198 protein-coding genes, 3 rRNA genes, 10 pseudogenes and 1 riboswitch (2 of these 212 cut by a window edge) are annotated in these 230,686 nt (G+C 70.4%); of the genes and pseudogenes, 86 read left to right on the top strand and 125 right to left on the bottom strand.

Translation table 11 applies throughout. The features are described 5' to 3' along the window. A protein-coding gene (locus QF035_RS40245) for a class I SAM-dependent methyltransferase (RefSeq protein ID WP_307526148.1) crosses the window boundary here: on the bottom strand, window positions 1-311 show its 5' portion. The gene continues 322 nt to the left of window position 1, outside the view; 311 of the gene's 633 nt are visible here — the first part of the coding sequence; the start codon lies at window positions 309-311; its stop codon lies off the left edge, out of view. A gap of 224 nt (window positions 312-535) precedes the next feature. Between QF035_RS40245 and QF035_RS40240 the strand changes: the two genes are divergently transcribed. Next, window positions 536-670, top strand: a complete 135-nt coding sequence (locus tag QF035_RS40240) for a hypothetical protein (protein WP_257678067.1) — start codon at window positions 536-538, stop codon at window positions 668-670. Between the two features lie 40 nt (window positions 671-710). On the opposite strand, the gene QF035_RS40235 is transcribed toward QF035_RS40240, so the two are convergent. After that, complete coding sequence (locus QF035_RS40235; protein ID WP_307526147.1) at window positions 711-1,199, bottom strand: GNAT family N-acetyltransferase; 489 nt, start codon at window positions 1,197-1,199, stop codon at window positions 711-713. Window positions 1,200-1,365: 166 nt separating this feature from the next. Here QF035_RS40235 and QF035_RS40230 point away from each other — a divergent pair, with 166 nt between their 5' ends. Next, entirely contained in the window at window positions 1,366-2,424 is a 1,059-nt protein-coding gene (locus tag QF035_RS40230; protein ID WP_307526146.1) for a lytic polysaccharide monooxygenase auxiliary activity family 9 protein, read from the top strand. A gap of 112 nt (window positions 2,425-2,536) precedes the next feature. On the opposite strand, the gene QF035_RS40225 is transcribed toward QF035_RS40230, so the two are convergent. Then, window positions 2,537-3,415, bottom strand: coding sequence for an esterase/lipase family protein (locus QF035_RS40225; RefSeq protein WP_307526145.1), 879 nt, complete (start codon window positions 3,413-3,415; stop codon window positions 2,537-2,539). A gap of 171 nt (window positions 3,416-3,586) precedes the next feature. Beyond that, entirely contained in the window at window positions 3,587-4,033 is a 447-nt protein-coding gene (locus QF035_RS40220) for a MarR family winged helix-turn-helix transcriptional regulator (protein ID WP_307526144.1), read from the bottom strand. Between the two features lie 120 nt (window positions 4,034-4,153). Between QF035_RS40220 and QF035_RS40215 the strand changes: the two genes are divergently transcribed. Then, entirely contained in the window at window positions 4,154-4,528 is a 375-nt protein-coding gene (locus QF035_RS40215; protein ID WP_307526143.1) for a cupin domain-containing protein, read from the top strand. 112 nt (window positions 4,529-4,640) lie between these two features. Here QF035_RS40215 and QF035_RS40210 read toward each other — a convergent pair whose 3' ends face one another. Together QF035_RS40210 and QF035_RS40205 are read right to left on the bottom strand one after the other, a co-directional pair. Then, window positions 4,641-5,627, bottom strand: coding sequence for a DNA polymerase Y family protein (locus tag QF035_RS40210; protein WP_307526142.1), 987 nt, complete (start codon window positions 5,625-5,627; stop codon window positions 4,641-4,643). After that, window positions 5,624-9,229 carry a DNA polymerase III subunit alpha gene (locus QF035_RS40205; RefSeq protein ID WP_307531787.1) on the bottom strand — a complete coding sequence of 1,202 codons (3,606 nt, stop codon included), beginning with the start codon at window positions 9,227-9,229 and terminating at the stop codon, window positions 5,624-5,626. Before QF035_RS40205 ends, QF035_RS40210 begins: the two co-directional genes overlap by 4 nt. A 158-nt stretch (window positions 9,230-9,387) precedes the next feature. Here QF035_RS40205 and QF035_RS40200 point away from each other — a divergent pair. Together QF035_RS40200 and QF035_RS40190 are read left to right on the top strand one after the other, a co-directional pair. After that, window positions 9,388-10,446: pseudogene (locus QF035_RS40200) on the top strand (DUF3533 domain-containing protein). 202 nt (window positions 10,447-10,648) lie between these two features. Next, window positions 10,649-11,629 carry a threonine ammonia-lyase gene (locus tag QF035_RS40190; protein ID WP_307526141.1) on the top strand — a complete coding sequence of 327 codons (981 nt, stop codon included), beginning with the start codon at window positions 10,649-10,651 and terminating at the stop codon, window positions 11,627-11,629. Between the two features lie 81 nt (window positions 11,630-11,710). On the opposite strand, the gene QF035_RS40185 is transcribed toward QF035_RS40190, so the two are convergent. Together QF035_RS40185 and QF035_RS40180 are read right to left on the bottom strand one after the other, a co-directional pair. After that, entirely contained in the window at window positions 11,711-12,793 is a 1,083-nt protein-coding gene (locus QF035_RS40185) for a S1 family peptidase (RefSeq protein ID WP_307526139.1), read from the bottom strand. A 286-nt stretch (window positions 12,794-13,079) separates the two neighbouring features. Further along, window positions 13,080-14,072 carry a slipin family protein gene (locus tag QF035_RS40180; RefSeq protein WP_307526138.1) on the bottom strand — a complete coding sequence of 331 codons (993 nt, stop codon included), beginning with the start codon at window positions 14,070-14,072 and terminating at the stop codon, window positions 13,080-13,082. Between the two features lie 89 nt (window positions 14,073-14,161). Between QF035_RS40180 and QF035_RS40175 the strand changes: the two genes are divergently transcribed. Then, window positions 14,162-15,043 (top strand): alpha/beta fold hydrolase, encoded by an 882-nt coding sequence (locus QF035_RS40175; RefSeq protein WP_307526137.1) that lies wholly within the window; start codon window positions 14,162-14,164, stop codon window positions 15,041-15,043. Window positions 15,044-15,109: 66 nt separating this feature from the next. Here the strand turns inward: QF035_RS40175 and QF035_RS40170 are convergent, their stop codons facing one another. The 8 genes from QF035_RS40170 to QF035_RS40135 form a co-directional block, all read right to left on the bottom strand. Continuing rightward, window positions 15,110-15,337, bottom strand: coding sequence for a hypothetical protein (locus QF035_RS40170; RefSeq protein WP_307526135.1), 228 nt, complete (start codon window positions 15,335-15,337; stop codon window positions 15,110-15,112). A 143-nt stretch (window positions 15,338-15,480) separates the two neighbouring features. Continuing rightward, window positions 15,481-16,386, bottom strand: a complete 906-nt coding sequence (locus QF035_RS40165; protein WP_307526133.1) for a S1 family peptidase — start codon at window positions 16,384-16,386, stop codon at window positions 15,481-15,483. A gap of 237 nt (window positions 16,387-16,623) precedes the next feature. Then, window positions 16,624-17,424, bottom strand: a complete 801-nt coding sequence (locus QF035_RS40160; RefSeq protein WP_307526131.1) for a DUF1684 domain-containing protein — start codon at window positions 17,422-17,424, stop codon at window positions 16,624-16,626. A gap of 141 nt (window positions 17,425-17,565) precedes the next feature. Continuing rightward, window positions 17,566-18,537 carry an ABC transporter substrate-binding protein gene (locus QF035_RS40155; RefSeq protein WP_307526129.1) on the bottom strand — a complete coding sequence of 324 codons (972 nt, stop codon included), beginning with the start codon at window positions 18,535-18,537 and terminating at the stop codon, window positions 17,566-17,568. Between the two features lie 53 nt (window positions 18,538-18,590). Next, window positions 18,591-19,397, bottom strand: coding sequence for an amino acid ABC transporter ATP-binding protein (locus QF035_RS40150; protein WP_307526127.1), 807 nt, complete (start codon window positions 19,395-19,397; stop codon window positions 18,591-18,593). Further along, window positions 19,394-20,275 (bottom strand): amino acid ABC transporter permease, encoded by an 882-nt coding sequence (locus tag QF035_RS40145; protein ID WP_307526125.1) that lies wholly within the window; start codon window positions 20,273-20,275, stop codon window positions 19,394-19,396. Before QF035_RS40145 ends, QF035_RS40150 begins: the two co-directional genes overlap by 4 nt. A 56-nt stretch (window positions 20,276-20,331) precedes the next feature. Further along, on the bottom strand, window positions 20,332-22,146 hold the full coding sequence (locus tag QF035_RS40140) for an FAD/NAD(P)-binding protein (protein ID WP_307526124.1): 1,815 nt from the start codon (window positions 22,144-22,146) through the stop codon (window positions 20,332-20,334). Continuing rightward, a complete protein-coding gene (locus QF035_RS40135; protein WP_307526122.1) occupies window positions 22,143-22,973 on the bottom strand; it encodes an ABC transporter permease subunit in 831 nt (276 codons plus the stop codon). Before QF035_RS40135 ends, QF035_RS40140 begins: the two co-directional genes overlap by 4 nt. A gap of 470 nt (window positions 22,974-23,443) precedes the next feature. Between QF035_RS40135 and QF035_RS40130 the strand changes: the two are divergent. Then, window positions 23,444-24,391, top strand: a pseudogene (locus tag QF035_RS40130) (ABC transporter substrate-binding protein). A gap of 95 nt (window positions 24,392-24,486) precedes the next feature. Here QF035_RS40130 and QF035_RS40125 read toward each other — a convergent pair. Beyond that, window positions 24,487-25,659 (bottom strand): DUF5685 family protein, encoded by a 1,173-nt coding sequence (locus tag QF035_RS40125; RefSeq protein WP_307526120.1) that lies wholly within the window; start codon window positions 25,657-25,659, stop codon window positions 24,487-24,489. Between the two features lie 291 nt (window positions 25,660-25,950). Here QF035_RS40125 and QF035_RS40120 point away from each other — a divergent pair, with 291 nt between their 5' ends. Then, complete coding sequence (locus tag QF035_RS40120; RefSeq protein ID WP_143635919.1) at window positions 25,951-26,394, top strand: cell division protein SepF; 444 nt, start codon at window positions 25,951-25,953, stop codon at window positions 26,392-26,394. A 49-nt stretch (window positions 26,395-26,443) separates the two neighbouring features. Here QF035_RS40120 and QF035_RS40115 read toward each other — a convergent pair whose 3' ends face one another. Beyond that, window positions 26,444-27,661: an acyl-CoA dehydrogenase family protein gene (locus QF035_RS40115; RefSeq protein WP_307526118.1), complete on the bottom strand. Its 1,218-nt coding sequence runs from the start codon at window positions 27,659-27,661 to the stop codon at window positions 26,444-26,446. A 330-nt stretch (window positions 27,662-27,991) separates the two neighbouring features. After that, entirely contained in the window at window positions 27,992-29,605 is a 1,614-nt protein-coding gene (locus tag QF035_RS40110; protein ID WP_307526116.1) for an MFS transporter, read from the bottom strand. 260 nt (window positions 29,606-29,865) lie between these two features. Between QF035_RS40110 and QF035_RS40105 the strand changes: the two genes are divergently transcribed. Beyond that, window positions 29,866-31,035, top strand: coding sequence for a glycosyltransferase family 39 protein (locus QF035_RS40105; RefSeq protein ID WP_307526114.1), 1,170 nt, complete (start codon window positions 29,866-29,868; stop codon window positions 31,033-31,035). Window positions 31,036-31,272: 237 nt separating this feature from the next. Further along, window positions 31,273-32,301, top strand: coding sequence for a phosphatase PAP2 family protein (locus tag QF035_RS40100; RefSeq protein ID WP_055618507.1), 1,029 nt, complete (start codon window positions 31,273-31,275; stop codon window positions 32,299-32,301). 152 nt (window positions 32,302-32,453) lie between these two features. On the opposite strand, the gene QF035_RS40095 is transcribed toward QF035_RS40100, so the two are convergent. Both QF035_RS40095 and QF035_RS40090 read right to left on the bottom strand, forming a co-directional pair. After that, window positions 32,454-32,669, bottom strand: a complete 216-nt coding sequence (locus QF035_RS40095) for an I78 family peptidase inhibitor (protein WP_055618508.1) — start codon at window positions 32,667-32,669, stop codon at window positions 32,454-32,456. A 351-nt stretch (window positions 32,670-33,020) separates the two neighbouring features. Next, window positions 33,021-34,013, bottom strand: a complete 993-nt coding sequence (locus QF035_RS40090; protein WP_190229463.1) for a helix-turn-helix transcriptional regulator — start codon at window positions 34,011-34,013, stop codon at window positions 33,021-33,023. 63 nt (window positions 34,014-34,076) lie between these two features. Here QF035_RS40090 and QF035_RS40085 point away from each other — a divergent pair, with 63 nt between their 5' ends. Next, window positions 34,077-35,252 carry an epoxide hydrolase family protein gene (locus QF035_RS40085; RefSeq protein WP_055618510.1) on the top strand — a complete coding sequence of 392 codons (1,176 nt, stop codon included), beginning with the start codon at window positions 34,077-34,079 and terminating at the stop codon, window positions 35,250-35,252. Here the strand turns inward: QF035_RS40085 and QF035_RS40080 are convergent. From QF035_RS40080 to QF035_RS40065, 4 genes are all read right to left on the bottom strand, one after another. Further along, window positions 35,241-36,089, bottom strand: coding sequence for a hypothetical protein (locus tag QF035_RS40080; RefSeq protein ID WP_373466806.1), 849 nt, complete (start codon window positions 36,087-36,089; stop codon window positions 35,241-35,243). The two genes, QF035_RS40085 and QF035_RS40080, sit on opposite strands and share 12 nt — an antisense overlap. After that, window positions 36,086-37,354, bottom strand: coding sequence for a glycosyltransferase family 4 protein (locus QF035_RS40075; protein ID WP_307526107.1), 1,269 nt, complete (start codon window positions 37,352-37,354; stop codon window positions 36,086-36,088). The genes QF035_RS40080 and QF035_RS40075 overlap by 4 nt, the downstream gene beginning before the upstream one ends. 143 nt (window positions 37,355-37,497) lie before the next feature. Continuing rightward, complete coding sequence (locus tag QF035_RS40070; protein ID WP_307526106.1) at window positions 37,498-38,802, bottom strand: ABC transporter substrate-binding protein; 1,305 nt, start codon at window positions 38,800-38,802, stop codon at window positions 37,498-37,500. Then, complete coding sequence (locus tag QF035_RS40065) at window positions 38,777-39,316, bottom strand: hypothetical protein (protein WP_307531784.1); 540 nt, start codon at window positions 39,314-39,316, stop codon at window positions 38,777-38,779. Before QF035_RS40065 ends, QF035_RS40070 begins: the two co-directional genes overlap by 26 nt. A 128-nt stretch (window positions 39,317-39,444) precedes the next feature. Between QF035_RS40065 and QF035_RS40060 the strand changes: the two genes are divergently transcribed. The 4 genes and pseudogenes from QF035_RS40060 to QF035_RS40045 form a co-directional block, all read left to right on the top strand. Further along, entirely contained in the window at window positions 39,445-39,942 is a 498-nt protein-coding gene (locus QF035_RS40060; protein ID WP_307526104.1) for a hypothetical protein, read from the top strand. Between the two features lie 34 nt (window positions 39,943-39,976). Beyond that, window positions 39,977-41,837 (top strand): annotated as a pseudogene (locus tag QF035_RS40055) (ABC transporter permease subunit); the annotation flags it as partial. Between the two features lie 576 nt (window positions 41,838-42,413). After that, window positions 42,414-43,337: pseudogene (locus QF035_RS40050) on the top strand (ABC transporter ATP-binding protein); the annotation flags it as partial. After that, window positions 43,334-43,975 (top strand): annotated as a pseudogene (locus QF035_RS40045) (ABC transporter ATP-binding protein); the annotation flags it as partial. The pseudogenes QF035_RS40050 and QF035_RS40045, both read left to right, overlap by 4 nt. On the opposite strand, the gene QF035_RS40040 reads toward QF035_RS40045, so the two are convergent. After that, window positions 43,956-44,708 (bottom strand): transglycosylase family protein, encoded by a 753-nt coding sequence (locus QF035_RS40040; RefSeq protein WP_373467015.1) that lies wholly within the window; start codon window positions 44,706-44,708, stop codon window positions 43,956-43,958. The pseudogene QF035_RS40045 and the gene QF035_RS40040 sit on opposite strands and share 20 nt — an antisense overlap. Window positions 44,709-44,820: 112 nt before the next feature. Continuing rightward, window positions 44,821-45,441, bottom strand: coding sequence for a LysM peptidoglycan-binding domain-containing protein (locus QF035_RS40035; RefSeq protein ID WP_269649362.1), 621 nt, complete (start codon window positions 45,439-45,441; stop codon window positions 44,821-44,823). 575 nt (window positions 45,442-46,016) lie between these two features. Here QF035_RS40035 and QF035_RS40030 point away from each other — a divergent pair. Together QF035_RS40030 and QF035_RS40025 are read left to right on the top strand one after the other, a co-directional pair. Then, window positions 46,017-46,808, top strand: coding sequence for a hypothetical protein (locus tag QF035_RS40030; RefSeq protein WP_055613800.1), 792 nt, complete (start codon window positions 46,017-46,019; stop codon window positions 46,806-46,808). Window positions 46,809-46,963: 155 nt separating this feature from the next. After that, entirely contained in the window at window positions 46,964-47,386 is a 423-nt protein-coding gene (locus QF035_RS40025; protein WP_307526101.1) for a hypothetical protein, read from the top strand. An 83-nt stretch (window positions 47,387-47,469) separates the two neighbouring features. On the opposite strand, the gene der is transcribed toward QF035_RS40025, so the two are convergent. The 6 genes from der to QF035_RS39995 all read right to left on the bottom strand — a co-directional run bounded on the left by der (window position 47,470) and on the right by QF035_RS39995 (window position 52,833). Further along, on the bottom strand, window positions 47,470-48,942 hold the full coding sequence (der, locus tag QF035_RS40020; RefSeq protein WP_307526099.1) for a ribosome biogenesis GTPase Der: 1,473 nt from the start codon (window positions 48,940-48,942) through the stop codon (window positions 47,470-47,472). A 75-nt stretch (window positions 48,943-49,017) separates the two neighbouring features. After that, a complete protein-coding gene (locus QF035_RS40015; RefSeq protein ID WP_307526097.1) occupies window positions 49,018-49,710 on the bottom strand; it encodes a lysophospholipid acyltransferase family protein in 693 nt (230 codons plus the stop codon). Then, the gene (cmk, locus tag QF035_RS40010; protein ID WP_189840178.1) at window positions 49,668-50,363 is read right to left on the bottom strand and encodes a (d)CMP kinase; all 696 of its coding nucleotides are present in this window, start codon (window positions 50,361-50,363) and stop codon (window positions 49,668-49,670) included. Before cmk ends, QF035_RS40015 begins: the two co-directional genes overlap by 43 nt. Before the next feature lie 199 nt (window positions 50,364-50,562). Next, window positions 50,563-51,648 (bottom strand): prephenate dehydrogenase, encoded by a 1,086-nt coding sequence (locus QF035_RS40005; protein WP_307526094.1) that lies wholly within the window; start codon window positions 51,646-51,648, stop codon window positions 50,563-50,565. Continuing rightward, window positions 51,645-52,007 carry a chorismate mutase gene (gene aroH, locus QF035_RS40000; RefSeq protein ID WP_055613795.1) on the bottom strand — a complete coding sequence of 121 codons (363 nt, stop codon included), beginning with the start codon at window positions 52,005-52,007 and terminating at the stop codon, window positions 51,645-51,647. The genes QF035_RS40005 and aroH overlap by 4 nt, the downstream gene beginning before the upstream one ends. Before the next feature lie 157 nt (window positions 52,008-52,164). Beyond that, on the bottom strand, window positions 52,165-52,833 hold the full coding sequence (locus QF035_RS39995; RefSeq protein ID WP_373466805.1) for a YidB family protein: 669 nt from the start codon (window positions 52,831-52,833) through the stop codon (window positions 52,165-52,167). 37 nt (window positions 52,834-52,870) lie between these two features. Here QF035_RS39995 and QF035_RS39990 point away from each other — a divergent pair, with 37 nt between their 5' ends. The 3 genes from QF035_RS39990 (at window position 52,871) to QF035_RS39980 (ending at window position 54,661) form a co-directional block, all read left to right on the top strand. Then, window positions 52,871-53,539: a hypothetical protein gene (locus QF035_RS39990; RefSeq protein ID WP_307526090.1), complete on the top strand. Its 669-nt coding sequence runs from the start codon at window positions 52,871-52,873 to the stop codon at window positions 53,537-53,539. A 94-nt stretch (window positions 53,540-53,633) separates the two neighbouring features. Continuing rightward, window positions 53,634-54,218, top strand: coding sequence for a DUF6529 family protein (locus QF035_RS39985; protein ID WP_307526088.1), 585 nt, complete (start codon window positions 53,634-53,636; stop codon window positions 54,216-54,218). Further along, window positions 54,215-54,661, top strand: coding sequence for a Rieske (2Fe-2S) protein (locus QF035_RS39980; protein WP_307526086.1), 447 nt, complete (start codon window positions 54,215-54,217; stop codon window positions 54,659-54,661). Before QF035_RS39985 ends, QF035_RS39980 begins: the two co-directional genes overlap by 4 nt. A 55-nt stretch (window positions 54,662-54,716) precedes the next feature. Here the strand turns inward: QF035_RS39980 and QF035_RS39975 are convergent, their stop codons facing one another. From QF035_RS39975 to QF035_RS39930, 10 genes are all read right to left on the bottom strand, one after another. After that, the gene (locus QF035_RS39975) at window positions 54,717-55,736 is read right to left on the bottom strand and encodes an ADP-ribosylglycohydrolase family protein (protein ID WP_307526084.1); all 1,020 of its coding nucleotides are present in this window, start codon (window positions 55,734-55,736) and stop codon (window positions 54,717-54,719) included. Continuing rightward, window positions 55,733-56,500, bottom strand: a complete 768-nt coding sequence (locus tag QF035_RS39970) for an NUDIX hydrolase (RefSeq protein ID WP_307526083.1) — start codon at window positions 56,498-56,500, stop codon at window positions 55,733-55,735. The genes QF035_RS39975 and QF035_RS39970 overlap by 4 nt, the downstream gene beginning before the upstream one ends. A gap of 282 nt (window positions 56,501-56,782) precedes the next feature. After that, window positions 56,783-58,009 carry a pseudouridine synthase gene (locus QF035_RS39965; protein WP_307526081.1) on the bottom strand — a complete coding sequence of 409 codons (1,227 nt, stop codon included), beginning with the start codon at window positions 58,007-58,009 and terminating at the stop codon, window positions 56,783-56,785. After that, window positions 58,009-58,665, bottom strand: coding sequence for an SMC-Scp complex subunit ScpB (gene scpB / locus QF035_RS39960; protein ID WP_055613787.1), 657 nt, complete (start codon window positions 58,663-58,665; stop codon window positions 58,009-58,011). Before scpB ends, QF035_RS39965 begins: the two co-directional genes overlap by 1 nt. Continuing rightward, the gene (locus tag QF035_RS39955; RefSeq protein WP_307526078.1) at window positions 58,662-59,804 is read right to left on the bottom strand and encodes a segregation and condensation protein A; all 1,143 of its coding nucleotides are present in this window, start codon (window positions 59,802-59,804) and stop codon (window positions 58,662-58,664) included. Before QF035_RS39955 ends, scpB begins: the two co-directional genes overlap by 4 nt. Before the next feature lie 18 nt (window positions 59,805-59,822). Further along, on the bottom strand, window positions 59,823-60,398 hold the full coding sequence (locus tag QF035_RS39950) for a hypothetical protein (RefSeq protein WP_307526077.1): 576 nt from the start codon (window positions 60,396-60,398) through the stop codon (window positions 59,823-59,825). Continuing rightward, entirely contained in the window at window positions 60,383-61,519 is a 1,137-nt protein-coding gene (locus QF035_RS39945; RefSeq protein WP_143635976.1) for a ParA family protein, read from the bottom strand. Before QF035_RS39945 ends, QF035_RS39950 begins: the two co-directional genes overlap by 16 nt. Before the next feature lie 422 nt (window positions 61,520-61,941). Next, entirely contained in the window at window positions 61,942-63,057 is a 1,116-nt protein-coding gene (gene ald, locus QF035_RS39940; RefSeq protein ID WP_307531783.1) for an alanine dehydrogenase, read from the bottom strand. A 159-nt stretch (window positions 63,058-63,216) separates the two neighbouring features. After that, complete coding sequence (locus tag QF035_RS39935; RefSeq protein ID WP_307526075.1) at window positions 63,217-65,307, bottom strand: tetratricopeptide repeat protein; 2,091 nt, start codon at window positions 65,305-65,307, stop codon at window positions 63,217-63,219. Between the two features lie 230 nt (window positions 65,308-65,537). Further along, window positions 65,538-66,164, bottom strand: coding sequence for an NUDIX domain-containing protein (locus QF035_RS39930; RefSeq protein ID WP_307526073.1), 627 nt, complete (start codon window positions 66,162-66,164; stop codon window positions 65,538-65,540). 299 nt (window positions 66,165-66,463) lie between these two features. On the opposite strand from QF035_RS39930, the gene QF035_RS39925 reads away from it, so the two are divergent. Beyond that, on the top strand, window positions 66,464-67,735 hold the full coding sequence (locus QF035_RS39925) for an IS110 family transposase (protein ID WP_307519984.1): 1,272 nt from the start codon (window positions 66,464-66,466) through the stop codon (window positions 67,733-67,735). 97 nt (window positions 67,736-67,832) lie between these two features. Here QF035_RS39925 and QF035_RS39920 read toward each other — a convergent pair whose 3' ends face one another. Further along, window positions 67,833-69,500, bottom strand: coding sequence for a CTP synthase (locus QF035_RS39920; RefSeq protein ID WP_307531781.1), 1,668 nt, complete (start codon window positions 69,498-69,500; stop codon window positions 67,833-67,835). 474 nt (window positions 69,501-69,974) lie between these two features. Between QF035_RS39920 and QF035_RS39915 the strand changes: the two genes are divergently transcribed. From QF035_RS39915 to QF035_RS39905, 3 genes and pseudogenes are all read left to right on the top strand, one after another. Beyond that, a complete protein-coding gene (locus QF035_RS39915; protein ID WP_307526071.1) occupies window positions 69,975-71,777 on the top strand; it encodes a glycoside hydrolase family 15 protein in 1,803 nt (600 codons plus the stop codon). A 141-nt stretch (window positions 71,778-71,918) separates the two neighbouring features. Beyond that, window positions 71,919-73,301, top strand: coding sequence for an FAD-binding oxidoreductase (locus QF035_RS39910; RefSeq protein ID WP_307526070.1), 1,383 nt, complete (start codon window positions 71,919-71,921; stop codon window positions 73,299-73,301). Window positions 73,302-73,404: 103 nt separating this feature from the next. Beyond that, window positions 73,405-75,052, top strand: a pseudogene (locus QF035_RS39905) (PucR family transcriptional regulator). Between the two features lie 51 nt (window positions 75,053-75,103). On the opposite strand, the gene QF035_RS39900 reads toward QF035_RS39905, so the two are convergent. The 5 genes from QF035_RS39900 to QF035_RS39880 all read right to left on the bottom strand — a co-directional run bounded on the left by QF035_RS39900 (window position 75,104) and on the right by QF035_RS39880 (window position 80,554). Then, complete coding sequence (locus QF035_RS39900; RefSeq protein WP_307526068.1) at window positions 75,104-76,243, bottom strand: glycosyltransferase family 4 protein; 1,140 nt, start codon at window positions 76,241-76,243, stop codon at window positions 75,104-75,106. 288 nt (window positions 76,244-76,531) lie between these two features. Beyond that, a complete protein-coding gene (gene recN / locus QF035_RS39895; RefSeq protein ID WP_307526065.1) occupies window positions 76,532-78,274 on the bottom strand; it encodes a DNA repair protein RecN in 1,743 nt (580 codons plus the stop codon). A gap of 243 nt (window positions 78,275-78,517) precedes the next feature. Then, window positions 78,518-79,423: an NAD kinase gene (locus QF035_RS39890; protein WP_055618637.1), complete on the bottom strand. Its 906-nt coding sequence runs from the start codon at window positions 79,421-79,423 to the stop codon at window positions 78,518-78,520. Continuing rightward, window positions 79,420-80,235 (bottom strand): TlyA family RNA methyltransferase, encoded by an 816-nt coding sequence (locus QF035_RS39885; RefSeq protein ID WP_307526063.1) that lies wholly within the window; start codon window positions 80,233-80,235, stop codon window positions 79,420-79,422. The genes QF035_RS39890 and QF035_RS39885 overlap by 4 nt, the downstream gene beginning before the upstream one ends. Window positions 80,236-80,242: 7 nt before the next feature. After that, the gene (locus QF035_RS39880; protein ID WP_307531779.1) at window positions 80,243-80,554 is read right to left on the bottom strand and encodes a hypothetical protein; all 312 of its coding nucleotides are present in this window, start codon (window positions 80,552-80,554) and stop codon (window positions 80,243-80,245) included. 192 nt (window positions 80,555-80,746) lie between these two features. Between QF035_RS39880 and QF035_RS39875 the strand changes: the two genes are divergently transcribed. Continuing rightward, window positions 80,747-81,094 (top strand): SCP2 sterol-binding domain-containing protein, encoded by a 348-nt coding sequence (locus QF035_RS39875; RefSeq protein ID WP_189840197.1) that lies wholly within the window; start codon window positions 80,747-80,749, stop codon window positions 81,092-81,094. 49 nt (window positions 81,095-81,143) lie between these two features. On the opposite strand, the gene QF035_RS39870 is transcribed toward QF035_RS39875, so the two are convergent. The 4 genes and pseudogenes from QF035_RS39870 to QF035_RS39855 form a co-directional block, all read right to left on the bottom strand. Beyond that, the gene (locus QF035_RS39870; protein ID WP_307526060.1) at window positions 81,144-82,079 is read right to left on the bottom strand and encodes an ABC transporter ATP-binding protein; all 936 of its coding nucleotides are present in this window, start codon (window positions 82,077-82,079) and stop codon (window positions 81,144-81,146) included. After that, window positions 82,076-83,141: pseudogene (locus QF035_RS39865) on the bottom strand (FecCD family ABC transporter permease). Before QF035_RS39865 ends, QF035_RS39870 begins: the two are co-directional and overlap by 4 nt. A gap of 95 nt (window positions 83,142-83,236) precedes the next feature. Further along, window positions 83,237-84,280, bottom strand: a complete 1,044-nt coding sequence (locus tag QF035_RS39860) for a FecCD family ABC transporter permease (protein ID WP_307526058.1) — start codon at window positions 84,278-84,280, stop codon at window positions 83,237-83,239. Between the two features lie 135 nt (window positions 84,281-84,415). Further along, on the bottom strand, window positions 84,416-85,444 hold the full coding sequence (locus QF035_RS39855) for an HAD hydrolase-like protein (RefSeq protein WP_307526057.1): 1,029 nt from the start codon (window positions 85,442-85,444) through the stop codon (window positions 84,416-84,418). A 72-nt stretch (window positions 85,445-85,516) separates the two neighbouring features. On the opposite strand from QF035_RS39855, the gene QF035_RS39850 reads away from it, so the two are divergent. Then, window positions 85,517-86,806 (top strand): DUF1015 domain-containing protein, encoded by a 1,290-nt coding sequence (locus tag QF035_RS39850; protein ID WP_307526055.1) that lies wholly within the window; start codon window positions 85,517-85,519, stop codon window positions 86,804-86,806. Between the two features lie 90 nt (window positions 86,807-86,896). Here QF035_RS39850 and QF035_RS39845 read toward each other — a convergent pair whose 3' ends face one another. The 6 genes and pseudogenes from QF035_RS39845 to QF035_RS39820 all read right to left on the bottom strand — a co-directional run bounded on the left by QF035_RS39845 (window position 86,897) and on the right by QF035_RS39820 (window position 95,688). Beyond that, on the bottom strand, window positions 86,897-87,736 hold the full coding sequence (locus QF035_RS39845; RefSeq protein WP_307531768.1) for a hypothetical protein: 840 nt from the start codon (window positions 87,734-87,736) through the stop codon (window positions 86,897-86,899). Between the two features lie 477 nt (window positions 87,737-88,213). Continuing rightward, window positions 88,214-88,954: pseudogene (locus tag QF035_RS39840) on the bottom strand (hypothetical protein); the annotation flags it as partial. A gap of 355 nt (window positions 88,955-89,309) precedes the next feature. Further along, window positions 89,310-89,426: ribosomal RNA gene (gene rrf / locus QF035_RS39835) — 5S ribosomal RNA — on the bottom strand. A gap of 106 nt (window positions 89,427-89,532) precedes the next feature. Further along, a 23S ribosomal RNA gene (locus QF035_RS39830) occupies window positions 89,533-92,656 on the bottom strand. Between the two features lie 317 nt (window positions 92,657-92,973). Beyond that, a 16S ribosomal RNA gene (locus tag QF035_RS39825) occupies window positions 92,974-94,503 on the bottom strand. Together the 16S, 23S and 5S rRNA genes form the textbook arrangement of a ribosomal RNA operon. A gap of 543 nt (window positions 94,504-95,046) precedes the next feature. Beyond that, window positions 95,047-95,688, bottom strand: coding sequence for a DNA-3-methyladenine glycosylase (locus QF035_RS39820; RefSeq protein ID WP_307526053.1), 642 nt, complete (start codon window positions 95,686-95,688; stop codon window positions 95,047-95,049). Window positions 95,689-95,855: 167 nt separating this feature from the next. Between QF035_RS39820 and QF035_RS39815 the strand changes: the two genes are divergently transcribed. From QF035_RS39815 to QF035_RS39805, 3 genes are all read left to right on the top strand, one after another. Then, entirely contained in the window at window positions 95,856-96,641 is a 786-nt protein-coding gene (locus QF035_RS39815; protein ID WP_307526051.1) for a sporulation protein, read from the top strand. 50 nt (window positions 96,642-96,691) lie between these two features. Beyond that, window positions 96,692-97,231, top strand: coding sequence for a YbhB/YbcL family Raf kinase inhibitor-like protein (locus tag QF035_RS39810; RefSeq protein WP_307526049.1), 540 nt, complete (start codon window positions 96,692-96,694; stop codon window positions 97,229-97,231). Between the two features lie 145 nt (window positions 97,232-97,376). Next, complete coding sequence (locus QF035_RS39805) at window positions 97,377-97,883, top strand: HNH endonuclease (RefSeq protein WP_200399165.1); 507 nt, start codon at window positions 97,377-97,379, stop codon at window positions 97,881-97,883. Window positions 97,884-98,071: 188 nt separating this feature from the next. Here QF035_RS39805 and QF035_RS39800 read toward each other — a convergent pair whose 3' ends face one another. From QF035_RS39800 to QF035_RS39790, 3 genes are all read right to left on the bottom strand, one after another. Beyond that, complete coding sequence (locus QF035_RS39800; RefSeq protein ID WP_307526046.1) at window positions 98,072-99,022, bottom strand: SPFH domain-containing protein; 951 nt, start codon at window positions 99,020-99,022, stop codon at window positions 98,072-98,074. Window positions 99,023-99,152: 130 nt separating this feature from the next. After that, a complete protein-coding gene (locus QF035_RS39795) occupies window positions 99,153-99,584 on the bottom strand; it encodes an NfeD family protein (protein ID WP_307526044.1) in 432 nt (143 codons plus the stop codon). A gap of 72 nt (window positions 99,585-99,656) precedes the next feature. After that, window positions 99,657-100,448, bottom strand: coding sequence for an ABC transporter ATP-binding protein (locus QF035_RS39790; protein ID WP_307526042.1), 792 nt, complete (start codon window positions 100,446-100,448; stop codon window positions 99,657-99,659). A 122-nt stretch (window positions 100,449-100,570) separates the two neighbouring features. On the opposite strand from QF035_RS39790, the gene QF035_RS39785 reads away from it, so the two are divergent. Then, a complete protein-coding gene (locus tag QF035_RS39785) occupies window positions 100,571-101,359 on the top strand; it encodes a hypothetical protein (protein WP_307526041.1) in 789 nt (262 codons plus the stop codon). A gap of 181 nt (window positions 101,360-101,540) precedes the next feature. On the opposite strand, the gene QF035_RS39780 is transcribed toward QF035_RS39785, so the two are convergent. From QF035_RS39780 to QF035_RS39770, 3 genes are all read right to left on the bottom strand, one after another. Continuing rightward, a complete protein-coding gene (locus QF035_RS39780; RefSeq protein ID WP_307526039.1) occupies window positions 101,541-101,786 on the bottom strand; it encodes a chaplin in 246 nt (81 codons plus the stop codon). Between the two features lie 195 nt (window positions 101,787-101,981). Next, complete coding sequence (locus QF035_RS39775) at window positions 101,982-102,623, bottom strand: response regulator (RefSeq protein WP_307526037.1); 642 nt, start codon at window positions 102,621-102,623, stop codon at window positions 101,982-101,984. Next, window positions 102,616-103,794 (bottom strand): GAF domain-containing sensor histidine kinase, encoded by a 1,179-nt coding sequence (locus QF035_RS39770; RefSeq protein WP_307526036.1) that lies wholly within the window; start codon window positions 103,792-103,794, stop codon window positions 102,616-102,618. Before QF035_RS39770 ends, QF035_RS39775 begins: the two co-directional genes overlap by 8 nt. A 187-nt stretch (window positions 103,795-103,981) precedes the next feature. Between QF035_RS39770 and QF035_RS39765 the strand changes: the two genes are divergently transcribed. The 3 genes from QF035_RS39765 to QF035_RS39755 all read left to right on the top strand — a co-directional run bounded on the left by QF035_RS39765 (window position 103,982) and on the right by QF035_RS39755 (window position 106,809). Further along, on the top strand, window positions 103,982-104,677 hold the full coding sequence (locus QF035_RS39765; protein WP_307526033.1) for an SDR family NAD(P)-dependent oxidoreductase: 696 nt from the start codon (window positions 103,982-103,984) through the stop codon (window positions 104,675-104,677). After that, complete coding sequence (locus QF035_RS39760; RefSeq protein ID WP_307526031.1) at window positions 104,674-105,801, top strand: S-adenosylmethionine:tRNA ribosyltransferase-isomerase; 1,128 nt, start codon at window positions 104,674-104,676, stop codon at window positions 105,799-105,801. Before QF035_RS39765 ends, QF035_RS39760 begins: the two co-directional genes overlap by 4 nt. Before the next feature lie 300 nt (window positions 105,802-106,101). Next, the gene (locus tag QF035_RS39755; RefSeq protein WP_307526029.1) at window positions 106,102-106,809 is read left to right on the top strand and encodes a transglycosylase SLT domain-containing protein; all 708 of its coding nucleotides are present in this window, start codon (window positions 106,102-106,104) and stop codon (window positions 106,807-106,809) included. Between the two features lie 102 nt (window positions 106,810-106,911). On the opposite strand, the gene QF035_RS39750 is transcribed toward QF035_RS39755, so the two are convergent. Continuing rightward, entirely contained in the window at window positions 106,912-109,422 is a 2,511-nt protein-coding gene (locus QF035_RS39750) for an ABC transporter ATP-binding protein/permease (protein WP_307531767.1), read from the bottom strand. 241 nt (window positions 109,423-109,663) lie between these two features. Between QF035_RS39750 and QF035_RS39745 the strand changes: the two genes are divergently transcribed. Together QF035_RS39745 and serB are read left to right on the top strand one after the other, a co-directional pair. Further along, window positions 109,664-111,571, top strand: a complete 1,908-nt coding sequence (locus QF035_RS39745) for a streptophobe family protein (RefSeq protein WP_307526027.1) — start codon at window positions 109,664-109,666, stop codon at window positions 111,569-111,571. A 152-nt stretch (window positions 111,572-111,723) separates the two neighbouring features. Then, a complete protein-coding gene (gene serB, locus QF035_RS39740; protein ID WP_055615412.1) occupies window positions 111,724-112,929 on the top strand; it encodes a phosphoserine phosphatase SerB in 1,206 nt (401 codons plus the stop codon). 83 nt (window positions 112,930-113,012) lie between these two features. Here serB and QF035_RS39735 read toward each other — a convergent pair whose 3' ends face one another. The 4 genes from QF035_RS39735 to QF035_RS39720 form a co-directional block, all read right to left on the bottom strand. Then, window positions 113,013-113,531 carry a SixA phosphatase family protein gene (locus QF035_RS39735; protein WP_055615411.1) on the bottom strand — a complete coding sequence of 173 codons (519 nt, stop codon included), beginning with the start codon at window positions 113,529-113,531 and terminating at the stop codon, window positions 113,013-113,015. Window positions 113,532-113,607: 76 nt separating this feature from the next. Then, on the bottom strand, window positions 113,608-113,823 hold the full coding sequence (locus QF035_RS39730) for a hypothetical protein (protein ID WP_055615410.1): 216 nt from the start codon (window positions 113,821-113,823) through the stop codon (window positions 113,608-113,610). Between the two features lie 209 nt (window positions 113,824-114,032). Further along, window positions 114,033-114,149: an SGM_5486 family transporter-associated protein gene (locus QF035_RS39725; RefSeq protein WP_107102519.1), complete on the bottom strand. Its 117-nt coding sequence runs from the start codon at window positions 114,147-114,149 to the stop codon at window positions 114,033-114,035. Window positions 114,150-114,296: 147 nt separating this feature from the next. Then, window positions 114,297-115,640 (bottom strand): CynX/NimT family MFS transporter, encoded by a 1,344-nt coding sequence (locus tag QF035_RS39720; RefSeq protein WP_307526024.1) that lies wholly within the window; start codon window positions 115,638-115,640, stop codon window positions 114,297-114,299. 112 nt (window positions 115,641-115,752) lie between these two features. Between QF035_RS39720 and QF035_RS39715 the strand changes: the two genes are divergently transcribed. Further along, window positions 115,753-116,445, top strand: a complete 693-nt coding sequence (locus QF035_RS39715; RefSeq protein ID WP_307526022.1) for a FadR/GntR family transcriptional regulator — start codon at window positions 115,753-115,755, stop codon at window positions 116,443-116,445. A gap of 12 nt (window positions 116,446-116,457) precedes the next feature. Here the strand turns inward: QF035_RS39715 and QF035_RS39710 are convergent, their stop codons facing one another. The 3 genes from QF035_RS39710 to fabG form a co-directional block, all read right to left on the bottom strand. Beyond that, window positions 116,458-116,811 (bottom strand): hypothetical protein, encoded by a 354-nt coding sequence (locus QF035_RS39710; RefSeq protein ID WP_307526020.1) that lies wholly within the window; start codon window positions 116,809-116,811, stop codon window positions 116,458-116,460. 202 nt (window positions 116,812-117,013) lie between these two features. After that, complete coding sequence (fabI, locus tag QF035_RS39705) at window positions 117,014-117,781, bottom strand: enoyl-ACP reductase FabI (RefSeq protein WP_143636993.1); 768 nt, start codon at window positions 117,779-117,781, stop codon at window positions 117,014-117,016. Between the two features lie 5 nt (window positions 117,782-117,786). Next, a complete protein-coding gene (gene fabG, locus QF035_RS39700; protein ID WP_143636996.1) occupies window positions 117,787-118,491 on the bottom strand; it encodes a 3-oxoacyl-[acyl-carrier-protein] reductase in 705 nt (234 codons plus the stop codon). A 185-nt stretch (window positions 118,492-118,676) separates the two neighbouring features. Between fabG and QF035_RS39695 the strand changes: the two genes are divergently transcribed. From QF035_RS39695 to tyrS, 3 genes are all read left to right on the top strand, one after another. Then, complete coding sequence (locus tag QF035_RS39695) at window positions 118,677-120,200, top strand: TldD/PmbA family protein (protein WP_307526018.1); 1,524 nt, start codon at window positions 118,677-118,679, stop codon at window positions 120,198-120,200. Then, window positions 120,197-121,591, top strand: a complete 1,395-nt coding sequence (locus tag QF035_RS39690; RefSeq protein ID WP_307526016.1) for a metallopeptidase TldD-related protein — start codon at window positions 120,197-120,199, stop codon at window positions 121,589-121,591. The genes QF035_RS39695 and QF035_RS39690 overlap by 4 nt, the downstream gene beginning before the upstream one ends. A 67-nt stretch (window positions 121,592-121,658) precedes the next feature. Then, complete coding sequence (tyrS, locus tag QF035_RS39685; RefSeq protein ID WP_307526014.1) at window positions 121,659-122,921, top strand: tyrosine--tRNA ligase; 1,263 nt, start codon at window positions 121,659-121,661, stop codon at window positions 122,919-122,921. A gap of 159 nt (window positions 122,922-123,080) precedes the next feature. On the opposite strand, the gene QF035_RS39680 is transcribed toward tyrS, so the two are convergent. Continuing rightward, window positions 123,081-123,356, bottom strand: a complete 276-nt coding sequence (locus QF035_RS39680; protein ID WP_307526012.1) for a GlsB/YeaQ/YmgE family stress response membrane protein — start codon at window positions 123,354-123,356, stop codon at window positions 123,081-123,083. A gap of 212 nt (window positions 123,357-123,568) precedes the next feature. Here QF035_RS39680 and QF035_RS39675 point away from each other — a divergent pair, with 212 nt between their 5' ends. Continuing rightward, complete coding sequence (locus tag QF035_RS39675) at window positions 123,569-123,955, top strand: DUF3099 domain-containing protein (RefSeq protein ID WP_307526010.1); 387 nt, start codon at window positions 123,569-123,571, stop codon at window positions 123,953-123,955. A gap of 262 nt (window positions 123,956-124,217) precedes the next feature. Beyond that, window positions 124,218-124,460: a hypothetical protein gene (locus QF035_RS39670; protein WP_200399142.1), complete on the top strand. Its 243-nt coding sequence runs from the start codon at window positions 124,218-124,220 to the stop codon at window positions 124,458-124,460. Window positions 124,461-124,564: 104 nt separating this feature from the next. Here QF035_RS39670 and moaA read toward each other — a convergent pair whose 3' ends face one another. From moaA to QF035_RS39655, 3 genes are all read right to left on the bottom strand, one after another. Beyond that, complete coding sequence (gene moaA, locus QF035_RS39665) at window positions 124,565-125,554, bottom strand: GTP 3',8-cyclase MoaA (protein ID WP_307526006.1); 990 nt, start codon at window positions 125,552-125,554, stop codon at window positions 124,565-124,567. Between the two features lie 178 nt (window positions 125,555-125,732). Then, on the bottom strand, window positions 125,733-127,376 hold the full coding sequence (locus QF035_RS39660; RefSeq protein WP_307526005.1) for a solute symporter family protein: 1,644 nt from the start codon (window positions 127,374-127,376) through the stop codon (window positions 125,733-125,735). Then, window positions 127,373-127,729 carry a DUF485 domain-containing protein gene (locus tag QF035_RS39655; RefSeq protein WP_307526003.1) on the bottom strand — a complete coding sequence of 119 codons (357 nt, stop codon included), beginning with the start codon at window positions 127,727-127,729 and terminating at the stop codon, window positions 127,373-127,375. The genes QF035_RS39660 and QF035_RS39655 overlap by 4 nt, the downstream gene beginning before the upstream one ends. Window positions 127,730-128,124: 395 nt before the next feature. Between QF035_RS39655 and QF035_RS39650 the strand changes: the two genes are divergently transcribed. The 4 genes from QF035_RS39650 to QF035_RS39635 all read left to right on the top strand — a co-directional run bounded on the left by QF035_RS39650 (window position 128,125) and on the right by QF035_RS39635 (window position 134,015). Continuing rightward, window positions 128,125-129,651 carry a S8 family peptidase gene (locus QF035_RS39650; protein ID WP_307526001.1) on the top strand — a complete coding sequence of 509 codons (1,527 nt, stop codon included), beginning with the start codon at window positions 128,125-128,127 and terminating at the stop codon, window positions 129,649-129,651. Between the two features lie 62 nt (window positions 129,652-129,713). Next, a complete protein-coding gene (locus tag QF035_RS39645; RefSeq protein ID WP_307525999.1) occupies window positions 129,714-131,258 on the top strand; it encodes a S8 family peptidase in 1,545 nt (514 codons plus the stop codon). A gap of 166 nt (window positions 131,259-131,424) precedes the next feature. Beyond that, on the top strand, window positions 131,425-132,873 hold the full coding sequence (locus QF035_RS39640) for a CoA transferase (RefSeq protein WP_307525997.1): 1,449 nt from the start codon (window positions 131,425-131,427) through the stop codon (window positions 132,871-132,873). 119 nt (window positions 132,874-132,992) lie between these two features. Further along, entirely contained in the window at window positions 132,993-134,015 is a 1,023-nt protein-coding gene (locus tag QF035_RS39635; protein ID WP_373466804.1) for a CopD family protein, read from the top strand. Between the two features lie 22 nt (window positions 134,016-134,037). On the opposite strand, the pseudogene QF035_RS39630 reads toward QF035_RS39635, so the two are convergent. The 8 genes and pseudogenes from QF035_RS39630 to QF035_RS39595 form a co-directional block, all read right to left on the bottom strand. Continuing rightward, window positions 134,038-135,119 (bottom strand): annotated as a pseudogene (locus QF035_RS39630) (alcohol dehydrogenase catalytic domain-containing protein). Between the two features lie 20 nt (window positions 135,120-135,139). Continuing rightward, window positions 135,140-135,838, bottom strand: coding sequence for a lysoplasmalogenase (locus QF035_RS39625; protein WP_307525995.1), 699 nt, complete (start codon window positions 135,836-135,838; stop codon window positions 135,140-135,142). Next, window positions 135,835-136,800 carry a sterol desaturase family protein gene (locus QF035_RS39620; RefSeq protein WP_307525993.1) on the bottom strand — a complete coding sequence of 322 codons (966 nt, stop codon included), beginning with the start codon at window positions 136,798-136,800 and terminating at the stop codon, window positions 135,835-135,837. The genes QF035_RS39625 and QF035_RS39620 overlap by 4 nt, the downstream gene beginning before the upstream one ends. A 150-nt stretch (window positions 136,801-136,950) precedes the next feature. Further along, window positions 136,951-137,661 (bottom strand): VIT1/CCC1 transporter family protein, encoded by a 711-nt coding sequence (locus QF035_RS39615; RefSeq protein WP_307525989.1) that lies wholly within the window; start codon window positions 137,659-137,661, stop codon window positions 136,951-136,953. Window positions 137,662-137,686: 25 nt separating this feature from the next. Further along, window positions 137,687-138,916 carry an amidohydrolase family protein gene (locus QF035_RS39610; protein ID WP_307531765.1) on the bottom strand — a complete coding sequence of 410 codons (1,230 nt, stop codon included), beginning with the start codon at window positions 138,914-138,916 and terminating at the stop codon, window positions 137,687-137,689. A gap of 56 nt (window positions 138,917-138,972) precedes the next feature. Beyond that, window positions 138,973-140,259, bottom strand: a complete 1,287-nt coding sequence (locus QF035_RS39605) for an amidohydrolase family protein (RefSeq protein ID WP_307525986.1) — start codon at window positions 140,257-140,259, stop codon at window positions 138,973-138,975. A gap of 28 nt (window positions 140,260-140,287) precedes the next feature. Continuing rightward, window positions 140,288-141,172: an SDR family oxidoreductase gene (locus QF035_RS39600; protein ID WP_307525984.1), complete on the bottom strand. Its 885-nt coding sequence runs from the start codon at window positions 141,170-141,172 to the stop codon at window positions 140,288-140,290. After that, window positions 141,173-141,970 carry an acetoacetate decarboxylase family protein gene (locus QF035_RS39595; protein ID WP_307525982.1) on the bottom strand — a complete coding sequence of 266 codons (798 nt, stop codon included), beginning with the start codon at window positions 141,968-141,970 and terminating at the stop codon, window positions 141,173-141,175. It abuts the gene before it with no gap. Between the two features lie 99 nt (window positions 141,971-142,069). Between QF035_RS39595 and QF035_RS39590 the strand changes: the two genes are divergently transcribed. From QF035_RS39590 to QF035_RS39565, 6 genes are all read left to right on the top strand, one after another. Continuing rightward, window positions 142,070-142,771, top strand: coding sequence for a TetR/AcrR family transcriptional regulator (locus QF035_RS39590; RefSeq protein ID WP_307525980.1), 702 nt, complete (start codon window positions 142,070-142,072; stop codon window positions 142,769-142,771). 2 nt (window positions 142,772-142,773) lie between these two features. Then, entirely contained in the window at window positions 142,774-143,784 is a 1,011-nt protein-coding gene (locus QF035_RS39585) for a DEDDh family exonuclease (RefSeq protein WP_307525979.1), read from the top strand. A 122-nt stretch (window positions 143,785-143,906) separates the two neighbouring features. Continuing rightward, window positions 143,907-144,140, top strand: a complete 234-nt coding sequence (locus QF035_RS39580; RefSeq protein WP_269652170.1) for a hypothetical protein — start codon at window positions 143,907-143,909, stop codon at window positions 144,138-144,140. Window positions 144,141-144,217: 77 nt separating this feature from the next. After that, window positions 144,218-145,009, top strand: a complete 792-nt coding sequence (locus tag QF035_RS39575; protein WP_307531763.1) for an SURF1 family cytochrome oxidase biogenesis protein — start codon at window positions 144,218-144,220, stop codon at window positions 145,007-145,009. 115 nt (window positions 145,010-145,124) lie between these two features. Further along, entirely contained in the window at window positions 145,125-146,954 is a 1,830-nt protein-coding gene (locus tag QF035_RS39570) for a glycoside hydrolase family 15 protein (RefSeq protein WP_307525976.1), read from the top strand. A gap of 4 nt (window positions 146,955-146,958) precedes the next feature. Then, window positions 146,959-147,714, top strand: coding sequence for an SDR family oxidoreductase (locus QF035_RS39565; protein ID WP_307525974.1), 756 nt, complete (start codon window positions 146,959-146,961; stop codon window positions 147,712-147,714). 105 nt (window positions 147,715-147,819) lie between these two features. Here the strand turns inward: QF035_RS39565 and amaP are convergent, their stop codons facing one another. The 5 genes from amaP to QF035_RS39540 all read right to left on the bottom strand — a co-directional run bounded on the left by amaP (window position 147,820) and on the right by QF035_RS39540 (window position 150,260). Further along, the gene (amaP, locus tag QF035_RS39560) at window positions 147,820-148,398 is read right to left on the bottom strand and encodes an alkaline shock response membrane anchor protein AmaP (RefSeq protein WP_307525972.1); all 579 of its coding nucleotides are present in this window, start codon (window positions 148,396-148,398) and stop codon (window positions 147,820-147,822) included. Between the two features lie 5 nt (window positions 148,399-148,403). After that, window positions 148,404-149,078, bottom strand: coding sequence for a DUF6286 domain-containing protein (locus QF035_RS39555; protein WP_307525970.1), 675 nt, complete (start codon window positions 149,076-149,078; stop codon window positions 148,404-148,406). After that, window positions 149,075-149,494 carry a hypothetical protein gene (locus QF035_RS39550; RefSeq protein WP_373466803.1) on the bottom strand — a complete coding sequence of 140 codons (420 nt, stop codon included), beginning with the start codon at window positions 149,492-149,494 and terminating at the stop codon, window positions 149,075-149,077. Before QF035_RS39550 ends, QF035_RS39555 begins: the two co-directional genes overlap by 4 nt. A 5-nt stretch (window positions 149,495-149,499) precedes the next feature. Next, window positions 149,500-149,694, bottom strand: a complete 195-nt coding sequence (locus QF035_RS39545) for a hypothetical protein (protein ID WP_055616254.1) — start codon at window positions 149,692-149,694, stop codon at window positions 149,500-149,502. A gap of 74 nt (window positions 149,695-149,768) precedes the next feature. Then, window positions 149,769-150,260, bottom strand: coding sequence for an Asp23/Gls24 family envelope stress response protein (locus tag QF035_RS39540; RefSeq protein ID WP_055616253.1), 492 nt, complete (start codon window positions 150,258-150,260; stop codon window positions 149,769-149,771). Window positions 150,261-150,346: 86 nt separating this feature from the next. Between QF035_RS39540 and QF035_RS39535 the strand changes: the two genes are divergently transcribed. Beyond that, window positions 150,347-151,057 (top strand): nucleopolyhedrovirus P10 family protein, encoded by a 711-nt coding sequence (locus QF035_RS39535; protein WP_307525967.1) that lies wholly within the window; start codon window positions 150,347-150,349, stop codon window positions 151,055-151,057. A gap of 78 nt (window positions 151,058-151,135) precedes the next feature. Here the strand turns inward: QF035_RS39535 and QF035_RS39530 are convergent, their stop codons facing one another. The 4 genes from QF035_RS39530 to QF035_RS39515 form a co-directional block, all read right to left on the bottom strand. Continuing rightward, window positions 151,136-151,927, bottom strand: a complete 792-nt coding sequence (locus QF035_RS39530) for an enoyl-CoA hydratase/isomerase family protein (RefSeq protein WP_307525966.1) — start codon at window positions 151,925-151,927, stop codon at window positions 151,136-151,138. A gap of 133 nt (window positions 151,928-152,060) precedes the next feature. After that, window positions 152,061-152,282: a helix-turn-helix domain-containing protein gene (locus QF035_RS39525; protein WP_006123601.1), complete on the bottom strand. Its 222-nt coding sequence runs from the start codon at window positions 152,280-152,282 to the stop codon at window positions 152,061-152,063. Window positions 152,283-152,655: 373 nt separating this feature from the next. Then, a complete protein-coding gene (locus tag QF035_RS39520; protein WP_307525964.1) occupies window positions 152,656-154,254 on the bottom strand; it encodes an ABC-F family ATP-binding cassette domain-containing protein in 1,599 nt (532 codons plus the stop codon). Between the two features lie 146 nt (window positions 154,255-154,400). Then, window positions 154,401-154,919 (bottom strand): hypothetical protein, encoded by a 519-nt coding sequence (locus tag QF035_RS39515; RefSeq protein ID WP_307525962.1) that lies wholly within the window; start codon window positions 154,917-154,919, stop codon window positions 154,401-154,403. A gap of 487 nt (window positions 154,920-155,406) precedes the next feature. On the opposite strand from QF035_RS39515, the gene ypfJ reads away from it, so the two are divergent. Both ypfJ and QF035_RS39505 read left to right on the top strand, forming a co-directional pair. Further along, on the top strand, window positions 155,407-156,297 hold the full coding sequence (gene ypfJ / locus QF035_RS39510) for a KPN_02809 family neutral zinc metallopeptidase (RefSeq protein ID WP_307525960.1): 891 nt from the start codon (window positions 155,407-155,409) through the stop codon (window positions 156,295-156,297). Window positions 156,298-156,424: 127 nt separating this feature from the next. Continuing rightward, window positions 156,425-156,838, top strand: a complete 414-nt coding sequence (locus tag QF035_RS39505; RefSeq protein WP_055616248.1) for a VOC family protein — start codon at window positions 156,425-156,427, stop codon at window positions 156,836-156,838. Between the two features lie 143 nt (window positions 156,839-156,981). Here QF035_RS39505 and QF035_RS39500 read toward each other — a convergent pair whose 3' ends face one another. The 3 genes from QF035_RS39500 to QF035_RS39490 form a co-directional block, all read right to left on the bottom strand. Next, window positions 156,982-158,397, bottom strand: coding sequence for a hypothetical protein (locus QF035_RS39500; protein ID WP_307525958.1), 1,416 nt, complete (start codon window positions 158,395-158,397; stop codon window positions 156,982-156,984). A gap of 258 nt (window positions 158,398-158,655) precedes the next feature. Further along, window positions 158,656-159,792, bottom strand: a complete 1,137-nt coding sequence (locus QF035_RS39495) for an alpha/beta hydrolase (protein ID WP_307525956.1) — start codon at window positions 159,790-159,792, stop codon at window positions 158,656-158,658. Window positions 159,793-160,188: 396 nt separating this feature from the next. Beyond that, window positions 160,189-160,899 (bottom strand): class II aldolase/adducin family protein, encoded by a 711-nt coding sequence (locus QF035_RS39490; RefSeq protein WP_307525954.1) that lies wholly within the window; start codon window positions 160,897-160,899, stop codon window positions 160,189-160,191. A gap of 196 nt (window positions 160,900-161,095) precedes the next feature. Here QF035_RS39490 and QF035_RS39485 point away from each other — a divergent pair, with 196 nt between their 5' ends. The 10 genes from QF035_RS39485 (at window position 161,096) to cobI (ending at window position 174,855) form a co-directional block, all read left to right on the top strand. After that, window positions 161,096-161,845 carry a lysozyme gene (locus QF035_RS39485; protein WP_307525952.1) on the top strand — a complete coding sequence of 250 codons (750 nt, stop codon included), beginning with the start codon at window positions 161,096-161,098 and terminating at the stop codon, window positions 161,843-161,845. A 168-nt stretch (window positions 161,846-162,013) separates the two neighbouring features. Beyond that, on the top strand, window positions 162,014-163,255 hold the full coding sequence (locus QF035_RS39480) for an inorganic phosphate transporter (protein ID WP_307525950.1): 1,242 nt from the start codon (window positions 162,014-162,016) through the stop codon (window positions 163,253-163,255). A 12-nt stretch (window positions 163,256-163,267) separates the two neighbouring features. Beyond that, the gene (locus QF035_RS39475) at window positions 163,268-163,489 is read left to right on the top strand and encodes a hypothetical protein (RefSeq protein ID WP_307525948.1); all 222 of its coding nucleotides are present in this window, start codon (window positions 163,268-163,270) and stop codon (window positions 163,487-163,489) included. A gap of 123 nt (window positions 163,490-163,612) precedes the next feature. Continuing rightward, a riboswitch (cobalamin riboswitch) is annotated at window positions 163,613-163,756 on the top strand. Window positions 163,757-163,854: 98 nt separating this feature from the next. Further along, complete coding sequence (locus QF035_RS39470) at window positions 163,855-164,811, top strand: cobalamin biosynthesis protein (protein WP_307525947.1); 957 nt, start codon at window positions 163,855-163,857, stop codon at window positions 164,809-164,811. Next, window positions 164,808-166,340, top strand: a complete 1,533-nt coding sequence (locus tag QF035_RS39465) for a cobyric acid synthase (protein WP_307525945.1) — start codon at window positions 164,808-164,810, stop codon at window positions 166,338-166,340. Before QF035_RS39470 ends, QF035_RS39465 begins: the two co-directional genes overlap by 4 nt. Continuing rightward, on the top strand, window positions 166,337-169,990 hold the full coding sequence (gene cobN, locus QF035_RS39460) for a cobaltochelatase subunit CobN (RefSeq protein WP_307525944.1): 3,654 nt from the start codon (window positions 166,337-166,339) through the stop codon (window positions 169,988-169,990). The genes QF035_RS39465 and cobN overlap by 4 nt, the downstream gene beginning before the upstream one ends. Then, complete coding sequence (locus QF035_RS39455; RefSeq protein WP_307525942.1) at window positions 169,987-172,056, top strand: putative cobaltochelatase; 2,070 nt, start codon at window positions 169,987-169,989, stop codon at window positions 172,054-172,056. The genes cobN and QF035_RS39455 overlap by 4 nt, the downstream gene beginning before the upstream one ends. After that, window positions 172,056-172,655, top strand: a complete 600-nt coding sequence (cobO, locus tag QF035_RS39450; protein ID WP_307525940.1) for a cob(I)yrinic acid a,c-diamide adenosyltransferase — start codon at window positions 172,056-172,058, stop codon at window positions 172,653-172,655. Before QF035_RS39455 ends, cobO begins: the two co-directional genes overlap by 1 nt. After that, window positions 172,652-174,139, top strand: coding sequence for a cobyrinate a,c-diamide synthase (locus QF035_RS39445; protein ID WP_307525938.1), 1,488 nt, complete (start codon window positions 172,652-172,654; stop codon window positions 174,137-174,139). The genes cobO and QF035_RS39445 overlap by 4 nt, the downstream gene beginning before the upstream one ends. Then, window positions 174,121-174,855 carry a precorrin-2 C(20)-methyltransferase gene (cobI, locus tag QF035_RS39440; RefSeq protein WP_373466802.1) on the top strand — a complete coding sequence of 245 codons (735 nt, stop codon included), beginning with the start codon at window positions 174,121-174,123 and terminating at the stop codon, window positions 174,853-174,855. The genes QF035_RS39445 and cobI overlap by 19 nt, the downstream gene beginning before the upstream one ends. A gap of 47 nt (window positions 174,856-174,902) precedes the next feature. Here cobI and QF035_RS39435 read toward each other — a convergent pair whose 3' ends face one another. Then, the gene (locus QF035_RS39435; protein WP_143637122.1) at window positions 174,903-175,667 is read right to left on the bottom strand and encodes a ZIP family metal transporter; all 765 of its coding nucleotides are present in this window, start codon (window positions 175,665-175,667) and stop codon (window positions 174,903-174,905) included. A 146-nt stretch (window positions 175,668-175,813) separates the two neighbouring features. Here QF035_RS39435 and cobM point away from each other — a divergent pair, with 146 nt between their 5' ends. The 6 genes from cobM to cobC all read left to right on the top strand — a co-directional run bounded on the left by cobM (window position 175,814) and on the right by cobC (window position 182,907). Next, window positions 175,814-176,668, top strand: a complete 855-nt coding sequence (cobM, locus tag QF035_RS39430; RefSeq protein WP_307525934.1) for a precorrin-4 C(11)-methyltransferase — start codon at window positions 175,814-175,816, stop codon at window positions 176,666-176,668. Continuing rightward, complete coding sequence (gene cbiE, locus QF035_RS39425; protein WP_307525932.1) at window positions 176,665-178,233, top strand: precorrin-6y C5,15-methyltransferase (decarboxylating) subunit CbiE; 1,569 nt, start codon at window positions 176,665-176,667, stop codon at window positions 178,231-178,233. The genes cobM and cbiE overlap by 4 nt, the downstream gene beginning before the upstream one ends. Before the next feature lie 196 nt (window positions 178,234-178,429). After that, entirely contained in the window at window positions 178,430-180,112 is a 1,683-nt protein-coding gene (cobJ, locus tag QF035_RS39420) for a precorrin-3B C(17)-methyltransferase (protein WP_307525931.1), read from the top strand. 5 nt (window positions 180,113-180,117) lie between these two features. Further along, window positions 180,118-180,813, top strand: coding sequence for a precorrin-8X methylmutase (locus QF035_RS39415; RefSeq protein ID WP_307531758.1), 696 nt, complete (start codon window positions 180,118-180,120; stop codon window positions 180,811-180,813). Continuing rightward, on the top strand, window positions 180,810-181,754 hold the full coding sequence (locus QF035_RS39410; protein WP_307525929.1) for a sirohydrochlorin chelatase: 945 nt from the start codon (window positions 180,810-180,812) through the stop codon (window positions 181,752-181,754). Before QF035_RS39415 ends, QF035_RS39410 begins: the two co-directional genes overlap by 4 nt. After that, window positions 181,744-182,907 (top strand): Rv2231c family pyridoxal phosphate-dependent protein CobC, encoded by a 1,164-nt coding sequence (gene cobC / locus QF035_RS39405; RefSeq protein WP_307525927.1) that lies wholly within the window; start codon window positions 181,744-181,746, stop codon window positions 182,905-182,907. Before QF035_RS39410 ends, cobC begins: the two co-directional genes overlap by 11 nt. A 230-nt stretch (window positions 182,908-183,137) precedes the next feature. Here cobC and QF035_RS39400 read toward each other — a convergent pair. The 5 genes and pseudogenes from QF035_RS39400 to QF035_RS39380 form a co-directional block, all read right to left on the bottom strand. Next, window positions 183,138-184,769, bottom strand: a pseudogene (locus tag QF035_RS39400) (IS200/IS605 family accessory protein TnpB-related protein). Between the two features lie 569 nt (window positions 184,770-185,338). After that, window positions 185,339-186,430 carry an amidohydrolase family protein gene (locus QF035_RS39395; protein ID WP_307525924.1) on the bottom strand — a complete coding sequence of 364 codons (1,092 nt, stop codon included), beginning with the start codon at window positions 186,428-186,430 and terminating at the stop codon, window positions 185,339-185,341. A 120-nt stretch (window positions 186,431-186,550) separates the two neighbouring features. After that, entirely contained in the window at window positions 186,551-187,381 is an 831-nt protein-coding gene (locus QF035_RS39390) for an amino acid ABC transporter ATP-binding protein (protein WP_307525922.1), read from the bottom strand. Beyond that, a complete protein-coding gene (locus tag QF035_RS39385; RefSeq protein WP_307525920.1) occupies window positions 187,378-188,211 on the bottom strand; it encodes an amino acid ABC transporter permease in 834 nt (277 codons plus the stop codon). The genes QF035_RS39390 and QF035_RS39385 overlap by 4 nt, the downstream gene beginning before the upstream one ends. After that, window positions 188,208-189,056 (bottom strand): ABC transporter substrate-binding protein, encoded by an 849-nt coding sequence (locus QF035_RS39380; protein ID WP_307525918.1) that lies wholly within the window; start codon window positions 189,054-189,056, stop codon window positions 188,208-188,210. Before QF035_RS39380 ends, QF035_RS39385 begins: the two co-directional genes overlap by 4 nt. A gap of 205 nt (window positions 189,057-189,261) precedes the next feature. Between QF035_RS39380 and QF035_RS39375 the strand changes: the two genes are divergently transcribed. The 6 genes from QF035_RS39375 (at window position 189,262) to QF035_RS39350 (ending at window position 194,904) form a co-directional block, all read left to right on the top strand. Further along, window positions 189,262-190,308 (top strand): pyridoxal-phosphate-dependent aminotransferase family protein, encoded by a 1,047-nt coding sequence (locus tag QF035_RS39375; protein ID WP_307525916.1) that lies wholly within the window; start codon window positions 189,262-189,264, stop codon window positions 190,306-190,308. Between the two features lie 292 nt (window positions 190,309-190,600). Beyond that, window positions 190,601-191,116 (top strand): GNAT family N-acetyltransferase, encoded by a 516-nt coding sequence (locus QF035_RS39370; protein ID WP_307525914.1) that lies wholly within the window; start codon window positions 190,601-190,603, stop codon window positions 191,114-191,116. A gap of 74 nt (window positions 191,117-191,190) precedes the next feature. After that, entirely contained in the window at window positions 191,191-191,904 is a 714-nt protein-coding gene (locus QF035_RS39365) for a DsbA family oxidoreductase (RefSeq protein WP_307525912.1), read from the top strand. A 107-nt stretch (window positions 191,905-192,011) separates the two neighbouring features. Continuing rightward, window positions 192,012-193,061, top strand: a complete 1,050-nt coding sequence (locus tag QF035_RS39360) for an aminotransferase class V-fold PLP-dependent enzyme (protein ID WP_307525909.1) — start codon at window positions 192,012-192,014, stop codon at window positions 193,059-193,061. Window positions 193,062-193,115: 54 nt separating this feature from the next. Further along, on the top strand, window positions 193,116-193,733 hold the full coding sequence (locus QF035_RS39355; RefSeq protein ID WP_307525908.1) for an RNA polymerase sigma factor: 618 nt from the start codon (window positions 193,116-193,118) through the stop codon (window positions 193,731-193,733). 25 nt (window positions 193,734-193,758) lie between these two features. Further along, the gene (locus QF035_RS39350; RefSeq protein ID WP_307525906.1) at window positions 193,759-194,904 is read left to right on the top strand and encodes a maleylpyruvate isomerase family mycothiol-dependent enzyme; all 1,146 of its coding nucleotides are present in this window, start codon (window positions 193,759-193,761) and stop codon (window positions 194,902-194,904) included. A gap of 45 nt (window positions 194,905-194,949) precedes the next feature. Here the strand turns inward: QF035_RS39350 and QF035_RS39345 are convergent, their stop codons facing one another. Beyond that, window positions 194,950-195,468, bottom strand: a complete 519-nt coding sequence (locus QF035_RS39345) for a MarR family winged helix-turn-helix transcriptional regulator (protein ID WP_307525904.1) — start codon at window positions 195,466-195,468, stop codon at window positions 194,950-194,952. Window positions 195,469-195,659: 191 nt separating this feature from the next. Between QF035_RS39345 and QF035_RS39340 the strand changes: the two genes are divergently transcribed. Then, a complete protein-coding gene (locus QF035_RS39340; RefSeq protein ID WP_307525902.1) occupies window positions 195,660-196,721 on the top strand; it encodes an alkene reductase in 1,062 nt (353 codons plus the stop codon). 245 nt (window positions 196,722-196,966) lie between these two features. Here the strand turns inward: QF035_RS39340 and thpD are convergent, their stop codons facing one another. From thpD to QF035_RS39305, 7 genes are all read right to left on the bottom strand, one after another. Further along, window positions 196,967-197,854, bottom strand: coding sequence for an ectoine hydroxylase (thpD, locus tag QF035_RS39335; RefSeq protein ID WP_307525900.1), 888 nt, complete (start codon window positions 197,852-197,854; stop codon window positions 196,967-196,969). 4 nt (window positions 197,855-197,858) lie between these two features. Continuing rightward, on the bottom strand, window positions 197,859-198,263 hold the full coding sequence (locus QF035_RS39330; protein ID WP_200399089.1) for an ectoine synthase: 405 nt from the start codon (window positions 198,261-198,263) through the stop codon (window positions 197,859-197,861). A gap of 73 nt (window positions 198,264-198,336) precedes the next feature. Further along, window positions 198,337-199,608, bottom strand: coding sequence for a diaminobutyrate--2-oxoglutarate transaminase (gene ectB, locus QF035_RS39325; protein ID WP_307525897.1), 1,272 nt, complete (start codon window positions 199,606-199,608; stop codon window positions 198,337-198,339). A gap of 30 nt (window positions 199,609-199,638) precedes the next feature. After that, on the bottom strand, window positions 199,639-200,178 hold the full coding sequence (ectA, locus tag QF035_RS39320; protein WP_190230211.1) for a diaminobutyrate acetyltransferase: 540 nt from the start codon (window positions 200,176-200,178) through the stop codon (window positions 199,639-199,641). A gap of 356 nt (window positions 200,179-200,534) precedes the next feature. Then, window positions 200,535-201,065 (bottom strand): DinB family protein, encoded by a 531-nt coding sequence (locus QF035_RS39315; protein ID WP_307525895.1) that lies wholly within the window; start codon window positions 201,063-201,065, stop codon window positions 200,535-200,537. Window positions 201,066-201,117: 52 nt separating this feature from the next. Continuing rightward, window positions 201,118-201,726 (bottom strand): DUF1349 domain-containing protein, encoded by a 609-nt coding sequence (locus QF035_RS39310; RefSeq protein ID WP_307525893.1) that lies wholly within the window; start codon window positions 201,724-201,726, stop codon window positions 201,118-201,120. A 173-nt stretch (window positions 201,727-201,899) separates the two neighbouring features. Then, window positions 201,900-203,429 (bottom strand): aldehyde dehydrogenase (NADP(+)), encoded by a 1,530-nt coding sequence (locus tag QF035_RS39305; RefSeq protein WP_307525891.1) that lies wholly within the window; start codon window positions 203,427-203,429, stop codon window positions 201,900-201,902. A gap of 130 nt (window positions 203,430-203,559) precedes the next feature. On the opposite strand from QF035_RS39305, the gene QF035_RS39300 reads away from it, so the two are divergent. From QF035_RS39300 to QF035_RS39280, 5 genes are all read left to right on the top strand, one after another. Further along, complete coding sequence (locus QF035_RS39300) at window positions 203,560-204,333, top strand: IclR family transcriptional regulator (protein ID WP_055616458.1); 774 nt, start codon at window positions 203,560-203,562, stop codon at window positions 204,331-204,333. A gap of 1 nt (window position 204,334) precedes the next feature. Then, a complete protein-coding gene (locus tag QF035_RS39295; RefSeq protein WP_307525888.1) occupies window positions 204,335-204,826 on the top strand; it encodes a GNAT family N-acetyltransferase in 492 nt (163 codons plus the stop codon). Window positions 204,827-205,070: 244 nt separating this feature from the next. Continuing rightward, complete coding sequence (locus QF035_RS39290; RefSeq protein ID WP_307525887.1) at window positions 205,071-206,348, top strand: sensor histidine kinase; 1,278 nt, start codon at window positions 205,071-205,073, stop codon at window positions 206,346-206,348. Beyond that, the gene (locus QF035_RS39285; RefSeq protein WP_307525885.1) at window positions 206,345-206,995 is read left to right on the top strand and encodes a response regulator transcription factor; all 651 of its coding nucleotides are present in this window, start codon (window positions 206,345-206,347) and stop codon (window positions 206,993-206,995) included. The genes QF035_RS39290 and QF035_RS39285 overlap by 4 nt, the downstream gene beginning before the upstream one ends. Window positions 206,996-207,049: 54 nt before the next feature. Then, on the top strand, window positions 207,050-208,501 hold the full coding sequence (locus tag QF035_RS39280; RefSeq protein ID WP_307525883.1) for a peptidoglycan D,D-transpeptidase FtsI family protein: 1,452 nt from the start codon (window positions 207,050-207,052) through the stop codon (window positions 208,499-208,501). A gap of 174 nt (window positions 208,502-208,675) precedes the next feature. On the opposite strand, the gene QF035_RS39275 is transcribed toward QF035_RS39280, so the two are convergent. After that, window positions 208,676-210,127: an NCS2 family permease gene (locus tag QF035_RS39275; RefSeq protein WP_307525881.1), complete on the bottom strand. Its 1,452-nt coding sequence runs from the start codon at window positions 210,125-210,127 to the stop codon at window positions 208,676-208,678. Window positions 210,128-210,398: 271 nt separating this feature from the next. Here QF035_RS39275 and QF035_RS39270 point away from each other — a divergent pair, with 271 nt between their 5' ends. Both QF035_RS39270 and QF035_RS39265 read left to right on the top strand, forming a co-directional pair. Continuing rightward, window positions 210,399-210,965 (top strand): SigE family RNA polymerase sigma factor, encoded by a 567-nt coding sequence (locus tag QF035_RS39270; RefSeq protein ID WP_307525880.1) that lies wholly within the window; start codon window positions 210,399-210,401, stop codon window positions 210,963-210,965. Further along, complete coding sequence (locus tag QF035_RS39265) at window positions 210,962-211,804, top strand: hypothetical protein (RefSeq protein WP_307525877.1); 843 nt, start codon at window positions 210,962-210,964, stop codon at window positions 211,802-211,804. The genes QF035_RS39270 and QF035_RS39265 overlap by 4 nt, the downstream gene beginning before the upstream one ends. 138 nt (window positions 211,805-211,942) lie before the next feature. Here QF035_RS39265 and QF035_RS39260 read toward each other — a convergent pair whose 3' ends face one another. Further along, window positions 211,943-213,163 carry an IS110 family transposase gene (locus QF035_RS39260; protein ID WP_307523192.1) on the bottom strand — a complete coding sequence of 407 codons (1,221 nt, stop codon included), beginning with the start codon at window positions 213,161-213,163 and terminating at the stop codon, window positions 211,943-211,945. A 210-nt stretch (window positions 213,164-213,373) separates the two neighbouring features. Between QF035_RS39260 and QF035_RS39255 the strand changes: the two genes are divergently transcribed. After that, window positions 213,374-214,210: a pectate lyase gene (locus QF035_RS39255; protein ID WP_307525875.1), complete on the top strand. Its 837-nt coding sequence runs from the start codon at window positions 213,374-213,376 to the stop codon at window positions 214,208-214,210. Here the strand turns inward: QF035_RS39255 and QF035_RS39250 are convergent. Next, window positions 214,197-215,084 (bottom strand): right-handed parallel beta-helix repeat-containing protein, encoded by an 888-nt coding sequence (locus QF035_RS39250; protein ID WP_307525874.1) that lies wholly within the window; start codon window positions 215,082-215,084, stop codon window positions 214,197-214,199. The two genes, QF035_RS39255 and QF035_RS39250, sit on opposite strands and share 14 nt — an antisense overlap. Before the next feature lie 244 nt (window positions 215,085-215,328). Here QF035_RS39250 and QF035_RS39245 point away from each other — a divergent pair, with 244 nt between their 5' ends. Further along, window positions 215,329-217,563 carry a family 43 glycosylhydrolase gene (locus tag QF035_RS39245; RefSeq protein ID WP_307525873.1) on the top strand — a complete coding sequence of 745 codons (2,235 nt, stop codon included), beginning with the start codon at window positions 215,329-215,331 and terminating at the stop codon, window positions 217,561-217,563. A gap of 28 nt (window positions 217,564-217,591) precedes the next feature. Here the strand turns inward: QF035_RS39245 and QF035_RS39240 are convergent, their stop codons facing one another. The 11 genes from QF035_RS39240 to QF035_RS39190 form a co-directional block, all read right to left on the bottom strand. Continuing rightward, a complete protein-coding gene (locus tag QF035_RS39240; RefSeq protein ID WP_307525872.1) occupies window positions 217,592-218,704 on the bottom strand; it encodes a right-handed parallel beta-helix repeat-containing protein in 1,113 nt (370 codons plus the stop codon). 98 nt (window positions 218,705-218,802) lie between these two features. Then, on the bottom strand, window positions 218,803-219,837 hold the full coding sequence (locus QF035_RS39235) for a pectinesterase family protein (protein WP_307525870.1): 1,035 nt from the start codon (window positions 219,835-219,837) through the stop codon (window positions 218,803-218,805). A gap of 1 nt (window position 219,838) precedes the next feature. Continuing rightward, entirely contained in the window at window positions 219,839-220,957 is a 1,119-nt protein-coding gene (locus QF035_RS39230) for a pectinesterase family protein (RefSeq protein WP_307525868.1), read from the bottom strand. Window positions 220,958-220,959: 2 nt separating this feature from the next. Beyond that, window positions 220,960-222,288: a pectate lyase family protein gene (locus tag QF035_RS39225; RefSeq protein ID WP_307525866.1), complete on the bottom strand. Its 1,329-nt coding sequence runs from the start codon at window positions 222,286-222,288 to the stop codon at window positions 220,960-220,962. A 111-nt stretch (window positions 222,289-222,399) separates the two neighbouring features. Further along, complete coding sequence (locus tag QF035_RS39220) at window positions 222,400-223,203, bottom strand: rhamnogalacturonan acetylesterase (RefSeq protein ID WP_307531756.1); 804 nt, start codon at window positions 223,201-223,203, stop codon at window positions 222,400-222,402. Between the two features lie 132 nt (window positions 223,204-223,335). Next, on the bottom strand, window positions 223,336-224,697 hold the full coding sequence (locus tag QF035_RS39215) for an ABC transporter substrate-binding protein (RefSeq protein ID WP_307525864.1): 1,362 nt from the start codon (window positions 224,695-224,697) through the stop codon (window positions 223,336-223,338). Window positions 224,698-224,762: 65 nt separating this feature from the next. Then, window positions 224,763-225,899: a pectate lyase family protein gene (locus tag QF035_RS39210; RefSeq protein WP_307525862.1), complete on the bottom strand. Its 1,137-nt coding sequence runs from the start codon at window positions 225,897-225,899 to the stop codon at window positions 224,763-224,765. A gap of 42 nt (window positions 225,900-225,941) precedes the next feature. Then, window positions 225,942-227,492 carry a glycoside hydrolase family 43 protein gene (locus QF035_RS39205; protein ID WP_307525860.1) on the bottom strand — a complete coding sequence of 517 codons (1,551 nt, stop codon included), beginning with the start codon at window positions 227,490-227,492 and terminating at the stop codon, window positions 225,942-225,944. Next, window positions 227,489-228,331 carry a DUF6807 domain-containing protein gene (locus QF035_RS39200; protein ID WP_373466800.1) on the bottom strand — a complete coding sequence of 281 codons (843 nt, stop codon included), beginning with the start codon at window positions 228,329-228,331 and terminating at the stop codon, window positions 227,489-227,491. The genes QF035_RS39205 and QF035_RS39200 overlap by 4 nt, the downstream gene beginning before the upstream one ends. Next, window positions 228,331-229,518, bottom strand: coding sequence for a Gfo/Idh/MocA family protein (locus QF035_RS39195; RefSeq protein ID WP_307525859.1), 1,188 nt, complete (start codon window positions 229,516-229,518; stop codon window positions 228,331-228,333). The genes QF035_RS39200 and QF035_RS39195 overlap by 1 nt, the downstream gene beginning before the upstream one ends. 38 nt (window positions 229,519-229,556) lie before the next feature. Further along, on the bottom strand, window positions 229,557-230,686 hold the 3' portion of the coding sequence (locus QF035_RS39190) for a pectate lyase family protein (protein ID WP_307525856.1). It continues 229 nt past the right edge of the window; 1,130 of the gene's 1,359 nt are visible here — the last part of the coding sequence; its start codon lies off the right edge, out of view; its stop codon occupies window positions 229,557-229,559.

Genomic DNA, 230,686 nt, shown 5'->3' with positions numbered 1-230,686 from the left:
GCCGCGTCACGTCCGGCCAGCTTGGCGCGGGCGAGGTCGACCATGCGCGGCGAGGAGTCGACCCCGGTGACCCGGTGCCGCTGCTCGGACGCGAGGAGCGACAGGCTGCCGGTGCCGCAGCCCAGATCGAGCACGTCGGCCGGCCCGCGCGGCAGCCAGCCGCGCAACCTCGCCGCCCAGGCCTCGCGCACGGCGGGATCCCGCAGTCCGTGGTCGGGCTCGTCGTCGAACGTCGCGGACTCGGCGTCCCAGTCGACAGCGGACTGCTCTTGACCGGTCTTCGCTTCTTCACGGGCGCTGTTACTCGTCATGTGCCCACAGTGACACCCGCCACTGACAACGGTCCGGCGCCGGGCCGCGACAGAACTTCACCGGACCCGCGTCGGAACTGCGCGGAACCTCCAGCTGTCCGGCATGTGGACTCACAGGTGAAACGTGACTACCGCCACTGACAAGCGGGCACCGATGAGTCACTCTCCCCGGAACGGTCTACCTCCGTACAAACGCGGAACCCGGTAGATGCAAGGAGGCAGCCATGCGCCGTGTAACCGTGCAGAAGCCCCTGAGGAAGTCGGACTCCCGTCGCGTGCGGGACGACGCAGACGAGCGCCCCGCCGAGCGCCCCGAGGTCCGAAAGGACATCGCACGCACGTGGTGGCCGGACGGCTGAGCCGTCACGGTGCCAGGAGTCGTCACGGCGCAAGGAACCGTCACGGCGCCAGCCGCTTGCGGTAGTGGAGGCGGTCGTACGGCCCGTCCACACGGCGCTCCACGAGTTCGTACCCGTACTTCGGGTAGATCTTCTGGTTCTCCCACATCAGCGCGTTCGTGTAGAGCCTGACCTCGGGCAGTCCGAGCGCACGCGCGTGTGCGTCCACGAAGGCCAGGAGCCGGCGCCCCACGCCCTGCCCATGGGCGTCCGGGTGGACGGCGATGCTGTCGAGGAACAGATGGTCCTCGTGCGCCTCGATCACCACGAGTCCGGTCACGGGCTCCCCCGTGACGAACACCCGCCCCGCCGCGACGTCGGCCGCGTGGTCCGCCTCCATGGGCTGCGGGACCACCCCGATGCGCTCGATGTAGGGGCGGTAGGCCGCGTCGGTCACGGCCTTCACGGCAGCCGTGTCGGAGGCGACGGCGGGGCGGATCCGGGCCTCGTACGGAGTGTCCGCCGGGGCTTCTTCCGGGGTTTTCGTCATGGCTGGAACGGTACCTACCTGATCGCAGTCTCAGCACCCCCTTAAGCGGACCATAAGGATCACCCTCACCCCCTCCCAGCAGGGGATTTCGCGGTTTCGAGGGGCTAGCTTGCTGATCGCCCCCAGGCATCACAAGCACCCCGGATCCGCTTCGAGGAGTTCCCCCATGTCCGCTCGCCGCATGGCCACCCGCACCCGCCTCGCCACGGTCGCCGCCGTGGGCGTCGCCCCGCTCGCCCTGACCGGTCTTGCCGCCGCCCCTGCGGTCGCGCACGGCTCGATGACCGACCCGGTGAGCAGGGTCGCGGGCTGCTTCGCGGAGGGTCCGGAGAACCCGAGGTCCGCCGCCTGCAGGGCGGCGGTCGCGGCCGGCGGCACACAGGCCCTCTACGACTGGAACGGCGTCAACATCGCGAACGCGGCCGGGAAGTCGAAGGAGATCATCCCCGACGGAAAGCTGTGCAGCGCGGGCAACGACAAGTTCAAGGGCCTCGACCTGGCCCGCGCCGACTGGCCGGCCACCCGGCTGACCTCGGGCAACCGCACCTTCCGCTACAAGGGAACCGCCCCGCACAAGGGCTCGTTCGAGCTGTACGTCACCAAGGACGGCTACGACCCGACGAAGCCCCTGAAGTGGTCGGACCTGGAGTCGAAGCCGTTCCTCAAGGTCACCGACCCGCGGTTGGAGAGCGGCGACTACGTCTTCGACGGCGTCGTCCCGGTCAAGTCGGGCCGCCACCTCATCTATTCGATCTGGCAGCGCTCGGACTCCCCGGAGGCGTTCTACACCTGCTCCGACGTCGTGTTCGGAGAGGGCGGGAGTGGAAGCGGGGGCGGCGCCGAGGCCTCCACGGCCCCGACCGCGTCGGCTCCGTCCGACCAGGAGATCGCGGACGGCACCGACGAGTCGTCCGTGGAGCACGGCGGCCACGGCGACGACGACCCGAAGACCCAGGCCACGGCCACGGCGGCCGCGGACACCGCCTCGGACTCCGACTCCGGCACCACAAAGGAGTCCGCCGGGTCGGCGGGCCCCTCCGAGGCGACGGACGACTCCGCGAGCGACGCCGAGCCCGCCGGCGGTTCGGAGAACCTCGCCGAGACCGGCGGTTCGAACACCACTCCGTACACGATCGGTGGGGCGGCCGCCCTGGCGATCGGCGCGGCGGCGCTGTTCGCGTCGGTCCGTCGGCGTGCGGTGGGTGGCGGCCGCCACAGCCGATAGATCCTGCGACCGGCGGACGGTACGGAATCTGCGGGCCGTCCGTGGCTGGTCGCGCCCGCGCGGCGGAGCCGCACATCGATACAGCCCCGCGCCCCTGAAGGGGCGCGGTCCGCTAGCCGATCACCGAAAGGCAGGTCGTCGGGGTGGCATGCGCCGGATCAAGGGCGTTCGCCACCTCATGGAAGGCGATCCGGTCGATGAGCCCGATCGCCGCGTGCTCGGAGAGGTCGACCGCGCACAGGTCCTGGATCAGCACATTGCGTACGTTCGGACCGTCGAGGTACTGGGAGCGGTACGGCGTGACGACCTCGTCGTACTTGGTGGCGATGACCGTGTAGCGGACACCGGGGACGGTGTCGCCGCCCGCGTTGAGTTTGGTCAGGAAGGCCGATCCGGCCACCTGGTCGGCGAGGGCGGGGGTGGCGGTGGAGAGCAGGTCGGCCGCGCCGGGGAAGTGGTCGAGCAGTTGGGCGAGTCCGTTCAGGGTGGTGCCGTGGTTGTCGGGGGCGATCCCGACGAGCGCGTTCACCTTGGCGGCTCCGCCGAGGAACTTCAGATAGTGGCGGGGCATCATGCCGCCCTGCGAGTGGCCCACGAGGTCGGCCTTGGCCGCACCGGTCGCGGCGAGCACTTTGTCGACGAAGGTCTTGAGCTGCTCCGCCGACTTGTCGATGGGACCGAGGCCGTTGAAGAACGGCACGCCGGGCAACTGCCCGTAGTCGAGGGCGAAGACGCAGTAGTCGCGGTTCACGAGGTAGGGCGCGAGGCCCAGCCAGTTGTCGACGGAGTTGGCGAAGGTGCCGTGGACGAGGACGACGGGGCGCGGGTGGGCGGCGGACGGTTTGCAGGAGTAGTCGTTCCAGCCACGGCTCGGCGCGGCCTCGGCCTGAGCGGTGGCGGCGGAAGCAGCGGTGGCGGCGGGGACGACGGTGACCGCGGCGGTCAGCAGCAGCACGGTTAGGGGTCTGAGCAGGCGTTTCCAGGGCAGCATCGAGTGATCTCCTTGCGGCTCAAGGGAGTTGCGATGGCGTACGCCCTGTGATCCGGATCACGAGGATGCTGTTCTTTTGCCAAGTTACGAGTGAGTAGTAGAAGTGTGAAGTTACGCGTCAGTAAAAACTTCCGGTGTCGGCCGGGAGCACTGACACGTGCCGTGGAACCGTCACCAGGCGGGCCTGATGGGACCGTAGGGCGCAATGCGCAGCAAACGGTCACGCAACGCCCGGACTTCACCCTCACCGAGCAGTTCGACCCAGGGGCCGACGGCTTCCGCGGCCGACTCCTCGGCGGCCCGAGTACAGGCCCAGCCCTGCTCGGTCAGTACGACCAGCCGGGCGCGCGCGTCGCCGGGGTGCGGGCGCCGCTCGGCGTACCCCTTGCGGACGATCTCATCGACAAGTTGACTCGCGGCCTGCTTGGTCACGCCCAGATGGGCGGCCAGTTCCGTGACCGTCGCCCCGCCGGGCGCGAGCCGCGCGAACGCGAACCCGTGCGCTGGCCGAATCCCCTCGAACCCACGGGCGACAACACCCTCGTGGATGCGCTGGGTGAGCTCGCCGGCGACGGCGAGCAGGGCGGCGGACAGGGCCATGGCCTCGGAGTTCTGCACGCACGCATTGAAACACCCTTGACGAATTGGTCAAGCAGCTTGACCATGGATGCATATAGTCAAGCAGCTTGACCATTCGCGACCACTTATTCGCCACCCCCTTCACCGCTGGAGGCAGCCGTGCCCGTAGTCCGCTCGTCCGAAGCCGTCGTCCACGAGATCCACGGCGCGCGCTTCGTCTCGTACGCCACTCCCCTCAGCGGGAGCAAGGAACTGTGCGCCTGGAGGGGCGAGATCCCCGCAGGCACGAAGGCGCCCGCGCACACGGTCAATCACGAGGAGATCTTCCATCTCCTGACCGGGGAGCTTCTGATGACCCTCGACGGCCGCACCGAGCGGATCGCCGCGGGCGACACGGTGATCATCAATCCCGGCGCGACGCTCGCCGTGGAGAACCCGACCGAGGAGACCGCGATCTCCTGGGTCACCACGTCGATCGGCCTCCAGGCGAAGCTGGCGGACGGCACGGTCATCACTCCGCCGTGGGCCAACTGACCTGGCGGGAATGCCGGGGGCGCCTCATCAGGGGCGCGGGAACCGCGCGACCAGCCACATCCGGCCCGCAGCTCCCGAACGACCCGCAACCCCACCCGCTCCCCGCGGAGCGTTACGCCACCAACGAACCCGGCATCACCGCCCGCGGCCCGAACTTCGCCCGGACCCGGTCCGCCACCTCCTCCACCCGCCGGACCTTCTCGTCCACCGGGTCGAAGGTGAGCTGGTAGGAGGCCTGTTGGGCAGGGTCGAGGCCCTCGGCGCGCAGGACGATGCCGCGGACCCGGGCCCGCTGCAGCCCGAGCGCCTCGTACATGCGGTACGCGGCGTCGGTGAGTGCCGAGGAGTGGGCGGTCGGCTCGGGGAGGGTGCGGCTGCGGGTCGTAGTAGAGCGGTCGGCGTAGCGGACGGTGAGGGTGAGCGTGCGGCACACCTTCTCCAGGGCGCGCAGCCGGGAGCCCAGTTCCTCGGCGGCGGAGAGCAGGGCGCGCCGGTGCTGGTCCGGGTCCAACTCATCGCGCGGGAAGGGTCGTTCGGCGGCGAGCGACCGGGAGACGGCGTTCGGTACGACCCGGCCGCGGTCGATGCCCTGTGCCATCTCGTGCAGTTCGCGGCCCATGCGCGCGCTGGTGAGCCGTTGCAGTGTGGACAGTGGCGCGGCGGCGACCTTGCCGACGCTGTCCAGGCCGTACTCGCACAGGGTGCGGGCGGTGGCGGTGCCGACTCCGGGCAGGGCACGCACGGGCTGTTCCTCCAGGAACTCCGCGAGGGCGCAGGGGTCTTCGGGCACCACACGGGTCGTTCCGGGGGCGGCTTCCCGCAGGGCCATCCGGGCGAACATCGGCCCGGGTCCGGCCCCGATCACACAGTCGACGCCGTGCCAGGCGAGCGCCCGTACCCGGATCAGCGAGGCCAGTTCCCCCACATCCCGCTCGAAGTACCGCTTGAAGTACCGCTCGGCGCCCCGCAGATCGGCGAGCGCTCCGTCGGGCGGCAGCGCCTCGATGACGGGGGTGAACTCCTCCAGCGTGCCGAGGAGCCCGGGCAGGGCGGCCTCGCTCGTCGGAGGCAGCTGGAAACGTACGCAGAGGATGGTCATCCCGCACTCCCCGGGCTCTGGTGCCACAACTTCTTTCCACCGGCGGGCCCTTCGCCCGCCGGGCGCAGATCGGCCCACGGATGCATTTCGTATCCCGTGGGCATCTGGATTCGACGGCCGCCCGTCGGATCTCCCGTGTCCCGTGAGCCGTCCTCGGCCTCGTCCTCCCCCTGCGGCTCGGCCAGTCGCAGGGCCACTCCGTCCAGGCCTTCCTCGCGCCGCAGTTCCACCAGGTCGGCGAGGTTCCAGGCGGCCGCGCCGACCACGCTGAGGCTGCGCGGGCCGCGCCGCTGCACCACTCCCCGTACGAGCAGGAGCCAGGAGTGGAAGACGGTGTGGGCGCACGCGTCGTGGGAGTCGTCGAAGAACGCGAGGTCGACCAGGCCCGTGCCGTCGTCCAGGGTGGTGAAGATGACCCGCTTGCCGGAGCGGATCGGCGGGGTCTGGGTGGCCGCCTTGGCGCCCGCGACCAGGACCGTCTCACCATGCCGGGCCGCCCGCAGCCGGCGCGCGGTGACCACTCCCAGCTCGTCCAGGAACGCCCGGTGGTCGTCCATCAGATTACGTGAGGCGTCCATGGAGAGCACACCCAGCTCGGCACTGAGCCGCTCCGCCGAGGAGAGGTCGGGCAGCCCGGCCGACGCTGTCTTCTGCCCACCGGCCAGGGGAAGTTGGTCCCCGCGACCGCCACGCGCGCCCCGGTGCAGCTCGGTCAAGTGCAGTTGCAGATCACGGCGATTGGCTCCGAAGGCGTCCAACGCGCCGACCTGCGCGAGCCGTTGGGCCAGCGGTCGGCTCGGCCGGGCCCGTTCCCAGAAGTCGAGCAGCGAGGCGTACGGCTGCCCGTCCGCGACCCGCACCGCCTCGGCCTCGCTGATGCCGTGCACGTCGGAGAGGGCGAGCCGCACCCCCCAGGCCTTGCCGACCCCTCTGGGAATCTTCCCGGCCGCCCCGCCGAACCCCTCGGATTCAGACACCAGTTCGATACGGTGTGCGACCGCCGACCGGTTCACGTCCAACGGCAGGATCGGCACCCCCCGCCGCCGCGCGTCCGCGAGCAGCAGCCGCTTCGGATACATCCCGGGATCGTGGGTGAGCAGCCCGGCGTAGAAGGCGGCGGGATGGTGTGCCTTCAGCCAGGCCGACTGGTACGTCGGCACGGCGAAGGCGACCGCGTGCGCCTTGCAGAAGCCGTACGACCCGAAGGCCTCGACGATCTCCCAGGTCCGGGCGATCGTCTCCGCGTCGTATCCCCGGGCGGCCGCGTGCTGCGCGAACCAGAAGCGGATCCGTCCCTGCGACTCGGGGTCGGACAGCCCGCGCCGCACCCGGTCCGCCTCGTCGCGCCCGCAGCCGGTCATGATGTCGACGATGTCGATGATCTGCTCGTGGAAGACCACGACCCCGTACGTGCTCCTCAGCGGCTCCTCCAGATCCGGGTGCGGGAAGCGGACCGGCGCCCGGCCGTGCCGCGCCTCGATGAACGGCCGCACCATGTCGGCCGCGACCGGTCCCGGCCGGAAGAGGGAGATGTCGACGACGAGATCGTGGAAGGTCGCGGGCTGCAGCCTGCCCACCAGGTCCCGCTGCCCCGGCGACTCGATCTGGAAGCAGCCCAACGTCTCGGCGGACCGGATGAGTTGGTACGTGGCGGGGTCGCCCTCCTCGACGGCGTCCAGGTCGACCCGGTCCCCCGTGGCTCGCTCCACCTCGGCCACCGCGTGCGCCATCGCGGACTGCATGCGTACGCCCAGCACGTCCAGTTTGAGCAGCCCGAGGTCCTCGACGTCCTCCTTGTCGAACTGCGACATGGGGAACCCCTCGCCACTGGTCGGCATGACGGGCGTACGGGCGAGGAGTGAGGCGTCGGAGAGGAGCACCCCGCACGGGTGCATGGCGACTCCGCGCGGCAGGGCGTCCAGCGCTTCCACCAGTTCCCACAGCCGCCCGTACCTGGCGCCTTCCTGCTGGACCTCCTTTGCCAGGGACCGCAGTTCGGGCAGTTCCTCCAGTGCCGCGCGCGCGTCGCGGGCGCGGATGTGCGGGAAGGACTTGGCGATGCGGTCGATGTCGGCCGGGTCCATGGAGAGGGCCGCACCGACGTCCCGTACCGCATGACGCACCCGGTACGTCTCCGGCATCGCCACGGTCGCGACCCGCTCGGTGCCGAACCGGCCGATGATCGCGCGGTAGACCTCCAGCCGGCGCGCCGACTCCACGTCGATGTCGATGTCGGGCAGGACCGGGCGGCGCTTGGACAGGAAGCGTTCCATCAGCAGCCCGTGCGCGACGGGGTCGGCGTGCGCGATGCCGAGGAGGTGGTTGACGAGCGAGCCCGCGCCGGAGCCGCGCGCGGCGACCCGGATGCCCATCTCCCTTACGTCGTCCACCACCTGAGCGACCGTCAGGAAGTAGGAGGCGAAGTTGTGGTGGGCGATGATGTCCAGTTCACGGTGCATCCGCTCCCAGTAACCGCGCGCTTCGGGAGAACGGTCGTAGCCGCGCCGCACCATCCCCGCCGCCGCCCGCGAGGCCAGCACCCGCTGCGCGGTACGGCGTCCGGCGCCGACGAGGTGCGGCTCGGGGAAGTGCACGGCACCGAGGCCGAGGTCGTCCTCCGGGTCGACGAGGCACTCGGCGGCGGTGGCCCGCGTCTGTTCGAGCAGGCGGTAGGCGGTGTCACGGCGAAAACCCGCGGCCTCGACGATCCGTTCGGCGGCGCCGAGCATGGCGTCCGCGTCCTTGAGCCAGGCCTCGCCGCTGTCCAGTTCCTTGCGGGGGTCGACCGGCACGAGCCGGCGGGCGGCGTCCAGGACGTCGGCGACCGGGCCCATGCCCTGGTCGGCGTACCGGACGGCGTTGCTGAGCACCGGCCGCACCCGCTGCTCGGCGGCGAAGCCGACGGTACGGGCGGCCAGCCGCAGCGAGCCGGGACCGGTTCCCTCGCGCCCGTGCCAGACCGCCTCGAGACGCAGGGCGTCGCCGTAGACCTCCCGCCAGGGCACGAGCAGTTTCGCGGCCCGGTCGGGGCGCCCGGCGACGAGCGCCCGGCCGACGTCGGAGGCGGGCCCGAGCAGGACGGTCAGGCCGTCGGCATGGTTGTCCGCCCAGGGCAGCAGCGGCCCGCCCGTGTCGCCCGCATGCGCCGCAGTAACGATTCTGCAGAGCTCGGCCCAGCCCTTCGCGCCGTCCCGGGCGAGGAAGGTCACCCGAGGTGTCGACTCATCGATGAAGGCACCGCCCCGCACGGGAGCCCGCCGCCGCTCCCCCGATACGGACCCACCGGCTCCTACGGACCCACCGGCCCGCACGGACTCCCCATCCCTTACGGTCCCCCGGGCTCGCGCGGACTCCTGGGCTCGCGCGGACTCCCGGACCCGTACGGGCTCCTCGACCGCGAGGTCGACCCCGAACAGTGGACGCACCCCCTGGGCGGCGCAGGCCTTGGCGAAGCGGACCGCGCCCGCGAGGGTGTCCCGGTCGGTGAGGGCCAGCGCGTCCATGCCCCGTTCGGAAGCGCGCTCGGCGAGGCGCTCCGGGTGCGAGGCCCCGTACCGCAGGGAGAACCCGGAAACGGTGTGCAGATGCGTGAAGCCCGGCACGCGCACCTCCACCACTCCCAGGGGCTCCCATGCCAGCCCTCGAACATTTGTTCCCTACTCCCTCACCCCCACCATAGACCAATTCCCGAACATGTGTGCGACATCCGTTCGGACCCGTCCCACCTGCGCAAACGCCGGGCGGCTCGGACCGTGGGGGCATGACACAGACAGCCGGGGCCCCTCGGTCCTTCCTCGAAGAGGTGAAGGACGGAGTCACTCCGCGGGCCACGCTGCTGGTCATCGGCGTGCTCGCCCTGCAGCTGCTCTTCATCGCCTCCTATGTGGGGGCGCTGCACAACCCGAAGCCGAAGGACGTGGCGTTCAGGGTGGTCGCCCCGGGAGCCGCCGCCGACCAGGCGGTGGCCCGTCTGAAGCAGCTCCCCGGCGAGCCGCTCGACCCTCGCGCGCTCCCCGACCGGGCGACGGCCCGCGAGCAGATCGTGAACCGCGACATCGACGGCGCCCTGGTGATCGACCCCGCCGGCACCACCGACACCCTGCTGGTCGCCTCCGGCGGCGGCCGGGTCCTGGCCAACGCGCTGACCGCGCTCACCACCGAGGTGGAGAAGGCCGAGGGGCGCACGCTGAGAACCGTCGACGTGGTCCCGGCCGACGCACAGGACGCCAACGGGCTCACCACCTTCTACCTGGTCGTCGGCTGATGCGTGGGCGGCTATCTGTGCGCGTCGGCGTTGGCGATCAGCGCGGGCGCACGGCCGGCCAACCCCCGGCGCGCGACGATCCGGCTCGCCGCCATGGCCGTGGTCGCGATCGTCGGCGGACTCGGCGGCGCGGTCATCGTCGGGCCGGTCCTGGGAGCCCTGCCCGGGAGCGTGGCGGCCCTCTGGGGGCTCGGCGCGCTGATCACCTTCGCGGTCGGAGCGGCCACGCTCGCGTTCCAGTGCCTCTTCGGGGTCGTCGGCATCGGAGTGGCCGTACTGCTCGTGGTGATCCTGGGCAACCCGAGCGCGGGCGGCGCCCTCCCGCCCCCGATGCTGCCCCCGTTCTGGAGGGCGATCGGCCCCGCCTTGCCCCCGGGCGCCGGCACCTGGACGGCCCGCTCGATCGCCTACTTCAAGGGCAACGACACCACGGCCTCGCTCCTGGTCCTCTCGGCCTGGGCGGCCGTCGGAAGCGCGGTCACGCTCCTGGCGGGCTCACTGCACAAACCCGAACAACCCGACTCCGCTCCACAAGGGCGCCCTGACAACGGCTGACGCAATGCGGGGATCGGTCCTGGCTGCCGTGTCCAGAGCGGTGGTCGAGTGCTCGGTCCGGTGTGGGGACGTCGCCGTGGATCATGTCGGACGGGCTGCGGAACCACTGGGAGCCGCTGCTGCCTGATCACTCGTCACCCGAGCCACGGCTCTCGACACATCACTCGGTGGAACAGAGCCTGCGGCGCTACGCTCCTGTGCCGTGCAGGAGACGCGTCTCGACACCGCTCGGATCCGGGCGGCCCGCCGGGTGATCGACCCGATTTTCCTCGACACCCCGCTGTATCGCTGCGAGGCGCTGGAGCCCCACCTCGGGTGCGCGGTGAGCGTCAAGCTCGAAACGGCGAACCCGGTCCGCAGCTTCAAGGCCCGCGGGACCGAGGTCATCGCGAGCCGGCTCGCCGACCATGGCCCGCGAGCCGTGGTGTGCGCCAGTGCGGGCAATCTCGGCCAGGCCCTCGCCTGGTCCGGTCGCGGCCGGGATCTCGACGTCACCGTCGTGGCATCCCGCTTCGCGACGGTGGCCAAGCTCGATCGCATCCGCGCACTGGGCGCCAGGCTGGAACTGGTGGACGGCGACCACGAGCCGGCTCGCGAGCGGGCGGCGGCCATCGCCCGGTACGACGGCATCCGGCTGGTCGAGGACAGCCTCGACATCGAGACCTGCGAGGGCGCGGCGACCATCGGCCTGGAACTGGTGGATCCCGTGCCGGAGTTCGACACCGTCCTGATCGCGCTCGGCGGCGGGGCACTGGCCACCGGTGTGGGTCATGTCGTGAAGGCCCTGGCGCCCGAGGTCGAGGTGATCTGCGTCCAGCCGCTGGGCGCACCGGCGCTGACGCTCTCGTGGCGCGGGCGGCGCGTCGTCACCACCGACTCGACCGACACCATCGCCGACGGCGTCGCCGGCCGGCGTCCCATCCCTGCCGTCCTGGACGATCTCCTCCTGGTCGCCGACGACGCCGTCCTGGTCCAGGAGGCGTCGATCACCGCCGGTATGCGGATGCTCCTCCACCACGCCGGCCTCGTCGTCGAACCGTCGGCCGCGCTCGGCATCGCGGCGATCCTCGAAGACCGTGACCGCTTCGCCGGCCGGCACGTGGTCACCATCGTGTGTGGCAGCAACGTCGATGTGGACGCCTATCACCGCTGGGTCGGTGCCGCTCCCGCCCACAGGCCCTGACAAGCAATGCAATGCAACGCAAGAGCCCCGCCCCCACCCGGAAGGTGGGAACGGGGCTCCAAGCCCAACGGAACCGAACCGTCAGCCGATCTGGGTCCCCGTGGCGGACAGCGCCTCGGTCACCGGCTGGAAGAACGTCTCCCCACCGGAGGTGCAGTCCCCGCTGCCACCGGACGTGAGTCCGATCGCGCTGCTGCCCGAGAACAGCGACCCACCACTGTCACCCGGCTCCGCGCAGACGTCGGTCTGGATGAGCCCGTTCACGATGTCGCCGTTGCCGTAGTTCACGGTGGCGTCCAGCCCGGTCACCGACCCGTCGTGCACCTGGGTGGTGGAGCCGCTGCGGGTGACCTTCATCCCGACGGTCGCCTCCGCCGCACCCGTGATCTCCTGCGCGGAACCGTTGTAGAGGTTCACCTCGCTCGGGTGGTCCACGTCCGCGGTGTACTTCACCAGGCCGTAGTCGTTGTCGGGGAAGCTGGAGTCGGCGTTCTCACCGATCTCGGTGCCGGACGAGTCGGACCAGTTGGTGATGCCCTCGGTGCAGTGCCCGGCGGTGAGGAAGAACGGCTCGCCGCCCTTGACCACGTTGAAGCCGAGCGAGCAGCGGCCGCTGCCACCGGTGATGGCGTCACCGCCTGCGACGAAGGTCTTGAACTCCCCCTTCGTGGTCTTGAGTTCGGCCTTGGCGCCGAGCCCGTCGACGACCTCGGTCAGCTGGGTCATCTTCGCGCCCTTGACCGTACGGTCCGCGGTGACGACGACCTTGTTCGTCGCCGGGTCGACCGCCCACGAGGTGCCGGGGATGGTCGCGTCCTGCTTCAGCGTCGTACGGGCGCCCTTCAGTTCGGCGAGGGAGTTCTCGACGATTCTGGCCTTGGCGCCGGCCGACTCGACGGTCTCGGCCGCGGCCTCGTCGAGGACGTTCACGACGAGGCTCTTCGCCTTCGCGTCGTAATACGTTCCCGCCGCGTCCGTGCCGAGGTCCTTGCCGAGCGTCGAGGCGAGCTTTCCGGCCGCCGTGACCGAGAGGATCTTGAGCTCGGGAGCAGGTGCGTTCTCACTCGCGTTCGCACTCTGCAAGGTGACTCCCGCGGCGACCAGTGCGGCGATGCCCGCACCTGCCACGGCCGCCCGCCGCTTGGGTATGCGTCGGTGCTTCAACTTGTGTCCTCCTGTGGGGGGTCGGAAACGGCGGCCGTGGGGGGCCACCGAGACCGAAAGGTGTACGGACATGGACCCGACTCGCAATAAAAGCCGCGTCCATGCCAACGGACGCCGACCACTATTCCGAGGCCGCACGGGAGCACACAAGGTCGACTTCAGGACGCGCGTGCCACAACGGACGCGCGCCCCCGCATGGTTGACGCGCGTTGACAAGTGGCCGTCTCACCACGTCGATTCCCATAGCAAACACTACGAGCGAGTAACTAACGCCAGTCTGTGAGGTCTAGTCCTGTCCGGATTTCGACCCTCCGAAGTCCGGATCCAACGGTGTCTCGACGGGCGGGAGTTGCTCCTGCATCGATTGCTGCCACTGCGCCAACAGCTGTTGCGCCTGCGCCGAGAGCTCCTGTGGCTGAATCGGACGCTGCTGCGCCTCGGGCAACGACTGCTGTGGCTGAGCCGTCCGGTCCGGCGGCTGCTGTGCCTGAGGCGCGGGAGGCGCCGCCTGTTGCGCCGGCTGCTGCGCCCGCTCCAGGAACCGCAGCAACTCGACGGGGAAGGGCAGCACGAGCGTGGAGTTCTTCTCGGCCGCGACCGCCACCACCGTCTGCAGCAGCCGCAGTTGCAGGGCGGCGGGCTGCTCGGACATCACTCCGGCGGCCTCCGCCAGTTTCTTGGATGCCTGCAGCTCGGCGTCGGCGTTGATGACCCGGGCCCGGCGCTCACGGTCGGCCTCCGCCTGCCGGGCCATGGACCGTTTCATCGTCTCCGGCAGCGACACGTCCTTGATCTCGACGCGGTCGATGGACACGCCCCACTCCACGGCCGGGCTGTCGATCATCAGCTCCAGCCCTTGGTTGAGCTTCTCGCGGTTGGAGAGCAGATCGTCCAGCTCGCTCTTGCCGATGATCGACCGCAGTGACGTCTGCGCCATCTGCGAGACCGCGAACCGGTAGTCCTCGACCTGGATGACCGCGTCGGCCGCGGACACCACCTTGAAGTAGATGACGGCGTCCACGCGCACCGTGACGTTGTCCCGCGTGATGCCGTCCTGCCCGGGTACCGGCATCGTCACGATCTGCATGTTGACCTTCTGGAGCCGGTCCACGAAGGGCACGATCATGGTGAACCCCGGACCACGCACCCCGGATCGCAGCCTGCCGAGGCGGAGCACCACGCCCCGTTCGTACTGTTTGACGACGCGGGCCGCCGCCATCGCGTACACCGTTCCGACGGACGCGAGAGCCACTCCCGCCGTCACCAGCTCCTCGATCATTACGACCCCCAGGGTCCGTATCGGGCGCAACAGGTGTGTACTTCGACGGTAACTCCGGCGCGGACGCGAAGGGGAGATGGAGGACCGAGGTGCCGAACGGGATACGGATGCGGGACGGACGACTGCTGGCGTTCGAGGAGTGGGGGGACCCGGACGGCAGCCCGGTGATACTGCTGCACGGCACACCGGGCGGCCGGCACGGGGCGGTGCCGCCGGAGCTGATGGCCGAGCGTCCCGGGGTGCGGTTCATCGCGTACGACCGGCCGGGGTACGGGGATTCGGACCGCGGTCCCGGACGCCGGGTGGCGCAGGCCGCGCGGGACGTGGCGGCGCTGGCCGACGGACTCGGGCTCGGGAGGTTCGCGGTGCTCGGCCGCTCGGGCGGTGCCCCGCACGCGCTGGCCTGCGCTGCGCTGCTGCCCTCGCGGGTGCGGCGGGTGGCGGCGATGGCGAGTCTCGCGCCGCCCGTCGCCGAGGGGCTGAACTGGTTCGACGGGATGGCGAGGTCCAACGTCGAGGAGTTCACACAGGCGCTCACCGACCCGCTGGAGTTCGCGGACCGGCTCGCCGCCCGGGCCGCCGCGATCCGCGCGGATCCGGCGCAGCTCCTCGCGTCGATCAAGGACGGCCTCACGGACGCCGACCGCCGGATCGTCTCCACCCCGGCCGTGAGCGAGATGCTGCTGCGCAACTACCGTGAGGCGCTGCGCGAGTCAGCCTACGGCTGGCTCGACGACACCCTCGCGCTGCTGAGCCACTGGGGCTTCGACCCTGCGCAGATCACCCGCCCCGTGCTGCTGTGGCACGGCGCCGAGGACACCTTCTCCCCGGTGGGCCACTTCGAGTGGCTGGCCGAGCGCATCCCCCGCGCCCGCCCGGTCCTGGACCCGAAGGGCAGCCACTTCTCAGCCCTGGAGGCCCTCCCGGACGTACTGGACTGGCTGTGCGCGACACCGCGGACCGACGCCTGACCCGGGCCACCGCCTCACGCCCGGGGCCCCCTCGCACCCCGAGGCCACCTCACGCCCGGGGCCGGCTCACACCCCTGGCCCCACTATGAGCCCGCCCCCCGCGGCCCCCGGCCGCTCCAGCCGCGCCCCGCGCATCAGCTGCAGCCGCCAGGGCCACTGACGGCTCAGCTCCCCCGTCACGTTGCCGCGCGTGATCTCCCACAGGAGCACCAGCGCCAGCACCACGAGCAGCACCAGCGGTGTCGTGAACAGCAGCGGACTGCGGCGTACATGGCGCTGCTGGTCGGAAGCCACTTCCCTGTTCCCCCGGTCTTTCCAGTGCACCCGGGTGAGCCCCCACGGCCAAGGACGAGCCCCCGCACCGCGAACGGCGTACGGGGGCTCGTCTGCTGCTGGCTGCAGTCAGGTCACGCGGGTGTCGATGTGGCGCGTACCGATCAGAATACGTTGACGCCGTAGGCGCCCAGCGCTTCGGTGACCGGCTGGAAGAACGTGGTGCCACCGGAGGTGCAGTTGCCGCTGCCGCCGGAGGTCAGACCGTAGGCGACACCGTTGCTGCCGTAGAGCGGACCGCCGGAGTCGCCGGGCTCGGCGCAGACCGTGGTCTGGATCATGCCGTAGACGATGTCGCCGCCGCCGTAGTTCACGGTCGCGTTCAGCGCGGTGACGCGTCCGGTGCGGGTGCCGGTGGTGGAACCGGTGCGGATGACGTTCGTGCCCACACTCGGGGTGGCGGCACTGGTGATGTCCACGCTGCCCGCGGTGCCCGACTTGGCGACCGAGGTATTGGTGTAGCGCACCAGCCCGTAGTCGTTGGTCGGGAAGCTGGAACCGGCCGTCGAGCCGAGCGTGGTGGTGTGCCCGGAGTTCGACCACCAGGTGCCGGCGCCGTCGGTGCAGTGACCGGCGGTCACGTAGTAGTCGGCGCCCGCGCTGTTCTTGACGTTGAAGCCGAGGGAGCAGCGCCAGCTACTCGCATAGATGGCGTCGCCACCCTTGATCAGCTTGTTGAACTTGCCCGGCGTGTACTTGATCTGCAGAGCGCCGGCGTTGCTGCCCGCGGCCCGCTTGATCTTCGCGATCTCGGCCTTGGAGACGGTGCTGTCGACCGTGACGACGACCTTGCCGGTCTTGGCGTCGGTCACCCAGGCGGTGCCCGGCACATCGGCCTTGAGCACGGAAGAGTTGGCGCTCTTCAGCTGGGAGGTGCTGAACGTCTGCGCGTCGCTCGCGTTCGCGGAAGGGATGGTGAATGCGGCCGCGGCCACGAGTCCGGAGGTGACGGCGATCAGCCGGGTCCGTCTCGCTATTCCGCTGCGGGGGGTGGTGCGCTTGGTCCTCACTGTTCGTTCCCTCCAAAGGGAAGTCGGGGGCCCGCGTGGGGTCGGGGCCCGTGAGGCGCACGCCAGAGGAAGAATGTCCGGATTCCGGACAAGCCGTGCCCCTGACAAGGCGCTGGGGGGAGTATTTGGCCGCACACCCGACGGGCGCAAGGGCGCCTTTCGGCCGTGCGGTGTTCAACTTACGTATGTCCCACGGGAGTTGATCTCATCGACGACAGTGTGTGGATTACGTGCGGATTATCGGAGCAGATTGCGTTCCCCGGCGGCAATCGCCGCGCTCAGGCTATTGCCCGGCGGCGGGAATGGGCAGATGAAGTGGTCCGCGAATGCGCAGGGCGGAAGCAGGGCACGGTTGAAGTCCACCGTCGTGCGCCCCTCTGTGTCAGGAGCCGCCGGGCGCAGGAACCGGAAGCGATAGCTGCCGTTCCCACTCGTCGCATCGCCGAAAACCGCCCACAGCGATCCGTCCCCCTGAACCGTCACCTGAAGCGTCAGGTCCTGCCCGCCGAGCGTGAAGGCGAGCTCACCGCCGAGCCCGAGCCCACGCTCCCGCCCGTCGGCGTTCGCCACGCGTACGGTCCGGTCCTCCCCGTACGGCGTGAAGCGGCCCGGCACCGACCAGCGCGGATCGTACGGCGTGGCCTCGATGCCCCGGAACGCCTGCCGGGCCGGGGAGGCGGGGTCGAAGTCGCGTACCCCCAGGGCCCCTTCGCGTACGAGGACGACGAACCTGCGCTCGCCGTGCGCGACCCGGGCCGTGACGGCCGGACCGGGGTCGGCCCCGAGCCGGACCTCACCGGCGAAGGGCGCACCGTCCACGAGCAGGCCGTCGGCCGCGTCGGCCGTCAGCACGACGGCGTCACCGTCCACGGACCACCGGCCGGGCATGTCCGGAAGTAGCCCCTCCGGATAGTCCTCGATCCAGTGGGTGCCGCTGAGCGCGAGCGGGCCGTAGGGCGCGGACACCGTCTCGGTGCGGTGCTCGTGCCAGTGCTTCCACTCCTCGGACGCGGCCGCCGCTCCGTGTTCCGTCGTCATGTGATCAACCCTTCCGCACGGGCTCAGCCGGCCCGAGGTGTGAGCGCGGCGTCGCGCCGGTGTATTCCGTCCGGCGCGACGCCGGTGGTCGTGACCTCCCCGGGGCCGCGGCGGTCGCGACCGCCGCGGCCCCGGGATCTCCTAGATCTTCGGCAGGCCGGGCGGGTTGATCTCCGACTTCGGCACGGCCTCGCTGGACAGGCCCCAGCGCTTGAGCACACGCCCGTAACTGCCGTCCTCGATCACGTGGTTGATGGCGGCCGCGTACGCGTCGACGAGCCCGCTCCCCTTCTTCGTGGTGGCGGCGATCTTGCCCTGGAGGTCGTCGCCCGCACCGGAGAGCGTGCCGATGACCTGCGACTGTCCGGCCGAGGCCACGTGGTACGCGGCGGACGGGCTGGGGCCCAGGTAGGCGTCGATACGACCCGACTGGAGGGCCAGGTAGTAGTCCGTGTCCTTCTGGAAGTACTTGATGGACACCGGCTTCCGGCCCGCCTTCTCGTTCTGCTTGCTCCAGTCGACGAGGATCTTCTCCTGGTTGGTGCCGGACGAGACGGCGATGGTCTTGCCCGCCACGTCCTCGGGACCCTCGATCTTCCAGTCGGTGCCCTTCTTCGCCTCGAACGAGATGTTGTCGAGGCGGTAGGTCGCGAAGTCGTACTTCTCCTTGCGCTCCTCGGTGACGGTGACGTTCGAGAAAACGGCGTCGAACTTGCCGCTGTCGAGACCGACGAAGAGGTTCTCCCAGGAGACCTCGTCGTTGTCGAGCTTCAGCCCGAGGGTGTCGGCGACGATGGTCGCGAGGTCGATCTCGGAGCCGATTCTGGTCTTGTCGTCGGTCGCGTAGAAGCCGAGTGGCGGCGAGGCGTCGGCGCTCTGGCCGAGCTTGAGCGTGCCGCGCTTGCGGATGGCCGCCGGGACGAGCGCGGCGATGTCGTCGACCTTCTTGCCGCGGATCCGGTTCTGGTCCGGGCCGATGTTGACGTCGCCGACCTTCTTGGTGCCGGAGCTGCCCGTCCCGGTCGCCGCGTCGCTGTCACCGCCGCAGGCGCTGAGCAGGGGGGCGACGACGAGGGCGGCGACGGAGGCGGCGAGGGTGCGTCGGGATATCACGGGTGAACTCCTGGTGTGGGAAGAGAGGTTGGAACGATCGGACAGCTGCCGGTTCAGAGAACCTTGGAGAGGAAGGCACGGGTGCGTTCGTGCCGCGGCCGGTCGAGTACGTCGCCGGGGGCGCCCTGTTCGACGATCCGGCCGTCGTCCATGAAGACGACCGTGTCGGCGACCTCGCGGGCGAAGCCGATCTCGTGCGTGACGACGATCATCGTGGTGCCCTGATGGGCCAGGTCCTTGATGACGTCGAGGACCTCACCGACCAGCTCGGGGTCGAGCGCGGACGTCGGCTCGTCGAAGAGCAGCAGTTTCGGCTCCAGAGCGAGCGCGCGGGCGATGGCCACGCGCTGCTGCTGTCCGCCGGAGAGCTGCTTCGGGTAGGCGTGGGCCTTGTCCGCGAGCCCGACCCGGTCGAGCAGCCCGCGCGCGCTCACGGTGACGTCCTTGCGGGGCCGCTTCAGCGCGGAGACCGGGGCCTCGACGATGTTCTCCAGCACCGTGAGATGCGGGAAGAGGTTGAAGTTCTGGAAGACGAACCCGATCCGGGTGCGCTGCCTGAGGATCTCCCGCTCGCGCAGCTCGTACAGCTTGTCGCCGGAGCGCCGGTAGCCGACCAGCGAGCCGTCCACGCTGATCCAGCCCTGGTCGACCTTCTCCAGGTGGTTGATGGTCCGCAGCAGCGTGGACTTGCCGGATCCTGACGGGCCGAGGACGACGGTGACCTCACCGGTCCGCACCTCCAGGTCGACGCCCTTGAGGACTTCGAGCGAACCGAAGCTCTTGTGCACGGACTTGATGTCGACCATGGGGGCGCCGGCCGCCCCGTCCTTGGCCGGATCCTTGGTCAGCGGCGCGCTCATCGGGTGCTTCCCTTCGCGAAGTGTCGTTCGACGTAGTGCTGGAGGATCGAGAGCGCGGTGGTCAGGAGGATGTACCAGGCCGTCGCGACCATGAGCAGCGGTACGACCCGGCCGTTGCGTCCGTAGATGACCTGGACCTGGTAGAAGAGTTCGCCGATCGCCATGACGGAGACGATCGAGGTGCCCTTGAAGAGGGAGATCACCTCGTTGGCGGCGTTCGGCAGGATGGAGCGCATCGCCTGCGGCAGCACGATCCGCCGGATCTGCCGCAGCCTGGGGATGCCGAGCGCGGCGGCGGCCTCCAACTGCCCGCTGTCGACGGACAGTACGCCGCCGCGCACGATCTCCGCGGCGTACGCGGCCTGGTGCAGGGCGAGCCCCAGCACGGCCGCGCTCATCGCGCCGACCAGGCCCATCGTGTCGAAGGAGAAGAAGCCGGGCCCGAAGGGGATGCCGAACTCCAACTCCTTGTAGAGGTAGGCCAGGTTGAACCAGAAGAGCAGCTGCACGATCAGCGGGATCGACCGGAACGCCCAGATGTACGCGAAGGAGACGGCCTTCAGGAACGGGCTGGCCGACAGCCGCATGAAGGCCAGGACGATGCCGAGCGCGAAGCCCAACGCCGTTCCGTAGAAGGTGAGTTGGAGCGTCACCCAGACCGCCTTGAGGATCACCTCCGCGGTGAAGAACTCGGCGAACACCTCCCACTCCCAGCCGGAGTTGGTGGCGAGCCCGTGGACGAACTGGGCGAGCAGCACGGCGGTCACGGTCACCGCGACCCAGCGCCAGGGATGGCGTACGGGCACGACCTTGAGCGCGCCGTAGTCCTCGGGCTCGGCGGATGTTCTGGTAAGGGGTGGATCACTGGTCAGCGACATGGGAGTCCTCTGGGTGAAGGAAGCGAGCGGGGCCGCCGGGGGTGCGGAGGGCGTGGTTACGCGGCGGCGCTACAGGACAGCGCGCGCAGAAAGGCCAGTGCGGCGCGCGCCGTTGCGTCGTTCTGCCGGAAGGCGGGCCCTCCGGTGCGCGGCCGGGTGAACGCGCCGGAGCCCCGGGCGTCGGTGTGCGGTCCGAGCGCGAAACGCCGTGGGTGCGGGGTGCCGGAGCGGTCGAGGACACGCCCGTCGGCGGGGTCCACGGCGAGCAGCCCCTCGGGCGTCGCCGCGGCGCCCTCGGCGTACAGCTCGCGCAGCAGCGAGTCGCGGGTGCGCTCGACCGTGGGATGCGGCAGCCGCGCCTCGACGAGCGCCCGTGCCTCGACGTACTCCCCCGGCACGCCTGCGCTCCCGGCCCGGAAGACGCCGTCCGAGGCCTCTACGGTCATGCCGGCGCCCAGGAACCTGAGCACTCCCGCCCGGGACAGGGCGAGCATCTGCCGCAGCCGCGGTCCGGGCGGCCCCGACGCCAGATAGCTGAAGAACCCGTGCCACCAGGACCCGATGTCACCGAGCCGCACCAACTGCCCGTAGACGGACAGGAGTCCGAGGAAGACCGCCATGTCCGCGCTGTGCGAGGAGTCGTGACGCCGGGTCAGATCCCCTTCGATGTAGGCCCGCAGCCCGTCCTGGAGTTCGTCGTACGAGGCATGGCGCACCCCGTCCAGCGGATGGTCGAGCGCGGCCGGGTCGAACCGGTCGGCGGTGTCGGGCACGGCCGAGGCGACCAGGGCCTGGATCTCGGCGCTGTCACCGGCCGCGTACTTCTCCTCGAAGTCCGTCCAGGCCATGTCCGTGCGCTCGGGGTGCGCCGTGAACAGCCGGTGGTAGTGCGCGAAGCCCAGTTCCTTCTTGACGAGCGGCCACACGTCCCGCCGGAAGTCGAGGCCGCCGGGGCGCGCGAGCAGTGCGTCCACCTCGCCCGGCCCGAAGAACCGTGGCAGCGGCGGCCGTTCACCGGTCCAGTCGTAGCCGATCTTCGAGTGGTACGGGACTCCGCGCCGCGACCCGACGTGCAGCACGGGCTCGCGCCCGGACGCCCGGTACGTCAACTCCCCGTCCGCGCCCGTCTCGTAGCGCCCGCCACGCCCTTCGGTGAGCAGCACCATCAGGTCGACGAAGGCGAGCCCGAAGCCCCGGACGAGCACCGGTTCGCCCGGCGCGAGGGCGGACAGGTCGCTGTCGGCGGTGTAGTCCGGCGGCAGATGGACAAGGTCGTGGGCGCGGGCGTACGCGGCCAACTCGCGCTGCTCCTGGTCGAGTTCCGCGTCGAGGTGGCCGAGCGTGAGGACGACCAGGTCGGCCTGCAGCGGGCGCGGCCGGCCCTCCAGCCACACCTGCTGGCGTCCCTCGCGCGGGCCGACGACCCGCAGGGCGCGGCGGGCGTGGTGGTGGACGCGGATGCCCGGCGGGAGCGCGGCGACGGTCTGCTCGTAGACCCAGCGCATGTACGTGCCCTGCCGTTGCCGGTCCGCGAAGACGCGTCCGTCGAGTGCGGCCCACTCGTGCAGCGTGGGACCCTCGCGCACCGGTCCGGCCATGTCGACCGTCTCGTCGGTGAACATCGTGACGTCCTGCGCCTCGGAGTTCATCCAGAGCAGCGGCGACTGAGCCTCGCGCCAGATGCGGCCGCCGCCCGGCGGATAGGGGTCGACGAGATGGATGTCGAGTCCCTCCGAACCGACGGAGCTGCCGACCGAACCGTCCAGACCGTCGCCCGAACTCGCGTACAGCTCGGGCGCGTTGGCGGCGATCCGCTCCAGGAGTCCGGTCCCCCGCGGCCCGGCTCCCACGATCACCAGTGACGATCTCAACGGACGCCCACCTCGAACGCACTGAGAAGCGGCCCCTGTGCGACTGGCAGCCATCGGGCCCGCGCCCGGGAACCACCAGCCGCGCAGCGGCCGCCCCATGCGATTCGCACCTTCTTGGTGACCTGGTAGGTGCGGTGTTGGCATCCCCTGGTCATGAGCGACCAGACTCCTCTGCCCAACGTTCCACCGAGCAGAGATGGTTGACGCTTCGCAGGCTGCCCAACGGCGAAGCCTCCACGTCCCGCAACCGCATACCCTGCGGCCGACCCGCCCAACCACTGCGGACTCACGGACAGTAGCACGATCACAACACTCCGTACATAATCACCCTGGGCGGTGACACTGCGCGCGGCCTCGTGCAGGGTGAGCCCGATGATCGCGACCGTGACCGGCCCGAGCAGGTCGACGGTCTTGACCCCGAGGATCGTCGGATGGAGCGCCCCGATGTTGAACCAGAACAGCAGCTGCACCAGGATCGGCATCGACCGGAAGAGCCAGACGTATCCCCAGCTCACCGCGCGCAGCACGGGGTTGGCGGAGAGCCGGAACGCGGCGAGCAGCGCACCGAGGGCGAAGCCGAGCGCCATGACGAGCGCGGTCAGCCAGAGCGTGAGGCCTCGGCCGCGCAGGACCGACGCGGACGTGAAGTAGTCACCGACGACGTCCCACTGGAAAGCCTCGTTGCGGGCGACGGAATTGACGACGAGCCCGAACAGGATCAGGACGGCACCGGCAGCGGTCCACTGCCCGAGGCGGCGGCGCGGGACGATGCGCGGAGGCACCGCGTCTTCGGGCGCGGCCACCTCGACAAGGGTGTGCGAGGACATGCGAAGGCTCCGTGATACGTCGGTCGAACACGGGTGGTGCCTTCACACAGGTCACGCGGAACACGCGGACGCCACGAGGGCGTCGTGCGACGTGTACGGCGTGCACGGCCGAGCCCCTCAGCAGGGCCGTCCACCGAGAGTACGGGTGCGTTTCCCCTCGCTGTCAAGGCCGTCCACACTGTGAGCCGTACGTCTCACGCCAGTTGACGCCAAACCGGATGCCTGTTCCACTTGCTCTCATGCATCCGCAGCAGTGGCTGGTCAAGCGCTCCCACATCGACTTCGGTCGAGTGTGGTCCTCTTCCTGTTGAGCTGACCCCCTGCGCGCCCGAGCCCTTCATGGGCGGGCGCCTTCTGCGTTTCCCACCTTTCTCCACCCTCTCCACGCCTTCACACGCGCACCCCTCCCCTCGCGCTTCCCAGCTCCCTTCCGCGTTTCCTGCCTCGTTCGTCCAGGAGATCCGCACGCCATGAGTACGTCCCCACGGCCCCGCCGTGCCCTTTTCATCCCCTTCGCCCTGATCACTTCCGCGGCGCTGCTGCTCACCGCATGCGGATCCGGCAGCGACGGCGGAGGCGACACCCAGGCCGCGGCCGCGTCCCGGAAGATCCCGACGACGGACGTCGTCTCATCGCTCAAGGCGGACGCCTCCGCCGTGAAGCTGCTCCCGGCCGGCACCGACTCGCTCACCCTCGCCGTCAGCGTCGGCGGCACACCGCCCGGCACCAGCTACCTGGAGGACGGCAAGACCCTGGCGGGCCAGGACGTCGACTTCGCGGCCGCCGTCGCGAAGGTCCTCGGCATCGAGCTCAAGCGCGAGGCCGCGAGCTTCGAGGCGATCCTCCCGCGCTCGACAGCGGCAAGTACGACGTCGGCGTCGGCAACTTCGGCGTCACCGACGAGCGCCGCAGGACCATCGACTTCGTGACCTACATCAAACGACGGCCAGGGCTTCGCCACCCGCAAGGACAGCAAGCTGGACAAGGTCACCGACCTCGCCCAGCTGTGCGGCCTGAACGTCGCGACCGGGGCCGGCACGACCTTCGAGGCCACGCTGGAGGAGAACAAGCACGTCTGCTCCGACGCCGGCAAGAAGGCGTACAAGGTGCAGACCTACAACGAGCAGGGCGCGATCTGGTCCTCGCTCCAGCAGGGTCGCAGCGACATCGTGATGAGCACCATCAACGGGCTGCGCTATGCCGTCACCCAGCAGGAAGGCCTGAAGTTCCTCAACGAGTTCCACCGTCTCGACGTCGGCTTCGCCTTCAAGAAGGGCACGAAGCTGGCCCCGGCGTTCCAGGCCGCGGTGAACAAGCTCATCGCGGACGGCACGTACGACCAGATCCTCAAGAAGTGGGGCACGACCGGCTCGGCGATCGAGAAGTCGGAGATCTCACCGCCGGAGCCGAAGAACTGACCGGCCGTCGGGCCTGCCCCCATCAAGCCCGAGACCATCAAGCCCGAGACCGTCGGGCCTGAGGCCGTCAGGCCCGACGGTGACGAACAGGCGGATCAGCAATTGCAGCCGCAATCGCATCCGCACCCGTCACAGCAGTTCCCGCAGCAGTCACAGCCGTCGCAGCAGTCGTCGCAGTTGTCGCACCGCCGGCAGATCCCCTCCTTGCGCTCCCCGCTCCACGGGTCGTCGTACTCGCAGCAGCACATCTGGCACGTACAGGCCAGGCCCATCCACACGGCGCAGCCCGCGAGGAGTCCGCGCCGGTCACGGCGTGGCGGCTCGGGAGGGGGCGGCGGGCCGCCGGGCCCGGAGGGCGCGTACGGGTTGCCCGGCGGCGGCCCGTACAGCTCGGCCCCCTGGTGCGAGCAGGAGGAGGTACCGAAGGCGCGGTCGACGGAGTTGCGCAGCTCGTGGGCGAGCAGCACGTGCGCCAGCTTCGCGTCGGTGAACTCCGCTTCCTTGAGTGCGAGCCGTATCCCGTGCAGCGCGTCGTCTGCGAGCCGCCGGGCTTCCTCCAGGGACGTACCGGTGGCGGTCAGCGGGTTCCAGGCGCCCGACGCGGCGTCAGTTTCCCTGTCCTCCACGGCGTCCAGGAGGTGCGCGAGCCGTCCGAAGAGCCGGCCGGCCTCGGCGAGCGGCTCCGCGTTGCCGGGCCGCCCGGCCAGGATCGCGGTGTGGGCGAACGCCGCGGCGGTCGCGGTCTCGGTCGGCTCCGTGACGGTCAGCAGCGGGGTGCCGGGCCCGGCGAGCGCCTCGATGCCCACCTGCCGGTCCACGGCGTCGACCAGCACGGCGGTGTCGAAGCCGACGTCGGAACCCGTACGGGCACCGGCCCGCCCCCAGTTCACGGCGACCCGTCGGGCCGCGAGCGCCACCGGCCGACGGGCCAACAGCCCGTCCCCGTCGGCCATGTGATCGCGCACCTTCGCGGAGGCGAGAACCAGCGAGACGGCGGCCGCGAGCCGGGCTCCCTCACCCTGGGCGACCGAAGCGCTCCGCATTCCGCGCAATGGACAGGGCCCCGCCGTGCGCCGCCATCCACTGGCGCGCTCGGCCTGAGCCTCCGTCAGAACCGATATCAGCAAGCCGTCGTAGTTCGTGACGACCCGTGCGAACTGTCCGTGATCCCCGCGAAGTGCGAGACACAGCCCGCACAAATGCGCCATCCATTGGGTTTTGAGGCTTTCCCCGAGCCGATGAGTGCAGGGCCTGACGATTCCGAACACGACGATCCCCCGTGGTGTATACGACGTTGAGCTGCGGCATCGTACCGACCACCCCGTTCACCCGTACGCCCCAGCCGTCACCCGTCCGCCGTGAAGAATCATATTTCACTCTCAGTCAGCAGCGGTGTACGGCACGACCCTTGGGGTACGCGGCCTCTCGACGAATTCGCTGTGCACCAGTACCGTCACGAAACCCCCGCGCGGCGTCTATCCCCTTGGCGCGACATCCGCATCATGCACGACCATGGGGATGCGGAGAAAAGAAAGACCGCTGTGAGAGGAGGCGTCCACATGGGATCGGTGCGCAAGGCGAGTGCCTGGCTTGGCCTCGTCGACGACAACGATGACGAGCGTTACTACGACGACGACTACGCCGAAGGGTCCGAGACCGGGGCCAGGGATGCCTGGGTGACGGACCCGCGTGTGAAGGTGGCGTCGGAAGCGGCCGAGGAGAAGGGCCGCCGGATCGGCACGGTCACCCCGGACAGTTTCCGGGACGCCCGTGGCATCGGCGAGCTCTTCCGCGACGGCGTTCCCGTCATCATGAACCTCACGGCCATGGAGGCGGCCGACGCCAAGCGCGTCGTCGACTTCGCGGCCGGCCTGATCTTCGGCCTGCGCGGCTCGATCGAGCGTGTGTCGAACCGGGTTTTCCTGCTGACCCCCGCCGACACCGAAATCGTCAGCGGGGAGCCCGCCGGCCGCCGCGCGGACGGCTTCTTCAACCAGAGCTGAGCAGGGCCGCTCACCGGGCCCGCCTCTCGGCGCCGCGGTAGGAACTCGCCTACCGGAACGCGTCGAGACCGGTGAGCGCCTTGCCCAGTACCAACTGGTGCATCTCGACGGTGCCTTCGTACGTCAGCACCGATTCGAGATTCGTGGCGTGCCGCATCACGGGGTATTCGAGCGAGATTCCGTTGGCGCCGAGAATCGTCCGCGCCGTACGGCAGATGTCGATCGCTTCTCGTACGTTGTTGAGCTTGCCGAAGCTGACCTGCTCGGGACGGAGCCGTCCCGCGTCCATGCGCCGCCCCAGATGGTGGGCGAGCAGAATCCCCTTGTGCAGTTCGACCGCCATGTCGGCGAGTTTGGCCTGGGTGAGCTGGAAACCGCCGATGGGCCGCCCGAACTGCTCACGCGTCTTCGCGTATTCGACCGCCGCCTCGAAACTCGACCGCGCGGCACCCATCGCGCCCCACACGATCCCGTACCGGGCGTGCGACAGACAGCTGAGCGGCCCCTTGAGCCCGGTGACCCCGGCCAGCACGGCGTCCTCGGGCAGCCGCACCTCGTCGAGCACCAACTCGCTGGTGACCGAGGCCCGCAGTGACCACTTGTGCTTGATCTCCGGCGCGGAGAACCCGGGACGGTCGGTGGGCACGACGAACCCACGGATCCCGTCATCGGTCTGGGCCCACACCACCGCAACGCCCGCCACGGACCCGTTGGTGATCCACATCTTCCGCCCGTTGAGAACCCAGTCCCCACCATCCCGCTTTGCGTAGGTACGCATGCCCCCGGGATCGGATCCATGATCGGGCTCGGTGAGCCCGAAGCACCCGATGACCTCACCGGCGGCCATCCTCGGCAGCCAAGCCTGCTTCTGCTCCTCGCTCCCGAAGCGGTGGATGGCGTACATCGCGAGCGATCCCTGCACGGAGACGAGCGAGCGGATCCCGGAGTCGGCGGCCTCCAGCTCCAGACAGGCGAGCCCGTACTGCACGGCGGAGGCCCCGGCACACCCGTACCCGTCGAGCGACATCCCCAGCGCGCCGATCTCCCCCAACTCCCGCGCCAACTCCCGGATCCCGGGCAATTCACCCTTCTCGTACCACTCGGCCACATACGGCAGCACCCGATCCGCCGCCCAAGCCCGCACGGTCCCCCGGACCGCCAGATCCTCCGCGCTCAACAGATCATCGACACCGAGCGGATCAGCGGGATCGAACGGCGGCGGCTTCGCTGAAGAGCTCGACGAAGAGGAAGAAGAGGAAGCAGACATGACAGAAGCCTCCGGCACGAAAAACTAGCACTGTTAACCACGGGCGAGGCCCGACGTTACGACGCAGTGTCGCGCACGTCCAGGCCAAGTTCACGGTGGCACGGGGCTGCGGCGGCCGGAGGCCTCACCGCGCACGGACCCGCGATCGCCCGGGGCGTCGCCTCGCACAGACCCGCGACCGGCCGGGGCTTCACCCCGTACGGACCCGCCGCCGCCAACGGCGAGATGCCCCACGAGAAACCCACACGGAACTGGCACCCTCAACGGGCGGTGCGGGCGGGAAAGGCATGAAAGCGCAACCACACCAAACAGCCAGCCGACACCAAACCGTCAGCCAACGGACTCCACCCGCAACGAAGACTCCGCCTCCCGAGGCCCAGGCACCTCAACCTCAGCCGCCGCCGCCCCACACTCCATGGCCCGAGGCAACCGCAGAGCCATCACCGCCCCCAGCAACAACAACCCCGCACTCACCAGCAACGTCACATGCAGCCCATGCACAAACGCATGCCGCGCAGCATGCCGCAACGCCTCCCCGGGCCCCCCACCCAGCCGCTCCGCGACTTCATACGCCTCCCCCAGGGAATGCCGAGCCGCATCCGACTCCCCGCCAGAGACCCCCGGAACGGACGCAAGTCCGGGCGAGTACGCCGCGTTCATCACGCTCCCGAGAAGCGCGATCCCGATCCCGGCCCCGAGCTGGTACGACGTCTCCCCGATCGCGGCGGCCCCACCGGCCTGCTCCTGCGGAGCCTCGCTCAGCATCGACTCGTACGCCCCGAAGAGCGTCACCTCCAGCCCGAACCCGAGCAGCACGAACCCGGTCAGCAGCAGCGGAGCGTTGTCGTGGCTCCCCATCCCCGTCAGCGTGATCACCGCCGCGGCGGTGAGACAGAACCCGGAACAGACCATGGTCCGCGGCCCGAACCGCTGCAGCAGCTTCGCCCCGACAAGCCCCGCGGCCATCGCGGCGACGGTGAGCGGCAGCAGCCGCAGCCCGGTCTCCAGCGGAGAGAGCTTCAGCACGAGCTGGAGATACTGCGCGGCGATCAGCTCAAGGCCGACGAGCGCGAGCATCGCGAGCACGATGCACCCCACGGACGTACTGAAGGCGGGCCGCGAGAACATCTTCAGGTCGACCAGCGGATGCCGACGCCGCCGCTGACGCCGTACGAAGGCGAAGAGCAGCCCGGCGCCGACGAGAAGCGGCACCGCCGTGAAAGCGCTCAGCGGGGCCTCTCCGCCGCCGAGCCGCTTCACGCCGAGAACGACGCCGAAGAGCCCGGCCGCGGCCATCAGCGCGCCGACGACGTCCCACGGCCCGTCGCCGTCACCGGTCGACTCGGGCAGCAGCAGCCGCCCGACGGGCAGGCTGACGAGCATCAGCGGGATGTTGATGAGGAAGACCGAGCCCCACCAGAAGTGTTCGAGCAGGAACCCGCCGAGCAGGGGTCCGACGGCCGCGCCGACCGCGGCGACGGCGCTCCACACACCGATCGCGAGCGCCCGCTCGCGCCGGTCGGGAAAGACCTGCCGCAGGATCGACAACGTCGCGGGCATGATCATCGCGCCGCCGACGCCGAGCAGGGCGCGCGCCGCGATCAGTACCTGCGCGCTGTCGGCGAGGGCCGCGATGGCGGATGCGACGCCGAAGAGCGCGTACCCGAGGAGAAGAACGCGTCTGCGGCCGACGCGGTCACCCAGCGTGCCGAAGAGAATCAGCAGCGAGGCGCAGACGAGCGGGTAGATGTCGACGATCCAGAGCAGCTCTATCGCGCCGGGTGTGAGGTCCTCGGTGACTGCGGGTACTGCGACGTGCAGCACGGTGGCGTCGACGGCGACCAGCAGCAGGCTGACGCAGAGGACGATGAGGACGACCCAGCGGTTTGCACCGGCCCCGGTCTCCCGACGGCAACGCGCAGCGGCCGTGGTCGTCCCGGACATGTACGTACCTCCCAGATGTTCCCTCGCGTTCGGCGGATCCGCTGGGTGGGGACTCCCTGCGGCTGCGGCCCAGGAGGAGCGGTGTCCCGGACCCACGCAACAAAGGCGAGTGATTGGTCAGGGTACGCGAGTTCCCACGGAGGACAGGTGGCGGACCTCTCACGTTCCTCGTCGACACGTGTGGCGTGCGCCACGCTCCCCCGTGGCCAAGCACGCCCCGCCGGGGTCCCCGGTTCCTGGCGGCATCGATAATCGAGCCCGTGACCGATCTTGAAACGCCCGTCGCGCCGCCCCGTGCGGGACCCGCCTGGCGCCGTGCCGCGCCCGCTCTCCTCGGATACGCGGCGGTGCGCGCGCTGGGCCTGGTGACGCTGGCCGTGTGGAGCGCCGCGCGGGACAAGAGCGCGCACCAGCTGCTCTCCGCCCGCTGGGACTCCCTCTGGTACACGCGGGTCGCCGAGCTCGGCTACGGCTATGAGGTGCGGCTGCCCAACGGGGACGTGCACTCGAACCTGGCGTTCTTCCCGCTGCTGCCCTGGCTGGAGCGTGCCTTCGCGGCGGTCACCCCTCTTTCCCACGCGGACGCGGGTCTGCTGGTCAGCGTGCTGGCCTCGCTCGCCGCGGCCTGGGGGATCTTCGCGGTCGCGGACCATGTGTACGGGTCCCGGGGCGGGATCTGCGCGGTGCTGCTGTGGGCGGTCCTGCCCGTCGGCATCGTGCAGTCGATGGCGTACAGCGAGTCGCTGTTCACGGCGCTCGCCGCCTGGTCGCTGTACGCGGTCCTGACCGGCCGCTGGCTGACCGCGGGCCTGCTCGCGTCGCTGGCCGGCCTGACCCGCCCGGTGGGCGCGGCGGTGGTCGCGGCCGTCTGGGTGGCGGCGATCGCCTCGTTCGTACGGGAGCGGAGTGTTCCGGCACGGACCGGCGCACCGAGATGGCGGCGCGCCCTGACCATGCTGATCGCGCCCCTCGGCGCCGCCGGCTACGTCCTGTGGGTCGGCCGTCACACGGGGAAGGGCCCGCTGGGCTATCTCGACGTCCAGGCGGGCTGGCGCAACGGCTTCGACGGCGGCTACGCCTTCGCCCGCTTCGTCGGCGACAAGTTCACGTCGTTCCCGTCGGCCCTCGCCGGACTCGCGCTGATCATCGGGGTCGGCCTGCTGGTCTGGCTGTACGTGATCTGCGTACGGCAGCGGCAGCCGCTGCCGCTTCTGGTGTACGCGGGGGTCGTCACCCTGCTCGCCCTGTGCGCGTCGAGCTACTTCGGCTCGAAACCACGCCTTCTGCTGCCCGCCTTCCCCCTGCTGCTGCCCCCCGCCCTGGCCCTCGCCCGACTGCGAACCTCCAGGTCGGCATGGGTGCTGGGCGGTGTGGCGGCGGCCTCGTCGGTGTACGGCGCCTTCTGGCTGAACGGCTCCGGCCCGCCGTGATCACCCAGGGTGGCGGGTGAGCGGCCGGAGAAGTGCGTGCGAGCATTCGGTGAACGAATTCAAAAGCGTCCCAAAACTTCACATTGGAATGATCAATCGAATGGAAGGGAGAGCGCACGAGGGATTCCATAATCCAAGGAAATAAACGCCCTCCTGAGAGCAATCCCACATCACATCGTCATCACAAAGAGGGTGCTTCGGCCTGGAACACAGCTCACTCGCTGTAACGTCGATTGAGTGCGTACCGAACGAAAGCTGACTCGTCTGGACCGGGTCTTCGCCCGGCTGGACCGTGAGCCGGAACGACCGGCCCACATCGACGTGCCCAGGATGAGCCGGCACCGAGTGGTCCTCTTCGCGTCCACGCTCGCCTTCTACGTCGCCATCGTGTGGGCCATCGTGATCACATCGTGGCTGGTCCGGTTCGACTGGCAGGTCATGTTCTTCCGGCCGTACCAGCAGTGGCCGGAGATCCACGCGTTCCTCGACTACTACGTGGTGCTGGGCCAGCGCGGCCCCACCGCCGTGATGATCGCGGCCTGGCTGGGCTGGCGTTCCTGGCGGCAGCACACCCTGCGCCCGCTGCTCGTCCTGGGCGCCTCGCTGCTCCTGCTGAACATCACGGTGGGCGCCGCGAAGCTGAGCATGGGCCGTCTCGGTCCGCACTACGCGACCAGCGTCGGCTCGAACGAGATGTGGCTGGGCGGCGACATATTCCCTTCGGGCCACACCGCCAACGCCGTCGTGACCTGGGGCATCCTCGCCTATCTGGCCTCGACGCCGCGCGCCCGCCGCTGGCTGTCGGCCGTCTCCGCCGTGGTCTCTCTCGGCGTCGGCCTGACCACCGTCTACCTCGGTACGCACTGGTTGAGCGACGTGGTGCTCGGCTGGGCCGCCGGCCTGCTGATCCTGCTCGCGCTGCCCTGGTGCGAGCCGCTGATCGCGCGCGCCGAGACCGGGATCTTCGACCTGCGCGACGCCTGGCGCAACCGCCGTCGCGGCACCGCGCCCGCTCCGGCCGCCCCGGTGGGCGCTCCCGTGGCGCTCTCCCCGCTCGACAGCCCGGCCGGCGACGAGGAGCCCGTGGTGCGCGAGCCGGTGGCCGCCTCCCGGCCGCCTCGGCCGCAGGGCGGCTACCTGGCCCCGGGCCCGCATCTGGCCCGCTCTGAGCGCACCCCTGTCACGCCCATCGGAAGCCGCAGACCTCCGCAGTCGGACCGAGTGACACGTGGCACCACCTCGGCCCGCCCCCTGACGGGCGGCTGAGCAAGGACTGCGGGGCCCGGTACGCACACACCACGCCCCGCGCACGGCGAAGGCCCCGGCTCCTTGAACCGGGGCCTTCGCCGTGCTTGCCATGCTTCACGAAGCGCGCTCTCACGACGTGCGCGTCTCACGATGTGCGGACAGGTGGCGGGTCAGCCCTTCCAGCAGCGCGTCACCCGGCCGTCGGCGACCTCGAAGTTCAGCCGCCCCGAGAGGTACTCCATCGTGATGATCGCGCCCGGTGGCAGCGACCGCACCGTGGACCAGCCGCGTTCACGGGCCAGCCGCTCGGCGCCGCCCGCCTCCAGTCCGACGTACGCGTCCGGAGTGTCCGAGGGTTCTGCGGGAGGAGTGGGAATCGGTGCCATGCCGCCACGTTAGGCGGCGGAATGCGGCGACGGAAGCCCGGACCCGCCACCATCAGTCACCGGTCCCTCTCCGGTCACGCTTCTGTCACAGGACAACGACACCCGTTTCGGCCGCCGCGACATGAACTGCTGCACATCGGGCCATCACACGTACGAGCGGTTCCGCACGTGTTCCGCCCGCCTTCGAACGTAATTCGGGAGTACCCGGGACCACCGCGACCGCAGGCCGAATAGCCGACCGGAAAACGCGTTGCCGACCCCGTGTCCGTGCCTTTCTTTTCCGATTCCGGGGTGTGTTCCAGAAGCTGACACACCATAGGAAATACATGGCTCAAGCACAGGACCCACGCCTCAGGAGGCCGTACGCCGTCCTTCCGGCGCAGCCCGCTCCAGCGTCCGGGTCAGCCGGTCCCGTGCCGTCCTGATCGCCTCGACGAGCTCGACGGGTTCCAGCACCTCGAACTCGACGCCCATCAGCATCACGTGGATCACCATCACGTCGAGGCTCGCGGCCCCGGTGCGCAGGATGCAGCTGCCGTCGCTCTCCGCCTCCAGCGTCCCGGCCGAGGGCGAGATCCGCTGGGCCGCCTCCTCCTTCGGCACGAGCAGCCGGACGACGGCGTGTGTGGCGTACGCGCGGACGGACACGCCCTTGGACACATAGGCGGCCAGGTCGTCGGCGGGCGGCTGCCGGGGCGTGAAGCGCGGTCCGTGGGGCGGTTTGGGCGTGACGCGGTCGGCCCGGAACGTACGCCAGTCGTCGCGGTCGACGTCCCAGGCGACCAGATACCAGCGGCGCTCGGTGCACACCAGTCGGTGCGGTTCGACCGTGCGGCGGGTCGAGGAACCGCCGTGGTCGCGGTACTCGAAGCGCAGCCGCTCCGAGTCGCGGCAGGCGGCGGCCAGGTCGGTCAGGACGGCCGGGTCGACGGCGGAGGGCTGGGGGCCGCGCAGCATCGGCACGGTGAAGGCGTTGAGGGCGCCGACCCGGCGGCGCAGCCGGTGCGGCAGCACCTGTTCGAGCTTGGTGAGGGCGCGTACGGAGGTCTCGCCGATGCCTTCGATGCCCTGTCCGGCGGCGGTGCGCAGGCCGACGGCCACGGCGACCGCCTCGTCGTCGTCGAGGAGCAGCGGTGGCAGTTCGGCGCCCACACCGAGCTGATAGCCGCCGCCCGTGCCGGGGCTGGCGTTCACCGGATAGCCGAGTTCGCGCAGCCGGTCCACGTCGCGGCGGACCGTGCGCGGGGTGACGCCGAGGCGGTCGGCCAGGGCCGCGCCCGACCATTCGCGGTGCGCCTGCAGCAGCGAGAGCAGACGCAGGAGTCGTGCCGAGGTCTCCAACATGAATCCGAGTCTGCCAGGCATTGCGGACAGTACCTGTCCGCAATGGTGCGTACCTTACGAGACATGGCAGACAACAGCGCAAGCGAAGAGATCCGCCCGTTCCGGATCGACATCCCTCAGGCGCAGCTCGACGACCTGCACACCCGCCTGGACCTGACCCGCTGGCCCGACGAGCTCCCGGGCGCGGGCTGGGAGTACGGAGCCTCGCTGCCGTATCTCCGTGAGCTGGCCGACCACTGGCGCGGCGCGTACGACTGGCGCAAGCACGAGGCGGCCCTGAACGAGATCCCGCAGTTCGTGACGGAGATCGACGGCGCGCAGGTGCACTTCCTGCACGTCCGCTCGCCCGAGCCGGACGCGGTGCCGCTGATCCTGACGCACGGCTGGCCCGGCTCGATCGTGGAGTTCCTCGGCCTGATCGGCCCGCTCAGCGACCCGCGCGCCCACGGCGGCGACCCGGCCGACGCCTTCCACCTGGTGATCCCGGCCATCCCCGGCTTCGGCTTCTCGGGGCCGACGAAGGACCGCGGCTGGAACGTCGGCCGTACGGCCCGGGCGTGGGCCGAGCTGATGCGCCGGCTCGGCTACGAGCGGTACGGCGCGCAGGGCGGCGACCTGGGCGCGCTGATCTCGCCCGCGCTCGGCCGGGTCGCGCCCGAGTCGGTGATCGGGGTCCACGTGAACGCGGCGTCCGTCGGCTTCATCCCACTCGGTCCCGTGGCCGAGGACGTCCAGGCCGAACTGACGGACCGGGAGCGGCAGAGCCTCGCGGCGATCGGCCGGTTCACCAGCGACGGCTTCGGCTACAACGTGCTCCAGTCGACCCGCCCGCAGACTCTCGCGTACGGCCTGACCGACTCACCCGTCGGCCAACTCGCCTGGATCATGGAGAAGTTCAAGGAGTGGACGCACTCCTCGGCTGAGCTGCCGGAGGACGCGGTCGACCGGGACACGCTGCTCACCAACGTGATGCTGTACTGGCTGACCGGGACGGCCGGTTCGGCGGCGCGGATGTACTACGAGAACGGGCACAGCGGTGACTGGTTCCCCGTCACGCGCTCCGAAGTGCCCACCGCCGTCGCGAACTTCGGCGAGGACGTGGCGATCCGGCGCTGGACCGAGGAGACCAACACCGTTGTCCGCTGGACGGAGTTCGACCGCGGCGGGCACTTCGCGGCCCTGGAGGTACCGGAGTTGCTGACCGGCGACATCAGGGAGTTCTTCGGCTCACTTCGGTGAGGTCACCGGGGTGACGGTCACCGACAGGTCGTTGTCGCTCGTGTAGTACGGCCCGGCCTCCGCCGGGCCGTACGCCGTCTCCAGCGTGACCTTCGGGTAGCTGAAGATGGGCTTCTTGTCGGCGATGTCGTCGAGCAGCCGGGCGATCCGTACCCGCGGCCCGGTCTCCCCCGCCGGGCGCAGCCACAGATCCCAGACGCCCTCCGTCAGCCCGGAGTAGGCCACCGTGAGGCCGAAGCGGGCCTGGTCCCGGGTGACTTCGGCCCGCACCACGGTCTCCGGCACCTCACGGACGCGCAGTTCGGCGTAGGCGTCGGGGGTGAGCTCGACGCCGTACACCTGACCCCGTACGCCCAACTCCGCCTTTCCGATGCGCAGTTCGCCCGCCTCCGCGTGCGGGGCGCGCAGCCAGCTGCGGACGGAGAGGTTGCCGTGCTTGGTGCCGTACGGGATACGGACGGCGACATGGCCGCGGGCACCGCTCGGCACCCGGTCGACGAGCGAGCGCAGATCGTTGAGGCCGGGTGCCAGGCGCTGCGGCTCGCCGCCGGCGACCTGGGCGTAGGCGTCCCAGCGGCCCTCGGGCAGTTCGACGCTGCTGGGCAGCGCGGCACGCAGCCGGCCGTCGGCGGCCGGGGTGAGCGGCAGCCGGACCTCCTGAACGCCGTCGCGGTGCCGGAGCACGAGATGCGTGTCGCCCGCCGCGGCGCCCGGACCGGGGTCGGTGATGTCGAAGGTGAGCCCGCCCGCGGAGTCGGCGATGCAGTCGGCGCCCGGAGGCATGGTCACGTCCTTCTCGGAGTGCCGGTGCGAGGCCTGCGGAGCCACCGTCATCATGCGGAGTTCTCCTTCCCGAGTACGGTCCGTCCGGCATCCCGAACGGCATACGCGCCGCCGACCAGGGCGCCGCGCGTGCGATGCAGTGAGCCGCGCATCCGGCCGATCTTCGAGTCGCCGCCGCGCGGGACGAGACCGGAGAAGATCGACTCGTAGCGTTCGGCGATCCGGGCGGGGTCGAAGCGTGCGGAGTCCTTGAGCGCGGCGTGCGCCATCTGCTGCCGCAGCTCGTCGTTGTTGATCAGTTCGAGCAGTCCGTCGGCGATGGCCCCGACGTTGCCGACGGGAACGAGACGTCCGTCCACGCCGTTGTCGATGATCTCCCCCGGGCCGTGCGGGCAGTCCGTGGAGACGACGGGCAGGCCGCAGCGCATGGCCTCGACGATCGTCATGCCGAAGGATTCCAGGCTGGAGGTGACGGCGGCGATGGATCCCTTGGCCCACTCCGGCTCGATGGGATGCGCCGGGCCCATCAGTAACACGTGGTTGTAGAGGCCGAGTTCGTCGATGAGCCTGCGCAGCTTGTCCTTCTGCTTGCCGCCGCCGTAGATCCGCAGCCGCCAGTCGGGCCGCTGCTGGCGCACCCGGTCGAAGGCCTTGATCAGCAGGTCGTACCGCTTGACCGGGGCGAGCCGCCCGGCCGCCACGACCCACTTGCCGGAACCGTCCGCAGGCTCGATGCCGGGGGCGGGCACCGGGTTGGGGACGGCCTCGACGTGTACGCCGGGCAGCCGCATCTTCTTGCGGTACGCCCCTGCGTCCGCCTCAGTCGTCGTGGTGAGCGCGTCGAGCCGCGGGTAGGCGCCACGCAGTTCCGTGCGCAGGGACTCCGAGTGGGTGTCGAGCGTGAGGTGCTCCTGGCCGACGCGGAGCGGGCCCCGTCTGGTCTCGCGGGCCAGATGCACGTTCAGTCCCGGCCGGGTCCCGATCACCACGTCGGAGTCGACCTTCGAGAGGTGGCCCGCGATACGGCGGTCGGTCAGAGCGCTGTACTGGTCGTAGCGGACCTCCCCTCGGGGGAAGACGCGGGCCGGAGTCCGGTAGGCGGGGTCGTCGCCCTCATATCCCGGGCTGTTCGTGCGGATGTCGACGAGGTGGCGCATGCGCACCCGTGGATCCAGTGCGAAGACCGGCTCGTCGCGGTGGCGCAGCACGGAGACGATCTCCACGTCGTGCTGCTCGGCGAGGGTGTTCGCAAGGTTGTACGTCGTCCGGATCGTCCCCCCGATTCCGTAGGCGTTGTGTATCAGGAAAGAGATCTGCATGCGTCCCCGTATCTCCGGCTCGTCCAGCTACCTGTGGGTTAGACCGGGGAGTTGGGGTGATGGTTGGGCTTGCTTACCATCCTGTTCCCGAACAGTTGCGCCATCGGTAACCGGATAGGGGAACCTTTTGGCGCCGGGACGCATCAGGGCTCATAGGGCAACTGCGGCACGTCGAAGCATTCGTCGTTCATGTCGCCCTGGCTCACCCATCCGCGGGCGTCCTCCCAGCGCGCCACCGAGAGACAGGTCCTGCGGGTCTTCGGGGGTCCGGGCAGGCGCTCGTACCGGACGGGCAGCAGCAGACCGTCGGCCGTGTACGGCTTCCCCGTGTCCATGAACCGGTCGACGCACGCGCGCGTGACGCCCGTTCTCGCGCAGGACCTGGCCGCGTCCGTGAACCACATCGCGGCGGCCCAGCCCTCCAGTTGCCACTGGGAGTGGCTCTTCAGGTTCTTCGTGCCGTCCCGGAACTCCCGTACGGCCTCGTGGTCCGTGGCCGAGTCGTCGTAGTTGCGGCTCGCGCCCGTCGCCCACAGGGCGTTGCGGCAGCGCGGCGCGTCCTTGTAGTCCTCGCGGACGGTGGACGTCCAGTTCTGCACGTTGGTGACCTTGGCGAGGACGTCGGCGCCGACGTCGTCCATCGCCTTGCACAGCTGCGCGTTGCCGTAGGTGTCGATGGCGTCGAAGACCACGTCGGCGCCCTGTTCCTTCAGATCGGCCGCCGCGGCACGGAAGTTGGGCAGTGCGAAGTCGACCTGCTCGGTGACCACCTTGTAGCCCTCGGCCTTCAGGCCCTGGGTGACGAGCCGGGCGTAGGCGGCGGACGCGGACTGGTTGTACGAGACGACGGCCGCCGTCCGGGCGCCCTGCTCGCGTTTGAAGTAACGGTAGATCTCGGTGCCGCCGTACAGCTTGCCGTCCCAGCCTGGCTTTCCGTTCCGGGGGGCGAGGCTGCCGTAGATCCCGTAGAGGTGCGGATAGGTGTCGTACGCCGCGCCGATGGGCTGTCCGCCGATGTCGGGCACGCGCGCGCGTGAGACGCGGGAGGCGCCCGCGTAGTCGAGCGCGCTGGTGGCGACGAGGGCGACCACCTTGTCCTCGTCGACGAGCTTGTGCACGCATTCGTTGTTGCCGACACCGCTGCCGCCGTCGTCGCACGTGCGGACGTCGACCCGGCGGCCGTCGATGCCGCCGCGCGCGTTCAGCCGGTCGAAGTAGGCCTTCGCGCCGTCGCGCGGCCCGGTGAAGGTGTTGCCGCCGACCGGGCTGGTGGCGCTCGTGATGATGCCCACGCGCAGGGGCTCCGCCGTGTTCTGCGTGGGTGTACGGCCCGGCCGGTCGGACCGGTCGGCGAAGGCGCTCTCCGGGAGACGGCTGCCGCAGGCCGTGCCCACCAGGAGCAGCAGGCCCGCGACAGCGCATTCAGCAACCCGGACCCGGCGACGCATTGCCGCTCAGCCCGACCAGACCGCACAGCGTCTTGACGGACACCTTCCACGTGTCGTCCTGCTCGACGGCGGTCCCCGCGGCGTTCGGCATGACCGTGGCGCCCTTCAGGGTGAGCGTGTACGTCACGTTCGCCGCGGTCGGCGCGGTGAACTCGACCTGGTCGACGGTCGCCTCCACCTGCCCGCCGCGCTCGTCGCCGCTGAAGCTCTCCAGGACCTGCGCCATGTTGTCGCCGTTCTCCAGGACGGCCTGTTTGTCCTTCAGGGGGACGTCGGGGTCGAAGAACTTCCTCCAGTTCTCCTTGATCTCCTTCTCGGCCGCCGCCGGATCGTCCGGAGCGCTCGCGCTCGGACTCGGCTCGGTCGCGCTGGGCAGCTTCACGGAGGGCGAGGGCGGAGTCGTGTCCTCGCCGCCGCTGTCGTCGCCGCAGGCCGTCAGAGCCGAGGCGAGGACGAGTACCGCCACCGCCAGCCCCCGGCCTGTCCCCCGCCTGAGGTCACTCCCGAGAACCATCTGGCTCACCACCGGGTGTCGGTCCGGGCCATGGGCGCCCGGTGCTTTCAGGGTCAGCTTCCACAGGGCATAGTGCAAGTCCATCGGCGGACTTGGAAGACTGTCAGACACATGACATGGGAGCCTCCATGCGGACAGCTCGACTGCGGACCGTGCACCCCGTCCTCTGGGCCGGGTGGGCCGCGCTCGCCGCGGGAGCGGTGCTGTGCGTCCTCGGCTGGTACGGGATCTCCGGTGAGCGGTTCGCCGAGCGCCAGCTGCCCTACCTCGCGTCCTGCACGGTGCCGGGAGCCGCGCTGATCATCGCGGGCGCGGTGCTCCTCACCCACGGCAGGAACGCCCTCGCGGCGGCCCGCGTCGAGGAGCTGTACGGGCTCCTGGTGGCCGCCGATCCCGCCGACGCCGACGAGTCCGGGCAGGCGGCCGCCGCGCCCGTGGCCGTCAGCGGAGACCTGCTGATGGTGCCCGGCGGCACGCTGTGGCACCGCGCGGACTGCCCGCTGGTCTCCGGGAAGGCGGAGGCCCTGCCGGTCGACTCGCGGGTCCTCGCGGGCGGGGAACTGGACCCCTGTCCGATCTGCGAGCCCGCCGCCTCGGACGCCAGGTCGTCCGGGGCGGACGGCTGATGACTGTGGTCGGTGTACTGGGGGCTGGGGACTGATGGCGTCTTTGACGTACGACCTCACGCTCGCCGGGCTCTCCGTCGGCAGCGCCGCCGCGCTCACCGGGATCGGGCTGGTCGTGACCCACCGGGCGACCGGCGTCCTCAACTTCGCGCACGGCGCCATCGCCATGGTGTGCGCCTATCTGCTGTGGCAGCTCACGGTCGAGTGGGACTGGCCGCTGCCGCTCGCCGCCGCGCTCACGCTGCTCGTGGTGGCCCCGGGCATCGGCATGGCGCTGGAACGGTTCGTCTTCCGGCCCCTGTCCGTCCTCGGCAGCGACCCGGCACAGACCCTCGTCGCGTCCATCGGCGTGTTCGTGCTGCTCGTCGGCGGCGCGGCCCTGATCTGGGGCCCCGGCGCGCGCTCGGACGCGCCGACGCTCGTCTCGGCGGACCCCTGGGGACAGCTGGCCGTGACCCTCGTACTGGCCGTCGGCGTCGGCGCGGTGATCCGCTGGACGCGCTTCGGCCGTGAGCTGCGGGCCGTCGTCGACGACCGTTCGCTGGCCGTCCTGGGAGGCATCGACGCGGACCGGGTGGCCGCGGCCGGCTGGGCCTTCGGCTCCTTCACGGCGGGCCTGACGGGCGTGCTGCTGGCCCCGTACGTACGGCTGGACCCGTACGGCATGCCGCTCCTTGTGATGGAGGTGGTGGCAGTCGCGGTGGCCGCCCGGATGCGGAGCCTGCCGGTGGCGGTGGTCGTGGCCCTCGGCATCGGGGTCGCCCAGAGCCAGCTGACACGGCTGCACCCGACGGGCTGGCGCGAGCCGCTGCTCCAGGCGGTGGGCGCGAACCTCTTCGTCGTCGCTCTGCTGATCGCCGCGCTGGTCCTGCCGGGCATCGGCACGCGCGACGCGCTTCCGCGCACGGCGAGCGCCCGGGTGGCGACCCCGCCCGGCGCGTGGATCGTGGCCGTGGTCCTGTTCCTGCTCCCCCTGGGCTTCGCGGGCTCGGACCTGCACACGTCCGTCCAGGTCCCGGCCCTGGGGGTCGTCCTCCTGTCCCTGGTCGTGGTGACGGGCCGCGGTGGCCAGATCTCCCTGGGCCAGGCGGCGTACGCGGGTCTGGGCGCCCTCTTCACCGCGCTGCTGGCGGCGGGCCGCTTCCCGGGCCTGCCGGAACTCCCCGAACTGGCCGCGCTCGCGGTCGCCGTCCTGCTGGTGGCGCCCCTGGGCCTGCTGACCGGCTGGCCCGCCATCGGCCGCCACGGCCTGGCCCTCGCCCTGGCCACCTTCGCGGTGGGCGTCGGCGTCAGCCGCTTCGTCTTCGCCCAGCCTTACGCGACCTCGGGCCTGACCCTGGGCCGCCCGGCGGGCTTCGACGGCGACCGCGCCTACTACGCACTCGAACTCGTCCTCCTCGCGGGCGCGTTGCTGGCCGCCCACGCGCTGCGCCGGGGCCGCACGGGCCGGGCCCTGGCAGCGATGCGCGACCACGAGGCGGGCGCCTCTGCGGCGGGCGTCCGCGTGCCGGCGCTCAAACTGACGGCCTTCGTCGCGGGCGCCGCGCTGGCCGCGCTCGGCGGCGGCATGCTGGGCATGGGCCTGCGCGCCTTCGACCCCGCCGCGTACGACCCGGTCCGCGGCCTGCTGTGGTTCGCCGCGATCGTCGTCCTCGGCGCCGACAGCGTCCTCGGCGCGCTGCTCGCGGCGGCCCTCCTGGTCGGCCTGGACGCGGGCACACGCGGCGGCGTCGCGGCGGCCCTGATCGGCCTCCTGGCCGTCCTCGTGGGCCGCTTCCCGGGCGGCCCGTACGAGGCCATGCGCCTGGCGGCCGAACGTCTGCGGCTGCGGCGTGAGGCAGCGCTGACTCCGCTGGGCGCCGGGGTGAGACGGAGACTGCGGGCGACACTTGCAGGGCCCGGCACACGCCCCCGCGTGGTGGCCGCGGCGGGCGCGACCGCGGTGACCGGCCCGTACACCGACACGGCCACCGGGACAAGGCCCACCGGCGGCCGCCCGCTGGTGCCACGCCCGGTCCCACGGCCGACTCCGACGGCCGGTGGGCCCGACCCTTCCTGGACCCCCGACACGACGGCTCATACCCTCGGCCCCGGAACCGAGACTTCCGGCACCCCTCCGACGCCCGGTGAGGACCGGGCCGACGACCCGACTCGAACCGCCCCCGTCCCCGAGACGACTGTTTCGGGTCCCGCCGAGACCCGAAACCGTCCGAGCACGCCGGAACCCGGCGCACCCTCCGGCCCGCGCACCAACGGTGACGAACCCGACGCCCCTCGGACGTCGGACCACGCCCAGCGACCCGACGCGGCACCGCAACCCGGCACGGGTCCAGCCGAGAACCCCGGCGAACCCACCTCACCCGGCCCCGGCGAACCAACCGGCCCTCGAACCAACCATGACGAACCCCAACACTCCTCGGACGCCGGACCACGCCCGGCAACCCAACTCGGCACCGCAACCCGGCACGGGTCCAGCCGAGAACCCCGGCGAACCCGCCTCACCCGGCCCCGGACCGGCGCCCGGTGCAACTCGCGCCGGTGGCGGACCCGGTGCGGCACAGCCAACGTCGTCCGCCGGACCCGGAGCCCGCGCCGCCGGGCGTGCCTCGCCCGCCCGCCCCCGCACGGCCCGCACCACGCCGGTCCACCCCGTGCTCCGGGCCCGTGCCCTTCGCGTCGCCTACGACGGGTTCACCGCTCTGGACGGCGTGGACCTCGATCTGGTCCCGGGCAGGATCACCGCCGTCGTCGGGCCCAACGGGGCAGGGAAAAGCACCCTGTTCCACTGTCTCGCCGGGACCGTGCGGCCGGATGCCGGGCGGATCGGGCTCGGGGAGCGGGACATCACCCGGCTGCCCGCCCACGCCCGGACCCGGCTCGGTATCGCCCGCACCTTTCAGCAACTCGCCGTCTTCCCGACCCTGACGGTCGCCGAGAACGTACGTGTGGGTGCCGAGCAGGGCCGAGTCGTGGACGCGGACGCCGTGGAACGGGTGCTGCGGCTGCTCGGGCTCGACGGAGCCGTACGGGCGCTCCCGGCGGCGGGCCTGCCGACCGGAACCCTGCGGCGGGTCGAACTCGCGCGGGCCCTGGCGGGAAGCCCCCGCGTCCTGCTCCTCGACGAGCCCGCGGCGGGACTGGACACGGGCGAGGTGGCGGCGCTCGCCCGCGTGCTGGGGGCGCTGGCCGCGGACGGTACGGCCCTGCTCGTCGTCGAGCACGACCTGGACCTCGTGGCCGACCTGGCCGACACCGTGCACGTCATGACGGCGGGCCGCGTCGTCGCCTCCGGTCCGGCCGACCACGTACTGGAAGGCCTCGACCGGCTCGAAGCACACCAGGGGCACCAAGGCGGCCAACGAAGCCAGGGGCTCGGAGGGGCGGTCGACGGATGAGCGCGCCCGGGATCTCCCTGCGCCACGCGCGCGTGCGGTACGGCCCGCTGGAGGCGCTGCACGGGGTGACACTCCACGCGCCCGCCCCCGGCGTCACCGTCCTGCTCGGCCGCAACGGCTCGGGCCGTACGACCGCGCTGCGCGCCCTCGCCGGAACCGTGCCCCTGTCCCGCGGGGCCGTGGTCTGGGACGGCACCGACGTCTCGGGGATGCCCGCGTACGAACGGGCCTGCCGCGGTCTGTGCCTCGTCCCGGACCGCCGGGCCGTCTTCGGCTCGCTCACCGTCCGCGAGAACCTCGGACTCGCCGCCCCCGGCCAGGACTTCGCGCCCGCCCTGGACGCGTATCCCCAACTGGGCCCGCTGCTCGCCAGAAGGGCGGGAACCCTCTCCGGCGGCGAGCAGCGCATGCTCGCCCTCTCCCGCGCCCTCCTGGCACGCGCGCGCGTGGTCCTCGTCGACGAACCCGCACAGGGCATGTCCCCGACGGTCGCCGCCCGCACCTACGAGCTGCTGAGCGGCCTCGGCGCCTGCGTGATCGTGGCCGAACAGCGCCTGCCCCCAGGCCTGCACGGCAGAACGGCGATCGTGTACGAACTCCGGCGCGGCGCGGTCGTGTTCAGCGGCGAGGCGACGGAGACGGCGGTCCCGGCAGCGGGGGGCCCATCAGGACCGGCGGAGGCGTCGAGGCGGCGCGGGCCCGCGAGTCCGCCGGGTCCGACACATCCGGGAGACTCGGGGAGCCGGTGGCCGCGTCCTCCGCAGGAACCGCCGGAGAAGTCGCCGGAGGAAGCACCGGAGTGACCAGCCGTCCCGGTCCCGCCCCCTTCGGCAGCTTCAGCATGGTGCCGACGTTCAGCCGCTCCGGATGCTCTCCGACCATCTTCCGGTTGAGCTTGTAGAGCGCCTTCCAGCCGCCCTTGACGCGGTACCGGCGGGCGATCGACACGAGCGACTCGCCGGACCTCACCACATGCGCCCGGCCCTTGAGCTTGTACCTCTTGGCACAGACGGGCCACGCCTCCCATCCCTGGACGCGCAGCACCTCCTCCGCGACCCGGATCTGCTCGTCACGCGTGGCGAGGTCGGCGCGCGGCGCGTAGGCCAGTCCGCCGAACGCCTTCCAGGTGGGCTGCCAGAACTGCAGTCCTCCGTAGAACCTGTTCCCGGTGTTCGCGTCCCAGCGGCCACTGCTCTCGCACTGGGCGAGACAGCCCCACGGCCACTGGTCCTTGGCGCAGTCGTACGGCACCCGGCCCGGCACCGGCGGACCCGGTGCCGTGGGCGGTGGTCCCGCGGGCGGTGGTGCCGCGACCGCCACCGCGGGGGCGAGTACGGCCAGGACGACGGCGACGACAGCCGCGTACCGCATGCGCTTGATCGACATCGGGCCACGCTAGGCAGGGTGGTGACGGCCCGTCGGCGAGCCGCGCAGGCGTCCGACGGGGCCCCACCCGGTCGGAGGACCGGGTGGGGCCCCGGGCTCACAGCTCCAGCCGCTGGCCGGGGACGATCACGTCGGGGTCCCCACCGATGGCGGCCTTGTTGGCGGCGTAGATCCGCTGCCAGGTGGTTCCGTGCCGGGCCGCGATGGCGCTCAGCGTGTCGCCGCTGCGGACGGTGTAGTCGCCGCGGGACGAGCCTCGGCCGGTGTGGCCCGTCGAACGGTCCGGCGCCTTCGCCGGCTTCGACGGAGCGGCCTTGGTGGTGGGGGTGGTGGGCGCGGACGCCGCGGGCGCACCGCCGGACGCGCCCGCGCGTGACGAACAGGTGGGCCAGGCGCCCCATCCCTGCCCGCGCTGCACCTTGGTGGCGACAGCGATCTGCTGCGCCTTGGAGGCCTTGTCGGCGGTGGACGCGTAGGCCGAGCCGCCGTACGCGCGCCAGGTGCCGGCGGAGAACTGGAGTCCTCCGTAGTAGCCGTTCCCGGTGTTGATGTGCCAGTTGCCGCCGCTCTCGCACTGGGCGATGCGGTCCCACACTCCGCTGTCCGCCGCCGCGGCGTTGCCGGTGGCGGCGAGCAGTCCGAGCGGGGCGAGCAGTGCCGCCCCGGCGAGGACCGCCGTGGTACGAGTCTTACGAGTGGTATCGGCACATTCGGACATGTAGTTCCCTCTCCAAGGACCCGGGCTCCCCCAAGGCGGCACGGAAGGTCCCGCGTGTCGACGCGGCCCTTCCGTTTCGCCCCGTCCGCCGGAGATGGTGCTGGTGTTACCGATGGCGCTGGTGCTGCTGGTGGCGCATTTGACTGGCTTGTGATGCGGTCGGCGGACGTACCCGAGCGGTGCTCGTTGCACACGGCGGAGCAATGTAGAGAGCCGGGAGGCCCGGTAACAACCAACCCCTTGTCATTCCAGGCCAGTTCGCTGTTACCGGGAGTATCGTCGAATTTGAGACACCCGCTTCATTCGCTGATTTCCGGATTTGTCGACCAACGGACCTGACGATCTGTGACTCACCTCACCGGACCAACTTCCTTGGAACCCCGAGAAGTTGGCGTGGAGTAACAGATTCCGCAGCCGGGTTCACCCTGTGCGCAGGATGGTTCGATTCCGTTCGCTCCCGGGCGTGACTCCGGCCACAGATCGCCCGTTGTCTTCTTCATGAGCCGGGAACCCATCCGGTTCATGGGCCGGGGGCCACCCGGCCGCACCACGCACCGCATCCCGAGGAGCCACCCGTGCCGCGCATGCTCGACGTCAGCGACGACGTACGCGCCGAGATCGGCGACGAAGAAGCCGACCGGCTGCTCGCCGGAGAGAACGCCCCGGGCAGTTACGACTGCACGTCCTGCCGCACCCAGGGCGACTCCGAACAGGAGCGCACCAGCACCGTCCTGTTCATCGGCGACGAGACCGCCGTACTCGCCTTCGCCCACGCCACCTGCCTGCCCTCGCAGGTCGTCCAGGTGACCGAGGAGCAACTGCAGGGCGCCGTCCGTTCCATCACCGGCGACTCCATCACCGGGGACGAGCGCCCCGCCGAGGCCCTGCCCGAGCAGGCCGTCCTCGGAGTCACCAGCGGGCTCGTCCTGCTCGGCGGCGAGCTGCACCCCGCGCTCGTCGTCGAGCCGACCGGACGCATCGCCCGGCCCGGGACGACGGGAGGAGCGGGCGACGACTTCCTGCCGCTCCTCATCGAGCAGGGCTTCATGCCGCTGAGCCAGATCACGGAAGTGCCGCCCGTACTGCACGGCTGGTCCGTGCTGCTCGCCATGGGCCAGCTGCACGCGGTCCTGCAGCCGGGCACCGGCGGCGGCTCCCCCGTCGCCTGGTGGCAGGCCCACCAGCCGCTCCAGGTCACCGACAGCTGGCGGGCGGCCGCCAACAAGCACCAGCAGGTGCTGCTGTTCGCGGCCCCGGTCGGCTCGATCGGCCGCCAGCCCCGCGAGGACCTGCTGCGCCAGGCGCTCGACAAGGCCGCCGCGGGCGGCCAGCTGGTGGCGAGCGCGATGCCCCTGGCCGGCACCTGAGCGCGGGCCCCGGTCCACGAATGCGCCGCAAACACTCCCGGTGACCGGCCAATACGGACCGGCGGCCGCATCCGAAGGGCGGCGGGGTCGTTGGCACAGACGTGCACACCTACGACTCCCCCCGCCGCCTGCCGTACACGTCCCCCATCCCGGCCATGCGGCCGGTACAGGACACCGCGGGCACCCCTTCGGCCACGCCGATCTACGACGCGCTCTTCGCGGAGTTCCGCAAGGCCTTCCGGACCCTGCCGGGCGACCGCAGTGGTGAGGAGGAGCTCGGCTTCACGGCTTTCGGGACCGGGCCGCACGGCGGAGGCCTGTACGGCTCAGGTCTGCATGGCTCGGGCCTGCGGGGATCCGGGCTGCACGGGACGGGGCTGCTCAGCACGAGCTCGTACAACTCGGGTGCGTACACGCCGACCGCGTACGGCATGCGGCACGTCGGGCAGCACCAGACGGGGCAGGTGTCCACGCACCAGAGCCAGACCGTCACGTCCGTCTGGCAGCCGGTGGCGCGGCAGCACGCCACCGGTCTGATCCCGGCGGCGCTCCCGCCGGGGCCGCGCCGGGAGCGCTGAGGCACAGGGAAGACTGAGGCACATGGGTGAGGGCCCCGCAGTTCTGCGGGGCCCTCACCCATGTGCGTACACGTCCCGTGCGGCTACTTCTTCCTGCCGCGCTTCTCGCGCACCCGCACCGAGATGTGGATCGGCGTTCCCTCGAAGGAGAACTCCTCGCGCAGCCGGCGCTCCACGAAGCGGCGGTAGCCGTGCTCGATGAAGCCCGAGGAGAACAGCACGAACCGCGGCGGCTTCGTGCCCGCCTGGGTGCCGAAGAGGATGCGCGGCTGCTTGCCGCCCCGGACCGGGTGCGGGTGGGCGGCGACGAGCTCCCCCAGGAAGGCGTTCAGCCGGCCCGTGGGAACGCGCGCCTCCCAGCCCTCGATCGCGGTCTCGATCGCCGGGACGAGCTTCTCCATGTGCCGGCCCGTACGCGCCGAGACGTTGACCCGGGGCGCCCAGGAGACCTGGGCGAGCTCGGTCTCGATCTCGCGCTCCAGGTAGTAGCGGCGCTCCTCGTCGAGGGTGTCCCACTTGTTGAAGGCGAGGACGATGGCGCGCCCGGCCTCGACGGCCATCGTGACGATGCGCTGGTCCTGGATCGAGATGGTCTCGGAGGCGTCGATCAGGATGACGGCGACTTCGGCCTTCTCCACCGCCGCGGCCGTACGCAGCGACGCGTAGTAGTCGGCGCCCTGCTGGAGGTGGACGCGCTTGCGGATACCTGCCGTGTCGACGAACTTCCAGGTGACACCGCCGAGTTCGATGAGCTCGTCGACCGGGTCACGGGTGGTGCCCGCGACCTCGTTGACGACCACACGGTCCTCGTTGGCCACCTTGTTGAGCAGCGACGACTTGCCGACGTTCGGGCGGCCGATGAGGGCGATGCGGCGCGGACCGCCGATCGCGGTGCCGAAGGTCTGCGCGGGTGCCTCGGGCAGCGCCTCCAGGACGGCGTCCAGCATGTCGCCGGTGCCGCGGCCGTGCAGTGCGGAGACGGGGTGCGGCTCGCCGAGGCCCAGGGCCCACAGGTACGAGGCGTCGGCCTCGCCGCTCAGGCCGTCGACCTTGTTGGCGCACAGGACGACGGGCTTGCCGGCCTTGCGGAGAAGGCGTACGACCGCCTCGTCGGTGTCGGTGGCGCCGACCTTGGCGTCGACGACGAAGACGACCGCGTCGGCCGCGTCGATCGCGTACTCGGCCTGGGCGGCCACGGAGGCGTCGATGCCGAGGACGTCCTGCTCCCAGCCGCCGGTGTCGACGAGCTTGAAACGGCGGCCCGCCCACTCGGCCTCGTAGGTGACGCGGTCGCGGGTGACACCGGGCTTGTCCTCGACGACGGCCTCGCGGCGGCCGATGATCCGGTTCACCAGGGTCGACTTGCCGACGTTCGGACGGCCGACGACGGCGAGGACCGGGAGCGGGCCGTGGCCGGCCGCCTCGATCGCGCCCTCGATGTCCTCGACGTCGAAGCCCTCTTCCGCGGCGAGCTCCATGAACTCCGCGTACTCGGCATCGCCAAGCGCCCCGTGCTCGTGCTCGGCCGAGCCGTCGGGCTGGATGTGGTCGTTCATGAAGTCCGTACCTCGTAGTTCATCGTGGTGATCGGTGGACCGCCCGTATCGGACGATCCACTACTGGAGTGTCTCTTAACGCCCCGTGAGGTGCCTGGCGTTTTCCAGGTGCGCGGTCAGCTGCTTCTGGATCCGCACGGTCGCCTCGTCGAGCGCCTTGCGCGTACGCAGTCCGCTGCCGTTGCCCGCCTCGAAGGGGTCCCCGAAGACGACGTCGACCCGGCTGCGCAGCGGGGGCAGCGCCTTTATCAACCGCCCGCGCCGCTCCGTGCTTCCCAGCACGGCGACCGGGACGATCGGGGCGCCGCTGCGGACGGCAAAGTAGGAGAGCCCGGCGCGCAGTGCGGCGAAGTCGCCCTCGCCGCGGGTGCCCTCCGGGAAGATCCCGAGGACCCCGCCGTTCTGCAGCACGCCCAGCGCGCGCGTGATGGCCGTCCGGTCGGTGGTGTCACGGTCGACCTTGATCTGGCCGATGCGGGTCATGAACGGGTCGAGCGGGCCGACGAACGCCTCCTTCTTGACCAGGAAGTGCGAGGGCCGGGGCGCCACGCCGATGACCATCGGGCCGTCGATGTTGTGGGAGTGGTTGACCGCGAAGATCACCGGGCCGGTCGCGGGGACCTTCCAGGCACCCAGCACCCGCGGCTTCCACAGGCCGTACATCAGGCCGACGCCGATGCGCCGCCCGACCTCGGCGCCCTTGACCGAGGGCACGGACGCGACGCTCACTTCGTGGCCCGCTTCTCCTCGACGAGGGTGACGACGCACTCGATGACCTGCTGGAGCGTGAGGTCGGAGGTGTCCACCTCGACCGCGTCGTCCGCCTTGGCGAGCGGCGAGGTCTTGCGGCTGGAGTCGGCCGCGTCCCGCTTGATCAGGGCCTCGCGGGTGGCGTTGACGTCGGCGCCCTTGAGTTCACCGCTGCGGCGGGCCGCACGGGCCTCCGGGGACGCGGTGAGGAAGATCTTCAGGTCGGCGTCGGGCAGCACGGTCGTGCCGATGTCCCGGCCCTCGACGACGATGCCCTGCTCGGCCGCCGAGGCGATCGAGCGCTGCAGCTCGGTGATCCGGGCCCGCACCTCGGGCACGGCGCTGACCGCGCTGACCTTGGAGGTGACCTCCTGGGTGCGGATCGGGCCCGCGACATCCGTGCCGTCGACGGTGATCGTCGGCGCCGAGGGGTCCGTACCGGACACGATCTCGGGCTTGCCGGCCGCGTCCGCGATCGAGGAGGGGTCGGTGATGTCGATGCCGTTGGTCACCATCCACCAGGTGATCGCCCGGTACTGGGCGCCCGTGTCCAGGTAGCTCAGGCCGAGCTTCGCGGCGACGGCCTTGGAGGTGCTCGACTTGCCCGTGCCGGAGGGACCGTCGATGGCGACAATCACGGCCGGAGCGGTCCGGGCGGCGGTGGTTTCCACGGGTGCGGGCACCTTCCTGGTACGGGGTGGTGGGCTGGTTCGGGCGCGATCGTGCCCCGAACAAGGTTACTGGCTTCCCGGACCCCGTTTTACGGACCCCGCGGCGCCCCCGTCACAGTCCCTGGGACCACCGCCGCAACGATCACCAGGACGACCACCGGAACCAGGATCACCGCGTCGCCTCGCGCATGGCTCGGCACTACTGCCGGATCGACCAGCCCCGCTCCCGCAGCGACGCCGTCAGCACGGGTGCCGCCGAGGGCTTCACCATCAGCTCGACCAGACCCGCCTGCTGCCCGGTCGCGTGCTCGATGCGGACGTCCTCGATGTTGACGCCCGCCCGGCCCGCGTCGGCGAAGATACGGGCCAGCTGGCCCGGCTGGTCGTCGATGAGGACGACGACGCTCTCGTACACGGTCGGGGCGGCGCCGTGCTTGCCGGGGACGCGGATCTGGCCGGCGTTGCCCCGGCGCAGGACGTCCTCGATGCCGGTGAAACCCTCGCTGCGCTTGGCCTCGTCGGAGGACTGGAGGGCGCGCAGGGCCTGCACGGTCTCCTCCAGGTCGGCCGAGACGTCCGCGAGGAGGTCGGCGACCGGGCCCGGGTTCGCGGAGAGGATGTCGATCCACATCCGCGGGTCGGAAGCCGCGATCCGGGTCACGTCACGGATGCCCTGACCGCACAGGCGTACGGCCGCCTCCTCGGCGTTCTCCAGCCGCGCGGCGACCATGCTCGACACCAGGTGGGGCATGTGGGAGACGAGGGCGACCGCGCGGTCGTGGGCGTCGGCGTCCATGACGACCGGTACGGCCCGGCAGTGCGAGACGAGTTCCAGCGCGAGGTTGAGGACCTCGGTGTCCGTGTCCCGGGTCGGCGTCAGCACCCAGGGCCGCCCCTCGAAGAGGTCCCCGGTCGCGGCCAGTGGGCCCGACTTCTCGCGGCCCGACATGGGATGCGTACCGATGTACGCGGACAGGTCGAGGCCCAGCGACTCCAGCTCGCGGCGGGGGCCGCCCTTGACGCTGGCCACGTCGAGGTACCCGCGCGCGACCCCGCGCCGCATCGCGTCGCCGAGCGCCGCGGCCACGTGCGCGGGCGGCGCCGCGATGATCGCGAGGTCGACGGGCCCGGTGGGCTCCTCGTCCGTGCCGGCGCCGAGCGCGGCCGCCGTACGGGCCTGCTCCGGGTCGTGGTCGGCGAGGTGTACGACGACACCGCGCCCCGCCAGGGCCAGCGCGGCCGACGTACCGATCAGTCCGGTGCCGATGACAAGTGCGGTTCTCACTGGGCGATGTCCTTGCGGAGCGCGCCCGCGGCACCCAGGTAGACGTGCGCGACCTCGGAACGCGGCAGATCGGACTCGATGTGCGCGAGGACCCGCACGACCCGGGGCATCGCGCCCTCGATGTCCAGCTCCTGCGCGCAGATCAGCGGTACGTCGACGATGCCGAGCTTGCGTGCCGCGGCGGCCGGAAAGTCGCTGTGCAGGTCGGGCGTCGCCGTGAACCAGATGCTGATCAGGTCCTCGGTGGTCAGCTCGTTCCGCTCAAGTATGGCGGTGAGCAGCTCGCTGACCTGCTCGTCCATGTGGCCGGCCTCGTCCCGCTCCAGTTGGACGGCGCCCCGGACCGCTCGTACCGCCACGGTGATGCTCCTTGCTGATGTACGGCTCTTGGTCCATCCAGCCTAGTCAGCCCTCGGTGGCCCGGTACCGGGCGCCCGCCTGCCGAGACGCCCGGCGCGCTGTCCCGGAAGGGTGCACGGGCACGTCGAGAGCCTCGGAACCATTGCTGCGAGAGCCTCAGAACCGCTGCTGCTTGACGAGGTCTTCGAGCGAGGCGTCCGGCAGGTGTCCGTCGGGGCTCAGCCGGTCGACCACCTGCGGCAGGGTCTGCGCGATCTCGGTGGCGGCCCGGTCGGTGGTGACGCCCGCCTCGTCGGCGACCTGCTTGAGCGTCTCGTCGGGCAGCGCCTGCTGGATCTGCGCGCCGGTCACGGACTGGTTGTCGCCGGTGCCGACCCAGGAGTCCTTCTGCTCCGCGAGGCCGGACCGGGTGAGCAGGTCCATCAGGCCGCCCAGCGGATTGCCACCGCTCCCGGCGCCGATCCCGGTGCCACCGCTCCCACCCCTGCCGTTCATGAGCGCCTGGAGCAGCGAGCCCAGAATGGCGGCCCCTCCGGCCCCGCCCGCCCCTCCGCCGGCGCCGCTCCGAGCGCCTCCGCCGAGAACACCGCCGAGCAGACTGCCCAGATCGTTACCCGCCATGGTCGTGCCCTTTCGTGGAGGTCGCCGATCCGTCCCGTGGGGCTCGTCCCGCGAGCCGCTCGACCCGGATTGCACCAATGTCACCCGAATAACTACTTGGCACCACTTGGAGTGAAGTTGTCCTCTACGGTGTGATCGCCCTTTGATTTCCGCGAAGTCGCTCCTGTGCGCCTCTGGACGCAGGGGCCGCGGGTCCGCTTGCATGGTGAGGCTGTCCGCGCCACGCCTCGGGGGAGGCTCGATGAAGCGTTCCGGACCACTTTTCACGCTCCTCGCGGGACTACTGCTCGCCTTGTTCATGCTGTCGCTCAATGTGACGGAAGGGACGCGCAGTACGTCGACCGGGAGCGAGTCCTCGGGTGATGTCGTGTCGGCGAGCCCGACACCCACGGCCTCGCCCCCGTCGGGCAAGCCGTCACCCTCGCCCAGCCCGTCGAAGACCGCCGCGCCCAACGCCGACTACGCGGGCCGCACGGACGACGACTCCTCCGCGGTCGCGGTCACCCTGCGCGACGACAAGGCGGTCGCGTACTTCTGCGACGGCAAGGACCAGGAGTCGTGGCTGAAGGGTGACGTCAAGGCCGACGGCAGCATGCGGCTCACCGGCCAGAACGGCAACGTCCTCACCGGCGAGCTGAAGGGCAAGCAGATCCGCGGCACGGTCGACATGGGACAGCGGAAGTACGGCTTCACGGCCGACAAGGCCGTCAAGCCCTCCGGGCTGTACCGCGCGACCGCCACCGTGCGGGGCGCCGAGGTCGACGGCGGCTGGATCGTCCTGCCGAGCGGGCAACAGGTCGGCATCCTCAACCGCGCGGGCAAGCCGAGCCCCGCACCCCGCATCGACCCCGAGACCGGCGTCGTGACGGTCGACGGGCAACAGCTCACGGCCGAGCCCGTGACCCCGTGATCCACCCGCTCGTTCCTCCGCTCCACCCCGCACCCCGCACTCCGCTCTTCGCTCCGCCCCTTGCTCGATGACCCGTGACCGCAGGGAGCCGACCATGACCGTGGACCCGAACGCCGCCACCCAGAACTTTCCGTCGCCCGGCCCCGCCTCCCGCCGCCCGGGAGCCGCCACCTATCTCGTACCGGCCCTGGTCGCGGGCGCGGTCGCGGTCGGCCTCGGCGTCTACGGCAATGTGCACGACCCGGAGGGCACCGCCTTCAACCTGGCGGGCTTCAGCAGCACGAGCGCGGTCAAGTCGTGGCTCGCCACGACCGCGATGGGCTTCGCGGTCGTGCAGCTCGTGTCGGCACTCATGGTGTACGGGCGCATCCCGGGCCCGAGCTGGTCGGGCGTACTGCACCGCTGGTCGGGTCGAATTGCGTTTCTTGTGGCAGTTCCGGTCGCTGTGCACTGTCTATACGCTTTGGGCTATCAGACGTACGAACCACGCGTTTTGTGGCACTCGGTCCTGGGTTGCTTCTTCTTCGGTGCATTCAGTGCCAAGATGCTGCTGCTCCGCTCGGAGCGTCTGCCCGGCTGGGTGCTGCCCATCGTCGGCGGACTTGTCTTCTCGGCCCTGACGGTGGTCTGGCTGACCTCCGCCCTCTGGTTCTTCCGCACGTTCGGAGTGACGACATGACCCACCCCTCCACGCGGCGCGCGGTTCTCGCGACGGGCGCGGCCGCGTTGATCGCCGGCTGCAGCAAGTACGGGGACGAGAACGGCGGGGGAAGCGAGGAGGAGGCGTCCTCCGTCGCCCCCGCGGAGAGCGGGACCGGGGGCGAGGCGCCCGCCGGTGAGGAACTGACCAGGACCGCCGACATCCCGGTCGGCGGCGGCAAGATCTTCAAGGACGAGAAGGTCGTCGTCACCCAGCCCGAGAAGGGCGGCTTCAAGGCCTTCTCGGCGGTCTGCACGCACCAGGGCTGCATCGTCGCCAACGTCTCGGACGGCACGATCAACTGCACCTGCCACGGCAGCGAGTTCCGCATCGCCGACGGCTCGGTGGCCAAGGGCCCGGCCCAGAAGCCGCTCCCCGCGAAGCAGATCACGGTCACGGGCGACTCGATCAGCGTCACCTGACCCACCACGCGCGACCCCCAGGGCTGGTGTGCCGGTCAGTCGCCCCATCGACCGGTCAGTCGTCCCAGAGCGCCCCCAACGCCATCAGGTCCCCCTGGTACTCGATCCTGTCGGCCCACTCCGTAGGCCATGCATCGGCACCGAGGTACGCCCCTGCGAAGGCGCCGGCGAGGCAGGCGATCGAGTCCGAGTCCCCCGAGGTGCAGGCGGCCCGTCGCAGGGCCGTCACCGGCTCGTCCACGAAGAGCAGGAAGCACAGCAGGCCGGTGGCGAGCGCCTCCTCGGCGATCCACCCGGCCCCCGTGGCCAGACAGGGGTCCGTCTCGGGCGACGGCGACCGCAGGGCCCTCTGAAGCCGCTCCAGGGCCTCCAGGCACTCGTCCCAGCCACGCGAGATGAAGTGCGTCGGCGTCGGGTCCTGGGAACGGGTCCACAGGTCTCCGAGCCAGCGCTCGTTGTAGCGCGTGCGGTTCTCGTACGCGTACGAGCGCAGCAGGCCGACCAGTCCCGTCGGCTCCGCACCTTGCGCGAGCAGTCGCACCGCGTGCGCGGTGAGGTCGGACGCGGCGAGCGCGGTCGGATGCCCGTGGGTGAGCGCGGCCTGCAACTGGGCGGCGCCCGCGCGCTGTTCGTCGCTGAGCCCTGAGATGAGACCGAGCGGGGCTACGCGCATGTTGGCGCCGCAGCCCTTGGAGTGGATCTGGCTGGCGTCCTGCCAGGGCAGCCCCTCACGCTCCAGCAGGTCGCAGGCCCTGAGGCAGGTGTTGCCCGGCGCGCGGTTGTTCTCCGGCGACCGGTTCCAGGCGATGAACTCCTTGCGCACCGGCTCTTCCAGCTCCCGGGGGCCCAGCAGCCCCCGGTCCATGGCCGTCCGCAGCCCCCGCCCCAGCGCCAGCGTCATCTGCGTGTCGTCCGTGACGTACGCGGGGGTGGGCAGCTCCATCTCCCGCCAGGGCCCGCACTTGGCGAGGATCGAGGGCACATCGTTGAACTCGGTCGGGAAACCGAGCGCGTCCCCGAGGGCAAGCCCGACCAACGCCCCCGTGGCGGCGTGCTTCCTGACGGTCGTGGTCATGAGGATCGTCCTTCCGACGACGGTGACGGTGATGCCTGGGGCGCCGACGCTGGCGAGGGGGCCGATGCCGGTCGCATCAGCGGTGGGTGCAGTGCGGTGGCGTCGCCCGCGCGATACAGCGCGGCAGGCTTCCCCCGGCCTCCGGTCAGCCGGGCCGCACCGGGGATCTGCTCGACGAACCCGGGCGTGGCAAGGACTTTGCGCCGGAAGTTCGGCCGGTCGAGCGCGGTCCCCCACACGGTCTCGTAGACCTGCTGGAGTTCCCCGAGCGTGAACTCCGGCGGGCAGAACGCCGTGGCCAGGCAGGTGTATTCGAGCTTGGCGCCGACCCGTTCATGTGCGTCCGCGAGGATCCGGTCGTGGTCGAAGGCGAGCGGCCCGAGCCCGTCGTACGGCAGCCAGCGCGCGCTCGCCGCGTCGCCGCCGCCACGCGGTTCGGGCGGATCGGGCAGCAGCGCGGTGTACGCCACGGAGACGACCCGCATCCGGGGATCGCGGTCCGGTTCGCTGTAGGTGCGCAACTGCTCCAGATGCAGCCCCGAGACGTCCGCCAGCCCGGTCTCCTCGGCGAGTTCGCGCCGGGCGGCCGTCCCGGCGGACTCGTCGGGCAGCACGAACCCTCCGGGCAGCGCCCAGTGGCCCGCGAACGGCTCCTGTCCGCGCTCGATCAGCAGCGCTTGCAGTACGCCCGCCCGGACCGTGAACACCGCGAGATCCACGGTGACGGCGAAGGGCTCGAAGGCGTATTTGTCGTAGCCCTCCATTGCCCCCTCCTCATGGCCTGCACGGCCGTCCTGCACCTCGCCGGGCGACGGCCTCCGGACCGGGACCACCCCCGTGGGCCCTGCTCCAACGACCGCGCCCGGCGGGGGCGTTCCTTTAATGGTCAGCACGACTATAAATAGCGGAACGGGCCGCCACAACCCCCGAACGCACATCGGCCGGCCCCGGGAAATCCCGGAACCGGCCTATGCCGTACCAAACAGGTCTCTACGGATGAGACGATTTTCTCTGGAGGTTCTCCAGGGGCCCAGAAGCCCAGAGGTCTAGAGGCCGACTTCCTGCATCAGCATCCCGACCTCGGTGTTCGACAGCCGCCGCAGCCAGCCCGACTTCTGGTCGCCCAGGGTGATCGGTCCGAAGGACACGCGCACGAGCTTGTCGACCGGGAAGCCGGCCTCGGCGAGCATGCGCCGCACGATGTGCTTGCGGCCCTCGTGGAGGGTCACCTCTACGAGGTAGTTCTTGCCGGTCTGCTCGACGACCCTGAAGTGGTCCGCCTTCGCGTACCCGTCCTCCAGCTGGATGCCGTCCTTGAGCTGCTTGCCCAGGTCGCGCGGGATCGGGCCCACGATGTGCGCGAGATAGACCTTCTTCACGCCGTACTTGGGGTGCGTGAGGCGGTGTGCCAGCTCACCGTGGTTGGTGAGCAGGATGACGCCCTCGGTCTCGGTGTCGAGCCGCCCGACGTGGAAGAGCCGCGTCTCACGGTTCGTCACGTAGTCACCGAGGCACTGACGGCCCTCGTTGTCCTCCATGGTGGACACCACGCCGGCGGGCTTGTTCAGCGAGAAGAACTGGTACGACTGCGTGGCGACGGTCAGACCGTCGACCTTGATCTCGTCGTTCTCCGGGTCGACGCGCATGCCCTGCTCGACGACGATCTCGCCGTTGACCTCGACCCGGGACTGCTCGACCAGCTCCTCGCAGGCACGCCGCGAACCGTAGCCCGCGCGCGCGAGCACCTTCTGCAGGCGCTCGCCCTCCTGCTCGGCGCCCGGGAAGGTCTTGGGCGTCTTGACCTCGGGCCTGCCCGCGTACCGGTCCCTGTTGCGCTCCTCGGTACGTGTCTCGTACTCACGGGAGCGCGCGTTCTCCGTACGGCCGCCGCGCTGCTGGCCCTGCTTGGGACCGCCCTTGGCACCGCCGCGGGCCGAGCTGCCGCGCCCCGACTTGGGGCCGTCGTGGGTCGCGCCGGGGCCTACGTCGTAGCGGCGCTCCTCCGGACGGGGGTTGCCTGCCCGCTTCGGCCTGTCGTCGCGCCCTCCCGCGCTCCTCTGCGGGGAGCCGCCCCCACCGGTTCCGCGGGAATTGCCGCCTCCGCCGGAACCGCGGGGGGCGCCGCCCCCACCTGAGCCGCGAGGGCCACCGCCCCCACCGGAACCGCGGGGGCCACCGCCTCCACCGGAACCGCGAGGGTTACCGCCCCCGCCGGTTCCGCGCGGGTTGCCGCGCCCGTTGTTCCTGCCACTGCCGCTGCCACTGCTTCGCATCAAAGTTCCGTCGTCGTCGTGTCGTCTGCATCTGCGTCCGGCGCATCCGGATCGAACGACGGGACCCCTTCCAGCGTCTCTGCTTCGATCGCGTCCGCCTCCGGAAGGAAGGGCGCGAGCTCCGGGAGCTCGTCCAGGCCGCGCAGGCCCATTCGCTCCAGGAAGTAGTTCGTCGTCCTGTACAGGATCGCACCTGTTTCGGGTTCCGCGCCCGCCTCCTCGACCAGACCCCTCTGCAGGAGGGTGCGCATCACGCCGTCGCAGTTCACTCCGCGGACCGCCGAGACCCTGCTGCGGCTGACCGGCTGGCGGTACGCGACGACCGCCAGCGTCTCCAGCGCGGCCTGGGTGAGCCGGGCCTGCTGGCCGTCGAGGACGAAGCGTTCGACGGCCGCCGCGTACTCGGGACGGCTGTAGAAACGCCAGCCGCCGGCGATGAGCCGCAGCTCGAAGCCGCGACCCTGGATGGTGTACTCGTCGGCTAGCTCCCGCAGAGCAGCCGCGATCCGCCGCTTCGGCCGCTCGAGGATCTTGGCGAGATGCTCCACGGTCGCGGGTTCGTCCACGACCATGAGGACGGCCTCCAGGGCTGGCTTGAGGTCGAGATCGGCGACGCCGGGCGGACCCGCGGGGGCCTCGGTGGTGTCCTCGCTCACGCCTTCTCCTCCTTGACCGGTTCGGGCGGCCTGTCGAACTCGTCGGTCACCGTGGGCTGCGCATCCCCGTCCCCGCCCGTCCAGCGCACCACCAGGTCCCCCAGAGCCTCCTCCTGGTCCAGGGAGACCGCCTTCTCCCGATAGAGCTCCAGAAGGGCTAGGAAACGCGCCACGACGGTGAGGGTGTCGTCGGTGTCCTCGACGAGCGAGCGGAAACTGGCCTCTCCGAGCTCCCGCAGCCGGGCCACCACGATCGCGGCCTGCTCCTGCACGCTCACGAGCGGCGCGTGGATGTGGTCGACGTACACCTGCGGCTTCGGCTTGGGCTGCATCGCCTTCACGGCGAGCTTGGCGAATCCTTCCGCCCCGATGCTGATGACGACCTCGGGCAGCAGCTCGGCGTGGTGCGCCTCCAGCCCGACGGTACGGGGGTAGCGGCGCGCCTCCTCGTCGAGGCGCCGGTTGAAGATCTCGGCGATCTGCTTGTACGCCCGGTACTGCAGCAGCCGCGCGAAGAGCAGGTCCCGGGCTTCCAGCAGCGCCAGATCCGCCTCGTCCTCGACCTCGGCGGACGGCAGCAGCCGGGCGGCCTTCAGATCGAGCAGCGTCGCCGCGACGACCAGGAACTCGGTCGTCTGATCGAGATCCCAGTCCGGCCCCATCGCCCTGATGTGCGCCATGAACTCGTCGGTGACCTTGGAGAGCGCGACCTCGGTGACATCCATCTTGTGCTTGGAAATCAACTGAAGCAGCAGATCGAACGGCCCTTCGAAGTTGGCAAGCCGAACTTTGAAGACCCCGTCATCGGGTTCATCGGCGACGGGCTCTTCGGGCTCGACGATCTCGGGCTGTTCCTCGGGGCGAACGGCTCCGGGCTCGCTGGTCGGCTCGCCTGCAGCGTTGTGGGCAGGCGTTCCGCAGGGCGGAACGGGTGGGCACAACGCTCCACGGTCCGCAGCCGAAGTACCGTCCTCACCCCCAGACGGGCTCTCCGCCGCAGGCGGCTCCGGCTCCGCCGCAGGCGGCAAGACCTCGCCCGGGGGCTCAGGCGGGGCCGTACCCCCAGGCCCCCGCCCCAGCGCACGCCGACGGCCACCGGAACCGCCGGAGGCCGTGGCAGGGGCGTCGTTCGAGGTCATAGCCGTCGCAGGCTACCGCTACCGCCCGCGCAACCGTCGTACGAGGATGCTCGCGTCCCCACGGGATTCGAGATCCGCGAGCACCACGGCGACAGCCTCCCGCACGATCCGCCCACGGTCGACCGCGAGCCCGTGCTCCCCACGGAGCACCAGCCGGGCGTGCTCGAGGTCCATGAGCTCCTCGGCGGACACGTACACCGTGATCTTCTCGTCGTGCCGCTCACGCCCGCTGGGGCGCCGTCCTGAGCCGCGCCCACGCTTGCGCGGCTGCGCGCCCGTGGAGGGCCCGGCAGAACCTTCCTGCACCCCCTGCCGCCGCCCGGAACGGTCCCCGGCGGCGCCCCGACTCCGGGACTCGCCGTCGGAGGACTCGGCGTCGGCGGCGACATGTTCGTCGCCCTCGCCGTCGCCGCCCCGCACGGGTACGGATTGCGGGGCGTCATCCCCGGCGGCAGCGGCGTCGCTCTCGCCCGCCGGACCCGGTACCCGGGCCTCGCCGTTGGCCGGGCGCCTGGGGCTGGACGCCTGAAGCGCCATTCCCCCGGTCGTACGGAACAGTTCGTCGGCCCCCGGCAGACTCACTCGGCGTGACACCGGGCGAGCACCTCCCTGGCGAGCTGGCGATAGGCGGCGGCACCGACGGAGTTGGAGGCGTACGTCGTGATCGGCTCACCGGCGACCGTGGTCTCCGGGAAGCGGACGGTCCGGCCGATCACCGTGTGGTAGACGTGATCGTCGAACGCCTCGACCACGCGCGCGAGCACCTCACGGCTGTGCACGGTCCGCGAGTCGTACATCGTGGCGAGGATGCCGTCGAGCTCCAGCTCGGGGTTGAGCCGCTCCTGGACCTTCTCGATGGTCTCGGTGAGCAGCGCGACACCACGGAGGGCGAAGAACTCGCACTCGAGCGGCACGATCACCTTGTGCGCCGCTGTCAGGGCGTTGACGGTGAGAAGACCGAGCGAGGGCTGACAGTCGATCACGATGTAGTCGTAGTCGGCCATCAGCGGCTTCAGGGCCCGCTGCAGCGTGGACTCGCGCGCGACCTCGGACACCAACTGGACCTCGGCGGCCGACAGGTCGATGTTGCTGGGCAGCAGGTCCATGTTCGGGACCGCTGTCTTCAGGAGCACCTCGTCGGCCGCCATGCCCCGCTCCATGAGCAGGTTGTAGACCGTGAGGTCGAGCTCCATCGGGTTGACGCCGAGGCCCACGGACAGTGCGCCCTGCGGGTCGAAGTCGACGAGCAGGACCCGGCGTCCGTACTCCGCGAGTGCCGCGCCCAGGTTGATGGTCGACGTCGTCTTGCCGACGCCGCCCTTCTGGTTGCACATCGCGATGATCTTCGCGGGGCCGTGATCGGTCAGCGGGCCCGGGATCGGGAAGTACGGCAGCGGGCGCCCGGTCGGGCCGATGCGCTCACGCCGCTGGCGCGCCGCGTCGGGCGCGAGCGTGGCCGCGTACTCCGGATCGGGCTCGTACTCGGCGTCGGGGTCGTAGAAGTGCCCCTCGGGCAGGTCGTCGTAGTCGGCGAAGTGGGTGCGGTTCTCGCCACTTCCGTTGCCGGCCATGGCGTTCACGTGATGGCCATCCATGCTCTGGTGTGCGGGCTGAGTCGTCCGCGAGGGGTGGAGACTCTGGTGGGCTGCGAAGGTGCGCACAGCAACGGAGCCGACAGCCTCGAGCCCCGTGGGCCTTGAGCCCTGCGCAGGCATTCCTGGTTGACCACCCCCGGGAGTAAATGTCGACTCATTCACAAGTCGTCTTACCTCCTTGGTGACCAGGAAACTTCTAGATAGGTCAGCGTGGCACCATGCCGACGGTTGGCGACTCTATGGCGTGTCACCGGTCCGCAGCAACACAATCCGCCGGACCCGGCCCGATGTGTCGGCAACGGAACACCCCTCTGTCAAGGGCGTAAGGGCGTCGCACGGCAGGTTTCACGGGTGTGCGAAACGGTTCAAGGGTTACGTTCGAGGCGAGTTGAACGAGTCTCGCAAAGTGACTCGACACACATCCGGCCGGACCTTGTGGGACAAGGTCCGGCCGTACACGCCATGTTGACGACCTGTGTTGACGTATCGCCTTTTATCGGTGGAGAGATCGCCCGACGGGTCGGGACAGATCGGTCGTATCGTCAGCCGAGCAGGGTGTCCAGCTCGACGTGCTCCAGCCCGTGCGCCTCCGCGACCTCGCGGTAAACGACCTTGCCGTCATGGGTGTTGAGACCCCTCGCGAGCGCGGGGTCACGGCGCAGCGCCTCGACCCAGCCGCGGTCCGCCAATTCCACGATGTAGGGCAGCGTGGCGTTCGTGAGGGCATATGTCGACGTGTTGGGCACGGCGCCCGGCATGTTGGCGACGCAGTAGAAGACCGAGCCGTGCACCGGGAAGGTCGGCTCCGCGTGAGTCGTCGGACGCGAGTCCTCGAAGCAGCCGCCCTGGTCGATGGCGATGTCGACAAGAACACTTCCGGGCTTCATTCGCGACACGAGCTCGTTGGTGACCAGTTTCGGTGCCTTGGCGCCCGGGATGAGCACGGCACCGATGACGAGGTCGGCCTCCAGAACGGCCTTCTCCAGCTCGAAGGAGTTGGACATGATCGCCCGGACCTTGGTGCCGAAGACCTTGTCGGCCTCGCGGAGCTTGTTGATGTCGCGGTCGAGCAGCGTGACGTGGAATCCCATGCCGACGGCGATCTGCGTGGCGTTCCAGCCGGAGACACCGCCGCCGATGACGACGGCCCGCGCGGGCTGCGTGCCGGGGACGCCGCCGGGGAGCACACCGCGGCCGCCGACCGAGCGCATCAGGTGGTACGCGCCGACCTGCGGGGCGAGGCGGCCCGCGACCTCGGACATCGGGGCGAGGAGCGGGAGCGCGCGGCTGGGCAGCTCGACCGTCTCGTAGGCGATCGCCGTGGTGCCGGACTCGACGAGCGCGTCCGTGCACTCCTTGGACGCGGCCAGGTGCAGGTAGGTGAAGAGCGTCTGGTCCTTGCGGAGGCGGTGGTACTCCTCGGCGATGGGCTCCTTGACCTTGAGCAGCAGGTCGGCGGTGGCCCAGACCTCGTCGGCGGTGGCGATGATCCGCGCACCGGCGGCCACGTACTCCTCGTCCGGGATCGACGAGCCGACTCCGGCGTTCTGCTCGATGAGGACCTGGTGGCCGTGGCGCACCAGCTCGTGCACGCCGGCGGGGGTGATGGCCACCCGGAACTCGTTGTTCTTGACCTCGCGGGGGATGCCGACCTTCACGTCGATCACGGTCCTTGGCTCAGAAGGGGTCTGGGGTCACGCATGCCAGGACATGGCCCGACATACCGGCACGCACGGGAGCACACCGGGAGACACCACGAAAAGACGCGGCGGAGCCAGTCTAATGAAGGGATTCCCTCTGTCTAGCCTTTCAATGCATCAATCTTCTTCGGATGTACTACGGATTTCGCAGGCGTTAGCGTCGTGTTCCCTGGCTGAAGCGTCCTCTGGGAGCTCGTCACCCAGCATGCGCTCGGCCGCTCCGCGGTGCAGCCCGGCGGCCGCGGGGTCTCCCAGCCGGTCCAGCGTGTCGGCGAGCCGGAGGTGCAGCGCGGCCTGCAGCCGGGTGTCCTCGGCGCGACGCGCCCACTCGACCGCCTCCAGGCAGGTGGCGAGGGATTCCTCGGGCCGGCCCGCGTACTCCTGCACCCGTCCCATCTCGCTCAACGCCCTTGCCTGACCGGCCACATCGCCGCTCTTGCGGTAGCCGGTGATCGCCGAGCGCCAGTTGCGCAGCGCCTCGCCGTAGCGGCCCGCGTACGTGTGCGCGGTGGCGATGCGTCCGTGCAGCCGGGCCACGTCCTCGCGCTCGTCGCGCGCGAGCCGCTGGGCGAGGGCGCGCCCGAACCAGTCGGCGGCCCGGTCGTGGTCCCCCAGCTCCTGGTGCGCGCCGCCTACGGATTCCATCGCGCGGCCGGTCGCGTACGGGTCGTTCGCCTCGCGTCCGGCGTCCAGAGCGGCCCGGTAGCGGGCCAGCGCATTCCTCGTACGGCCGGTCTGGGCGTCCAGGTCGGCGAGGTTCAGCAGCGCGGCGGCCTTCTCGCGGGGCAGGTCCCGGCGCTCCGCCACGTCCAGGACGAGCCGGTGGATGCCGTACAGCTCGGGCGCCGCCGCCTGCGTACCGAAGTGCGCGACCATCGCTCTGACCAGCGCGGCCATGAGGCGGCGGGCCAGTGTGTCCAGCTCTCCGTCGGCGACCGCCAGCCGGGCCGCGGCGAGCAGCGCGGGCTGCCGGATGCGCAGCCAGTCGGCGGCCGCGCGGGGGTTCGGGAAGCGCAGCGCGCGGGGCATCCCGGCGAGCTTCTCGCGGGCCGGGGAGCTGTCGGTCTCGGTGATCGCGCGGCAGGACACCAGCAGCCGTACGGTCCGCTCCAGCATCCGGGCGCGTGCCAGCTGGAGTTCGGCCGGGCGGTCCTGGGTCTCGGTGAGCGTGCGCAGCAGCGGCAGCAGACAGCCCGGCACCTCGTACTGCGGCAGGGGCGACTCGACGGACCGGACGAGGCCGAGCTTGGTGAAGTCGTCCAGGGTGGTGCGGGCGGCGCCGACCGAGCAGCCGGCCAGCGCGGACGCGGTGTGCGGGTCCACGAGGCCCGCGGGGGCGAGCGAGAGCAGTCGCAGTATCCGCGCGGCGGCCGAGGGCAGGGCCGCGTACGAAAGGCGGAAGACGCGTTCGAGGACGTCGAGAAGACGGCCTTCGTCACCCTCGGTGCGCAGTTGCTTGGCCAGGTCGGCCACGGCCGCCTTGGGCCGGTGGGCCAGCCAGGCGCCGGCGAGGACGAGCGCGGCGGGCTGGGACGCGCAGATCTGCACGAGTCCTTCGGCCGCCAGCGGGTCGACGGTGATGCGTACCGAGCCGGTGTACCGGTCGAGAAGTTCGAGGGCTGACTTGGTGTCGAGGCCGCCGAGGGTGCAGGGCCGGACGTCGGAGATCCCGGTCAGGGGCCCGCCGGAGACGGCGACGACGAGGCAGTCGGGGGTCTCCGGGAGGAGCACGTCGACCTGCTCGGCGTCCGCCGCGTCGTCCAGCAGGAGCAGTACACGGCGAGTGGCGAGCCCCTCGCGCAGCCGCTCGGCGAGCTCGTCCTCGCCGGCCCCTGCGGGGGCGGTCAGTTCGAGGGCGGTGAGCAGGTCACGGGCGGTTCGTTCGGTCGCCACGGGCGTGCCGTCGGGCTCGGTGAGCCGGGCCCTCAGGACACCGTCCGGGTAACTGTCCGCGACCTGCCGTACGAGTTCCTCGGCGAGCGCGGTCCTGCCCGATCCGGGCTTGCCCGCGATGAGCAGCACGCGCGCGCGTGGTGCTTTCCGGCCCGCGAGGGTGTCCAGACCGGCCCGCTCGATGTCGGCGCGCAGTTCCTTCAACTCTCTTGTGCGGCCGAGGAACTGACTCTCCGTGGGGGCAGGCTCGGCAGCGGGGCGCTGCGCTTCCTCCGACACCGCCGTGTCGCCGGCGTCCACCGCCTGATCCGTCACGGGCACACTCCCGTCCCACTGCACGCGCAAGCCCGCCGGGACTCCGGTCGGGGCGTTTCCAGAGCCTAGTTCACGCTCTGCGACGATCTGTGCGGAGCGCGGCGGGCACGTCCCCCGATCGGATCAGGCGATCGTCACACCGGCGGGGCGGACGCAGGGGCCCGAGTGGATTCGGGGACGGGCTCAGCAGTGTGTTCGGGAACGGCTTCCGGAACGGGTGCCGGAGTGGATCACGCCTCGAAGGGGCGTGCGGGCCACGGCGCCTCGGCCGGGCGCAGGGCGTCCAGGCCGTCGCCCTGCTGCGCCGCGATCAGCGAAAGCACGCCCACGACCAGGCAGTTGTTGTGCAGCTCCCCGGTGAGGACGCCCCGTACGAGCTCGTCGACCGGGACGCGGGAGAGCTCCATGTCGGCCTCCTCGTCCTCGACCTCGAAGCGCTGCCCCTCGGCCTCGGAGAGATCGCGGGCGAGGAAGATGCGCACGGCCTCGTCGCAGCCGCCGGGCGTGGTGAACACGTCGGTGAGCACGCGCCAGTCCTCGGCCTTCACGTGGGCCTCTTCGTAGAGCTCGCGCTGGGCGGCGTGCAGCGGGTTCTCACCCGGGATGTCGAGCAGGCCGGCCGGGATCTCCCAGAGCTTGTGGCGCACGGGGTGCCGGTACTGGCGGATGACCAGCACGCGCCCCTGGTCGTCGAGGGCGAGGACGGCCACCGAACCCGGGTGGACCTGGTAGTCGCGGCGGACGACCGATCCGTCGGGCATGACCACGTCGTCGGTGCGCACGGAGGTCTTGTTGCCCACGAACGGGGTCTCGGTCGCCCTGACCTCCCACTCCTCGGCGGTGTCCTTGATGGTCATGTCGACTTGTCCTCCCACACGCACGAATCTGCGCCCAACGGAAATACGCCCAACAGGTTCGCCAGGCCGGCTGCGCTGGCCTCCTCGGTGGGGGGAAAATCGGGGTGGGCGCCCGGTAAGCCGAAGACTCTGTGATGCCGGTCAGCTCGCCCAACAGGATGGCGATGGGGATCCGCTAGCGGACTTCGGTTTGCGCCACGGCCACCACGGTGACCGGCAGCGCGTGTGTCAGACTCAGCGACTTCCCGGATCCCTCCGGGCGCCCGTTCGATCGGCACGCGTGCGGGAGGGACACGGCGATGGCCAGACAGGACGTGAAGGACGAGGTCCTCTATCTGCGGGCGGCGGGGCTGGATCTGGGCAAGCGGTTCCTGCTGGCGTGCGTACGCACGCCGTGCTTGAAGCGGCCGGGAACCTGGACGCTGGAGACCGAGCGGTTCGCCACCACCCCGGCCGAGATCCGGCGTCTGCTGGCCTGGCTACTCGAGCGCCGGGTCGAGGTGGTGGTGCTCGAGGCCACCTCGGACTACTGGCGCCACCTCTACTACACCTTGCAGCCGCATCTGAACCTGATGCTGGTCAACCCGGCCCACCTCAAGGGCATTCGGGGGCGCAAGAGCGACCCCAGCGACGCCGCGTTCCTGGCCCGGGCGGGCGCCTCGGGCATGGTGATGGGCTCCTTCGTGCCCGAGCGGGAGATCCGCGAACTGCGGGACCTGACCCGCCGCCGCACGCAGCTCATCACGGCACGCGGGCAGGAGGCCCAGCGGCTGGAGAAGGAACTCGAGGACACCGGCATGAAGCTGTCCTCGGTGCTCAGCGACATCACCGGGGCCAGCGGACGCGCCATCATCAACGCACTGATCGGCGGCGAGCGTGACCCCCAGGCGCTGGCCGACCTGGCCATCCGGCGGGCCCGCAGCAAGATCCCGGCCCTGGTTGAGGCACTGGACGGCACGTTCACCGAGCACCACGCGTTCATGTGCCGGCACTACCTCGACGAGATCGACCACCTCACCGCCACGGCCGACCAGCTGGACCAGCGGATCACCGCGCTGCTGACCCGCCTGGAGCACAACAAGGACATCGAGAACCTGGACACCATCCCCGGCATCGGCCCCGCGGCGGCTGAGATCATCATCGCTGAGACCGGTGGGGACATGACCCAGTTCGCCACCGCCGGCCATCTCGCCTCCTGGATCGGGGTCTGCCCGGGCATGAACGAATCCGCCGGCGTCACCAAATCCGCCCGTACCCGCAACGGCAACAGCAACCTGAAACGGCTGTTGGGCATCGCCGCGATGTCGGTGACCCGGAACAAGGACTGCTATCTCAGCGCCTACTACCGGCGCATCGCCGCCCGCCGCGGACGACAGCGGGCCCTGGTCGCGGTGATGCGCAAACTCGCCGTCGCGATCTGGCACATCCTCCGCCACAAGACCCGCTACCAGGACCTCGGCGCCGACTACTTCACCCGCCGCGACCCTGAACGCGCCATGCGTCGCATGACCAAGGAAGCCAACCGCCTCGGCCTCACCGTCCGCTTCGAGCCCATCGCAGCAACGGCCTGACCAGCACACTCACTCAACTTTTCGTGTCAGAGGCCCTACGAAAACCGGGGCACTCGTCTCGAAGGACGCGCACCCCGGCAACCGTACAACCCGCGTGCTACTTGGCCGTCTTGCGCTCCACAGCGGCCTTGACCAGGCCCGCGAAGAGCGGGTGCGGCCGGGTCGGACGCGAGCGCAGCTCGGGGTGTGCCTGCGTCGCGACCAGGTAAGGGTGGACGTCCCGCGGGTACTCCACGTACTCCACGAGCTTGCCGTCCGGGGACGTCCCGGAGAACTGCAGGCCGGCCTTCTTCTCCAGCTCGGCACGGTAGGAGTTGTTCACCTCGTAGCGGTGGCGGTGGCGCTCCTCGACGTACTCCTTGCCGTCGTACACCTCGCGCACGATCGAGCCCTCGGCGAGCTTGGCGGGGTACATGCCCAGGCGCATCGTGCCGCCCATGTCGCCTTCGCCCGCGACGATGTCGAGCTGCTCGGCCATGGTGGAGATGACCGGGTGACCGGTGGCGGAGTCGAACTCGGTGGAGTTGGCGTCCGGGATGTCGGCGAGGTTGCGCGCGGCCTCGATCACGATGCACTGCAGGCCCAGGCAGAGACCGAGCAGTGGGATCTTGTTCTCGCGGGCGTACTGGATGGCGCCGACCTTGCCGGACACACCGCGGTCGCCGAAGCCGCCGGGGATGCAGATCGCGTCCACGTCGCCGAGCTGCTTCGCGGCACCCGCCGGGGTCTTGCAGTCGTCCGAGGTGACCCACTTGATCTTCACGCGGGCCTTGTTGGCGAAACCGCCCGCGCGCAGGGCCTCGGTGACCGAAAGGTAGGCGTCGGGCAGGTCGATGTACTTGCCGACGAGCGCCATGTTGATCTCGTGGACCGGGCGGTGGACGCGGTCCAGCAGGTCGTCCCAGGTCGTCCAGTCCACGTCACGGAACGGGAGGTCCAGCTTGCGGACGACGTAGGCGTCGAGGCCCTCGGTGTGCAGGACCTTCGGGATGTCGTAGATGGACTTGGCGTCGATGGCCGCGACCACGGCCGCCTCGTCGACGTCGCACATCAGGGAGATCTTGCGCTTGATCGCGGTGGGCACCTCGCGGTCGGCGCGCAGCACGATCGCGTCTGGCTGGATACCGATGCTGCGCAGAGCCGCAACCGAATGCTGGGTCGGCTTCGTCTTCAGCTCCCCGGAGGGGCCGATGTACGGAAGGAGCGAGATGTGGACGACGAACACATTGTCTCGACCGACCTCGTGACGGACCTGACGGACGGTCTCCAGGAACGGCTGCGACTCGATGTCGCCGACCGTGCCGCCGACCTCGGTGATGACGACGTCGACGTCCTCGGTGGCCATGCGCCGGATGCGGTGCTTGATCTCGTTGGTGATGTGCGGGATGACCTGCACGGTGTCGCCGAGGTACTCGCCGCGCCGCTCCTTGGCGATGACCGTCGAGTAGACCTGCCCGGTGGTGACGTTGGCGGAGCCGTCCAGGTCGACGTCGAGGAAGCGCTCGTAGTGGCCGATGTCCAGGTCGGTCTCGGCGCCGTCGTTGGTGACGAACACCTCACCGTGCTGGAACGGGTTCATGGTGCCCGGGTCGACGTTCAGGTACGGGTCGAGCTTCTGCATGGTGACGCGCAGACCCCGCGCCTTGAGCAGCGCGCCCAGGCTGGAGGCGGTCAGGCCCTTGCCGAGGGAGGAGGCGACACCCCCGGTGACGAAGATGTGCTTGGTCGTCGTGGCTGTGCTGTTTCGAAAAGCAGCGGGCGGCATGGCCAAGAGGGGGCTCCCGTGGTCGCGGTGTCTGGTGCGGTACGGCTGCCCGACCCGGAGGTTCCGGAGGTGCCGTCGCTGCGGTTCGGGGGTCCCTTTTTCCTGCCGGGGCGCCCACCGGTCCACGGGCTACCAGGGTATCAGCGACGGGACGAGGCTGCTTCCGGCCACGCTCTGCACACGGGTCGACACGGACCACACTCGTGCTCACTCGTTCGGCTCAGACGGGTTGTCGGGAGCGGCGCGCGGATCATCAGCGTGCGTCGTATCCTGCTCGGACGATCGCTGCCGAGTCAGGCCGGCAAACGGCACCACCCACGCCCGTCGCCCGGAACTTCGAGAGCTCGTCAGTTCGTTTCGCTACGACATCACCACGACAATTGACGTCGCGCGACGACGATTTACATACGTTCCCTTGACCGCAAAGAGCGACCGCCCCCTGGGGGCGACGTGGCCGTTCGACTGGAGTTGCACGTGGCCGGGCGCATCGAAGACTACGCACTAATCGGAGACATGCAGACAGCCGCGCTGGTCTGCAGGGACGGCACGGTGGACTGGCTGTGCCTCCCCCGCTTCGACTCCCACGCCGTCTTCGCAGGACTTCTCGGCACGGAGGAACATGGATTCTGGCGGCTCGGTCCGGCGCACGCGGCCGACGCCGAACCGCCGACCGCGGTCCGCCGTCGCTATCGCGGCGACTCGCTGATCCTGGAATCCGAGTGGGACACGTCACGCGGCACGGTCCGAGTGACGGATTTCATGCCTCCGCGTGACGGCGCGCCGCAGCTGATCCGGATCGTCGAGGGCGTCACCGGACGCGTCCCGATGCGCTCCGCGCTGCGGATGCGTTTCTCGTACGGACGTGTGGTGCCCTGGGTGCACAAGCACGAGGGGCGGACGGTGGCTGTCGCCGGGCCCGACTCCGTGTGGTTCGACACAGAGTGCGAGACCTACGGCAAGGCCCTGACGACGTACTCGGACTTCACGGTCGCGCCGGGTGACCGGATCGCGTTCACGATCTCCTGGGAGCCCTCGCACAAGCAGCCGCCCGCGCTGCCGGAGCCTGAGCAGTCCTTGGAGGCCACCGAGGAGTTCTGGCGCGAGTGGGTGGAGCAGTGCACGTACCACGGGCCGTACCGCGAGGCAGTGGTCCGCTCGCTGATCACGCTGAAGGCGCTGACGTACGGGCCGACGGGCGGCATCGTCGCCGCGCCCACCACCTCCCTGCCGGAGGAGATCGGCGGTGTCCGCAACTGGGACTACCGCTACACGTGGCTGCGTGACGCGGCGATCACCCTGTCCTCGTTGCTGCGCACGGGCTATCGCGAGGAGGCGCGCGCCTGGCGCGAGTGGCTGCTGCGCGCGGTCGCCGGCGACCCGGAGAACCTGCAGATCATGTACGGCATCGCGGGCGAGCGGGAGTTGGGCGAGGCGGAGCTCGACTGGCTTCCCGGGTACGAGAACTCCGGTCCCGTCCGCGTCGGGAACGGCGCCGCGCACCAGCTCCAGCTCGATGTGTACGGCGAGGTGACGGAGGCTCTGCACCTGGCCCACATGACGGGTCTGGCCCGCAACGACTACGCCTCGCTCCTCCAGCTCAAGCTGATCCGCTACCTGGAGGACCACTGGGACGAGCCGGACGAGGGCATCTGGGAGGTGCGCGGCCCGCGCCGCCACTTCGTTCACTCGAAGGTGATGGCCTGGGTCGCCGTCGACCGGACGATCAAGCTCATCGAGTCCGGCGACGCGGACGGCCCGCTGGAGAAGTGGCGGGAACTGCGCGACGACATCCACCGGGACGTGTGTGAGAAGGGTTACGACAAGGAGCGCAACACCTTCACGCAGTCGTACGGCTCGAAGGAGCTGGACGCCTCGCTGCTGCTGATCCCGCAGATGGGCTTCCTGCCGCCGGACGACAAGCGCGTGATCGGCACGATCGAGGCCATCCAGCGCGAACTGTCCACGTCGGACGGCTTCATCCTGCGCTACCCGACCTCCGGTGAGGACGCGGGCGTGGACGGTCTGGAGGGCGACGAGGGCGCGTTCCTGGCCTGTTCGTTCTGGATGGCGGACGACCTCGCGATGATCGGCCGCGTGGACGAGGCCCGCAAGCTCTTCGAGAAGCTGCTGGCCCTGCGCAACGACCTCGGTCTCCTCGCGGAGGAGTGGGACCCGGTCCTGAAGCGCCAGGTCGGCAACTTCCCGCAGGCGTTCAGCCACGTGCCGCTGATCGACACGGCACTGCGGCTGACGGCCTCCGGGGCGTACGGGGGCTGACCCGGGTGCGGGGCTGACACGAGTACGGGGCCTGCCCGGGGCCGCCGCACTCCGGCTGACCAGCGGGCTCGGCGCGACCGATGCGCCGTGCCCGCCTAGGCTGGAGGACGTACATGCCCCTGCTCTGGAAGGGGGGCGGCCATGGCTTCCCTCTCGAAGGCGGGCGCGGCGCTCGCCGCACTCCGCGAGGATCTCGTCGGTGACGTGCTCACCCCCGACGATCCGGGGTACGACGAGGCCCGGGCGGTCTTCAACGCGATGATCGACCGGCGGCCGGCCGTGATCGCGCAGTGCGCGAACGAGGCCGACGTCGGCCGTTCGGTGCGGTTCGCCCGGGACCTGGATCTGAAGATCGCGGTCCGCGGCGGCGGCCACAGCGTGGCGGGCATGGCCCTGAACGACGGCGGTCTGGTCGTCGACCTGCGCCGGATGCACGAGGTGACGGTCCATCCCGGAGCGGCGGCGGTACGCGTCGGGGGCGGCGCGACGATGAGCCACATGGACCGCGCCACCGAGCCGTACCACCTGGCGACCACCGGGGGCCGCGCCTCGACGACCGGGGTCGGCGGCTTCGTGCTGGGCGGCGGAAGCGGCTGGCTGGAGCGGAAGTTCGGGCTCGCGATCGACAACCTGCTCGGCGTCGACCTGGTGACCGTGGACGGCTCGGCGGTTCACGCGAGCGCCGAGGAGAACCCCGAGCTGTTCTGGGCCCTGCACGGCGGCGGCGGGAACTTCGGCGTCGCGACCGCGCTGACCCTGAGACTGCACGAACTGCCCGAGTTCGCGATGGCCATGCTGCTGTACCGCCCGGAGTCCGGTCCCGAGGTGGCCCGCGTCTTCCGCGAGATCATGGAGACCGGACCTGTGGAGGCGGCCGGCGGCGTGATCTACATGACGGGACCGCCCGAGGAGTTCGTCCCCGAGCACCTGGTCGGCACGCTGCTGTGCGGGGCCCTCGTGACGTACGCGGGCAGCGAGGAGGACCTGCGCAAGACCGCCCAGCCCCTGCTGGCGCTGCCGCACGAGGTGGAGATGGTCACGGCGATCCCGTACGCGGACCTCCAGTGCATGATCGACGATCCGCCGGGGATGCGGAACTACTGGTCTGCGGAGTACCTGACGGGCGCGCCCGACGGGCTCGTGGACGTCTTCTGCGCCCGCGCGGACACGATGCCGGTGCCCACCGGAACCCAGCACGTGCTGTTCCCGCTGGGCGGCGCGGTCGCCGACGGCCCCCGCGCGTACCCGGTGCCGTACCGGGACTCGCCCTGGGCCGTGCACCCCTTCGGCATCTGGGAGGACCCCGCGGACGACGAGCGCTGCGTGCAGTGGGTACGGGACGTGCGCGCCGACGTCCGCCCGTGGAGCACCGGAGCGGTGTACCTCAACTTCATCGGCGACGAGGGTGAGGACCGGGTGGAGGCGGGCCTGGGCGCCGAGAACACCCGGCGGCTCGCGGCGGTGAAGGCCCACTACGACCCGGACAACGTGTTCCGCTTCAACCACAACATCGCGCCCGCGTAAGCGCTCCGCTGGAGACGCAGTGATAAACCCGCAGGCCGGTGGGGGCTGGTCGCGCAGTTCCCCGTGCCCCTTACGGGACGCGGTACGAGATAGCGTCCGCGTCATGGACAGCCGTATCGACACGCCGGACACACACGGTGGCGGGATCACCGTGCAGCGGGCCCTGGAACTGCCCGGGCTGCGCGGCGGCCTGCCGGAGATCCTCGCGGGCGCCGACCGGCTGGGCCGCACCGTGCGCTGGGTGCACGCGGGCGAGGTCCCGAACATCGCGTCGCTCCTGAAGGGCGGCGAACTGCTCCTGACCACGGGGTACGGGCTCGGCACCCGCCCCGCCGACCAGCGCGCCTTCGTCCGCACCCTGGCCGAGCGCGGCATCGCGGCCCTCGTCGTGGAACTGGGGCCGCGCTTCACCCGGCTGCCCGCAGCCCTCGTGGAGACGGCCCGTACGGCCGGTCTGCCGCTGGTCCAACTGCACCGTGAGGTGCCGTTCGTGACGGTCACCGAGGAGATCCACACCGAGATCGTCAACGGCCACTACGCACTGCTCCAGCAGGCCGAGGAGGTGCACCGGCGCTGCACCCAGGCCCTGCTCGGCGGGGGCGGCATCCCCCAGGTCCTCGGCATCCTGGCGGACTTCAGCGGCAACCCGGTCTTCCTTGAGACCCCGGACGGACAGCTCCTGTACGCCGCCGGGACCGGGCCCGCGAACGCCGACCCGCTCCAGGTCTGGGAGGGGCTGCGCGGCCAGCACCAGGACGACCCGCCGACCGGGTCGGTCCTCGTGGACGTGCCGGGCGGCGGCCCCGGCACCGGTTCGGTCAGGGCCCGGCTCGTCCTCCTGCCCGTGAACGCCCCCAACGCCCCGCTCGCACCCGTGCACCGCATCGCGGCGGAACGGGCCGCGGGGATCCTCGCCGTGGTCCTGATGCAGGCCCGTCAGGAGGAGGAGCTGGCGGCGCGCGGCCGCGGCGACTTCCTCACCGACCTCGCCGAGGGCCGTATCGCCGCCGAGGACGCGCCCGCGCAGGCCCGCGTGCTCGGCTTCAAGCCCGGTCCCGGACCGCTGCTCCCGGTGGTGATGAGGCTCGCCGACGGACTGCCTCCCGGCGGGGGCTGGGCCGTCCTGGCGCGCGCGGTCGCCGAGGAGCTGGCCTCGGTGGGGGTGCCGGTACTGCTGGGCGTACGTCCCGTCGAGGGCCGCGTACCGCTGCTGCTGGGCCTGCGCACGGAGTCCGAGCGGGCGACCGTCGCGGACCGGGTCGCGGCGGCGCTGCGGGCCGGTGTGGAGCGGGCGGGCATGCAGCGTCCGGGGGCGCAGCCGCCGGTCGTGGTGGTCGGCGTGGCGGGCGGCTGGGCGGCCGCGTCGGCGAGCCTGCGGCACGCGGCCGAGACGGCCACGGCGGCCCAGGGGCTGTCCGACCGCCCCTGGTACGACGCCCGCCGCCTGGACATCGACCTGCTGCTGTGGCGGCTGCGGGACCACCGGGACCTGGCCGCCTTCGTGGACCGCGCCATCGGCCCGCTCCGCGACCACGACAACCGCTCCAAAGCCACCGCTGCTGCCCACCCTGGAGACGTATCTGGCGCACGCGGGCCGCAAGGCGGAGACCGCGCGCGAGCTGCACCTCAACCGGCAGACGCTCTACAACCGCCTCGCGAGGATCGGGGAGTTGCTCGGAACGGACCTCGACGACCCGCAGACGGTACTGGCCCTGAGCCTGGCGCTGCGGGCCCGCAGACTCGTCCCGTAGAACCGCCGCGCTCGTATGCCGCCCTACGAAAGCCGTCTCACGGCAGCCGTCTCACGGCAGCGGCAACGGCTTGGTCAGTTCGTCGTACACGCTGAGGACTTGGGCCACCGTCTCGTCCTCGGTCGGCCAAGTGGCCACCTGGAGCGTGCCCTCGTCCCTCAGGAGCTCGCGCCGGGCGGGGTCGGCGAGAAGAGCCTCGACGGCCTCGGCGAGCGCTTCGGAGTCTCCGTGCGGGACGAGTTCGGCCGCGTCGCCGACGAGTTCGGGGATGCCTCCGGCGGCCGCCGCGACGAGCGGCACGCGCGCGTGGAGGGCCTCCTGGGCGAGCACCGAGCGCGATTCCCAGCTGCCGGGCAGCAGCGCGAGATCGGCTGCGGCCAGCAACTCCCCGATGTCGTCACGCGGGCCGACGAGACGCACGGGCAGCCCCTCGTTCACGATGCGCCGCTGGAGTTCACCGCGCAGCGGCCCCTCCCCGGCGATCACGACCAGGGGTACGGGATCGAGCCGCCGCCACGCGCGCGTGGCGTCCAGCAGCGTGTCGTACCCCCGGTGCCGGTCGAGGGAGCCGACCGCCATCAGCAACGGACGGTCGGTCGCGCCGAGTTCGGCGCGCGCCTTGGGGCGCAGCCGGTCGGCGTCCTCGCTCTCGGCGAGGGGCCGGCGCGGGGCGGGCAGTGCGACCGCGGCGAGCCGCGCGTCCCTGGCGCCCCTGCTGCGGGCCCGGTCCACGAGGTCGGACGAGGATCCGAGGACCACGGACGCGGCCCTGGCCACGCGCCGCTCAAGGAGGCGCAGCAGATGCGCCCGCGCGCCCTCGGCGTACGGGCGGGAGTGCAGGGTGACGACGAGCGGGACGCGCCGTCCGCTGAGCGCGAGCGCGGCCCGCAGCGCGGAGTGCAGTCCGTGCGCGTGCACCAGGTCGGCGTCCGCGCAGGCCGCCCGCAGCACGGCCATGGAGGTCGGGTCGTTCCGCCTCGGCACGTGCACGTGGTCGGCGCCGACGCCGCTGAAGTCGTAGGTGTGATCCGCCGCGGCCGGGGCGCACACGGTGACCCGCACGCCCCGGGCGACGAGCCCCGACGTCAGCGACCGCACATGGGCACAGCTGCCCGCGCTGCCGCCGCCGAGCACTTGGACAGTGCGCAGCGGCGACTGTCCGGGCGGTGAGTGGCTGCTCACGTGGATCACGTGGCCGGGGCTCCTGGTTCGGCGTCGGGCGGTCACGAAGAAAAGTACAGAAGGAACGGGCGGTGGGGGTGTACCGCTCGGGGTCCTCTTCCAAGGATGCCAGGGCTCGCGGGAGTTGCGGACCATCGAGGAGGTGGGGTGGTGGTGGGTGGCGCGCCGGGGAGGCGAACCGTCACTCACATGAGTGATGGGATCCGCGGGTCGCACCAGCGCCTCGCCGCGGAACGGCACAAAGCCCGCAGCCCCAGCCCTCCGAGCGACTGCCCGTCAACGGCCACCCGTCAACGACTACCTGTCAGCCCGAGCCGTCGCCAGCAACTCCTCCGCGTGCGCCCGGGCCGTCTCCGAGTCCTCCTGCCCGGCCAGCATCCGCGACAGCTCCCGCACCCGCTCCTCGCCCTCCAGGACCTTCACCCCGGACCGCGTGACCGACCCGTCGTTGGTCTTCTCGACCAGCAACTGCCGGTCGGCGAAGGCCGCCACCTGGGGCAGATGGGTGACGACGACGACCTGCGCGCTCTTGGCGAGTTTGGCGAGCCGCCGCCCGATCTCGACCGCGGCCTTGCCGCCCACTCCCGCGTCGACCTCGTCGAAGAGATACGTCGGCACCGGATCCGTACCCGCGAACACGACCTCGACGGCGAGCATGACGCGCGACAGCTCACCACCGGACGCGCCCTTGGCGATGGGCCGCGGCGGCGCCCCGGGGTGCGGGGCGAGGAGGAGTTCGACCTCGTCGACCCCGGCGGGTCCGTACGAGACCGGACGGCCGCCGACCTCCACGCCCTCCGGGTCCTCGCTCTGCCGGATCTCGAAGGACACGCGCGCGTGCGGCATGGCGAGCGAGGCGAGTTCGGCGGTCACGGCGGCGGCGAAGCGCTCGGCGGCCTCCGTACGGGCGTCCGTCAACGCCTGTGCCAGCCCGCCCAGTTCGGCCCGCAGCGCGTCCCGCTCGGCCGTCAGTTCGCCGAGCCGGTCGTCGTCGCCGTCCAACTCCAGGAGCCGCGCGACCCCTTGTTCCGCCCAGGTCAGGACCGCGCCAATATCCTCCCCGTACTTGCGGGTCAGCGCGGTGAGCGCGGCGCGCCGCTCCTCGACCGCCGCGAGCCGCAGCGGGTCCGCGTCGAGATCGTCGGCGTATCCCGCCAGCTCCCCCGCCACATCGCCCAGCAGGATCCCGATCTCCCCGATGCGGCCGGCCAGCGCGCCGAGCGCCGCGTCGTGGGACCGTACGGCCTCCAGGGCCCGGTGTGCGCCCGCGACGAGCGTCGTGGCGTCGATGCCCTCCGGGTCCTCGGGATTGCCCGCGAGGGCGGCGTGTGCGGCCGTGGCGGCGGACGCGAGCGCCTCCGCGTGTCCGAGCCGCTCGGCCTCGGCCGCCAGCTCGACGTCCTCGCCCGGGCGCGGCTCCACCGCGGCGATCTCGTCGAGCCCGAAGCGCAGCATGTCGGCTTCCTGGGCGCGTTCCCGCGCGCGCGTGGTGATTTCGTCCAGCTCGTTGGAGATGGCTCGCAGCCGTCGGTAGGCGCCCGCGTACTTGGCGAGCGGCACGGCGACGGCGTCGCCCGCGTACCGGTCGAGGGCCTGTCGCTGGCGGGACAGCTTGAGCAGCCCCTGCTGGTCGGTCTGGCCGTGCACGGCCACCAGGTCGTCGGCGAGCTCGGCCAGCAGCCCCACGGGCACGGAACGCCCGCCCAGGTGCGCGCGCGAGCGCCCCTCGGCGGAAACGGTACGGCTGATGAGCAGCACGCCGTCGTCGAGCTCGGCGCCGGCCTCCTCGGCCCGTACGACGGCCGAGGCTCCGTCGGGTACGGAGATCCGCCCCTCCACGACCGCGTTCTTGGCCCCGATCCGCACGAGGGCCGGGTCGGCGCGCCCGCCCAGCAGCAGGCCCAGGCTGGTGACCACCATCGTCTTGCCCGCGCCGGTCTCACCGGTCACGGCGGTGAAGCCGGGTGACAGCTCGACGACCGCGTCGTCGATGACTCCGAGCGACCGTATCCGCATCTCCTCCAACACGGACATGACCATACGAGGTTTCCCCCACCCGGCGCGACGCCGCCCCAGTCCCTCCACAAACGCCCTGGTGCGGTTGACCGAATTGCCCGTCCCCCGACTGCGGGCGCGTGGGGGTTGCTCGCGCAGTTCCCCGCGCCCCCTAAAGACGAAAGACAGGGGCGTAGCCCCGTCTTTCAGGGGCGCGGGGAACTGCGCGACCAGCCCCCACCGGCCCGCACCAAACCAACAACACATCCCCCCGCCCCCGCGGAGCACTCAGTGGGGAGCGCCCCGCCACCCCGCCACCGGCAGCGCGAACTTGGCGACGAGCCGATCGGTGAACGACGCATGGTGCAACCGCGCCAACCGCACCGGCACGGCCCCACGCCGGACCTCCACCCGCGCACCGGGCGGCAGCTCGATCGTGCGGCGGCCGTCGCACCACAGCACACCCGGCGGGATGTGCGGCAGGACCTCCACGGCCAGCACCGAGTTCGGCGAGGTCACCAGCGGCTTGGCGAACAGGGCGTGCGCGCTGATCGGCACCATGAGCAGCGCCTCGACCTCCGGCCACACCACGGGACCGCCCGCGGAGAACGCGTACGCCGTCGACCCGGTCGGCGTCGACAGGACGATCCCGTCGCACCCGAACCCGGTCACCGGCCGCCCGTCGATCTCCAGCACGACCTCCAGGAGCTTCTCGGCCCCCGCCTTCTGCACGGCGGCCTCGTTGAGCGCCCAGTCCGTGTGGACGACATCGCCGTTGCTGTGCACGACGACGTCGACGGTCATGCGCTCCTCGACCTCGTACGCCTTCGTCACCACCCGGTCGACGACCTTGTCGAGATCGTCGCGCTCGGCCTCCGCGAGGAAGCCGACACGCCCGAGGTTGACGCCCAGCATGGGCACCCCGGAGGCGCGGGCGAACTCGGCGCCGCGCAGCAGCGTCCCGTCACCGCCGAGGACGATCAGCAGCTCACACCCGTCGAGGCACTCCGGTGTCGCCTCCTTGACGAGCTCCACACTCTCCGGGAGCGGCAGATCGGCCGCCTCCGCCTCCAGGACCCGTACACCGAGACCGGAACGCACCAGCCCCTCGACGACGAGCTCGGCACTGCGGATGGCCGCGGGCCGTCCGGTGTGGGCGAGCAGAAAAACAGTACGAGCTCGGGTCTGTGTCAACGCGGCCCCTCCGCCACTGCACGGTCAACGTCGGCCGGGTCCAGTGCGGGTGCCCCGGCACGCAGCCACAGAAAGTACTCGACATTCCCCGAGGGCCCGGGCAACGGACTGGCCGTCACGCCGTTCACCCCGAGTCCCAGTTCCCCCGCCTGCCGGGCCACGCCGCGCACGGCGTCCGCCCGTAGCTCGGGGCTGCGGACGACTCCGCCGCTCCCGAGCCGTTCCCTGCCCACCTCGAACTGCGGCTTGACCATCATCACCAGGTCGGCCCCGGGCGCCGCGCACCGCACAAGGGCGGGCAGCACCAGGCCGAGCGGGATGAAGGACAAGTCACCGACAACAAGATCCACCGGCTCCCCATCGATCGCCTCCAACGTCAACTCGCGTACGTTCGTACGGTCCTTGACGGTGACGCGTTCATCACTCTGAAGAGACCAGGCCAACTGCCCGTATCCGACGTCCACGGCGACGACGTGGGCGACGCCCGCGCGCAGCAGCACATCGGTGAACCCGCCGGTCGAGGCACCGGCGTCCAGAGCCCGCCGTCCCTCGACCGCCAGGCCGAGCGGTACGAAGGCCTCCAGCGCCCCGGCGAGCTTGTGGCCGCCGCGCGAGACGTAGTCGGGATCGTCGTCGTCCTGGGTGACCAGGATGGCGGCGGCGGTCTCCACCTGGGTGGCGGATTTGGTCGCGAGGGTCTTGCCGACGGTGACCCGCCCGGCGGCGATCAGCTGTCCGGCGTGCTCGCGCGAGCGGGCGAGTTTACGTCGGACCAGCTCGGCGTCGAGGCGGCGTCGTGCCACTCCTGCCACGTTCGGTTCAGCTCCTGTTGCTGTTGCTGTCGTTGCTGCTGTGCGGCGCAGGGGGCACCGGAGGTCCCGGGCGGGCGTCCAGCGCGGTGAGCGCGTCGCGCAGCCCCCTGTGCACATCCTCGTACACCTCCACGTGGCCGTCCGTGGCGAGGTGGTCCACATCGGCCAACCGGTCGAGCTGGGCGTCGACCTCGGCGTTGCCCGTGGGCGTACGCGGCACGTGGAGGGGAGCGGGGGCGGCGGGGTCGTCCTCGGGTTCCGCGGCAGGCCCGGCCTCGGCCTGAGGTCCGGGCTCGCCTTCGGGCCCGGGCCCGGCCATGGCCTCGGGGCCCGCGGACGGCACCGGCACCGGCACCGGCTCGGGCACGGGCTCGGGCACGGGCACGGGCTCGACCGGAGTACGGGCCTCCGCGCCGAAGGGTCCTGTGTCGAAAGCCCCCGTCTCCGGGCCGGTCATGGAGTCGCTCATGACCCGACGCTACCGCGAAGCGCTGGGGTACCGTCGATCGCGATGGCCACGATTGAGGAGTGCCGCAGCGCACTCGACAAGCTCTCGGACAACATGGCGGGCGCGGACGGCGACGTACGCAGCGCGGCGGCGTTGGACCGCTCGCTGAGCTGCCGTATCACCGACCTCGACATCACCTTCGTAGGCCGTCTCAAGGACGGCCGGATCGAGGTGCTCGACACGCTCCAGGGCCCCCCGCCAGACAAGGCCGAGATCCGGCTCACGATGACCGGCGACGACCTGGTCGCGATGGTCGACGGCGAGCTGAACTTCGCGAAGGCCTGGGGCTCGGGCCGGGTCAAGCTCGAAGCGGGCCTGCGCGACCTGCTCCGGCTCAGAAAACTCCTCTGAAGGCTCCCCTGGCCCTGCCCGGCCGGCCCTTGGCGATCCCGCGGGAGCACTAGCTCTTCGCGACACCGACGGGCGCGGCTGCGGTCGTACGTGCCTTCCGCGCCGCCGGCACCACCAGCGGCGTACCCGTCTCCGGGTCGTCGATGACCTGGCAGCGCAGCCCGAAGACCTCCTCGACCAGCTCGGCCGTGACGATGTCGGCCGGGGCGCCCTCGGCGATCACCGAGCCCTCGCGCAGGGCGATCAGGTGGGTGGCGTACCGGGCCGCGTGGTTGAGGTCGTGCAGTACGGCGACCAGGGTGCGGCCCTGCTCCTCGTGGAGCTCCGCGCACAGGTCGAGCACGTCGATCTGGTGCTGGATGTCGAGAAAGGTGGTCGGCTCGTCGAGCAGCAGCAACGGGGTCTGCTGGGCGAGCGCCATGGCGATCCACACGCGCTGGCGCTGACCTCCGGAGAGCTCGTCGACGTACCGGTCGGCCAGTTCGGCGACTCCGGTCGAGGTCATGGACTCGCGCACGATCCGCTCGTCCTCGGTCGACCACTGGCGCAGCAGTCCCTGGTGCGGATAACGGCCGCGCCCCACGAGGTCGCCGACGGTGATCCCGTCCGGCGCGATCGACGACTGCGGCAGCAGCCCGAGCGTCCTGGCCACCTTCTTGGCGGGCATCGACTGGATGACCTGCCCGTCGAGCAGCACCCGGCCCTGGCTCGGCTTCAGCATCCGGGACAGGGCGCGCAGCAGCGTGGACTTGCCGCAGGCGTTCGGGCCGACGATCACCGTGAACGAGTTGTCCGGTATCTCGACCGACAACTGCTCGGCGATGACGCGCTGGTCGTAGGCGAGGGTGACGTTCTCGGCGGACAGGCGGTTCACAGTGCTCCTTCGGGTGTTCGTGCGCGGCCCGCCATCGGAGCCCGTACTCGTCGTGTTCGTCGTGCTCGTCTTGCCTGCGGCGGCCGTACTCGTCTTACGGTCGGCGTTCATATCCGCCCCGCCTTCCGCTCGGTGACCAGGAGCCACAGCAGATAGACGCCGCCGAGCACTCCGGTCACGACTCCGACGGGCAACTGGTCGGCGCCGAAGGCCCGCTGCGAGGCCCAGTCCGCAACGACCAGCAGGGTGGCGCCCATGCACATGGCGGGCACCAGGTTGGGTCCCGGCGAGCGGGTGAGGCGCCGCGCGAGCTGCGGTGCGGTGAGCGCGACGAAGGCGACCGGGCCCGCGGCGGCGGTGGCGGCCGCGGTGAGCAGCACGGGCGGCCACCAACAGCAGCAGCCGCGTCCGCTCGACCCGCACCCCGAGCGCGTACGCCACGTCGTCGCCCATCTCCAGCATCCGCAGCCCGCGCGCGTTGCCGAGGACCAGCGGTACGAGGACCGCGCACAGGCCGAGCAGCGGCCAGACCTGGTCCCAGTCACGGCCGTTGAGCGAGCCGGTCATCCAGACGACGGCACGGGCCGCGTCGACGAGGTCGGCCTTGGTGATCAGATAGCCGTTGACGGCCGTGACGATCGCGGAGACACCGATACCGACCAGGACAAGTCGGTATCCGTGCACACCCCGCTTCCAGGCGAGCACATAGATGGCGAGCCCGGTCACCAGACCGCCTACGAGCGCCCCGACGGCAACCTGGGTGGCACTGCCCGAGAACAGCACGATCATCACGAGCGCACCGGCCGTCGAGCCCTGACCGAGGCCCAGTACGTCCGGACTGCCCAGCGGATTGCGGGAGATGGTCTGGAAGAGCGCGCCGCCGAGCCCGAGCGAGGCCCCCACCAGGAGCCCGACCAGGACCCGCGGCAGGCGCAGCTCGTTGACGATGAACTCCTGGCCCGCGTCACCGTTGCCGAGCAGCGTCCTGAGAACGTCGGCGGCCGGTATCGGGAAGTCGCCGGTGCCGATGAGCACGACACTCGCGGCGAGCGCGGCCACGAGCAGCAGCACAACGACCGTGAACCCGCGGACATCGAAGCGGACCGACAGCCCACCGCCGGTACGAACGGTCCGAGCCCGGAAGGCCCGGACGGGACCTGCCTGGTCAAGCACCGCCTGATCGAGCCCGGCCTGTTCGTGTCCTGCCTGTTCGTGTCCTGCCTGGTCCTGTCCTGCCCGATCGTGTCCGGCCTGATTGCGTGGGGGCTTCACAGCTGCGCCGTCCTCCGCCGTCGTACGAGAAAGATGAAGACCGGCCCGCCAAGGATCGCGGTGACGATGCCGACCTGGAGCTCCGCGGGCCGGGCGACCATACGACCGATCACATCGGCGCCCAGCAGCAGCACCGGCGACAGCACGGTGGCGTACGGCAGGATCCACCGCAGGTCGGGCCCGGTGAAGGACCGTACGACGTGCGGAACCATCAGCCCGACGAAGACGATCGGTCCGCAGGCGGCGGTCGCGGCCCCGCAGAGCACGGTCGCGGCGGCCATGGACAGCCCGCGGGTGCGGTTCAGATGCGCCCCGAGCGCGCGGGCGGTGTCGTCGCCCATGGCCATGGCGTTCAGCGGCCGGGCGAGCGCCAGCGCGAGGACCGTGCCGATCACGAGGAACGGCAGCACTTGCTCGATGGTCGAGTTCGTGGCCGAGGCCAGCGAACCGACCGTCCAGAAGCGCATCTTGCTGAGCGCGGCCTCGTCCGTGATCATCACGGCCTGCAGATAGCCGTAGAGCGCGGCGCTGATCGCGGTGCCGGCGAGCGCGAGCCGCACCGGCGTGGCACCCCTGCTGCCGCCGAGGAAGTACACGAGCGCCCCGACGACGGCCGCGCCCGCGAAGGCGAACCACACATAGCCGCTCAGCGAGGTGACACCGAAGAAGGTGATGGCCGTGACAACCGCGGCGGACGCGCCGGCGTTGATGCCCAGCAACCCCGGGTCGGCGAGCGGGTTGCGGGTCAGCGCCTGGAGGACCGCCCCGGAGAGGCCGAGCGCGGCGCCGACGAGCAGCCCGAGGACCGTACGCGACAGCCGCTCGCCCACCACGACGTCGCCGTACGTTCCCGAGTCCTCGAACAGTCCGTGCCAGACCTGCTCCAGCGACAGCTCTTTTGCGCCGATCGCGATGCTCGCCAGGGCGACGAGCACCAGCACGGCGAGGGACACGAAGAGCCCAGCGGCCCGTATCGCCCGGCGGGTTGGGGGCGGGGGGGCGGTCTCCGCGCTCGGTTCGGGGGGACTGTCGACCAACACCCGGTTAGGTTAGCCTACCCTCGCCACGCGGCACGATCCCGTACGCCGTGACCTGCGCAACCGCCCTTCTGAGGCCCCCCGGGACCCCGCCGAAGGCCCCGCCCGAAGGGCCCATGGGATCCGCCGGGCCCGCGCTCAAAGCCCCAGCCGTGCCAGCGCCTTGCCCCCGTCCAGCTCACACACCCCGTCCCCGGCAGCCGTCCAGGCGGCGGCACACAGCGCCCGCAGCCCGTCCATCGCCTCGCCCGCACCCTCCAGTTCCAGCCGCTCGGTGCCGGCCGTCGCCGTCCAGCCCCCGCAGCGGAACCCTTCGCCCGCCTCGACGACCTCCGGCTGCCCGGTCAGCATCCCCCGCAGATCGGCGTCGACGTACGTCGGCCGGTGCTGCGGCGGCGCGGCGAGGAGCTGGGCCCCGTCGGTCACGCCGGTCAGCACCAGCAGCGAGTCCACCTCGCCGTTGAACGCCCCCTCGATGTCCGTGTCGAGCCGGTCCCCCACCACCAGCGGCCGCTCCGCCCCGGTCCGCAGGATCGTCTCGCGGTGCATCGGCGGCAACGGCTTGCCCGCCACCTGCGGCTCGGCGCCGGTCGCGATCCGCACGACCTCCACGGCCGCGCCGTTGCCTGGGGCGATCCCGCGCGCGCTGGGGATCGTCAGATCGGTGTTGGACGCGAACCACGGCACCCCGCGCGCGATGGCGTAGCAGGCCTCCGCGAAGCGGCCCCACGGCAGATCGGGCCCACCGTACCCCTGCACGACCGCCACCGGCCCGTCCTCGGCCGACTCGACCGGTTCGAGCCCGCGCTCGCGCAGCGCGACCCGCAGCCCCTCCCCGCCGATCACCAGCACCCGCGCTCCCTGGGGCACCTGCTCGCTGATCAGCCGGGCCACCGCCTGCGCCGAAGTGATGACGTCCGACTCCTCGGTCGGTATCCCCAGCTCCGTGAGGTGAACGGCGACGGTGTCGGGCGTCCGCAGCGCGTTGTTCGTCACGTACGCGAGACGCGTTCCGCCCGCGCGGGCCGTGCCGAGCGAGTCGACCGCGTACGCGATCGCGTTCCCGCCCGCGTACACCACCCCGTCCAGGTCGAGCAGCGCCGTGTCGTACGCCTCGCTCAGGGCCCGGTCACTGCCCTCGGGGCGCGTCCTCACGGTCTGGCTCATTACGCATCGCTCCTCGTTCGATCCCTTTCCCCCGATCATCCCGCATGGCACTGACACACTTACGATGCACCAATGAACACTGCAGGTCCCGCGGACGTACCGGCACGCATGGGCCTTGATCTGACCCCGTTCAGGGGTCTGCGCTACGACCCCGACCGGGTCGGCAGCCTCTCCGCCGTCACGTCCCCGCCGTACGACGTGGTCGTACGGCCCGACGGTCTCCAGCATCTCGAATCGGCGGACCCGCACAACATCGTCCGGCTGATCCTCCCCCAGGCCACCACGCCCAGCGTCCGCAACGAGCAGGCCGCGGACACCCTGCACCGCTGGCTGTCCGAGGGCGTCCTGACGACGGACTCCGTGCCGGGTCTGTACGTCTACGAGCAACGCCACGGCGACGGCATGCTGCAACGAGGCATCATCGGCGCCCTGCGCCTGTCGGAGGCGTCGGACGGCGTGGTCCTGCCCCACGAGGACGTCATGCCGCACGTCGTAGCGGACCGCGCGGCCCTGATGCGCGCCACCTCCGCGAACCTCGAACCCCTGCTGCTGACCTACCGCGGCAACGGCGCCGCCTCCGGCACGACCGCTGTCATAGAGCGCGCCGCCGAGCACCCGCCCCTGCTGTCCACGACCACGGAGGACGGCTTCAGCCACCGCCTGTGGGCCGTGACCGATCCCGCGCACCTGGCCGAGATCCGGACAGACCTGGCCCACCGCCAGGCCCTCATCGCCGACGGCCACCACCGCTGGGCGACGTACTTGCGTCTACGCGCGGAGCATCCCTCCCCCAGCCCCTGGGACTTCGGGCTGGTACTCCTCGTCGACACCGCCCGCTACCCTCTCCGCGTCCGCGCGATCCACCGCCTCCTGCACCGCCTCCCGGTGGCCGACGCCCTGGCGGCCCTCGGCGACGGCTTCCGCGTACGCCCGGTCGACGGCCCGCTCTCCAGGGCTCTGGAGGCCCTTTCCGTAGCGGCCGCCGAGGGAAACGCATATCTCCTTGCGGGCGACGGCACCTTCCACCTCGTCGACCGTCCGTCCCCGGACCTGCTCGCCCGTACGATCCCGGCGGACCGCCCCGAGACGTGGCGCACCCTCGACGCGACGGTCCTGCACGCCACGCTCCTCGACCACGTGTGGCAGATACCCGACGTCCCGGAGCACATCGCCTACATCCACGACACCGCCGCCACGGTCGACAAGGCGGAACGCGACGGCGGCACGGCCGTCCTGATGCACCCGGTCCACGAAGAGGTCGTACGCGACCTCGCGAGCCAGGGCGTCACGATGCCCCGCAAGTCGACGTCATTCGGCCCGAAGCCGGCATCGGGCCTGGTGCTGCGCACCCTGGTCCCCTGAAAACACGAAAGGGCGGGACCCCCGAGGGGATCCCGCCCATGTACTCGTAAGACGCGTAGTAGCCGTACTCGTACGACTCCTGCGGGGCTGTCAGCCCTTCAGGTCGCCCTCGTCGCCGTCCGTGTCGTCCACGTCGTCCAGGCCATCGTCGTCGACGCTGTCCTCGGCCGGCTCAGCCTCCGACTCCGGAGCTTCGGAGTTCACGACCTCGACGTCGCTGTCGCTGTCAGTGTCGCTTTCGCCGTCGTCCTCGACGAGGGCGTCGACGAACTCCACACCGTCCAGCTCGGCGAGCCGGTCCGAAGCGTCGGTGCTGCCGTCCTTGTCGGACTCGACGGCCTTGGCGAACCACTCACGCGCCTCGCGCTCACGCCCGGCCGCAAGCAGCGCGTCGGCGTACGCGTACCGCAGTCGCGCGGTCCAGGGCTGTACGGAGTTGGAGGCGAGCTCGGGGCTCTGCAGCGTGACGATGGCCGCGTCGAGCTGGTCCATGTCCCGCCGCGCACCGGCCGCCACGAGCCGCATCTCGACCTGGCCGGCCTTGTCAAGCTTCTGCACCTCGGGGGCCCCGGCCATGTCGAGCGCCTTCTCGGGCCGCCCGAGACCGCGCTCGCAGTCCGCCATGACGGGCCACAGGTCCACGTTGCCGGTCATGCGCCGCGCGGCCCGGAACTCGGCGAGCGCCTCGCTGTACTTCTGGTTCGCGTACGCGGCGAAGCCGGCCGCCTCCCGTACGGCAGCGACACGCGACGCCAGCCGCAGCGCGACCCTGGAGTAGCCGTACGCCCCCTCGGGGTCCTCGTCGATGAGCCTGGCCACCATCACCAGGTTCCGGGAGACGTCCTCGGCAAGCCCCTTGGGCAGGCTCTGCAGCTCCTGCCGTACGTCCTTGTCGATCTCCTCGCCCGTGACGTCGTCCGGGATCGGCAGCCGCTTGATCGGCTCGCGGTCGCGGTCCCGCTCGTCACGGAAGCGCCCGCCGCCACGACGGTCGTCGCCGCCCCGTCCACCACGGTCGTCCCGCCCGCGGAACCCGCCGCCACCGCCACCGGGCCGGCCACGGCTGTCATCGCGACGCGGTCCGCCGCGACGGTCGTCGCCGCCTCGCGCACCACGGTCGTCGCGCCCACGGAACCCGCCACCACTACCACCGGCACGGTTGTCGTCACGCCGGAAGCCGCCATGGTCGCCGCCGCCGCTACTGCCGCCGCGGTTGTCATCGCGGCGATCGTCACGCCGATCATCGCGACGGACGTAACCAGTACGGTCGCCGTCGCGACGGTCGTCCCTGCGGTCGTCGCGCCGGAAGCCGCCACGGTCGCCGCCACCGCTGCCGCCGCGGTTGTCGTCGCGGCGGAAGCCACCACGATCACTGCCACCACTGCCACTGCGGTTGTCGTCGCGGCGCGGGCCGCCCCGCTCGTCGTCACGGCGGAAGGCCGGACGGCCTCCACGGTCGTCGTCCCGACGGAACCCACCGCGGTCACGGCCGTCACGGCTCGGCCCACTGGGACGGTCATCACGCCGGAACGGCGGACGACCACCACGGTCGTCGTCACGGCGGAACGCCGGACGATCGCCATCGCGCCGGAACCCACCACGGTCGCCGCCACCACTGCGGTTGTCGTCACGACGGAAGCCACCGCGGTCGCCGCCACTGCTGCTGCCGCCGCGGTTGTCATCACGACGGTCGTCACGTCGGAAGGGCGGACGGTCACCATCACGCCGAGGGCCACCACGGCTGTCATCGCGACGGAAACCGCCACGGTCACTGCTGCCACCACGGCTGTCGTCACGCCGGAAGCCGCCACGATCACCGCCACTGCTGCTGCCGCCGCGGTTGTCATCACGACGGTCGTCACGTCGGAAGCCACCACGGTCGCTGCCGCCACTGCCACTGCGGTTGTCGTCGCGACGCGGGCCGCCCCGCTCGTCGTCACGGCGGAAGGCCGGACGGCCTCCACGGTCGTCGTCCCGACGGAACCCACCGCGGTCACGGTCGTCACGGCTCGGCCCACTGGGACGGTCATCACGCCGGAACGGCGGACGACCACCACGGTCACGATCATCGCGCCCGCGGAATCCGCCGCCACTGCTGCCACCACGGTTGTCATCGCGGCGGTCATCGCGGCGGAAGCCACCACGATCACTGCTGCCACCGCTGCCGCTACCACCACGGTTGTCGTCACGGCGGAAGCCGCCACGGTCGCCGCCGCCACTGCTGCTGCCACGGCTCGGCCCACTGGGACGGTCGTCACGCCGGCCGTTCCCGCTACGGTCGTTGTCGCGGCGCGGGCCCCCTCGGTACCCGCCCCGGTCACCACTGTCCCGGCGTCGCTGGTCGCGCTCCGGTCGCTCGTCGGGAGAGTTGGTGGACATGGGTGACTCCTGTCATCGGTACCGCAAGTCATTCTCGCGCAGCCGGGTACCCAGCGCGCTTCGGAAAACAAAAAAGGACCTCTGGTCCCAGCGAGTCGCTGGGACCAGAGGTCCTCCAAATATTGTTCGGCGGCGTCCTACTCTCCCACAGGGTCCCCCCTGCAGTACCATCGGCGCTGTAAGGCTTAGCTTCCGGGTTCGGAATGTAACCGGGCGTTTCCCTCACGCTATGACCACCGAAACCCTAATGGTTTCGAGCGAACAAGCACACTTTTCAGTTGGGTGTTCTGCTCAAAAGCCGACAACTGTTCGTTGTCTCAGAACTAACACAGTGGACGCGAGCAACTGAGGACAAGCCCTCGGCCTATTAGTACCAGTCAGCTTCACCCCTTACGGGGCTTCCACATCCGGCCTATCAACCCAGTCGTCTACTGGGAGCCTTAACCAATCTAGTTGGTGGGAATACTCATCTCGAAGCAGGCTTCCCGCTTAGATGCTTTCAGCGGTTATCCCTCCCGAACGTAGCCAACCAGCCATGCCCTTGGCAGGACAACTGGCACACCAGAGGTTCGTCCGTCCCGGTCCTCTCGTACTAGGGACAGCCCTTCTCAATATTCCTACGCGCACAGCGGATAGGGACCGAACTGTCTCACGACGTTCTAAACCCAGCTCGCGTACCGCTTTAATGGGCGAACAGCCCAACCCTTGGGACCGACTCCAGCCCCAGGATGCGACGAGCCGACATCGAGGTGCCAAACCATCCCGTCGATATGGACTCTTGGGGAAGATCAGCCTGTTATCCCCGGGGTACCTTTTATCCGTTGAGCGACGGCGCTTCCACAAGCCACCGCCGGATCACTAGTCCCGACTTTCGTCCCTGCTCGACCCGTCGGTCTCACAGTCAAGCTCCCTTGTGCACTTACACTCAACACCTGATTGCCAACCAGGCTGAGGGAACCTTTGGGCGCCTCCGTTACTCTTTAGGAGGCAACCGCCCCAGTTAAACTACCCATCAGACACTGTCCCTGATCCGGATCACGGACCCAGGTTAGACATCCAGCACGACCAGACTGGTATTTCAACGACGACTCCACAGACACTGGCGTGCCCGCTTCACAGTCTCCCAGCTATCCTACACAAGCCGAACCGAACACCAATATCAAACTGTAGTAAAGGTCCCGGGGTCTTTCCGTCCTGCTGCGCGAAACGAGCATCTTTACTCGTAGTGCAATTTCACCGGGCCTATGGTTGAGACAGTCGAGAAGTCGTTACGCCATTCGTGCAGGTCGGAACTTACCCGACAAGGAATTTCGCTACCTTAGGATGGTTATAGTTACCACCGCCGTTTACTGGCGCTTAAGTTCTCAGCTTCGCACACCCGAAAGTGCACTAACCGGTCCCCTTAACGTTCCAGCACCGGGCAGGCGTCAGTCCGTATACATCGCCTTACGGCTTCGCACGGACCTGTGTTTTTAGTAAACAGTCGCTTCTCGCTGGTCTCTGCGGCCACCCCCAGCTCACGGAGTAAATCCGATCACCAGTGATGGCCCCCCTTCTCCCGAAGTTACGGGGGCATTTTGCCGAGTTCCTTAACCATAGTTCACCCGAACGCCTCGGTATTCTCTACCTGACCACCTGAGTCGGTTTAGGGTACGGGCCGCCATGAAACTCGCTAGAGGCTTTTCTCGACAGCATAGGATCATCCACTTCACCACAATCGGCTCGGCATCAGGTCTCACCCTTAATGTGCGACGGATTTACCTATCACACGGGCTACACCCTTACCCCGGGACAACCACCGCCCGGGCTGGACTACCTTCCTGCGTCACCCCATCACTCACCTACTACAGGTCTGGTCCGTCGGCTCCACCACTCCCCTTTGCCCGAAGGCTCCAGGGCGGCTTCACGGACTTAGCATCGCCTGGTTCAATGTTTGACGCTTCACAGCGGGTACCGGAATATCAACCGGTTATCCATCGACTACGCCTGTCGGCCTCGCCTTAGGTCCCGACTTACCCTGGGCAGATCAGCTTGACCCAGGAACCCTTAGTCAATCGGCGCACACGTTTCTCACGTGTGTATCGCTACTCATGCCTGCATTCTCACTCGTGAACCGTCCACCACTAGCTTCCGCTGCGGCTTCACCCGGCACACGACGCTCCCCTACCCATCCCAGCGGGCGTTGGCCCTATATGCTGAAATGACACGACTTCGGCGGTACGCTTGAGCCCCGCTACATTGTCGGCGCGGAATCACTAGACCAGTGAGCTATTACGCACTCTTTCAAGGGTGGCTGCTTCTAAGCCAACCTCCTGGTTGTCTCTGCGACTCCACATCCTTTCCCACTTAGCGTACGCTTAGGGGCCTTAGTCGATGCTCTGGGCTGTTTCCCTCTCGACCATGGAGCTTATCCCCCACAGTCTCACTGCCGTGCTCTCACTTACCGGCATTCGGAGTTTGGCTAAGGTCAGTAACCCGGTAGGGCCCATCGCCTATCCAGTGCTCTACCTCCGGCAAGAAACACACGACGCTGCACCTAAATGCATTTCGGGGAGAACCAGCTATCACGGAGTTTGATTGGCCTTTCACCCCTAACCACAGGTCATCCCCCAGGTTTTCAACCCTGGTGGGTTCGGTCCTCCACGACCTCTTACAGCCGCTTCAACCTGCCCATGGCTAGATCACTCCGCTTCGGGTCTTGAGCGCGCTACTAAACCGCCCTGTTCGGACTCGCTTTCGCTACGGCTTCCCCACACGGGTTAACCTCGCAACACACCGCAAACTCGCAGGCTCATTCTTCAAAAGGCACGCAGTCACGACTGTATGTGCAAGCACATACAGCGACGCTCCCACGGCTTGTAGGCACACGGTTTCAGGTACTATTTCACTCCGCTCCCGCGGTACTTTTCACCATTCCCTCACGGTACTATCCGCTATCGGTCACCAGGGAATATTTAGGCTTAGCGGGTGGTCCCGCCAGATTCACACGGGATTTCTCGGGCCCCGTGCTACTTGGGTGTCTCTCAAACGAGCCGTTGATGTTTCGACTACGGGGGTCTTACCCTCTACGCCGGACCTTTCGCATGTCCTTCGCCTACACCAACGGTTTCTGACTCGTCTCACAGCCGGCAGACTGTGAAAGAGAGATCCCACAACCCCGTACACGCAACCCCTGCCGGGTCTCACACGTATACGGTTTGGCCTCATCCGGTTTCGCTCGCCACTACTCCCGGAATCACGGTTGTTTTCTCTTCCTGCGGGTACTGAGATGTTTCACTTCCCCGCGTTCCCTCCACACACCCTATGTGTTCAGATGTGGGTGACAGCCCATGACGACTGCCGGGTTTCCCCATTCGGAAACCCCCGGATCAAAGCCTGGTTGACGGCTCCCCGGGGACTATCGTGGCCTCCCACGTCCTTCATCGGTTCCTGGTACCAAGGCATCCACCGTGCGCCCTTAAAAACTTGGCCACAGATGCTCGCGTCCACTGTGCAGTTCTCAAACAACGACCAACCACCCGTCACAACCCGCCGAAGCAGATTTTTACCGGGGCCGGCACTGAAGACAGACCTTGCGGCCATACCTTCAGACACCCAACAGCGTGCCCAACACCCTCGCCACCCGTGATCAGCTTTCCACGCCCCGAAGGACAGTACTTGCAGCCCGAGATGACTGAGAGTGCCGAATAATCAACGTTCCACCCATGAGCAACCAGCATCAGACATTCGCCGATGTACTGGCCTCTGGACCGGCAGGCAGAGCCTGTCAGCCAAGAAGTGCTCCTTAGAAAGGAGGTGATCCAGCCGCACCTTCCGGTACGGCTACCTTGTTACGACTTCGTCCCAATCGCCAGTCCCACCTTCGACAGCTCCCTCCCCACAAGGGGGTTGGGCCACCGGCTTCGGGTGTTACCGACTTTCGTGACGTGACGGGCGGTGTGTACAAGGCCCGGGAACGTATTCACCGCAGCAATGCTGATCTGCGATTACTAGCAACTCCGACTTCATGGGGTCGAGTTGCAGACCCCAATCCGAACTGAGACAGGCTTTTTGAGATTCGCTCCGCCTTGCGACATCGCAGCTCATTGTACCTGCCATTGTAGCACGTGTGCAGCCCAAGACATAAGGGGCATGATGACTTGACGTCGTCCCCACCTTCCTCCGAGTTGACCCCGGCAGTCTCCTGTGAGTCCCCACCATCCCCGAAGGGACGTGCTGGCAACACAGAACAAGGGTTGCGCTCGTTGCGGGACTTAACCCAACATCTCACGACACGAGCTGACGACAGCCATGCACCACCTGTCACCCGACCACAAGGGGGGCACCATCTCTGATGCTTTCCGGGCGATGTCAAGCCTTGGTAAGGTTCTTCGCGTTGCGTCGAATTAAGCCACATGCTCCGCTGCTTGTGCGGGCCCCCGTCAATTCCTTTGAGTTTTAGCCTTGCGGCCGTACTCCCCAGGCGGGGAACTTAATGCGTTAGCTGCGGCACCGACGACGTGGAATGTCGCCAACACCTAGTTCCCACCGTTTACGGCGTGGACTACCAGGGTATCTAATCCTGTTCGCTCCCCACGCTTTCGCTCCTCAGCGTCAGTAATGGCCCAGAGATCCGCCTTCGCCACCGGTGTTCCTCCTGATATCTGCGCATTTCACCGCTACACCAGGAATTCCGATCTCCCCTACCACACTCTAGTCTGCCCGTATCGAATGCAGACCCGGGGTTAAGCCCCGGGCTTTCACATCCGACGTGACAGACCGCCTACGAGCTCTTTACGCCCAATAATTCCGGACAACGCTTGCGCCCTACGTATTACCGCGGCTGCTGGCACGTAGTTAGCCGGCGCTTCTTCTGCAGGTACCGTCACTTTCGCTTCTTCCCTGCTGAAAGAGGTTTACAACCCGAAGGCCGTCATCCCTCACGCGGCGTCGCTGCATCAGGCTTTCGCCCATTGTGCAATATTCCCCACTGCTGCCTCCCGTAGGAGTCTGGGCCGTGTCTCAGTCCCAGTGTGGCCGGTCGCCCTCTCAGGCCGGCTACCCGTCGTCGCCTTGGTGAGCTTCTACCTCACCAACAAGCTGATAGGCCGCGGGCTCATCCTTCACCGCCGGAGCTTTCAACCCCCACAGATGCCTGTAGGAGTGTTATCCGGTATTAGACCCCGTTTCCAGGGCTTGTCCCAGAGTGAAGGGCAGATTGCCCACGTGTTACTCACCCGTTCGCCACTAATCCACCCCGAAGGGCTTCATCGTTCGACTTGCATGTGTTAAGCACGCCGCCAGCGTTCGTCCTGAGCCAGGATCAAACTCTCCGTGAATGTCTGCCGGTAATCCGGCGTAACACCACGAGAGCGGAACAACCGGGCGGAATAAGCCCGACTGTTCACAACGTCCTCGCTGTGCGCCTGCCGAAACAAAATGCCCGGCAGGACTTTTTCAAAGGAACCTCCACCCACCACATGACATGGTGGACGGGGTATCAACATATCTGGCGTTGATTTTTGGCACGCTGTTGAGTTCTCAAGGAACGGACGCTTCCTTCGTACTCACCCTCTCGGGCTTTCCTCCGGGCTTCCCTTCGGTCTTGCGTTTCCGACTCTATCAGACCGTTTCGGGCCGTGATTCCCAGTCGGTGGGATTTGCCTTTTGGCCTCGCGGCCTTTCGACATTCACTACGTTAGCCGATTCCCTCAGCAACTCATAATCGAGTTCCGCAAGCTTGAATTCAGGCATGCAGGCACGCCGAATTCGCCCTCGGTCAGAGGAAGTCGTAGGTAGTGGGTTGGCCGCTTCCGACTGCTGACTGAACGCCGTACCCGGTTCAGCGGCTCGGGCTACATTACGGACCGCCCAGGGGAGAGTCAAGTTCGGCGACGACGGGGGGTATGGGCCCGATAAGGGCTCACCGTCGGGTCGTTGTCGACCCAGTAGCGCCACGGGTGAACGCCTCCGTCGCCGGACACACCGGTGCGTGGACCGTTGCGTACCTGGTCGGAGGGCACCGGAGTGCCCGTGAGAAGGCCCAGGGGTGAACCCTCGGTGGCGCATGCGTCCGTACCGTCGAGAGCCCGGTCGATCCCCAGGGCCGTGGCCAGGCGGGCCGGGCCTTTGGCCAGTTCTCTGTCATATCGGGCCGAAAGTCGACGTTTGCGTGCCAGTTCGGCGCCTTCGGTGATCTCGCCGGCGCGGAGCAGGACCGCGCTCGCCCTGTCCTCCGGGCCGCACACCAGGTTCATGCAGTGCCACATGCCGTAGGTGAAGTAGACGTAGACGTACCCGGGCGGACCGAACATCACGCCGTTGCGGGCCGTGCGGCCGCGATAGGCGTGGGAGCCGGGGTCGTTCGGACCGTCGTACGCCTCGACCTCCGTGAGGCGGAGTTCGATCGGACCGTCCGGGGTGGTGCGCACGAGCACGCGCCCCAGGAGGTCTGGGGCGACCTCCAGTACGGGTCGGTCGAAGAACTCCCGGGTGAGGGGCGTACGGTCAGGGGCCGCGATCATGGCGTACGAGCGTAGTACAGAGGTGTGACTGCGTACGGGGTGGTCAGGGAGCGTGCGTCTTGCCAGGGTGAGTGCGCGGAACCGGACACGGCTGGATCGCGTTTGTATGGATCAAGGATCCGATCCGGACAGAACAACAACGGGGCGTTGCCCGAGGAGGAAAAGACATGGGGTTCAAGCGGCTGCTCGCGAGCCTGGGGGCCGGTGGGGCTTCGGTCGAGACGGTGCTGACCGAGGTCAACGTCGTTCCCGGCGGCGTCGTCCAGGGTGAGGTGCGGATCCAGGGTGGGTCCGTGAACCAGGCGATCGAGGGTCTGTCGGTCGGTCTCCAGGCCCGGGTCGAGGTCGAGGGCCACGACGACCAGGAGTACAAGCAGGACGTCGAGTTCACGAAGCTGCGGCTCGGCGGTGCCTTCGAGCTGCAGGCGGGCGGGGTGCACGCGGTGCCGTTCGGGCTCGAGATCCCGTGGGAGACGCCGATCACGACCATCGACGGGCAGCCGCTGCGCGGGATGAACGTCGGTGTGACCACGGAGCTGGAGATCGCGCGCGCGGTGGACTCCGGTGACCTGGACCCGATCAGCGTGCACCCGCTGCCGGCGCAGCAGGCGCTGCTGAACGCGTTCATCCAGCTGGGCTTCCGCTTCAAGAACGCGGACCTGGAGCGCGGCCACATCCGGGGTACGCGGCAGAAGCTGCCCTTCTACCAGGAGATCGAGTTCTTCCCGCCGCAGCAGTACCGCGGTCTGAACCAGGTCGAGCTCAGCTTCGTCGCGGACGACCGTGAGATGGACGTCGTACTGGAGATGGACAAGAAGCCGGGTCTCTTCAGTGAGGGCAGCGACACGTTCCGCTCCTTCAAGGTGGGGCTCAACGACTTCCAGGGGACCGACTGGACCGCCTATCTCAACCAGTGGCTGTCCGAGGTCGGTAGCAAGCGGAACTGGTTCTAGGCTCGGGGCGAGAGTTTCCAAGGATCAGGAACCGATCAGGAGGTGCCGAGGTGACCGAGCCCAAGAGGCCGCCGCTTCCCCACGACTTCCATCCCGTCGTGCCGTCGTTCACGGTCATGAGTGAGGACGTCGAGCCGGGCGCGACGCTGAAGGACGCTCAGGTCTACGCGGCCGGGAACATTTCGCCGCAACTGCGCTGGGAAGGCTTCCCGCCGGAGACCAAGAGTTTCGCCGTGACGTGCTTCGACCCGGACGCCCCTACGGGGAGCGGCTTCTGGCACTGGGTCGTGTTCGACATTCCGGCCTCGGTGGCGGAACTGCCGACGGGCGCGGGCACGGGGAAGTTCGAGGGCCTGCCCGAGGGCGCCGTGCAGGTGCGCAACGACTACGGGTCCAAGGACTTCGTTGGCGCCGCGCCGCCCGCCGGGGACCCGGCGCACCGGTACGTGTTCACGGTGTATGCGGTGGACCAGGAGAAGCTCGGTCCCGACTCGGACGCCTCCCCGGCCGTCGTGGGCTTCAATCTCCGGTTCCACACACTGGCGAGGACGCAGATCGTCGCCGAGTACGCGGCTCCCGCGGACAGCTGAGCGTTCACTGAACGTTTGCCCGCCCCTGGTCATGGAATTGATCAGGGGCGGGCAGTTTTTATTGCGTTGTCCATCTCGGCGTGCCCGGCCAGAGTTGATCCAAGCCCGCCAGGCGGTGGGCCGGTGCGCATGGGAGGTGGGCTTGATGCGGGACACGCTGGTGCTGAATGCGAGCTTTGAGCCGCTGTCGACGGTGACGTTGAATCGAGCCGTCGTTCTGGTGCTGCAGGACAAGGCCGTTGTCGAGCAGGCCCACCCCGAACTGCGTATGCGCGGAGCCGCGCTCGATATACCGGCGCCCCGGGTGATCAGGCTGTGCCGCTATGTACGGGTGCCGTTCCGAAGACAAGCGCCGTGGTCGAGGCGGGGTGTGCTGGTGCGTGACCGGCACAGGTGCGCGTACTGCGGTCGTCGGGCGACGACCGTGGACCATGTCGTGCCTCGGGCGCAGGGTGGTCAGGACTCCTGGCTGAACACGGTTGCCTCGTGCGCGGAGGACAACCATCGCAAGGCCGCGCGGACGCCGGAGCAGGCGGGGATGCCGCTGTTGCGGCAGCCGTTCGAGCCGACGCCTGCCGATGCGATGTTGCTTGCGCTGGGGCGGGATGATCTTGAGGCTTTGCCGGAGTGGCTTGCGCAGCCGGCGGCGTGAGCGCTCCGCTGGGTGGCGCGGGGTACCACGGTGATTCGTTGGGTGCGGGTGCGTTGTGGCTGGTCGCGCAGTTCCCTGCGCCCCTAAAGGCCAAAAGATTGCGCCGTTCCCCGCGCCCCTAAAAGCAAAAAAGCGGCTCCTCGTGTCCCCCGGACAGGGACGAGAGGAGCCGCTTTCCACAACCGACGTCAGTCGGTGACCGACGGCTTTTCCCGGCGTTCTGTGGGTGGGGTGGCCTGGGCGCCGCCTCCGCCCATGCCGCCCATCGGGCCGAAGTTGCCCATGGCGCCGCTGAGGCCCTTGAGGGCGTCGCCGATCTCGCTGGGGACGATCCAGAGCTTGTTGGCGTCGCCTTCGGCGATCTTCGGGAGCATCTGGAGGTACTGGTAGGCGAGGAGCTTCTGGTCCGCGTCTCCGGCGTGGATGGACTCGAAGACCGTACGGATGGCCTGGGCCTCGCCCTCGGCGCGCAGTGCGGCGGCCCGGGCCTCACCTTCGGCGCGCAGGATCGCGGACTGCTTCTCACCCTCGGCGGTGAGGATCTGCGACTGGCGGATACCTTCGGCGGTGAGGATCGCGGCACGCTTGTCACGGTCGGCGCGCATCTGCTTCTCCATCGAGTCCTGGATGGAGGTGGGCGGCTCGATGGCCTTGAGCTCGACGCGGTTGACGCGGATGCCCCACTTGCCGGTGGCCTCGTCGAGGACGCCGCGCAGGGCCGCGTTGATCTCCTCGCGGGAGGTCAGGGTCCGCTCCAGGTCCATGCCACCGATGATGTTGCGGAGCGTGGTGACGGTGAGCTGCTCGATCGCCTGGATGTAGCTGGCGACCTCGTAGGTGGCGGCGCGGGCGTCGGTCACCTGGTAGTAGATGACGGTGTCGATGTTCACGACCAGGTTGTCCTGGGTGATCACCGGCTGGGGCGGGAACGGAACGACCTGTTCACGGAGGTCGATGCGGTTGCGGATCGAGTCGATGAACGGGACGACGATGTTGAGGCCGGCGTTGAGCGTGCGCGTGTAGCGGCCGAACCGCTCGACGATGGCCGCGCTGGCCTGTGGGATCACCTGGATGGTCTTGATCAGTGCGATGAAGACCAACACCACCAGAATGATCAGGACGATGATGATCGGTTCCATCGTGGTCCCCGTACCCTTCTCCGCCTAGGTGCTTCCGGAAGATCTTGTGATTGTCGAAGATCTTGCTGGACGAGTGTGTCAGACCACAACTCGCCACGTGCGACGTTCCGTTCACTGGACGCCACGGGAGTCACATGACGATCGCCGTGGCCCCTTCGATCTCCACGACGTCCACCTCTTCGCCTACTTCGTAGGCGCGTCCGGTGTCGAGGGCACGCGCGGACCAGACCTCTCCGGCGAGCTTGATCCGGCCACCCGAACCGTCGACTCTCTCCAGGACGACAGCCTGTTTGCCCTTCAAGGCGTCGATGCCTGTGGCGAGTTGGGGCCGCTGGGAGCGATGTCGGGTGGCGACGGGGCGTACGACCGCGATGAGCGCGACCGAGACGGTGGCGAAGACCACCACCTGGAGGACCACACCGCCTCCGAGCCCTGCGGTCACGGCGCCCGCGACGGCGCCGACGGCGAGCATTCCGAACTCCGGCATCGCGGTGACGACGAGCGGGATTCCGAGCCCGACCGCGCCGATCAGCCACCACACCCATGCGTCGATGTCGTCCACGTGGTCATGGTAGGTCCGCGGGTCCTGTCCCCGACAGGGCGCCGATCAAGTTGAGGCAGGTGTTCCTGGTTGTCAGGACAGGGGCAGGCCCTGCGCGGTCCAGCGCTCACCGACCTGTTCGACGACGAGCGGGAGGCCGAAGCACAACGACAGGTTGCGCGAGGTGAGTTCGAGCTCCAGGGGGCCCGCGGCGAGCACCTTGCCCTGACGGATCATCAGGACGTGGGTGAAGCCCGGGGCGATCTCCTCGACGTGGTGCGTGACCATGAGCATGGAGGGGGCGATCGGGTCGCGGGCGAGGCGGCCGAGGCGGCGTACGAGGTCCTCGCGGCCTCCGAGGTCGAGACCGGCGGCGGGCTCGTCGAGGAGGAGCAGCTCGGGGTCGGTCATCAGCGCGCGGGCGATGAGGGTGCGCTTGCGCTCGCCCTCGGAGAGCGTGCCGAACTTGCGGTCCACGAACTCGGTCATGCCGAGGCGGTCGAGGAAGGCGCGGGCGCGCTGCTCGTCGACGTCCTCGTAGTCCTCGTGCCAGCCGGCCGTCATGCCGTAGGCGGCGGTGAGGACGGTCTGCAGGACGGTCTGGCGCTTGGGGAGCTTCTCCGCCATGGCGATGCCGACCATGCCGATGCGCGGGCGCAGCTCGAAGACGTCCACCTTGCCGAGGGTCTCGCCGAGGATGGTGGCGATGCCCTGGCTGGGGTAGAGGTAGCTGGAGGCGAGGTTCAGAAGGGTCGTTTTTCCGGCGCCGTTGGGACCGAGGATGACCCAGCGCTCGCCTTCCTTGACCGACCAGGAGACCTGGTCCACCAGAGCCCGGCCCTCTCGGACCACGGATACGTCCTCAAGCTCCAGAACATCGCTCATGAGCGCGCTGTCTCCCATTGCAGTCTCGGCCATCGCTGACGTCTGTGGACGCAGCCCCCAGGGAAAACCTACGCCACCGGTCGACCCGTCCAATCCATCGGCCGGTCCTTAGGGTGGGAGCCATGCATTCGGAACCACGCTCAGGACGGCTGGCAGCATGGGGAAATGCCCTGTTGGCCGGTTTTGCCTCTCCGGACGACGCGGTCGTCGCCATCGTCGGCGAGGACGCGGTGCATCGGGTGGAGGGGCTGCCCGGTGAGACCGCGCCCGTCGGACTCACCCTCGCTCTGGGGCGGCTGCGCACGCTCGGGGTGACCGGTCTGCGGGTCGCGCTGCCCGCGCCCGGGCATCCGCTCGGGCTGAGCGGGCCGCCCGACTTCAACGCCCGCGCCCTCGATGCCGAGGAGGCGGTGGTCTGTCACGGGGCCGCGCTGGGGCTCGTACCGGAAGTGTACGAGGCCGGTCCCGAGGGCGATGTACATGTGGAGGTCGTCTGGCACTGTCTGCCCGTGCGGGAGGCGCCGCCGGCCGATGTGCCGTCCCTCGGCGAGGCGGAGCGGGAGCTCGCTGAGGCGCTGCGCGATGCCACGGAGATGTTGTCGCGGCTCGATGTCGCCGGGTCGGGTCCGGTCGCCGAGGCGGCGATCGACGCGTACCGGGCTCGGGCGGAGCGGGGTCGTGAGGTGCTCGCTCCCGGGTATCCGCCGCGTGCGGTACGGGTGTTGGAGCTGGCGCAGCGGGTCGGGCTGCTCATCTCCGTCGCCTTCGAGAACGGGCACGGCGGGGCGGTGAGCGCGTCCGAGATGGCCGCGCGCTCCGAAGCGTTGCGGCCGGTCGAGCGGACGGCTCGGCGGGCTCAGGTGGCGGCGTTCAACGCGTTTGTGGAGGAGCGGGAGCGGGGGGTTCGTTGAGCTGCGCCCACTGACTCGGCGGGGAGTGTTGTCGGTCGGCTGCGGGTGAGTCGTGGCTGGTCGCGCAGTTCCCCGCGCACCTGAAAAGCGGGCCCGTTCTGGGCGGGCGGGCCGAAAGCCGGACCGGCCCCCCAGGCTTGCCTGGAAGGCCGGTGGTCAGTGGTGACCCGAGGTGCGAACGTCAGCCGTTGAAGCCGTCGTTGCCGAACGCCGGGTTCAGGATGCCGACAACGTTCACGGTGTTGCCGACCGCGTTCACCGGGATGGCGACGGGGACCTGGACGAGGTTGCCCGAGGCGACGCCCGGCGAGCCAATGGCCTTGCCATCAGCGTGCGCACCATCGGTGGCGGAGGCGAAACCGGCACCGGCGGCAACCAGGCCACCGGCCACCATCGTGACGGCTGCGGCCTTCTTCAGGTTCTTCACTTCTTGAGCCCTCTCCTTGTGAACCACTGCGGCAAAGCGCCGCAGCACGCACTGGAGAACGGCGGAGATCCCGGAAGGATGCGCCATTCGGGGGACATTCCCACGACGGTATGAATCTCAGCCCGGAACGGAACCCTCCGTGTTGCCGTCCGTACTGCTGTCCGGAAGGCCGCCATCAGGCGGATCAGCAGGTCATCAGCCGGTCACACCATGACGTACGGCCCAGAGCGCGGCCTGCGTGCGATCGGCGAGGTCGAGTTTCATCAGGATGTTCGAGACGTGCGTCTTGACGGTCTTCTCGGAGAGGACGAGGGCGCGGGCGATCTCGCGGTTGGAGCGGCCGTCGGCGATCAGGCCGAGCACCTCGCGCTCCCGCTCCGTGAGTGAACTGCCTCTCCCCTGCCCGTAGTTGGTCTCCTCCTGGGACAGCAGCGCGCCGGCCACCTCGGGCTGGAGCAGGATGTGTCCGGCGTGGACCGAGCGGATGGCTCCGGCGAGGGCGTCGGGGTCCACGTCCTTGTAGACGTACCCGGCGGCGCCCGCGCGCAGGGCCGGGATCACCGTGCGCTGCTCGGTGAAGCTGGTGACGATGAGCACGCGCGCGGGGTTGTCGAGTTCGCGGAGCTTGCGCAGGGCCTCCACGCCGTCCATGCCCGGCATCTTGACGTCCATGAGGACGACGTCGGGCTTCAACTCCTCGGCGCGGGCGACTCCTTCGGCGCCGTCGGACGCCTCTCCCACGACCTCGATGTCGTCCTGTACTTCGAGGAAGGTGCGCAGGCCCCGGCGGACCACTTGGTGGTCGTCGACGAGCAGCACCTTGATTGCGTCAGCCACCAGGGACCTCCATCTCGATCGTGGTGCCCTTTCCGGGCGCCGATTCCACGGTGAGCGTGCCTGCGACGCCGTTGGTCCGGTCGCGCATGGACACCAGGCCGAGGTGTCGTCCCGCGCGGCGCGTCGCCCTGGGTTCGAATCCGCTGCCGTCGTCGGTGACGCGCAGGACGGCGCCCGGCCCGTGCCGCTCCAGGGTGACGTCGACGCGGGCGGCGCCGGAGTGCCGCAGCGCGTTGTGCAGCGCCTCCTGGGCGACGCGCAGCATGGCCTCCTCCTGGGCCGCGGGCAGTGCGCGGACACCGCAACTGTCGAAGGTCACGCGCGCGGAGTGGGCGCGGTCGAGGACCTGTATCTGGGTGCGCAGCGTGGCGACCAGTCCGTCCTCGTCGAGTGCCGCGGGGCGCAACTCGACGACGGCCGCGCGCAGTTCGTCGGCGGCCTCGGCGGCGAGAGCGGCCACCTGCTGGAGTTCGCCCTTGGCGCGGGCCGGGTCGCGGTCGACCAGGGCAGCGGCGGCCTGGGCGGTGAGGCGCAGGGAGAACAGCTTCTGGCTGACGGCGTCGTGCAGTTCGTGCGCGAGGCGGGAGCGCTCCTCGACGATGGTGAGTTCGCGGCTGCGCTCGTACAGCCGGGCGTTCGTGAGGGCGATCGCGGCGTGCTGCGCGAGGATCGTCAGCAGTTCCTCGTCGTCCTCCGTGAAGCCGCAACCGCCTTCCGGCCTGGGGCTCTGGGGGTCTGGTGGGTTTCCCTCCGCAGGACGCAGCTTGTTCGCCAGGAACAGGGCGCCCATGATCTCGTCGCCGTCGCGGATGGGCAGGCCCAGGAAGTCGGACATGTCGGGGTGGGCGGAGGGCCAGCCCTCGAAGCGGGGGTCCTCGCGCACGTCGGCGAGGCGCTCGGGGCGGGCCTCGTGCAGCATCGCGGCGAGGATGCCGTGCTGGCGCGGGAGCGGGCCGATGGCCTTCCACTGGGCGTCACTGACGCCGTCGACGACGAACTGGGCGAAGCCGCCGTGGTCGTCGGGGACCCCCAGAGCCGCGTACTCCGCGTCGAGCAGTTCGCGGGCCGAGGCGACGATCGTCTTGAGGACGTCGCGCACCTCGAGGTGTCGGCTCATGGCCAGCAGCGCGGTGCTCACCGCGGACAGGCCCGACCGGGGTCCTTTGCTCATGACCTCACGGTACCGGCGGGGTGTGACAGTGCGTATCCGACCTGTGGCGGCCCTCCCTGGGCCGCTGGGCCTAGGCCTAAGGGCCCCTCCGCATTGCGGCCCGCGCACGAGGCGGCGGGGGCGGTCCGGTTCCTACGTTGGAGGCACTCGCCGGGAGCGGCGGCCATGGGACGAGGGGACGGAAGTCATGCCGGTAGCGATCATCACGGGGGCTTCGAAGGGGCTGGGGCGCGCACTCGCCGAGGCCCTGGCGGAGCGCGGCTGGGATCTGGTGCTCGACGCCAGAACGGCGGGAGTCCTCCAGGAGACGGCCGCCGCCCTCGCCAAGTACGGGACACGGGTCGAGGCGCTGCCGGGGGACGTCACGGACGGTGCTCACCGGGACGGTCTGGTGGCGGCGGCGCGGGGGCTCGGCGGCGTCGATCTCCTGGTGAACAACGCGAGCGCGCTGGGCGCCGAACCGCTCGTACGTCTGGACGCGCTGGACCTGGACGGGCTGCGGCGGGCCCTGGAGGTCAACGTGGTCGCGGCGCTCGGTCTGATCCAGGAGGCGCTGCCGCCGCTGCGGGAGTCCCCCGCGGGCGCGGTGATCGATGTCAGCTCGGACGCCGCGGCCGAGGCGTACGAGACCTGGGGCGGTTACGGGGCCTCGAAGGCGGCGCTGGACCATCTGTCGGCGGTGCTCGGGGAGGAGGAGCCCGGGCTGCGGGTCTGGGCGGTCGACCCGGGCGACATGGGCACCGATCTGTACGCGGCGGCCGTCCCGGACGACGAGGATCCGCGGCCTGATCCGGTCAGTGTCGTGCCGGCCTTCCTGCGGCTGCTCGAGAAGCGTCCGGCGAGCGGGCGCTACGGGGCGCCGGCGCTGCTGGAGCAGCGATGACGACGGCCCTTCGGGTGCCGGAGGAGCTGTCGGCCCGGGTGCCCGCCGAGCAGCGGGGCCAGGGGCTCGACCGTGACGCGGTGCGGTTGCTCGTCTCACGCGGTACGGAGGTGTCGCATCACGGGTTCGCGGAGCTGCCGGGTCTGCTGAGAGCGGGGGACCTGCTCATCGTGAACACGTCACCGACGCTGGCGGCCGCGGTGGACGGGCGCATCGGGCACGCGCGCGTGGTGGTGCATTTCTCCACGCGGGGCGACGACGGGCGCTGGGCCGTGGAGGTGCGTGATCCCGACGGAAGGGGCACCACGCGCGCGCGTGCGGGTGGGCCCGCGGGGACAGAGGTGCGTCTCCCCGGCGACGTACGGCTCGTCCTGGAGGAGCCCCTCACGGAGCGGAGCCCGCGGCTGTGGTGGGGGCGGGTGTCGGAACCGGGCGGACAGGTGCCGGAACCGGACGGCCCGGGGCCGGAGGCCGACGTCCTGGGGCTGCTGGGCCGGCACGGGAGGCCCATTCGGTACTCCTATACGGAGCGGGACCAGCCGCTGTCCGCGTACCAGACGGTGTTCGCGCTGCCGGCCGCCGACAGGGCGGGCAGTGCGGAGATGCCGAGCGCGGCGCGGCCCTTCACCGCGCGGCTGGTGGCGGCGCTGGTGAGCCGGGGCGTGCAGTTCGCGCCGGTCACGCTGCACACCGGGGTCGCCTCGGCCGAGGCGCACGAGCCGCCGTACCCGGAGCGCTTCGCGGTGCCGGAGACCTCGGCGCGGCTGATCAACGCGGCCCGGGCGGGAGACGGCAGGGTCGTCGCGGTCGGGACGACGGCCGTACGGGCGGTGGAGTCGGCGACCGGTGCCGACGGGGTGGTGCGGGCGGCGGAGGGCTGGACCGATCTCGTGGTGACCCCGGAGCGCGGGGTGCGGGTCGTCGACGGGCTGCTCACGGGGCTGCACGAGCCCGAGGCCTCGCATCTGCTGATGCTGGAGGCGGTCGCGGGGCGGGCCGCGATCGACCGCGGATACGAGGCGGCGCTGCGGGGGCGCTACCTGTGGCACGAGTTCGGCGACGTGCACCTCATCCTCCCGGAGGGGGCCCCTCACACAGAGCATTGCGCCAGCAACTGCTGGTGAGACGGGACCGAGGTCGGTGTGAGCCCGCACATAGGACGCACATCACGTACGAAGGGACCTAGGAGACAAAGAGACTCCTGGTGAGCGGGGCAGACGTATCGGTCTGCCCCGATTTGCCCTTCCTGGCTCCACTACCCGGGTTCGTACGTCACACCTTTGCCACAGAAAATTGCGACCGCTAAGAATGGCCATCGGTCGCTCGGCGGCGCGGGTTCCTACCCACGGCGCTTGTCCCGGAAACACCTTTGTCCCCATCGGGCCGAGAGCGACCTCCGCGCTATTCGAAGAGGTCCATCAGCCATGCCCAAGCAGCAGAACACTCCTGGTCATAGCCGCGCGCTGACCAAGACCCACAAGCTCTCCATCGCCGGTGTCGCCACGCTGGGCGCCGCGGCCCTCGCGTTCTCGCTCGTGCCGGGGAACACCCAGCAGGCCAGCGCCGACTCGGTGTCCGCCGCTCCGGTCGCCTTCTCCGCCGAGCAGCTCAAGCCCGCCACGGCCGGTCTCAGCGGACAGCTGGCCGACGCCCAGGCCGCGGCCGCGAAGAAGAAGGCCGCCGACGCCGCGGCCGCCAAGAAGGCCGCGGAGGCCGCCGCGAAGAAGAAGGCCGAGGACGCCCGGAAGGCGAAGGAGGCCGCGAGCCGGTCCGCCAAGCGTGCCGCCGTCAAGCCTGCCGCGAAGACCTACGCGAACAACCTGGACGGCTGGATACGCCAGTCGCTGGACATCATGAAGAAGCACGGCATCCCGGGCACGTACGACGGCCTGCACCGCAACATCATCCGGGAGTCCGCCGGCGACCCGAACGCGATCAACGGCTGGGACATCAACGCCATCAACGGCACCCCGTCGATCGGTCTGCTGCAGGTCATCAAGCCGACCTTCGACGCGTACCACGTCGCCGGCACCGCCTGGAGCCAGTACAACCCGGTCGCCAACATCACCGCCGCCGCCAACTACGCGGCCGACCGGTACGGCTCGATCGACAACGTCAACAGCGCGTACTGAGGTTTGCGCGGACCTCTGACACGTACGCCGAAAGGGCGGCACCCCCAACGGGGCGCCGCCCTTCGCGTGTCTTCGTTGAACGGTCCGGCCTGAACGGTCCGGCTACTTGCGCATGACCTCGGGCTCGTGGCGGCGCAGGAAGCGCGCCACGAGGAAGGCGCAGACGGCGGCGAGCGCGAACAGCGCGGCCATGTCCAGTGCCCAGGTCAGCGCCTCGTGGTCCCAGAGCGGGTCCGAGTCGGTCGTGTTGTGCGGGTTGATCTTGTTGAAGTCGAGCGTGGTGCCGGCGGCGCCGACCGCCCAGCGCGACGGCATCAGATACGAGAACTCGTTGACGCCCAGGGCCCCGGCCAGCGGGAACAGGCAGCCGGTGAAGACGACCTGGATGATCGCGAACATGACCAGCAGCGGCATGGTCTTCTCGGCGGTCTTCACCAGCGAGGAGATGACCAGGCCGAACATCATCGAGGTGAAGCCCAGCGCCATGATCGGCAGCGAGAGCTCGATCGCGACCGAGCCACCGAGGATCAGTCCCTTGTCGGGAATCGTCCGGCTCATGAAGCCGATCGCGCCGACCAGCGCACCCTGGAGCATGGTGATCACGCCGAGGACGATCACCTTGGACATCAGATACGCGGAGCGCGACAGGCCGGTCGCGCGCTCCCGCTCGTAGATGACCCGTTCCTTGATCAGCTCACGGACCGAGTTGGCCGCGCCCGCGAAGCAGGCGCCGACCGCGAGGATCAGCAGCACCGTGGCGGCTGTGCTGTTCGGGATGGGCAGGCCGTTCGGCCCGAGCTGCTTGTTCACCAGCAGTGTCTTGTCGGGCTCGATGAGCAGGCTCACCGCGCCGAGTACCGCCGGCAGGATCACCGTCAGCGCCAGGAAGCCCTTGTCGGACGCGATCACCGACGTGTAGCGGCGGATCAGGGTCATCAGCTGCGAGCCCCAGCCCTGCGGCTTGGGCGGGCGCATCGACTGGGCCGACGGCATGTCTACGGACTGCGGAGCGACCGCGTCGATGTCCGCGGCGTACATCTGGTAGTGCTGCGAGCCCTTCCAGCGGCCCGCCCAGTCGTAGTCGCGGTAGTTCTCGAAGGCGGAGAAGACATCGGCCCAGGTGTCGTAGCCGAAGAAGTTCAGGGCCTCCTCGGGCGGACCGAAATAGGCCACCGAACCGCCGGGCGCCATGACCAGAAGCTTGTCGCAGATGGCCAGCTCGGCGACCGAGTGCGTGACGACGAGGACCGTACGGCCGTCGTCGGCGAGGCCGCGCAGCAGCTGCATGACGTCGCGGTCCATGCCCGGGTCGAGGCCGGAGGTCGGCTCGTCCAGGAAGATCAGCGACGGCTTGGTCAGCAGCTCCAGGGCCACCGAGACGCGCTTGCGCTGGCCACCGGAGAGGGAGGTGACCTTCTTCTCCTTGTGGATGTCGAGCTTGAGCTCGCGCAGCACCTCGTCGATACGGGCGTCGCGCTCCTGCGTCGTGGTGTCCGCGGGGAAGCGCAGTTTGGCCGCGTACTTGAGGGCCTTCTTGACGGTCAGCTCCTTGTGCAGGATGTCGTCCTGCGGGACCAGACCGATGCGCTGACGCAGCTCGGCGAACTGCTTGTAGAGGTTCCGGTTGTCGTAGAGAACGTCACCCTCGTTGGCGGGGCGGTAGCCCGTGAGCGCCTTCAGAAGCGTCGACTTGCCGGAGCCCGACGGGCCGATGACCGCGACGAGCGACTTCTCCGGGACGCCGAAGGAGACGTCCTTGAGGATCTGCTTGCCGCCGTCGACCGTCACCGTCAGATGGCGGGCCGAGAACGAGACCTCACCGGTGTCGACGAACTCTTCCAGCCGGTCGCCGACCAGGCGGAACGTCGAGTGGCCGACGCCGACGATGTCGTTCGGGCCGAGCAGCGCGGAGCCACCCTTGGCGATCGGCATACCGTTGACGTACGTGCCGTTGTGCGAGCCGAGGTCGCGGATCTCGTAACGGCCGTCCGGCGTCGCGTGGAACTCCGCGTGGTGACGCGAGACCTGCAGGTCGGAGACGACCAGCTCGTTCTCCAGGGCACGGCCGATGCGCATGACACGGCCGAGCGAGAACTGGTGGAACGTCGTGGGGCTGCGGTCGCCGTAGACCGGCGGCGCCCCCGCGCCCCCACCGGGTCCTTGCTGCGGCGGAATGTGCGCGCCCTGCTGCGGCTGCTGCCAGCCCTGCTCCGGTGCGTGCTGCTGCGGCTGCGGAGCCTGCTGGGCCCAGCCGGCCGCGGGCGCGCCCTGCGCGGCGTACGGCTGCTGCTGGGGCTGTGCCTGCGGTGCGGCGGCGGCCGCGTTGCCCCCCAGACTCAGCCGCGGGCCGTCGGTCGCGTTGCCGAGGTGCACGGCCGAGCCGGGGCCGATCTCCATCTGATGGATCCGCTGCCCCTGCACGAATGTGCCGTTGGTGCTGCCGTGGTCCTCGATGACCCAACTGCGGCCGCTCCAGCTGATCGTGGCGTGACGCCAGGAGACCCTGGCGTCGTCGAGCACGATGTCCCCCTGCGGATCACGTCCGAGGGTGTGTGGCCTGGACGCATCGAGCGTCCAGGTCCGTCCATTCAATTCCAGTACGAGTTCCGGCACTCCATGCCCCACTGAGTTGTCCCCCGAAGTTCCCCCATCACAGGGAGTCTAGGGATGTCGAACATCGTGGGGAACTATTTCAGTAGGACCCCCTTGACCGAAAGTCGGGCCTTGTGAAGACCGCGTACGGGCGGCTTGTCCGTTTCCGTTGACTGGGTTGAAACCGGCCCGGAGAGTGGTAATCCCACGCGAGGGGGACACCGCGGTGGAACCATCGCGGCGCGGAGTCGGGGGGCTGACGATGAGCGACGGAACCGTGGGACACGGCAGGCGTGTGCCGTGGGGTGATGTGCTGCTGGCCTCGATCGCCGCCGTGAGCTGGGCCTTGATCGGCATGGCCGGCGTGGCGGCGCTGGGGCTGCATCTGCTCGGCGCGGACGCGTCCGGCTCGCTGGGGACGATGACCGCGGCGGTTGTGGCGCTCGGGGCGGGTGGGTCGGTGACACCGTCCGGCGACGTGTCGGCTTTCGGTCTCGAGGGCGCGCAGGCCGACACCGCCCTCCAGATCACGCCACTGGGCGTGAGCCTGGTGGGTGCGCTGCTGCTGTCCTGGTTCTTCTTACGGTCACTGCGCGGGGCGGGCGTTGTGATCGAGCCGGCCGAACTGTTCGCGCGCGCGGGCGCCGTGGCGGCGCTCTTCGTGGCGATGCTCGGCGGTCTGGCCTGGGCGGGGCACGACGTCATCACCATCGACGGCGGCTCGCTGGGGCTGGATTCGCTGCCGGGCGGCGGGCTGCCCGACGAGGTTGACGTGCCCGGGCTCGGTGACATCGGCGGGCTGCTGCCCGACCGGCTCGGGGATCTCGCGGACGCGAACGCCAAGGTGGGCTTCACGGTCGAGACCGTGCCGACGCTGCTGGGCGGCCTGGGCTGGGTGCTCGGTGTCCTGGCGATCGCCCTGCTGGCCTCACGCCGGACTCCGCTGCCGCGCGGCCTGACCGCGGTGCACCGCCTGGTGCGTCCTGCCGCGTCCGCGCTGGTCACGGTGTTGCTGGTGGCGGTCCTCGCCGGGCTCGCGGCGGCTGCGTACGCGGCCATCGGTGACGACAATCCGAAACGGATCGCGGGTGCGGCGCTGGTCGGGGCCCCCAACGGGGTGTGGCTGGGCATCCCGATCGGGCTCTTCGTGCCGTGGGACGGAAGCGCGTCGGGACCGCTCGTCCAGTTCCTGCCCGACCCTCTGGACAAGTTGCTGAGCGCTTCCGACGACCAGTCCGTCTCGCTCGGGCGGTTGGCCGAGCTGGACAGCCGGGTCTGGCTGTTGGGGGTCGCGGCGGCGCTGATGATGCTCTACGCGGGCGTGTTGACCGCGGTGCGCACTCCGTTCGTACGGGAGCGGGGTGTCCTCGGTTTCGCCGGGCGCTGCGCGCTGCGGCTGGGGATCGTGACCGCGCTCGCGATGCCCCTGCTCGCCTGGCTGACGGACGTGTCCGTGGACGCCTCGATGGCCGTGCTGGGCATCGACGCGTTCGACGCGGGGATAGAGCTGCACGGGCAGCTGGGCATGGCACTGCTGCTCGGGGCGCTGTGGGGCGCGGGCGCGGGGACGGTGGGGGCGCTGCTCGCCTGCGCCACCGGGGCCGCCGGCCGGCGCGCGGCACCGCTGGCACTGGGTGACGTGGGCGCCGGCGACGTGGGCGCTTCGGGCGGCCCGGACTCCGCTCCGCCGTTCGCGGAGGTCGCCGGGGAGAGCGGGCCCTACAACCCCGGTATGCCGTACCGGCCGGCGAACCCCGACACGAACCCGTATCTGCGGCTGCCCGACGAGCTGCGGGAGCCCGGGCCCGGGCGTCGTCCCGGCGTCCCGCCGCCCGGCCCCCAGTCCCCCGGCAGCCGGTCCTCGTGGCCGCCGCCTGGCGGGCCCCGGTCCCCCGGCGCGCAGCCGCCCGGCCGACGGCCGCCCGGGACCCAGCCCCGCGGCGGGAAACCTCCGGGAGGACGGGATCCGGACGGTCAGGATCCGGGCGGGCGGCCACCGGGTGCCCGGCCGCCGAACGACGTGTACGGCGCTCCCACGGTGGCCGGGCCGTTCACACCGCCGCCCGCTCCGGGGCCGCGGCGCCGGCCCCGGTCGTCGCAGGACGGGCCGCCGCCTCCCCCGCCCGACGAGCCGCCGCCTCCGTCCGGGAGGCCGCCCGGACGGCGTTGACCGGCGGCCCGTACGACGCCGACCTGGGCCGTGGCGTGCGGGCGCCACGGCTCGTGAAGACCGCGGACACCTCGACGACACCCACTGTTCCCTGTCCGTCAGGCGGACCTCGGCGGCGGGCGGCACAGGGTGCCGGATACGGTGGAAGCACCATGAGCGCATCACAAACGTCTGATGTCCCCACTCTCCTCGTCAAGATCTTCGGCAAGGACCGGCCAGGAATCACGGCCGGGCTCTTCGACACCCTCGCCGCCTACTCGGTCGACGTGGTCGACATCGAGCAGGTCGTCACCCGTGGCCGGATAGTGCTGTGCGCGCTCGTGACGCATCCGCCGGCCGGCCTGGAGGGCGACCTGCGCGCCACGGTGCACAGCTGGGCGGACTCGATGAGGCTGCAGGCCGAGATCATCTCCGGCCTCGGCGACAACCGGCCGCGCGGGCACGGCAGGTCGTTGGTGACCGTGCTCGGACACCCGCTCACCGCGGAGTCCGCGGCCGCGATCGCCGCCCGGATCACCGGGACCGGCGGCAACATCGACCGAATCTTCCGCCTCGCCAAGTACCCCGTGACGGCCGTCGAGTTCGCCGTGTCCGGTACAGAGCCGGAGGCGCTGCGGACCGCCCTGGTGACCGAGGCGGCCGCCCTCGGCGTCGACATCGCGGTGGTCGCGGCGGGGCTGCACCGGCGGGCCCAGCGTCTGGTCGTCATGGACGTGGACTCCACGCTCATCCAGGACGAGGTCATCGAGCTCTTCGCCGCGCACGCCGGCTGCGAGGACGAGGTCGCCGAGGTGACGGCGGCCGCGATGCGCGGGGAACTGGACTTCGAGCAGTCGCTGCACGCGCGCGTGGCCCTGCTCAAGGGGCTCGACGCCTCCGTGGTGGACAAGGTGCGCAGCGAGGTACGGCTCACGCCGGGGGCGCGCACGCTGATCCGTACGCTGAAGCGGCTCGGCTTCCAAGTCGGTGTCGTCTCGGGCGGGTTCACGCAGGTGACGGATGATCTCAAGGAGCGTCTTGGGCTGGACTTCGCCCAGGCCAACACCCTGGAGATCGTCGACGGGAAGCTGACGGGCAAGGTCACCGGCGAGATCGTGGACCGGGCGGGCAAGGCGCGGCTGCTGCGCCGGTTCGCCGCGGAGGCGGGGGTGCCGCTCGGCCAGACCGTGGCAATCGGTGACGGCGCCAACGACCTGGACATGCTCAACGCGGCCGGTCTCGGGGTCGCCTTCAACGCCAAGCCGGTGGTGCGCCAGGCCGCGCACACCGCGGTGAACTTCCCCTTCCTGGACACCGTCCTGTATCTGCTGGGCGTGACACGGGAAGAGGTCGAGGCGGCGGACATGCACGTGGACTGAGTTCTCGCACGTCCACGACGTGGACAGGGCCCGGCACCGCGATGGTGCCGGGCCCCGTCCTCGTGAGAAGGGAACGACCGGGTCTACTCGGACGGCGCCCAGTAGTCGAGCAGCGTGGCCACGCCCGGCTCCAGGGCCTTCCAGGAACCGGTGAAGGAGAGCACGGCGAAGGCGGCCGCGGGGAAGCCCAGGCGGCTCATCCGCTCCTGCGCGTCGCCCTCGGACTGGCCGGCCAGGATGTCGGCGAGGCCCTGCACACCGGGGTTGTGGCCGATCAGGAGTGCGTTCTGCACATCGTCGGGGGTTTCGTTCAGCACGGCGATCAGCTCGCCGGGAGAGACCTCGTAGAGCCGCTCCTCATAGACCGTTTTCGGCCGATGGGGGAGCTCGTGGACGGCGAGTTTCCATGTCTCGCGGGTCCGGGTCGCGGTGGAGCAGAGGGCCAGATCGAAGGGGATGCCGGTGTCGGCCAGCCTGCGTCCGGCGACGGCGGCGTCCTTGCGGCCCCGCTCAGCGAGCGGCCGCTCATGATCGGAGACCTCGGGCCAGTCGGCTTTCGCATGCCGGAAAAGGACAATCCTGCGGGGTTCTGCGACGCTCATGGTTCCCAGCTTCGCACGAAACACGCCATGGGGCGCAGGGAGTTGACTCGCGGCCTCGACGTGGTGTGCCGGGAGCTCAGGAGCCCTGGTTCAGCACGATCTGCTGGACCTGCTCGAAGAGCCGGCCGACAGCCGGGTCGCCGCCTGTCGCGTGGGCGTCGGCGGGGTTCAGTATCACCAGGAGCAGTGCGGCGAAGGCGAGCGCCGGGAGGACCAGGGCCCACCAGGGGAGCCGGGTCTCGACGCCACGCCTGGTCGCCGGGTGGGGCGGGATGTGCGTTGGGGCCGACATGCCGCCTCCGTGGGGCTTCGAGTGGTCCGTGGTCCGTGGTCCGCGTCCTCGCGGTCACATCTCGAAGTTACGGACTCCGAAGCCCTCAACCCATCCGGAGATCCACCCACTTGACCCTGACACTCACCCCCTAGGGGATGGTGGGGCTACCCCCACCATCGCCTCGCGGAGGCGTCACGCCTGAGGGTCCGGGGCGGGCTTCCGACGGGTCAGGGTGAGGCGATCGACGCGATGACGCCGATGATCACGAAGATGAGGAGGAACGCACCGAAGACGAGCAGCATCTTCTTCTGGCCGTTCTGGGGGTTCGGGTCGAGCACGGGCATACGAGCAGTCTCCCACCCCTCGGGCGCCCGCTCGCGGGTGGGGTCCGGTCAGGGGCGTACGCACGCGGGTGGGGTCCGCGCGCGGGTGGTGGCGCGGCGAGGTCACAGGCAGGGTCTCCGGGCCGCCGCACCGCTCGTCCCCGACGGTCACCGCCGACGTACGGCCTCGTCCTCCACCGTGCGGTCGCGGCCGGCCAGGACGCCCACCACGATCTGCGGGATCATCAGGCCCGCCATGAGCGCGATCGGCAGCCCCCAGCCGCCGCTGTGCTGGTAGAGCACGCCCACCAGGAGCGGGCCGGGGATCGAGATGAGGTACCCGGTGCTCTGCGCGAAGGCGGAGAGCTGCGCGACCCCCGCTCCGGTCCTGGCCCGCATGCCGACCATGGTGAGGGCCAGCGGGAACGCGCAGTTGGCGATGCCGAGCAGCAGCGCCCACGCCCAGGCGCCGCCCGCGGGGGCGAGGTAGAGGCCCGCGTAGCCGACGAGGCCGCAGATCCCGAGGGCGACCACGATCGGCCCCTGGTGGGGCAGGCGCGTGGCGAGCCGCGGGATGACGAAGGCCAGCGGCACGCCCATCACCATGGTGACGGCGAGCAGCAGTCCGGCCGTGCCCGCCGGGACTCCCGCGTCCCGGAAGATCTGCGCCATCCAGCCCATCGTGATGTACGCGGCAGTGGCCTGGAGCCCGAAGAAGACGGCCAGCGCCCAGGCGGTACGGCTCCGGGTGATCCGCAGCGGGGAGGGTTCCTGCCCCGCCCCTGAGGACGAGGACGCGTCACGTGCCGGGGCTGCCGAAGCAGAGGCCGAGGCGGCGTCCGCGGACAGGGCCGTGCCCCGGGCCCGTACGAGTGGGATCCACGGCAGTACGGCGACGGCCGCGAGCCCCGCCCAGACGGCGAGCCCCGCATGCCAACTGCCGCCCAGGGCCCGGGTCATGGGCACGGTGACGGCGGCCGCGGCGGCGGTGCCGAGGGCGAGGGCCATGGAGTAGAGGCCGGTCATGGAGCCGACCCGGTCCGGGAACCAGCGCTTGACGATCACCGGCATCAGGACGTTGCTGACCGCGATGCCCATGAGCGCGAGGGCGCTGGCGACCAGGAAGCCGGCCGTGTTCCCGGCGAAGGGCCGGATCGCCAGTCCCGCGGCGATCGCGACCATGCCGGCGCAGACCACGGCGGCGGGTCCGAAGCGGCGGGCGAGACGCGGTGCCATGACGCCGAAGACGGCGAAGCACAGCGGCGGTACGGAGGTGAGGAGCCCGGCGAAGCTGCCGCTCATGCCGAGTCCGTCGCGCACCTCTTCGAGGAGGGCGCCGAGGCTGGTGATGGCGGGGCGCAGGTTGAGGGCGGTGAGGACGATGCCGATGATCACCACACGCGTCATCCACGCGCGCGTGGCGGGCGGTTGGAGTTCCGCGTCCTGTGCGGAGCTGCGTATCGGTGGGGACATCGCCGTCCGGGATTCCTCGCCAGTCATGCCAGCCATCATAGAATCATGGGATGATTGGTTGTCCAATCCCCTGGTGCACACCTGGGGCACAATCCCCTGACACGCATTCCGGTGCGTCCTCCCGGTGCACCCCCTGGCGCGAAGGACCGTCATGCCGCTGAGCCACCCCCGCCGATCGGCACTGTCCGAGCAGGTCATCGCCGAGCTGCGGAACCAGATCACCTCGGGTGAGTGGCCGGTGGGCTCCCGCATCCCCACCGAGCCCGAGCTGGTCGAGCAGCTGGGGGTCGCCCGGAACACGGTCCGCGAGGCCGTCCGCGCGCTCGCGCACAACGGCCTGCTCGACATCCGTCAGGGCTCGGGCACGTACGTCGTGGCGACCAGTGAGCTTGCGGGCGTGATGCACCGCCGCTTCGCGGACGCCGATCCGCGGCACATCGCCGAGCTGCGTTCCACGCTGGAGTCGAGCGCGGCGAAGCTGGCCGCCGAGCGCCGCACGGAGCGCGATCTGAAGCAGCTGGACGCCCTCCTCGTACGCCGGGAGGAGGCCTGGGAGTCGGGCGACGCGGAGGCCTTCGTGACCGCCGACACGACCTTCCACCTGGCCGTGGTCGCCGCGTCCCACAACGACGTCATGACGGCGATGTACGCGGACCTGGGCGAGGTCGTGCGCGACTGGCTGCGCGAGGACGTGGGCGAGGAGCTGACGCCCGAGACGTACATGGACCACACGCGTCTGGTGGACGCCATCCGCGCGGGCGACTCGGAGACCGCCGCCACGGAGGCCGCGGGCTACCCGTTCCTGTGCCGCCCGAGCCGACCTGCCGACGTCACCTCCGCGTGAACAAGCCCGTCGTCAGCGCTGGTGACTGACCCACGCCGAGCGGACTTCCTTCCAGCAGCGGCCGGTCAGCCGTACGGTCTGCGCGGGGCCGGCCTCGACCGAGGCGCCGTCGGTGTCTATGTCCCACCACGGGTCGCACTCGATGTGCAGACGGACGTGATCGGGCTCGGGGTACGGGTTGTGGCAGTACGCCGTCACGTACGACCCCTCGACGGCGGTCCGGCAGGCCGCCCCGAAGGGCCTCTCTTCGACGGGCACGCGCGCGTGGGGGGCTGTTTTCGTGGTGTGCGAGACAGCACCACCGGACACCACGAGCAGGAGGGTCAAGGCAGCGAGCAGCGGGGCGAAGCGCTGGGACAGGCGCACAAGGGGACCTCCTCGGCAGGGCTCGGGAGGGCATCTCGGGAGGGGGAACTCCTACTCCAGAGTGCGCTGTTACCGGCCCGCACCGCCCGGCCGACAGGGCCGAACGGGTGACGCCCCGCTCCCCGCGCAATGCGGGAAACGGGGCGTCGAAGCCGTATGAAGGCGGATACGCAAACGTTCGCGTAAACGCTTGCGCCAACGCTTACGCGCCGATCGCGTGCAGACCGCCATCGACGTGGATGATCTCGCCGGTGGTCTTCGGGAACCAGTCGCTGAGCAGGGCGACGATGCCGCGGCCGGCCGGGTCCGGGTCCTTGAGGTCCCACTCCAGGGGCGAACGGCTGTCCCACACGGCGGCCAGGTCGCTGAAGCCCGGGATGGACTTGGCGGCCATGGAGCCGATGGGGCCCGCGGAGATGAGGTTGCAGCGGATGTTCTGCTTGCCCAGGTCACGCGCCATGTAGCGGCTGGTGGCCTCCAGGGCGGCCTTGGCCGGCCCCATCCAGTCGTACTGCGGCCAGGCGTACTGCGCGTCGAAGGTGAGGCCGACGACCGAGCCGCCGTTCTGCATCAGCGGCAGACAGGCCATGGTCAGCGACTTCAGGGAGAACGCCGAGACGTGCATGGCGGTGGCCACGGACTCGAACGGCGTGTTGAGGAAGTTGCCGCCGAGGGCGTCCTGCGGGGCGAAGCCGATGGAGTGCACGACGCCGTCCAGGCCGCCCAGCTCCTCGGCGACCAGGTCGGCCAGCCGCGCCAGGTGCTCGTCGTTGCTGACGTCGAGCTCGATGACCTTGGTGGGCTTGGGGAGCTTCCTGGCGATGCGCTCGGTCAGCGTGGGCCGCGGGAACGCGGTCAGGATGATCTCGGCGCCCTGCTCCTGGGCCAGCTTCGCGGCGTGGAAGGCGATGGAGGACTCCATCAGCACACCGGTGATCAGGACGCGCTTGCCCTCGAGAATTCCACTCATGGTGATCAGTGACCCATTCCCAGTCCGCCGTCTACGGGGATGACGGCTCCAGTGATGTACGAGGCGTCGTCCGAGGCGAGGAACCGCACCGTCGCGGCGATCTCCTCGGGCTTCGCGTACCGGCCGAGCGGCACCTGCTTCACGATGCCCTCGCGCTGCTCGTCGGTGAGCACCTTGGTCATGTCGGTGTCGACGAAGCCGGGCGCGACGACGTTGAAGGTGATGTTGCGCGAGCCCAGCTCACGGGCGAGCGAGCGCGCGAAGCCGACGAGGCCGGCCTTGGAGGCGGCGTAGTTGGCCTGGCCCGGACCGCCGTACAGCCCGACGACCGACGAGATCAGGACGACACGGCCCTTCCTGGCGCGCAGCATGGCGCGGTTGGCGCGCTTCACGACCCGGAAGGCGCCCGTCAGGTTGGTGTCGAGGACGGAGGTGAAGTCGTCCTCGGACATCCGCATCAGCAGCTGGTCCTTGGTGATGCCGGCGTTGGCCACGAGCACCTCGACCGGGCCGTGCTCGGCCTCGATCTCCTTGTAGGCCTGATCCACCTGCTCGCTGTCGGTGATGTCGCACTTGACTGCGAGGAAGCCCTCCGGGGGCTCGCCCGAGCGGTATGTGATCGCGACCTTGTCGCCCGCGTCGGCGAAAGCGCGGGCGATGGCGAGGCCGATGCCCCGGTTTCCTCCGGTGACGAGAACCGAGCGGCTCAACGGATCACCCTTTCGATAGCCGGTCTGGTACCTCGAAAACCTATCGGCACCGTCCCCCGTACGGAGAATCGGGCGCCGACAGTGACGTACCGGACTCGCTGTCGGATCCCTACAGAAAGTTGTGGCCCCCGGCGCGCCCGCGCGACATGATCGGACCGACAGGCGACGACAGCAGGGAGACCTCCGTGCCTCATTCCATCGACGAAGCCTTCACGGCACTGCCGCTGAGGGCCCTGGCCGACGCGGCACTCGCGCGGGCCAGGGCACTGGGCGCCGACCATGCGGACTTCCGGTTCGAGCGGGTGCGCAGCGCGGCCTGGCGGCTGCGGGACGCGAAGCCCGCCGGGTCCTCGGACACCACGGATCTGGGATACGCGGTGCGAGTGGTGCACGGCGGGACCTGGGGGTTCGCGTCGGGCGTGGACCTGACGATGGACTCCGCCGCGAAGGTGGCGTCGCAGGCGGTGGCGATGGCGAAGCTGTCGGCCCAGGTGATCAAGGCGGCGGGTTCGGACGAGCGTGTGGAGCTCGCGGACGAGCCGGTGCACGCCGAGAAGACCTGGATCTCCTCGTACGAGATCGATCCCTTCTCCGTGCCGGACGAGGAGAAGTCCGGGCTGCTCGCCGAGTGGAGCGCGGGGCTGCTCTCGGCGAACGGCGTGAGTCATGTGGACGCCTCGCTGCTGACGGTGCACGAGAACAAGTTCTACGCGGACACGGCGGGGACGGTGACGACGCAGCAGCGGGTGCGGCTGCATCCCCAGCTGACCGCAGTCGCCGTCGACGAGTCGAGCGGCGAGTTCGACTCGATGCGCACGATCGCGCCGCCCGTCGGGCGCGGCTGGGAGTACCTCACGGGCACCGGCTGGGACTGGGAGTCGGAGCTCGCGCGGATCCCGGAGCTGCTCGCCGAGAAGATGCGGGCGCCGAGCGTCGAGGCGGGCGTGTACGACCTGGTCGTCGACCCGTCCAACCTGTGGCTGACCATCCACGAGTCCATCGGCCACGCCACCGAGCTGGACCGCGCGCTCGGTTACGAGGCTGCGTACGCCGGGACCTCCTTCGCCACCTTCGACCAGCTGGGCAAGCTGCGGTACGGCTCCGACCTGATGAACGTCACCGGGGACCGCACCGCCGAGCACGGGCTCGCGACGATCGGGTACGACGACGAGGGCGTGGCCGGGCAGTCCTGGGACCTGGTGAAGGACGGGACGCTCGTCGGCTACCAACTGGACCGCAGGATCGCGAAGCTGACCGGCTTCGAGCGGTCCAACGGATGCGCGTACGCCGACTCCCCCGGCCATGTACCCGTACAGCGCATGGCGAACGTGTCGCTGCAGCCCGATCCCGCCGGGATGTCCACGGAGGACCTGATCGGGAGCGTCGACCGCGGGATCTACGTCGTCGGCGACCGGTCGTGGTCGATCGACATGCAGCGCTACAACTTCCAGTTCACCGGCCAGCGGTTCTTCAAGATCGAGAACGGGCGGATCACCGGTCAGTTGCGGGACGTGGCCTACCAGGCGACGACCACGGACTTCTGGGGCTCGATGGCGTCGGTCGGCGGCCCGCAGACCTACGTCCTGGGCGGCGCCTTCAACTGCGGCAAGGCCCAGCCGGGCCAGGTCGCGGCGGTCTCGCACGGCTGCCCGTCGGCCCTCTTCAAGGGCGTCAACATTCTGAACACCACGCAGGAGGCCGGTCGATGAGCTCTCGGACGAACAAGCCGCACGAGATCGTCGAGCGTGCACTCGAACTGTCCCGGGCCGACGGCTGTGTCGTCATCGCCGACGAGCACTCGACGGCGAACCTGCGCTGGGCGGGCAACGCGCTGACCACGAACGGCGTGACGCGCGGGCGCACGCTGACCGTCGTCGCGACCGTCGACGGCCGTGAGGGCACGGCGTCCGGGGTCGTCTCGCGTGCGGCCGTGACCGCGGACGAGCTGGAGCCGCTGGTGCGGGCCGCCGAGGCGGCGGCGCGCGGCGCGAGTCCGGCGGAGGACGCGCAGCCGCTCGTCGAGGGCGTGCCCACGTCCCCCGACTTCACGGACGCGCCCGCCGAGACCTCGTCGGCGGTCTTCGCGGACTTCGCCCCGGCCCTCGGCGAATCGTTCGCACGCGCGCGTGCGGGCGGCCGCGAGCTGTACGGCTTCGCCAACCACGAGCTCGTCTCCAGCTATCTCGGTACGTCCACGGGCCTGCGCCTGCGGCACGACCAGCCCAACGGGACGCTGGAGTTGAACGCCAAGTCGCCGGACCGTACGCGCTCGGCGTGGGCCGGCCGGTCGACGCGGGACTTCAAGGACGTGGACCCGGCGGCGCTCGACGCGGAGCTGGCCACGCGGCTGGGCTGGGCCGAGCGGCGCGTCGAGCTGCCCGCGGGCCGCTACGAGACGCTGCTGCCGCCGACCGCGGTCGCGGACCTGCTGATCTACCAGATGTGGTCGGCGGCGGCCCGGGACGCGGCCGAGGGCCGGACGGTGTTCAGCAAGCCCGGCGGCGGGACGCGCGTCGGCGAGAAGCTCACCGACCTGCCGCTGACCCTGCGCAGCGACCCGAACGAGCCGGGCCTGGAGTCCGCGCCCTTCGTGCTCACGCACTCCTCCGGCGACGACGCCTCCGTCTTCGACAACGGACTGCCGCTCCGGCCCACGGAGTGGGTCAGTGAGGGCGAGCTGCGGCATCTGACGAGCACCCGGCACAGCGCGGGCCTGACCGGTCTGCCGGTGGCCCCCGGCATCGGCAACATCATCCTCGACGGCGGCGAGGAAAAGTCCCTGGAGGACATGGTCGCCACGACCGAGCGGGGCCTGCTGCTGACCTGCCTCTGGTACATCCGCGAGGTCGACCCGGCGACACTGCTGCTGACCGGGCTGACCCGCGACGGCGTCTACCTCGTCGAGAACGGCCAGGTCGTCGGCGAGGTGAACAACTTCCGGTTCAACGAGTCGCCGGTGGACCTGCTGGGGCGGGCGACCGAGGCCGGGCGCACGGAGAAGACGCTGCCGCGCGAGTGGAGCGACTGGTTCACCAGGGCCGCGATGCCCGCTCTGAGGGTGCCCGACTTCAATATGAGCTCTGTCAGTCAGGGCGTATAACCTCGATAGCCTCGCAGTCGGCCGACATCCCGGCTGCCCGAAGATCATGCAAGGAGACACGAGAACCGTGACGGACATCGTCGACGAGCTGAAGTGGCGCGGGCTGCTCGCCCTCTCCACTGACGAGGACGCATTGCGCAAGGCGTTCGCGGACGGTCCCGTCACGTTCTATTGCGGCTTCGACCCGACCGCGCCCAGCCTGCACCTCGGCAACCTCGTACAGATCCTCACGATGCGCCGGATCCAGCAGGCGGGCAACCGCCCGCTGGGCCTGGTCGGGGGCGCCACGGGCCTGATCGGCGACCCGAAGCCGAACTCGGAACGCACGCTGAACGCGCCGGACGTCGTGGCCCAGTGGGTCGAGCGGCTGCGTGCCCAGATCCAGCCGCTGCTTGACTTCGAGGGTCCGAACGCCGCGGTGATGGTCAACAACCTGGACTGGACCCAGGGCCTGTCGGCCATCGAGTTCCTGCGTGATGTGGGCAAGCACTTCCGGGTCAACAAGATGATCGCGAAGGAGGCCGTTTCCCGGCGGCTCAACTCCGACGCGGGCATCAGCTACACGGAGTTCAGCTACCAGATCCTGCAGGGCATGGACTTCCTGGAGCTCTACCGGAGGTACGGCTGCACGCTGCAGACCGGCGGCAGCGACCAGTGGGGCAACCTCACCTCGGGCACCGACCTGATCCACCGGGTCGACCCCGAGGCCGTGGTGCACGCGCTGGGCACGCCGCTGATCACCAAGGCGGACGGCACGAAGTTCGGCAAGACGGAGTCCGGCACCATCTGGCTGGACCCCGAGATGACGACGCCGTACGCGTTCTACCAGTTCTGGCTGAACGCGGACGACCGGGACGTATCCAAGTTCCTGCGCATCTTCAGCTTCAGGTCCCACGAGGAGATCGAGGAGCTGGAGCAGCTCACCGAGGAGCGCCCGCAGGCCCGGGCCGCGCAGCGCGCGCTCGCCGAGGAGCTGACGACGCTGGTGCACGGCGGCGAGCAGACGGCCGCCGTGGTCGCCGCGTCGCGGGCGCTGTTCGGTCAGGGTGAGCTGGGTGACCTGGACGCGGCGACGCTGAGTGCGGCGCTCTCCGAGGTGCCGCACATCCAGGTCGCCGAACTCGGGTCGGTGGTGGACCTCTTCGCCGAGGTGGGGCTGGTGGCCAGCAAGTCCGCTGCGCGGCGGACGGTGAAGGAGGGGGGTGCCTACGTGAACAACGTGAAGGTGGCTTCCGAGGACGCCGTTCCCGGCAAGGAGGAGTTGTTGCACGGGCGGTGGCTGGTGCTGCGCCGCGGCAAGAAGAACCTCGCCGCGATTGAGCTCCGCTAGGGGCAGGGGAACGGCGGGCTCGGTTCGTATGGTGCGGGTGCGTGGGGGCTGGTCGCGCAGTTCCCCGCGCCCCTAAAAGCCAAAGGCAGGGCGCGCCTCATGTAGCGCGCAGGAAGAGGGCGGGGCTCCTTATGGGGCACCGCCCTCTTTCCCGTACGTTCAGGCTCTCTCTTTGTTGCCCCGCATCGCCGTGTACATCATGTCGCCGAGGAAGACGATGACGATCGCGGCGGCGAGTTGGAGGGCGTGGCGGCCCCAGTCGATGCCGCGGGTCTCGTCGATGCCGAAGCCGCGGGCGATCGCGTTGCCGACGATCGCGCCGATGATCCCGAAGATCGTGGTGAGCCAGAGCGGGCTGTGCTGCTTGCCCGGAATGATCGCCTTGGCCAGCAGGCCCAGCACGAATCCCACGATGATCGCCCACAACCAGCCCATGGCTGCCTCCTATACGGCTCTACGTGAGCATTACGCCCAGTCTCGGCCTGTCCGCCATACGGCGCATGTCGGGCACGGCCATACGCGGTACGGCGCAGCGCTCCCCCGCCGAAACCGGACCTGCCCCGGTCTCGTAGGCGACGCAGCCGCGGCGTAACGTGGAGGCTGTACGGGCCAGGGGAGCGTCCGACACAGGCGGGTGGTGGAACGTGATGCGGAAGCAGAGCGAGGCCGAGGTCTTCCGGATCACCGGAGCCAGGCAGGGCCTCGCCGACGATGTACGTGGCAGGCAGCGCCGCTACATCATCTCGATGTCCGTCCGCACACTCTCGGTGATCCTCGCGGCCACTCTCTGGAACGTCGAACGGCACGTCGCCGTCGTTGCCCTGGCGCTCGGCATCCTGCTCCCCTATGTCGCCGTGGTGATCGCCAACGCGGGCCGGGAGAACGCGCCCTCGCTGCCGTCCACGTTCGTGACCGCGCCGACCCGTCCGATGCTCGCGGCGCCCCGTGCGAGCGACGCCGCGGAATCCGTCCCGGAGGACCTCGTGACCGATCCGGGCGCCCGCCTGCGGGACGAGCCGCACGAGCGGACCTGACCACGAACGATCGTCCGTGACCGTAATTCAGGACCGTACCAAGCTCAAGAAAAGCTCAGATCAATCATGTTGTTCCGGTGCCGGGCAGCGGGTTACCCGTGACATACTTTGTACGCGCTCCGCATCCCCCGTCGGAGCGACAGACCGACGCCGGGCAGCTCCCCCCGTGGCTGCTCGGCGTCGCCTTTTTCGGAGCCGGGTTCACGGCCCCCTCGACAGCACCCGGAAGGGTCGGCCGACACCGCTGACGTAGGGTCGAGACGTGATTCTGAACGTCCCCGGTTCCGACCCGTCCTCGCCCTCCTCCCCCATCTGTTCGGCAAAGGGCTGCCGAGCCGACGCGGTCTGGGTCCTCGCCTGGAACAACCCCAAACTGCACACGCCCGAGCGCCGCAAAACATGGCTCGCGTGCGAGGAGCACCGGGAGCACCTGTCCCAGTTCCTGGGCGTCCGGGGCTTCCTGAAGGACGTCGTACTCCTGGAGGACTGGGAGTCCCCGGAGTAGCCGTGCCCCTTCAGGGGCGCGGGGAACTGCGCGACCAGCCCTCGACAACCCGCAGGTCCATCACAAGCATCCACCCTGAAGGCTGAAGACAGCGGGCTGAGGCATCAGCCACCGATCGCCGACATCGGCCGGTCCGGCTGGACGAACGTCGGGTCGTCCAGGCCCGCCCCCGCCTTCTTCCCCCACATCGCGAGCCGCCAGATACGGGCTATCTCCTCGTCCGGCGCGTCCGAGCGCAGGGCGGCCCGCAGGTCGGTCTCCTCGCGCGCGAAGAGGCACGTGCGGACCTGACCGTCGGCCGTCAGCCGCGTACGGTCGCAGGCCGAGCAGAACGGGCGCGTCACGGAGGCGATCACACCGACCCGGTGCGACCCCCCGTCCACGACCCACCGCTCGGCCGGTGCCGAACCCCGCTCCTCGGAGCCCTCTTCCGTGAGCTCGAAGCGCGTACGCAGTGAGGCGAGGATGTCACCGGCGGTGACCATGCCGTCGCGCTTCCAGCCGTGCTGCGCGTCGAGGGGCATCTGCTCGATGAAGCGCAGTTCGTAGTCGTGCTCCACGGCCCAGGCGAGCAGGTCGGGCGCCTCGTTCTCGTTCAGTCCCGGCATCAGTACGGAATTGACCTTGACCGGGGTCAGCTCCGCGGCACGGGCTGCTTCGAGGCCCTCGATGACGTCCTTGTGGCGGTCACGGCGGGTGAGCGTCTTGAAGACATCGGGGCGCAGGGTGTCCAGTGAGACGTTGACCCGGTCCAGGCCCGCCGCCTTCAGGGCGGTCGCGGTGCGCTTGAGGCCGATGCCGTTCGTCGTCAAAGACATCTGGGGGCGGGGCTCAAGCGCCGCCACGCGCTCCACTATGCCGACGAGGCCGGGGCGCAGCAGGGGCTCGCCGCCGGTGAAGCGGACCTCGGTGATGCCCAGCCGGGTGACGGCTATGTCGATGAGGCGGACTATCTCGTCGTCCGAGAGCAGGTCGGGCTTGGCCAGCCACTGCAGGCCCTCCTCGGGCATGCAGTACGTGCACCGGAGGTTGCACCGGTCGGTCAGCGAGACACGCAGATCGGTGGCCACTCGGCCGTAGGTGTCGATGAGCACGTGGGCCCCCTCCCTCTAGCTCTTTCCGTACGGACCTCGGCAGAGACATCCGGTCGATCAGTCGATCCGATACCAGCGAGCCTACGTGACGGGACCGACAACGAGTCGGGCCCTGATCCCACGAGACGCACCGCGGCCGCGTCGTAGGGATCTACGACGCGGCCGCCTGGCGGGACGGTCAGTGCGCTCCGGTACCGGTGAGGGAGCGGACCTCCAGTTCGGCGTACTTGCGGACGTCCGGCTCCTCCTTCGACAGAATCGTGCCGAGCCAGCCGAGCAGGAAGCCGGCCGGGATGGAGATGATGCCCGGGTTCTCCAGCGGGAACCAGTGGAAGTCGACGTCCGGGAACATCGAGGTGGCCTTGCCGGATACGACCGGCGAGAACAGCACCAGGCCGACCGCCGTGGTGAGGCCTCCGTAGATCGACCACAGCGCGCCCTGGGTGGTGAACCGCTTCCAGAAGAGGCTGTAGAGGATCGTCGGCAGGTTGGCGGAGGCCGCGACCGCGAAGGCGAGGGCGACGAGACCGGCGACGTTGAGGTCGCGGGCCAGGGCGCCGAGGCCGATGGAGACGACACCGATACCGATGGTGGCGTATCGGGCGGCGTTGATCTCCTCCTTCTCGGTGGCCTTGCCCTTCCTGATGACGTTCGCGTAGATGTCGTGGGCGAACGACGAGGACGAGGCCAGGGTCAGACCGGCGACCACCGCCAGGATCGTGGCGAAGGCCACCGCGGAGATCGTGGCGAGCAGGATCGCGCCCCAGGCCGAGTCGACGCCGCCCAGATGCAGGGCGAGCAGCGGCGCGGCCGTGTTGCCCGCGGGGTTGGACTCGACGATCTCTTCCTTCGAGATGAGGGCCGCCGCGCCGAAGCCGAGCGCGATGGTCATCAGGTAGAAGCCGCCGATGATGCCGATCGCCCAGTTCACGGACTTACGCGCGGCCTTGGCGTTGGGCACCGTGTAGAAGCGGATCAGGATGTGCGGCAGGCCCGCGGTGCCCAGCACCAGGGCGATGCCCAGCGAGATGAAGTCGATGCTGGACGTGGTGGTGAGGCCGTACTTCAGGCCCGGCTCCAGGAAGGCCGCGCCGCCGCCGCTGTTCTCGGCGGCCTTGCCGAGCAGGTCGGAGATGTTGAAGTCGAACTTGAGCAGTACCAGGAAGGTGATGAGCAGGGTGCCGCTGATGAGCAGCACGGCCTTGACCATCTGGACCCAGGTGGTGCCCTTCATGCCACCGATGGTGACGTACACGATCATCAGAACGCCGACCAGGGCGACGATGCCGACCTTCCCGGCATCGCTGGTGATACCGAGCAGCAGCGAGACCAGAACGCCCGCGCCCGCCATCTGCGCCAGCAGGTAGAAGATCGAGACGACGATCGTGGAGGTGCCGGCCGCCGTACGCACCGGGCGCTGGCGCATGCGGTACGCGAGGACGTCGCCCATCGTGTACCGGCCGGAGTTGCGCAGTGGCTCGGCGACCAGGAGCAGGGCCACCAGCCAGGCGACCAGGAAGCCGATGGAGTACAGGAAGCCGTCGTACCCGAAGAGGGCGATGGCGCCGGCGATGCCGAGGAACGAGGCGGCGGACATGTAGTCGCCGGAGACCGCGAGGCCGTTCTGGAAGGCGCTGAACTGACGGCCGCCCGCGTAGAAGTCCGCGGCGTCCTTGGTCTGCCGGCCGGCCCAGACGGTGATGACGAGGGTGGCGACGACGAAGACCGCGAACAGGGAGATGATCAGCGGCCGGTGCTCGCTGGCCTCCCCCGCCGCGAGCTGCGCCTGCGCGAGCTGGACCTGAGTGATCGCGGGGCTCATGCGCCGCCCTCCATCCGGGACTTGATCGCTTCGGCCTTGGGGTCGAGCTGGCGGGAGGAGTGCCGCTCGTACCACCAGGCGATGAGGAACGTGGTGAGGAACTGGGCGAGGCCCAGGACGAAGGCGACGTTGATGTTGCCGAACAGCTTGGTGCCCATGAAGTCGTCCGCGTAGATCGACAGCAGGACGTACAGCAGGTACCAGCTGATGAAGCCGATGGTCAGCGGGAAGGCGAAGGAGCGGTGGGCGCGGCGCAGTTCACCGAACTCGGCGCTCTCCTGAACCTCGACCCACTCCTCGCTGGTCGGGAAGTGAGGTTCAGCTTTCGAGGGGGGCGGTGTGTCGGTAGCCACGGAGTCTCCTCGCGTTGCGGGTGCGGTTGCGACGTTGGACGGGGGTCTCTTGGGATCGGGGGACGGGTTGGGTACGGACATGGCTTATTTCTGACCTCACGGTGATGTGGATCACGTGGGCCGGGTGGCGATGTTAGGTGCCCCGGGCGTGATCCGGCAGGGGGCTCGATCGTGCTCGTGCTCCCTGCTCAACGTCACGGAGCCGCGTGAGGAGCGGTTCAACTCCGGTCACTTCTTTCGGAAGTCGTGGCCGACGTTTCGGAAGACATCCCCGTAAGTCATTGCTGGCCAGGGACGACGGGAGATAGCTTCGGGCCTGCACCACCCCGTCATGTACCTGCCCGGGCACCACCTGTGTTCGGGCCGGTTCCGTTTCCGGATGATGTGGAGATCCCATGGCTCATCTGCGTTCCAGACGCCGTCTCGCCCTCGCCGTGCCCGTTGTTCTGTCTCTCACCGCCTCGCTCGGTTTCATTCCGGGCGTCGCCACGGCGGCCGCCCCGCAGTCGGCTCCCGCCGCCACGGCGGCGGACGGCCCGAACCTCGCGTACGTGGTCAACACGAAGACCGACCGCCGCACCATCGAGTCGGTGAAGAAGGCGATAGCCAAGGCCGGCGGCACGGTCGTCACCACCTACGCCAAGATCGGCGTCATAGTCGTCCACTCCGCCAACCCGGAGTTCGGCCCGCAGATACGCACCGCGCGCGGGGTGCAGTCCGCCGGTGCCACGCGCACGACGCCGCTGACCGCGGCGGGGACGACGGACGAGGGCGCCGCCGACTATCTGTCGGCCGCCGAGGCCGCCAAGGTGAAGGCCGCGGCCACCCCCGAGAGCGAGCCCCTCGAGGCCGACCAGTGGGACCTGCGCGCGATAGGCGCCGACAAGGCCGCCAAGATCGACCCGGGCAGCAAGAAGGTCACGGTCGCCGTGATCGACACGGGTGTCGACGACACGCACCCGGACCTGGCCCCGAACTTCTCCGCCAAGCAGTCCGCCAACTGCGTGGGCGGCGTGGCCGACACGAGTGAGGGCGCCTGGCGTCCGTACACCGCCGAGGACTACCACGGCACGCATGTCGCCGGTGAGATCGCCGCCGCCCGCAACGGCATCGGTGTGGCCGGTGTCGCGCCCGGTGTGAAGGTCTCCGGCATCAAGGTCAGCGACCCGGACAACGGACTCTTCTACCCGGAGAGCGTCGTCTGCGCCTTCGTGTTCGCCGCCGACCACGGCGTGGAGATCACGAACAACAGCTACTACGTGGACCCGTGGCTCTACAACTGCATGAACGACCCCGACCAGAAGGCGATCGTCGACGCGGTCAACCGGGCCCAGCAGTACGCCACGAAGAAGGGCACCCTGCACCTCGCGTCGGCCGGCAACTCCAACCACGACCTGGACTCGGACGCGATCGTCGACGACACGAGCCCCGACGACTCGACCCCGGTCAGCCGCACGATCGACCCGCACGAGTGCTTCGACGTACCGACCCAGCTCCCGGGCATCGTCACGGTGAGCGCGACGGGCGTGCAGAACCTCAAGTCGTACTACTCGACGTACGGCAAGGGTGTCATCGACATCGCCGCGCCCGGTGGTGACCGGCTCTACCAGATCCCGGACACCCCGTCGAAGAACGGCCGCATCCTCTCCACGATGCCGAACAACCAGTACGGCTTCCTGCAGGGCACCTCGATGGCCTCGCCGCACGCCGCGGGTGTCGCCGCGCTGCTGAAGTCCGAGCACCCGTGGGCGAGCCCCGCCCAGCTGCAGGCGCTGCTGAAGGCGCAGGCGGACAACCCGGGCTGCCCGGACTCGTACGACCAGGACGGCAACGGCACGCAGGACGCCAACTGTGAAGGCGGCAAGCGTGTCAACGGCTTCTACGGCTTCGGCATCGTGAACGCGCTGAAGGCGGTCAAGTAGCCCGCGTTTCCCGGGACTTCCCGCACGGCCCGCACGTATTCGCGAAACGAACTGGAGACAGCATGACAGCGCCTCAGACGCGCTCCCGCCGCGTCATAGCCATCCCGCTGGGAATGGCCCTGGCGACGGCTCTCGCCTTCCTGCCGAACGTCAGCGCCTCGGCGGCCCCGGCGCCCGACACGGCCGGTGTCGCCGACGCGGCGGCGAAGATCTCGGCGGAGGCCACCCCGCTGAGCTACGTCGTCAACGTCCGCGCCGGGCACGGTCCTTCCTCCCAGGTGAAGAAGGCCATCGCCCGCGCCGGCGGCACGATCGTGACGTCGTACGACAAGATCGGCGTGATCGTCGTCCACTCGTCGAACGCCGACTTCGCCAAGACCATCCGCAAGGTGCGCGGGGTGGAATCGGCGGGCTCGACGCGCACGGCCCCGCTGCCCGCGCAGTCCACGACCGATGTCGGCACCCCCAAGGTGCTCACCTCGGAGCAGGTCGCGGACGTCGAGGCGGCGGCCGGGCAGGACCCGTTGGAGCCGCTGCAGTGGGATCTGCCCGCCATCAAGGCGGACAAGGCGCACGAGAAGACGCTCGGCAGCAAGAAGGTCACCGTCGCCGTGATCGACACCGGCGTCGACGACACGCACCCCGACATCGCGCCGAACTTCGACCGCGACGCGTCGGTCAACTGCGTGTCGGGCAAGCCGGACACGACCGACGGGGCCTGGCGGCCGAGTGCCGCCGAGAGCCCGCACGGCACGCATGTCGCGGGCGAGATCGCGGCCGCCAAGAACGGTGTCGGGGTCACGGGTGTCGCGCCGGGCGTGAAGGTCTCCGGCATCAAGGTCTCCACGACGGCCGGCTTCTTCTACACGGAGGCCGTCGTCTGCGGCTTCATGTGGGCGGCCACGCACGGCGTGGACGTCACGAACAACAGCTATTACACCGACCCGTGGTACTTCAACTGCAAGAACGACCCGGACCAGAAGGCGCTCGTCGAGGCCATCGGCCGGGCGACGAAGTACGCGGAGAAGAAGGGCACGGTCAACGTCGCGGCGGCGGGCAACGAGAACTACGACCTCTCCGCCGACGAGATCACCGACCCGGTCTCGCCGAACGACTCGACTCCTTCGGAGCGTGTCATCGACCCGTCGGAGTGTCTTGACATCCCGACCCAGTTGCCGGGTGTCGTCACGGTCGCGGCCACCGGCGCGAAGGGCATCAAGTCGTCCTTCTCCAACCACGGCCTGGGCGTCATCGACATCGCCGCCCCCGGCGGCGACTCGACGCGCTTCCAGACCCCGGCCCCGCCGGCCACCAGCGGCCTGATCCTCGGCCCGCTGCCCGGCGGCAACTGGGGCTACATGGCCGGAACGTCGATGGCGTCCCCGCACGTCGCGGGCGTCGCCGCGCTCATCAAGTCGACGCACCCGCACGCCTCGGCGGCCAAGGTGAAGGCCCTGCTGTACGCGGAGGCCGACGCCACGCCGTGCACCAAGCCGTACGACATCGACGGCGACGGCAAGGTCGACGCGGTCTGCGAGGGGCCGAAGAACTACAACGGCTTCTACGGCTGGGGCACCGCCGACGCGCTGGACGCGGTGACGAAGTAGCACCTCCCTGAGGGAAGTGCCGCCTTCCTGAGGGGAGTTGAGCTTCCCTCAGGAAGTCGAGCCGGGTGGCCCGCGGGCCGCCCGGCTCTCGCGCGTCCGGGGGCGCAGCGTCCCGTGCCGGACACCGCGTCCCATGTTGATCGCGTACACCCTGCATAGTGCCCGTATGACGCATTCGGATGCACCGACCACGGAGTTCGCGTGGACCGCGCTGGGCGGGGATCCCGGCCTGTTTCCACGGCTGTCGGCCGTCACACGGTCCGGCGCGCTGGAAGCGCGGCTGCCCGTACGGGAGTTGGCGCGGGCCTGCGTGGGGGCGTGCGTGCTGGCCGCCGCCGAGCTGGGCGCCCGTCGGGCGGGGCTCGCCGACGTGCCCGAGGTGCGGGTCGACGACGGGGCCGTCGCCACGGCGTTCGTGAGCGAGCGGCATCTCCTCGTCGACGGGCGGGCGCCGGTCACCTTCGCACCCCTCTCGCGGTTCTGGCGGACGGCGGACGGGTGGGTGCGCACGCACGCGAACTATCCGCACCACCGGGCGCGGCTGCTGAGCGCCCTGGGGCTGCCGGACGACGCCTCGGTGGAGGCCGTGGCCGGGTGCCTGGCGGAGCGGTCGGCCGTGGAGGTGGAGGACGCGGTGTACGCGGCCGGGGGCCTCGCCGTCGCGCTGCGCACACCGGAGGGATGGGCACGGCACGAGCAGGGGGCGGCGGTCGCCGGGCGGCCGCTCGTCGAGCGCGGGCGGCTGGACTCCGCCGCCTCGCGGAGCCTCCCGCCGCTCGCCGGTGATCCGCTGTCGCCCGCCGCAGGTCTGCGCGTACTCGACCTCACCCGGGTCATCGCCGGGCCCGTCGCGACCCGGACCCTCGCCCTGCTCGGCGCGGACGTGCTGCGCGTCGACCCGCCGGGACTGCCCGAACTCGCCGACCAGCACACGGACACCGGCTTCGGAAAGCGGTCCGCCACCCTGGATCTGACGGCAGGCCGCCACGACCGGCAGGTCTTCGAGGAGCTGCTCGCCTCGGCGGACGTGGTCGTGACCGGTTACCGCCCGGGCGCCCTGGACCGGTTCGGACTCTCCGCGGAGGCGCTGGCCGAGCGGCGGCCCGGGATCGTGGTGGGGCAGTTGTCGGCGTGGGGAGCGTACGGGCCGTGGGGCGGGCGACGGGGGTTCGACAGCCTGGTGCAGGTGGCCACCGGCATCGCGGCCGTCGAGGGATCCGGGGAGAAACCCGGCGCGCTGCCCGCGCAGGCTCTCGACCACGGCACGGGGTATCTGCTCGCGGCCGGGGTGCTGCGCGCCGTCACGGAGGGGCTGGACGAGGGCGGGACACGGTTCGTACGGCCGGCGTTGGCGCGGACGGCGGCCTGGCTGACGGCCGGGGACGAGGCCGGGCGGGGTGGGGCTGCGGCGGAGGCCTCCGGCTCGCGTGAGGGCTCGTACGGCTCCGGCCCGGCTGAGGGCTCGTACGGGGATCCGGCGCCCTGGCTCGCGGAGGCGGACAGTGCTCTGGGCAGGCTGCGGTACGCCCTGCCGCCGGTCTCGTTCGCGGGTGGGCCGAGCGACTGGTCACGGCCGCCCGGGCCCTGGGGGGCGGATTCGCCGCGCTGGGTCTGAGTCGGAGGGCGGCCGGGCGCGTATGGGTGGGCGGAATGTCGTGTGCGTGAGCGGAATACCGTTCCGCCAGTTGTTTGCCAGGACTTGCCCGGACCTGGACGACTGGTGAAGATCTTGAGGTGAGTTCGATAAGACCGACTGCCGACGCGGGTGGCGAGGCGGGCGCGCCCCGGGTGAGCGTGGCCGTCGTACGGCGTTCCGTCGCCGTCCTCGCCCTGGTGGCCCTGGCCGCGCTGATCCCGTTCCTCGGGCCGCCCGCCGCGCTGCGCGGCACGGGAGAGGCCACCCCTCCCGGCGTGGGCGGGATAGCACTCCTGCGGGCGGTCCTGTTCGCCGCGGTGTGCGTCTCGGCGGGTGAGCTGTTCGTCGCCCGGCTGGCCCGCAGGGTGCCGGGCGCGCCTCTGGAGGACACGCCTCGCAGTTGGGCCCCGGCGGCGGCCGCCGCCGGTTTCGTCGCCGCGCTCGGTCTCGCCTCGGTGGTGGCCACCGGCAACCTGGTGCCGCGCAGCCTCTCCGACATGGACATCGGCGGGCTCTACCAGACCCGGGACGGCGCGCTCGCGCTGCTGGAGGTCAACGCGTTCGTCGTGATGGGCCTGTGCGCCCTGTCGCGCCGCCCGGGCAACCAGGTGTGGCCGCTGGCGGCGGTGGCCGTCGCGGAGGCGCTGCGCGCCCACCCCACCACGGAGCAGAGTCCGCTGATCGGCTCCGGTCTGACACTCGTTCATGTGACGTGCGCGGCCCTGTGGGCGGGCGGGCTGCTGTACGTCCTGCGCACGCTCCACCGGTGGCGGAACACGGCCCCCGGGGAGGGCGTCGCGTTGTTGGGCCTCTACGCGCGCGTGGCGGCCGTTCTGCTCGCCGCGATCACCGCGACGGGGGTGGGCAGCACCCTGCGCCGGATGCCGCCCGGCACGGTCCTGGAGCAGCTGACGACGACGGCGTACGGGCGCACCCTGCTCGCCAAGGTGATCCTCGTGGTCGCCGTCGCCGTCCTCGCCCTGTGGGCCCGCCACCGGCTGCACCGGGCGCCCGACCCGCTCACCGCCTACTCCCCCGCGCGCGCGGAGGTCGTGGTCCTGGGCGTGGTGGTCGCGGTCTCGGCGGTGCTCACTGCGGTGCCGGTGCCGATCCGCTGGTGACCGCTGTGGTCGGCCGGGTCGGTCAGTTGGCGACCATGACCTTGAGCGCGGTGCGCTCGTCCATCGCCTCGTAGCCGTCCGGTACGCCTTCCAGACCGACGGTCAGGTCGAAGACGGGCGACGGGTCGATGGTCCCTTCGAGGACGTCGGGCAGCAGTTCCGGGACGTACGTGCGGACGGGCGCGACCCCGCCGCTCAGGGCGATGTTCCGGTCGAACATGACGCTCAGGTCGAGGCCGGTGCCTCCCCCAGTGCCTTAAGGGCCTGGGGGGACCCCCAGCCGTGCGGAACGCCGACGAAGCCGATCGCACCGCCGTCACGGGTGATGCTCACGGCCGTGCGCATCGACTGCTCGGTCCCGACGGCCTCGACGACGGCGTGCGCGCCCTGGCCGCGGGTGAGTTCGCGTACCGCCTCGACGGCCGCGTCCCCGCGCTCGGCGACGACGTCGGTGGCTCCGAAGCGCCGTGCGATGTCCGTACGGGCCTCGTGGCGCCCCAGCGCGATGATCCGAACGCCGCACAGGCCGACGGCGCCGTCACCTACGACGGCGACCGTGGCCCCCGCGCGGGCGCCCGCGCCGAGTGCCGCGTGGTGGCCGGTCCCCATGACGTCGGAGAGCGTCAGGAGGGCGGCCAGCAGCCGGTCGTCGGAGGCGGCCTCGGCGAGCAGCGCGACGAGCGTGGCGTCGGCGAACGGGACGCGGACGGCCTCGCCCTGCCCGCCGTCGGACCCGACCGAGCCCCAGAACCCGCCGTGCTCGCAGGATGTGGTGAGCCCTTCGCGGCAGTAGTCGCACACACCGTCGGACCACATGAAGGGGGCGACCACGAGGTCACCGCGACCGACCCCTGTCACCTCCGCACCGGTCTCCTCGACGATCCCGAGGAACTCGTGCCCGATCCTCCCCCAGCGCCTTAAGGGCCTGGGGGGGACCCCCAGGCCCGCCTGCCGCGCCGACTCGCCTCGGTAGGCCCACAGGTCGCTGCCGCAGATGCAGGAGCGCAGGACGCGGACCACGGCGTCGCCCGGATTCCGCACCACCGGGTCGGGCACGTCCTCCACCCGCATGTCGAACGGGGCGTGGATGGTGGTGGCGCGCATGGCTTGATCCTGCTTCCTGCTCAGGTGGTGAGGGTGCGCCTCTCACGGTACGTCTCCGGGGGCACGGGCTGCGCGCCGACGGCCCCCAACACTCCTCTGGCCAGCAGATACTGCGCAGCGACGTACGTGATCATGATCCAGAAGTCGGGCCGCGGAAGCTGTGGCCAGTCGGCGACGCCGGTCGCGATGAGGGTGTCCGAAAGCATGAACAGAGCACCACCGACGCCCGCGAGGAGCCCGAGCCGTGCGGCCCCGTACGCCATCGCGGTCAGCAGCAGGCTGTAGCCGGCGACGGGGACACGGAGGTCGGCGGGGAGACCCGGCCACAGGAGGGCGACGGTGGTGACGAGGGCGAGGGCGTACGCGGCTGCCGCCGGCGAGGTGGCACGCGCGCGTGGAGGCCGTTTCCCGGCGAGCGCGCCGACCTGCCTGAAGAGCAGCAGGTAGCAGACATGGCCCGCCGCGAAGGACGCCATCCCGGCGAGGAAGGCCGGCTCGGCGTCGAAGAGGAGCAGGACGTCTCCGCCCCACCCGAAGAGCAGCGCGGCGACGAGGAGCCGGGGTCCGCCGCACACGAGCGCGTAGACGGCGAGCAGGGGCATCAGGAGGGGCTTGGCCGCCGTGTGGCCGGTCTCGTACCCGGCGGCCAGGGAGACCAGATCCACGACCGTCACCAGGCCGAGGGCGACGAGCAGCACGCGCGCGTGGCGCGCGTTCACTTGGCGGGCTCCGGCTCCGTGACGGGCTTCCCGTGGGACGTGGCGGGCTCCTCGTGGGGCGTGAGGGGATTCTCCTGGGACGTGAGGGGCTTCTCCGGAGAGGCGGCCCGCTCCGAGGCAGCCGCGGGCGACGGCACCGGCTGCCAGCCCGGCCCCCGGAACATCCGCCCGGCCCGCTCCCGCCAACTCCCCGCAGCCCGCAGATCCCTGGCGATGGCGGCGTACTCGTGGGTGGCGACCCGGATCGGGTTGTACGTGTCGATGTTCTTGGTAAGCCCGTACACCGGCCGCTCGGTCTCTCGGACGAACGACCCGAAGAGCCGGTCCCAGACGATCAGGATCCCGCCGAAGTTACGGTCCAGATAGCCGCCCTGGGAGGCGTGGTGGACGCGGTGGTGCGAGGGCGTGTTGAAGACGAACTCGAAGGCCCTGGGCAGCTTGTCGATGCGCTCGGTGTGGATCCAGAACTGGTACACGAGGTTCACCGACGAGCAGAACGCGAGCGCGGCCGGATGGACGCCGAGCGCGATGAGCGGGACGTAGAACGGCCACACGGTCCACGTCGTCCAGGGCTGGCGCAGCGCGGTGGTGAGGTTGAACTTCCGGCTGGAGTGGTGCACGACGTGACAGGCCCAGAGGATCCGGATCACGTGATGTCCGCGGTGCGACCAGTAGTAGAAGAAGTCCTGCGCAAGCAACATCAGTGGCACGGTCCACCACAGGACGGGCACCCGCAGTGGTGTCAGCTCATATATCGCCGTGTAGACGGCGACGATCGGGATCTTCCAGAGAAGGTCGAAGGCCAGACTCCCCAGACCCATGCCGACACTCGTGGCGGCGTCCTTCGTCTCGTACCCCGCGGCATCGTCGTCCGGGTGGATCCGGACACTCACCACCTCGATCACGGTGAGCAGCACAAACGCGGGTATCGACCACAGCACGACATCGGGCAGGTTCGGCATGCAAGCACCGTAGAACCGCTGGTGGACCGCGGCTAGACGTTGTTACCCACAAGTATTACCGGGGGTATGCGCTTGCTTCTTGGCGATCTCCGCCAAGGAGCCGGGCGGCTCGGCCCACCGCGCGAGCGCCTCGACGCCAGGTCGAGACCGTCACACCCCGGCCGCCCCCAGCAGCGCTCCCGCCCCATACGTGACCGCCATGGCCAGCGCCCCGCCCGCCACGTTCCGCAGCATCGCCCGGCGCGGGTCCGCGGCGCCCAGGCGGGCGCTGGTCCAGCCGGTCAGGACGAGGGCGGCGAGGACCGAGACCACGGTGACGGCCAGGCGCCAGGCGGCGGGAGGCAGCACCATCGCGAGCAGCGGGAGCAGCGCCCCGGCGGTGAACGCCAGGAAGCTCGCCCAGGCCGCGTGCCACGGGTTCGCCAGTTGGTCCGGGTCGATGCCGAGCTCCACGCGCGCGTGGGCCTTCAGCGCGTCCCGTTCCGTGAGCTGTTGCGCCGCCTCCAGGGCCACGTCCCGCGAAAGACCCCGGTCCTCCAGCAGCTCGGTGAGTTCCTCCAGTTCCGCCTCCGGCTCGTCCCGCAGCTCCCGCCTCTCCGCGGCGAGGGCGGCCTTCTCCGAGTCCCGCTGGGTGGAGACGGACACGTACTCCCCCGCGGCCATCGACATGGAGCCGGCGAGCAGACCCGCGAGCCCGGCCGTCAGCAGGGCCGAGCGGGCGTCCGTCGCGCCGGCCACGCCGACGACGAGGCCCGCGGTGGACACGATGCCGTCATTGGCACCGAGAACGGCCGCCCGCAGCCAGTTCAGCCGCTCGCCCAGCGCCCCGCCGTGGGCCTCGTCATGCGTCTGTTCCGTCACACGCGGGAGCATCCCACCCTGGACGTCACCAGACCCGTACCGACCCTCCCCGCGCGAAGACCGGACTCGTCGCGTCCGCCGGGGGCTCTCCCAGTGGTTCGGCGATCTCCTGCGCCGTCGGGCCCGCCTTCGCCGCGATGGGATCGAGGAGGTCGAGGTCGAAGCCGTACACGCGGGCCGCGTTGCCGCCGACCATCGCCGCGATCTCCTCGCGCGGAAGGCCCGCGTACGCGATCCGCAGGCCCTCGCGGGAGTACGGGTACGTGCCCTCGTCGTGCGGGTAGTCGCTGCCCCACATGATCTTGTCGAGGCCGATGCGGTCGCGGAGCGGCACCTCGTGCGGGCGCATGAAGCTGGCGCCGACGAAGCAGTTGTCCCGCCAGACCTCCGAGGGGCCCTTGCCCATCGAAGCGGCAAGCCCGGCACCGAACTTGGACTCGGCCGTGGACGCCTTCGTCGCCGCCGCGACCAGCCGTCCGTGGTAGTAGTCCAGCATGTCGAGCACCCCGGGTATCCAGCCCGAACCCTGCTCGGTCAGCACGAGTTTCAGGCCGGGGTGGCGGCGGAAGGCGCCGCCGAAGATCAGGTGCCAGAGCGCTCGGTGCGAGAACCACGTCGTCTCCACCATGAAGACGGCCCGGGCCGCGGGTTCGTCGCCGAGCGGCGGGGAGGCCGAGCCCGCGTGGTGGTTCACGGGCACGCCCAGTTCCTCGCAGACCGCCCAGATCGGGTCGTACGCCGACGAGTACAGCTCGGGCAGTCCGCTGCCCGGTGGCGTGCCGGGCAGCAGCAGGCCGCCCCGCAGCCCCGCGCCGACCGCCCACCTGATCTCCCTCACCGCCTCCTCGACGTCGTTCAGGAGGATCTGGAAGACGCCCGCCCGCCGGCCCGGGGCTGCCGAACAGAAGTCCGCCAGCCAGCGGTTGTGGGCCCGCAGTCCCGCCCAGCGCCGCTCGAACTCCCCGGCCGTCGGCGCGGGCGCCATCAGCGAACCCGAGGGGAAGAACGGCGGGATGGTGTTCGGGAAGACGACCTCGGCGACGATCCCGTCCTGCTCCAGCTCCGCGAGCCGCCGCTCCGAGTTCCAGTTCTTGTCGGCCGTGTCGGCCATCAGGTCCTCGTACGGATTGACGTACGCGGCCGCCCAGGCGTCGAACTCCTCGTGGTACCGACCCGCCAGGTACGGCTTGTAGTCAAGGAGATCGGCGCCCGCGTGGCAGTCGGCCGAGATGACGGTGTAGCGGTCGTCGCTCACAGCGTTCTCGCCCACGCGGTTCTCGCTCGCGGCGCGCTCGTTGACGTGGTTCGCGGTCACGGGGTCACCCCCAGGACCGGGAAGTCGTGGTCCGTCAGCCAGTGTCGGCCCACCTCGCGGGAGCGGGCCCAGGAGGCCTCGACGGCCGACTGGTCCTCGGACTGGCCGAGTTCGGCCGGGGTCGGGCCGATGCGCCGCGCGAGCGGTGCCAGTTTCCCGGTGTCGAAGCCGAAGACCTCGGCCGCCGCCAGGCCCAGCATGCGGCGCGCCTCCGCCACCGGGATGTCGTGGAACGTGCGCGACAGCCACGCGCGCGTGTCGGGCCAGGTCCCCTCGGGGTGCGGGAAGTCGCTGCCCCAGAGGATGTTGTCGACGCCGATCTCGTACCGCTGGGCGAGTTCGCGCCGCTTGGTGTTGGTCGCGCAGATGAAGACCTGGCGGTCCAGGTACTCGTGCGGCGGACGCGTCAGCTCCGCGAAGGGGGACAGCTTCTTGCCGCCGTGCGCGCCCAGGTAGAGCCGGTCCATGAACCACAGGAGGTTCGGCAGCCACCAGCAGCCCGACTCCGCCACACCGAACCTGAGCCCCGGGTGGCGCTCGAACACACCGGACCAGAGCAGGAACCACAGTGGCCTGGCCGGCCACCAGGTCACCTCGCTCACATAGATCCCGAGGTGGTCGCCGTACTCGTGGCGGGGCGCGGCCCCGGAGTGCGTCAGCACGGGCATGGCGCACTCCGCCGCCGCGGCCCACACGGGGTCGTAACGGCGGTCGTGGTACGGCTCCTTGTCGACCCACATGGAGGGGATCATCAGGGCGCCGAGGCCCGACTCCTTGGCGCGGTACACCTCGGCGACGACCCGCTCGGTGGGGGCCGTGACGGGCAACAGGGCGACTCCGCAGTGCCGTTCGGGGTTCTCGCCCACGAAGTCGGCCAACCAGCGGTTGTGCGCCTGCGCGCCCGCCATGCCCAACTCCGGGTCCTGGTCGCCGGAGAGGCCGAGGCCCACCCCGAAGGGTGCGGCCGTCTGGCTGTCGACCGCGTCGGCGTCGGGGAAGACGACCTCCGCCGCCACTCCGTCACCGTCCAGCTCCTTGAGTCGCTGCGCCGGGTCCCAACCGCCGCGCAGGCCCTCCTCGTTGTCCTGGAACCACTTGTTCGCGAACGCCTCGTTGCGGATGCCGAGCCGAGTCATCTCCTCGCGGCGGCGGTCCCGGCCCGCGAGGAACTCGTCGAAGTCCCGGTGGAATCGGGCGTCCAGATAGGGCCGGTACTCCTCGGTGGGCAGTCCGGCGTGGCAGTCGGAGGAGATGATCAGGTAGGGCTCTGTCGTAGAGGCCATGTTGCGGCTCCTCGGTCCGGTCCAGTCCTCAGTCCAGAATGAAGTTCTCCAGGTACGCCGGATCGGCGCGGTCGAGCATCGACCGCGACCGCGCCCGGATCTGCCGGTCGCTGTGTTCACTCTCGGGCAGCAGCCAGAAGCGGTCCGCCCGGATGCCGTCCGCCACGAAGTCGGCGACCTCCTCGACCGGCGTGAACCGCACGTCCTTCCCCGCCTCCTTCATCGCGGCCTCCCACTGGTCGAGGCTGCGGTACGGGGTCCTGCGGGGCTTCTGTTTCGCGTACCGGTCGGGCCGGTTGCGGTGCGACTCCCACAGGCCCGTACGGAGCATGTGGGGCCCCGGGAAGAGCACGGAGGCCCCCACGCGCGCGTGCTCGGCCCTCAGGTGCGCGTACAGCGACTCGGTCATCGTCACGACGGCCGCCTTGGTGACGGCGTACACGGAGGCGGTGGGCAGGGGCGCGATGCCGCCGTCGCCGGACGAGGTGTTGACGATGTGGCCGGGTTCGCCGCCGGCCAGCATCCGCGGCACGAAGGCCTGGACGCCGTGGAAGACGCCCCACACGTTGACCGCGAACGCCCACTTCCAGTCGTTCGGGTCGTGCTCCCACATGCGGCCCTCGGCGCCCGAGCCGACTCCGGCGTTGTTGCAGAGGACATGCACGGCACCGAACCTCTCGTACGTCTCCGCGGCGAGCGCGACGACCTCCTCGCGCTCGCCGACGTCGACCACGCGCGCGTGCACCACGGCCCCGTCCTCGCGCAGCCCCGCGGCGGCCTTCTCCAGGGCGCCCTCCTCGACGTCGGCGAGGACGACCTTCAGCCCCTCGGCCGCGAACCGCCGTGCCATCGCCAGCCCGATGCCGCTCGCGGCTCCGGTGACGACGGCGACCTGTCCCGCCCTCAGTTCCATTCACGTGCTCCCCTCGGGCGGCCCGTCGAGAATCTGCTGCGGGTCGTCGTAGCGCTGGTGGATGTACGGCAACAGGGCCTGCCCGCTGACCCGTTCGACGACCCTGCCCTTCTGGTCCGTCGTCTTCTCGCCGAGGGTGATCCCGACGAGTTCGCGCACGGGGAGGTCGGCGACCGGGTCGTACATGGACTCCCGGAGGACGACGTCTCCGGTGATCCGCTCCAGCCTGCGCACCTTCTCGTTGCGCACGCAGTGCACGAGTACGGGGTCGGCGTCGAAGCCCGCACCGTCCACCGCCGGAAGGAACTTGAAGTAGAAGTCGGTCTTCTGCGTCGGCTCCGGCAGGGGCAGCGCCCCGCTGACCGCGCCGCGCACCTCCACGAACTCGATGCCGTGCCGGGCGAGGGCGGCACGTACCACGAGACCGTCGCGCTCGACCGTCACCTCGCCGAGCTTCTTGGGCTCCCCGAAGACCTCGCGGCCGCCGATGAGGGCCCGCTCGTGGGTCATCGGCATGACGAGCGGATACCAGCCCTCGACCCCGTCGTGCGCCGCGGCGACCGCGAACGAGCCCGCGCCCAGGGGGTATCCGGGCAGGTCGACCTTGCTGATGTTCACCCGGACCAGGGGCCGCCCGGTGGGTTTGAGCGGGGGCGGCAGGACCGCCGCGACCGCGTCCGGGTCGCTCTCCCAGACGGCGACCACACCGGTGGACCAGATGTCGGGGAGCCGGGAGCTCGCGGTGCGCGCGGCACCGATCTCCGCCTCGGTCCGCGCGCCGTACCGTACGCGTGCCATGTCGTACCGCCCTTCTCTGATGGGCCGTCACCTGTAACACAGTTACAGCAGACCTCGCGAAGGGTAAATACTCGTGCGCCACAGGGATTTGGGGGCGTCATGGCAAGACCGGCACTGACCCGCGAGGAGGTCCTGGCCGCCGCCACGGACCTGGTGAGGCAGCACGGCCCGGAGACGCTGACGATGCGCAAGCTCGCCGCCGAGCTGGGCACGGCGGTGACCTCCATCTACTGGCACGTCGGCAACCGCGAATCGCTGCTCGACGCGCTGGTCGAGCGCACCGTCGCCGAGCTGGGCGAGATCCGGCCCGTCGGGCGCACCCCGGCGGGGCGCATCGTGTCCGTGGCGCGCGCCCTGCGCCGGCGGCTGCGCGACCATCCGCACCTCGTCGCAATGGTGCACGAACGCGGCCTGACGGAACGGATGTTCCTGCCCGCGCAGCAGGCCCTGGTGCACGAGGTGCACGCGGCGGGACTGCGCGGGGCCCGTGCCGCCGATGTCGTACGGGCCGTGCAGTTCCAGGTCGTCGGGCATGTGCTGGTCGAGCGCAACCGTGAGCGCGCTCCGGCGCAGCACCCGGGCGAGGAGGAGCTGTGGGGGGCGCGTACGGCGGAGGAGGACCCGGCGCTCGCCCGCACCCTCTCGCGGACCATCGACACGGAGAAGTTGTTCGTCCTCTCCGTGAAGGCGCTGGTGGCCGGGTTGTTGGCAGGGGCTCGTGACGGGGCGTCGGACTCCGGATCCGGCCCGGGCCCGGACTCCGGGGACAGGACTGTCAGTCGCGCCCCTTATCCTCAGTGACCATGCTCGAAGACCATCAGACCGCACCGTCCACCACCCCGTGGCCGGCCGCATATCCGCAGGGATACGCGGTCGTCGACGTGGAGACCACAGGACTGGCCCGCGACGACCGCATAGTGTCGGCCGCGGTCTACCGGCTGGACGCGCGCGGCGAGGTCGAGGACCACTGGTACACGATGGTCAACCCGGAGCGGGACCCGGGTCCTGTGTGGATCCACGGTCTGACGAGCGACGTGCTCGAAGGGGCGCCCCTGTTCCCGGAGATCGCCGAGGAGTTCGCGTCCCGGCTCGACGGCCGCGTCCTCGTCGCGCACAACGCGGTGTTCGACTGGTCGATGATCGCTCGGGAGTACGCGCGCGCGGAGCGCGAGGCGCCGGTCCGTCAGCGGCTGTGCACCATCGCGCTGTCCAAGGAACTGGGCCTGCCGCTGGCCAACCACAAGCTGGAGTCGCTCGCGGCGCACTTCGGCGTCGTACAGCAGCGCGCGCACCACGCGCTGGACGACGCGCGCGTGCTGGCCGAGACGTTCCGGCCGAGCCTGCAGGCCGCCGCGCGCGGTGGCGTACGGCTGCCGCTGCTCGAATGTCGGCCGCTGACCGAGTGGACGGACCGGGCGGCGCCGCGGATCGGCCGGCAGTCCGGGGGCTACTCCTCCGGCGGCTACTCGTCGGGGGGCTACCCCTCCGGCAGTTGGCGCCCCTCGCGCAAGCGGCCCGCCTGCCCGTATCCCAACCCGGGGCGGTACGAACCGGGCAAGCAGCTCAAGCAGGGCATGCGTATCGCGTTCTCCGGGGACACCTCGGTCGAGCGCGACCTCCTGGAGGACCGCGCCGTCGAGGCCGGACTGCATGTCGCGACGAGCCTGTCCCGGCTCACCAGCCTCCTCGTGACGAACGACCCGGACTCCGGTACGTCCAAGGTGGTCAAAGCCCGCCAGTTCGGCACCCCGGTCGTCGACGAGGCGGCGTTCGGCCAACTGCTGCGGGACGTGGAACCGGCGGCGAAGGCGTGACGGAGCGTCTGCCGTGCGGGGCGCACGCCGGGGGCGCGGGTATCCGGTCGTACGGGTGATTGGGGAGCGACTCGCCCGGCAACCGCTCGCCCGTACCGCCCCGGCGGCCCACCCTGTGGCGCATGGCACGTTGTGAGGTCTGCGGAAACGACTACGGCATGACGTTCGAGGTGCACGCGCAGGGCGCGGTGCACGTCTTCGACTGCTTCTCCTGCGCCATCCACCGCATGGCGCCCATCTGCGAGCACTGCCGGGTCCAGATCATCGGCCAAGGCGTCGAGGTCGAGGGCCACTGGTACTGCGGGGGCCACTGCGCCCGCGCGGAGGGGAAGGTGGGGATCATCGACAAGGTCTGAACCGTCCTGTCCGAACCACACGCCTCCGAGCCACCCCTCCCGCTCGACACCCCATGACCGAGTTGTACGGTCGTGGGGTGTACCGCTTCCTGTTGTCCCGGCAGTGGGTGATCCTCACCCTCATCATGCTCGCGCTCATCCCGACGATGATCGAGCTGGGCTTCTGGCAGCTGCACCGGCACGAGCACAAGGTCGCGCTGAACAAGGTGATCTCCGACTCGCTGTCCGCGAAGCCGGTCCCCGCCGAATCGCTCACCGCGCCGGGCAAAGCGATCAAGCGCGACGACCTGTACCGCCGGGTGACCGCGAAGGGCACCTTCGACACCGCGGACGAGGTCGTCGTCCGGCGCCGCACCAACTCCGACGAAGAGGTCGGCTTCCACGTACTGACCCCGTTCGTCCTGGACGACGGCAAGGTCCTCATGGTCAACCGCGGCTGGATCCCCGCGGACGGCGCGCAGACCGAGTTCCCGAAGGTGCCCGCGCCGGCGAAGGGCGAGACCACCGTCACGGGCCGGCTGATGGCCGACGAGACGACCGCCGACAGCGGCATCAAGGACGTCCGCGGCCTCCCCGACCGCATGGTCATGCTGATCAACAGCGAGCAGCAGGCGAAGGCACTCGGCAAGCAGGTCCTCGGCGGCTACGTCGAGCTGACCGCGCCGGAGCCGAAGGGCGACACCCCCGAACTGATCCCGGAGCCCGACCACAGCGGCATCGGCCCCCATATGGCGTACGCGATCCAGTGGTGGCTCTTCGCCGCGGGCGTCCCCGTCGGCTGGGTGATCCTGGTCCGCCGGGAACGCCGAGACCTGGCGGAGGCGGCCGCCGCGGAATCCACGCCGGAGGCGGAACCGGCAACGGTCTGACCGCCGCGACCCCGGCGCCCCGCAAGGGGCGCGGGGAACTGCGCGCCCAGCCCCCACACCCGCACTTCCCAAACGGCCTGGGTTGATCGCCACAAACGCCGGGAACCCGGCAACAGTGCACCCATCCATCGAGGACTACGCCCTCATCGGCGACCACCAGACCGCCGCCCTGGTCGGACGGGACGGGTCGATCGACTGGCTCTGTCTCCCGCGGTTCGACTCGGCGGCCTGTTTCGCGAAACTGCTCGGAGACGAGGAGAACGGCCACTGGCGGATCGCGCCGAAGGCAGCGAAGGGCGCAGACGTCTGTACCCGACGCGCCTACCGGACCGACTCCCTCGTGCTCGACACCGAGTGGGAGACCGAGGACGGCACGGTACGCGTCACCGACCTGATGCCACAGCGCGACCGGGCCCCCGACGTCGTACGGATCGTCGAAGGCATCAAGGGCCGGGTCACCGTGCGCAGCACGCTGCGACTGCGCTTCGACTACGGCTCGATCGTGCCGTGGATGCGCAAGTCCGACGGCCACCGGGTGGCGGTCGCGGGCCCGGACTCCGTGTGGCTGCGCAGCGAGCCCGAGGTGCGCACCTGGGGCAAGGACTTCGGTACGCACTCGGAGTTCGAGGTCGCCGAGGGCGAGCAGGTCGCCTTCGTACTGACCTGGCATCCCTCGCACGAACCGCGTCCCGCGCGCGTCGACCCGTACGAGGCGCTGGCCGCGAGCCTCTCGGACTGGCGGGCGTGGGTGGCACGCTGCCGCTACGACGGACCGCACCGGGACGCCGTCGTCCGCTCCCTGATCACCCTCAAGGCCCTCACCTACGCGCCGAGCGGCGGCATCGTCGCGGCGCCCACGACATCGCTGCCCGAGGAGATCGGCGGCGTACGCAACTGGGACTACCGCTACTGCTGGCTGCGTGACTCCACGCTCACGCTGGGCGCGCTGCTCGCGTGCGGCTACCAGGAGGAGGCGGCGGCCTGGCGCGACTGGCTGCTGCGCGCGGTGGCGGGCGACCCCGCGGAGCTGCAGATCATGTACGGCCTGGCGGGCGAGCGGCGGATCCCCGAGTTCGAGCTGGCGTGGCTGCCCGGTTTCCGCGGCTCGGCGCCGGTCCGGATCGGCAACCACGCCGTACGGCAGTCGCAGCTCGACGTGTACGGCGAGGTGATCGACTCCCTCTCGCTGGCGCAGCAGGCGGGTCTGCCCGCCAAGCCGCATGTGTGGCGGCTGCGCCAGGCGCTGATGGACTTCCTGTGGTCGGCGTGGCGCGAGCCGGACGAGGGGCTGTGGGAGGTCCGGGGTCCGCGCCGCCACTTCGTGCACTCGAAGGTGATGGCGTGGGTGGCCGCCGACCGCACGGTCCGCACGCTGGAGGAGAACCCGGGCCTGAGCGGCGACGTGGACCGCTGGCGCGCGATGCGCGACGAGGTGCACCGCGAGGTGTGCGAGCGCGGCTACGACCCCGAGCGCAACACGTTCACGCAGTCGTACGGCTCCCACGAACTGGACGCCGCTCTGCTGCTGATCCCCCGCCTCGGCTTCCTGCCGCCGGACGATCCGCGGGTGGTCGGCACGGTCGACGCGGTCCGGGCGGAGCTCACGCGCGACGGCCTGGTGCGCCGGTACGACTCGGACCCGACGGCCATCGACGGGCTCCCGGGAAACGAGGGCTCGTTCATCGTCTGCTCGTTCTGGCTCGCGGACGCGCTGCGTCTGACGGGCCGTACGAAGGAGGCCCTCGACCTGTTCGAGCGGCTTGTCGCGCTCCGCAACGACGTGGGGCTGCTGGCCGAGGAGTACGACCCCGTGGCCGGGCACCAGCTCGGCAACTTCCCGCAGGCGTTCAGCCACATCGGTCTGGTGGGCACCGCCCTCGCCCTGTTCGACGGAGAAGGGGACCGGGGAGGGGCTGGAGGGTCCGATGAGGAGGGGGCAGGATAGGGCCATGGATCTTGGACTGAAGGACCGCGTCTACGTCGTCACCGGAGCAACGCGCGGCCTGGGCCACGCCTCCGCGCGTGAGCTCGTCGGCGACGGCGCGAAGGTGATCATCACGGGACGCGACGAGAAGACGGTGGCCGAGGCCGCGACGGCCCTCGGCCCGAACGCGCACGGCGTGGCCGTGGACAACTCCGACCCGAGTGCCCCGCAGAGCCTGATCGCGGCCGCGCGCGAGCGCTTCGGCGGGTTCGACGGCATCCTGATCAGCGTCGGGGGCCCGCCGCCCGGGTTCGTCGCCGACAACACCGACGAGCAGTGGCAGTCGGCGTTCGAGTCCGTCTTCCTGGGTGCGGTCCGGCTGGCCCGCGCGGCCGCGGCGGAGCTCGGTGAGGGCGGGGTCATCGGCTTCGTGCTCTCCGGTTCGGTGCACGAGCCGATCCCGGGGCTGACCATCTCCAACGGTCTGCGTCCCGGTCTCGCGGGGTTCGCCAAGTCGCTCTCCGACGAGCTGGGGCCGCGGGGGATTCGGGTGGTCGGGGTGTTGCCTGCCCGGATCGACACGGATCGCGTGCGCGAGCTGGATGGGTACGCGCCGGATCCGGAGGCGGCGCGGGCCGCCAATGAGGCGCGGATTCCGCTCCGTCGGTACGGGACGCCTCAGGAGTTTGGCCGGACGGCCGCGTTTCTGTTGTCTCCGGCTGCGTCTTATCTGACGGGGATCATGGTTCCTGTTGATGGTGGGGCTCGGCACGGGTTCTGACGATATGGGTCCGTTTGTGGGTGCGGGCCGGTGGGGGCTTGTCGCGGAGTTCCCCGCGCCCCTAAGGACAAGGCGCGCCCCCCTGAAAGGGCGTGCCCCAGCTCTCTAGCTGACCCTCTCCGCGCCGTGCTTGACCCCTCGTAGGCGGACCTCTGCCGGGAGTGAGGCCAGGCCTGCCGAGTCTCTTGCGTGGGCCAGGGCCTCCGTGGTCAGGCGGTGGAGGGCGTCGCCGGGGTCGGCGTGGGGCTCCAGGAGGAGTTGGACGCGGGCCTCGGGGACGGTGCGGCGCCCGGTGAGGGAGACCTGGGCCCGCTCGACCCCGTCCAACGCACCCGCCTCACCGGCCAGTACGCCCTCCAGGGCCCGGCCCCGCAGCAGCGCGCCCTCGCCGTCCCCGGTGTCGACGAGCACCTCGGCGAGCCTGCGCCGCCGCAGTACCGCCGCGAGCCACCACAGGGCGAGCAGCACGGCCACGGCGAGCACGGCGATGACGGTGGGCCACCACCAGCCGTCGTCCCGCCACCGCGCCCGGTCCGCGTCGCTCAGCAGCACGTCGTGCCGTCCGTCGTGGATCCACCACGAGGGCGGGTCCGCGCCGAGGCCGACGGCCAGCGCGGAGCCGCCGAACACGACGAGGAGCAGGCCCGCGAGGCCCAGCAGCACCCGGTTCACGATCCTCAGCATCCGGCTCATCCCTTCCGGCCCGGCCGCGCGACATGCACCGACAGCGCGGGGCGCCGGGCGAGCCCGAGTCCTCTGATGCCGTCGGCGAGCGTGTCGTCCAGATCGGCACGTACGTCGTCGAGTTCACGGAAGTGCGAGACGGCGCGGACGTCGACCTTCCTGCGCCCCACCCGGACCCGCACCGACCGCACGCCGGACACCTCCATGGCCCGGTCGCGCAGCACCATGGCGGCGGCGCCCCGGTGGAGGCCGGCCCGTACGTCGGCGTGGGCGCGACGCATCGGCAGGACGTCCCGCAGGCCCGGTGTCGCGGCGAGCACGAGCAGCCAGACGCCGAGGGCCGTCGCGACCCCGGCGCCGACGAGGACCCAGGTGTCGTCGAGGGGCCGCTCGGCGAGTTCGTGGGCCAGGGACCTGCGCCAGTGCATGGCGGGCCGGTCGGCGCGGACCGCGACGACGTCGTACAGCAGGAGGCCCGCGCCGGCCACGACCAGCAGCGCGAGGATGCCCGCGGGGACGCGGCGGGCCGACCAGAAGCGGCCTTCCGCGCCGTCGGCCTCTTCGAGGACGGGCAGGGGTTTGTAGTCCGCCGCGGAGGCCGACTGGCCGAGTTCGTTCTCGGCCGTCTTCTCGATGACGGGCAGGTGCTGGGTGCTCTCGGAGCCGTGGGACTCGCTCATTGCGTCCTCCCCTGTGCCGCGCCGCGCGTCTGCGCCGAGTGGAGCCGCTCCACCTGGACGGCGACCTCGGGCACTTCCATTCCCGCCAACGCCTCTACCCGCTGAACGACTTGGTGACGCACGGCAGCGCACTGGCCACCGATGTCGGAGGGGTAGTCGAGTTCGAGGCTGACGCGGACACGGGCGACCTCATGGTGGACGATCACGGTGGCATGCGGGGGCCCGGCGTCGGGCGGCAGCACGTCGAGGGCCTCGCGCGCCGCGCGTGCGGCGATCTTCGCGACGACCCGGTCGGCGATCCGGAGCGCACCCCGGTCGGCCGCCGCGACGGTCCGGCCCGGGCTGCTGGGCCGGATGACCGCACGGGACCCGGCGGGCTCACCGGCCTCCCCGGCCGCGGTGGACTCACCGGACACGCGCGTCACCGCCGCCGGTCGTCGCGGGTGCCGCGGGTGCGGAAGAAGTCACCGGGGTCGAGGTCTCCTTCGAGGAACCGGCCCACGACGAAGCCGATGGCGCCCAGTGCCGCCACCAGGAGGAAGGCACCGAACCCGCCGAAGTACCCGGCGAAGCCCAGCGCCATTCCGGCGATCATGCCGATCACGGCCAAGCTCATGGTGCGCTCCTCAGCAGGTCACTAGCGGACACGGGCAGGTCACCGGCGAGCACCAGCACATCACTGGTACGGCGTCACTGGAGCCTGGTCTCCGGTTCCTCGTCCTCTTCCTCCGGCAGCTTGACGTCGCTGACCGCGATGTTGACCTCGACGACCTCGAGGCCCGTCATGCGCTCGACGGCCGCGATGACGTTCTCCCGTACGTCACGGGCGACGTCGGCGATCGACACGCCGTAGTCGACGACGATCTCCAGGTCGAGTGCGGTCTGCACCTCGCCGACCTCGGCCTTCACACCGCGGGTGGCGGACTTCGAACCACCGCCGGGGACCCGGTCGCGCACCGCGCCGAAGGTCCGCGAGATACCGCTGCCCATCGCGTGTACGCCGAGGACGTCGCGGGCGGCCAGCCCGGCGATCTTCTCGACCACGCCGTCGGCGATGGTGGTACGCCCCCGGCCGGCCGGGTCTCCGCCGCCGCGCTTGGTCACGCTGGTCTTCCTGAGCTGCTGGTCCGGCTGCTCGACCTCGGGGGTCTCCGGCCGTTTCCGCTGAGTCGTGTCGCTCATCGCCGTGCATCCCTTTCGGTAGGCCCCTCCGTCCACACTAAGTCGGGTTACCCGGTCGCGCGCCGGGGATGCGGCAGGCTGGGGGAATGACGGTGGACCGATGGACCCAGGCGGTCAGAAATCAGCTCGGCCTCGGCAGACTGCTGCCCCTAGGGGGCCCGCAGGACGGCGCGTGGATCACCGAGGCGGCGGTCACCGCGGTACTGCGCCGCGCGGCCCGCGACGTGCCGGGCGTACGCCTCGCCGCCGTACGCCTCTCCCTCACCGACCCGGACAGCGCACCCGAGCCGGCCGTACCGCCACCCCCGAGCGCGCTCCCTCCGGGCCCTCTGCGTATCACGGCGGATTTCGCGGCCACCCCCGCGGAGCCCCTCCCGGCGACCGCCTCCCGCCTGCGGACGGCTCTCACCGCAGCCGCGACGGATCGCCTGGGCCTGACGGTCACAGAGGTGGATCTACGGGTGACGGGCCTGCTGGAGGAGGCTCCGGGCACGCCGGACGAGGACGAGTCCGACGGACGCCCCGGAGAACCTGACCTCCGGCCGGACACCGACGAGTCCCGCGTGGCCACCGCCGTACGCTCCGTCCCCGGCGTCACTCGGCTGGGCGCGGTCCACATCGCAGTCGGCTCCGGTACCACAACCTTGCCCCGCCGCCACGTCCGCGTGGAGTTCGACGCCCAGGCGACCGAACGCGCCTTGGACGTGGCGAGAGCCGTCCGCACGAGGGTCACCGAGGCGCTCCCCGATCACCCATCGGTGGCTGCCTTGGTAACTGCGGTGACCCCAGGCTCCTAGGGGCGCGGGGCTGTGACATCGTGCGGCTCCGCCGCGGGGCGCGACAAGCCCCCACGCACCCGCACCCTCAGAACGACCTCACTCACCCACCCCGGCGAGGTCCCTCAACCGCCGCCCCTGCGCAGCTCGCTCAGCCACACGCTGATCTTCATACGTACGCCCCACGGCCCCCTGCAACAACGCCTTGGTCTCGATCAGCGCGTCCCGAGGCGCGGCAAGCAACGCCCCGGCGAGATCACGCGCGGCGTCGTCGAGCTGATCGGCAGGCACGGCGATACTCGCGAGCCCGGTCCGCTGTGCCTCATCGGCCGTCACGAACCGCCCCGTCGCACAGATCTCCAGCGCCCGCGCGTATCCGACAAGCCCCACGAGCGGATGCGTACCCGTCAGGTCGGGCACGAGCCCGAGGCTGGTCTCGCGCATGGCGAACTGCACGTCGTCGGCGACGACGCGCAGGTCACAGGCGAGTGCGAGCTGGAAGCCCGCCCCGATGGCATGCCCCTGCACGGCGGCGATGGACACGATGTCGCTCCGTCGCCACCAGGTGAAACCCTCCTGGTATTCGGCGATGGCAGCGTCGAGCTCGGCGTCCGAACGGCGCGCGAGATCGATGAAGGACGGCTCGCCGTCGAACCCCTCGGGCGTGAACGCCTGCCGGTCGAGCCCCGCGGAGAAGGACTTGCCTTCCGCGCGCAGCAGGACGACACGGACGGTGCCCGGCAGCAACTGCCCCGCCTCGGCCAGTGCCCGCCACAGAGCTGGGCTCTGCGCGTTGCGCTTGGCCGGGTTGGTCAGCGTCACCGTGGCGATCGCGTCGTCGACGGTGAGCCGTACGCCGTCCTTGTCGAGCAGCGGGTCGAACGAAGCCATGGGGGCGCCTCCGATGAGTGCGGTCAGAGAGGGTGACGTAGGAGCACACCCTTAAGTGACTGCACAGTAACCACCCGGGCGGTCAATCGACCGACCGGGTGGCCACCATCGGAGAACGAGGAGCCGCCCGGCGTCAGGCCGACGCGGCCTTCTTGCCCCGCGTCGCTCCGCCACGCCCACGGAGCGTGACGCCCGACTCACTGAGCATCCGGTGTACGAAGCCATACGAGCGGCCGGTCTCCTCGGCCAGCGCCCGGATGCTCGCACCGGAGTCGTACTTCTTCTTCAGGTCTGCCGCGAGCTTGTCGCGCGCGGCGCCGGTTACCCGGCTGCCCTTCTTCAGAGTCTCGGCCACCCGTGCCTCCTCATGGGAAGTGCGCTCTGGACTTCTCATGATCACCCCTCAAGAGCTTCCTGGCCACCCATTCGGCAAGGTCCGTGCGACAAGCTTTGGGTCCTGGAGGCCCGTCACCATGAGCGGAATACAGAATTCCGCCCGCGCCTGTCCGTACGGCCGAACGGGTTCATTCACAAAGTCCCAGGTCAGCGACGCGCTACGGCCGGACCCTTGGGAATAAAGAGCCCGGCCGGAAAATCGATGTAGGACACACCTCGGTACGAGGAGATCTCACACAGATGATGGATCACGGATAAGCCGAATGATCCATACGCAGTTGATCAGTGGTTCGATCAAGCACCGATGACCCCCTCGGTGGGCCGTACGGGGCTCAGGCGAGGGCCACCAGATCCGCGTAGTCGGAGCCCCACAGGTCCTCGACGCCGTCCGGCAGCAGGATGATCCGCTCCGGCTGGAGCGCCTCGACGGCACCCTCGTCGTGGGTGACGAGGACGACGGCGCCCTTGTAGGTGCGCAGGGCGCCGAGGATCTCCTCGCGGCTGGCCGGGTCGAGGTTGTTCGTCGGCTCGTCGAGGAGCAGGACGTTCGCGGACGACACCACGAGGGTGGCGAGCGCGAGGCGGGTCTTCTCGCCGCCGGAGAGGACCCCGGCCGGCTTGTCCACGTCGTCGCCGGAGAACAGGAACGAGCCGAGCGTCTTGCGGACCTCGACCAGGTCCAGGTCGGGGGCCGCGGAGCGCATGTTCTCCAGGACCGTGCGCGCGGGGTCGAGGGTCTCGTGCTCCTGCGCGTAGTAGCCGAGCTTGAGGCCGTGACCCTCTATGACCTGCCCGGTGTCGGGCTTCTCGGCGCCGCCGAGGAGGCGGAGCAGGGTCGTCTTGCCGGCGCCGTTCAGCCCGAGGATGACGACGCGGGAGCCCTTGTCGATGGCCAGGTCGACGTCGGTGAAGATCTCCAGCGAGCCGTACGACTTCGACAGGCCCTCGGCCATCAGCGGGGTCTTGCCGCAGGGGGACGGCTCGGGGAAGCGCAGCTTGGCGACCTTGTCGGACTTCCGCTCGGCCTCGAGGCCCGCGAGGAGCTTGTCCGCCCGCTTGGCCATGTTCTGGGCGGCGACGGTCTTGGTGGCCTTGGCGCGCATCTTGTCGGCCTGCGAGTGGAGCGCGGAGGCCTTCTTCTCGGCGTTCTGCCGCTCGCGCTTGCGGCGCTTCTCGTCGGCCTCGCGCTGCTGCTGGTAGAGCCGCCAGCCCATGTTGTAGACGTCGATCTGGGCGCGGTTGGCGTCCAGGTAGAACACCTTGTTGACGACCGTCTCGACGAGGTCGACATCGTGGGAGATCACGATGAAGCCGCCGCGGTAGGTCTTCAGGTAGTCGCGCAGCCAGACGATCGAGTCGGCGTCGAGGTGGTTCGTCGGCTCGTCGAGGAGCAGGGTGTCCGCGTCCGAGAAGAGGATGCGGGCCAGCTCGATACGGCGGCGCTGACCGCCGGAGAGCGTATGGAGGGGCTGGCCGAGCACCCGGTCGGGCAGGTTGAGCGCGGCGGCGATGGTGGCGGCCTCGGCCTCGGCGGAGTATCCGCCCTTGGTGAGGAACTCCGTCTCCTGGCGCTCGTACTGGCGCATCGCCTTCTCGCGGGTGGCGCCCGAGCCGTTCGCGATGCGCTGTTCGTTCTCGCGCATCTTGCGGATCAGGGTGTCCAGGCCACGCGCGGACAGGACGCGGTCGCTGGCCAGCATGTCGAGATCGCCCGTGCGCGGGTCCTGCGGGAGATAGCCGACCTCGCCGGAGCGGGTGACGGTGCCGCCGGCGGGGGTGCCCTCGCCTGCGAGGACCTTGGTGAGGGTCGTCTTGCCGGCGCCGTTACGGCCGACCAGACCGATGCGGTCGCCCTTGGTGATGCGGAAGGTGGCGGACTCGATGAGGACGCGGGCGCCGGCACGCAGTTCGACACCGGAGGCGGAAATCACGGACATACTCCTGGGCAGGGTTGATGACGGGGTGGGCGGCTGGGATCGGTCACGCCGTCTAGTGCGCGAGGAGAATGGCCATGGGCCAAGTCTAACGGGGCCGTGCAACCACTTTTTCTGCGTGCGGGTGTTCGGAAGTGTGATGCTCATTGCCCAACGGGGTGCGGTGCGGGGTGATCCGGCCGAGGTCGTCCACCGCGATCAGCTGGGCGGTCCAGTCCCCTCCCGGGCAGGGCTGCGCGACCAGGAGGCACCGCTCCGCGCCGAACCGCCCGCGCGGGTGCGAAGACGCAGCCCCTGCGGGCGGGCACCACCCAGCCCAGGTCACCGTCCTCGACGCGGTACGCGGTGACGCGCCGCGGAGTGACGACGGCGAGCATCCCGCGGTCGAGGTTCCGCAGCACTCCGGCGCCCCTATGGGCCGCGAGCCGGTCGGAGGCGCCCGGCAGGGCCGCCCTGTGCCGGCGGACGGCTCCGTGGGAGGGGGCGGTGACCAGTCCGTCGTCCCAGAGCGTGATCGCGTCCCCGCGCGCGGGGAGCACGGCGAGTGGTCGGCGCCCCTCGCGCCCGTCGGTCCAGCGCAGCGCACCGGTCCGTCCGTCGTACGCCTCGACCGTGGCCCCGCGCGTACCCAGCCGGGTCGGTGTCGCGTGCGCGTGCTTCACGCGCGCGTGGGCGACGAAATGGTCCCCGTAGGGCAGCGGGCGCGCGTGGTGGACCGCGGCGAGCAGCAGGGCGACCAGGAGGAGGCCGACAGCGGTACGGGGATGCGGGAGCGGGTGGTGGCGGCGGGGGCCCCTCCGGGCGGGGCTTCGGGGAGCAGGGTTTCAGGAGACCCGGCTTCGAGAGGCGCGGCCGTGAGGGGCGGGGCGTCGAGGAGACCGGAAGCGGTTTGTCGCGCCTCCGGCGCCTCGGCCGGTGGAACGACCACTGTGTTCCCTTCGGTGACCACGGCCCACGGTCCAGGGCCTACGGGCCGCTGAACAGGCGCAGAGCGTAGCCATGCCGGAGGGGTCCGGCCGCGACCCCCGTCGTGACACGGCGGGCCGGTGGCGAGGTGTCCCCCGTTCGGCCCTCCGCCCTGCGCCGCGCCCCGGGGCGCCCGGCGAGGATGACGCCAGGGGGACGACGTCCGCTGAGGGTGGTGCGCCCATGCAGTTCGACGACGACGCCGATCTGGACACCTCCGAGGTGCAGGACGTACGGGGCAGTCGGATCCCCGGCGGCAGGGCGACCGTCGGCGGTGGCGCGGCCGCTCTGATCGCCCTCCTGCTGGGACTCTTCTTCGGCGTCGGCCCCGACCAGCTGGGCCTGTCCTCCGGCGACGACGAGCCCGCGGCGACCGCCTCGTCCCTCGCCCAGGTCCAGCAGACGTGCCGTACCGGACGGGACGCGAACGCCAAGGAGGACTGCCGCATCGTGGCGGTGGTCAACAGCGTCCAGGACTTCTGGGATCAGGAGTTCGAGCGCCGCAGCGGTACGTACACGCGGTCGCCGACCGTCCTCTTCGGCAATCAGGTCGGCACGGCGTGCGGCGCGGCGACGTCGGCGGTCGGGCCCTTCTACTGCCCCGCCGACCGGAAGGTCTATCTGGACCTGGGCTTCTTCGAGGAGTTGCGGACGAGGTTCGGCGCGAGCGGCGGACCGTTCGCGCAGGCGTACGTGGTCGCGCACGAGTACGGGCACCACGTGCAGGACCTGATGGGAACGCTGAGCCGCTCCCAGGACGGGCGGACGGGCGCGACCAGCAACGCGGTGCGGGTCGAGCTGCAGGCCGACTGCTACGCGGGCGTGTGGGCCCACCACGCGACGACCACGAACGACGAGTCGACGGGCAGGCCGCTGATCACCAGCCTCACGGACGCCGACATCCGTGACGGGCTGGACGCGGCGGCCGCCGTGGGCGACGACCGGATCCAGGAGCGGTACCAGGGCCGGGTGACACCCGAGTCCTGGACGCACGGTTCGGCGAAGCAGCGGCAGCAGTGGTTCTACGAGGGCTACCGCACGGGCGACATGGCCCGGTGCAACACCTTCCGCTGAGCGGGCGAAGCCTGTCGGGGCCGCCCGGATCCGGCTCGGGAGGGCGTTGTCAGTGCCGGGTGCAAGACTGTGGAGCAGGTCACATTCAGGCGATGTTCCGGCACCGGGACCAGAGGGAGTGATCGGCATGGCAGGCACGGACGGCGGGCGCCCGAGCATCTACCCGACACTGCTGTACACGGACGCGAAGGCGGCGATCAAACAGCTCACGGAGGCCTTCGGCTTCAGCGAGGCCTCGGTCTACGAGGGCGAGGACGGCAAGGTCCTGCACGCCGAGCTGGTGCAGGGCAACGGCGCGGTGATGCTCGGCTCCCGGGGCACCGGCGGCCGTTTCGACGAGGCGATGAAGGGCTCGACGCACACCGGGGTGTACGTCGTCGTGGACGACATCGACGCCCACCACCAGCAGGCCGTCGCTCACGGGGCGGAGATCCTGATGCCCCCGACGGACCAGGACTACGGCTCCCGGGACTACATGGCCCGCGACATCGAGGGCAACATCTGGAGCTTCGGCACGTACGCCCCGGAGATAACGGCCTGACGCGATTGGCCCCGCCCGCACACTGCGCCCCATAAGGGGCGCGGGGCTGTGTCAATATGCGGCTCCGCCGCGTGGGCGCGACCGGCCACAGCGGACCGCACCCGAACACGCACCCTCGACGCCCTCCGCGGAGCGGCCAGCGGCTAGCTGCCCCCGGTGTGCACCTGGAACGCAGCCCGCCGCACGGCCTTCGCGAGCGCCGGATCGGGATGGGCGGCGGCAAGCGCGACCAGCACCTGCACGGTGCGCGGATGCCCCACCGCCCGCACCTCGTCGAGCAGCGCAGGCACGGTCGGCTGCACCGCGGACTCCAAGTGCCGTACGAGAAGCGGGGCTTCGCCGTGGTCGGCGACGGCCGCGGCCGTGTCGACCCACAGCCAGGTGGCCTCCTCGCGGGTCAGTACCTCGTGGGCGTCCTCGGGGTCGTGCCCGTCGTGCTCGGCGAGCCACAGCAGGGCGTACGGCCGCAGATGGGTCTCGTCGGACACGGAGCGGACATCGGGCTCGGCGGGGGCTCCGACGACGCGCAGGGCCTCGAAGGCGAGTCCGCGCAGGAGGGCGTCCTCGCCGCGGGCGGCATCGAGGAGTTCGGTGACGGCACTGCCGACGGGGCGGGCGGCGAGCCAGGCGCGGTACTCGGCGCGGGCCGCGTTCGGGCGGAGCTGGGCGCAGCCGCGGAGCATGTCCTCGGCGCCCTGCTCGATGTTCCCTGCGGGGCTCTGCGCGGCGACGCAGATCTGCTCCAGTTTGACCCAGACCGCCCAGCTGCCGAGCGGGGTGAGGGTGGCCTGGCCGTCGGCGCAGGTGAGGGCGCCCACGTCGGCGATCGCGTGCAGCGCCCAGTCGAGGAGGGGGGCCAGCGGGGTGTCCTCGGCGGGGCTCTCGACGGGCTCGGGCTGCGGGCCGTAGGGGATCTCGCAGCGCTCGGTGCGCAGTTCCGTGACGCGCTGTTCGAGCAGGTCGAGGAGTTGCGGTACGGGGACGGGCCCCGCGGACAGCTGGAGGAAGGAGAGGACCTGAGGCATCGCGGAGACGACCTCGGCGACGGCCGCGGGCTCGCGTCCGTCGGGGCCGGGGTGGGCGATCGACCAGGCGTCGAAGAGGGCGACCCAGCCGCGCAGCACGGCGCTGTCGTCGCGGTTCCAGGCGCGCAGCCGCCAGCCGGGGCGCGCGATGCCGCCGTGCACCTCGACGAGGCCCGCGAGACGTGCGGTGTCCCAGTCCGCGCGGGCCTGAGCCGGGGTCAGGGCCAGATCGGTGGCGGCCCGTTGGGCGGTCGCGTCGGAGAGCGTGCCGGCGCCCTCGGGGGTTCCGCCCGAAGCGGTGCCCTCGCGGTCCTTGGCCGGGCTCAGGACGGCGTCGGCCCACCGGGCGACGCGGGCCGCGCCGGCGAGTACGGAGCGCGCCATGCGGGCGAGTTCCCCGGGTGCCGGTGTGCCTTCCGGCGGGCGGGGTGCGGGTCGGCGCGTGGGCCTCTGGGTCATCGCTCGGGGGGCGGCGGCCAGGGTTCGCGGGCGGACGAGTCGGAGCCTGGAGTCGCGCGGGATACGGGACGTCACGGGGGCAGTCTTCCGGTTGACGGTCCGAAAACCCAAACGGAATGCCACAGGGGGCCACAGCGGTGGCCTGCGCACCGGTCCCCGCGAGCACTCCCGGGGCGTGAACGGGCAGGTGGTACGGAGTTAAACGGAACCTTCGGGACCGGGCGGAACGGACGCCCCGGCAGCGGACGGGGAGAGGCGGGAAGGGGCGGAGAGGGGGCCGCGTCAGGAGATCAGGTGGATCAGGTCGCTGGACGAGGCCGCTGGACGAGGTCGCTACATCAGGGGGGTGAGGAAGCGGCGGAGTGCCTCTTCGTAGCCGGCCGGGTCGGCGTTCCACATGGCGCCGTGCGGGGCGCCCCGGACCGTGTGCAGGGTGACGAGGTCGGGGCGGGCCTGGGCGAGGCGGCGTGAAGGGCCCCAGGGGGCGACCGTGTCGTCCGGGCCGTGCAGGACGAGGATCGGCACCTTGAGCCGTTCGGGGTCGGCGGCGCCCTCGGTGCGGTCGCCGTGCAGACCTGTGCGGCCCTGGGCCGCGCGGACGGCCAGCGGCAGCAGGGCGCCGGGGGTGCGGCGGGCCGTGGCGAGGGCGCGCAGCGTGGTCTCCCAGCTGAGGACGGGCGAGTCCAGGACGAGGCCGGAGATCCGCTCGCGCAGCGCCGAGTGGGCCGCGGCGCGCAGGGCCATGGTGGCGCCGGTGGACCAGCCGTGCAGGACGACCCGTTCGGCGCCGTAGCGCACGGCGTAGCGGATGGCCGCGTCCAGGTCGCGCCACTCGGTCTCGCCGAGGTGGTTCAGGCCGTCGGGAGGGCGGGGCGCGCCCAGGTCACCGCGGTAGGCGAGGTCGAGGACCGGGAACTGGTGGCGGTGCAGGAACTCCATGACGTTCATGGGGTGTTCGCGGGTGGCGCCGAGGCCGTGCACGGTGATCACCCAGGTGTCGCGGGCGGCGGGCACGAACCAGGCGGGCAGGGCTCCGAGTTCGCCGGGGACGTCCACGTCGGCGTGGTCGAGGCCGAGGGCGGCGCTCGGGTTGCCGATGTGCACGCCCGGGGTGAACCACACCTTGTCCCCGGGTTCCAGGGTGCCGTGCGTGACCCGTTCCAGTCGGCGTACGACCGTGTCGGCGGAGTGCGGGGCGGCGCTCAGGAGCGGGCCGACGACCGCGTGGCTGCCGTCGCCGCCGAGGCCGTACACGCCCGGGCGCTGTGAGGCCAGGGCTCGGGTCAGGGTGATCTGTCCCGCCGCCGTGGAGTGCACGGTGAGGCGGGGCTCGGTGGGCAGTGGTCTGCCCGGCGGCGCCTTGAGAGCGGCGTCGCTGGCGAAGCGGCCGACCGCCACCGTGGCGGCGACGGTGGCTGCGCCGGCTATGGCGACGGTGACGGCTGCTGCCGTCGGATTCACGGTGCGCACGGGTCCAGTCTCCTGACGGAGCCCGTTGTCGGCCAGTGGAGCGGGGCAGGAGTGTTCGGGTACGGCTCGGCGGAGTGTGGGGTGGAAGGGGGCCGTCGGAATCGCTGGGTTCGGTGGGATCACCACGGTCGGCGGGATCGGCGGGATCACCGGGATCCGTGGGATCGGCACCGCCGGGATGGTGGCGTCAACTGCGCGCTGTTGCGGCGGACACTCAGGCACAGCGGCCCACCCGGCCAGGGTCGGCGGCCGCGCCCTGCCGGCGCCCCGCCACCGTCACCGCCCCAACCTCGACCCCGCCAGCGCCCCGCCGCCACCCCAACCTCAACCTCAACCCCGCCAGCGCCCCGCCGCCACCCCAACCTCAACCTCAACCCCGCCAGCGGGCGTGCCCCGTCACCGTCCCTGGCCGTACCCCTCAAGGCGTTCCGCCACCTCCGTGACCTGTTCCCGGGTCAGCAGCGTGGGCGTGTACCCGGGGAGTGATGAGGCGGTCAGCCAGACGCGGCACATCCACTCCAGTTGGGCCGTGCGGTCGTAGGCCTGGGGGAGAGTGGCTCCGTATGTAAGGGTGCCGTGGTTCTGAAGCAGACAGGCGGTGCGGTCCCGGAGGGCTCGGAGCATGTTCTCGGCCAACTTTTCCGTGCCGTACGTGGCGTAGGGGGCCACGCGGACGGGACCGCCGAGCGCGGCGGCCATGTAGTGGATGAGCGGCAGCTCGGTGACGAGGGTCGAGACGGCCGTTGCGTGTACCGCGTGGGTGTGGACGACGGCCCGCGCATCGGTGGTGCGGTAGACCGCCAGATGCATGGGCAGTTCGCTTGTCGGAACGAGCGAACCGAGCACCTGCCGGCCGTCGAGGGAGACCCCGCAGAGGTCCCCGGGGGCCAGCCGGTCGTACGGGACTCCGCTCGGTGTGACCAGGACGGTGTCGCCCACGCGCACCGACACGTTGCCCGAGGTGCCGACGACCAGACCGTCGGCCACCGTCCGGCGGGCCGTCGCCACGAGCTCGTCCCACGCCCGCTGCAGCGCCTCCCGCGCCGGGGGCGCGTCCCGCTCCCCCGCGCCCCGTCCGTCCCCTGTGTCCCGCCGCTGTTCAGCCATGCCGCGATCCTGCCAGCCGCGCAGCTCAACCCCGGGACGGGCGGGGCACTTCAGGCCGCGACCGACGCATCCGAAAGGTCGCACAAGGGCATGAATCGCCTGCCGGGAACGAATGACCGGCATGCGACGGGCTTTCAGGGATCTTCCAGTAATCTCTGGGAGATTTTTCGTGCACGTCGCCATTCCGGGGGGAAACATGGCTCGTGATCGCAAACCGTCCCGTCAGCGCGCCCGATTCGTCGCCGCCTCCGTGGCGACACTGGCGCTCGGCGGCACCGCTCTCGTGGAGGTGCCGGCCTCGGCGGCCGCCAAGCCCAAGGGCCACGACGTGTCCTCGCACCAGAAGAACGTCAACTGGTCGAGCGCCAAGAGCAAAGGCGCCAAGTTCGTGTATGTGAAGGCCACCGAGTCGCACACGTACCGCAATCCGTACTACAACCAGCAGTACAACGGGGCGCGCGGCGCGGGCATCATCCGCGGGGCGTACCACTTCGCCCTGCCGCACAAGTCCTCGGGGACGACGCAGGCCGCGTACTTCTTGCGCAACGGCGGCGGCTGGCGCGCGGACGGCTGGACGCTGCCGCCCGCGCTGGACATCGAATACAACCCGTACGGCAAGAAGAAGTGCTACGGCCTGAGCAAGAGCAGGATGGTCAGCTGGATCAAGGCCTTCAGCAACGAGGTGAAGCGGCAGACCGGCCGTCGGCCGGTGATCTACACCAACTACAACTGGTGGAAGATGTGCACGGGCAACAGCGCCGCGTTCGCCGCGAACCATCCGCTGTGGCTGGCCCGGTACAGCTCGACGGCGGGGTCGCTGCCGTCCGGCTGGAACTTCTGGACCTTCTGGCAGTACGACAACGGCGGCAGCCTGCCGGGTGACCAGAATCTCTTCAACGGATCCCTGAATCAGCTCAGGGCGTTCGCGAGGGGACAGCAGGGGTAGCGGACCCCGGAATTCCGCCTCTGTTCGAGACCTCTCGCCGCCACTCCGACACAAGTGGAGTGATGGCACCTCTATCGCGCCACCCCGCTGCCCCCCTCAGTTCATCTTCCGTTCATCCAGGTTGCCTACGGTCCCTGTGCTACTGACGTCCAAGAGAAGCCTGGGTAAATGGAACACATCACGCTCCTCCTCGGAATCGTGATCGTTACCGCTCTCGTGTTCGATTTCACGAACGGTTTCCACGACACAGCCAACGCGATGGCGACGACCATCTCGACCGGTGCCCTGAAGCCCAAGACGGCGGTGGCCATGTCCGCCGTACTGAACCTCGTCGGTGCGTTCCTCTCCGTGGAGGTCGCCAGGACGATCTCCGGCGGCCTCATCAACGAAGAGGGCATCCGCACCGAAGTGATCTTCGCGGCGCTCGTCGGCGCCATTCTGTGGAACCTGCTGACCTGGCTCCTGGGTCTGCCCTCCAGTTCCTCCCACGCACTGTTCGGCGGCCTGATCGGCGCCGCGGTCATGTCGGCCGGCTGGTCGTCGGTGAACGGTTCGACCGTCGTCACCAAGGTCCTGCTCCCCGCGATCGCCGCGCCGCTGGTGGCCGGGCTCGCCGCGATGCTCGCCACCCGGCTGACGTACCGGATCAGCAGCAAGGCCGGTGAGCAGGCGACCTCCAAGGGCTACCGCGCCGGTCAGATCACCTCCGCGGGCCTGGTCTCGCTGGCCCACGGCACGAACGACGCGCAGAAGACCATGGGCATCATCACGCTCGCCCTGGTCACCGGCGGTGTGATCGCGCCCGGGTCGAACCCTCCCCTGTGGGTCATCGTCTCGGCCGGTATCGCCATCGCGCTCGGCACCTACCTGGGCGGCTGGCGCATCATCCGCACCATGGGCAAGGGCCTCACCGACCTCGCGCCGCCGCAGGGCTTCGCCGCCCAGACCAGCGCCGCGACGGTCATCCTGGCCTCCTCGCACCTCGGCTTCTCGCTCTCCACCACCCAGTCCTGCTCCGGCGCCGTGATGGGTTCGGGCCTCGGCCGCAAGGGCGGCGTCGTCCGCTGGTCGACCGCGACCCGCATGTTCGTCGCCTGGGGCCTCACGCTTCCCGCCGCCGGTCTGGTCGGCGCGGGCGCCGAGTTCCTCACCAAGCAGGGCACCTGGGGCATCGTCCTCACCGGCGCGCTGCTGATCGCGGGCTCGGCGGTCATCTGGACGCTCTCCCGCCGCCAGCCCGTCACCGTCGACAACGTGAACGACGTCAACGGCGAGCCCGCCGGCGTCGTGACCACCGCCATCGCCGCCGTCACCCCGCCGCCGGCGGGCACGGTCGCCGCGGCCGACGAACTCAAGACCACCATCCCGGGCCCGGACGCCACCGAGCCCGCCCGCCCGGCCACGGTGTAAGGAACCCACAGCATGAAGATCGACTGGGCAGCCCTCGGCTCCGTCTTCGGAGTCAGCCTCATCGTCACCGTCGCCCTCGTGGGCCTCTTCACCCTCGGCATCGTCGGCCTCTCCAAGCGCGAGTCCGCCTCCGCCCAGGGCGACACCGCGACCCTCGCGGTCACGGGCGCGTACGCCTGCTTCGCCGCGTGCGCGGCAGCGGTGGTGTACGGGATCTATCTGATCGTCGCCTGACGCGTCCGGCACCTCCCGTCCCGCACGACTCCGCCCCGCCGACCCTCCGGTCGGCGGGGCGGAGTCGTGTCCGTGTGTGGGCCTCAGCACACTCTCCCGTCGCAGGTCAACGGCAAGTTGACGGGTGTTCGTGGGCGTGGTGGACTGCCGGAGCCATGTACGGCGGCAGGAGAGGAAGCCGGTGTGAATCCGGCGCGGTCCCGCCACTGTTACCGGGGAATCGATACCCCGGGAGCCAGGAACTCTCGCCGTCGGTCTCGTCGAACCAGGGCGTGGACACCCTGAGTGAGGACAAATCGCCATGCGCGGCTGCCCAAGTGCCTTTCGAGCGACGGTTGTGCCCGACCTGACGGTCGGCTGAACCGATGCGTGCCGATCGCGTCTTCGCGTACGGCGCCGCCGCCGGCCTTCTCGGTGACCTGCTGCTCGGCGATCCCCGCCGGGGGCATCCGGTCGCCGCGTTCGGGCGGGCCGCGGGTGCCGTGGAGCGGGTGCTGTGGCGGGACCACCGGGGGTGGGGCGCGCTGCACACCGCCGTGTGTGCCGGCGGTGCCACCGGGCTCGCCGCGCTCGCCGGCCGTTCCGTGCGTGGCTCGCGTGCCGCGTCCGTCGCCTTGACCGCCGCCGCCACCTGGTCCGTCGTCGGCGGGACTTCACTCGGGCGGGAGGCCCGGGCCATCGGCGGGGCGCTCGCCGCCGGGGACATCGAGGTGGCCCGGGAACGGCTGCCCCACCTGTGCGGGCGGGATCCGCAGGCACTGGACGCCGACGGGATCGCCAGGGCCGTCGTCGAGTCCGTCGCCGAGAACACCTCCGACGCCGTCGTGGGCGCCCTCGTGTGGGGTGCCGCGGCCGGTGTGCCGGGGCTCGTCGGGTTCCGTGCCGTGAACACGCTCGACGCCATGGTCGGGCACAGGTCCGCCAAGTACCGGCGGTACGGCTGGGCTTCCGCACGGCTCGACGACGTCGCGGGGTGGCCGGGAGCGCGGCTCACCGCCGTCCTCGCGACCGCCGCGGGCAGCGATCCGCGAGGGGCCGTACGCGCCTGGCGTGCCGACGCCGTCAAGCACCCGAGCCCCAACGCCGGGCCCGTCGAGGCCTCGTTCGCTGGGGCGCTCGGCGTGCGGCTGGGCGGGACGCTCTCGTACGCCGGGAGGGTCGAGCACCGGCCCGTACTGAATGGTGGTGGGCGGGCCGTGGAGGTCGGGGACATCGAGCGGGCCGTACGGCTCTCGCGGCGCGTGGGCTGGCTCGCGCTCGGCGTGAGTGTCGCCGGGCGGCTCCTCGTCAACGGCCTTCGCACGAAGGGGCGTACGTCATGAGCGGGGGAACGGGCGGGGGCACAGGCGGCGGGCTGCTCGTCGCCGGTACCACCTCCGACGCGGGCAAGAGCGTCGTGACCGCCGGGATCTGCCGGTGGCTGGTGCGGCGCGGTGTCAAGGTCGCGCCCTTCAAGGCGCAGAACATGTCGCTCAATTCGTTCGTCACCCGCGAGGGCGCCGAGATCGGGCGGGCGCAGGCCATGCAGGCGCAGGCCGCGCGCGTGGAGCCCACCGCGCTCATGAATCCCGTGCTGCTCAAGCCCGGCAGCGACCGCAGCAGCCAGGTCGTCCTCATGGGCAAGCCCGTCGGGGAGATGAGCGCCCGCGGCTATCACGGCGGGCGGCAGGAACAGCTCCTCGGGACCGTCCTGGAGTGCCTCGCCGAGTTGCGGGGCACGTATGACGCGGTGATCTGTGAGGGGGCGGGCAGCCCCGCCGAGATCAATCTGCGGCGGACGGACATCGTGAACATGGGCATCGCGCGCAACGCGCGGCTGCCCGTGCTCGTCGTCGGCGACATCGACCGCGGGGGTGTCTTCGCCTCCTTCTTCGGGACCGTGGCGCTGCTCTCGCCCGAGGACCAGGCGTTCGTCGCCGGGTTCCTCGTCAACAAGTTCCGCGGGGACGTGTCCCTGCTGGAGCCCGGCCTCGACATGCTCGAGAACCTCACCGGACGTCGTACGTACGGGGTCCTGCCCTTCCAGCACGGTCTCGGCATCGACGAGGAGGACGGGATGGCGGTCTCGCTGAGGGGCTCGGTCCGGGAGTCGGCGGTCTCCTCCCCCGTCGGCGAGGGCATCCTGCGGGTGGCCGTCTGCGCGATACCGCTGATGTCCAACTTCACGGACGTGGACGCGCTGGCCGCCGAACCGGGTGTCGTCGTGCGGTTCGTGGACCGGGCGGAGGAGCTCGTCGACGCGGACCTGGTCGTCGTGCCCGGCACCCGGGGCACGGTCAGGGCCCTGGAGTGGCTGCGGGAGCGCGGCCTCGCGGACGCCCTCGCCAGAAGGGCCGCGGAGGGGCGTCCCGTGCTCGGTATCTGCGGCGGCTTCCAGATCCTCGGCGAGCACATCGAGGACGAGGTCGAGTCGCGCGCCGGCCAGGTGGACGGGCTCGGACTCCTTCCCGTGCGGGTGCGGTTCGCGCGGGAGAAGACCCTGACCCGGCCCGTCGGCGAGGCGCTCGGCGAACCCGTCGAGGGGTACGAGATCCACCACGGGGTCGCCCGGATCACGGGCGGGGAACCCTTCCTGGACGGCTGCCGGGTCGGCGAGGTCTGGGGCACCCACTGGCACGGCTCGCTGGAGTCGGACGGCTTCCGCCGGGCCTTCCTTCGCGAGGTGGCGGCCGCCGCGGGGCGCCGCTTCGTACCGGCCGCCGACACGTCGTTCGGGTCGCTGCGCGAGGAGCAGCTGGACCGGCTCGGCGATCTGATCGAGGAACACGCGGACACGGACGCGCTGTGGCGGCTCATCGAGTCCGGCGCGCCGACAGGACTGCCCTTCATTCCACCGGGAGCACCCGCATGAGCACAGTGTTGTTGTTGTCGACCGCCGACACGGATCTGCTGGCGGCGCGTGCCGCCGGCGCCGCGTACCGGATCGGCAATCCCACCCGCGTGGATGTCGCGGAGGAGCTTCCCGCGCTGGTCCGGGGCGCGGACGTCGCCGTCGTACGGCTGCTCGGCGGCAAGCGTGCCTGGGAGGACGGGCTCGCCGCTCTGAAGGCGTCCGGCATCCCGACCGTGCTGCTCGGCGGGGAGTCCGTCCCCGACGCGGAGCTGATGGCCGAGTCGTCCGTGCCCGCCGGGGTCGTCGCGGAGGCGCTGCGCTATCTGGTCGAGGGCGGCCCGGAGAACCTGACCGAGCTGGCCCGCTTCCTGTCCGACACCGTGCTGCTGACGGGCGAGGGCTTCGAAGAACCGCGGAAGATGCCCGAGTTCGGGGTCCACGGCGAGCGCGCGTACGTCGAGGGCCGTCCGACCGTGGGCGTGCTCTTCTACCGGGCCCACCAACTGAGCGGCAACACCGCCTTCGTGGACACCCTGTGCGACGCGATCGAGGCCCGGGGCGCCAACGCCCTTGCCGTGTACTGCGGTTCGCTGCGCGACGCCGACGCGGGCCTGTACGAGATCCTCGGCAAGGCAGACGCGCTGGTCGCGACGGTCCTCGCCGCCGGTGGCACGCACGCCTCGCAGGCGTCCGCGGGCGGTGACGAGGAGGCCTGGGACATCGGCGCGCTCGCCGACCTCAACGTCCCTGTCCTGCAAGGGCTCTGCCTGACCTCGTCGCGGGCGGCCTGGGCGGGGTCCGACGCCGCCCTCTCCCCCATGGACGCGGCGATGCAGGTCGCGATCCCGGAGTTCGACGGGCGCCTCATCACGGTCCCGTTCTCGTTCAAGGAGCAGGGTCCCGACGACGTTCCGGTGTACGTCGCCGACCCCGAGCGGGCCGCCCGCGTCGCCGGAATCGCCGTGCGCCACGCCCGGTTGAAGCACAAGCCGAACGCGGAGAAGAAGCTCGCGCTCGTCTTCACCGCCTATCCGACCAAGCACTCCCGGGTCGGCAACGCGGTCGGCCTCGACACCCCCGCCTCGGCGGTACGGGTCCTCGACGCGCTGCGGGACGCCGGGTACGCCCTGACCGAATACCCGGACAACGGCGACGAGTTGATCCACCGGCTCATCGCGGCCGGCGGCCACGACGTCGAGTGGCTCACCGAGGAGCAGCTCGCCTCGGCCCCGGCACGCGTGCCGCTCGCCGACTACCGGGCCTGGTTCGACAAGCTCGACCCGGATCTGCGCAACGGGATGCTGGAGGCGTGGGGCGAGCCGCCGGGCAACCTGTACGTGGACGGCGACGACATCGTGCTCGCGTCCCTCCAGTTCGGGAACGTCGTCGTGATGATCCAGCCGCCGCGCGGTTTCGGCGAGAACCCGATCGCGATCTACCACGACCCGGACATGCCGCCGTCGCACCACTACATGGCGGCGTACCGCTGGCTGGACAACAGCTTCGGCGCCGACGCCGTCGTGCACATGGGCAAGCACGGCACGATGGAATGGCTGCCGGGCAAGGGACTCGGGCTGAGCGGAGGCTGCGCGCCGGACGCCGTCCTCGGTGAACTCCCCCTCGTCTACCCCTTCATCGTCAACGATCCCGGCGAGGGCACCCAGGCCAAGCGCCGCGGCCACGCCACGGTCGTCGACCACCTCGTACCGCCGATGGCGCGCGCGGACACGTACGGCGATCTGGCGAAGCTGGAGCAACTCCTCGACGAGTACGCGCTCGTGTCCGACCTGGACCCGACGAAGGCCCCGGCGGTGCGGGCCCAGATCTGGACGCTGGTCAAGGCGGCCGAGCTGCACCACGACCTGCATGTGGACGACCAGCCGGACGACGACGCCTTCGACTCGTTCGTCATGCACATCGACGGCTATCTGTGCGAGATCAAGGACGTGCAGATCCGCGACGGCCTGCACATTCTCGGCGGCGGCCCGGAGGCCGAGCCGCGCGTGAACCTCGTACTGGCCGTGCTGCGGGCCTCCCAGGTGTGGGGCGGGACGGCGAACGCGCTGCCGGGCCTTCGGGCCTGTCTCGCCGAGCACTTCGGCCTGGTCGAGAAGGAGTTGCTGGGCGAGCCCGGTGCGCCGCTGAAGGTGCCGGTCGAGCTGAGCGACCTGGTCCCGGGACCCTCGCGGTCGGCGGCCGACGCGATCGATCTCCTTGAGCAGCTGTGCCGCCGGTTCGCGGAGGGCATGGAGGAGCGCGGCTGGGACGCCGCGGCCGTGCCCGCTCTCGTACGCGAGGTCCTGGGCACCGAACTCCCCGATGCTGTCGCGGTGTTGGAGTTCGCGTGCCGTGAGGTGGTGCCGCGTCTGGCCCGTACGACGGACGAGATCGACCACATCCTCCTTGCCCTGAACGGCGGTTACGTCCCGGCGGGCCCCTCGGGTTCACCGACCCGCGGCCTCGTGAACGTCCTGCCGACCGGCCGCAACTTCTACTCGGTCGACCCCAAGGCGATCCCGTCCAGGCTGAGTTGGGAGGTCGGGCAGTCGCTCGCCGACTCGCTGGTGCAGCGGTACCTCCAGGACACCGGCGACTACCCGAAGTCCGTCGGCCTGACGGTCTGGGGCACCTCCGCGATGCGCACCCAGGGCGACGACATCGCGGAGATCCTGGCGTTGCTGGGCTGCCGGCCGGTGTGGGACGACGCCTCGCGGCGTGTCACCGGCTTCGAGGTCGTCGGCCTGGAGGAGCTCGGCCGGCCGCGCATCGACGTCACGGTCCGCATCTCCGGCTTCTTCCGGGACGCGTTCCCGCACGTGGTCGGCCTGATCGACGACGCGGTACGGGCGGTGGCCGACCTGGACGAGCCCGCCGACCGGAACTACGTCCGCGCGCACGCCGACGAGGACACCGCCGAGCACGGCGACCGACGGCGCGCGACCTCCCGTATCTTCGGCTCGAAGCCGGGCGCGTACGGAGCCGGTCTCCTCCCCCTCATCGACGCGCGCAACTGGCGCTCCGACGCCGACCTCGCCGAGGTGTACGCGGTGTGGGGCGGCTACGCCTACGGGCGCGGGCTCGACGGGCGGGCGGCGCGCGGAGACATGGAGACGGCGTTCAAGCGCATCGCCGTGGCCGCCAAGAACGTCGACACCCGCGAACACGACCTCGTCGACGCGGACGACTACTTCCAGTACCACGGCGGCATGGTCGCCATGGTCAGGCACCTGACGGGCGCGAGCCCCGAGGCGTACGTCGGCGACTCCGCCACCCCCGACCAGGTCAAGACCCGCACCCTCGGCGAGGAGACCCACCGGGTCTTCCGCGCCCGCGTGGTCAACCCGCGCTGGATGGCGGCCATGCGGCGCCACGGCTACAAGGGCGCCTTCGAGATGGCGGCGACCGTCGACTACCTCTTCGGGTACGACGCCACGGCCGGGGTCGTGGACGACTGGATGTACGAGAAGCTCAGCGCGGAGTACGTCTTCGACGCGGAGAACCGGGACTTCATGAAGAAGTCCAACCCCTGGGCCCTGCGCGGCATCACGGAACGACTCCTCGAAGCGGCGGACCGCGGGCTGTGGGCCGAGCCCGACGCCGAGACGCTGGAGCGGCTGCGCGCCACATACCTGGAGCTCGAAGGCGACTTGGAGGGCGACGACCAGTGAGTACCCCCTTTCCGTTCACGGCTGTCGTCGGACAGGACGACCTGCGGCTCGCGCTGCTCCTGAACGCCGTGTCACCCGCGGTCGGCGGTGTGCTCGTACGCGGCGAGAAGGGCACCGCCAAGTCGACGGCCGTGCGCGCGCTCTCGGCGCTCATGCCCGAGGTGGACGTCGTCGCCGGATGCCGGTTCTCGTGCGCTCCCGCCGCTCCCGACCCGGCGTGCCCGGACGGGCCGCACGAGGTGGGAGCAGGGGTCCAACGGCCCGCGCGCATGGTCGAGTTGCCGGTCGGCGCCTCCGAGGACCGGCTCGTCGGCGCGCTGGACATCGAGCGTGCGCTGGCCGAGGGCGTGAAGGCCTTCGAGCCCGGGCTGCTGGCCGACGCGCACCGCGGGATCCTGTACGTGGACGAGGTCAACCTCCTCCACGACCACCTGGTCGACCTGCTGTTGGACGCGGCCGCGATGGGTGCCTCGTACGTGGAACGCGAGGGTGTCTCCGTGCGGCATGCCGCACGGTTCCTGCTGGTGGGGACCATGAACCCCGAAGAGGGCGAACTGCGGCCGCAGTTGCTCGACCGGTTCGGGCTGACGGTCGAGGTGGCCGCCTCGCGGGAGCCCGATCAGCGGGTGGAGGTCGTGCGGCGGCGGCTCGCGTACGACGACGATCCGGACGGCTTCGCGGCGCGCTGGGCCGACGAGGAGACGGCGGTGCGGTCGCGGATCGTGGCCGCGCGGAAGCTGTTGCCGTCGGTCGCGCTCGGCGACGGGGCGCTGCGGCAGATCGCGGCGACCTGTGCGGCCTTCGAGGTGGACGGCATGCGCGCCGACATCGTGATGGCCAGGACCGCCACCACGCTGGCCGCGTGGGCCGGGCGCACGGAGGTGCTGGCCGAGGACGTACGGCAGGCCGCGCTGCTCGCGCTGCCGCACCGGCGTCGGCGAAATCCCTTCGACGCGCCCGGACTTGACGAGGACAAGCTCGACGAGACGTTGGAGGAGTTCGGGAGCGGGGAGAACTCCAACGGCTCGGGCGGTTCCGATGATTCCGGCGATTCCGGCGATTCCGGCGACGAGGATCCGGATCCGGACGGTCCCGACGGGGGCGGCGGGCAGCCGCCTCAGGAAGGGCCCGACAGCGGCGACGACGGCAGCGGCGAGAGCTCCGCTGAGGTGCCCGCCCAGGGTGAGCCCTCCGAGAGCGGACAGGCGCCGTCGCCGGGCGCGGGCGAGCAGGCTCCCGTACGGGCCGCCGAACCGTTCCGTACGAAGGTGCTGAGCGTGCCGGGCCTGGGCGAGGGTGCCGCCGGGCGGCGGTCGCGGGCGCGGACCGAACACGGGCGGACCACCGGGGCGCGTCGGCCCCATGGGGCCCTCACCAAGCTGCACTTGGCGGCCACCGTGCAGGCCGCGGCCCCGCATCAGCGGGCGCGCGGCCGATCCGGGCCGGGTCTTGTGGTCCGGCGCGACGATCTGCGGCAGGCCACGCGGGAAGGGCGCGAGGGGAACCTCGTGCTGTTCGTCGTGGACGCCTCCGGTTCGATGGCGGCCCGGCAGCGGATGAGCGCGGTCAAGGGGGCCGTGCTGTCGCTGCTCCTCGACGCCTACCAGCGGCGGGACAAGGTGGGGCTCGTGACCTTCCGCGGGTCGACGGGCGAGGTCGCGCTGCCACCCACGTCTTCGGTGGACGCGGCCGCGGTACGGCTGGAGTCGCTGCCCACCGGCGGGCGTACGCCGCTGGCCGCCGGGTTGCTGCGGGCGCATGACGTGCTGCGGGTGGAGCGATTGCGGGATCCGGCTCGGCGGGCGTTGGTGGTCCTGGTGACCGACGGGCGGGCCACGGGCGGGCCTGAGCCCATCGCGCTCGCCGGACGGGCCGCGCGGCTGTTCGCCGCCGACGGGGTCGCCTCCGTGGTCGTCGACTGCGAGTCCGGGCCCGTGCGACTCGGACTCGCGGGACAGCTCGCGGGTGAACTCGGTGGTACGGCCGTGACGTTGGACGAGCTGCGTGCCGACTCGATCGCCGGGCTCGTCAGGGATGTTCAGGGCAACAGCAGGAGGGCCGCGTAATGCCGCAGGGACAGCCGAGTGTGGTGCCCGACGACGGGCTGACGACTCGTCAGCGGCGGAACCGGCCGCTCGTGGTCGTGCACACCGGGATCGGGAAGGGCAAGTCCACCGCCGCCTTCGGGCTCGCGCTGCGCGCCTGGAATCAGGGCTGGCCGATCGGGGTCTTCCAGTTCGTCAAGTCCGCGAAGTGGAAGGTCGGCGAGGAGAACGCGCTCCGGGTGCTGGGGGCTTCCGACGAGGGCGGGGCCGTCGACTGGCACAAGATGGGCGAGGGCTGGTCCTGGGTGCAGCGCGACTCCCAGATGGACAACGAGGAGAAGGCCCGCGAGGGCTGGGAACAGGTCAAGCGCGACCTCGCCGCCGAGACGTACAAGCTGTACGTCCTCGACGAGTTCGCCTACCCCATGCACTGGGGGTGGGTCGATGTCGACGAGGTCGTCTCCGTGCTGCGGGACCGGCCCGGGACCCAGCATGTCGTGATCACCGGGCGCAACGCTCCCGAGAAGCTCGTCGAACTCGCCGACCTCGTGACGGACATGTCCAAGGTCAAGCACCCCATGGACGCCGGTCAGAAGGGGCAGAGGGGCATCGAGTGGTGAGTTCTTCCGTCCCTCGGCTGGTCATTGCCGCGCCCTCCTCGGGCAGCGGCAAGACCACCGTCGCCACGGGGTTGATGGCCGCGTTCGCCTCGCGGGGGCTTGCCGTGTCCCCGCACAAGGTGGGGCCCGACTACATCGATCCCGGATATCACGCGCTCGCCACCGGGCGGGTGGGGCGGAATCTCGACGCGTATCTGTGCGGGGCGGAGTTGGTCGCGCCGCTGTTCGCCCATGGGGCGCGGGGGTGCGATCTCGCTGTCGTCGAAGGCGTGATGGGCCTGTTCGACGGGGCCGCGGGGGAAGGGGAGCTCGCCTCCACCGCTCATGTGGCGAAGTTGCTGCGGGCGCCTGTGGTGTTGGTCGTGGACGCCTCTTCTCAGTCGCGGTCCGTGGCCGCGCTGGTGCATGGGTTTGCCTCCTGGGATCCGGAGGTGCGGATCGGCGGGGTGATCCTGAACAAGGTGGGGTCCGAGCGGCATGAGGGGATGCTGCGGGAGGCGTTGGACGAGTCCGGGGTGCCTGTGCTGGGTGTTCTGCGGCGGGTTGAGCAGGTGGGGACGCCTTCTCGGCATCTGGGGCTGGTGCCTGTTGCCGAGCGGCGGGCTGAGGCGGTTGCTGCTGTTGCGGCGATGGCCTCGCAGGTGCGGGAGGGGTGCGATCTGAACGCACTGTTCGCGCTGGCGCGCGGAGCTGGGTCGTTGCCGGGTGACGCGTGGGATGCGGCTGAGGCCGTGGCATTTTCGCCCCCGCCGCCCCTTCCCGTTCCCGTCCCTGGGGGCTCTGCCCCCAGACCCCCGTATCGGCCTGAACGGCCTCGTCCTCAAACGCCGGACGGGCTGAAAGAGCCCCGAGCAAGGCCTCCAGGCGCACCATGCATTGCCGTTGCCGGTGGGGCTGCCTTCACGTTCTCCTATGCCGAGCACGCCGAGTTGCTTGCCGCCGCCGGAGCTGAAGTCGTCGTCTTCGATCCGCTTCGGGATGAGGAACTGCCCGAGGGGACACGGGGGTTGGTCATCGGAGGCGGGTTTCCCGAGGTGTACGGCCCTGAGCTGTCCGCCAACGAACCCCTCCGTAAGGCCGTTGCCTCGCTCGCCGAGCGTGGGGCGCCGGTCGCGGCCGAGTGTGCGGGGCTGCTGTATCTCTCGCGTGAGCTCGACGGCCTGCCGATGTGCGGGGTGATCGACGCGAAGGCGCGGATGGACGAGCGGCTGACGCTGGGGTATCGGGATGCCGTCGCCGTGTCCGACAGTGTGCTGGCCGAGGCCGGCAGCCGGATGCGCGGGCACGAGTTTCACCGGACCGTCGTGGAGCCCGGGGCGGGGATCGCTCCGGCCTGGGGCGTACGCGTTCCGGTGCGGCGGGTCGAAGGTTTCGTACAGCAGGGCGTGCATGCGAGTTATCTGCATACGCACTGGGCGTCGGCGCCCGGTGTCGCCCGTCGGTTTGTGGAGAGGTGTGTCGGGTCATGGGCAACAGCAGGCTGATCGGGGTCGGGGTCGGGCCCGGGGATCCCGAGCTCGTGACCGTCAAGGGGGTCAACTGCCTTCGGGCGGCGGACGTCGTCGTCGTGCCCGTCATGGACACGGGCGAGCGCGGGCGCGCCGAGGCCACCGTGCTGCACTACGTGCCCGAGGAGAAGGTCGTACGGGTCGTCTTCGCGCTCAACGAGCGGTCCGACCGGGGGCGCCGCGAGGCCGCCTGGGACGCCGCCGGGGAGCGGGTGGCCGCGCTGCTGCGTACGCACAGCATCGTGGCGTTCGCGACCATCGGGGATCCGAACGTGTACTCCACGTTCACCTATCTCGCGCAGACCATCGAGGACGTCGTACCGGGGACCGTCGTCGAGACCGTGCCCGGCATCACCGCCATGCAGGATCTCGCCGCCCGGTCCGGGGCCGTGCTGACCGAGGGCACCGAACCGCTGACGCTCGTGCCCGTCACCGCCGGGGCCGGTGCGCTCAAGGACGCGCTCAACGGGCCCGGGACCGTGGTCGCCTACAAGTTCGGGCGGCAGGCGCAGGAGGTCGCCGCGGCGCTGCGGGAGACCGGGCGCCTCGACGACGCCGTGTGGGGGTCGGCCCTGGGGCTGCCGGAGGAGTCCATCCGGCCCGCGGCCGAACTGGACGGCGCTCCGCTGCCCTACCTCTCGACGCTCATCGCGCCCGCGCGGCGCGACGGCGGACGCGGCGGCAAGCTGTGACTCCCGTCAGAACAGTGACTCCGGTCGGAGGGCGCCACCCGCGCGCCTCACTCCGCGATGCCCACCACCAGCCAGATGAAGGACGCCCCCGCGATCGTGCACAGCAGCGTGGAGCGGGCCGGGTGTTCGTGGTGGGCCTCGGGGAGGATCTCGGCCGCGGCGAGATAGAGCAGCGCGCCGCCGAAGAAGCCGAGATAGCCGCCGAGCAGATGCTCGGGGATGGTGAACAGCAGCGTCGAGGCGGCGCCCACGACCGGGGCCGCCGCGTCCGCGAACAGCATCGCGACCGCCTTGCGGCGGGCGTTCCCGTACAGCGTCGTGATCGTGTACGTGTTGAAGCCGTCCGCGAAGTCGTGGGCGATCACGGCGACGGCCACGGCCGCTCCCATGCCGCCGCCGACCTGGAAGGCCGCGCCGATCGCCACACCGTCCATGGCGCTGTGGCCGACCATCGCGGCGGCGGCCGTCAGGCCGACTTCGGGGGCCCGGCCGTTGTGTTCCTCCCCGCCGTGCGCCGCCATGGGGGTCCCCCCGGTCGAGCGGAGCCGAGACTGGGGGAGGACGGCCAGCAGGCGTTCCACCAGATGGGCCAGCAGAAAGCCCGCCACGAAGAGCAGCAGCGCGGCCGGTACGCCGAAAATCTCGTCGCCCGCCGCGTCGAGCGCCTCCGGCAGCAGGTCCAGGCCGACGACGCCCAGCATCAGACCGCCTGCCAGACCGAGTACGAGGTGGCGGCGGTCGGTGACGCGTTGCGCCGTCCAGCCGCCGGCCAGCGTCATGAGGAACGCGCCGAGCGCGACGAACACCGCCATACGCCCTTGCTATCCGATCGACCCGTGTTCACGCACGTCCGCCGCACGTTCGGGTCTCCACGGCTTCCGGAATCCGCGCGCTGATGTCCGGAAGCACCCCTGAGAACCGCACTACTCGTAGGACTCGTAGGAGAGGACCCCATCCCATGGCCGATGCCCCCACCGGCAAGGTGACCTTCGTCGGGGCCGGGCCCGGTGCCGCCGACCTGTTGACGTTCCGTGCCGCGCGCGCCATCGCCGAGGCCGACGTCGTGATCTGGGCGGCCAGCCTGGTGCAGGCCGAGGTTCTCGAACACGCGCGTGAGGGATCCGAGATCCTGGACTCGGCGACGATGTCGCTGGAGGACGTCGTCGCCGTCTACGAGCGGGCCGCCGAGACCGGGCTGAAGGTCGCCCGGATCCACTCCGGCGACCCCGCGCTCTGGGGCGGTACGCAGGAGCAGGTCGACCGGTGCGCGGAGATCGGCATCGAGACCGAGATCGTGCCCGGTGTCTCCTCCTTCTCCGCCGTCGCCGCGCTCGCCCAGCGGGAGCTGACCATCCCCGAGGTCGCGCAGTCCGTGATCCTCACCCGGCTGGGCGGCGGCAAGACGCCGATGCCGCCCGGGGAGGAGGTACGGGAGTTCGCACGGCACGGGACGACGATGGCGCTGTTCCTGTCGGCCGCCCGCAGCGGACAGCTCGTACGGGAGCTGCTGGAGGGCGGCTATCCGACGTCGACGCCGGTCGTGGTCGCGTACCAGGCCACCTGGCCGGAGGAGCTGATCGTGAAGTGCACGATCGGCACGCTGGAGGAGACCGTCAAGGAGCACAAGCTCTGGAAGCACACGCTGTTCCTGGTCGGCCCGGCCCTCGACGCGCACGGCACCCGCTCGCACCTCTACCACCCCGGCCACTTCCACGGCTTCCGCAAGGCCGACCCCGAGGCCCGCAGGGCGTTGCGGACGCAGGGTGCGCGGGGTGCGCAGAGTCCACGGGATGCGCAGGGTGTCACGCCATGATCACCGTTGTCGGTACGGGCACGGGGGCGCCCCTTCCTCCGGACGCCGGGGCCGCGTTGACCGAGGCGGGGCTCGTCGTGGGCGGCCGACGGCACCTGGCGGCCGCGACGACGATGCCGGACACGGCCGAGCGGGTCGTCCTGGGGCCGCTCGCGCCCGCCCTCGACGCGATCGAGCGGTTTCTGGGGAAACCGGAGGACCAGGGGCGGGTCGTCGTGCTGGCCTCCGGCGACCCCGGGTTCTTCGGGATCGTCCGAGCCCTCGCCGAGCGTTTCGGAGCCGAGCGGCTTGAGGTCCACCCAGGGGTGTCGTCCGTCGCCACCGCCTTCGCGCGGATCGGGCTGACCTGGGACGACGCGGTGGTCGTGAGCGCGCACGGGCGTGACCTGCGGACCGCCGTGAACGTCTGCCGGGCCCACCCCAAGGTGGCGGTGCTGACCGGTCCGGGCTCCGGACCCGCGGAACTCGGGGCCGCGCTGCGGTCCAGCGGGCGGGTTTTGGTGGTGGCTTCGGCGCTGGGGGCGGGCGCCGACTCGAGCGCGGGCACCGGCACCGGCTCGGGCTCGGAGGTTGCGTCAGACTCTGGCATGGCCTCGGGCTCCGGCTCGGGCGCCGCCTCCGCCTCGAACGCGGGCGCCACTTCGGGCACCGACTCGACCCCGGGCTCGGGTACCGGCTCGGCCTCCACCTCGAACGCGGGCGCGACCTCGGGCACCGGCTCGGGCACTGGCACTCGCTCCGGCACCGGCTCAGCCCCGGCCCCGGCCCCGGGCACTGGCACCACCCCGGGCTCGGGCTCCACCCCGCACTCGGACGCGGGCTCCGTCACTCACTCCGGGGAGCAAGAGCGCGTCGAGCGAGTCACCCCCGCCGAGGCCGCCGCCCGGGACTGGGGGCCGGTGGTGAACGTCGTGCTGTGTCTCGACGAGTCACGAGTCCTCTCCCCCGTGCGCACGATCGCCGGGCCGCCGTCCGGGCCCGCCCAATGGGCCCTGGAAGAGGGCGAGTTCACCCACCGGGACTCGATGATCACCAAGTTCGAGGTACGGGCACTGGCGCTGGCCCGGCTCGGACCGCGGCTCGGTGAGCATGTGTGGGACATCGGCGCGGGCTCCGGCTCGGTCGCCGTGGAGTGCGCACGGCTCGGGGCCGCCGTGACCGCGGTGGAGAAGACCCTGGACGGTGTGGAGCGGGTCCGCGCCAACGCGGCCGCACACGGGGTCGACGTGACCGCCGTGCACGGCGCCGCGCCGACCGTGCTGTCCGACCTGCCCGACCCCGACGCCGTGTTCATCGGCGGGGGCGGACGGGAACTGCCCGCCATCGTGACCGCGTGTGCCCGGCGGGCACGGCGGTCGGTCGTCGTGGCGATGGCCGCCCTCGACCGGGTTCCGGCGGTCCGGGACGCGCTCGTCGCGGCCGGGCTCGACTGTGACGGCGTACTGCTGCAGTCGTCCCGGCTGGCGCCGCTGCCGGGGGACGTCACCCGGCTCGCGGCGACCAACCCCGTTTTCCTGCTGTGGGGCGTCCGGCCTATGGCGCGGAGTGAAGGAGTTGCTCATTGAATCCTCTCCCTCGCGAACGGGGGAGATTCCTGGCTCACACTGCTCGTCGGCTCAGCGAACCATCGAGTCTGACGCGATCAGCACCAGCCGGGTTGAAACCAGCCCGGTGTATGAAGTTTTGGGAGGTTACTGCTGTGCTGGCTTGGTTCTCGCTCAGCGCTTCGCGACTCTACCAGCCGTCTTTGGGAGGCACCCGGTGATCGGCTTGATTTCCGCCACGTCCGCAGGAGCGGCTGCGCGGGACCGGCTGGCCACAGCGTGGCCAGACCATACGCGCGTGTACGACGGTCCGGTCGGGGACGCCGTACGGCGGGCCTTCGCGGAGTGTGAGCAGCTCGTGTGCTTCCTGGCCACGGGGGCCGTGGTGCGGCTCGTCGCGCCGCTGCTCATCGACAAGGCGTCCGATCCGGGAATCGTGTGCGTCGACGAGGGCGGGCGGTTCGCGGTGTCCCTGGTCGGGGGCCACGGCGGCGGAGCCAATGAACTCGCCCGCGAGGTCGGCGAGTTGCTGGGTGCCGAACCCGTCGTGACGACGGCCACCGACTCCGTGGGCGTGCCGGGGCTCGACATGCTCGGCCTGCCGGTCGAAGGGGATGTGGCCGGGGTGTCCCGGGCCATGCTGGACGGGGAACCGGTCGCGCTGAACGCCGAGTTGGCCTGGCCGCTTCCGCCGCTGCGGGTCGCCGCGACCGGTGAGTATTCAATTCGGGTCAGCGACAGGGCTGTTGAGCCCGCCGAGCGTGAGGTCGTGCTCCGGCCGCCCTCCCTCGTCGTCGGCGTCGGCGCCTCCAAGGGTGCCCCCGTCGACGAGGTGCTCGGGCTCGTCCAGGACGCCCTCCGGGACGCCGGCCTTTCGGTGAAGTCCGTCGCCGAGCTCGCCACCGTCGATGCCAAGGCCGAGGAGCCCGGCATTCTCGGGGCGGCCGAGCGGCTCGGGGTGCCCGTGGTGACGTACGGCGCCGAGGAGTTGGCGACGGTCGACGTGCCGAACCCCTCGGACGCGCCCCTCGCCGCGGTCGGCACCCCGTCGGTGGCGGAGGCCTCAGCCCTGCTGCGCGGCGGCGAACTCCTCGTCCCCAAGCGCAAGTCGGCCGCGCGTCCCGCGATGGCGACCTGCGCGGTCGTACGCAGGCCGGGGCGCGGGCGGCTCGCGGTGGTCGGTCTCGGTCCGGGCGCCCGGGACCTGCTGACGCCCCGCGCGAAGGACGAACTGCGCCGCGCCTCGGTGCTCGTCGGGCTCGACCAGTACGTCGACCAGATCCGCGACCTGCTCCTGCCGGGCACCCGGATCCTGGAGTCGGGGCTCGGGGCCGAGGAGGAGCGGGCCAGGACCGCCGTGGCCGAGGCCCGGCTCGGGCAGGCGGTCGCGCTGATCGGCAGCGGTGACGCGGGCGTGTACGCGATGGCGTCGCCCGCGCTCGCGGAGGCGTCCGACGACATCGACGTGGTCGGGGTGCCGGGGGTGACCGCCGCGCTCGCGGCCGGGGCGATCCTGGGCGCGCCGCTCGGCCACGACCATGTGTCGATCAGCCTCTCCGACCTGCACACACCGTGGGAGATCATCGAGCGCCGGGTGCGCGCGGCGGCCGAGGCCGACCTCGTCGTCACCTTCTACAACCCGCGCAGCCGGGGCCGCGACTGGCAGCTCCCGAAGGCGCTCACGATCCTCGCCGGGCACCGGAAGCCGACGACGCCCGTGGGAGTCGTACGCAGCGCCTCGCGGCCGGACGAATCCAGCCGTGTCACCACCCTCGCGGGACTCGACCCGGCGACGGTGGACATGATGACGGTGGTGACCGTGGGCAACACGGCGACCCGTGAGATCGCCGGCCGTATGGTGACGCCGCGCGGCTACCGCTGGCAGGAGGAGCCCAAGTGAGCGCAGTGAGCCGGGTGTTCCCGGAGAGCCGCATCGCGGACCCCGGGGCGCGAGTCGTGCACCCCATCGAGGAGGAGTCCTTCCGGCGGCTGCGGGCCCGCCTGGACACCTCGCACTTCCCGCCGCTGACCCGTGCCGTCGTGGAGCGGGTGATCCACTCCGCGGCCGATCTCGACTACGCGAGCGATCTGGTGACCGACGAGGTCGCCCTTGAGAAGGCTCACCGGGCGCTGCACGACGGGGCGCCCGTCGTCGTGGACGTGGAGATGGTCGCGGCGGGCATCACCCGGCGCGACACCGTCTGCCGTCTCAAGGACGCCGTGTCCGGTCCCGGGCTGACCCGCTCGGCCCATGCGATCCGGCTCGCGTACGAGCAGGTCGGGCCCGGCGCGCTCTGGGTGATCGGCTGCGCTCCGACCGCGCTGGAGGAGCTCCTCACCCTGGACGCCGCCCCGGCGCTCGTCATCGGGCTGCCCGTCGGCTTCGTCGGCGCGGCCGAGTCCAAGGCCGCGCTGCGCGAGAGCGGGCTGCCCGCCGTGAGCAACGTGTCCGAGAAGGGCGGTTCGGCGGTCGCCGCGGCCGCGCTCAACGCCCTGCTGTACCACCCCGTTTCCCACCCGGTGAACGACGCCGTGTCCCACCCCGCGCCCGAGGCCGAGTCCCGGGCCGGTTCCCCGTCCGAGTCCAAGGAGAAATCGTGACCACCCCCGCCCCCGCCCTGCTCATCGCCGGACACGGCACCCGGGACGACGCGGGTGCCGAGGCCTTCCGCGACTTCGTACGGGAACTGGGCCGCCGCAACCCCGGACTGCCCGTCGCGGGCGGCTTCATCGAGCTCTCCCCGCCGCCGCTGGGCGATGCCGTGACCGAACTGGTAGAGCAGGGCGTGCGCCGGTTCGCGGCCGTCCCGCTGATGCTGGTGTCCGCCGGGCACGCCAAGGGCGACATCCCGGCCGCGCTGACCCGCGAGAAGGAACGTCACCCCGGGATCTCGTACACGTACGGGCGTCCGCTGGGCCCGCACCCGGCGTTGCTCGCGGTGCTGGAGCGGCGGCTCGACGAGGCGCTCGGCGGTTCGGCGCGGACCCCCGCGGACCGTGCCGAGGTGACCGTTCTGCTCGTCGGGCGCGGCTCGACCGACCCGGACGCCAACGCCGAAGTGCACAAGGCGGCGCGGCTGTTGTGGGAGGGGCGGGGTTACGCGGGCGTGGAGACGGCGTTCGTGTCGCTGGCCGCGCCGGACGTGCCGTCGGGCCTGGACCGCTGTGTGAAGCTGGGCGCGCGCCGGATCGTGGTGCTTCCCTACTTCCTGTTCACGGGTATCCTCCCGGACCGGGTGCGGCAGCAGACCGAAGGGTGGGCGGCCGCGCATCCGGAGGTCGACGTGGTCTCCGCCGATGTCATCGGGCCGGAGCCGGAGCTGCTCGACCTGGTCATGGAGCGCTACCGGGAGGCGGTCGAGGGTGATCTGCGGATGAACTGCGACTCCTGCGTGTACCGCATCGCGCTGCCCGGCTTCGAGGACAAGGTGGGGCTCCCCCAGCAGCCGCACTTCCACCCGGACGACGACGATCACCACCACGACGGGCACCACCACGGGCATCACCACCACGACGGCCACGCACCCTCCCATGCACACTGACAGGGGCGACAGAGACGGCCCGGGCGGACACCACCGCCCCGGCGGCGGACAGGGCGTCGGGGCACGGGCCATCGGCGGACAGGGCTCCGGCGGACTCGGTGACGCGCACGACCTCCGGCACCACGGTGACGCCGAGGTGCGCGACGACGGCTCGTCGCTCGTCGACCTCGCGGTGAACGTCCGCGCGGACACTCCGCCGGCCTGGCTGCGCGAGCGGATCGCCGAGTCGCTGGCCGGGCTCGCGGCCTACCCGGACGGGCGGGCCGCGCGGGCCGCGGTGGCGGCGCGGCACGGGCTGCCCGTGGAGCGGGTGCTGCTCACGGCGGGCGCCGCCGAGGCCTTCGTACTGCTGGCGCGAGCCCTGAAGGTCCGTCAACCCGTCGTCGTGCACCCGCAGTTCACCGAGCCGGAGGCGGCTCTGCGGGACGCGGGGCACACCGTGGACCGGGTGCTCCTGCGGGCCGAGGACGGCTTCCGGCTCGACCCGGCGGCCGTCCCCGAGGACTCGGACCTGGTCGTGATCGGCAACCCGACCAACCCGACGTCCGTCCTCCACCCGGCCGCCCTGATCGCCGAACTCGCCCGTCCCGGGCGGACGTTGGTGGTCGACGAGGCGTTCATGGACGCGGTTCCGGACGAGCGGGAGACCCTCGCGGGGCGTACGGACGTGCCGGGTCTGGTGGTGCTGCGCAGCCTCACCAAGACGTGGGGCCTCGCGGGGCTGCGCATCGGGTACGTCCTGGCCTCCCCCGAGACGATCGCCGAGCTCGAACGGGCCCAGCCGCTCTGGCCGGTGTCCACGCCCGCGCTCGCAGCCGCCGAGGCCTGTATGACTCCGCGGGCACTGGCGGAACAGGACCACGCGGCCCGTCGCGTCGCGATCGACCGGGCCCATCTGGTCGCCGGGCTGAGGGAGTTCGCCTCCGACGGCGTCCGGGTCGCGGAGCCCGCCGAGGGTCCCTTCGTCCTCATCGGGCTCCCCGGGGCGGCGGCCGTCCGTGCCCGGCTGCGCCGGCTGGGCTTCGCCGTGCGGCGCGGCGACACCTTCCCGGGGCTCGACGACACCTGGCTGCGCCTGGCGGTGCGCGACCGCACGACGGTCAACCGCTTCCTTCAGGCCCTGGACCAGGCGCTGAGCCTGCGGGACTGCTGACCTCGCGCGGGTGACGCACCACCCGGCGAGCGGGAGACAACTCCCGTGCGTGATCGAGTACTTCGTCGGGCCCTGCTCGGAGCACGACACTGACGCGACCGTGGTCGTCCGTCACGTGGGCCGAGCACGCGCCGACCAGCGCCGCGGGATCGGCGAGCAGAGCGGTGGCCGCCGCGGTGACGGCGATCCGGCTTGCGGAAAATTTGCTGTTCAAGGTGGTGGGACCGTGCCTAAAGACTGAGCGGGAGTGAGTCCTGTCGCCAGAACCCATGCTCAGCCGCACGCCCCGAACGGTGTTGGGCGTGCTGGTCCCCAGCTTTCGCTCCATATCCGGGCTCAGCGCATCGTGTGCGTGGTCCAGGAATACGGGGGCTGGTTTCCTCACGCCCAAGAGCGGCCGGTCGGGCCTGGACGGTCCGATGCCCACGACGATCGCTCCGGTCGTCGTGGGGCGGTGCCGTCCGTCGCCGGATCGGATGCCCTTGGGCGCGCCTGCCGATCGCGATGCTCGCGGCATCGTGTCGACTGGTCTTGCGGGTGGTGCTGGTCGTGGGGCGCTGCCAGTGTTGGGCGCCCCACTTTGAGGTGTAAGCCGGATCGACGGCGATGATCGCGATACCGGTCGCGTCAGCCATCGACGTCAAGCGGGCTCGGAGTCTGCTGGTGGGCAGGCCCGAGATGAGCTGACGGAACTTCTTCTTGCGGCCGTGCTTCTCCCTGGTCTTGTCCGCCGCGAAGTCCAGGTCCTCGATGGCGATGGCCTTGACGCCGCAGGTCTGGGCCCAATGGAGGAGTCGGGTAAGGGTGTGGCGGACCTGGGCGTCGCGGTGGCCCGCGGTGCCGGTCAGGTCGTAGAAGAAGCGGCGCGGGCTGCCGGTTGGGTTGCCGTGCGGATCGAGGCGCCAGGCGGCGAGGTGATCGGCGTTGGTGTCGACACCGATCACGCCCTGCGACAACGCGGCGTCCAGCGAGATCGCCGGAGTGGGCGCGTACTGCCAGGAGGCCGTCAGATACCAGCGGCCCCGCCCAACGTGCAGGTGGATGCCGTATGCGACGGCCCGGTTGGCCTGCACCCGGTCGGCCCACTCGGGGCCCCGGTGCGGGAAGGTGACCCGGGCGGCCAGGACGTACCGGCCGTGTGAAGCGTTGGCCAGTTCGGCCAGCGGGGCGGGGAGTTTGATGCTGATCTCGCCGTCCGGGGTGACGCGGATGGTCTCGTTCCCGTATCTCTTCCCAGACTCACCGTCGGTGGCGAGGAACCAGCGCTCCGCCTCCCAGCGCTGGCGCCATTGCGTCTGGGTGAGCTGGGCGTCGGCGAGGTGGTGCCGGGTATTCGCCAGATGTGTCCCGCCGCGCACCGCGCGCACTCGTCCGGCCTGCCAGTCCCGGATGGCGGCGGCGTGCCGGGCTTCCAGCGTGACCAGACGCCGGGACTTGGCATGCCACTCCCGCGCGGACCGGTAGCCACCCGGAGCCCCCTTCGAGCCGCGCGCGCCTACAGGCAGCGACAGCCGGTTCCGGATCGTCTGGATACCGGCCTCAAGACTGCGCACATGCGCGGCCAGGCAACGTCGGGACAGCGCCCACTGATCGTGCGACGCTTTGGTGACCGCCCCGGCCCAGCGGGACGACGACAACGAAGTCAGCGCCCGCTTCCGCACCGCCCACTTGTCCGCGGAATGCTCCAGACCGTCCGCGCAACGGGCCTTGAGATCCCGCGAAGCGAGCGCACCCATATGCGCGCCGACCAGCCGCAGCACCCGCTCGTCCTCGACAGTGAGGTGCTTGAGCCGGTCGCGGACCGCCACACCAGACGGCCCCGGAGCGACGAACGGCTCGACCATCAACCGCAGGCCCGAAATCGACCGCTCCCCCCTCCGACGCACAACACCCACCCCCGATCCACTCGTCACACAGATCAACGAACCGCATCGGGAAAGGTCACCCGTTCCCATCACGAACATTCAGGCGATCTACCCGCAGCAAGCGAGCAGCGCACGGAACTCGCACACACGCCCGTACGCGGTAGCACGGGGAAAACAGCAGCAGTCGAATACCCCCACGGGAGACGGAACCGGGAACGCGACGCCGCCGGCCGCTCCGCTCACGGGGACCTGCGGGGAGCACCGACGGCGTCGATGCGGGAATCCTTACGCACGGAGAGTGAACAGTCAGCAGCCTGACGGGAGTTCACTCATACGTGGAGTTTCCGTGCGCTTCTTCGAATCGCCCGGCACGTGCGTTCCTCATCTCCACCCGGATCCACCCGGATCACCGAACCGGCTCGAACGCGCCGGTTGACGCGCCGGAGCGCGCGCAGAAGTGCAGAATGAGCAGGCCCGAGGGGTGGTTACGCTCCGTCAACTTGGCGTCCGGCGGCTTGGCACTCGCTGACTTGGCGTCCGGCGGCTCCGACGCGCGAGCAGCGCTCCTAGCCGACGACCTTGCCGTTCAGCACCACTCGTCGGGGCGCCGCCAGCACCCGTACGTCCGCCCTCGGGTCCCCCTCGTACACGACGAGGTCGGCCGGTGCCCCCTCGTCCAGACCCGGCCGTCCCAGCCAGGCCCGGGCGCCCCAAGCCGTCGCCGACAGCGCCTCGACGGGCGGGATTCCGGCGGTCACCAGCTCGGCGACCTCGCCCGCCACCAGGCCGTGCGCGAGCGTGCCGCCCGCGTCCGTGCCGACGTACACGGGGACACCGGCGTCGTACGCGGCGCGCACGGTGTCGTAGCGACGCTCGTGCAGCCGCCGCATGTGCGCCGACCACTGGGGGAACTTGGCCTCGCCGCCGGCCGCGAGCTGCGGGAAGGTGGCGATGTTGACGAGGGTCGGGACGATGGCGACGCCGCGCTCGGCGAAGAGCGGGATGGTGTCCTCGGTCAGGCCGGTGGCGTGCTCGATGCAGTCGATGCCCGCCTCCACCAGGTCCCGCAGGGACTCCTCGGCGAAGCAGTGCGCGGTGACCCGGGCGCCCAGGCGGTGGGCCTCGGCGATCGCGGCCTCGACCTCGGCGCGGGGCCAGCACGCGCCGAGGTCGCCCGTTTCACGGTTGAGCCAGTCCCCCACGAGCTTCACCCAGCCGTCGCCCCGGCGGGCCTCCTGGGCGACGTACGCGACGAGGTCGTCCGGCTCGATCTCGTGGGCGAAGCCGCGGATGTAGCGGCGGGTGCGGGCGATGTGGCGGCCCGCCCGGATGATCTTCGGGAGGTCCGCGCGGTCGTCGATCCAGCGGGTGTCGGAGGGCGAGCCCGCGTCGCGGATGAGCAGGGTGCCGGCCTCTCGGTCGGTCAGGGCCTGCTTCTCGGCGGTGTCGTCTGCGACGGGGCCGCTGGGGCCCAGGCCCACGTGGCAGTGGGCGTCCACGAGGCCGGGTAGGGCCCAGCCGTTCACTGTGCGGATGTCACGGGCGCCTTGTGGGCGCTCGTAGGTGATTTTTCCCCCTACGATCCAGAGTTCGTCCCTGGCGTCGTCGGGGTCGATGAGTACTCGGCCCTTTACGTGCAGCACCGGCTGATCGCTCATGTACTGCACCCTAATTCGTCGGTGAAGTACTGAGGCTGCGGGCCGGTGGGGGCTGGTCGCGCCCACGCGGCGGAGCCGCAAATCGATACAGCCCCGCGCCCCTAAAGGGGCACGGAGCGCTCAGCCCTCCTTGCTCAGGCGGCCGGGGCTGTCCTCCTCCACGTCCGCCATCGCCGGATCCAGTAGGCGGGAGAGGAAGTGCCTCGTCCGCTCATGGGTGGGATTGCCGATCACCTGGGCCGGGGTGCCGTCTTCGACGATCACGCCGGCGTCCATGAAGACGACTCGGTCGGCGACCTCGCGGGCGAAGGTCATCTCGTGGGTGACGACCATCATGGTCATGCCCTCGTCGGCGAGCATGCGCATGACGGCGAGGACGTCGCCGACGAGTTCCGGGTCGAGGGCGGAGGTGGGCTCGTCGAAGAGCATCACCTCGGGGCCCATGGCGAGCGCGCGGGCGATGGCGACGCGCTGCTGCTGGCCGCCGGAGAGGGAGGCGGGGTACGCGTCCGCCTTCTCGGAGAGGCCGACCCGCCGGAGGTTCTCGGCGGCGACCTTCGCGGCCGCCTCCTTGTCGCGGCCGAGCACCCGACGCTGGGGCAGCGTGAGGTTCTCGGTCACCGTCAGGTGCGGGAAGAGGTTGAACTGCTGGAAGACCATGCCGATCCGGCGGCGTACGGCGTCGATGTCCACGTCCGGGTGGGTCACTTCGGTGCCGCCGACGAAGACCTGGCCCTTGGTGGGCTCTTCGAGGAGGTTCACGCAGCGCAGGAGCGTGGACTTGCCGGAGCCGGAGGGGCCGATGACGCACACGACCTCGCCGGAGCGGACCTCCAGGTCGATGCCGCGCAGCACCTCGTTGTCGCCGAACGACTTGTGCAGGCCGTGGACCTGGATCTCCGGCGTGCCGCTCGCGTCCTTCGTGAGGGCCGGACTGCTCGTAGTGCTCACTTGGTGGCCTCCCCGGCCTTCGCCTCAAGGCGGCGTACGACGAAACCGAGCGGGATCGTGACCAGCAGATAGCACAGGCCCGCCACCAGGATGGGTGTCGAGTTGGCGGTCTCGCTGGCCAGGTCGCGGCCGAACTTGGAGAGTTCGCGCTCCTCCAGCGTGACCCCGAGGAACAGCACCAGCGAGGAGTCCTTGAAGAGGAGCACCAACTCGTTGGTGAGCGGCGGGATCACGATCCGGAACGCCTGCGGAATGACGATCGAGACCATGGCCCGGGCATGCGAGAAGCCCAGCGAACGGGCCGCCTCCATCTGCCCCTTGGGCACGGCCTGGATGCCCGCGCGGATCGTCTCCGCCATGTACGCGGCCGCGACGAGGCCGAGCGCTAGCGCGACCTTTCCGTACGTGCCGCCGGGGATCTCCGTGCCGGGGAACGCCAACGGCACGGCGACGCCCACGAAGATGAAGATCAGCAGGGCGGGCAGCCCGCGGAAGATCTCGATGTAGATACCGGCCAGCCAGCGGTACGGGCCGACCGAGGAGAGCCGCATCAGGGCGACGACCACGCCGAGGGCGAGGCCGAAGACGAAGCCGGACACCGTGTAGAGGACGGTGTTCTTCAGCGCCAGCGTGATGATGTCCGGGAACATCCGCTCGGCCAGGTCGACCTGGGCGAACTGGTTCTGCAACTGCTCCCAGTCGGCCGTGACACCGAGGGCGGCCAGGGCGGCGACGAACACCGCGTACTGGACGCCCCGCGACACGGCCCGCTTCTGACGTCTGGTCAGACCGCTTCTGCGTGGCTGGACCTTGGTGTCCGTCCCACTCATGAGGCGGCGGACGGGGAAGCGGAGGCGGCGTCCTCGTCGTACGGGCCGATCCACTTCTCGTACAGCTTCTTGTACGTGCCGTCCGCCTTCGCGTCCGCCAGCGCCTTGTTGATGGCGTCGGCGAGCTTGGTGTTGCCCTTCTTCACCGTGACGCCGTACTCCTCACCGGTGTTGATGTTGTCGGCGACCTCGAAGGCGGCCGCGTTGGCCTTGTCCTTCAGCCAGCCCTGGACGACCGGGTAGTCGATGACGACGGCCTTGACCTGGCCGGTGCGCAGGCCGTTGAGGAGCGCGTCGGAGGACTCGAAGGAGACCGGGTCGAGGCCCTTGCTCTTCGCGAACTCCTCGCCGGTGGTCTGCGCCTGGGCGCCGACCTTCTTGCCCTTGAGGTCCGCGAGGGAGGAGATGCCGCTCTTCTTGTCGGCCAGGACGGCCTGGGTGGCCTCGAAGTACGGGTCTGAGAAGTCGACGTTCTTCTTGCGCTCGTCGGTGATCGTCATGCCTGCCGCGGCGAGGTCGCACTGGCCTGCGTTGAGGGACCCGCCGGTCTTGAAGTTCTCGAAGGGCTGGTCGAGGATCACCTGCTTCACACCCAGGTCCTTGGCGACCAGGTCGATGATCGAGACGTCGAAGCCCTGCACCTTGCCGTCGATCTCCGACTGGAACGGCGGGTACGGCAGGTGCGTGCAGGTGGTGAGCTGCCCGCCCTTCACCAGCTCGACCCCGTTCGCGGTGGTCTTCTTGCCCCCGTCGTCGTCCGAAGAACAGCCGGCGACGAGCAGCAGCCCGGCCGTCGCGGTGGTGGCGGCCAGGATGCGGGACCGGCGCCCGAGGACCATCTTCACGGGGGTTGACCTCCTGTGGGGGAACTGTGACTTCTGATTATAAGGAAAGGTTTGAGGCTCTCAAACCATTCCCATGGCCATTGAGCCGTCCGGCCTCAGAAGCCGTCGGTGGGGCGGGCGGGGACCCGCCCGTTACGCTCGTGTGCGTCTACCCCGTGAGCACCATCCGTGAACAGCGCCGTCCGTAAACGAAGAGAGCACTGCTGTGACCCACCCCCTCCTGGACCTGGCACCGCTGAGCGCCGCGCACTTCGCGTCGATCGAGGACCGTGTCGCGCGGCTGCTCTCCACCGAGCAGGACGTGCTGATCACCCAGGGAGAGGCGCTGTTGCCGCTGGAAGGAGCCATTCGCGGCGCCGCAGGGCCCGGCACGACGGCTCTCAACGTGATCACCGGTCCGTACGGGCAGACGTTCGGCGACTGGCTGAGGGACTGCGGCGCGACGGTGTACGACCTGGCCGTCCCCTTCCACACCGCGGTCACGGCCGCACAGATCCAGGAGGCCTTCGCCGAGCACCCCGAGATCGACTTCGTCTCCCTCGTCCACGCGGAGGCTGCCACCGGCAACACCAACCCGGTCGCGGAGATCGGCGAGGCCGTACGGGCGCACGGTGCCCTGTTCTACCTGGACGCGGTGGCGTCGATCGGTGCGGAGCCGGTGCTGCCGGACGCGTGGGGCGTGGACCTGTGTGTGATCGGCGCCCAGAAGGCGATGGGCGGGCCGGCCGGGGTCTCCGCGGTCTCGGTGAGCGCGCGCGCCTGGGCCCGCATGGCCGCCAACCCGCACGCTCCGCGCCGCTCCTACCTCTCCCTCCTGGACTGGAAGGAGCGCTGGATCGACGGCGGTCGGCGGGCGCTCCTGCATGCCCCGGCCCAGTTGGAGATGCTCGCGCTGGAGGCGTGCGTGGTCCGTATCGAGGAGGAGGGGCTCGACACGGTGATGTCCCGCCACGCTGCGGCGGCCGCCGCCACCCGGGAGGGGGTGCTGGCGCTGGGCGCCGGGTTCGAGCCGTACGTGTACGAGGCCTCTGCGGCGGCTCCGGTCGCCACGACGTTGCGTACACCTGTGGGGGTCGACGCCTCCGCCGTGGTGGCCAGGGCGTTGGCCGCCGACCCCTCGTTGCCGTTGGCCGCGGGTGGCGGTGCCCTGGCCAAGGAGATGATCCGGGTCAACCACTACGGCCCCGCGGCGACCCTGGACTCCGTCCAGTCCTCCCTCTCCGCGCTGCGCGCCGCGCTGGCAGAGGGCTGAGTTTCGTCTGCGGCCAGGTGGGGGCTGATCGCGCAGTTCCCCGCGCCCCTGGGTGGGTGGGGGTTCGGTGGTTTGCGACGTGCAGGTCGTCCGTGGCTGAGCGCGCAGTTCCCCGCGCCCCAAAAGACAAAAGCCGGGGCGCAGCCCCGCTTTTAGGGGCGCGGGGAACTGCGCGACTTTAGGGGCGCGGGGAACTGCGCGACAAGCCCCCACCGGGCCCGCACCCGACAACGAACCCCACACCCCCGGAACCGCGCCGGAGGCGACCCGCGTCCTTCGCGGCATGACCGGCATGATCAGAACCCGTGTGACCGGCCGCCGCGTGACGAGAACCGTGCTGTCGGCAGAGGCGGAGACCGTCGCCGCACTGCACTCCCGGACACGGGCGACGTACTACCCGGCCGGGACACCGCAGGACGGCACGGACTGGGTCGCGGCCTGGCGCGCCGCCATCGAGCGCCCCGACGGACACGTGCTGTGCACGGTCCACGAGGGCCGCATCGTGGCCGTCGCCTCGTTCCGCACCGCGACGGGCGCGCCCTCGGACACCGTGAAGCTGTTCCAGCTCCATGTCGACCCGGACCACTGGCGTACGGGCCTGGGGAGCGCGCTGCACGCCGAGTGCGCGGAGCAGTGGCGGGCCGACGGCAAGCGGATCGCGACGCTCGACGTGCACGTGGACAACGAGCGGGCCCGGGACTTCTACGCCCGCCGGGGCTGGGTACCGGATCCGGAGAACCCGCCGGTCGCGGGCGATCACCATCTCGTCCTGCGGTACGCGGTGGGCACCGGGCTCCGCCGGGAATGATCCGAGACCATTGAACGTTCACGTACCGAGCGGAGGGTGCCTCCGTGTCCGTACGAGCCGAAAGAGCCGAAGACATGCGCGTCGAGATCTGGAGCGACATCGCCTGCCCGTGGTGCTACGTGGGCAAGGCCCGCTTCGAGAAGGCGCTCGACGCCTTCCCGCACCGCGACGACATCGAGGTGGTGCACCGCTCCTTCGAGCTCGACCCCGGGCGCGCCAAGACCGACATCCAGCCGGTGATCAAGATGCTCACCAAGAAGTACGGGATGAGCGAGGCCCAGGCGCAGGCGGGCGAGGAGAACCTCGGCACGCAGGCCGCCGCCGAGGGTCTGGAGTACCGCACCCGGGACCGCGACCACGGCAACACCTTCGACATGCACCGGCTGCTGCACCTCGCCAAGGAGCGGGGCCGGCAGGACGAGCTGATCCAGGTCTTCTACAAGGCGAACTTCGCCGAGGAGCGGTCCGTCTTCGGCGACGACGAGCGGCTCGTGGAGCTGGCCGTCTCCGCCGGACTCGACGCCGACGAGGCCCGCAAGGTGCTCGCCGACCCGGCCGCGTACGCCGACGAGGTCCGCGCCGACGAGCGCGAGGCGGCCGAGCTGGGCGCCAACGGCGTGCCGTTCTTCGTCCTGGACCGGAAGTACGGCGTCTCCGGCGCCCAGCCCGCCGAGGTCTTCGCGCAGGCCCTGGAGCAGGCGTGGGGCAGCCACTCGCCCCTCAAGCTGATCCAGCAGGACGACGCCGAGGCGTGCGGCCCCGACGGATGCGCGGTGCCGCAGAACTGACGGGGACGGCAAAAGCGCAGGTCGGGGCGTATCCATAAGCGTTGCTTGGCGAAACCACGTAGAAGTCGGCAATGGACGGGGAGATGCCCGGGCCGCAGAGTGGTCCCATGGAGACCTTCGAGACCCTCGTCCGAGCCGAGTTCGCCGCGAAGAACACCTATCTCAACACCGCGAGCACCGGGCTGCTCCCGGCCCGCGCGGTCGACGCCATGCGGGTCGGCGTCGAGTCCGTGGCGGCCGGGCAGCCGCAGGACATGTTCGCCGACGTGGAGGCGGCCCGCGCCGCCTTCGCCCGTCTCGTCGGAGTCCCGGACCGCCGTGTCGCGGCCGGGGCCTCCGTCGCCGTCTACAGCGGACTGATCGCCGCCTCGCTGCCCGAGGGCGCCGAAGTCCTCACCGCCGAGGCCGACTTCACCTCCGTGGTGAACCCCTTCCACGTGCGCAGCGACCTCAAGGTGCGCACCGTGCCGCTGGAGCGGATCCCCGAGTCGGTGCGCCCCGGCACCGCGCTCGTCGCGGTCAGCGCCGCACAGTCCGCGGACGGCCGGATCGTCGATCTGCCCGCGCTGCGCGAGGCAGCGCGGGAGCACGGGGCCCGTACGTACCTCGACGCGTCCCAGGCCACCGGATGGCTGCCCGTCGAGGCGGACGCGTACGACTATGTGTCCTCCGTCGCCTTCAAGTGGCTCGTCTGCCCGCGGGGCGTGGCTTTCCTGGTCGTTCCGGAGGACCTGGGAGGACTGAACCCGATCTTCGCGGGCTGGGTCGCGGGAGAGCACCCCTGGGACAGCTGCTACGGGCCGGTCGAGGAACTCGCCCACTCCGCACGGCGGTTCGACGAGAGCCCGAGCCTCTTCTCGTACGCGGGCGCCCGTCACTCGCTGGAGCTGATCGAGGAGTTGGGCGTGGACGCCGTGCACGCCCATGACCTCGCCCTCGCCGACCGCTTCCGCGCGGGCCTGGCCGGCCTGGGGCAGGAGCCGGTTCCGGCGCCGGGCTCCGCGATCGTCTCCGTGCCCGGACTCGGCCACCGGCAGCCGGAGTTGAGCCGGGCGGGCATCGAAGTCTCGGACCGCGCGGGCAACTTGAGGGCCGCGTTCCACCTGTACAACACGGCCGCGGACGTCGATCGTCTGCTGGACGTCCTGTCGGGCTGATTGCCGGACCCACTGGCGCGGGACCCACCGGGACGCTAGGAAGGGCATCACGAGGTGGTGGTGCCGGTGGAGCCAACTCTCCACAAGTCCGAACGGCCGCCCGCGGATGCGGAGTTGCATCGGCGGCTGGTGTACGGCGACGAGTCCGCGCTGTCCGAGGCCTACGCGGCGTACGGCGGGCTCGTGCGACGGATCGCCCGGCGCGTCACGAACAGCCCGGCGGCCGCCGAGGACGTGGCGCAGGAGGTCTTCGCCCAGCTGTGGAGCAGGCCGTACGCGTTCGACGCGCGCCGGGGTTCGCTGCGCACCTGGCTGTCCGTGCTCGCGCACCGGCGGGCCGTGGACTGGGTGCGCAGCGAGGCCCGGCACCGCAAGGCCGCCGGGGCGGACGACTCCGCGCTGCACGCCATCCCCGACACCGGGCCCGGGCCCGACGAGGCCGTCGTCGACCGCGAGCGCTCGCTGCTGCTGCACTCCGCGCTGGCCGAACTCCCGCAACCGCAGCGGGAGGTGGTCCACCTCGCCTACTTCGCGGGCCGCACCTACCGCCAGGCCGCCGTCGAGCTCGGCATCCCGGAGGGCACCGCCAAGACCCGCCTACGGTCCGCGCTGCGCAAGTTGGCCGAGACTTTGGCCGAGCCGCCGGATCCGGCGTGGGAAAGGGGCGCATGATGGCGACAGGGGAAGGAGGCGTCCGGTGACCGACGACCACGACGGTGTGCCCGAGCTGCTGGCCGCCTGGGCCTTCGGCGCGCTGCAGCCCGCGGACGAGAAGGTCGTACCGCTGCATCTGGCCGGCTGCGAGAGCTGCGCGGCGGAGGCGGAACGGCTCCGCGAGACCGTACGGCTGCTGAACGTGCCACCGGGGACGGCCGCCGCCGGCAACGGATCACCCGTCGCGCGGAACGGTTCGGCCGCGGTTTCGCAGAACGGTTCGGCCGCCGGGGCGACGGGCGGCGGGGCGACGGGCGCCGGATCCGCGGAAGCGTCCGTCGCCGGTGGCGGTCCGGCCGGAGCGGACGGTGTGCTGGCCCTCGCCCTGCGCTCCCGGCCCGCCCTGCCGCGCGTCGCCGAGCACGCCGCCCCGTACGCGGCCGCCGTCGCCGGACTGCGCGCGCTGCTGCGGGAGGTGGACGGCCACGGGCCGTGGGGCACGCCCGTCGTGCACGACTGGGACGTCCGCGACACCGTCGGCCATCTGATCGCCGCCGACGAGCAACTGGCCGTGCGCCTGGGCCTGGAGACCCACACACCGCCCTCACGGACCACCGAGGACGCCTCGTGGGAGGAGGCCTGGAACACGCGGACCGCCGACGTCATCGCGTACGAGCGGACGCGCGACCCCCAGGAGACGGTGACCGCGTGGGCCGAGCGGGCCGCCGCGCTGCTGGCCACGCCCGAGGCCCGGGATCCCGAACGGGCCGCGCGCGCGACGACGTTGATGGGCGTACGGCTGCCGGTCGCCGACCACTTCGTCGTGCGCGGCTTCGAGGCGTGGATCCACACGGACGACATCGGCCGCGCGCTCGGTCTCGTGGTGCCGCCGCCCCCGGACGCCCACCTGTGGCAGCTGGTACGGCTCGCCGTCCGCATCCTCGGCATGGCTCTGGGGCCGACGGCACCGCCGGTGCTGTTCGCGGTGACGGCAGGCGAGAGCTCCACCGAGTGGGTGCTCGGCTCGGAGGACGAGGCGGTCCGGGGCGAACTCGTCCTGGACGCCGTGGACTTCTGCCTGCTCGTGGGCGGCCGGTACACACCCGACGAGGTACCGAGGGGCGTGGCGGGCGACGAGGACGTCGTACGCGACGTACTGGAGCGCGCGGCCGCCCTGTCCTGGCTGTAGCTCAGCCACTACGGGCCAGGGCAGCGCGCCCCTGGCCCTGGGGAGCTACGAGCCCGGGGCCGGGCAGCCCCCCGTCTCCGTGCAGAGGTTCGCCTCGACCCTGGAGAGGAGAGCGACGAGCTGGGTCCGCTCGGCCGGGCTCAGACCCGCGAGGGCGTGCTCCTCCAGGCCGGACCAGGCGAGTGCGACCTCGTCGAGCAGTCCGCAGCTCTTCTCGGTCGCCTCGACGAGCACCGCGCGCCGGTCCTTCGGATCCGGGCTGCGGGTCACGTGCCCGGACTGCTCGAGGCGCTGGAGCATCTTCGTGATCGTGGACGGATCGAGTTCGACCGCCTTGATGAGGTCCGACTGACGCACCGGGCCCCGGTCCCACAGGTGCATCATCACGAACTCCTGCCCGGGGTAGAGCCCGGCCCCGCGCAGCAGCTTGGCCACGGTCGTGCGGTGCAGCCGGGCGACCCGTGAGATGGCGTGGCTGACCGGGCCGCCGCGCGCGGCGGAGGGCAGCTTGTCGGTACAGACGGGGTCGGCCTGCGGGGCCGCGACCTCCTGGCTGGCACTCATCTCGACTCCCCGGTTCGTGCGGACGTGCTGTCCACCGTACGTCCCACCGCCTCCCCCGCCTTCTCGCGCCGTCTCCCGGCCGTCTTCCGGTCTTCCTCCACCGAGATTACCTTGGTCGGCCAAGGAATAGTCCAGGGTGGCTCCAGGTTCAGTTGATTGGCCGACCACATAAATTATTTCCGGGAGCTCTTGTGACCACTGCATACGACCCGATCGACCTGTCCGGCACACCCCTCGCCAACCGCATCGCCATGGCGCCGATGACCCGCAGCAGGGCGGGCGAGGGCGGCACCCCCACCGACCTCACCGTCGAGTACTACGCCCAGCGCGCCTCCGCGGGGCTGATCATCACCGAGGGCATCCAGCCGTCCGCGATCGGCCAGGGCTACCCGGACACCCCCGGCCTGCACAGCGACGAGCAGATCGCCGCCTGGCGGAAGGTCACCGACGCCGTGCACGCCGCCGGCGGCCGGATCTTCGCGCAGCTCATGCACGCGGGCCGGATCGGCCACCCCACCCTGCTGCCCGACGGACTCGTCAACGTCGGCGCGTCCCCCGTGCCGGCCCAGGGGCAGGTCTACACGCACGAGGGCCCCCTCGACTTCATCGCCCCGCGCGAGCTCACGGGCGACGAGGTCCGCGCCACCATCGGCGAGTTCGTGACCGCCGCGCGGGGCGCCGTCGATGCGGGCTTCGACGGGGTCGAACTGCACGGCGCCAACGGCTACTTGATCCACCAGTTCCTCGCTCCCGGCTCCAACCACCGCACCGACGAGTGGGGCGGCTCCGTCGAGAACCGCATACGGTTCGCCGTCGAGACCGTGAAGGCCGTCGCCGCCGAGATCGGTGCCGGGCGCACCGCCATCCGGCTCTCGCCCGGCAACCCGTACAACGACATCCAGGAGCCCGAGCCGGAGCCCACGTACACCGCACTGGTGGCCGAGCTGGAGCCGCTGGGCCTCGCGTATCTGCACGTCACCGAGGCGGTTGAGATGCGTGAGCTGACCCTCGCGCTGCGCAAGCGGTTCAGCGGGGCCCTCGTCCTGAACCCGGCGACCGAGGGGCCGACCGGGCCGGAGTCCCTGGCCCTCGTCGAGGACGGCGTCGCCGATCTCGTCGCGTACGGCCAGCTGTTCCTGGCCAACCCGGACCTGCCCGCCCGTCTGCGGACCGGCGGCCCGTTCAACGAGCCCGACGGGGCGACGTTCTTCGGCGGGGACGCCAAGGGCTACACGGACTACCCGGCGCTGTAAGGCAGTTGGCCCGGTGCCCGACTCCCATGAGTCGGACACCGGGCCAATCACCCTCAGGCGTACGTCACTTCAGGCGTACGTCACTTCAGGCGTACGTCACTTCAGGCGTACGTCACTTCAGGCGTACGTCACTTCAGGCGTACGTCACTTCAGGCGTACGTCACTTCACCGGAGTGAAGTCCCTCGCCCCGATGCTGTGTCCATTGGCGGCTACGCCGCAGGCCGGCTACGCCGGCGGAAAGGAGTCATCGCACCGGAGTGAAGTCCCTGGCCCCGATGAACTCGGGCCGGCGTACCGGTGCCGAGAACGGCTCCACCGCCGTGTTCTCCACGCTGTTGAACACGATGAAGACGTTCGAGCGCGGGAACGGCGTGATGTTGTCGCCCGAACCGTGCATGCAGTTGCAGTCGAACCAGGTCGCCGAGCCGGCCCTGCCCGTGAAGAGCTTGATGCCGTGCTTGGACGCGAACTTGGTGAGCGCCTCGTCGGAGGGCGTGCCCGCGTCCTGCATCTGCAGCGACTTCTTGTAGTTGTCCTTCGGCGTGGCTCCGGAACAGCCGAGGAACGTGTTGTGCGACCCCGGCATGATCATGAGACCGCCGTTGGTGTCGTAGTTCTCGGTCAGCGCGATCGAGACGGACACGGTGCGCATGTTCGGCAGGCCGTCCTCGGCGTGCCAGGTCTCGAAGTCCGAGTGCCAGTAGAAGCCGCTCGCACCGAAGCCGGGCTTGACGTTGATCCGCGACTGGTGGACGTACACGTCCGAGCCGAGGATCTGCCGGGCGCGGCCGACCACGCGCTCGTCGCGTACGAGCTGGGCGAAGATCTCACTGATCTTGTGGACCTCGAAGACCGAGCGGATCTCCTGCGACTTCGGCTCCACGATCGAGCGCTCGTCGGCACGGATCGCCGGATCCGTCACCAGACGCTCCAGCTCCGCGTGGTAGAGCGCGACCTCGTCCTCGCCGATGATCCGGTCGACGGCGAGGAACCCGTCACGCTCGTACGACTGCAGGTCGGCCCCGGGGATCGGTCCCGGCGTGCCGGGCTCGCTCCACACGACCGGGTCCTGCCGGGGCACGGACACCTCGCTGGTACCGCGACTGGGATACAGGTCGGTGATCGTCGTCATCGGTTCAGACCTCCTCGGGCTCGGTCAGCAGGGGGTAGACGCCGTTCTCGTCATGGTCCTCCCGTCCGGTCACCGGCGGATTGAAGACACAGATGCAGCGGAAGTCCTCCTTGATCCGCATCGTGTGCCTCTCGTGCCCGTCGAGGAGGTACATGGTTCCCGGCGTGATCGTGTACTTCTCGCCGGTCTCGTCGTCGGTGAGTTCGGCCTCGCCCTCGACGCAGACGACGGCCTCGATGTGGTTCGCGTACCACATCGACGTCTCGGTACCCGCGTAGAGGATCGTCTCGTGCACGGAGAAGCCGACCCTCTCCTTGGCGAGGACGATGCGCTTGCTCTCCCAGGTACCCGACGCCGATTTCACGTGTCGGTCAGTGCCTTCGATCTCCTTGAACGAACGGACTATCACGGTGCTGCGAAGCCTCCTTCAGGCTGATGTGCGGTTGGTGCGGTTGATGTGGCCGCTGTGGTTCAGGGGTGGTTCAGGCCGTCTCGCGGACGGCGCGGGCGAGGATGCGCAGGCCCTCGTCCAGTTCCTCGGGGGTGATGGTGAGCGCCGGGAGGAGTTTCACGACCTCGCTCTCCGGGCCCGACGTCTCGATGAGCAGGCCGAGTTCGAAGGCCCGCTTGGCGACAAGGCCCGCGCGCGCCTTGTCGTGGAACTCCATGCCCCAGACCAGGCCCCGGCCGCGGTACTCCTTGACGTCGGCGAGGTTCTCCTCGGTGATCGAGATGAACGCCTCCTCGACCTGCTCGCCACGGGTACGGGTCTGCTTCTCCATGGCGGGACCGTCGGACCAGTACGTCTCCAGCGCGGCGGCGGCCGTCACGAACGCGGGGTTGTTGCCGCGGAACGTGCCGTTGTGCTCGCCCGGCTCCCAGATGTCCAGCTCGGGCTTGAACAGGCAGAGGGACATGGGCAGTCCGTAGCCGCTGATGGACTTGGAGACGGTGACGATGTCGGGGGTGATGCCCGCCTCCTCGAAGGAGAAGAACGCCCCGGTCCGGCCGCAGCCCATCTGGATGTCGTCGACGATCAGCAGCATGTCCTGGCGCTCGCACAGCTCGGACAGGGCGCGCAGCCACTCCGGGCGGGCGACGTTGATGCCGCCCTCGCCCTGCACGGTCTCGACAATCACCGCGGCGGGCTTGTTGAGGCCGGAGCCCTGGTCCTCCAGGAGCCGCTCGAACCAGAGGAAGTCCTCGACCTTGCCCTCGAAGTAGTTGTCGAAGGGCATCGGTGTGCCGTGCACGAGCGGGATGCCGGCGCCGGCCCGCTTGAAGGCGTTGCCGGTCACGGCGAGCGAGCCGAGCGACATGCCGTGGAAGGCATTGGTGAAGGAGACGATCGACTCGCGCCCCTTGACCTTCCGGGCCAGCTTCAGCGCGGACTCGACGGCGTTGGTGCCGGTCGGGCCCGGGAACATGACCTTGTACGGCAGGTCGCGGGGCCGCAGCACCAGGTTCTGGAACGACTCCAGGAACCCGCGCTTCGCGGTCGTCGACATGTCGAGACCGTGCGTGACGCCGTCGCGTTCCAGGTAGTCGATGAGGGCGCGTTTCAGTACGGGGTTGTTGTGCCCGTAGTTGAGCGATCCGGCGCCGGCGAAGAAGTCGAGGTACTCATGGCCGTCCTCGTCGAACATGCGGCTGCCCTGCGCCCTGTCGAAGACGGTGGGCCAGGCACGGCAGTAGCTGCGCACCTCCGACTCCAGGGTCTCGAAGACGCTCAGGTCGGGCTGGGTGATGGTCACGGAGTTGCTCCTCAGGGCGTGGGGGGTTCGTCAGTGCGACAGGGGGCCGATGCGGTACAGCACCTCTGGGTCGTGCGGTCCGTCGGGGAAGTGCGCTGTGTCGAACAGGACCTCACGCTCGACGGTCGCTCCGTGGCGTCCGGCGTACGACGTGAACAGGCGCTCGGAGGCGGTGTTGCCCGGGGTGATGGTGGTCTCGACGGTGGTCAGCTCGTGTGTGCGGGCGATCCGCAGGGTCAGTCCGTCGAGGAGCGCGGCGGCGAGGCCGCGTCCGCGCTGTTCCGCGTCGACGGCCACCTGCCACACGAGAAGCGTGTGCGGGCGCTCCGGCCGGATGTAGCCGGTGACGAAGGCGACCGGCTCGCCGTCGGCCGTACGCGCCACCGCGGAGGTGCCGGCGAAGTCACGGCACCACAGCAGGTAGCTGTAGGAGGAGTTCAGGTCGAGGTTCCCGGAGTCCTTGGCAATGCGCCAGAGCGCGGCTCCGTCCACCACGTGCGGACGGTCGATCCGCAGCCCTTCCGGCATTTCCAGGAATTCCGCTTGCAGGTCTGCTTGTGCGGCGGTCATGCGGATTGAATTTACCCAGCGAAAGTTCAAATTGCATCGCCGGAGGGGGTTACGTCGACGCGCCTGCTGTGTTATCACGCGGGCGCGGATGCCGCGTACCACCAGTCAGAAGCCGCCACTTTATCCCGAAAATAAGGGAGAAACCGGGCGCCCTGTGTATTGCGTCACAGCCGTGTAATCACCACGAGATCTGCCCGAATTAAGAGGTTGGTGTTCGCGAAATCTTAGCGTTTAGGTTCGGAGAAAGCGGGCAGAAGAATACGGGGAGCTGCACTGAATAAGGCCCCAGAAAAGCGCCGAGAAATACCCCCGGATAAACCGAACCGGAATTCCCCGATCACCCACCGCCCCGCTGGTCAGGCGCCTGTGACCCCATCAATCCGCTCCCTGACGATGTCCGCGTGACCGTTGTGGCGCGCGTATTCCTCGATCAGGTGGACAAGGATCCAGCGCAGACTGACCTCCAGCCCGGCCATCGGCCCGTCGACAATCCGGCCGAGGTCGTCGAGCGACCGTCCGGCGGACAGCTCCTGCCCGCGCCCGACCTCGCGGCGCCAGTCCGCCAGCGCTTCGTCGAGCCCGCGCTCCGGGTCGAGGGCGTATCCGCCGGCGCCGTCCTCGTACAGCGTCGGCACGTCGAGTCCCGCGAACACCGCCTGGAACCAGTTCCGCTCCACCTCGGCCAGGTGCTGCACCAGCCCGAGCAGCGTCAGCTCCGACGGCGCGGTGGACGCCAGCCGCACCTGGCCGTCGTCCAGCCCCGCACACTTCGACTCCAGGGTGGCCCGGTGGAACGCGAGCCAGCTCTCCAGCATGGGCCGCTCAGCCCCGGTCATGAGCGGGAGAGGGCGGCCGTCCGGCAGGGTCTGGTACGTGTCGGTGGTCATGCCCGGCAGCATGACACCGGGCGTCCGCCGGTACGACCCCGCCGGCCGAGGCTCAGGTGCCGTCTCTGAGGTCTGCCGGCCAGTCCGGGTGGTATTCGATGTGGTCGTAGGTGACCACGCAGCCCTCGCCCATCGGGGACTGGGTCATGAAGCCGATCAGGGCGGCGCCGGTCTCCTTCTCGTCGGCCAGGGTGAAGAGGCGGACGAAGGTCCAGCGTTTACCGTCCCTGGACGCGTGGAAGGCGAAGGCACGGCCGGTGCGGCTGATCCTCAGCCAGACCGAACTGCCATCCACCGTGAAGGAGTTGGCGTCGTCGGAGTGGCCACGGGTGACGACCGTGCAGACGGTGGGCACGTCCGGCGAGTTCTCCAGGCAGAGCTTGGCCCAGGCCCGCTCGCCCACATGCACGTACAGCACGCCCGCGTCGAACGCCCCGGCGAAACCGACCGTGACCCGGGCGATGAGCTGGAAGTCCCCCTCCGGCGACCCGAGCAGCCGGGGCGCGTCGGACGCGGGGTCCAGCCCCTCGTCGGTCGGCGGCACGAACCGGTCCTGCCGCGCCCCCGCCCACCCGGTGAGCACCCCGTCCTCGTACGACCAGTGCCCGTCGGGCCCGTACGTCCGAAGAGAAAAGGGAAGTTCAGGAAGTTCCAAGTCCATCCCCCGAGTCTGTCAGGTCCACCCCCACGCCCAGAAAGGGGCGCGGGGCCGTATCACCGCACGGCTGCGCCGCAGGGGGCGCCCCTCAAGGGGCGCGGGGAACTGCGCGATCAGCCACAACGGGCCCGCAGCCGCAGAACGGCCACGGGCCCAACGGCGCACCCCGCGGAGCGCTACCGCTCCAGTCGCCCGTCGTACCGCCGCGGCAACCCCAGCGGATTGTCGTCGCGAAGCTCCACCGGCAACAGCGCCTCCGGCGTGTTCTGGTACGCCACCGGCCGCAGCCACCGCTCGATCGCCGTACCGCCGACCGACGTGGACGTGGAGGTGGTCGCCGGGTACGGCCCCCCGTGGTGCTGGGAGGGCGCGACCGCGACACCGGTCGGCCACGCGTTGACCAGGACGCGCCCCGCGAGCGGCGTCAGCTCGGCGAGGATCTCCGCACCGCGCCCCTCGCCGGCCGTCTCCTCCGTGGAGAGGTGGACGGTCGCGGTGAGGTTGCCGGGCAGCCGCGCGAGCACCGCGTTCGCCTCGGCCTCGTCCTCGTAGCGCGCGACGACGGTGACCGGCCCGAAGCACTCCTCGAGCAGCAGGTCGTACTCGCCCTCGCTCGCGAGCCGCTCGGCCGGAACCGTCAGGAAGCCGGGGCTCACCGTGTGCTCGCTGCCCGCGCCCGGGGTCACCGGGGCGTCCACGTCGGGGAGTTCGGCCCGCTCGGCGACCCCCGCGACGAAGTTGTCGCGCATGCGGTGGTCCAGGAGAACACCCGCGTCCGTGTCGCTCACCGCGTCCGTGAGCGACTTGACCAGCCGGTCACCGGACGCGCCGGCGGGCGCCAGCACCAGACCGGGCTTCACGCAGAACTGGCCGACGCCCAGCGTCATGGAGCCCGCGAGCCCCGTACCGATCGCCTCGGCGCGCTCGGCGGCCGCGGCCTCGGTGATGACGACGGGGTTCAGGGAACCCAGCTCGCCGTGGAAGGGGATCGGCGCGGGCCGGGCGGCCGCCGCGTCGAAGAGGGCACGTCCACCGCGTACCGAACCGGTGAATCCGGCGGCCGTGACCAGCGGGTGCCTGACCAGCTCGACGCCCGCGTCGAAGCCGTGCACCAGGCCGAGGACGCCGTCCGGGATGTCGTGCTGGGCGGCGGCCCGGCGCAGGACGGACGCGACCAGCTCGGAAAGGCCCGGGTGGTCGGGGTGCGCCTTGACTACGACCGGGCAGCCCGCGGCGAGCGCGCTCGCGGTGTCGCCGCCGGGCACGGAGAAGGCGAAGGGGAAGTTCGAGGCCGAGTAGACGGCGACGACGCCCAGCGGCACCTTGTAGCGGCGCAGGTCCGGGATCGGCGGGGTCGCGGTGTCGTCGGGGTGGTTGATCACGACCCCGAGGAACTCGCCCTCGTCGACGATGTCCGCGAAGGCCCGCAGCTGGTAGCAGGTGCGGGCGAGCTCGCCGGTGAGCCGGACCGGACCGAGCGCGGTCTCCGCGTCCGCGGCCTCGACCAGGTGGTCCTTGGCGCCTTCGAGCTGGTCGGCCGCGGAACGCAGGAAGGCCGCGCGGACGGTGCGGTCGGCGAGTGCTCCCCGGGCGGCATGGGCCGCGCGGACGGCCGCGTCCACCTCCTGGGCTGTGGCTTCCACCGCAACCTGCTCGCGCTGCTTCCCGGTTCGGGGGTCGACACTCCAGACTGGTGCTGCTGCCACCGCGGGTCCCTCCAGATGTAATGCCGCAGTTCATGTGCCACTCACCAGCGGCGTTCGATATGCTGAACGCTGTCTCTGGTGGTGAATATGCTGTGGAGACTATTTCCCGGCGAACTAGGGGGTCAAGGCGATGTCGGCAGTCGAGACGGGCGGCGGCGCGCAAGTCAAGTCCGCGGTGCGGACGGTTGAATTGCTCGAGTACTTCGCCGGACGCCCGGGCATGCACTCCCTGGCCGCCGTGCAGGAGGCCGTCGGGTACCCCAAGTCCAGTCTCTACATGCTGCTGCGCACCCTCGTCGAGCTCGGCTGGGTCGAGACGGACGCGACGGGCACGCGGTACGGCATCGGCGTACGGGCCCTGCTCGTCGGTACGTCGTACATCGACGGCGACGAGGTCGTGGCCGCGGCCCGGCCGACGCTGGACCGGCTCTCCGACGACACGACGGAGACGATCCACCTGGCGCGCCTCGACGGCACGAACGTCGTCTACCTCGCGACCCGCCAGTCCCAGCACTACCTCCGCCCCTTCACACGCGTGGGCCGCCGGCTGCCCGCGCACTCCACGTCGCTCGGCAAGGCGCTGCTCGCCACGCACACCGACGAGCAGGTACGGAAGCTGCTCCCGGAGACGCTCCCCGCGCTGACCGAGCACACGATCACCGACCGGGAGAAGCTCATCGAGGAGCTGCACCAGGTACGGGAGCAGGGGTTCGCGGTGGACCGCGAGGAGAACACGCTCGGACTGCGCTGCTTCGGCGTCGCGATCCCCTACCGGACGCCCGCCCGGGACGCGATCAGCTGCTCGGTGCCGGTGGCGCGGCTGACGCCCGCGCACGAGCAGATGGTGAAGGACGCGCTGTTCGACGCGCGGGACCGACTGACCCTCGCCACCCGGAGGCTCTGACATGTCTGAACTGTCCGACGCGGAGGTCGTGCTCCGCGAGATCCACGACAGCGATCTGCCGGTGTTCTTCCGGCAGATGATGGATCCCGAGTCGGTGCGGATGGCCGCGTTCACCGCGAAGGACCCGACGGACCGGGACGCCTTCGACGCCCACTGGAAGCGGATCCGCAGCTTGTCCGACGTCGTCAACCGTACGGTCCTCGTCGACGGTGACGTGGTCGGCAACGCGGCGGTGTACGGCCCGCCCGACGAGCGCGAAGTGACGTACTGGATCGACAGGGCGTACTGGGGGCGGGGGATCGCCACCGGGGCGTTGCGGGCGTTGCTCGAAGCCGTGCCCGAGCGTCCGTTGTTCGCCCGGGCCGCCGTGGACAACGTGGGGTCGTTGCGGGTGCTGGAGAAGTGCGGGTTTCGCGTCTCCGGGCGGGACAGGGGCTTCGCCAATGCGCGGGGTGAGGAGATCGACGAGGTTGTGCTGACGCTCGAAGCGTGAGCGTGCGTCGGTTCTTCGGTGGGGCGCCGTTGGGGTTGCGGGTCGTTGCCTGGTGCGGGTTGTGTGTGGCTGGTCGCGCAGTTCCCCGCGCCCCTTTCGGGGCCTGACATCGCGTCCCCCTCCCCCGTGCGGCGGAGGCGGATCGTCGTCGCGCAGGACGTGGCCCGGTGGGGTGGGGCGGGAGCGTGGGTGTCATGACGCAGACGTTTCGTCGGATGTTGTACGCCGTCGCCGAGCGGTCGACGTGAGCGCGCTCGCCCGGACCCTGTTCGGGAGGCGGACGCGTCGGCGGTGGATCCATCTGATCCTCGGCGGCGCGCTCGCCATGCCGTACGTCTTCGTCGGCGAGCTGATCGTCGGCCCGTTCACGAACTCCCAGAACCTGTTCAGTTCGCTGCCCCACCAGCTGCTCGCCTTCGGCGCCGGGCTGCCGCTCGCCGCGGTCACCGGGGTGTTCCCGCTGACCCGGCCGATGTCGGTGGCCGTGGTCCGGGCCCTGTGCGGGGTCGACGGCGACCGTCTCGCCGACGGGCCCGCGCGCACCCGGCAGGCGAAGGGGCGTACGGCGGTGTGGTTCACGCTGCACCTGGCGTTCGGCGGAGTCATCGCCGGGATGTCCCTCGCGACGCCGCCCTTCGCGGTGGTGCTGATCGTGCTGCCGCTCTACGTGGGGCTGCGCGACACCCGGCTCGATCTGCCCGAACTCCTCGACCACACCTGGGTGTTGGCGCTCTCCCCGGTCGCGGGCGCGGCGATGCTGGCGGCTCTGGCCGGCTGCGCGGCGGGCGCGGGCGCGCTGCTGGCCCGCTGGGCGCCGGAGTTGCTCGGGCCCACACCCGAGGACCGGCTCGCGGCCGCGGAGGCCCACGCCGCCGATCTCGCCGTACGCAACCGGCTGGCCCGTGAGCTGCACGACTCCGTCGGCCACGCGCTGAGCGCCGTCACGCTCCAGGCGAGCGCGGCCCGCCGGGTCCTGGACAGCGACCCCGAGTTCGTGCGCGAGGCGCTGGCCGCGATCGAGGACACCACGCGCCGCACGGTGGGCGAACTCGACGCCGTACTGGGCGTGTTGCGCGACGCCGACTCCCCCGGCGGCGGCTTCCCCGGCACGACCCCCGCTCCGGCGCCCACCCTCGCCGCCGACCTCGACGGTCTGCTCCGCCGCACCCGCGCGGGCGGCCTCCGCGTGACCGTCGCCGTGGACGCGGACCCCGAGGCGCTGCCCCCGCTCGTCTCCCGCGAGGCGTACCGCATCGTGCAGGAGGCCCTGAGCAACGCCCTCAGGCACGCCGGGTCCGGGACCTCCGTGACGCTCCGGATCAGGGTGGTCCCCGACGGCAAGGAGCTGGACATCGCCGCCGAGAATCCCGCGCCGGCGGCCGCGGTTCCCCGTCCCGGCGGGGGCCACGGTCTGCGCGGGATCGCCGACCGGGCCCGGCTCCTGGGCGGCACCACGGAGTGCGGCCCGGTGGACGGGGTGTGGCGGCTGCACGTACGACTCCCCCTGGAAGGACCCGCATGACCATCCGGATCGTCCTCGCCGACGACGAGCGCATGGTGCGCACCGCGCTGCGCGCGATCCTGACGGCCGAGCCCGGTCTGGAGGTCGTCGGCGAGGCGGCCACGGGCGCCGAGGCCGTGTCCGTCGTCCGCGAGCTGGCACCCGACGTCGTCCTCATGGACGTCCGCATGCCCGGGATCGACGGCATCCGCGCCACCGAACAGATCCTGGCGACGCTTCCCGATCCCCCACGCATCGTCGTGGTGACCACCTTCGAGAACGACGCGTACGTGTACGAGGCGCTGCGCGCCGGAGCGTCCGGGTTTCTGCTCAAGCGGGCCGAGGCCGACGCGCTGGTCCAGGCCGTGCGGCTGGTCACGCACAGCGACAGCCTGCTGTTCCCGGCGGCGGTGCGGGCGCTCGCCACCGAGTACGGGCGGCCGAAGGCGGCACCGCCGGCGTGGGTGGCGAGGCTCACCGGCCGCGAGAGCGAGGTCCTGCGGCTGATGGCCGCCGGGCTCACCAACGCCGAGATCGCGAGCCGCATGGGCGTCGGGCCCGCGACGGTGAAGACCCATGTGGCGGCCGTCCTGGCGAAGACGGCGGCCCGGGACCGTACACAGGCGGTGATCGCGGCGTACGAGGCGGGCTTCATGAAGGACGTATGAAAAATCCGGGTGGGTGGGAACGATCGGGTCCGTCCTGGTCGTCGTCCATATGGGATGAACAAAACGATCAGGCGCGCCTCCGTCTTCACCCTGCTGCTCGTCCTCGCCCTGCTGGTCCGGGCGACCTGGGTGCAGTTCTACGAAGGCCAGGCGCTCGCGGACAGCAAGGACAACCGACGGAACGCGATCGAGCAGTACGCGTACCCGCTCGGGAACATCATCGTGGCCGGGGACGCGATCACCGGTTCCGCGCAGACGAAGGGCGGCGACCTCAAGTACAAGCGCACGTACACCGACGGCAGCCTCTACTCGGCGGTCACGGGCTACAGCTCCCAGGTGTTCGGGGCGACGCAGCTGGAGGGCATCTACCAGGACCTGCTCGACGGCACGGACAACCGCCTGAAGAACCCCCTCGACACGGTCACCGGCAAGCGCGCCGACCCGGGTGACGTGGTCACCACGATCGATCCGGCCGTGCAGAAGGCTGCGTACGAGGCGCTCGGCGACAAGAAGGGCGCCGCCGTCGCGATCGACCCGAAGACGGGCAAGATCCTCGGCGTCGTGTCCACCCCGTCGTACGACCCCTCGGTGCTCAGCGCCGGCGACTCCGACGCCTGGACGAAGCTGACGAAGGACCCGGAGAAGCCGATGACGAACCGGGCGATGCGCCAGCCGCTGCCGCCGGGTTCGACGTTCAAGCTGGTCGTCGCGGCCGCCGCGCTGGAGGACGACCTGTACGCCTCGGTGGACACGAAGACCGACAGCGAGAACCCGTACACGCTGCCGGGCACGACCAGGGTCCTGGAGAACGAGAGCAAGTCCGCGCCCTGTGAGAACGCGACGATCCGTGTCGCCCTCCAGTACTCGTGCAACAACGTCTTCGCGAAGATGGCCGTCGATCTGGGCCAGGACAAGCTGAAGGCGATGGCCGAGAAGTTCGGCTTCAACGACAAGTCGCAGGACGTGCCCGTGCGGGCGTACGAGAGCGTGTATCCGTCGGACATGGAGAAGTCGTCCACGGCGCTGACGGGTATCGGGCAGTTCGACGTGACCGCGACGCCGTTGCAGATGGCCATGGTGTCGGCCGCCATCGCCAACGGCGGCAAGCTGGTCTCGCCGCACATGGTGTCGCAGATCAGTGACGCGGACGGCAACGTGCTGGAGAACTACGACGACTCGACGGACTCGAAGGAGATCGTCAGCTCGTCCACGGCCGAGCAGTTGCAGTCGGCGATGCAGACGGTCGTCGAGGAGGGCACGGGCACGAACGCGCAGATCTCCGGGGCGACGGTGGGCGGCAAGACCGGTACGGCGCAGCACGGCGAGAACAACAGCAAGACGCCGTACGCGTGGTTCACGTCGTACGCGAAGGATGACTCCAGCGGCAAGGAAGTGGCTGTGGCCGTGCTGGTGGAGCAGTCGAATGCGGCGCGCTCCGAAGTCAGCGGCAATGGATTGGCTGCGCCGGTTGCGAAGGCGATGATGCGGGCCGCGCTTCAGAACTGACGGTTCCTGTGGGTCGGTTCGTCGGCTGCCGGCCGGTGGGGGCTGGTCGCGCAGTTCCCCGCGCCCCTGAAAGACGGGGCTGCGCCCCTGTCTTTCATCTTTCAGGGGCGCGGGGAACTGCGCGACCAGCCACACACGGCCCGCGGCCGACCGATCACCCCCGGAGGGTGGTCGCTACTTCACTCCCAGAACCTGTTCGATCGGGTCGATCGCGAAGTAGATCAGGAACAGCACCGACGTGCCCCACAGCAGCCAGTGGACCTCCTTCGCCTTGCCCAGCACCGTCTTGATCAGGACGTAGGCCAGGAAGCCCGCCCCGATGCCGTTGGTGATCGAGTAGGTGAAGGGCATCACGGCGATCGTCAGGAACGCCGGGATGGCGATCTCGTAGCGGTCCCAGTCGATGTGCTTGACCTGGGTCATCATCAGGAAACCGACCGCGACGAGCGCGGGCGCCGCCGCCTGGAGCGGGACGATCGTCAGCAACGGGGTCATGAACAGGGCGAGGCCGAAGAGCCCGCCGGTGACCAGGTTCGCGAAGCCCGTGCGCGCACCCTCGCCGACGCCCGCGGCCGACTCGATGTACGAGGTCGAGGACGAGGCGGAGGCCGCGCCGCCCGCGACCGCCGCGGCGCCGTCGATGAGCAGGACGCGGCCGAGGTTGGGAACCTTGCCCTCCTCGTCCAGGAGCCCGGCCTCGGCGCTGATGCCGACGACCGTGCCCATGGTGTCGAAGAAGTCCGACAGGATCAGCGTGAAGACCAGCAGCACGACGGTGATCACGCTCGCCTCACCGAAGGCGCCGAACAGGCTGAAGTCGCCGAGCAGCCCGAAGTCGGGCGAGGCCACGACGTCGTCGGGGATCTTCGGCGTGGTCAGGCCCCAGCTCTTGATGTCCGCGATCTCGTTGATGATGATCGCGACGATCGTCATCGTCACGATGCTGATCAGGATCGCGCCCTTGACCTTGCGGGCAAGCAGCCCGATGGTCAGCAGCACACCGAGACAGAAGACCAGGATCGGCCAGCCGGCCAGCGCGCCGGTGCCGCCGAGCTGCACCGGGACCGTGGTGTTCGCGACGTCGGGTATGCGGGTGACGAACCCGGCGTCGACGAAGCCGATGAAGGCGATGAACAGGCCGATGCCGACGCTGATCGCCTGCTTGAGCGGCTGAGGTATCGCGTGCATGACGGCCTCGCGCAGACCCGTCACCACCAGGACACAGATCAGCAGGCCCTCGAGGACGATCAGGCCCATCGCGTCGTCCCAGCTCATCAGCGGGGCGATCTGGAAGGCCACGACGGCGTTGAGGCCGAGTCCGGCGGCGAGCGCGAGCGGCAGGTTGCCGCCGACACCCATGATGACCGTCATCACGGCGGCCACGAGTGCGGTGGCGGTGACCAGCTGGACGTTGTCGAGCTGGTCACCGAACTTGTCCTTGGCGCTTCCCAGGATGATGGGATTCAGGACAAGGATGTAGGCCATCGTGAAGAACGTGGCGAAGCCGCCGCGTACCTCACGGGCGAAGGTGGAGCCCCTGGCGGAAATCTTGAAGAACCGGTCGACGCTGTTCGCCGGGGGTGGTCCGGCGCTCGGCCGGTCTGCCACCTTCTCAGTTTCGGACATGGCTGATGCTCCTCGTTACCTGCGTGTTCAGAGTGCGGATGCTGGCTGGATTGTTCCCTCGTTGAACCGTTTTCAGGTTTTCCCCGTGTTACGGAATCGAGTTCGGCCCGCCATACGATGTTCGAAGCGCTGTACGAACGCCTGATACTCTCTCGGATCTCGCCCCACAGGACACCGTTCCTTCACACCCGCAACGCAGGGGCCGTATACGCACGTACCCCGTGAGAGCCGTCAGGCGTACCGCGCAGGAACCGACAGGGAGAGGTCGCCCGTGGGCACTGTCGTCGACGACGCCGCCTCCGCGGAGTTCCACGATTTCTTCGAGCGCCACTACGCCGAACTGGCGCGTCTGGCCCACCTGTTGACGGGTGAGTCGGACGCCGCCGACGATCTCGCGGCGGACGCGCTGCTCGCGCTGTGGCACCGCTGGGACCGGGTGCGCGCGGCGGACCACCCGGTGGCGTACGCGCGTGGTGTGGTCGCCAATCTGGCCAGGAGCCGGATCCGCAGCGCGGTGCGTGAGCGCAGACGGATCACGCTGTTCTGGTCACAGCGCGAGGACAAGACCGAGAATCCCGACATACCGGGCATGGTCGATGTCCAGGAGGCCCTGCGCAGACTGCCGTTCCGCAAGCGGGCGTGCGTGGTTCTGCGGCATGCTTTCGACCTCTCGGAGAAGGACACCGCGCTGTCCCTCGGAATCTCGGTCGGTACGGTGAAGAGCCAGACGTCGAAGGGGATGGCGGAGCTGCAGCGGTTGCTGGGGTCCCAGGAGGCTCCGCGGCGGATGCACGCGGCGGTACTGCGTGCCACCGGAGCCGAAGGGAGGGAACGATGAAGGACGTGCACGAGGAGCTGCGCGCCACGCTGCGGGACGCGGCCGAGGCACATGAGCCCGACCGCGCGCACATCCTGGCGCGTGTCGAACGCGGCATGGCCGGTACGGAGAGTGCCGGGCGCCCCTCCCCGCGGTCGTCCCCGCTCGGCTGGTTCCGTGTCGTCGGCGCCACGGCTGCCGCCGCCGGGGTGCTCGCGGTGGGCGGCTACGCGGTCGCGTCCGCGGTGAAGGACGACAAGGCGGCCGACCAGACGGTCGCGACCTCCCCCACGCCCGATCCGTCGCCGGAGGCGACGAGCCGTGCCCCGATTCCGCCGGACCCGGCCAAGTCGTCGCCCCCGCCGGACAGGCCGAGCACGCCGAACTCCCCGACGGCCACGCCGACTCGTACCTCCCCCGTCGCTCCGCCCGCGAACGCGGACGACGAGGACGGCCCGCTGTGGTCGGACGGCTCGCTCGACCCGCACAGCAACGAGTTCTGGGCGCAGAGCGATGTGACGCTGAAGACGAGCAAGCAACTCACCGCGCTCACCGTCGAGTTGAAGGTCAAGCAGACCGGCGGGGTCACCTCGACGGGTGCCTGGCGCTCGGCGCCCGAGGAGGACTTCACGGTGACCGTCACCGAGAAGGACGGCTTCCTCGTCTACACCTGGGTGCTCAAGTCGGGCCGCACGGTGTGGCCGGGCGAGTGGGTCTTCGCGGGCCAGTATGACCACGACCGCGGCGGCCGCGACGCCGGAGACGACACGTACGCGGTCGGCGCGCAGGCCGGGGGTCAACAGCTGGGCGTGGCGGGCGACTTCGCACGTGACGCGTCCGACGACGACGGCGACTCGTAGACAGCGACCCGTAAACGACGGCGCGTAGACGACGACTCGTAGAAAAGTTCCGACGGGCGGCAACTCCCGCCCTCCGGGTGGCGACCAGGAGACGCAAGGTCACTCTCCCCCACCTGAAGGAACTTCCCAATCGTGATGTCAAGCCGCCAGTGTGACGGGGGGTGAAGCATGGAACTGCTTTCCGTCACGGATCATCGCCCACAGGACATTGAGGCGTCGGCGTGCGAGAGCCAGCAGGGCCTGCTTGTGGCCCTTGCCCTCGCTCCGTTTCCGGTCGTAGAACGCCTTCGACACAGGGCAGCACTGAAGGCTCACCATGGCCGACAGGTACATGGTTCTCAGCAGACCGCGGTGGTAGCGCCGGGGACGGCGCAGATTGCCACTGACGCGCCCGGAGTCGCGCGGCCTGGGGGCCAGGCCGGCGAAGCCGGCCAGGCGGTCCGAGCTGCCGAAGGCGTCCATGTCGCCACCGGTGGCGGCAATGAACTCGGCCGCGAGTTTCGTGCCCATGCCGGGCAGGCTGCGGATCACTTCGGCGTGCGGATGCTCGCGAAACCGGGCCTCGATCAGGGCGTCGAGCTCGGCGATCTCCTCATCGAGGGCCATCACCCCCTTCGCGAGGCGGACCACCATGGCGGCGGCCAGCTTCTCGCCGGGCAGCGCGGTCTGTTGGGCCTGGGCGGCTTCCACGGCCGTCTTGGCCAGTGTGGCGGCGCCGCGGACTTTGCGGTTCTTCAGCCAGGTCCCGATCCGGCTCGCTCCAGCCCGGCGGATCCCGGCCGGGGTCTGGTATCCGGTCAGCAGCATCACCGGCCCCCGGTTCGTCAGTTCCAGGGCCCGCTCCAACGCGGGGAAGATCTCCAGCAGTTGGGCCCGGAGCCGGTTGATCTGCCGGGTCCGGTCGAAGACCGCGTCCAGGCGGCGGGTGGTCAGGGTGCGCAGGTCCACGGCGATCTCATCGCCGGGCCGCAGCAGGCCGAGGTCGCGGCGGACGCGGGCCTGGTCTGCGATGACGAAGGCGTCCTTCGCGTCGGTCTTTCCCTCGCCGCCCTTGTAGGTGGCCGAGGCCCGGTGGACCGCCAGGCCGGTGAGGTAAGCGACCGGCTGGCCGTGGCTGACCAGCAGGCCGATCAGCAGCGCGGCACCGCCGTGGTTGAGGTCGACGGCCCACAGCACCTCCCGGGATATCTCCAGGACATCGCTGATCAGGGCGAGGAGCTCGCTCTCGTCGTTCGCGACCCGGCGGGACAGCAGGCGCTTGCCCTCCGTATCGATGACCACGCAGTGGTGGTGCGTCTTGCCGATGTCCACTCCGGCCCAGATCTCGGGCACGTATCCCTCCGCCAGCTCGTCGTTCATCGATCCCGCAGACGACCTCGCCGACGTTGTCCTACAGCAGCGATCGGAGTCGCATCTCCCAATTGGCGGTCGAGTCGTCGCGGGGCTCCGGGTGGCCAAGTTCCTTAAGCCATCCCAGCGGCGCCGACATGACAGCCATGCCCAGAGCCCCTGGGCCCTCCGATCTTACGAATGACCAGAGCAACCACTCTTGAAAGGTAGGACCGGGACATGACGTCACGCGTGGAACCGGAACGCCGTGCGCGGCACCGTCGCAGGACCAGCCGGAGGCGTGCCGTCGTCGGCGGGCTCTCCGCGTTCGCCCTGACCGGCGCCGCCATCGTCACCAGCACGATGATGTCGTCGTCGGCGAGCGCCGCCACCACCTGGCCGACCGCCAACGGCAGCGAGGCCGTCTCCGCGACGATCCCCGTGTCGGGGGCCCGGGACGGCGGTATGAAGCGCTACTACGGCAGCGGCGATCTGGCCGGTGACGGCCAGGAGGAGGGCCAGGACCCGATCTTCCGGCTGGCCGACGGCGCGACGCTGAAGAACGTCATCATCGGCAAGCCCGGCGCCGACGGCATCCACTGCCAGGGCAGTTGCAATCTGCAGAACGTCTGGTGGGAGGACGTCGGCGAGGACGCGGCCACCTTCCGGGGCGGCAACTCGGCCACCTACACCGTGTACGGCGGCGGTGCGAAGAAGGCCGCGGACAAGGTCTTCCAGCACAACGGCGGCGGCAAGCTCGTCGTCTCCAAGTTCGCCGCCCAGGACTTCAAGACCCTGTACCGCTCCTGCGGCAACTGCTCGACGCAGTACAAGCGCACCTCGATCTTCAACACCATCGAGGTGACCGCGCCCGGTTCGCGGCTGGTCGGCATCAACACCAACTACGGCGACACCGCGGCCCTGCGAGGCATCACGATCATCGGCGACAGCGGCAAGAAGATCGTTCCGTGCCAGAAGTACATCGGCAACAACACCGGTGCCGAGCCCCCGACGAACGGCTCGGGGCCCGACGGCACGCACTGCAACTACACCGCCTCCGACCTCACCTACCAGTGACGGCGGAGAGCCCGTCTCGCGCACCGGGGACGTAGAACCCGGCGGAGCTGTTGCCGTAGGCCTCGTTGTCGTCGAGGACATGAGCGACCGAAGCACCCCCTCCGCCGAGTTCGAACCCGTGACCACCGCCCTCGAAGGCACGGTCCTTCCAGCGGTTCTTCCCGTTCCCGTACGCCGACGAGTGCTCGACGGTGACGGTGCTGGAGAACTGCCAGAGGTCCAGGCCGTCGTCGGAGTTGTCGTGGAGCCGGGCACCGATGATCCTGTTGCCCGTGCCGGAGCCGAACTTCACGCCGATGCCGTCGGCGTTCCGGCCGTGCCCCGCGGCGTCGTAGTTGCCGTAACTGCGCAGGTTCTGGACGAGGTTGTCCGTCGTACCGTCCCCGCGCAGCGTGAAGCCGGAGTCGCCGTTGTCCGCGGTGACCAGGTTCCTGAAGACGCCGCCGACGGACGAGGTGGCGACGAAGCCGAGGGCCGGCGAGTGCTGCCAGGTGATGTCCTGGACGGTCCAGTGGTCGCCGTCGATCGCGGCGAGCGGGGATCCGGCGGGCAGCTTCGCCCCGTCGATCCGTACCTTCTCGCCGTCGTGGGCCCGGAGTGTGATCCGGGCCGAACTCGTGCCGTTCGCGGCCGACTTGAGGGTCCGTGTCGGGTAGTACGTGCCGCCGCGCACCTGGATGGTGGTACCGGCCGCCGCGTTCCCGACCGCGGACTCCAGCCGCGCCGAGGTCGACACGGTCACCGTCGTGCCGGCGGCGCCGGCTCTGTCGAGCGAGAGGCCGAGGTAGACGCCTCCCGCCCCGGAGGCGACGACCACCGCCGTGGCGACGGAGAGGGTGCCGGTCCTGCGGTGCCGTCCGGTGCCGAGACGCACGGGGACGTTCCTTTCCTGGGCAGCGGGGAGAGAGGCGGGGCCGGGGCCGCTTTCTTTTCTCGGCCCCGCCTCTCATCCCTGGTCGCCGCCTGCCCTCAAAAGGTTGCCGGGCCCGCGCGAAACGAATCGAAACTTTCGCTCGCCCCGGGGCCGCTTCCACCGATTGACGGCCCCGTCCGCCACTGGTGACACTCCGAGGGCAGTCCATCCCAACAGAATCCACCAGACCCCCACAGGATGTGTCATGCGCCCCCGCACCGTGCGAACGCTCCTGATCCCCCTCCTCGCCCTCCTCCTGAGCCTGCTCGCCGCCCCACCGAGCCCGGCGGCCCAGCCCCAGGCCCCACCCGAAGCACCGTCCGGAGCACCTCACGTGACCAAACAGAAGTACGCCGGCTATCTCTTCGCCTACTTCACCGGCGAGGGCACGGCGGACGGCGAGCAGATCCGCTACGCCCTCAGCCGGGGCAACGACCCGCTGCACTGGCGGGAGTTGAACGGCGGCAAGCCGGTGCTCACGTCCACGACCGGCGAGAAGGGCCTGCGCGACCCGTTCGTGATCCGCTCCCCCAAGGGCGACAAGTTCTTCATGATCGCGACCGATCTGCGCATGTACCAGAACTCCAGCGGCAGTTGGGACGACGTCCAGCGCCACGGCAGCAAGTCGATCATGGTCTGGGAGTCCACCGACCTGGTCCACTGGACCGACCAGCGTCTGGTGAAGGTCTCCCCCGACAGCGCGGGCAACACCTGGGCGCCGGAGGCCTATTGGGACGACAGGCTCGGCGAGTTCGTCGTCTTCTGGGCGTCCAAGCTGTACGCCGACGACGACCCGGACCACACCGGCTCCACGTACAACAAGATGATGTACGCGACGACGAAGGACTTCCGCACCTTCAGTGCGCCGAAGGTCTGGGACGACCCCGGCTACTCGGTGATCGACTCAACCGTCGTGAAGAACAAGGGCACTTACTACCGCTACACGAAGGACGAGCGGGACCCCACGTCCTCCAGTCCCTGCTCGAAGTTCATCACCGCGGAGAAGTCGACCTCCCTCACGGACACCTCGTACGACTTCGTGTCGGACTGCATCGGCAGTGGCTCGATCGACCGCGGTGAGGGCCCGACGGTCTTCAAGTCCAACACCGAGGAGAAGTGGTACCTGTTCATCGACGAGTACGGCGGCCGCGGTTACGTGCCCTTCGAGACGACCGATCTCGACTCGGGCCGCTGGACGATGTCGAAGAACTACCAGCTGCCCGCGAGCCCGCGGCACGGCACGGTCATGCCGGTCACGCAGGCGGAGTACGACCGGCTGCTGGCCGCGTATCCGGCCGCCGGCACCTCGGTCGTGGACGCGACGGTGAAGGACCAGAAGGGGTACGCGATCGTCACCGAGGCGGCCTCCAAGGTCGTGCTGCCGATGAAGCCGGGCGAGAACCTCGCGCGGCTCGCGCCGAAGCTCTGGCTCGGCGAGGGCGCCACGGTGAGCCCGGCCTCCGGCACGCGCCGCGACTTCCGCAAGCCTCAGAAGTACAAGGTGACAGCGGCCGACGGCACGACCCGCACCTGGACCGTCGAGGCCGTGTCCACCCGCAGCCCGGTCCTGCCGGGGCTGTACGCGGACCCCGACATCCAGTACCTGGACGGCCGCTACTGGATCTACCCGACCACGGACGGCTTCCCCGGCTGGAGCGGCACGAAGTTCAAGGCCTTCTCCTCGAAGGATCTGGTCCACTGGAAGGACCACGGCGAGATCCTCGACCTGGGTCCTGATGTGTCGTGGGCGGACAAGAACGCCTGGGCGCCCGCGATCGCCGAGCGCGACGGCAAGTACTACTTCTACTTCTGCGCCGAACAGCAGATCGGCGTGGCGGTGGCCGACTCCCCCGCCGGCCCCTTCAAGGACGCCCTCGGCAAACCCCTGGTGGCGAAGGGCGGTTCGCTGCAGGGCCAGATGATCGACCCGGCGGTCTTCACGGACGACGACGGGACGTCGTACCTCTACTGGGGCAACGGCCACGGTTACGTCGTCCCGCTGAACGACGACATGGTGTCGTTCGACGCGTCGAAGATCCAGGACATCACCCCGGACAACTTCCGGGAGGGGTCCTTCGTGGTCGAGCGCAAGGGCACGTACTACTTCATGTGGTCCGAGGACGACACCCGCAGCGAGAACTACCACGTCGCCTACGCGACCGGTCCCACCCCGCTCGGCCCGTGGACCAAGCAGGGCACGATCCTGTCCAAGCGACCGGAGTACGGCATCCTCGCCACGGGCCACCACTCGGTGGTCAACGCGCCCGGCACGGACGACTGGTACATGGTCTACCACCGGTTCGGCCTGAACGGGCCGGGTCTGGCAGGCGGGGACGGCACGCACCGGGAGACGACCGTCGACCGCATGAGGTTCGCGGCCGACGGCACGATCAAGCCGGTGGTGCCGACCCTGGAGTCGATCAGGCCGGTACGGCACTAGCCCCGGCTCGGTCTCGGTCCATTCCGTCTCAGTCCATCGTCGCGCCGATGGTGGTGCTGCCCGTGGTCAGGAACGTGGTCACGGGCAGCGCGCCGTTCGACTGACGGGCGTTGTACGTGGTCGTCGCGCTGGTGGAGCGGAAGGCGGGCGTGGAGATGCCCGAGTCCCAGTTGTTGCCGGACGAGACGACCGACGAACCCTTGCTCACCGAGCCGCCGTTGTTGCTGACCGCCAGGTTCTTGCCGAGCCTGGCGGCACCGGTCGCGAAGTAGTAGCCCCACTTGGCGTTGGCGTAGGCGGTGGTGCGGTTGATGACGATGGCGCCCTTGTTGCTGTTCTCGGTGAAGCCGTTGCCCGCGTTGTCCCAGGCCGCCGAGTTGTTGACGACATGGGCGACGACCTCGCCGTCGCCGCCCAGCTTGTAGCCGTTGCCGTCACCCGCGAACGCCGAGTCCGACCACCGGTTCTTTCCGTTGCCCATGGCCCAGGTGTGCTCGACGGTGACCGGCGACGAGAACGACCAGAAGTCCAGACCGTCGTCCGAGTTGTTGTAGAGGCGCGCCCCGGTGACGAGGTTGCCGCTGCCCGAGCCGAACTTGATGGCGATGCCGTCCGCGTTCTCGCCGTGGGTGGCGGCGTCGTAGTGGCCGTAACTGTCGATGTTCCGGACGGTGTTGTTGGTGGTGCTGTCTCCGGTGAGCGTGAAGCCGGAGTCGCCGCCGTTGATCGTCTTGATGTTGTCCCAGACGGTCGAGGCGCAGGACTGGCAGACGACCGCGCTGTCCGGGGAGTTCTGGAAGGTGATCCCCGAGACCGTCCAGTAGTCGGCGGTCAGCTTGAAGATCCAGTCGCCGTCGGGGAGGTTCGAGCCGTCGATCTTCACGGTCTCGGAGCCGTACGGCTGGAGGTGGATCCGGCTGGAGGACGTGCCGTTGGCGGTCGACTGGAGGGTCGCCGTCGGGTAGTACGTGCCGGCGCGCACCTGGATGGTGGTGCCCGCGGTGGCGTTCTTGATGGCGTTGGACAGGTCGGTGGAGTTGCTGACGACCACGGTGGCGGCCTGGGCCTGGGTGGGAATCACGGCGAGTCCGGCACCGAGGGCGAGAACTGCGCCTAAAGACAGAGCGGTTCGACGGGACATGGGTGTGGGCCCTTTCGTCGAGCGGTGTGGGGAGATTGCAGGTCACAGGACGGAGTTCGGCCATGCGAGAACCTCGTCCCGCTGGGGCGGGGGACTGTTCAGGGACGGCACTCATAGGGCCGCCAGTCCCCGAGATACGTCTCACGGGTGTGCGACTCGGCCTCGGTGTCCGTGAGCTGCGGCCGGTTCTCCGGCACCGAAATCACCGCGCCGGGACCGGAGTTGGCATACTCCCGGAAGCGCATGGTCTGCCACGGATACGCCTCGCGCATGTTGGTGTAGGGCTCCACGGCGTCGATGCCGGGCCCCAGCCAGGTGTCCCGCACGACGAGCGAAGGCCACGCGGTCGTCTCGTACGAGGGCACCCACGGCCGGGCGATCTTGTACGCGGTGTCCTCGGCACCCGAGGTGATCCGGCACCGCACGGCGAGGAAGCCGTACTGATTCGCGCGGGCCGTGGCCGGCGCGAACACCATGCCCTCGGGCCTGAAGTTCACCTCCCGGTCGAGCGTGTGGAAGTGACACCGCTCGAATACCGCACGCGCCCGCCCGAACACGAAGTCCACGTCACCCTCGACGTAACAGTCCCGGTAGTACTGCCGGTCGAAGGCGTCGAGCGCGGTGGTGTCGGCGAACAGCGTGTCCTGGTGGCCGAGGAACCGCACGCGCTCGAAGCCCGACCGGTCGCCGGTGACGTACGCCGCCACGGCCTGTGTGCCCGTGATGTCGGGGTGGTCGGCGCGCAGCCAGTCGTTGGCCAGGGTGAGGTCCCGGACGGTCAGGCCGGGCGCCGCCGAGGTGAGGGTGGCGGAGCCCGCCGTGCCGTAGGTGCCGCCGTCTGGCCTCGGGGTGCCGTTGGCGTTGTCGAAGACGACCACGGCGGCCCGCGGATCGCGGGACGCACCGCGAAGCGTCAACTCACCCTTCTCCGCAGGGATGTTGACGACCTCGCGATACGTGCCCGGATGCACGACGATCGTCCAGCCCTCCCCCTCCACGGCGTCCACCGCGTCCTGGACGGAGCCGCCGGGGCGGACGTGCAGGACGCGGCGGCGGGCCTCCGCGAAGGCGGGGGTCGTGCCGACGGCCACCAGGCCACCGGCGATCCCGGTGAGCAGTGTGCGCCGGCGCACGTCAGCACCCCTTCCAGGGGGTCCAGTCGCCGAGGTAGACCTCCCGGGTGTGCGACCGGGCCTCGGCGGAGGTGAGCTGAGGCCGGTTCTCCGGTACGGAGACCACGGCGCCCGGTCCCGTGTTCCGGTACTCGGCGAACCTCTGGTCCTGCCACGGGAAGCCCGACGACATGTTGGTGTAGGGCTCGACCGCGTCGATCCCGGCACCGAGGCGGGTCCCGCGCACGGTGAGCATGGGCCGGGCGGTGGTGTCCGAGCTGGGCACCCACGGGCGGGCCAGCTTGTAGTAGGCGTCCGGCGCCTCGCTGGAGATCCGGCCACCGGTCACCAGGTAGCCGCGCGGGTTGGCGCCCGCGGTGGAGGGCGCGAACACGAACCCGTACGGAGCCCCGGTCAGGTCATCTCTGATCAGCGTCCGGAAGTGACAGTTCTCGTACACGGCCGTGGCCCGCCCGAACACGAAGTCCACGTCACCCTCGACGTAACAGTCCCGGTAGTACTGCCGGGCGAAGGCGCCGAGTGCCATCGAGTCGGCGTACAGGGTGTCCTGGTGGCCGAGGAACCGGCAGCGCAGGAACGCCGAACGGTCGCCCTGCACCTTGATGGCGACGGCCTGGGTGCCGCTGATACCGGGGTGGTCGGCGCGCAGCCAGTCGTTGGCGAAGGTGAGGTCCCGCGCGGTGAATCCGTCGGCCTGCACGAGGGTGGTCGCCGACCCGGTCGTGCCGTACGTGCCGCCGCCGGGCTTCGGAGTACCGGCCGCGTTGTCGTACACGACCACGATGTCCCGCGCCTCGCCCGAGGCCCCGATCCAGGTCATGTCCGTACGGGCGACGCTGACGGAGACCGTCTCCCGGTACGTACCCGGGGCGATGACGAGCGTGTACCCACTGCCACTTGCGGCGTTCACAGCCGCCTGGACGGTGGTGTGGTCGCCGAGGCCGCCGGGGTGGACGTACAGGGTGCGCTCGTTCAGCCGCGCCGACGGCGAGCCGTACCGCCCGAAGGGGGACCGCCCACGCGCGTCGGCCCGGGCCTGGGAGGAGAGCCCCAGTGCGAGGGCGGCGCCCACGCTCGCGACGACGAAGGACCGTCTGCTGACGGGTGCCGGCAAGGTCATGGTCAGCAGACCTTTCCGGCACCGGCCCGGCCGCCGACGATGCCGGGCACGGCCCGCGGCGAGTCGACCTTCGTACGCAGGGTCGGGGTCCACCCGGCCCCCGACTGGAGGGTCTCCCCCGGGATCTCCGCGTTGTGGACGGCGATGAGATCGGTCAACTTCCCGTTGACATAGTTGTTCTCGGCGGTGAGCGGGGCCTCGTTCCACTTCTTCAGGGTCTTGGCGGCGCTGACACCGGCGGGCAGCGAGAAGGCGTTGTCCGAGGCGTACAGCTGCGAGGAGGCGCCGATGCCGAAGGTGTATCCGTACGACTGTCCCTTCGCCACGACGAAGTGGTTGTTGTACGCGTCGACCTGCCCGAACCGGACGCGCGGCGCACGCTCCACGATGCCCTCGAAGCGGTTGTGGTGGAGCGTGACCTTGAGCTTGCCGGCGTCGGTCGAACCGGCGCCGTCGCTGTTGCCGATCAGCATGGTCTTGTCGTGGTCCTCGACCGAATTCCAGGACACCGTCACGTAGTTGGCGCCGCGCACGACGTCGAGCAGGCCGTCGTGCTGCTGGTAGGTCTGGCCGTAGTACGTCGGCAGTGTGCTGTCGGGGTAGCGGCCGTCGGTCAGGGTGTTGTGGTCGACCCACACATGGGTGGAGCCGTAGACGACGACCGCGTCGTACTCGGAGTTCCAGGCGCCGGTATCGGTGTCGGTCGGGTCCCACTGCGGGAAGCAGTCCAGCGGTGCCTCGATGGTGAGGTTGCGCAGGATGACGTTGTCGACGCCCTTGATCTGCAGGCTGCCGCCTCTGATCCCGGCGTTCCTGCCGACCCCGACGATGGTGGTGTTGGCGGGGACGTTCGCCTTGATCGCCTTGTCCTGGTTGGCGGCGGAGGCGGCCCGCAGTCCCTCGGGGCTGTCGGCGGGCTCTCCGGACAGGTCCTTGTCGAGCCCCCAGTTCTCCGGCGAGTACTTCTCCAGATACGCGTCGAAGTCGTACCCCGGCGCCGCGAAGGAGGCACACCCCTCGGCCACCGGATCGATGACCCCCTTGACCTTGATGACCTTCGGCGCGTCCCCACCGGCCTTCAACGCGGCCTTGAACTCGGCCCAGTTGGTGACGGTGTAGACGTGCTCGGCGGTGGCGGTCGAACCACCGGTGGTACCGGCCCCCTCGGACCCCCAGCCGTCACCGACGGCGAGGACCTCGCGCCCGAGGTCACGCCCCTGGGCGGCCGGTGCGACCTGGGCATGAGCGACGGTCCCGGTGACACCGAGAACGAGAGCGGTACATCCAGCAAGGGATGTAATGACATGGGCATGCCATACACGAGAACGCATGAGTGCGGGTTCCTTCCAAATGAGGAGCAGGGCAACTTACTCAGGGGCGCGGGGAACTGCGCGACAAGCCACAACGGACCAGCAGCCGCAAACAAACCTTCAGCGGCAGCACTAAGACTCAGGCCAACTGATCCAAGACTCAGGAATCACTTCGCCGAGCCGCCGAACATCCCGACGCACCAGAACCCGCCGACGCAGCAACTCGGCACCCACCATCCGAGCCACAGCAATGGCCCCGGGCGGATTGAAATGCGTGTTGTCCTGCTCGGTGGCAGTCCAGTTGAAGTACTTCTTGGTCTCCTCGACACCGAGCCGCTGCCAGAGGGCAATCGACAGAGCCTGAATATCGAGCAACGCCACCCCCTCCTCCGCGGAGAGGGCCCGAACAGCCGCGGGATAGTCGCCATGGGTGCCCACGGCACCCCCACCGGCATCGAACTTCCGCCGCTCCACGGACGTGGCAAGCACGGGCCGCGCCCCCCGCGCCCGCGCCCCGTCGACGTACTGACGGAGATAGTCCTGATACGTCGTCCACGGCTCGGTGTACCGCGTGGGATCGGCGACCTTGGAGTCGTTGTGCCCGAACTGGACGAGAAGGAGATCACCGGGCCGGATCGCGGCGAGAATGACGTCGAGACGCCCTTCGTCGATGAAGCTCTTCGAACTACGCCCGTTCACCGCATGGTTGGCGACGGCGAACCGCTCCCGCAGAAAGAACGGAAGGGCCATGCCCCAGCCGGTCTCGGGCGCGGCATCGGCGTATTTCTGGGCGGCGGTGGAATCACCGGCGATATAGAGGGTGCGCTCTCGGGGCCGCCCCTGCGGGGAGGCGGCGGCAGCGGGCCCCGTCGCCGCGACGGCGAGGGGAACGGCGGCAAGCGCCGCGGTGGTGACCTGTCTGCGGGTGAGTGACACGACGATGTGCCTTTCGGACATGGGAAAGCTGCGGTTGGTGCAGGCCCCTTCAGGGGCGCGGGGAACTGCGCGACCAGCCACAACGGCCCCGCAGTCCCCCACGGTCGGTCCCCCTGCAAAGTGCGGGCCCGCCTAGCCCTTCTGCTCGTTCCACTCCGTCTGGGCCTCATTGAGCTGATCGGCCAGGGTGTCCAGGAAGTCCTTGGCGCTCATGGACCCGTTCATGACCTTCTGGAACGCCGGCTCGTTGTCCGTCTTGGAAATGGTGTTCCAGTCGGGCAGGTAGTACGGCAGCTGAACGATGGTCGTGGACCCATCACTCAACGCCTCGGCGGCCAGCTTCGTCGGCTCGGCCTTCGAAACCCACGCGTCCTTCGCGGCGTCGTTGTTCGACGGCACCTGCCCCGCCGCCTCGTTGAACTTGGAGTTCTCCGCCTTCGAGGTCGCGAAGTCGATGAACTTCCAGGCGGCGTCCTTGTTCTTGGAGCTCTTGAACAGCCCAAGACCGTCCACGGGGTTGGAGACCTGGACCCGCTTGCCACCGGGTCCGACCGGCTGCGGAATACCGCGGAACTTGTCGACGCCGAGCGCCTTCACATGGTCCTGGTAGGAGCCCAGGTTGTGGTTCAGCATTCCGATCGTGCCGGAGTCCCACTGGGCGACCATCTTGGTGAAGTCGTTGTTGAGGTCGGCGGCCGGGGTGACCTTCTTGAAGAGGCCCACGTACTTCTCCAGAGCGGCCACGTTCTTCGGGTCGTTGACCGTGGTCTTCTCGTTGCCGGTGTCCCAGAAGGACGTGATGCCGGACTGGCCGTACATCGCGTCGAGGGCCTGGGCGATGGAGCCGGCGCCGCCGCGGATGGTGTAGCCGAACTCGTTCTTGCCCTTGTCGGTGAGCTTGTCGGCGGCCTCGTAGAAGTTATCCCAGGTGGTCGGCTCGTCCAGGCCCGCCTGCTTGAACAGGTCGGTGCGGTAGTAGAGGACGCCGTTGTTGGCGGAGGTCGGAATCGAGTACAGCGTGTCGTCCCGGCCGCCGGCGGCCTTCAGCGACTTGACCATGTCCTCGTTGAGCTTGCCGTTGAGGGAGGACTTGCCGAGGCGGTCGTCCAGCGGCTCCAGCGCGTTCTGGGCGGCGAACCCGGCGAGCATCGCCGCGCCGACACCACCGACGTCAGGCAGCCCGCCGCCCTGGAGGGCGGTGTCGACCTTGGACTGGTACTCGGTGGCGGCGATCCCGACGTACTCGATCTCGATGTCCGGGTTCGCCTTCTCGAAGTCGGCGATGATCTCCTTCCAGATGTCGGTGCGGACACCGCCGTTGTTGTCCCAGAAGACGACCTTGCCCTTGCCGCTGCCGTCGGCGCCCTTGTCGCCCGCCGCCCCGCTGCCGTCGTCACCGCAGGCCGTGGCGGTCAGCGCGAGTACGGCACTCACGGCGACGGCGGCGGCGGAGCGGCGCGCTCCTCTACTGCTCCTGCGCATACTGGTCTTCATGATCGGCTCTCTTCTTCTGGATCCAACGAGGGTTGTGTCGCTGTGACGTTGTGAAGCTGTGGGGGTCAATGGCGGGCGTCGGATGCCCGGTTGCCGGTCGCGGCGGGTCGGTCTGCGACGGTGTGGGCACCGAGGCCCTTCTGCGGACCGGAGAACCTGGACACGAGCGCGGGGACGGCCGCCGCCGGGTCGAGCCGGTAGTCGTAGAAGTCCCGCGGGTCGAAGGCCGTGCCCCACGCCTCCTGGCGCCCGCCGGTGTTCTTCAGGATCGACCCGCGCTGCACCAACTCGGCGGTGGCGTCGGCCTGGTAGGGGTGCTGGACGTCCCTGTAGTAGCTGTTCTCGATGACCATCTTGGTCCGGCCCCGCGACCAGTTGCCGTACGTCCATACGGGGTCGCCGGGGTCCGCCTGGGCGGTCATGTAGTTGTTGTAGAGGTGTGCGTAGGCGCAGTTGTCGGCCGACGGATTGCGCTGCTTGGTGCCGCGGAACCAGTTGTGGTCGATGGTGATCTGCGTCTTCACGTTCGGCGTCCAGCCGATGCCGAAGGTCTTGTTGTTGTTCTCGAAGCGGTTGTAGGAGACGGTGACGTACTCGCTGTCCTTGCGGATGTCGAGCTGCCCGTCGCAGATCCGCGAGAAGCGGTTGTGGTCGACCCAGACGTGGTGGACGGTGTCCATCTGGATGCCGTCGAAGTCGGTGTCCTTGCAGTCCCAGTTGCCCTCGACGTACGAGTCGCGGATCGTCAGGTTGCGGATGATCACGTTGTGGGTGCCGGGCGTGAGGTGCAGCTCGCCCTGGACGAGTTCCCCGGCCGTGCCGACGCCGATGATGGTCTTGTCCGAGGCCACGACGACGTTCGCGCCGAACGGCTCGGCCTTGATCGTCCCGGCGACCCGGATGACGTACGGCCCCTCGGCTGCCGCGTAGCGCTCCAGGTCGGCCTGGGTGGTCACGGTGACGACCTCGCCGCCGGCGCCTCCCGTCGTACCGCCCTCCAGGGACGCGAAACCGTGGGCCTCGGCGGTCCGGCCGGCACTCTCGGACGCCGCCTCGGCCGGGGCGATGACCCCGAGCCCCAGTGAGGCCACCAGGGCGGTGACCGTGACCAGGGTCCGGCCGGGGCCAGGGCCGGGCCCGGCACCGAGCCCCGGCCCGGAACCCGGTCCGGGCAAGCGCTTGCTGCTACGGAAGTGCGTCATTGCGGCTCCCAACAGGCGTACAACGGTGATGACTTGAAGCGATCAGACAGGTGGCGCGGTGATGCGGAACTGCGTGAACGTGGCCGCCCCGGCGTGTCCCCCGCCGTTCGGCGCGAGTGCGACAAGGCCGAGCAGGGCGCCGACCCAGCGCCAGGGGGTGGCGGCGAAGATCTGGCCGGAGGGCTCCCAGCCGGTCCCGAGGTCGTGGGAGAAGCGGCAGCGCGCCCCTGCGCCGGCCTCGATCCGCAGCCGCACCCGTCCCTCGGGCGCGAGCCGCGGATGCGCGGCGTCCCGCTCGCGCTCGGCGACCGACTCGGCGAACCGGTGCACGAGGTGGACCGTCCCGTCGGCCCCCCGTTCGAGCCCGATCCAGCTGAACGCGTCGCCCAGGACGGCGAGTCCGGCCCGCGCGCCCGGCTCCTCGGCGTCGAGCCTCAGCCCGACCTCGACGGTGCACGGGGTCCCGGGCAGCCGCTGGGTGAGCACGTTCGGTAACTTGCGCAGATCCTGCGCGTCGACCGTCCGTACGCAGGCCAGCCGCAACCCGTCGCCCGAGTGCTGGGTCGCCCAGCCGTCCTGCGGGTTGGCGGTCCACTGCCACTGCCGTCCGAACCTCCCGCCGGGGAAGTCGTCGTCGGTGGCGGGCGCCGACAGCGGCTGCCGCGGCAGGTCGGGCTTGCGGTGTACGGCGACGGGGGCGCCCTCGTCCCCGAGGACCGGCCAGCCGTCCGTGCCCCAGCGCATGGGCTGGAGGTGGACGACCCTCCCGTACGCGCCCTTCTCCTGGAAGTGCGCGAACCAGTGCTCGCCGGACGGGGTGCGCACCCAGCCGCCCTGGTGGGGGCCGTTGACGTCGGTGTCGCCCTGCTCCAGGACGACCCTCTCCTCATACGGTCCGAAGAAGTCGCGGGAGCGCAACGCGCCCTGCCAGCCGGTCTCGACGCCGCCGGCCGGGGCGAAGATCCAGAACCAGCCGTCGTGCCGGTACAGCTTCGGCCCTTCGAGCGTGAACCAGCCGGGTATGCGGTCGCCGTCGACGATCACCTTGCCGTCGTCGAGCAGCCCGGTCGCGTCGGGCCGCATCCGATGGCCGGTGAGCCGGTTCTTGACGCCGGAGCGGGACTTGGCCCAGGCGTGCACGAGGTATGCCTCGCCGGTCTCCTCGTCCCACAGCGGGCAGGCGTCGATGAGTCCCTTGCCCGCCTTGACGAGGTGGGGGCGGGTCCAAGGGCCGCGTATCTCGGGGGCGTTGACCTGGTAGATACCATGGTCCGGGTCGCCCCAGAAGATCCAGAAGCGGTCCTCGTGGTGGCGCAACGACGGTGCCCAGACACCGCGGTCATGGCGTGGCTTCCTGAACTCCCTTGCTGGTTCGAGGAGTTGTAAGGCGTGGCCGACGAGCGTCCAGTTGACGAGGTCTCGGGAGTGCAGGAGCGGCAGGCCCGGGACGCGGCCGAAGCTGGAGGCGGTCAGGTAGTAGTCGTCACCGACGCGGATGAGGTCGGGGTCGGACCAGTCGGCGTTCAGAACCGGGTTGCGGTACGTGCCGTCGCCGAGGTCGGCGGTGAAGGCGGGTGCGCTCTGGCCGCTCATGGACTCACCGCCTTGCGGACGAGGGCCGCGGCCTCGCCCCGGTCGAGGCGGCCGTCGGCGACGACGGTGACGACCCGGCGTACGACGGTCTCCCCGGCCGGGACCGGCAGCCGTTCCTCGTGGGCGAGGGACGAGCCGACGCCCGGGTACTCGGCGGTGCGCACGAACCACGGGTCGCGGCGGGTCCGCTCGGTGGCCCCGGCGAACACCAGCGTCCAGTTGGTGCCCACGAGCGCCAGCCAGTCGGCGCGTGCTCCGTGCACGGTCTCCTCGCCCTCGGTGCCGGCGGTGAACACCGCGGGCGCGGCGGCCTCCTTGCGGGCCCGCCAGAAGAAGCCGCCGTAGGCCGCGCCGGTCCTGCCGTTGGTCGCCGGGCTGCCGATCGACAGGGGCTCGGCTGTCGTGTTGGTGAGCGAGAACGTGAAGTCCAACGCCCAGGCGGTGTCGGTGAGTTCGGTCGCAGCGGCCGTACGCCGCTCGCGCAGCAGCTCACCGCCCGCCGCGACCCAGCGCAGCTCCTCCACGAAGCCGTCCGGGTCGCGGAGCTGGAACGTGGAGTGCCGCTGGGCCCCGTGGTTGTCCAGCTCGGTCGGCCCCTGGTCGCGTACGTACGTGCGACCGCCCCAGAAGTTGAACCCCTCGACGTCGGGAACGGCGACACCGACGCCGAGGTGGTGGATGTGGTCGGCGGGGCCGATCTCGGTGACAGCCGTGCCGGCCAGGGTGGTGACGGGGTGGAAGTACGGACGCGGCGACAGCTTCGGCGGCAGCTCGGGCCGGGCGATGTAACGGCCGACCGGGTGGCCCGCGACGCGCAGGACCAGCGACTCGTTGTTCATCAGGTACTCACCTCTTTCGGGAGCGCCCAGGAGGCGCCCAGCTCGGAGTAGAGGGCGAGGGTGTCGGCGGCGGCCGTGACGAGTCCGTCGACTCCGTACACGATCCGGCGGCTCTCGTCGGCCTTCAGGTACCAGGCGTCGGCGGGCAGCGCGACGGGGTCCGGTGCCTGTCGAATCGCTTCAACGACCTTCATGAAGGCGCCCGTCGAGTCCGGCGCGACCAGCAGGTCGGCCCGGCCTTCGAGGTGCTCGACGAGGTTCTCCAGCAGGTCTGTCCTGCCGTACGTGATCTCCTGCGGGCCGTGCCCCGACCGCTGGACGAGGACGCGGTCCTGCTTGTACCAGAAGGTGATCCGGCCGCTGGTGCCGTGTACGAGGACGTACGGCTCGTCGGGGTGCTCGGCGCACAGGGTCGCGGCGACGGTGATCCGGTGGCCGGCCGCGGTGGTGACGCGGACGCAGGAGGTGTCGTCGGACTCGATGTCGTTGGCGCGCAGCAGCTCGGTCTCGATGCCGGTGACGTCCTCGGCGCGGGTGGCGCCGTCGAGCGCGAGGGCGGTGGCGACGGCGTGCGCGAGGGGGTTGGTCAGCACCCCGTCGACAACGTCGGCCCCGTTCATCCGGCGCCGCCCGGCCCAGGGTGCGCGGCGGTAGTACTCCTCGGCGCGCGCCCAGGCCCCGGCCCCGCCGATGCCGTCCACCCGGCCGATCGCGCCCTGCGCGACCAGCTCCCGGATCGCATGCACGGCCTGCGAGCCCAGCGACTGGAAGCCGATCTGGCAGACCACTCCGGCCGCGGCCACCCCGTCGGCCATCCGGCGGAACTCGGCGTACGAGGGGGCCGGCGGCTTCTCCAGCAGGATGTGTACGCCCCTGGCGGCGGCCGTCAGCGCGAGGTCGGTATGGGTGGGGATCGGCGTGCAGATCACGGCGATCGCGGCGCCCGTGGAGTCCAGCAGGGCGCCGAAGTCGGCGGATTGTTCAGGGAGTTCGCCGGGGGCGGTGAAGACGCCCAGCTCGGCCTCGGTGAGCGGGGTCAGCTCGCAGATCCCGGCGAGGCGCACCAGGCCCTTGTCCTGGAGGCGGCGGATGTTCGCGAGGTGCCAGTGGCCGTGACCGCGGGCGCCCGCGAGGACGACGGGGAGGGGGGACTCGTGCGAGGGCAGGGACCCTGAGGAAGAGTTCATGGTCCCTATCGAAGCGGTTCCGGGACCGGTGACGGTGCTCATCGGATCCTCCCCGCTCCCGCGCCGCGCTCGACGTCGCGGTCGGACTTCGCGGCGCTGTCGACCGTGCCGTGCAGGGCGGGCGTCCAGCCGACGTCGGCGGTCAGGTCGCGTTCGCTGCCGGAGTTGTAGGCGTTGTAGATGGCGAGCAGGTCGACGGGGAAGCCTCCCCCAGACTCCGTCCGGGGGGACCCCCAGAGCGTGCCGGTCTGGTGCAGGGCCGTGCCGTTCCAGCTCTTCACCAGGTCGGCGGCCTCGATGTGGCCCGGCGTTGTGAACGCGTTGTTCTCGGCGTAGACCGCCGACTCGGTGGAGATGCCGAGCGAGTAACGGTAGTCGTGGGCGTCGGCCGGGACGACGTACCGGTTGTTGTAGAGGTGCACCTGCCCGAAGCGGACGCGCGGGGCGCGCTGGACGACGGACTCGAACTCGTTGTGGTGCAGGGTGACACGCAACTTGCCCCGGTCGCCGGTGGCCGTGTCACCGTTGCCGATCAGCATCGCCTTGTCGTGGTCGGCGAACCTGCTCCAGGAGACGGTCACCAGGTCGGAGGCGTTGGTGATGTCCAACAGGCCGTCGTGGCGCAGGTAGTTGCGGCCGAAGTAGGTCGGCTCGTCCTCGTCGGGGTGACCCTTGTCGGACGCCGTGACGTGGTCGATCCACACATGGGTGGCGCCGCGCAGCCACAGCGTGTCGTACGCGGTCTTCCAGTCGCCGAGGCCGCCGGTGTTGGGCTGCCAGACGGGGAAGCAGTCGTAGGCGTCCCGGAGTTCGAGGTTGCGGACGATGACGTTGTCCGCGTCGCGGACCTGGAGGCTCGCGCCCTTGAGTACGGCGCTGTCGCCGAGCCCGACGATGGTGGTGTTGGAGCCGACGGCGAGTTCCACCCGGGAGGCCTGGGCCGCCGCCGAGGCCTGGCGGGCCTCCTCCTGCGGACCGGACGGCTTGGCCGCGCCCCAGGTGCGCGGGTCGTACGCGGCCAGGTACTTCCTCAGGCTGTAGCCGTCGGTCGCGTAGTCGTCGCAGTCCAGCCGCTTCCCGGAGTCGTCGGTGTTGGCGTCTATCGTCCCCGCGACCTTGATGATCTTCGGGGTCGCGCTGCCGCCGTCGAGGGCGCGGACCAGCTCGG

The sequence above is a fragment of the Streptomyces umbrinus genome, assembly GCF_030817415.1.
Taxonomy (GTDB): Bacteria; Actinomycetota; Actinomycetes; order Streptomycetales; family Streptomycetaceae; genus Streptomyces; species Streptomyces umbrinus_A.
Note: the sequence above shows the minus strand (reverse complement) of the source record. Positions and strands in the feature narration are given on the sequence as shown.

Bases quoted from the DNA above. Each gene is read 5' to 3' on its own strand.
- QF035_RS40135 (WP_307526122.1), bottom strand. From the start codon at position 22,973: ATGTCCTCGCACACCCTTGTCGAGGTGGCCGCGCCCGAAGACGCGGTG.
- QF035_RS39880 (WP_307531779.1), bottom strand. From the start codon at position 80,554: ATGGCCGGGCCCGGGCCCGAAGGCGAGCCCGGACCTCAGGCCGAGGCC.
- QF035_RS40160 (WP_307526131.1), bottom strand. From the start codon at position 17,424: ATGACGACGGAACACGGAGCGGCGGCCGCGTCCGAGGAGTGGAAGCAC.
- QF035_RS39765 (WP_307526033.1), top strand. From the start codon at position 103,982: ATGCCGGTAGCGATCATCACGGGGGCTTCGAAGGGGCTGGGGCGCGCA.
- QF035_RS39295 (WP_307525888.1), top strand. From the start codon at position 204,335: ATGTCTGAACTGTCCGACGCGGAGGTCGTGCTCCGCGAGATCCACGAC.
- QF035_RS39565 (WP_307525974.1), top strand. From the start codon at position 146,959: ATGGATCTTGGACTGAAGGACCGCGTCTACGTCGTCACCGGAGCAACG.
- QF035_RS39300 (WP_055616458.1), top strand. From the start codon at position 203,560: ATGTCGGCAGTCGAGACGGGCGGCGGCGCGCAAGTCAAGTCCGCGGTG.
- cbiE (WP_307525932.1), top strand. From the start codon at position 176,665: ATGATCACCGTTGTCGGTACGGGCACGGGGGCGCCCCTTCCTCCGGAC.
- QF035_RS39435 (WP_143637122.1), bottom strand. From the start codon at position 175,667: ATGGCGGTGTTCGTCGCGCTCGGCGCGTTCCTCATGACGCTGGCCGGC.
- QF035_RS39240 (WP_307525872.1), bottom strand. From the start codon at position 218,704: ATGTCCCGTCGAACCGCTCTGTCTTTAGGCGCAGTTCTCGCCCTCGGT.
- cobN (WP_307525944.1), top strand. From the start codon at position 166,337: ATGAGCACAGTGTTGTTGTTGTCGACCGCCGACACGGATCTGCTGGCG.
- QF035_RS40035 (WP_269649362.1), bottom strand. From the start codon at position 45,441: ATGTCCGAATGTGCCGATACCACTCGTAAGACTCGTACCACGGCGGTC.
- QF035_RS39470 (WP_307525947.1), top strand. From the start codon at position 163,855: ATGCGTGCCGATCGCGTCTTCGCGTACGGCGCCGCCGCCGGCCTTCTC.
- QF035_RS39720 (WP_307526024.1), bottom strand. From the start codon at position 115,640: ATGATGGCTGGCATGACTGGCGAGGAATCCCGGACGGCGATGTCCCCA.
- QF035_RS39545 (WP_055616254.1), bottom strand. From the start codon at position 149,694: ATGAGCTTGGCCGTGATCGGCATGATCGCCGGAATGGCGCTGGGCTTC.
- QF035_RS39600 (WP_307525984.1), bottom strand. From the start codon at position 141,172: ATGGAACTGAGGGCGGGACAGGTCGCCGTCGTCACCGGAGCCGCGAGC.
- QF035_RS39985 (WP_307526088.1), top strand. From the start codon at position 53,634: ATGACCGTGGACCCGAACGCCGCCACCCAGAACTTTCCGTCGCCCGGC.
- QF035_RS40080 (WP_373466806.1), bottom strand. From the start codon at position 36,089: ATGATGACGGTGGCTCCGCAGGCCTCGCACCGGCACTCCGAGAAGGAC.
- QF035_RS40210 (WP_307526142.1), bottom strand. From the start codon at position 5,627: ATGACCATCCTCTGCGTACGTTTCCAGCTGCCTCCGACGAGCGAGGCC.
- QF035_RS39725 (WP_107102519.1), bottom strand. From the start codon at position 114,149: ATGCCCGTGCTCGACCCGAACCCCCAGAACGGCCAGAAGAAGATGCTG.
- QF035_RS39485 (WP_307525952.1), top strand. From the start codon at position 161,096: ATGGCTCGTGATCGCAAACCGTCCCGTCAGCGCGCCCGATTCGTCGCC.
- fabI (WP_143636993.1), bottom strand. From the start codon at position 117,781: ATGAGTGGAATTCTCGAGGGCAAGCGCGTCCTGATCACCGGTGTGCTG.
- QF035_RS40225 (WP_307526145.1), bottom strand. From the start codon at position 3,415: ATGCTGCCCTGGAAACGCCTGCTCAGACCCCTAACCGTGCTGCTGCTG.
- QF035_RS39360 (WP_307525909.1), top strand. From the start codon at position 192,012: ATGGAGACCTTCGAGACCCTCGTCCGAGCCGAGTTCGCCGCGAAGAAC.
- QF035_RS39875 (WP_189840197.1), top strand. From the start codon at position 80,747: ATGGCCACGATTGAGGAGTGCCGCAGCGCACTCGACAAGCTCTCGGAC.
- QF035_RS39370 (WP_307525914.1), top strand. From the start codon at position 190,601: ATGATCAGAACCCGTGTGACCGGCCGCCGCGTGACGAGAACCGTGCTG.
- cobI (WP_373466802.1), top strand. From the start codon at position 174,121: ATGGGCAACAGCAGGCTGATCGGGGTCGGGGTCGGGCCCGGGGATCCC.
- QF035_RS39800 (WP_307526046.1), bottom strand. From the start codon at position 99,022: ATGGAACCGATCATCATCGTCCTGATCATTCTGGTGGTGTTGGTCTTC.
- QF035_RS39990 (WP_307526090.1), top strand. From the start codon at position 52,871: ATGAAGCGTTCCGGACCACTTTTCACGCTCCTCGCGGGACTACTGCTC.
- QF035_RS39310 (WP_307525893.1), bottom strand. From the start codon at position 201,726: ATGGACTTGGAACTTCCTGAACTTCCCTTTTCTCTTCGGACGTACGGG.
- QF035_RS39490 (WP_307525954.1), bottom strand. From the start codon at position 160,899: ATGGCTGAACAGCGGCGGGACACAGGGGACGGACGGGGCGCGGGGGAG.
- QF035_RS39760 (WP_307526031.1), top strand. From the start codon at position 104,674: ATGACGACGGCCCTTCGGGTGCCGGAGGAGCTGTCGGCCCGGGTGCCC.
- QF035_RS39870 (WP_307526060.1), bottom strand. From the start codon at position 82,079: ATGAACGCCGACCGTAAGACGAGTACGGCCGCCGCAGGCAAGACGAGC.
- QF035_RS39925 (WP_307519984.1), top strand. From the start codon at position 66,464: ATGGCCAGACAGGACGTGAAGGACGAGGTCCTCTATCTGCGGGCGGCG.
- QF035_RS39245 (WP_307525873.1), top strand. From the start codon at position 215,329: ATGCGCCCCCGCACCGTGCGAACGCTCCTGATCCCCCTCCTCGCCCTC.
- QF035_RS39230 (WP_307525868.1), bottom strand. From the start codon at position 220,957: ATGACCTTGCCGGCACCCGTCAGCAGACGGTCCTTCGTCGTCGCGAGC.
- QF035_RS39690 (WP_307526016.1), top strand. From the start codon at position 120,197: ATGAGCTCTCGGACGAACAAGCCGCACGAGATCGTCGAGCGTGCACTC.
- QF035_RS39755 (WP_307526029.1), top strand. From the start codon at position 106,102: ATGCCCAAGCAGCAGAACACTCCTGGTCATAGCCGCGCGCTGACCAAG.
- QF035_RS40115 (WP_307526118.1), bottom strand. From the start codon at position 27,661: ATGTCTGCTTCCTCTTCTTCCTCTTCGTCGAGCTCTTCAGCGAAGCCG.
- QF035_RS39480 (WP_307525950.1), top strand. From the start codon at position 162,014: ATGGAACACATCACGCTCCTCCTCGGAATCGTGATCGTTACCGCTCTC.
- QF035_RS39745 (WP_307526027.1), top strand. From the start codon at position 109,664: ATGAGCGACGGAACCGTGGGACACGGCAGGCGTGTGCCGTGGGGTGAT.
- QF035_RS40070 (WP_307526106.1), bottom strand. From the start codon at position 38,802: ATGCGTCGCCGGGTCCGGGTTGCTGAATGCGCTGTCGCGGGCCTGCTG.
- QF035_RS39505 (WP_055616248.1), top strand. From the start codon at position 156,425: ATGGCAGGCACGGACGGCGGGCGCCCGAGCATCTACCCGACACTGCTG.
- QF035_RS39785 (WP_307526041.1), top strand. From the start codon at position 100,571: ATGCATTCGGAACCACGCTCAGGACGGCTGGCAGCATGGGGAAATGCC.
- QF035_RS40180 (WP_307526138.1), bottom strand. From the start codon at position 14,072: ATGATCGAGGAGCTGGTGACGGCGGGAGTGGCTCTCGCGTCCGTCGGA.
- QF035_RS39995 (WP_373466805.1), bottom strand. From the start codon at position 52,833: ATGCAAGCGGACCCGCGGCCCCTGCGTCCAGAGGCGCACAGGAGCGAC.
- QF035_RS39650 (WP_307526001.1), top strand. From the start codon at position 128,125: ATGGCTCATCTGCGTTCCAGACGCCGTCTCGCCCTCGCCGTGCCCGTT.
- QF035_RS40110 (WP_307526116.1), bottom strand. From the start codon at position 29,605: ATGTCCGGGACGACCACGGCCGCTGCGCGTTGCCGTCGGGAGACCGGG.
- QF035_RS39805 (WP_200399165.1), top strand. From the start codon at position 97,377: ATGCGGGACACGCTGGTGCTGAATGCGAGCTTTGAGCCGCTGTCGACG.
- recN (WP_307526065.1), bottom strand. From the start codon at position 78,274: ATGGTCATGTCCGTGTTGGAGGAGATGCGGATACGGTCGCTCGGAGTC.
- QF035_RS39790 (WP_307526042.1), bottom strand. From the start codon at position 100,448: ATGAGCGATGTTCTGGAGCTTGAGGACGTATCCGTGGTCCGAGAGGGC.
- serB (WP_055615412.1), top strand. From the start codon at position 111,724: ATGAGCGCATCACAAACGTCTGATGTCCCCACTCTCCTCGTCAAGATC.
- QF035_RS39680 (WP_307526012.1), bottom strand. From the start codon at position 123,356: ATGGGCTGGTTGTGGGCGATCATCGTGGGATTCGTGCTGGGCCTGCTG.
- QF035_RS39620 (WP_307525993.1), bottom strand. From the start codon at position 136,800: ATGCCGAACCTGCCCGATGTCGTGCTGTGGTCGATACCCGCGTTTGTG.
- ypfJ (WP_307525960.1), top strand. From the start codon at position 155,407: ATGCAGTTCGACGACGACGCCGATCTGGACACCTCCGAGGTGCAGGAC.
- QF035_RS39595 (WP_307525982.1), bottom strand. From the start codon at position 141,970: ATGGCACGCGTACGGTACGGCGCGCGGACCGAGGCGGAGATCGGTGCC.
- QF035_RS40060 (WP_307526104.1), top strand. From the start codon at position 39,445: ATGCGGACAGCTCGACTGCGGACCGTGCACCCCGTCCTCTGGGCCGGG.
- QF035_RS40040 (WP_373467015.1), bottom strand. From the start codon at position 44,708: ATGCGGTACGCGGCTGTCGTCGCCGTCGTCCTGGCCGTACTCGCCCCC.
- QF035_RS39955 (WP_307526078.1), bottom strand. From the start codon at position 59,804: ATGACCTCGAACGACGCCCCTGCCACGGCCTCCGGCGGTTCCGGTGGC.
- QF035_RS39605 (WP_307525986.1), bottom strand. From the start codon at position 140,259: ATGGCCTCTACGACAGAGCCCTACCTGATCATCTCCTCCGACTGCCAC.
- QF035_RS39395 (WP_307525924.1), bottom strand. From the start codon at position 186,430: ATGAGCGATCAGCCGGTGCTGCACGTAAAGGGCCGAGTACTCATCGAC.
- ectA (WP_190230211.1), bottom strand. From the start codon at position 200,178: ATGACCGCCGCACAAGCAGACCTGCAAGCGGAATTCCTGGAAATGCCG.
- QF035_RS39735 (WP_055615411.1), bottom strand. From the start codon at position 113,531: ATGAGCGTCGCAGAACCCCGCAGGATTGTCCTTTTCCGGCATGCGAAA.
- QF035_RS39210 (WP_307525862.1), bottom strand. From the start codon at position 225,899: ATGACGCACTTCCGTAGCAGCAAGCGCTTGCCCGGACCGGGTTCCGGG.
- QF035_RS39850 (WP_307526055.1), top strand. From the start codon at position 85,517: ATGAACACTGCAGGTCCCGCGGACGTACCGGCACGCATGGGCCTTGAT.
- QF035_RS40230 (WP_307526146.1), top strand. From the start codon at position 1,366: ATGTCCGCTCGCCGCATGGCCACCCGCACCCGCCTCGCCACGGTCGCC.
- QF035_RS40075 (WP_307526107.1), bottom strand. From the start codon at position 37,354: ATGCAGATCTCTTTCCTGATACACAACGCCTACGGAATCGGGGGGACG.
- QF035_RS39260 (WP_307523192.1), bottom strand. From the start codon at position 213,163: ATGAACGACGAGCTGGCGGAGGGATACGTGCCCGAGATCTGGGCCGGA.
- QF035_RS39315 (WP_307525895.1), bottom strand. From the start codon at position 201,065: ATGACCACCGACACGTACCAGACCCTGCCGGACGGCCGCCCTCTCCCG.
- der (WP_307526099.1), bottom strand. From the start codon at position 48,942: ATGAACGACCACATCCAGCCCGACGGCTCGGCCGAGCACGAGCACGGG.
- amaP (WP_307525972.1), bottom strand. From the start codon at position 148,398: ATGCTGAGGATCGTGAACCGGGTGCTGCTGGGCCTCGCGGGCCTGCTC.
- QF035_RS39945 (WP_143635976.1), bottom strand. From the start codon at position 61,519: ATGCCTGCGCAGGGCTCAAGGCCCACGGGGCTCGAGGCTGTCGGCTCC.
- QF035_RS39205 (WP_307525860.1), bottom strand. From the start codon at position 227,492: ATGAGCGGCCAGAGCGCACCCGCCTTCACCGCCGACCTCGGCGACGGC.
- QF035_RS39675 (WP_307526010.1), top strand. From the start codon at position 123,569: ATGCGGAAGCAGAGCGAGGCCGAGGTCTTCCGGATCACCGGAGCCAGG.
- QF035_RS39640 (WP_307525997.1), top strand. From the start codon at position 131,425: ATGACGCATTCGGATGCACCGACCACGGAGTTCGCGTGGACCGCGCTG.
- QF035_RS39820 (WP_307526053.1), bottom strand. From the start codon at position 95,688: ATGATCGCGGCCCCTGACCGTACGCCCCTCACCCGGGAGTTCTTCGAC.
- QF035_RS39475 (WP_307525948.1), top strand. From the start codon at position 163,268: ATGAAGATCGACTGGGCAGCCCTCGGCTCCGTCTTCGGAGTCAGCCTC.
- QF035_RS39770 (WP_307526036.1), bottom strand. From the start codon at position 103,794: ATGAGCAAAGGACCCCGGTCGGGCCTGTCCGCGGTGAGCACCGCGCTG.
- QF035_RS40085 (WP_055618510.1), top strand. From the start codon at position 34,077: ATGGCAGACAACAGCGCAAGCGAAGAGATCCGCCCGTTCCGGATCGAC.
- QF035_RS39365 (WP_307525912.1), top strand. From the start codon at position 191,191: ATGCGCGTCGAGATCTGGAGCGACATCGCCTGCCCGTGGTGCTACGTG.
- QF035_RS39930 (WP_307526073.1), bottom strand. From the start codon at position 66,164: ATGACCATCAAGGACACCGCCGAGGAGTGGGAGGTCAGGGCGACCGAG.
- QF035_RS39540 (WP_055616253.1), bottom strand. From the start codon at position 150,260: ATGAGCGACACGACTCAGCGGAAACGGCCGGAGACCCCCGAGGTCGAG.
- QF035_RS39200 (WP_373466800.1), bottom strand. From the start codon at position 228,331: ATGAACAACGAGTCGCTGGTCCTGCGCGTCGCGGGCCACCCGGTCGGC.
- QF035_RS39660 (WP_307526005.1), bottom strand. From the start codon at position 127,376: ATGAGCCCCGCGATCACTCAGGTCCAGCTCGCGCAGGCGCAGCTCGCG.
- QF035_RS39645 (WP_307525999.1), top strand. From the start codon at position 129,714: ATGACAGCGCCTCAGACGCGCTCCCGCCGCGTCATAGCCATCCCGCTG.
- QF035_RS40065 (WP_307531784.1), bottom strand. From the start codon at position 39,316: ATGGTTCTCGGGAGTGACCTCAGGCGGGGGACAGGCCGGGGGCTGGCG.
- QF035_RS39555 (WP_307525970.1), bottom strand. From the start codon at position 149,078: ATGAGCGAGTCCCACGGCTCCGAGAGCACCCAGCACCTGCCCGTCATC.
- QF035_RS39535 (WP_307525967.1), top strand. From the start codon at position 150,347: ATGACGGTGGACCGATGGACCCAGGCGGTCAGAAATCAGCTCGGCCTC.
- QF035_RS40095 (WP_055618508.1), bottom strand. From the start codon at position 32,669: ATGGCACCGATTCCCACTCCTCCCGCAGAACCCTCGGACACTCCGGAC.
- QF035_RS39465 (WP_307525945.1), top strand. From the start codon at position 164,808: ATGAGCGGGGGAACGGGCGGGGGCACAGGCGGCGGGCTGCTCGTCGCC.
- QF035_RS39580 (WP_269652170.1), top strand. From the start codon at position 143,907: ATGGCACGTTGTGAGGTCTGCGGAAACGACTACGGCATGACGTTCGAG.
- QF035_RS39275 (WP_307525881.1), bottom strand. From the start codon at position 210,127: ATGTCCGAAACTGAGAAGGTGGCAGACCGGCCGAGCGCCGGACCACCC.
- cobM (WP_307525934.1), top strand. From the start codon at position 175,814: ATGGCCGATGCCCCCACCGGCAAGGTGACCTTCGTCGGGGCCGGGCCC.
- cobC (WP_307525927.1), top strand. From the start codon at position 181,744: ATGCACACTGACAGGGGCGACAGAGACGGCCCGGGCGGACACCACCGC.
- QF035_RS39965 (WP_307526081.1), bottom strand. From the start codon at position 58,009: ATGCGAAGCAGTGGCAGCGGCAGTGGCAGGAACAACGGGCGCGGCAAC.
- QF035_RS40025 (WP_307526101.1), top strand. From the start codon at position 46,964: ATGCGGCCGGTACAGGACACCGCGGGCACCCCTTCGGCCACGCCGATC.
- QF035_RS40090 (WP_190229463.1), bottom strand. From the start codon at position 34,013: ATGTTGGAGACCTCGGCACGACTCCTGCGTCTGCTCTCGCTGCTGCAG.
- cobO (WP_307525940.1), top strand. From the start codon at position 172,056: ATGCCGCAGGGACAGCCGAGTGTGGTGCCCGACGACGGGCTGACGACT.
- QF035_RS39975 (WP_307526084.1), bottom strand. From the start codon at position 55,736: ATGACCACGACCGTCAGGAAGCACGCCGCCACGGGGGCGTTGGTCGGG.
- QF035_RS39815 (WP_307526051.1), top strand. From the start codon at position 95,856: ATGGGGTTCAAGCGGCTGCTCGCGAGCCTGGGGGCCGGTGGGGCTTCG.
- QF035_RS39385 (WP_307525920.1), bottom strand. From the start codon at position 188,211: ATGAGTGGGACGGACACCAAGGTCCAGCCACGCAGAAGCGGTCTGACC.
- QF035_RS40150 (WP_307526127.1), bottom strand. From the start codon at position 19,397: ATGAGCGCGCCGCTGACCAAGGATCCGGCCAAGGACGGGGCGGCCGGC.
- QF035_RS39910 (WP_307526070.1), top strand. From the start codon at position 71,919: ATGGCTTCCCTCTCGAAGGCGGGCGCGGCGCTCGCCGCACTCCGCGAG.
- QF035_RS40120 (WP_143635919.1), top strand. From the start codon at position 25,951: ATGGGATCGGTGCGCAAGGCGAGTGCCTGGCTTGGCCTCGTCGACGAC.
- QF035_RS40240 (WP_257678067.1), top strand. From the start codon at position 536: ATGCGCCGTGTAACCGTGCAGAAGCCCCTGAGGAAGTCGGACTCCCGT.
- QF035_RS39715 (WP_307526022.1), top strand. From the start codon at position 115,753: ATGCCGCTGAGCCACCCCCGCCGATCGGCACTGTCCGAGCAGGTCATC.
- QF035_RS39585 (WP_307525979.1), top strand. From the start codon at position 142,774: ATGCTCGAAGACCATCAGACCGCACCGTCCACCACCCCGTGGCCGGCC.
- QF035_RS39970 (WP_307526083.1), bottom strand. From the start codon at position 56,500: ATGGAGGGCTACGACAAATACGCCTTCGAGCCCTTCGCCGTCACCGTG.
- QF035_RS39530 (WP_307525966.1), bottom strand. From the start codon at position 151,927: ATGGCTTCGTTCGACCCGCTGCTCGACAAGGACGGCGTACGGCTCACC.
- QF035_RS39855 (WP_307526057.1), bottom strand. From the start codon at position 85,444: ATGAGCCAGACCGTGAGGACGCGCCCCGAGGGCAGTGACCGGGCCCTG.
- QF035_RS39225 (WP_307525866.1), bottom strand. From the start codon at position 222,288: ATGCGTTCTCGTGTATGGCATGCCCATGTCATTACATCCCTTGCTGGA.
- QF035_RS39215 (WP_307525864.1), bottom strand. From the start codon at position 224,697: ATGAAGACCAGTATGCGCAGGAGCAGTAGAGGAGCGCGCCGCTCCGCC.
- QF035_RS39980 (WP_307526086.1), top strand. From the start codon at position 54,215: ATGACCCACCCCTCCACGCGGCGCGCGGTTCTCGCGACGGGCGCGGCC.
- QF035_RS39730 (WP_055615410.1), bottom strand. From the start codon at position 113,823: ATGTCGGCCCCAACGCACATCCCGCCCCACCCGGCGACCAGGCGTGGC.
- QF035_RS39195 (WP_307525859.1), bottom strand. From the start codon at position 229,518: ATGAACTCTTCCTCAGGGTCCCTGCCCTCGCACGAGTCCCCCCTCCCC.
- QF035_RS39590 (WP_307525980.1), top strand. From the start codon at position 142,070: ATGGCAAGACCGGCACTGACCCGCGAGGAGGTCCTGGCCGCCGCCACG.
- QF035_RS39280 (WP_307525883.1), top strand. From the start codon at position 207,050: ATGAACAAAACGATCAGGCGCGCCTCCGTCTTCACCCTGCTGCTCGTC.
- QF035_RS39265 (WP_307525877.1), top strand. From the start codon at position 210,962: ATGAAGGACGTGCACGAGGAGCTGCGCGCCACGCTGCGGGACGCGGCC.
- QF035_RS40145 (WP_307526125.1), bottom strand. From the start codon at position 20,275: ATGTCGCTGACCAGTGATCCACCCCTTACCAGAACATCCGCCGAGCCC.
- QF035_RS40235 (WP_307526147.1), bottom strand. From the start codon at position 1,199: ATGACGAAAACCCCGGAAGAAGCCCCGGCGGACACTCCGTACGAGGCC.
- QF035_RS39285 (WP_307525885.1), top strand. From the start codon at position 206,345: ATGACCATCCGGATCGTCCTCGCCGACGACGAGCGCATGGTGCGCACC.
- thpD (WP_307525900.1), bottom strand. From the start codon at position 197,854: ATGACGACGATCACCGACCTGTATCCCAGTCGCGGTACCAGCGAGGTG.
- QF035_RS39920 (WP_307531781.1), bottom strand. From the start codon at position 69,500: ATGCCGCCCGCTGCTTTTCGAAACAGCACAGCCACGACGACCAAGCAC.
- QF035_RS39255 (WP_307525875.1), top strand. From the start codon at position 213,374: ATGACGTCACGCGTGGAACCGGAACGCCGTGCGCGGCACCGTCGCAGG.
- QF035_RS39345 (WP_307525904.1), bottom strand. From the start codon at position 195,468: ATGAGTGCCAGCCAGGAGGTCGCGGCCCCGCAGGCCGACCCCGTCTGT.